The sequence below is a fragment of the Phytohabitans sp. LZ39 genome (genome assembly GCF_059359075.1).
The window spans coordinates 1-190,757 of the sequence record NZ_JCADBM010000021.1 but is presented as its reverse complement, the minus strand read 5'-3'; the positions used below and the strand labels follow the sequence as shown (position 1 = coordinate 190,757).

179 protein-coding genes, 1 tRNA gene and 2 pseudogenes are annotated in these 190,757 nt (G+C 71.0%); 74 read left to right on the top strand and 108 right to left on the bottom strand.

Going from position 1 to position 190,757, the window contains the following annotated elements; translation table 11 throughout:
• The 3 genes and pseudogenes from AC5L36_RS33690 to AC5L36_RS33680 form a co-directional block, all read right to left on the bottom strand.
• Positions 1-381 (bottom strand): annotated as a pseudogene (locus tag AC5L36_RS33690) (hypothetical protein); the annotation flags it as partial.
• A 445-nt stretch (positions 382-826) separates the two neighbouring features.
• Positions 827-1,672 (bottom strand): DNA-3-methyladenine glycosylase family protein, encoded by an 846-nt coding sequence (locus tag AC5L36_RS33685; protein WP_441224682.1) that lies wholly within the window; start codon positions 1,670-1,672, stop codon positions 827-829.
• A 376-nt stretch (positions 1,673-2,048) separates the two neighbouring features.
• Positions 2,049-2,813, bottom strand: coding sequence for a DUF4142 domain-containing protein (locus AC5L36_RS33680; RefSeq protein WP_441224595.1), 765 nt, complete (start codon positions 2,811-2,813; stop codon positions 2,049-2,051).
• Positions 2,814-3,132: 319 nt separating this feature from the next.
• Here AC5L36_RS33680 and AC5L36_RS33675 point away from each other — a divergent pair, with 319 nt between their 5' ends.
• Positions 3,133-4,095 (top strand): ferredoxin, encoded by a 963-nt coding sequence (locus tag AC5L36_RS33675; RefSeq protein WP_441224597.1) that lies wholly within the window; start codon positions 3,133-3,135, stop codon positions 4,093-4,095.
• Positions 4,096-4,180: 85 nt separating this feature from the next.
• On the opposite strand, the gene AC5L36_RS33670 is transcribed toward AC5L36_RS33675, so the two are convergent.
• The 9 genes from AC5L36_RS33670 to AC5L36_RS33630 all read right to left on the bottom strand — a co-directional run bounded on the left by AC5L36_RS33670 (position 4,181) and on the right by AC5L36_RS33630 (position 14,726).
• Complete coding sequence (locus tag AC5L36_RS33670) at positions 4,181-4,747, bottom strand: hypothetical protein (protein WP_494909496.1); 567 nt, start codon at positions 4,745-4,747, stop codon at positions 4,181-4,183.
• Positions 4,748-5,088: 341 nt separating this feature from the next.
• Positions 5,089-5,883, bottom strand: coding sequence for an anti-sigma factor family protein (locus AC5L36_RS33665; protein WP_441224600.1), 795 nt, complete (start codon positions 5,881-5,883; stop codon positions 5,089-5,091).
• On the bottom strand, positions 5,880-6,569 hold the full coding sequence (locus AC5L36_RS33660) for a sigma-70 family RNA polymerase sigma factor (RefSeq protein ID WP_441224602.1): 690 nt from the start codon (positions 6,567-6,569) through the stop codon (positions 5,880-5,882). The genes AC5L36_RS33665 and AC5L36_RS33660 overlap by 4 nt, the downstream gene beginning before the upstream one ends.
• A gap of 95 nt (positions 6,570-6,664) precedes the next feature.
• Positions 6,665-7,519 carry a spermidine synthase gene (locus tag AC5L36_RS33655; RefSeq protein WP_441224604.1) on the bottom strand — a complete coding sequence of 285 codons (855 nt, stop codon included), beginning with the start codon at positions 7,517-7,519 and terminating at the stop codon, positions 6,665-6,667.
• 39 nt (positions 7,520-7,558) lie between these two features.
• Positions 7,559-8,515 (bottom strand): hypothetical protein, encoded by a 957-nt coding sequence (locus AC5L36_RS33650; protein ID WP_441224606.1) that lies wholly within the window; start codon positions 8,513-8,515, stop codon positions 7,559-7,561.
• Complete coding sequence (locus tag AC5L36_RS33645) at positions 8,512-11,001, bottom strand: AAA family ATPase (RefSeq protein ID WP_441224607.1); 2,490 nt, start codon at positions 10,999-11,001, stop codon at positions 8,512-8,514. The genes AC5L36_RS33650 and AC5L36_RS33645 overlap by 4 nt, the downstream gene beginning before the upstream one ends.
• Positions 10,998-12,152 (bottom strand): exonuclease SbcCD subunit D, encoded by a 1,155-nt coding sequence (locus tag AC5L36_RS33640; RefSeq protein ID WP_441224609.1) that lies wholly within the window; start codon positions 12,150-12,152, stop codon positions 10,998-11,000. Before AC5L36_RS33640 ends, AC5L36_RS33645 begins: the two co-directional genes overlap by 4 nt.
• Positions 12,152-13,894 (bottom strand): ATP-binding protein, encoded by a 1,743-nt coding sequence (locus AC5L36_RS33635; RefSeq protein WP_441224610.1) that lies wholly within the window; start codon positions 13,892-13,894, stop codon positions 12,152-12,154. Before AC5L36_RS33635 ends, AC5L36_RS33640 begins: the two co-directional genes overlap by 1 nt.
• Positions 13,895-13,994: 100 nt before the next feature.
• The gene (locus tag AC5L36_RS33630; RefSeq protein ID WP_441224612.1) at positions 13,995-14,726 is read right to left on the bottom strand and encodes a pyrimidine reductase family protein; all 732 of its coding nucleotides are present in this window, start codon (positions 14,724-14,726) and stop codon (positions 13,995-13,997) included.
• A gap of 166 nt (positions 14,727-14,892) precedes the next feature.
• Between AC5L36_RS33630 and AC5L36_RS33625 the strand changes: the two genes are divergently transcribed.
• The 8 genes from AC5L36_RS33625 (at position 14,893) to AC5L36_RS33590 (ending at position 23,478) form a co-directional block, all read left to right on the top strand.
• Positions 14,893-15,438, top strand: coding sequence for a plasmid pRiA4b ORF-3 family protein (locus AC5L36_RS33625; RefSeq protein ID WP_441224613.1), 546 nt, complete (start codon positions 14,893-14,895; stop codon positions 15,436-15,438).
• Between the two features lie 288 nt (positions 15,439-15,726).
• A complete protein-coding gene (locus AC5L36_RS33620; RefSeq protein ID WP_441224615.1) occupies positions 15,727-17,025 on the top strand; it encodes an ABC transporter substrate-binding protein in 1,299 nt (432 codons plus the stop codon).
• A gap of 122 nt (positions 17,026-17,147) precedes the next feature.
• Positions 17,148-18,122 carry a carbohydrate ABC transporter permease gene (locus tag AC5L36_RS33615; RefSeq protein ID WP_441224617.1) on the top strand — a complete coding sequence of 325 codons (975 nt, stop codon included), beginning with the start codon at positions 17,148-17,150 and terminating at the stop codon, positions 18,120-18,122.
• 10 nt (positions 18,123-18,132) lie between these two features.
• Positions 18,133-18,984 carry a carbohydrate ABC transporter permease gene (locus AC5L36_RS33610; RefSeq protein ID WP_441224619.1) on the top strand — a complete coding sequence of 284 codons (852 nt, stop codon included), beginning with the start codon at positions 18,133-18,135 and terminating at the stop codon, positions 18,982-18,984.
• Positions 18,981-20,408 (top strand): GH1 family beta-glucosidase, encoded by a 1,428-nt coding sequence (locus AC5L36_RS33605; RefSeq protein WP_441224620.1) that lies wholly within the window; start codon positions 18,981-18,983, stop codon positions 20,406-20,408. The genes AC5L36_RS33610 and AC5L36_RS33605 overlap by 4 nt, the downstream gene beginning before the upstream one ends.
• 49 nt (positions 20,409-20,457) lie before the next feature.
• Positions 20,458-21,504, top strand: coding sequence for a LacI family DNA-binding transcriptional regulator (locus AC5L36_RS33600; protein ID WP_441224621.1), 1,047 nt, complete (start codon positions 20,458-20,460; stop codon positions 21,502-21,504).
• Between the two features lie 133 nt (positions 21,505-21,637).
• Positions 21,638-22,363, top strand: coding sequence for an ACT domain-containing protein (locus AC5L36_RS33595; RefSeq protein WP_441224623.1), 726 nt, complete (start codon positions 21,638-21,640; stop codon positions 22,361-22,363).
• A gap of 74 nt (positions 22,364-22,437) precedes the next feature.
• A complete protein-coding gene (locus tag AC5L36_RS33590) occupies positions 22,438-23,478 on the top strand; it encodes a GNAT family N-acetyltransferase (RefSeq protein WP_441224625.1) in 1,041 nt (346 codons plus the stop codon).
• Between the two features lie 650 nt (positions 23,479-24,128).
• Here AC5L36_RS33590 and AC5L36_RS33585 read toward each other — a convergent pair.
• Entirely contained in the window at positions 24,129-25,688 is a 1,560-nt protein-coding gene (locus AC5L36_RS33585; RefSeq protein WP_441224626.1) for an aldehyde dehydrogenase family protein, read from the bottom strand.
• A 430-nt stretch (positions 25,689-26,118) separates the two neighbouring features.
• Here AC5L36_RS33585 and AC5L36_RS33580 point away from each other — a divergent pair, with 430 nt between their 5' ends.
• The 5 genes from AC5L36_RS33580 (at position 26,119) to AC5L36_RS33560 (ending at position 32,304) form a co-directional block, all read left to right on the top strand.
• Positions 26,119-28,428: a glycoside hydrolase family 9 protein gene (locus AC5L36_RS33580; RefSeq protein WP_441224684.1), complete on the top strand. Its 2,310-nt coding sequence runs from the start codon at positions 26,119-26,121 to the stop codon at positions 28,426-28,428.
• A gap of 173 nt (positions 28,429-28,601) precedes the next feature.
• The gene (locus AC5L36_RS33575) at positions 28,602-29,828 is read left to right on the top strand and encodes an AAA family ATPase (RefSeq protein ID WP_441224628.1); all 1,227 of its coding nucleotides are present in this window, start codon (positions 28,602-28,604) and stop codon (positions 29,826-29,828) included.
• 44 nt (positions 29,829-29,872) lie between these two features.
• Entirely contained in the window at positions 29,873-30,466 is a 594-nt protein-coding gene (locus AC5L36_RS33570) for an RloB family protein (RefSeq protein WP_441224630.1), read from the top strand.
• 175 nt (positions 30,467-30,641) lie between these two features.
• A complete protein-coding gene (locus AC5L36_RS33565; RefSeq protein ID WP_494909495.1) occupies positions 30,642-31,463 on the top strand; it encodes a helix-turn-helix domain-containing protein in 822 nt (273 codons plus the stop codon).
• 16 nt (positions 31,464-31,479) lie between these two features.
• A complete protein-coding gene (locus AC5L36_RS33560) occupies positions 31,480-32,304 on the top strand; it encodes an SAM-dependent methyltransferase (RefSeq protein ID WP_441224633.1) in 825 nt (274 codons plus the stop codon).
• A gap of 92 nt (positions 32,305-32,396) precedes the next feature.
• Here AC5L36_RS33560 and AC5L36_RS33555 read toward each other — a convergent pair whose 3' ends face one another.
• Complete coding sequence (locus AC5L36_RS33555) at positions 32,397-32,603, bottom strand: DUF397 domain-containing protein (protein ID WP_441224635.1); 207 nt, start codon at positions 32,601-32,603, stop codon at positions 32,397-32,399.
• A 327-nt stretch (positions 32,604-32,930) separates the two neighbouring features.
• Here AC5L36_RS33555 and AC5L36_RS33550 point away from each other — a divergent pair, with 327 nt between their 5' ends.
• Positions 32,931-33,884, top strand: a complete 954-nt coding sequence (locus AC5L36_RS33550; protein ID WP_441224636.1) for a diguanylate cyclase domain-containing protein — start codon at positions 32,931-32,933, stop codon at positions 33,882-33,884.
• Between the two features lie 961 nt (positions 33,885-34,845).
• On the opposite strand, the gene bsaP is transcribed toward AC5L36_RS33550, so the two are convergent.
• Positions 34,846-35,043, bottom strand: coding sequence for a biotin synthase auxiliary protein BsaP (bsaP, locus tag AC5L36_RS33545; RefSeq protein WP_441224637.1), 198 nt, complete (start codon positions 35,041-35,043; stop codon positions 34,846-34,848).
• Positions 35,044-35,054: 11 nt separating this feature from the next.
• The gene (gene bioB, locus AC5L36_RS33540; protein WP_441224638.1) at positions 35,055-36,050 is read right to left on the bottom strand and encodes a biotin synthase BioB; all 996 of its coding nucleotides are present in this window, start codon (positions 36,048-36,050) and stop codon (positions 35,055-35,057) included.
• A 35-nt stretch (positions 36,051-36,085) separates the two neighbouring features.
• Between bioB and AC5L36_RS33535 the strand changes: the two genes are divergently transcribed.
• Positions 36,086-37,222, top strand: a complete 1,137-nt coding sequence (locus AC5L36_RS33535; RefSeq protein ID WP_441224639.1) for an 8-amino-7-oxononanoate synthase — start codon at positions 36,086-36,088, stop codon at positions 37,220-37,222.
• Positions 37,210-37,947 carry a dethiobiotin synthase gene (bioD, locus tag AC5L36_RS33530; RefSeq protein WP_441224641.1) on the top strand — a complete coding sequence of 246 codons (738 nt, stop codon included), beginning with the start codon at positions 37,210-37,212 and terminating at the stop codon, positions 37,945-37,947. The genes AC5L36_RS33535 and bioD overlap by 13 nt, the downstream gene beginning before the upstream one ends.
• Here bioD and AC5L36_RS33525 read toward each other — a convergent pair.
• Genes AC5L36_RS33525 through AC5L36_RS33515 form a run of 3 tightly spaced genes read right to left on the bottom strand, consistent with a single transcriptional unit; the run spans position 37,944 to position 40,364 of the window.
• On the bottom strand, positions 37,944-39,113 hold the full coding sequence (locus AC5L36_RS33525) for a cytochrome P450 (protein WP_441224642.1): 1,170 nt from the start codon (positions 39,111-39,113) through the stop codon (positions 37,944-37,946). The genes bioD and AC5L36_RS33525 overlap by 4 nt on opposite strands.
• A 45-nt stretch (positions 39,114-39,158) precedes the next feature.
• The gene (locus tag AC5L36_RS33520; RefSeq protein WP_441224643.1) at positions 39,159-39,704 is read right to left on the bottom strand and encodes a tetratricopeptide repeat protein; all 546 of its coding nucleotides are present in this window, start codon (positions 39,702-39,704) and stop codon (positions 39,159-39,161) included.
• Between the two features lie 15 nt (positions 39,705-39,719).
• Positions 39,720-40,364, bottom strand: coding sequence for a class I SAM-dependent methyltransferase (locus AC5L36_RS33515; protein ID WP_441224645.1), 645 nt, complete (start codon positions 40,362-40,364; stop codon positions 39,720-39,722).
• Between the two features lie 105 nt (positions 40,365-40,469).
• Here AC5L36_RS33515 and AC5L36_RS33510 point away from each other — a divergent pair, with 105 nt between their 5' ends.
• The gene (locus tag AC5L36_RS33510) at positions 40,470-41,606 is read left to right on the top strand and encodes a Glu/Leu/Phe/Val family dehydrogenase (protein WP_441224646.1); all 1,137 of its coding nucleotides are present in this window, start codon (positions 40,470-40,472) and stop codon (positions 41,604-41,606) included.
• Here AC5L36_RS33510 and AC5L36_RS33505 read toward each other — a convergent pair.
• The 6 genes from AC5L36_RS33505 to AC5L36_RS33480 form a co-directional block, all read right to left on the bottom strand.
• Positions 41,595-42,398, bottom strand: coding sequence for a carbohydrate-binding protein (locus AC5L36_RS33505; RefSeq protein ID WP_441224648.1), 804 nt, complete (start codon positions 42,396-42,398; stop codon positions 41,595-41,597). The two genes, AC5L36_RS33510 and AC5L36_RS33505, sit on opposite strands and share 12 nt — an antisense overlap.
• Before the next feature lie 80 nt (positions 42,399-42,478).
• Positions 42,479-43,915 (bottom strand): rhamnulokinase, encoded by a 1,437-nt coding sequence (locus AC5L36_RS33500; protein ID WP_441224649.1) that lies wholly within the window; start codon positions 43,913-43,915, stop codon positions 42,479-42,481.
• The gene (locus AC5L36_RS33495; RefSeq protein WP_441224650.1) at positions 43,912-45,942 is read right to left on the bottom strand and encodes a bifunctional aldolase/short-chain dehydrogenase; all 2,031 of its coding nucleotides are present in this window, start codon (positions 45,940-45,942) and stop codon (positions 43,912-43,914) included. Before AC5L36_RS33495 ends, AC5L36_RS33500 begins: the two co-directional genes overlap by 4 nt.
• Positions 45,943-45,946: 4 nt before the next feature.
• Positions 45,947-47,107: an L-rhamnose isomerase gene (rhaI, locus tag AC5L36_RS33490; RefSeq protein ID WP_441224651.1), complete on the bottom strand. Its 1,161-nt coding sequence runs from the start codon at positions 47,105-47,107 to the stop codon at positions 45,947-45,949.
• Positions 47,100-47,444 carry an L-rhamnose mutarotase gene (locus tag AC5L36_RS33485; RefSeq protein ID WP_441224653.1) on the bottom strand — a complete coding sequence of 115 codons (345 nt, stop codon included), beginning with the start codon at positions 47,442-47,444 and terminating at the stop codon, positions 47,100-47,102. The genes rhaI and AC5L36_RS33485 overlap by 8 nt, the downstream gene beginning before the upstream one ends.
• Positions 47,445-47,519: 75 nt before the next feature.
• Positions 47,520-48,551 carry a LacI family DNA-binding transcriptional regulator gene (locus AC5L36_RS33480; RefSeq protein WP_441224655.1) on the bottom strand — a complete coding sequence of 344 codons (1,032 nt, stop codon included), beginning with the start codon at positions 48,549-48,551 and terminating at the stop codon, positions 47,520-47,522.
• 80 nt (positions 48,552-48,631) lie between these two features.
• On the opposite strand from AC5L36_RS33480, the gene AC5L36_RS33475 reads away from it, so the two are divergent.
• From AC5L36_RS33475 to AC5L36_RS33465, 3 genes are read left to right on the top strand one after another with little or no spacing between them, the layout of a single operon-like run.
• Positions 48,632-49,423, top strand: coding sequence for a DUF6807 domain-containing protein (locus tag AC5L36_RS33475; RefSeq protein WP_441224657.1), 792 nt, complete (start codon positions 48,632-48,634; stop codon positions 49,421-49,423).
• Positions 49,424-49,480: 57 nt separating this feature from the next.
• Complete coding sequence (locus tag AC5L36_RS33470; protein WP_441224659.1) at positions 49,481-50,872, top strand: class II 3-deoxy-7-phosphoheptulonate synthase; 1,392 nt, start codon at positions 49,481-49,483, stop codon at positions 50,870-50,872.
• Positions 50,865-51,893 carry a threonine aldolase family protein gene (locus AC5L36_RS33465; RefSeq protein ID WP_441224660.1) on the top strand — a complete coding sequence of 343 codons (1,029 nt, stop codon included), beginning with the start codon at positions 50,865-50,867 and terminating at the stop codon, positions 51,891-51,893. The genes AC5L36_RS33470 and AC5L36_RS33465 overlap by 8 nt, the downstream gene beginning before the upstream one ends.
• Before the next feature lie 320 nt (positions 51,894-52,213).
• Here AC5L36_RS33465 and AC5L36_RS33460 read toward each other — a convergent pair whose 3' ends face one another.
• Positions 52,214-52,783 (bottom strand): GNAT family N-acetyltransferase, encoded by a 570-nt coding sequence (locus AC5L36_RS33460; RefSeq protein WP_441224662.1) that lies wholly within the window; start codon positions 52,781-52,783, stop codon positions 52,214-52,216.
• A gap of 51 nt (positions 52,784-52,834) precedes the next feature.
• On the opposite strand from AC5L36_RS33460, the gene AC5L36_RS33455 reads away from it, so the two are divergent.
• Positions 52,835-53,371, top strand: a complete 537-nt coding sequence (locus AC5L36_RS33455) for an SRPBCC family protein (protein WP_441224664.1) — start codon at positions 52,835-52,837, stop codon at positions 53,369-53,371.
• Positions 53,372-53,375: 4 nt separating this feature from the next.
• On the opposite strand, the gene bfr is transcribed toward AC5L36_RS33455, so the two are convergent.
• From bfr to AC5L36_RS33430, 5 genes are read right to left on the bottom strand one after another with little or no spacing between them, the layout of a single operon-like run.
• The gene (gene bfr / locus AC5L36_RS33450; protein ID WP_441224666.1) at positions 53,376-53,858 is read right to left on the bottom strand and encodes a bacterioferritin; all 483 of its coding nucleotides are present in this window, start codon (positions 53,856-53,858) and stop codon (positions 53,376-53,378) included.
• A gap of 54 nt (positions 53,859-53,912) precedes the next feature.
• On the bottom strand, positions 53,913-54,104 hold the full coding sequence (locus AC5L36_RS33445; RefSeq protein ID WP_441224668.1) for a (2Fe-2S)-binding protein: 192 nt from the start codon (positions 54,102-54,104) through the stop codon (positions 53,913-53,915).
• Positions 54,105-54,160: 56 nt separating this feature from the next.
• Positions 54,161-55,093, bottom strand: a complete 933-nt coding sequence (locus AC5L36_RS33440; protein ID WP_441224670.1) for a deoxyribonuclease IV — start codon at positions 55,091-55,093, stop codon at positions 54,161-54,163.
• Positions 55,080-57,038 (bottom strand): Stk1 family PASTA domain-containing Ser/Thr kinase, encoded by a 1,959-nt coding sequence (pknB, locus tag AC5L36_RS33435; protein WP_441224672.1) that lies wholly within the window; start codon positions 57,036-57,038, stop codon positions 55,080-55,082. The genes AC5L36_RS33440 and pknB overlap by 14 nt, the downstream gene beginning before the upstream one ends.
• A gap of 42 nt (positions 57,039-57,080) precedes the next feature.
• Complete coding sequence (locus AC5L36_RS33430) at positions 57,081-57,680, bottom strand: hypothetical protein (protein WP_441224673.1); 600 nt, start codon at positions 57,678-57,680, stop codon at positions 57,081-57,083.
• A 143-nt stretch (positions 57,681-57,823) separates the two neighbouring features.
• On the opposite strand from AC5L36_RS33430, the gene AC5L36_RS33425 reads away from it, so the two are divergent.
• The 4 genes from AC5L36_RS33425 to AC5L36_RS33410 all read left to right on the top strand — a co-directional run bounded on the left by AC5L36_RS33425 (position 57,824) and on the right by AC5L36_RS33410 (position 59,422).
• Positions 57,824-58,180, top strand: coding sequence for an Rv2175c family DNA-binding protein (locus AC5L36_RS33425; RefSeq protein WP_441224675.1), 357 nt, complete (start codon positions 57,824-57,826; stop codon positions 58,178-58,180).
• A 2-nt stretch (positions 58,181-58,182) separates the two neighbouring features.
• Positions 58,183-58,497 carry a lycopene cyclase domain-containing protein gene (locus AC5L36_RS33420; RefSeq protein WP_441224677.1) on the top strand — a complete coding sequence of 105 codons (315 nt, stop codon included), beginning with the start codon at positions 58,183-58,185 and terminating at the stop codon, positions 58,495-58,497.
• Positions 58,494-58,802: a lycopene cyclase domain-containing protein gene (locus tag AC5L36_RS33415; RefSeq protein ID WP_441224678.1), complete on the top strand. Its 309-nt coding sequence runs from the start codon at positions 58,494-58,496 to the stop codon at positions 58,800-58,802. The genes AC5L36_RS33420 and AC5L36_RS33415 overlap by 4 nt, the downstream gene beginning before the upstream one ends.
• A gap of 158 nt (positions 58,803-58,960) precedes the next feature.
• Positions 58,961-59,422: a barstar family protein gene (locus AC5L36_RS33410; protein WP_441224679.1), complete on the top strand. Its 462-nt coding sequence runs from the start codon at positions 58,961-58,963 to the stop codon at positions 59,420-59,422.
• Between the two features lie 11 nt (positions 59,423-59,433).
• Here the strand turns inward: AC5L36_RS33410 and AC5L36_RS33405 are convergent, their stop codons facing one another.
• The gene (locus AC5L36_RS33405) at positions 59,434-60,519 is read right to left on the bottom strand and encodes a polyprenyl synthetase family protein (RefSeq protein WP_441224681.1); all 1,086 of its coding nucleotides are present in this window, start codon (positions 60,517-60,519) and stop codon (positions 59,434-59,436) included.
• 9 nt (positions 60,520-60,528) lie between these two features.
• Positions 60,529-61,998 (bottom strand): NsdA family TPR-like regulatory protein, encoded by a 1,470-nt coding sequence (locus tag AC5L36_RS33400; protein WP_494909494.1) that lies wholly within the window; start codon positions 61,996-61,998, stop codon positions 60,529-60,531.
• Positions 61,999-62,423: 425 nt separating this feature from the next.
• On the opposite strand from AC5L36_RS33400, the gene metF reads away from it, so the two are divergent.
• On the top strand, positions 62,424-63,344 hold the full coding sequence (gene metF / locus AC5L36_RS33395) for a methylenetetrahydrofolate reductase [NAD(P)H] (protein WP_441223939.1): 921 nt from the start codon (positions 62,424-62,426) through the stop codon (positions 63,342-63,344).
• Positions 63,345-63,371: 27 nt separating this feature from the next.
• Entirely contained in the window at positions 63,372-64,040 is a 669-nt protein-coding gene (locus AC5L36_RS33390; RefSeq protein ID WP_441223938.1) for a CDP-alcohol phosphatidyltransferase family protein, read from the top strand.
• Between the two features lie 143 nt (positions 64,041-64,183).
• Here AC5L36_RS33390 and AC5L36_RS33385 read toward each other — a convergent pair whose 3' ends face one another.
• The 7 genes from AC5L36_RS33385 to AC5L36_RS33355 are packed head-to-tail and all read right to left on the bottom strand — an operon-like array spanning position 64,184 to position 70,188.
• On the bottom strand, positions 64,184-65,593 hold the full coding sequence (locus AC5L36_RS33385) for a phytoene desaturase family protein (protein WP_441223937.1): 1,410 nt from the start codon (positions 65,591-65,593) through the stop codon (positions 64,184-64,186).
• Complete coding sequence (locus tag AC5L36_RS33380; RefSeq protein WP_441223936.1) at positions 65,590-66,648, bottom strand: glycosyltransferase family 2 protein; 1,059 nt, start codon at positions 66,646-66,648, stop codon at positions 65,590-65,592. The genes AC5L36_RS33385 and AC5L36_RS33380 overlap by 4 nt, the downstream gene beginning before the upstream one ends.
• Complete coding sequence (locus AC5L36_RS33375) at positions 66,645-67,445, bottom strand: carotenoid biosynthesis protein (protein WP_441223935.1); 801 nt, start codon at positions 67,443-67,445, stop codon at positions 66,645-66,647. Before AC5L36_RS33375 ends, AC5L36_RS33380 begins: the two co-directional genes overlap by 4 nt.
• 4 nt (positions 67,446-67,449) lie before the next feature.
• On the bottom strand, positions 67,450-67,992 hold the full coding sequence (locus AC5L36_RS33370; protein ID WP_441223934.1) for a GNAT family N-acetyltransferase: 543 nt from the start codon (positions 67,990-67,992) through the stop codon (positions 67,450-67,452).
• Positions 67,989-68,693 carry a monooxygenase gene (locus AC5L36_RS33365; RefSeq protein WP_441223933.1) on the bottom strand — a complete coding sequence of 235 codons (705 nt, stop codon included), beginning with the start codon at positions 68,691-68,693 and terminating at the stop codon, positions 67,989-67,991. The genes AC5L36_RS33370 and AC5L36_RS33365 overlap by 4 nt, the downstream gene beginning before the upstream one ends.
• On the bottom strand, positions 68,690-69,199 hold the full coding sequence (locus AC5L36_RS33360; RefSeq protein ID WP_441223932.1) for a YbaK/EbsC family protein: 510 nt from the start codon (positions 69,197-69,199) through the stop codon (positions 68,690-68,692). Before AC5L36_RS33360 ends, AC5L36_RS33365 begins: the two co-directional genes overlap by 4 nt.
• A 17-nt stretch (positions 69,200-69,216) precedes the next feature.
• Positions 69,217-70,188 carry an EamA family transporter gene (locus AC5L36_RS33355; RefSeq protein ID WP_441223931.1) on the bottom strand — a complete coding sequence of 324 codons (972 nt, stop codon included), beginning with the start codon at positions 70,186-70,188 and terminating at the stop codon, positions 69,217-69,219.
• 374 nt (positions 70,189-70,562) lie between these two features.
• Here AC5L36_RS33355 and AC5L36_RS33350 point away from each other — a divergent pair, with 374 nt between their 5' ends.
• The 5 genes from AC5L36_RS33350 to AC5L36_RS33330 all read left to right on the top strand — a co-directional run bounded on the left by AC5L36_RS33350 (position 70,563) and on the right by AC5L36_RS33330 (position 77,533).
• Positions 70,563-71,015, top strand: a complete 453-nt coding sequence (locus AC5L36_RS33350; RefSeq protein WP_441223930.1) for an SAV_6107 family HEPN domain-containing protein — start codon at positions 70,563-70,565, stop codon at positions 71,013-71,015.
• A 45-nt stretch (positions 71,016-71,060) separates the two neighbouring features.
• The gene (gene imuA' / locus AC5L36_RS33345) at positions 71,061-71,810 is read left to right on the top strand and encodes a DnaE2-dependent mutagenesis accessory factor ImuA' (protein ID WP_441223929.1); all 750 of its coding nucleotides are present in this window, start codon (positions 71,061-71,063) and stop codon (positions 71,808-71,810) included.
• Positions 71,811-71,966: 156 nt separating this feature from the next.
• Positions 71,967-73,514: a DNA polymerase Y family protein gene (locus AC5L36_RS33340; protein WP_441223928.1), complete on the top strand. Its 1,548-nt coding sequence runs from the start codon at positions 71,967-71,969 to the stop codon at positions 73,512-73,514.
• Between the two features lie 11 nt (positions 73,515-73,525).
• Positions 73,526-76,855 carry an error-prone DNA polymerase gene (locus AC5L36_RS33335; RefSeq protein WP_441223927.1) on the top strand — a complete coding sequence of 1,110 codons (3,330 nt, stop codon included), beginning with the start codon at positions 73,526-73,528 and terminating at the stop codon, positions 76,853-76,855.
• A 111-nt stretch (positions 76,856-76,966) separates the two neighbouring features.
• On the top strand, positions 76,967-77,533 hold the full coding sequence (locus AC5L36_RS33330; protein ID WP_441223926.1) for a hypothetical protein: 567 nt from the start codon (positions 76,967-76,969) through the stop codon (positions 77,531-77,533).
• Between the two features lie 74 nt (positions 77,534-77,607).
• On the opposite strand, the gene AC5L36_RS33325 is transcribed toward AC5L36_RS33330, so the two are convergent.
• Positions 77,608-79,719, bottom strand: a complete 2,112-nt coding sequence (locus AC5L36_RS33325; protein WP_441223925.1) for an MMPL family transporter — start codon at positions 79,717-79,719, stop codon at positions 77,608-77,610.
• A gap of 142 nt (positions 79,720-79,861) precedes the next feature.
• Positions 79,862-80,284, bottom strand: coding sequence for a hypothetical protein (locus AC5L36_RS33320; RefSeq protein WP_441223924.1), 423 nt, complete (start codon positions 80,282-80,284; stop codon positions 79,862-79,864).
• 41 nt (positions 80,285-80,325) lie between these two features.
• Here AC5L36_RS33320 and AC5L36_RS33315 point away from each other — a divergent pair, with 41 nt between their 5' ends.
• The 5 genes from AC5L36_RS33315 (at position 80,326) to AC5L36_RS33295 (ending at position 85,490) form a co-directional block, all read left to right on the top strand.
• Positions 80,326-81,507, top strand: coding sequence for a hypothetical protein (locus tag AC5L36_RS33315; RefSeq protein ID WP_441223923.1), 1,182 nt, complete (start codon positions 80,326-80,328; stop codon positions 81,505-81,507).
• A gap of 209 nt (positions 81,508-81,716) precedes the next feature.
• Positions 81,717-82,457 carry a methyltransferase domain-containing protein gene (locus tag AC5L36_RS33310; protein ID WP_441223922.1) on the top strand — a complete coding sequence of 247 codons (741 nt, stop codon included), beginning with the start codon at positions 81,717-81,719 and terminating at the stop codon, positions 82,455-82,457.
• Positions 82,454-83,602: an alkaline phosphatase family protein gene (locus AC5L36_RS33305; protein WP_441223921.1), complete on the top strand. Its 1,149-nt coding sequence runs from the start codon at positions 82,454-82,456 to the stop codon at positions 83,600-83,602. Before AC5L36_RS33310 ends, AC5L36_RS33305 begins: the two co-directional genes overlap by 4 nt.
• 9 nt (positions 83,603-83,611) lie before the next feature.
• On the top strand, positions 83,612-84,898 hold the full coding sequence (gene dinB / locus AC5L36_RS33300) for a DNA polymerase IV (protein ID WP_441223920.1): 1,287 nt from the start codon (positions 83,612-83,614) through the stop codon (positions 84,896-84,898).
• 208 nt (positions 84,899-85,106) lie between these two features.
• On the top strand, positions 85,107-85,490 hold the full coding sequence (locus AC5L36_RS33295; protein ID WP_441223919.1) for an SCO2097 family morphological protein: 384 nt from the start codon (positions 85,107-85,109) through the stop codon (positions 85,488-85,490).
• Positions 85,491-86,472: 982 nt separating this feature from the next.
• On the opposite strand, the gene AC5L36_RS33290 is transcribed toward AC5L36_RS33295, so the two are convergent.
• Genes AC5L36_RS33290 through AC5L36_RS33280 form a run of 3 tightly spaced genes read right to left on the bottom strand, consistent with a single transcriptional unit; the run spans position 86,473 to position 91,390 of the window.
• Entirely contained in the window at positions 86,473-88,932 is a 2,460-nt protein-coding gene (locus AC5L36_RS33290; protein ID WP_441223918.1) for a transglutaminase TgpA family protein, read from the bottom strand.
• A 43-nt stretch (positions 88,933-88,975) separates the two neighbouring features.
• On the bottom strand, positions 88,976-90,286 hold the full coding sequence (locus tag AC5L36_RS33285) for a DUF58 domain-containing protein (RefSeq protein WP_441223917.1): 1,311 nt from the start codon (positions 90,284-90,286) through the stop codon (positions 88,976-88,978).
• Between the two features lie 48 nt (positions 90,287-90,334).
• Positions 90,335-91,390 (bottom strand): AAA family ATPase, encoded by a 1,056-nt coding sequence (locus AC5L36_RS33280; RefSeq protein ID WP_441223916.1) that lies wholly within the window; start codon positions 91,388-91,390, stop codon positions 90,335-90,337.
• Between the two features lie 293 nt (positions 91,391-91,683).
• On the opposite strand from AC5L36_RS33280, the gene leuS reads away from it, so the two are divergent.
• Genes leuS through dinB (AC5L36_RS33265) form a run of 3 tightly spaced genes read left to right on the top strand, consistent with a single transcriptional unit; the run spans position 91,684 to position 95,971 of the window.
• Positions 91,684-94,497, top strand: coding sequence for a leucine--tRNA ligase (gene leuS / locus AC5L36_RS33275; protein ID WP_441223915.1), 2,814 nt, complete (start codon positions 91,684-91,686; stop codon positions 94,495-94,497).
• 38 nt (positions 94,498-94,535) lie between these two features.
• Positions 94,536-94,742, top strand: a complete 207-nt coding sequence (locus AC5L36_RS33270) for a heavy-metal-associated domain-containing protein (RefSeq protein WP_441223914.1) — start codon at positions 94,536-94,538, stop codon at positions 94,740-94,742.
• 44 nt (positions 94,743-94,786) lie between these two features.
• Positions 94,787-95,971, top strand: a complete 1,185-nt coding sequence (gene dinB / locus AC5L36_RS33265; protein WP_441223913.1) for a DNA polymerase IV — start codon at positions 94,787-94,789, stop codon at positions 95,969-95,971.
• A gap of 732 nt (positions 95,972-96,703) precedes the next feature.
• On the opposite strand, the gene AC5L36_RS33260 is transcribed toward dinB (AC5L36_RS33265), so the two are convergent.
• Genes AC5L36_RS33260 through AC5L36_RS33245 form a run of 4 tightly spaced genes read right to left on the bottom strand, consistent with a single transcriptional unit; the run spans position 96,704 to position 100,835 of the window.
• Positions 96,704-97,663 (bottom strand): zinc-binding dehydrogenase, encoded by a 960-nt coding sequence (locus tag AC5L36_RS33260; RefSeq protein WP_441223912.1) that lies wholly within the window; start codon positions 97,661-97,663, stop codon positions 96,704-96,706.
• Between the two features lie 34 nt (positions 97,664-97,697).
• Complete coding sequence (locus AC5L36_RS33255; RefSeq protein ID WP_441223911.1) at positions 97,698-98,168, bottom strand: anthrone oxygenase family protein; 471 nt, start codon at positions 98,166-98,168, stop codon at positions 97,698-97,700.
• Positions 98,165-98,953, bottom strand: coding sequence for a methyltransferase domain-containing protein (locus tag AC5L36_RS33250; RefSeq protein WP_441223910.1), 789 nt, complete (start codon positions 98,951-98,953; stop codon positions 98,165-98,167). The genes AC5L36_RS33255 and AC5L36_RS33250 overlap by 4 nt, the downstream gene beginning before the upstream one ends.
• A gap of 46 nt (positions 98,954-98,999) precedes the next feature.
• Positions 99,000-100,835, bottom strand: a complete 1,836-nt coding sequence (locus tag AC5L36_RS33245) for an amino acid adenylation domain-containing protein (protein WP_441223909.1) — start codon at positions 100,833-100,835, stop codon at positions 99,000-99,002.
• Between the two features lie 399 nt (positions 100,836-101,234).
• On the opposite strand from AC5L36_RS33245, the pseudogene AC5L36_RS33240 reads away from it, so the two are divergent.
• From AC5L36_RS33240 to AC5L36_RS33225, 4 genes and pseudogenes are all read left to right on the top strand, one after another.
• Positions 101,235-103,301: pseudogene (locus tag AC5L36_RS33240) on the top strand (glycoside hydrolase family 3 protein); the annotation flags it as partial.
• Positions 103,302-103,520: 219 nt separating this feature from the next.
• Positions 103,521-106,544: an AfsR/SARP family transcriptional regulator gene (locus tag AC5L36_RS33235; protein ID WP_494909493.1), complete on the top strand. Its 3,024-nt coding sequence runs from the start codon at positions 103,521-103,523 to the stop codon at positions 106,542-106,544.
• Between the two features lie 414 nt (positions 106,545-106,958).
• Complete coding sequence (locus AC5L36_RS33230) at positions 106,959-107,081, top strand: hypothetical protein (RefSeq protein WP_441223907.1); 123 nt, start codon at positions 106,959-106,961, stop codon at positions 107,079-107,081.
• A gap of 343 nt (positions 107,082-107,424) precedes the next feature.
• Positions 107,425-110,247: an ATP-binding protein gene (locus AC5L36_RS33225; protein WP_441223906.1), complete on the top strand. Its 2,823-nt coding sequence runs from the start codon at positions 107,425-107,427 to the stop codon at positions 110,245-110,247.
• A 179-nt stretch (positions 110,248-110,426) separates the two neighbouring features.
• Here AC5L36_RS33225 and AC5L36_RS33220 read toward each other — a convergent pair whose 3' ends face one another.
• The 5 genes from AC5L36_RS33220 to AC5L36_RS33200 all read right to left on the bottom strand — a co-directional run bounded on the left by AC5L36_RS33220 (position 110,427) and on the right by AC5L36_RS33200 (position 112,942).
• Complete coding sequence (locus tag AC5L36_RS33220) at positions 110,427-110,639, bottom strand: hypothetical protein (RefSeq protein WP_441223905.1); 213 nt, start codon at positions 110,637-110,639, stop codon at positions 110,427-110,429.
• A gap of 98 nt (positions 110,640-110,737) precedes the next feature.
• Positions 110,738-110,941, bottom strand: a complete 204-nt coding sequence (locus AC5L36_RS33215) for a hypothetical protein (RefSeq protein WP_441223904.1) — start codon at positions 110,939-110,941, stop codon at positions 110,738-110,740.
• Positions 110,941-111,996: a LacI family DNA-binding transcriptional regulator gene (locus tag AC5L36_RS33210; RefSeq protein ID WP_441223903.1), complete on the bottom strand. Its 1,056-nt coding sequence runs from the start codon at positions 111,994-111,996 to the stop codon at positions 110,941-110,943. Before AC5L36_RS33210 ends, AC5L36_RS33215 begins: the two co-directional genes overlap by 1 nt.
• Positions 111,997-112,029: 33 nt before the next feature.
• Positions 112,030-112,665, bottom strand: coding sequence for a hypothetical protein (locus AC5L36_RS33205; RefSeq protein WP_441223902.1), 636 nt, complete (start codon positions 112,663-112,665; stop codon positions 112,030-112,032).
• A gap of 106 nt (positions 112,666-112,771) precedes the next feature.
• Complete coding sequence (locus AC5L36_RS33200) at positions 112,772-112,942, bottom strand: hypothetical protein (RefSeq protein WP_441223901.1); 171 nt, start codon at positions 112,940-112,942, stop codon at positions 112,772-112,774.
• 246 nt (positions 112,943-113,188) lie between these two features.
• Between AC5L36_RS33200 and AC5L36_RS33195 the strand changes: the two genes are divergently transcribed.
• Together AC5L36_RS33195 and AC5L36_RS33190 are read left to right on the top strand one after the other, a co-directional pair.
• The gene (locus AC5L36_RS33195) at positions 113,189-115,465 is read left to right on the top strand and encodes a WD40/YVTN/BNR-like repeat-containing protein (protein WP_441223900.1); all 2,277 of its coding nucleotides are present in this window, start codon (positions 113,189-113,191) and stop codon (positions 115,463-115,465) included.
• A gap of 923 nt (positions 115,466-116,388) precedes the next feature.
• The gene (locus tag AC5L36_RS33190) at positions 116,389-118,689 is read left to right on the top strand and encodes a HelD family protein (protein ID WP_441223899.1); all 2,301 of its coding nucleotides are present in this window, start codon (positions 116,389-116,391) and stop codon (positions 118,687-118,689) included.
• Here the strand turns inward: AC5L36_RS33190 and AC5L36_RS33185 are convergent.
• Positions 118,646-119,605, bottom strand: coding sequence for a nucleoside hydrolase (locus AC5L36_RS33185; RefSeq protein ID WP_441223898.1), 960 nt, complete (start codon positions 119,603-119,605; stop codon positions 118,646-118,648). The two genes, AC5L36_RS33190 and AC5L36_RS33185, sit on opposite strands and share 44 nt — an antisense overlap.
• Positions 119,606-119,624: 19 nt before the next feature.
• Here AC5L36_RS33185 and AC5L36_RS33180 point away from each other — a divergent pair, with 19 nt between their 5' ends.
• From AC5L36_RS33180 to AC5L36_RS33160, 5 genes are all read left to right on the top strand, one after another.
• Positions 119,625-120,740: a geranylgeranyl reductase family protein gene (locus AC5L36_RS33180; RefSeq protein WP_441223897.1), complete on the top strand. Its 1,116-nt coding sequence runs from the start codon at positions 119,625-119,627 to the stop codon at positions 120,738-120,740.
• 357 nt (positions 120,741-121,097) lie between these two features.
• Positions 121,098-122,021, top strand: coding sequence for a MurR/RpiR family transcriptional regulator (locus tag AC5L36_RS33175; RefSeq protein ID WP_441223896.1), 924 nt, complete (start codon positions 121,098-121,100; stop codon positions 122,019-122,021).
• 29 nt (positions 122,022-122,050) lie between these two features.
• On the top strand, positions 122,051-123,355 hold the full coding sequence (locus AC5L36_RS33170; RefSeq protein WP_441223895.1) for an extracellular solute-binding protein: 1,305 nt from the start codon (positions 122,051-122,053) through the stop codon (positions 123,353-123,355).
• A gap of 122 nt (positions 123,356-123,477) precedes the next feature.
• Complete coding sequence (locus AC5L36_RS33165; RefSeq protein ID WP_441223894.1) at positions 123,478-124,458, top strand: carbohydrate ABC transporter permease; 981 nt, start codon at positions 123,478-123,480, stop codon at positions 124,456-124,458.
• Complete coding sequence (locus tag AC5L36_RS33160; protein WP_441223893.1) at positions 124,458-125,300, top strand: carbohydrate ABC transporter permease; 843 nt, start codon at positions 124,458-124,460, stop codon at positions 125,298-125,300. The genes AC5L36_RS33165 and AC5L36_RS33160 overlap by 1 nt, the downstream gene beginning before the upstream one ends.
• 9 nt (positions 125,301-125,309) lie before the next feature.
• Here AC5L36_RS33160 and AC5L36_RS33155 read toward each other — a convergent pair whose 3' ends face one another.
• Complete coding sequence (locus tag AC5L36_RS33155; RefSeq protein ID WP_441223892.1) at positions 125,310-125,771, bottom strand: group II truncated hemoglobin; 462 nt, start codon at positions 125,769-125,771, stop codon at positions 125,310-125,312.
• Between the two features lie 63 nt (positions 125,772-125,834).
• Between AC5L36_RS33155 and AC5L36_RS33150 the strand changes: the two genes are divergently transcribed.
• The 3 genes from AC5L36_RS33150 to AC5L36_RS33140 all read left to right on the top strand — a co-directional run bounded on the left by AC5L36_RS33150 (position 125,835) and on the right by AC5L36_RS33140 (position 129,491).
• The gene (locus tag AC5L36_RS33150) at positions 125,835-126,176 is read left to right on the top strand and encodes a winged helix-turn-helix transcriptional regulator (RefSeq protein ID WP_441223891.1); all 342 of its coding nucleotides are present in this window, start codon (positions 125,835-125,837) and stop codon (positions 126,174-126,176) included.
• A 107-nt stretch (positions 126,177-126,283) separates the two neighbouring features.
• Positions 126,284-126,535 carry a hypothetical protein gene (locus tag AC5L36_RS33145; protein ID WP_441223890.1) on the top strand — a complete coding sequence of 84 codons (252 nt, stop codon included), beginning with the start codon at positions 126,284-126,286 and terminating at the stop codon, positions 126,533-126,535.
• A 217-nt stretch (positions 126,536-126,752) separates the two neighbouring features.
• Positions 126,753-129,491 (top strand): ATP-binding protein, encoded by a 2,739-nt coding sequence (locus AC5L36_RS33140; RefSeq protein WP_494909497.1) that lies wholly within the window; start codon positions 126,753-126,755, stop codon positions 129,489-129,491.
• On the opposite strand, the gene AC5L36_RS33135 is transcribed toward AC5L36_RS33140, so the two are convergent.
• From AC5L36_RS33135 to AC5L36_RS33120, 4 genes are read right to left on the bottom strand one after another with little or no spacing between them, the layout of a single operon-like run.
• Positions 129,488-129,703, bottom strand: a complete 216-nt coding sequence (locus AC5L36_RS33135; protein ID WP_441223888.1) for a hypothetical protein — start codon at positions 129,701-129,703, stop codon at positions 129,488-129,490. The genes AC5L36_RS33140 and AC5L36_RS33135 overlap by 4 nt on opposite strands.
• 56 nt (positions 129,704-129,759) lie before the next feature.
• Complete coding sequence (locus tag AC5L36_RS33130) at positions 129,760-130,695, bottom strand: hydroxymethylglutaryl-CoA lyase (RefSeq protein ID WP_441223887.1); 936 nt, start codon at positions 130,693-130,695, stop codon at positions 129,760-129,762.
• A 10-nt stretch (positions 130,696-130,705) separates the two neighbouring features.
• Entirely contained in the window at positions 130,706-131,473 is a 768-nt protein-coding gene (locus AC5L36_RS33125) for an exodeoxyribonuclease III (RefSeq protein WP_441223886.1), read from the bottom strand.
• 23 nt (positions 131,474-131,496) lie between these two features.
• Complete coding sequence (locus tag AC5L36_RS33120) at positions 131,497-131,904, bottom strand: DUF2000 family protein (protein ID WP_441223885.1); 408 nt, start codon at positions 131,902-131,904, stop codon at positions 131,497-131,499.
• A 66-nt stretch (positions 131,905-131,970) separates the two neighbouring features.
• Here AC5L36_RS33120 and AC5L36_RS33115 point away from each other — a divergent pair, with 66 nt between their 5' ends.
• Both AC5L36_RS33115 and AC5L36_RS33110 read left to right on the top strand, forming a co-directional pair.
• Positions 131,971-132,789, top strand: a complete 819-nt coding sequence (locus AC5L36_RS33115) for an AraC family transcriptional regulator (protein WP_441223884.1) — start codon at positions 131,971-131,973, stop codon at positions 132,787-132,789.
• 77 nt (positions 132,790-132,866) lie between these two features.
• Complete coding sequence (locus AC5L36_RS33110; RefSeq protein ID WP_441223883.1) at positions 132,867-135,053, top strand: alkaline phosphatase family protein; 2,187 nt, start codon at positions 132,867-132,869, stop codon at positions 135,051-135,053.
• On the opposite strand, the gene AC5L36_RS33105 is transcribed toward AC5L36_RS33110, so the two are convergent.
• The 5 genes from AC5L36_RS33105 to srmL form a co-directional block, all read right to left on the bottom strand.
• Positions 135,028-135,627, bottom strand: coding sequence for a DedA family protein (locus tag AC5L36_RS33105; RefSeq protein WP_441223882.1), 600 nt, complete (start codon positions 135,625-135,627; stop codon positions 135,028-135,030). The two genes, AC5L36_RS33110 and AC5L36_RS33105, sit on opposite strands and share 26 nt — an antisense overlap.
• The gene (locus AC5L36_RS33100) at positions 135,624-136,394 is read right to left on the bottom strand and encodes an MBL fold metallo-hydrolase (protein ID WP_441223881.1); all 771 of its coding nucleotides are present in this window, start codon (positions 136,392-136,394) and stop codon (positions 135,624-135,626) included. The genes AC5L36_RS33105 and AC5L36_RS33100 overlap by 4 nt, the downstream gene beginning before the upstream one ends.
• 71 nt (positions 136,395-136,465) lie before the next feature.
• Positions 136,466-136,903, bottom strand: coding sequence for a type II toxin-antitoxin system VapC family toxin (locus AC5L36_RS33095; protein ID WP_441223880.1), 438 nt, complete (start codon positions 136,901-136,903; stop codon positions 136,466-136,468).
• Positions 136,893-137,159 carry a type II toxin-antitoxin system Phd/YefM family antitoxin gene (locus AC5L36_RS33090; protein WP_441223879.1) on the bottom strand — a complete coding sequence of 89 codons (267 nt, stop codon included), beginning with the start codon at positions 137,157-137,159 and terminating at the stop codon, positions 136,893-136,895. The genes AC5L36_RS33095 and AC5L36_RS33090 overlap by 11 nt, the downstream gene beginning before the upstream one ends.
• Before the next feature lie 74 nt (positions 137,160-137,233).
• Positions 137,234-138,298 (bottom strand): PheS-related mystery ligase SrmL, encoded by a 1,065-nt coding sequence (gene srmL, locus AC5L36_RS33085; protein ID WP_441223878.1) that lies wholly within the window; start codon positions 138,296-138,298, stop codon positions 137,234-137,236.
• Between the two features lie 201 nt (positions 138,299-138,499).
• On the opposite strand from srmL, the gene AC5L36_RS33080 reads away from it, so the two are divergent.
• Complete coding sequence (locus AC5L36_RS33080) at positions 138,500-139,351, top strand: nucleoside hydrolase (protein ID WP_441223877.1); 852 nt, start codon at positions 138,500-138,502, stop codon at positions 139,349-139,351.
• 3 nt (positions 139,352-139,354) lie between these two features.
• Here the strand turns inward: AC5L36_RS33080 and AC5L36_RS33075 are convergent, their stop codons facing one another.
• A complete protein-coding gene (locus AC5L36_RS33075) occupies positions 139,355-140,098 on the bottom strand; it encodes a methyltransferase domain-containing protein (RefSeq protein ID WP_441223876.1) in 744 nt (247 codons plus the stop codon).
• The gene (locus AC5L36_RS33070; protein WP_441223875.1) at positions 140,095-141,105 is read right to left on the bottom strand and encodes an ABC transporter substrate-binding protein; all 1,011 of its coding nucleotides are present in this window, start codon (positions 141,103-141,105) and stop codon (positions 140,095-140,097) included. The genes AC5L36_RS33075 and AC5L36_RS33070 overlap by 4 nt, the downstream gene beginning before the upstream one ends.
• Positions 141,106-141,675: 570 nt before the next feature.
• Here AC5L36_RS33070 and AC5L36_RS33065 point away from each other — a divergent pair.
• Both AC5L36_RS33065 and AC5L36_RS33060 read left to right on the top strand, forming a co-directional pair.
• A complete protein-coding gene (locus tag AC5L36_RS33065) occupies positions 141,676-142,548 on the top strand; it encodes a helix-turn-helix domain-containing protein (RefSeq protein WP_441223874.1) in 873 nt (290 codons plus the stop codon).
• Entirely contained in the window at positions 142,545-142,763 is a 219-nt protein-coding gene (locus AC5L36_RS33060; RefSeq protein WP_441223873.1) for a DUF397 domain-containing protein, read from the top strand. Before AC5L36_RS33065 ends, AC5L36_RS33060 begins: the two co-directional genes overlap by 4 nt.
• 68 nt (positions 142,764-142,831) lie before the next feature.
• Here AC5L36_RS33060 and AC5L36_RS33055 read toward each other — a convergent pair whose 3' ends face one another.
• The 4 genes from AC5L36_RS33055 to AC5L36_RS33040 form a co-directional block, all read right to left on the bottom strand.
• Entirely contained in the window at positions 142,832-143,161 is a 330-nt protein-coding gene (locus tag AC5L36_RS33055) for a phospholipase (RefSeq protein WP_441223872.1), read from the bottom strand.
• Positions 143,158-144,522 (bottom strand): DUF4331 domain-containing protein, encoded by a 1,365-nt coding sequence (locus AC5L36_RS33050; protein WP_441223871.1) that lies wholly within the window; start codon positions 144,520-144,522, stop codon positions 143,158-143,160. Before AC5L36_RS33050 ends, AC5L36_RS33055 begins: the two co-directional genes overlap by 4 nt.
• A 40-nt stretch (positions 144,523-144,562) precedes the next feature.
• On the bottom strand, positions 144,563-144,805 hold the full coding sequence (locus AC5L36_RS33045; protein ID WP_441223870.1) for a hypothetical protein: 243 nt from the start codon (positions 144,803-144,805) through the stop codon (positions 144,563-144,565).
• Positions 144,806-144,963: 158 nt separating this feature from the next.
• Entirely contained in the window at positions 144,964-145,947 is a 984-nt protein-coding gene (locus tag AC5L36_RS33040) for a glycoside hydrolase family 5 protein (RefSeq protein WP_441223869.1), read from the bottom strand.
• 336 nt (positions 145,948-146,283) lie between these two features.
• Between AC5L36_RS33040 and AC5L36_RS33035 the strand changes: the two genes are divergently transcribed.
• Together AC5L36_RS33035 and AC5L36_RS33030 are read left to right on the top strand one after the other, a co-directional pair.
• Positions 146,284-146,547 (top strand): hypothetical protein, encoded by a 264-nt coding sequence (locus tag AC5L36_RS33035; RefSeq protein WP_441223868.1) that lies wholly within the window; start codon positions 146,284-146,286, stop codon positions 146,545-146,547.
• A 28-nt stretch (positions 146,548-146,575) separates the two neighbouring features.
• The gene (locus AC5L36_RS33030) at positions 146,576-147,532 is read left to right on the top strand and encodes a TIGR03557 family F420-dependent LLM class oxidoreductase (protein ID WP_441223867.1); all 957 of its coding nucleotides are present in this window, start codon (positions 146,576-146,578) and stop codon (positions 147,530-147,532) included.
• A gap of 36 nt (positions 147,533-147,568) precedes the next feature.
• Here AC5L36_RS33030 and AC5L36_RS33025 read toward each other — a convergent pair whose 3' ends face one another.
• Entirely contained in the window at positions 147,569-147,772 is a 204-nt protein-coding gene (locus AC5L36_RS33025) for a hypothetical protein (protein WP_441223866.1), read from the bottom strand.
• A 163-nt stretch (positions 147,773-147,935) separates the two neighbouring features.
• The gene (locus AC5L36_RS33020) at positions 147,936-148,850 is read right to left on the bottom strand and encodes a diacylglycerol/lipid kinase family protein (RefSeq protein WP_441223865.1); all 915 of its coding nucleotides are present in this window, start codon (positions 148,848-148,850) and stop codon (positions 147,936-147,938) included.
• Between the two features lie 177 nt (positions 148,851-149,027).
• Here AC5L36_RS33020 and AC5L36_RS33015 point away from each other — a divergent pair, with 177 nt between their 5' ends.
• Positions 149,028-150,998, top strand: a complete 1,971-nt coding sequence (locus AC5L36_RS33015) for an endo-1,4-beta-xylanase (protein ID WP_441223864.1) — start codon at positions 149,028-149,030, stop codon at positions 150,996-150,998.
• 49 nt (positions 150,999-151,047) lie between these two features.
• Here the strand turns inward: AC5L36_RS33015 and AC5L36_RS33010 are convergent, their stop codons facing one another.
• Genes AC5L36_RS33010 through AC5L36_RS33000 form a run of 3 tightly spaced genes read right to left on the bottom strand, consistent with a single transcriptional unit; the run spans position 151,048 to position 153,930 of the window.
• Positions 151,048-151,914, bottom strand: a complete 867-nt coding sequence (locus AC5L36_RS33010) for an ABC transporter permease (protein WP_441223863.1) — start codon at positions 151,912-151,914, stop codon at positions 151,048-151,050.
• On the bottom strand, positions 151,901-152,833 hold the full coding sequence (locus AC5L36_RS33005) for an ABC transporter ATP-binding protein (RefSeq protein ID WP_441223862.1): 933 nt from the start codon (positions 152,831-152,833) through the stop codon (positions 151,901-151,903). Before AC5L36_RS33005 ends, AC5L36_RS33010 begins: the two co-directional genes overlap by 14 nt.
• Positions 152,830-153,930, bottom strand: coding sequence for a LolA family protein (locus AC5L36_RS33000; protein ID WP_441223861.1), 1,101 nt, complete (start codon positions 153,928-153,930; stop codon positions 152,830-152,832). The genes AC5L36_RS33005 and AC5L36_RS33000 overlap by 4 nt, the downstream gene beginning before the upstream one ends.
• 97 nt (positions 153,931-154,027) lie before the next feature.
• Here AC5L36_RS33000 and AC5L36_RS32995 point away from each other — a divergent pair, with 97 nt between their 5' ends.
• Both AC5L36_RS32995 and AC5L36_RS32990 read left to right on the top strand, forming a co-directional pair.
• A complete protein-coding gene (locus AC5L36_RS32995; protein ID WP_441223860.1) occupies positions 154,028-154,684 on the top strand; it encodes a response regulator transcription factor in 657 nt (218 codons plus the stop codon).
• Between the two features lie 41 nt (positions 154,685-154,725).
• Positions 154,726-156,042 (top strand): sensor histidine kinase, encoded by a 1,317-nt coding sequence (locus tag AC5L36_RS32990; protein ID WP_441223946.1) that lies wholly within the window; start codon positions 154,726-154,728, stop codon positions 156,040-156,042.
• A 97-nt stretch (positions 156,043-156,139) separates the two neighbouring features.
• Here AC5L36_RS32990 and AC5L36_RS32985 read toward each other — a convergent pair whose 3' ends face one another.
• From AC5L36_RS32985 to AC5L36_RS32975, 3 genes are read right to left on the bottom strand one after another with little or no spacing between them, the layout of a single operon-like run.
• Complete coding sequence (locus tag AC5L36_RS32985) at positions 156,140-157,645, bottom strand: S1 family peptidase (RefSeq protein ID WP_441223859.1); 1,506 nt, start codon at positions 157,643-157,645, stop codon at positions 156,140-156,142.
• Positions 157,645-158,124: a peptidase inhibitor family I36 protein gene (locus tag AC5L36_RS32980; RefSeq protein WP_441223858.1), complete on the bottom strand. Its 480-nt coding sequence runs from the start codon at positions 158,122-158,124 to the stop codon at positions 157,645-157,647. Before AC5L36_RS32980 ends, AC5L36_RS32985 begins: the two co-directional genes overlap by 1 nt.
• Before the next feature lie 24 nt (positions 158,125-158,148).
• Positions 158,149-158,403, bottom strand: coding sequence for a hypothetical protein (locus AC5L36_RS32975; protein ID WP_441223857.1), 255 nt, complete (start codon positions 158,401-158,403; stop codon positions 158,149-158,151).
• A gap of 179 nt (positions 158,404-158,582) precedes the next feature.
• Here AC5L36_RS32975 and AC5L36_RS32970 point away from each other — a divergent pair, with 179 nt between their 5' ends.
• Entirely contained in the window at positions 158,583-159,590 is a 1,008-nt protein-coding gene (locus AC5L36_RS32970; RefSeq protein WP_441223856.1) for an ArsR/SmtB family transcription factor, read from the top strand.
• A 30-nt stretch (positions 159,591-159,620) separates the two neighbouring features.
• Here AC5L36_RS32970 and AC5L36_RS32965 read toward each other — a convergent pair whose 3' ends face one another.
• Together AC5L36_RS32965 and AC5L36_RS32960 are read right to left on the bottom strand one after the other, a co-directional pair.
• On the bottom strand, positions 159,621-161,036 hold the full coding sequence (locus AC5L36_RS32965; protein WP_441223855.1) for a tetratricopeptide repeat protein: 1,416 nt from the start codon (positions 161,034-161,036) through the stop codon (positions 159,621-159,623).
• 28 nt (positions 161,037-161,064) lie between these two features.
• The gene (locus AC5L36_RS32960; RefSeq protein WP_441223854.1) at positions 161,065-161,529 is read right to left on the bottom strand and encodes a MarR family winged helix-turn-helix transcriptional regulator; all 465 of its coding nucleotides are present in this window, start codon (positions 161,527-161,529) and stop codon (positions 161,065-161,067) included.
• A gap of 56 nt (positions 161,530-161,585) precedes the next feature.
• On the opposite strand from AC5L36_RS32960, the gene AC5L36_RS32955 reads away from it, so the two are divergent.
• Together AC5L36_RS32955 and AC5L36_RS32950 are read left to right on the top strand one after the other, a co-directional pair.
• Positions 161,586-162,107 (top strand): VOC family protein, encoded by a 522-nt coding sequence (locus tag AC5L36_RS32955; RefSeq protein ID WP_441223853.1) that lies wholly within the window; start codon positions 161,586-161,588, stop codon positions 162,105-162,107.
• A gap of 9 nt (positions 162,108-162,116) precedes the next feature.
• Complete coding sequence (locus AC5L36_RS32950; RefSeq protein ID WP_441223852.1) at positions 162,117-162,986, top strand: hypothetical protein; 870 nt, start codon at positions 162,117-162,119, stop codon at positions 162,984-162,986.
• Here the strand turns inward: AC5L36_RS32950 and AC5L36_RS32945 are convergent.
• Entirely contained in the window at positions 162,983-163,207 is a 225-nt protein-coding gene (locus AC5L36_RS32945) for a DUF397 domain-containing protein (protein WP_441223851.1), read from the bottom strand. The genes AC5L36_RS32950 and AC5L36_RS32945 overlap by 4 nt on opposite strands.
• A 156-nt stretch (positions 163,208-163,363) precedes the next feature.
• Here AC5L36_RS32945 and AC5L36_RS32940 point away from each other — a divergent pair, with 156 nt between their 5' ends.
• Positions 163,364-164,182 carry a DUF6082 family protein gene (locus AC5L36_RS32940; RefSeq protein ID WP_441223945.1) on the top strand — a complete coding sequence of 273 codons (819 nt, stop codon included), beginning with the start codon at positions 163,364-163,366 and terminating at the stop codon, positions 164,180-164,182.
• Between the two features lie 7 nt (positions 164,183-164,189).
• Here the strand turns inward: AC5L36_RS32940 and AC5L36_RS32935 are convergent, their stop codons facing one another.
• The 4 genes from AC5L36_RS32935 to AC5L36_RS32920 all read right to left on the bottom strand — a co-directional run bounded on the left by AC5L36_RS32935 (position 164,190) and on the right by AC5L36_RS32920 (position 167,717).
• Positions 164,190-164,645, bottom strand: coding sequence for an RrF2 family transcriptional regulator (locus tag AC5L36_RS32935; RefSeq protein ID WP_441223850.1), 456 nt, complete (start codon positions 164,643-164,645; stop codon positions 164,190-164,192).
• A gap of 7 nt (positions 164,646-164,652) precedes the next feature.
• Positions 164,653-165,513 (bottom strand): helix-turn-helix domain-containing protein, encoded by an 861-nt coding sequence (locus AC5L36_RS32930; RefSeq protein WP_441223849.1) that lies wholly within the window; start codon positions 165,511-165,513, stop codon positions 164,653-164,655.
• A gap of 62 nt (positions 165,514-165,575) precedes the next feature.
• Positions 165,576-167,081 carry a S15 peptidase family protein gene (locus AC5L36_RS32925; RefSeq protein WP_441223848.1) on the bottom strand — a complete coding sequence of 502 codons (1,506 nt, stop codon included), beginning with the start codon at positions 167,079-167,081 and terminating at the stop codon, positions 165,576-165,578.
• Between the two features lie 204 nt (positions 167,082-167,285).
• The gene (locus tag AC5L36_RS32920; RefSeq protein ID WP_173054647.1) at positions 167,286-167,717 is read right to left on the bottom strand and encodes an SsgA family sporulation/cell division regulator; all 432 of its coding nucleotides are present in this window, start codon (positions 167,715-167,717) and stop codon (positions 167,286-167,288) included.
• 409 nt (positions 167,718-168,126) lie between these two features.
• Here AC5L36_RS32920 and AC5L36_RS32915 point away from each other — a divergent pair, with 409 nt between their 5' ends.
• Positions 168,127-168,540 (top strand): TIGR02611 family protein, encoded by a 414-nt coding sequence (locus AC5L36_RS32915; RefSeq protein WP_441223944.1) that lies wholly within the window; start codon positions 168,127-168,129, stop codon positions 168,538-168,540.
• Positions 168,541-168,612: 72 nt separating this feature from the next.
• Positions 168,613-168,684: transfer RNA gene (locus tag AC5L36_RS32910), tRNA-Val, on the top strand.
• Between the two features lie 89 nt (positions 168,685-168,773).
• Here AC5L36_RS32910 and AC5L36_RS32905 read toward each other — a convergent pair.
• From AC5L36_RS32905 to AC5L36_RS32830, 16 genes are all read right to left on the bottom strand, one after another.
• Positions 168,774-169,994 carry a site-specific integrase gene (locus AC5L36_RS32905; protein WP_441223847.1) on the bottom strand — a complete coding sequence of 407 codons (1,221 nt, stop codon included), beginning with the start codon at positions 169,992-169,994 and terminating at the stop codon, positions 168,774-168,776.
• Positions 169,994-170,200 (bottom strand): excisionase family DNA-binding protein, encoded by a 207-nt coding sequence (locus tag AC5L36_RS32900; protein ID WP_441223846.1) that lies wholly within the window; start codon positions 170,198-170,200, stop codon positions 169,994-169,996. The genes AC5L36_RS32905 and AC5L36_RS32900 overlap by 1 nt, the downstream gene beginning before the upstream one ends.
• A 29-nt stretch (positions 170,201-170,229) precedes the next feature.
• The gene (locus AC5L36_RS32895; RefSeq protein ID WP_441223845.1) at positions 170,230-172,023 is read right to left on the bottom strand and encodes a replication initiator; all 1,794 of its coding nucleotides are present in this window, start codon (positions 172,021-172,023) and stop codon (positions 170,230-170,232) included.
• A complete protein-coding gene (locus tag AC5L36_RS32890) occupies positions 172,020-172,286 on the bottom strand; it encodes a hypothetical protein (RefSeq protein WP_441223844.1) in 267 nt (88 codons plus the stop codon). Before AC5L36_RS32890 ends, AC5L36_RS32895 begins: the two co-directional genes overlap by 4 nt.
• Entirely contained in the window at positions 172,283-173,383 is a 1,101-nt protein-coding gene (locus AC5L36_RS32885; protein WP_441223843.1) for a DUF5131 family protein, read from the bottom strand. Before AC5L36_RS32885 ends, AC5L36_RS32890 begins: the two co-directional genes overlap by 4 nt.
• Positions 173,383-174,069: an NUDIX domain-containing protein gene (locus tag AC5L36_RS32880; RefSeq protein WP_441223842.1), complete on the bottom strand. Its 687-nt coding sequence runs from the start codon at positions 174,067-174,069 to the stop codon at positions 173,383-173,385. Before AC5L36_RS32880 ends, AC5L36_RS32885 begins: the two co-directional genes overlap by 1 nt.
• A gap of 79 nt (positions 174,070-174,148) precedes the next feature.
• Entirely contained in the window at positions 174,149-174,916 is a 768-nt protein-coding gene (locus AC5L36_RS32875; protein ID WP_441223841.1) for a hypothetical protein, read from the bottom strand.
• Positions 174,897-175,214: a hypothetical protein gene (locus AC5L36_RS32870; RefSeq protein WP_441223840.1), complete on the bottom strand. Its 318-nt coding sequence runs from the start codon at positions 175,212-175,214 to the stop codon at positions 174,897-174,899. The genes AC5L36_RS32875 and AC5L36_RS32870 overlap by 20 nt, the downstream gene beginning before the upstream one ends.
• Positions 175,201-175,434 (bottom strand): hypothetical protein, encoded by a 234-nt coding sequence (locus AC5L36_RS32865; RefSeq protein WP_441223839.1) that lies wholly within the window; start codon positions 175,432-175,434, stop codon positions 175,201-175,203. Before AC5L36_RS32865 ends, AC5L36_RS32870 begins: the two co-directional genes overlap by 14 nt.
• Positions 175,434-175,835 carry an RRQRL motif-containing zinc-binding protein gene (locus AC5L36_RS32860; RefSeq protein WP_441223943.1) on the bottom strand — a complete coding sequence of 134 codons (402 nt, stop codon included), beginning with the start codon at positions 175,833-175,835 and terminating at the stop codon, positions 175,434-175,436. Before AC5L36_RS32860 ends, AC5L36_RS32865 begins: the two co-directional genes overlap by 1 nt.
• Positions 175,836-175,855: 20 nt before the next feature.
• A complete protein-coding gene (locus tag AC5L36_RS32855) occupies positions 175,856-176,080 on the bottom strand; it encodes a hypothetical protein (protein ID WP_441223838.1) in 225 nt (74 codons plus the stop codon).
• A complete protein-coding gene (locus AC5L36_RS32850) occupies positions 176,077-176,379 on the bottom strand; it encodes a hypothetical protein (RefSeq protein WP_441223837.1) in 303 nt (100 codons plus the stop codon). Before AC5L36_RS32850 ends, AC5L36_RS32855 begins: the two co-directional genes overlap by 4 nt.
• The gene (locus tag AC5L36_RS32845) at positions 176,376-176,885 is read right to left on the bottom strand and encodes a DUF6197 family protein (protein WP_441223942.1); all 510 of its coding nucleotides are present in this window, start codon (positions 176,883-176,885) and stop codon (positions 176,376-176,378) included. The genes AC5L36_RS32850 and AC5L36_RS32845 overlap by 4 nt, the downstream gene beginning before the upstream one ends.
• Before the next feature lie 101 nt (positions 176,886-176,986).
• Entirely contained in the window at positions 176,987-177,856 is an 870-nt protein-coding gene (locus AC5L36_RS32840) for an FtsK/SpoIIIE domain-containing protein (protein WP_441223836.1), read from the bottom strand.
• Between the two features lie 113 nt (positions 177,857-177,969).
• Positions 177,970-178,866 (bottom strand): hypothetical protein, encoded by an 897-nt coding sequence (locus tag AC5L36_RS32835; protein ID WP_441223835.1) that lies wholly within the window; start codon positions 178,864-178,866, stop codon positions 177,970-177,972.
• A gap of 295 nt (positions 178,867-179,161) precedes the next feature.
• Positions 179,162-179,479 carry a hypothetical protein gene (locus AC5L36_RS32830; RefSeq protein WP_441223834.1) on the bottom strand — a complete coding sequence of 106 codons (318 nt, stop codon included), beginning with the start codon at positions 179,477-179,479 and terminating at the stop codon, positions 179,162-179,164.
• Positions 179,480-179,774: 295 nt separating this feature from the next.
• On the opposite strand from AC5L36_RS32830, the gene AC5L36_RS32825 reads away from it, so the two are divergent.
• Positions 179,775-180,875, top strand: coding sequence for an NsdA family TPR-like regulatory protein (locus tag AC5L36_RS32825; protein ID WP_441223833.1), 1,101 nt, complete (start codon positions 179,775-179,777; stop codon positions 180,873-180,875).
• 23 nt (positions 180,876-180,898) lie between these two features.
• The gene (locus AC5L36_RS32820; protein ID WP_441223941.1) at positions 180,899-181,612 is read left to right on the top strand and encodes a creatininase family protein; all 714 of its coding nucleotides are present in this window, start codon (positions 180,899-180,901) and stop codon (positions 181,610-181,612) included.
• Between the two features lie 22 nt (positions 181,613-181,634).
• On the opposite strand, the gene AC5L36_RS32815 is transcribed toward AC5L36_RS32820, so the two are convergent.
• The 3 genes from AC5L36_RS32815 to AC5L36_RS32805 all read right to left on the bottom strand — a co-directional run bounded on the left by AC5L36_RS32815 (position 181,635) and on the right by AC5L36_RS32805 (position 186,761).
• Complete coding sequence (locus AC5L36_RS32815) at positions 181,635-182,828, bottom strand: DUF4062 domain-containing protein (protein WP_441223832.1); 1,194 nt, start codon at positions 182,826-182,828, stop codon at positions 181,635-181,637.
• 1,291 nt (positions 182,829-184,119) lie between these two features.
• Positions 184,120-184,890 (bottom strand): hypothetical protein, encoded by a 771-nt coding sequence (locus AC5L36_RS32810; RefSeq protein WP_441223831.1) that lies wholly within the window; start codon positions 184,888-184,890, stop codon positions 184,120-184,122.
• A gap of 770 nt (positions 184,891-185,660) precedes the next feature.
• Positions 185,661-186,761, bottom strand: coding sequence for a recombinase family protein (locus AC5L36_RS32805; RefSeq protein ID WP_441223830.1), 1,101 nt, complete (start codon positions 186,759-186,761; stop codon positions 185,661-185,663).
• A gap of 567 nt (positions 186,762-187,328) precedes the next feature.
• Here AC5L36_RS32805 and AC5L36_RS32800 point away from each other — a divergent pair.
• A complete protein-coding gene (locus AC5L36_RS32800) occupies positions 187,329-187,517 on the top strand; it encodes a hypothetical protein (RefSeq protein WP_441223829.1) in 189 nt (62 codons plus the stop codon).
• 484 nt (positions 187,518-188,001) lie between these two features.
• Here the strand turns inward: AC5L36_RS32800 and AC5L36_RS32795 are convergent, their stop codons facing one another.
• The 3 genes from AC5L36_RS32795 to AC5L36_RS32785 form a co-directional block, all read right to left on the bottom strand.
• Positions 188,002-188,478, bottom strand: coding sequence for a hypothetical protein (locus AC5L36_RS32795; protein WP_441223828.1), 477 nt, complete (start codon positions 188,476-188,478; stop codon positions 188,002-188,004).
• Positions 188,479-188,694: 216 nt separating this feature from the next.
• The gene (locus tag AC5L36_RS32790) at positions 188,695-189,489 is read right to left on the bottom strand and encodes a maleylpyruvate isomerase N-terminal domain-containing protein (protein WP_441223827.1); all 795 of its coding nucleotides are present in this window, start codon (positions 189,487-189,489) and stop codon (positions 188,695-188,697) included.
• A gap of 315 nt (positions 189,490-189,804) precedes the next feature.
• A complete protein-coding gene (locus AC5L36_RS32785) occupies positions 189,805-190,482 on the bottom strand; it encodes a dihydrofolate reductase family protein (RefSeq protein ID WP_441223826.1) in 678 nt (225 codons plus the stop codon).
• Positions 190,483-190,757: the final 275 nt, after the last annotated feature.

Here is a 190,757-nt window from a genome sequence, read left to right as displayed (position 1 = left end):
GTTGCCGTTCTGGAAGCCGTCGTGCAGCTGGAGGTCGTTGCCCTCGGAGCACTCGTCCGGACCGAAGTCCAGCGGCGCCGGGGGAGCGGTGGTGGACGGCGCGCCAGTCGCGGGCTGGTTGGGCTGGCCCGACGAGTTCGGGCTCGCGGGCGGGCTCGCCGGCGTCGTGGTGCACGCCTGGCCGTCACCCCAGTAGTTGCGGACCGTGCGGCCGTTCTGCCGGGTCTCGGTGACGTTCTGCTGGCCGGCCGGCGCGGTGCCGTCCGGAGCGGGGCGACACTGGGTCGCCGGGGGACGCCCGCCTCGGTTGCGCCGTTCGCCCGCGTTGGAGATCTGCGTCACGGTGATGATGCCGCCGAACACCACAAGCGTCGCAAGCACGGCAATGATGCGCTTGTTTCGCCCGCTGGTCGATCTGCGCCGTTGTGCCGACCTGTACATGTGGGGATCCTTCTCCTTCTCCTTGAGGGCGGCGCGGTGGGCAGGCGTCGTCCCGTGAGGGGTTTCCTCTAGCACGTTCGTCCGGTTGCGGGTGCCGAATACACGTCCGAACTTCCATACGCAACGAGTTCGCACCACGTCTATCCGCGTAACTAACCTAAAAGTGGCCGTCGATTAGTGTCAAGCGACGAAGAAGGAATTAAGGTTGCCCGCCATTCCTTAAAGGAGATTTATGGAAGGCGCCTGAACGCGACCGTATCCCCCGTTCGGATGATGTCGGGGGTTCAACGATCTTGAAACCTTTTCGAAGTCGCAGGTCACGGCCATGAGCTGCGGCAAACCCCGCCCGTCGTCAGGTGCTGACGGAGCGTGGTCGGGCGGCTCGTCAAAAACGTGCGAAGGAACGGATCGGCATGCGCGGACCAAATCGCGGCGCCGCAATTCCTGCGCTTTCCAAGAGTACGCACACTCGGCCCCGATGTCCCGTGAACGGCGCGAGTAGATCCAACATTCGGGCGTCGTCCGCCCGCGCTTCTCCGGCCAGCGCCCAGGCCACCATGTTGGGAATGTGGTAATCGCCGACACTAACCGCGTCCGGGTCGCCGTACACCGTGCGGACGACCTCGGCCGCCGTCCACGGGCCGATACCCACGATCGCGGTCATCCGCTTGGTCGCCTCGGCGCTGTCGGCGCACCGCTCCAGCCGGGCGGCCTCGGCGGCGGCCCGGCGCAGCGTGTCGGCGCGCCGCTGCTCGACACCGAACGGGTGGAACACCCAGTACGGCGCGGCGGCGATGGCCTCGGCCTCCGGCGGCAGAAACAGCCGCTCGACCGGACCGGGCGCCGGCTCGCCGAAATGGCGGACCGTCGCCGCGTACGCCCGGTAGGCCTCCTTGCCGGTGACCTTCTGCTCGAGGATCGCCCGCATCAATCGGGGAAAGAGTCGCCCGGTGGCCGGCAGCCGGACGCCGCGGTGGACGCGGGCGAGCTCGGCGACGACCCGGTGGGCGGCCGCGAGCTGGGAGAACCCGGTGAGGTCGTCATGCAGGCCGGCGATCGCGGGCGCCCGGTCGAGCAGCCACTCCGCGCCCGGGCCGTGGCTGGTCGCGACCACACTCTCGCCGTCGCGGTGCAGAGCAAGGGATCCGGGGCCGTCGGGCGTGCGGCTCGCATACCAGAACGCGCCGTCGACGAAGCGGGCGCACGGGTCGTGCCGGCCCATCGCCAGCATCCCCACCGAGCCGGCGAGGTGGTACCCCTCCGGCGGAGTCAAGACCCGATGCACGGTCACACTCTAGGCCCGGGTACACCCGGCCGGTTAGGCTGGCGAAGACGGCGAGCGCCGGGACACGGACGGGGTGTCCCGGCGCTGCCCTTTCCGGCTTCGCTGCGCAGGCCCGGTGGTCGTACCCTGACCACTCCCTTCGCGCTGGGTTTTCCGGGCCCTTCCCTTGGTGGCGCCAGTTTGGGGGAACTGATCGCCTCCGCCCGCTGGCTGGTTGCGCGACCTGCGTGGATGTCGTGGGCTCTCCGACACGACATCCACGGGCCGAGGGCGGGTTGCGCTGCGCTTCCGGAAAGCTTTTCTCTTACTTGCCCCAGGCGGATTACCTGCCTGAGCGGAACAGTCGGAACGTTGTCGCACCACCGGCTACGAGCGCCGCGAGCAGGACCACCCAGATGACCGTCGGCGAGACACCACCGATCTGGGCACGCGCGTCGGCGCCGCTCAGGATGCCGGTGTTGGCGGCCGCCTTGCCGTTCGCCGCCGGCGGGTCGGGCGGCAGGGGCAGCTCCGAGTACTTCACCAGACCGGTGCTCTCCAGCAGGGTCAGGTGGGTGAGCACGAAGCCGTTGGCGTCCGCGGCGAGCTTGCGCACCACGTCGTTACGGGTGCCGGAGCGGACGCCGCCGATGACCGGGAAGATCTTGCCATGCGCGGCACGCAGCCGGTCGACGAAGACCTGGTCGAAGTCGGCGCCGGCTTTCGCTTCCTCCATCTCGGCCAGCCACTTCTGCTGGTCCGCGTTGGGCTCGTCGGGAAGCCGGTAGTTGAGCTTGTTGGCCGCGTCCACCACCAGCTTGTCGAGCTGGGAGTGCTGCTTGGCGATCTCAGCACCCACCTGGCGAACGCGAACCCGGCCACCCTTTTCGGCGGCCATGTTGCCGGCGGGCATCTCCCAGAGACCGGCGAGCCGCACGCCATTCAACAGGTTCTTGTCGGCGGCGGTGAGGGGCGTGTCCGGGGCGGCCTGGGCAGACACCATCGGCAGGGCGAAAGTGCCGAGCGTGCCGATGACCAGGCCGGCGAGGACGGCTGCCGCCCGGCGCGAGCCGCGCGATCCGGGTGCCGCAAGTCGTCCCGAGTACATCGTTCGAACCTCCCACGTAGAAGCTGGGAGAAACGCTATGGCGAACACAAGGAATCGTCAATCTGGGATAGCTGGAAATAGGGATTTCTTACGTGACATTTAAAGCGAACTTATGCCGTCTCCGCTCATCGCGGCGGCATCGTACTTTCGGGTGATGGCGGCGGTTCAATGCGCGGCCCTAAGTAATCAGATGGTGCCAGATCGTGAGCACCTTTTGATATTCACTATGGTCGTACCATACTGGCTGGCTGCACCGGGTGCGAAGCCTTGACGAGGGAGGTTCGCCGACGTGCCGACCGCGGATCAGCAAGTGCATCTCGTGACAGCGGCTGTGGGGTTCACGTCGTACGGGCTGCTGTGGCTCACGGCCGTGTGGGGCATCGTGCTGCGCGGCGGCCGGGCCCGGCGCCCCGCGGTGTACGGCGTGCACATGGTCGCCGGCCTCACCGCGCTCATCCTCGGCGCGGTGCACGGCGCCGCCCAGCTCGCCGCGCCCAGCGGGCCGGTGCGGGTGGTCGACCTGTTCGTGCCGTTCCTCAACCCCGCCGACCGGCTCGGCCTCGGAGCCGGCGTGCTCGGGCTGGAGCTCGCCGTCGCGGCGACCCTCGCGGTGCTGGCGCAGCGGCGGCTCGGCGCGGGCCGGTGGCAGGCGGTGCACACCGTCACCTATGCGGCGTTCACGCTGGTCGTGGCCCACATCCTGATCTCCGGCCCGGACACGGCGACGACGGCGGTGTGGGGCGCGGTGGTCGTGACGTGGCTGTTCACGCTGCTGCTCCGGCTGAGCACGATGCCGATGGTCGCCCGGCTGCGGTTCCGGCGCGGCGACCCGGAGGAGGCCTACCGGCCACCCGTGCGCTCGGAGCGCCGGGGTGGTCCCCGGCCGGCCGGCGGCGGTGGCGCCGGCGCCGCGATAGCCGTGGACGCCGGCCGCTGCGTGCGGTTCGGCTTTTGCGAGCGTGAGGCACCGGACCTGTTCCGGCTCCGCGACGACGGGCGGCTCGCGTTTCGCGCGGCGGTCCCGCCGGGCCAGGTCCAGGTGGCGCTCCGCGCGGCGGAAGCCTGCCCGGCCAGGGCCATCGCGCTCAGCCGCGCCGCGCCCAGCTCCTACGACCGCTGGGGCACCGAGGCGCCGGCCCGGCGTCGCCCGCCGGCCGTCGACGTCGCTTACGAGTCTTCGGTCGAGCTCTCCTACGACGACGACGCTCCCGAGCAGTACGAGCGGGACTACGACGACTACCGGGGTCCCTACGATCGCGGCTACTACGACGACCGGCGCTGATACCCGCAACACCCGCACGAACGCCGGCGGCCGGCCACGCCTCTAGGGCTGTGACCGGCCGCCGGGTTCGTGCGGGTTGGGTACGTCAGTAGCTGTAGCCTCCGGAGTCGCCGCCTTCCTTGTCGTCGGCCGCGTCGTCCGCCGGCGGCTCGGCCGGCTTCGGGGGAACGCTCGGCAGGCAGCTCACGTTGCGCTTGCCGTCGGGCGCGACCACGAACCAGGTGCTGCCGACGCCCTGGCCCTTCCACTGGCCCGGCTTCTTGTCGCCGATGTACCGGTAGAGGGCCCAGCCATCCAGCGTCAGCTGCTTGGTGCCGTCCTCGCGGGTGATCACGCCGACCTTGTCTTCGTCGATGCCGGCGAGCTCGGGCTTGCCGTCCTCGGTGTACACCGGCGGCCAGACCTTCTCGCACTTGTCGCGGCAGTTGCTGGCCGGCGGGTTGGCGGTGTCCTTGTCGAAGCGGTACAGGATCCAGCCATCCTGGTCGACCACCGCCTGACCCATCCGGGGGAGACTCTTCCCGGTGAGCTTCGTGGTGATCGGAACGTCCTTCTTGGGCGCATCGCCCGTGTTTTCCTCGGCGGCCTCTTCGCTGGCGTCGGGCGCGGGCGTGGGAGTCTCGTCCGCCGCCGCAGCCGCTTCGTTGGCCACCGAGACCTGGTCGTCACCCTGGTTGTAACCAGCCGGGGCACAACCTTGCAGGGCGAGTGCGACCCCTGCCAGAGCGCCTGCCAAGAGAGCGGTTCGCTTTCCCGGTATCACTTGCCCTCCCTGTACATGTCCACTTGGGCCTTGTCGCCGGTTAGTACGGAGGGGGACGGCGAAAAGATGAACTATCGACCGTAAACAATTTCACAGGCTGACCTTGAACCAGGGCTGGTCCCCGTGCGTGTGCACGTATGCAAGCGTTGTGTACCCAACAGATCTTTAAGAGAAGTTAAAGGGGGTGCCGCCATTTCGGCGGGCACCCCCTTGCAGTTCTTATCTCTTACTTAAACCGGTACTTCGACGAGTGACTCGACCACGCCGTCCTTGGTAACCTGCTGTACTTGGATGCGGTCGATTTCATTACGCGGAGTGGAGGTGCTGGTTTGCAGGAGTAGCGGCTGAGGCTCCTCCTTGGTGCCGTAGCCAGGCGGCGGCACCGTCCAGGTGTTGAGCACCTCCTTGGAGCCGTCTTCGCGCAGCACCGTCAGCCGGCACTGGCGCGGCCCGGTCAGCTTGGTCAGCTGAAACGAGACCTGGGTGCCGTAGGGCTTGGTCTCCAGCACGAGCGTGGCCTCCACGCCGGTCTGCACATCGGTGCCGGAGAAGCGCTCGCCGTCTTCACCGAGCTCGGGGCCGCCGATGCCGGGACCGCTCGGATTGCCCGAACCAGCCGGCGGCGTGAGCGGCGCGCTGGTGCTGCCCCCCGCGACGACGTCGGACGGGGTGCCACCGTCACCGAAGATGCGACCGCCGGCGACAAGCGAGACGCCGGTGGTGGTCGCCAACACCACGACCGCCGCCGCGGCGGCCAGCAACTGGCGGCTGCGGACCTTGCGGCGGTGCGCGCCGACCTCGACGATCATGCGGTCGAGCAGGCGGCCGTCGGACCGCGACTGCTCCGCGGTGATCAGGCTCTCGCCGTCTACCTCGGACAGTAGGTTGACCACGGGCAGCATGGACTCGAGCTCGCCCGCGCAGGCCCAGCAGCCGGCGAGGTGCTCCTCGAACCGCTCCGACTCCTGCGGGTCGAGCACGCCCAGCGCGTACGCGGCGACATCCCAGTGGGCTGCCCGGCTCATCCGGTCACTCCCCGCTGCTGTAGCGCGCTCCGCAATGCACGGAGCGCATAGTAGACCCGTGACTTGGCCGTCCCCAACGGCAGGCCCAGTGTCTCGGCGGCCTCCGGCACCGTCTTCCCCCGAAAGTACGTCTCCAGGATGATCTCCCGGTGTGGCTGGCTCAGCGTACGCAGTGCATCGGTCACCGTCATCAGCCGGAGGACCCGCTCCGTCTCGTCCGGTTCGGAGAAGTTTTCCAGGTCTCGCCCGTACGTCTCCGGCGGCCGCGCGTTTTCGCTGCGGTGGTCGTCGATCGCGATCCGGCGGGCCACCGTGACCAGCCAGGGCCGCAGCGACGACTGGCCCTGAGCGCCCAGGCGGTGTGCGTTGCGCCAGGCGCGCAGCAGCGTCTCCTGCACGATGTCTTCGGCACGCTGGCGGTCGCCGCCGGTGAGTCGCAGCACGAACATCAGGAGTGGGCCGGCGTGCTCTTCGTACAGCTCCCGAACCAGAGCGTCGTCGTGGTTGGGGGTCGAGGACCCGGCTTGGTGGCGCCCGGGGGCGGGTCGTGGCGTCACGCGCTCATCATGGCGTGCGGCCGACCCCCCGTCGATAGCCTGCCACCGATTCGCTGACCGCTGGGGCGGCACCGCGGCCGCACGGTCTCGCCCGCGGCTGCCGCGCCACTCCGCGGCTACCGCGTACATAGGCTGTCCAGCGGCGTCTGCATCCCGACCTCCATACGTCGCAGGGCCCGAGACCCCCGGACCATGCTGGAGTACGGGTCAGGCGCGCGTTCGGATCAATGTCGCCAAAAACTTGCCGGCGGTGGTGTCGAGGGCCGCGCTGACTCGTCGTCGATGACCTTGGCACCGTGCGTGAAGCGGTCGAGCTCGCCGTCGAACACCACCCGCCCCGGAAACCAGTCGCCGGCCACCCGCCGCGACAGCGCCGGGATCGGCGGCTCGGCGTGCCCCGCGACGACGACGAGGTTGCCGTACCGCCGGCCGCGCAGCACGGTCGAGTCGGCCATCAGGCACGCGTGCGGCAGTGCCGCCCGGACGGTCGCCACCTGGCCTTTCGCGTACGCGAGCGGCGGCCCGTCCGCGACGTTGACGAGGTAGGTGCCCTCGGGCGCGAGCACCCGCGCCACATGCCGGGCGAACTCCACCGACGCCAGGTGGGCGGGCGTGCGCGCCCCGGCGAAGACGTCGCTGACCACAAGGTCGTACGACGCGTCGCGGCTCGACTCCAGCGCGGCGCGCGCGTCGGCCACCCGCACCCGCAGCTGCGGGTCGCGCGGCCAGGGCAGCTCGCGCCGCACGAACTCCACCAGCGCGCCGTCCACCTCCACCACCCGCTGCGCCGACCCCGGGCGGGTGGCGGCCACGTACCGGGGAAGGCTGAGCCCGCCGCCGCCCAGGTGCAGCGCGCGCAGCGGCCGCCTGGGCGGTGCCGCCAGGTCGACCGCGATCGCCATCCGCCGCATGTACTCGAAGTCGAGGTAGGTGGGGTCGTCCAGGTCGACGTACGACTGGGGGGCGCCCTCGAGCACCAGCGTGAACGCGCGGGCCCGATCCGGGTCGGGCACCAGCTCGGCCTGCCCGGAGTCGACGCGCGCGGACACCCGATCCGCCGCCCGCCTACCGCCCGCCATCAGAGCAGTATGCATGGGCCCCGCGGGCCAGATCGCTCGCTAGCTGAGGCGGGCGGTCGCGAGGGTGAGGGCGCGGTGGAGGAGGCGGGCGTCGCCGAGGAGGCCGCGCAGGCGGCGTTCCAGGCCGGCGATCGGGATGAGGTTTTGCGGCGCCCGCGGGTCCTTGTACGACGTCGACGCGAACCGGGGGAGCGTCACCAGCGACAGGTCGGCCAGCTCGATTGCCTGCTCGACGGTCAGGTCGGGTGAGCACTCCACTCGCACGATGCCCGACCAGGGCGCGCCGCTGGAGCCGGGCAGCCGCAGGTACCACGACCAGCAGCCGCCGAACGCCTTGGTGATGTTGAACACCGGCGACCGCTGCCCCGCGCGGAGCGCTGTCACGATCAGGGTGAGCTGCTGCGAGAGGTATTTGCCCTCTTGCTTCTTCACGTAGCCGAGCGTGCGGGGCAGGTCTCGACGCTGCCGCAGCGGCCCGTCCACGACGAGCAGATCACCGTCGGTGCGGGCGACACTGGAGAGCTCCATCTCCAGGGCGGTCAGCGGGGGTTGGATCGCGACCGGCAGCTTGCTCATCTCGCCGGTGCCGCTCACCCGGTGGACCCGGTAGTGGATCTGTCCGGCCACCACGTCGTCGGCCGACGGGCTGGCCGTGAACAGCCCACGCGCCACCCGGGAGCTGGCCAGCTCGGCGGCGCCGCCGCGCAGGTCGCAGCGGACCACCCCGGCGGCGTAGGAAGCCGCCAGGCCCGGGAACGAGCCGCCGTCCTCCTCCTCGGTCCAGAGCCCGGCGTCGATCCGCCGCACGCCGTCGACGAGCAGCACGACCTCCGGGGCGGAAACGCCGTCGGGGGCTTCCAACGGCCGCCAGTCCGCGTCGGCCAACTCGACTCCTGTGTCCACCTGAGCGGTGCTCGGTGTCGCGGGGCCGTCGCCGCCCTCGAAGGAGGCACCGTAGGCGGGATCCCACGAGTCGACGAAGAGACGCGCCCTCACAGGCCGACCCGCTCCACGTGTGCCGTGCGGGCGTCCTTGCGCACCTCGAACCGCACCGGCACCCGCTCGGCCAGCGAAGGCACGTGCGTCACCACGCCGACCATCCGGTCGCCGCGGGCGGCCAGGCCTTCGAGCGTGGCGGCGACGGTGTCGAGCGTGGCGGCGTCGAGCGTGCCGAAGCCTTCGTCGAGCACGATCGACTCCAGGCTCGCCGACGTGGTGGAGAGGCCGGCGAGCTGCTCGGAGAGGGCCAGCGCGAGGGCGAGCGAGGCCTGGAACGTCTCGCCGCCGGACAGCGTGCGCACGCCCCGCCGCAGCCCCGCGTCGTGGTGGTCGACCACGTAGAACTCGCCCTTGTCGTGCACCAGCTCGTACTGCCCGGCGGACAGCTCGCGCAGGATCCGCGAGGCGCCGTCGACGAGGAGGTCGAGCGCCTCCTCCAGCAGCCACCGCTCGAAGTTGTTGGCCCGCAGGTGGCCGGCGAGCGTCTTGGCGACGTTGCCCTCGCGCTCGTGGGTGCCCCGCTGCTCGCGGAGCCGGTCGGCCTGCTCGCGGCGCTCGACGACGCGCTGGTGGGCGGCCTCGGCGCGGGCCACCGCCACGGCCACCGCCCGACTGGCGCCGGCACCGTCGAGCCCGGTCTCCGGGACGGCCAGGTCGGCAGAGGCGAACAGCGCCGCCAGCCGCAGCTGGATCTCGGTGACCGCCGCTCGCGCGGCCTCCAGCCGGGCGACCGCCTCGGTGCGCTGGCCGGCCCGCTCGGACGCCTGCGCCCGCGCCCACCCGGCGAGTGTCGCCCAGGCGGCGACAAGGTCTTCGCGGTCGGCGGCCGGCGGGCTCAGCCGCCCGACCGCGTCGCGCGCCTTGTCGAACCGTCGCCACGCCGCCTTCAGCCGGTCGTCGGCCGAGTCGGCGCCGGCCTGCGCCCGCCGCTGGGCCTCGCGCGCGGCCCGGACGGCGCCGGCGGCGTCGTCGAGCCGGCCTTGCAGCGCCGCGCGCGCCTCCAGCTCGCGGCCGAGCGCGGCCGGGCCGGGGGAGTCGGCGAGCCGCCCGGCGAGCTCGGCCAGGCGGGCGGTGAGCTGGTCGTGCTGCGCCCGAGCCCGCTCCAGCACGCGGTCGAGCTCGCGCAGCGCCTTGTCGCGCTCGGCGACGAGCTTCGTGGCCTGGTCGGCCTCCTTGCGGGCGGCCTTGCCGGCCGCTTCCGCGGCGGCGACGGCCGACTCCGCCACATCGGGCACCGCGGTTACCTCCTGCGCGCACACCGGGCAGGGCTCACCCGCCACAAGGTGTACCCGCAGCGCGGCGGCCCGGTCGGCGGTCTGCGCGTCCTGGTAGGCCTTGCGCGCGTCTTCCAGCCTGCCGGCCGCGAGCGCGGCGTCGGCGTTGGCCTTGTCGAGTGCCTTGGCCGCGGTGGCGTGCTCCTTGTTGGCCGCCTTTACCGCGTCGGCGAGCGACCGCACCTGGCCGGTGAGCTTGTCGTGCTCGGCATGCGCCTCGAGCAGCAGCCGGAGGGCGGCGACGTCGGGCGCGCCGGCGAGCTGCCCGCGCACCTTCTCCTCGCGCTCTTCCGCGACCGCGACGGCGGCGGACGCCTCGGCGGCGGTCGCGCGGGCGGTGGCGACAGCCTCGGCGACCGCGGCGTGGTCGTCCGGCGGGCGGATCGCCGTGAGCGCGTCGATCTCGCCGCCCAGCGCCTTCAACGCGGCCGCGGCCTCCTCCGCACCCCGCTCGGCGTCCCGCAGGGCGGGCACGTCGGCCTCGACCGCCGTAGCCAGCTCGCGCATCGCGGTGACCCGTGCGGCGGCCGCCTCCAGCGACTCGTCGTCGGCGTCGGAGAGGTCGTCGAGCAGTTGGTCGACGGCGGCGAGCTGGGCGTCCGCCTGCATCGCGCGGGCCGACGCCTTCTTCTGGATCGCCTCGTAGACGTGCAGGCCGAGCAGGTTGACCAGGATCTCCTGGCGGGCGGCCGGCTTGGCGTGCAGGAAGTCGGCGAACTGGCCCTGCGGCAGCACCACGCAGCTGGTGAACTGCTCGTACGGCAGGCCGATCGCCTCCAGCACCGCCTCGTCCATCTCGCCCGGCGTGCCGGCCAGCACCTCGCCCAGGTCGTCCGGGGTGAGCCCGGCGTCGAGCTTGGCCGGGTCGAAGCCGCGCGGCATCAGCTGGAGCCCGGCACCGCCGGTGGAGACCCGGCCCTTGCCGTCGCGGCGCACCACGCGGGTCGCGACGTATCGCGCGCCGGCGGACTCGAAGACCAGCCGCACCCGCGCCTCGGTGGCCGAGGGTGCGAGCGCGTTGACGATGCCCCGGCTGCTCGCCCAGCGCGGCACCTGCCCGTACAGGGCGAAGCAGATCGCGTCGAGCACAGTGGACTTGCCGGAGCCGGTAGGCCCGACGAGCGCGAAGAAGTCGGCGTCGGTGAAGTCGACGGTGGTCTCCTCGCGGAACACCGTGAACCCGGCCATGTCCAGCCGCAACGGCCTCATGAGTGCCCCGACACCTCCTCGTACAGCGCGTCGAACAGCTCCTGGACATCCTCGTCGGCGTGGCCGCGGCTCTCCAGGTAGTCGGAGAACAGGTCGCGCGGGGAACGGCCGGCGCGCTGCGCCGCGCGGGCGGAGGCGCCCGTGTCGGGCAGCATCTCGGGATCGATCCGCACCTCGAGCGCCTTGGGCAGGAGCGCCTGCACCTCCTCGCGCAGGCCGGCCCGGGGCGACTCCCGCACGTACACCCGGAGCCAGCCGGGCTGGTCACCGTCCATCATGGACAGCTCGGCGAGCGTGCCGCGGACGGTGCGCAGCGGCACCGCGGCGGTGATCGGCACGTCGCGCACCTTCGCCGTGCTCTCCGCGGTGACCTCGACGACCGCGACCGACGGCGTGTTTTCCCCCTCGCCGAAGTCGATGGCGAGCGGGCTGCCGCAGTAGCGCACCGGGGCCGGACCGGGCACCTGCTGGGCCCGGTGCAGGTGGCCGAGCGCGACGTAGTGCGCGCTGCCCGGGAAGACGGTGGCGGGCACGGCGTATCCCATCACGGAGTGCGCCTCCCGCTCGCCGCCGCCCATCGTGGCGCCCACGACGGTGAGGTGGGCGGTGACGAGGTTGACGGCGCCCGGCCCGAAACCCTTGCACAGCACGCCCAGCAACCGTCCGATGTGGTCGGCGTAGGTCTGGGTGGCCTCGGCGGCGGTCAGCTCGTACATCTCCGCGGCGCGCACGGCGTATCGCTGGGAGAGGAACGGCAGCGCGACGAGCCGCCACCGCTCGCCGCCGGCGGTCTCGCCCTCCAGCACGTGCTCGGCGGCCGACTCGCGCACGGTGCCGCGCAGCTGCACGCCGGCCGCGTCGGCCCACGGGCGGAGCGCGTCGAGCGCGGCGCCGTTGTCGTGGTTACCGCCGATGGCCACCACCTGCGCGCCGGTGCCGCGCAGGGCGGAGAGCGCCCGGGTGACCAGGCGGGTGGCCTCGGGCGTTGGCGCGGCCGTGTCGTACATGTCGCCGGCGACGATCACCAGGTCGGGGCGCTCGGCGCGGGCGACCTCCACCACCTGGGCGAGCACCGCGATGTGCTCCTCGGTGCGCGACTGTCCCTTGAGGACCTTACCGACGTGCCAGTCGGACGTGTGCAGGATCTTCATCAGAACGGGATTTCGTCTTCGGTCCGGCCGCCGACGACGGCGAACGGGTCGGCGGACTGGACGATCGAGCGGAGCGTTGCCGAGGGCGCCTGCCCCGCCTCGGACGGGCGGGTGGCCCAGGCCGGGAAGGGAAACTCGACGCACAGCGGCACCGGGATGTCGGGCTGGCTGACGAACATCGTGCCCGGCTTGGCCAGCAGCACGCGCTGGCGCTGGGCGGGCGGCAGGAAACCGTACTCCGGGCGGGACGCCTCGGCCGGGTCGAGCCGGCCGACCACGCGGATCGCCGAGTTGGTGACGATGCGCCGCTCGACCTCGCTGGCGGTCTGCTGCGCGCCGATCAGAATCACGCCGAGTGAGCGGCCCCGCTCGGCGATGTCGAGCAGCACCTCCTTGATCGGCGACGACCCCTCGCGCGGCGCGTACTTGTTGAGCTCGTCGAGCACCACGAAGAGCAGCGGCTTGGCCGAGCCCGCCTTCTCCTTGCGCTCGAACTCGGTCTTGAGCGTCACGCCGACCACGAACCGCTGCGCGCGGTCGGGCAGGTTGTGCAGGTCGACGACGGTGACCTGGGCGCTCTCGGCCGTGTTGATCGCGTGTGGCCGCCGGGCGGCGAGGTCGCCCCGGATGAGCCGGGCCAGGTCCTTCTTGCTGGCGATCAGCCGCCGGGCGAACGCGTTGACCGTGCCGGTGTTGATCGCGCTGCCGGCCCAGGTGCCGCGCGTCTCCTCGTCGGTGAGCCGGGCGACCACGAAGTCGACGAGGTCGGGGTAGGACCCCAGGCGGGTGCCGTCGATGCTCACCCCGCCGTCGGCCGGCTGTGCGTAGCGGGCCAGGTGGGCGGTGACCGCGTGGACCACCATCGTGTACTGCTGGCGCTCGTCGTCGGCGTCCGCGAACACGTACGGCAGGAGGCGGGCCTCGCAGAACTCGGCGAGCGTCCAGTAGAAGCTGTCGACGCCGGCGAGGCGGCTGCTCACGTCGGGCGTGCCGGAGGAGTCCTTGGCCCTCGGCGGCGCGTACACCCGGACGTCGGGGAACGGCGTGGCGGGCAGGCCGAGCTCCGCGTAGCGCGCGGTGGTGGCGTCGTCGAGCCGGGAGTTGGGGTGGTCGAGGAAGAGTAGATCTTCGCCCTTGACGTTGAAGATCAGCGCCTTCGCGTTGATCGCGTCGCCGCCGAGCACGCCGGAGCGGAACACCGAGTACAGCAAAAAGGTGGCGAAGCTGGTCTTGGTGGCCACGCCGGAGATGCCGGAGATGGAGACGTGCGCGCCGCGGCTGCCGTCGAGGAAGTCGGCGTTGAGAAACGCGGGCAGCCCGTCGCGGCCGGTGCCCATCGGCACCCGCTTTTCCATCCGGTCGAAGTGGAGCGCGGCGGCGCGGAGGTCGCCGGTGGCTCGGCGGACGAGCGCGCCGGGGGACGGCGGCACGTACAGCTCGGGGTCGACCCGGGTGGTGGTGATCTCGGCGGCCTCCTGCACCAGCGCGGGGAGCGTGCCGTCGGCGATGGCGAACACGTCGGAGTCGAACTGGGCGCCCTCGTGCCGCGCCCGCACCTGGGTCACGACGCCCGCGATCGTGACCGGCTCGCGGTCGGGCAGCTCGCGCGTGGTCACCACCACGTCGTCGAGTTGGAGGTAGCTGCCGGGCGCCACGGCCGTCCAGAACTGGAGTGGTGTGGCGTCGGCCGTGCCGAGGACCCGCCCCACCGCCTCACCGGTCTCATCTGCCACGGCACTCATCGTGCACCACCGGACCGACATCACCGCAGACGACTCACCGATATCCACAAGAAGTTGTGGTCATCCACAGTTTCATCCACAAGAACGTGTGCTCGTCCGGTCACTTACGGGCGTATCGCAGGAACAGCGAACCCTCCGACTCCAGCACGTGGCGCAGCGCCATGCCCTTCGGCGGGCTGGCCGGGCCGGCGGTGATGCGGCCCGCGCCCGGTCCGGTGACCAGCGGCGAGACGGTCAGGCACACCTCGTCGACGAGGTCTGCCGCGGCGAGCGAGCCGAAGAGGTGCGGCCCGCCCTCGCAGAGCAGGTGGGTGAGGCCGCGCTCGCGGAGCCGGGCCACCGCCTCCGCGAGGTCGACGGCCTCGTCACCGACGGCCAGCACCTCGGCCACGCCGGAGAGCGCCGCCCGCCGGTCGGCGGGCGCCCGGCCGTGCGTGATCACGATCGGCCGCACCGGTGCGTCGGCGAACGCGGCCTGGCCCGGGTTGAGGTCGAGCGCCGCGGAGACGACCACGAGCGTCGGGTACTCGGCCAGCCCGTGCGCCCGCCGCCAGGCCCGGCGCTCCGCGCTCAGCCGCACCGCCCGGTAGCCCTCGTGGCGGAGTGTGCCGGCGCCGACGAGCAGCCCGTCGCACAGCATGCGGAGCAGGCCGAAGACCCGCTTGTCGGGTGCGCCGGAAAGGCCCTCCGAGAAGCCGTCGAGCTCGACCGCACCGTCCACACTGGTGACGAAGTTGACCCGGAGGACCGGGCCGTCCGCGCGGTAGAGGTCGGTCAGCGCGCCGTCGTCGAGCGCACCACCCGCCTCGAGCCGGGACAGAGACGCGCTCATTCGCCCGCCGGACCAGTGACCGGGGGAGTGGGTGCCGGGGTACGGTGCTGACAGTCGCACCAACTGCCACCCCGGCAGTCGCTGTGTCGCCTCGACCGGCACGCCTGGCAGACCATGTGGAAACCCTACGGCAGCACGTACGTCAGAACGGGGGACAGCGCCAACCATGCCGCGTCAGATCTTCCAGCTGAAGGTGTCGCTGGCGGACGTCGTTCCGCCGGTGTGGCGGCGGGTGCTCGTGCCGGGCGGCTTCACGCTCGACCGGCTGCACCGCGTCGTCCAGCACGCGATGGGTTGGCAAGACTGCCACCTGCACTCGTTCGACATCGAGGGCGTGCAGTACGGCGAGCCCGACCCCGACGGCGAGCTGGCCTTGCGCGACGAGCTCGACGTGCGACTTGACGCAGTTGGCGCGAAGGGCTCCCGGTTCCTGTACACCTACGACTTCGGTGACTGGTGGGAGCACGAGATCACCGTCGAAGACGTGTTCGGCGCCGAGCCCGACGAGCGATACCCGGCGTGCGTCGGCGGCGAGCGGGCCTGCCCGCCGGAAGACGTCGGCGGCGCGTTCGGCTACGCCCGTTTCCTTTCCGCCGTCAGTGATCCCGCCCACCCGGAGCACGAGGCGATGACCGGCTGGATCGGCCGGCCCTTCGATCCCACCGACTTCGCGATGGACCGGGCGACGACGCTGCTCAGGCGGCTGGCGTAGCCGGCTCGCCCGGCTAAACCCCGTTCCGTGCGGCTGGTGCTAATTCGCCCCACTGCGGTCAGTAACGAAATGGGAACGCTCCCACTTGGGTCTTGACACCCTAGAAACGTGCCGGCAATCTCATGGGAGCGCTCCCGGCGGGGTGTGGTGAAAGCCACACACCGGGCACCGTGTGGCGCCAGGCACGCCTTCGACGCGGTCGTGGGCAGCGTTTTTTGTGCGTCCGTCGACGTGGCGTGCACCGGGCACACCCCCACCACACACATCACGACCTGAGAGGGGTCAGGGATGAGCGTTTCGACGCGCCGCCAGCGGTATGCGGCGGTCGCGCTCGCCACGGTCGCGGCTCTTGCCACGACCACGGCGTGCGGAGATGACAATGAGGGCGGCGGCAACAGCGGCGCCAAGCCGGAGAAGCTGGTGGTCGACACCTTCGGCGAGGCTGGATATGAGGACCTGGTAAAGCAGTACGAGCAGCAGACCGGCATCAAGATCGAGCTGCGCAAGGTCGCTCAGCTGAACGAGTTCACGCCGAAGGTCGTGCGCGCACTGGCCACCGGCAAGGGCGCGGCCGACGTGATCATGCTGGAAGAGGGCATCCTCAACCAGTTCAAGCTCAACCCGGCCAACTGGGTCGACCTGGCCCCGCTGGTGGGCGACGTCAGCAAGGACTACCTGTCCTGGAAGTACGAGCTCGGCAAGGCGCCGGACGGCCGCCTCATGGGCCTGCCCACCGACGTCGGCAGCCTCGGCATCTGCTACCGCACCGACCTCTTCAAGGCCGCCGGTCTGCCCACCGACCGTGAGCAGGTCGGTGCGCTGTGGCCGACGTGGGACAAGTTCATCGAGACCGGGAAGACCTACAAGTCGAAGACCGGCAAGGGCTTCGTCGACTCGGCGACGATGGCGGTCAACGCCGTGATGTTCCAGCAGAAGGGCGCTGATCTGTTCTACGACAAGGAGAACAACATCATCGCCGACAAGAGCCCCGCGGTTAAGTCCGCGTGGGACCAGGCGATCGCGCTCGCCGACGCCGGCATCACCGCGAAGATCACGACCTGGGCGCCGGAGTGGAACGCCGGCTTCAAGCAGGGCACCTTCGCCGCCACGGCCTGCCCGTCGTGGATGCTCGGCATCGTCGAGTCCAACTCCGGCCCGGAGAACGCCGGCAAGTGGGACCTCGCCGCGGTGCCCGGTGGCGCCGGTAACTGGGGCGGCTCGTGGCTCGGCGTCCCGACGCAGAGCAAGCACCAGGCGGAGGCCGCGAAGCTGGCGGCGTTCCTGACCAACACGGCCGGCCAGGTCGCCGCGTTCAAGAAGAGCGGCCCCCTGCCGACCAACCTGAAGGCGCTGGAGGACCCGTCCTTCACCTCCTTCACGAACAAGTACTTCAGCGACGCGCCGACCGGCAAGATCTTCGGCGAGAGCGTGAAGGAGATCGTCCCGACCCACCTCGGTCCGAAGCACCAGGCGGTGAAGGAGAACGCGATGGAGCCCGCGCTCCGGGCGTACGAAACGGGTCAGGCCAGCCTGCAAGAGGCATGGGAGCAGTTCACCAAGGACGCCGCGACGCAGGGCGCCTTCTAGCCACTGACTCCAGCTCGTCTCGATAACGGTCTCGGTGGCGTCCGGGGAGCACCCGGGCGCCACCGAACCCCGTGCGCAACCCAACGCCCCACCCGCCGGCCGTATCCGGGAAGGACGCCCCCATGAGCTCGGCCACCTCCGCTCCGCCCCGCCACGGCGCGCCAACCAGCCACGCCCATCCGCCCCGTCGCCGCCGCGCGTACTCCCGGTTTACCCGGCTGGACATGAAGTACTCGCCGTACCTGTACGTGGCGCCGTTCTTCGTGCTCTTCGGCATCTTCGGCCTCTACCCGATGCTGTGGACGCTGTGGATGTCGCTGCACGACTGGGACCTCGTCGGCGCGCACACGTTCATCGGGCTCGACAACTACACCGCCCTGCTGAAGGACGACTACTTCTGGAACGCGGTCCGCAACACGTTCGGCATGTTCATCCTGGCCACCGTGCCGCAGCTGGCGCTCGCGCTCTTCCTGGCCAACCTGCTCAACCGGCCGCTGCTGCGGGCGAAGACGTTCTTCCGGATGGCCATCTTCGTGCCCAACGTCGTCTCGGTCGCGGCCGTGGCGATCGTCTTCGGCATGCTCTTCCAGCGCGACTTCGGCGTCGTCAACTGGTTCCTGGGCCTCTTCGGCGTCGACGCGATCGACTGGCGGCGGGAGTGGTGGACCTCCTGGATCGCCATCTCCACGATGGTCGACTGGCGGTGGACCGGCTACAACACGCTGATCCTGCTCGCCGGCATGCAGGCGATCCCGCGCGACCTCTACGAGGCGGCCGCGATGGACGGTGCCAGCCCGTGGCGCCAGTTCTGGACCGTCACGCTGCCGATGCTCCGGCCGACGTTCGTCTTCGTCGTGATCCTCTCCACCATCGGTGGCCTTCAGCTCTTCGTCGAGCCGCTCATCTTCAACAACGGCAACATCATCGGCGGCACGCAGCGCGAGTTCCAGACCGTCCAGATGTACATGTTCGAGAACAGCATCCAGAACCTCAGCAAGGCCGGGTACGGCGCGGCCGTGGCCTGGGCGCTCTTCCTGATGATCGTGGTCGTATCGATTCTCAACTTCGTGATCACCCGCCGTTCGGTGAAGCAGTGAGGGACACCCGATGAGCAACCTGTCCACCGGGTCGAAGCGGCTCTGGCGCACCAGCCCGCTCACCTACATCGCGCTGATCCTCGCGGTGATCAGCTCGCTCTACCCGCTCTACTACATGTTCGTGATCGCGACCCGCAGCAACGACGCGATCAACGACACCCCGCCGCCGTTCAGCCCGTCCGGCCTCTTCGGCGACAACATCAACCGGGCGCTCGACAACGAGACGGCCAACCTGCTCACCGGCATCGTCAACTCGATCATCGTGTCGAGCGTGGTGACGGTGTCGGTCGTGCTGACCGGTTCCCTGGCCGGCTTCGCCTTCGCCAAGCTCAAGTTCCGCGGCCGCAACGGCCTGATGCTGGCCGTCGTCGCCACGATGATGGTCCCCACCCAGCTCGGCATCATCCCGCTCTGGGGCCTGATGCAGGACATCGGCTGGTACGACTCGCTCTTCGCCGTCACGGTGCCGTTCCTGGCCAGCGCGTTCGGTGTGTTCATGATGCGCCAGTACGCGAGCTCGGCGGTCTCCGACGAGCTGATCGAGGCGGCCCGCATCGACGGCTGCTCCACCTGGCGGATCTACTGGAACGTCGTGCTGCCGGCGCTGCGCCCGGCCGCCGCCGTGCTCGGCCTGCTCACGTTCATGCAGACCTGGAACGAGTTCGTCTGGCCGTTCGCGATCCTGACGCCGGAAAACCCGACGCTCCAGGTGTCGCTCTCCACCCTCTCGTACGCGTACTACACGGACTACTCGATGGTGTTCGCCGCGACCGCGGTCGGCACCGTGCCGCTGATCGTGGTGTTCATCCTGTTCGGCCGCCAGATCATCGGCGGCATCATGGAAGGTGCAGTCAAAGCGTGACAAGCCCCAACGGCCACCGGGTGGCCTTCCCGCCGGACTTCCTCTGGGGCGCGGCCACCGCCGCCTACCAGATCGAGGGAGGCGCCACCGAGGGCGGCCGCAAGCCGTCCATCTGGGACACGTTCAGTCGTACCCCCGGAAAGGTGAAGGGGGGCGACACGGGCGACGTCGCGTGCGACCACTACCACCGCGCGGCCGACGACGTGAAGCTCATGGCCGGCCTCGGGCTCAAGTCGTACCGGTTCTCGCTCGCCTGGCCCCGGATCCAGCCGGACGGGCGCGGACCGGCCAACCAGGAGGGCCTCGACTTCTACCGCCGGCTCGTCGACGACCTGCTCGCCAACGGCATCGAGCCGTGGGTCACGCTCTACCACTGGGATCTGCCGCAGACGCTCGAAGACGCGGGCGGCTGGCCGGCGCGGGACACCGCCGGCCGCTTCGCCGAGTACGCCGAGATCGCCCACCAGGCGCTCGGTGACCGGGTCCGCTACTGGACCACGTTCAACGAGCCGTGGTGCTCGGCGTTCCTCGGATACGGCTCGGGTGTGCACGCCCCGGGCCGCAGCGACGGCGCCGACGCGCTGCGGGCGGCGCACCACCTGATGCTCGGTCACGGGCTCGCGGTCCAGGCGATGCGGGCCGCGCGGCCCGAGCACAGCTTCGGCATCACGCTCAACCTGTACGCGATGTCGGCGCAGACCGACTCGGCCGCCGACGCGGACGCGGTCCGCCGGATCGACGGCCTCGCCAACCGCATCTTCCTCGACCCGGTGCTCCGCGGGCAGTACCCCGCCGACGTGGTCGAGGACGTCAGCACGGTCACCGACTTCGGGCACGTCCGCGACGGCGACCTGGCGATCATCTCCACGCCGCTGTCGGTGCTGGGCGTCAACTACTACAGCCGGTACGTGGTGGCCGCCCCCGACGGGGAGTCGGCCGAGCCGTACTGGCGGGCGCCCTCCAACTGGCCGGGCAGCGAAAACGTGCGCTTCGGCGACCGCGGCCTGCCGGTGACCGACATGGACTGGGAGATCGACGCGCCCGGCCTGGTCGAGGTGCTCGAGCGGGTGCACCGCGAGTACCCCGCGATCCCGATCTACGTCACCGAAAACGGGTCGGCGTTCGTCGACACGGTGGTCGACGGGGAGGTGGACGACCAGGATCGGCTGGCATACTTCGATGCCCACCTGCGTGCCTGTTCCGACGCGATCGAGGCGGGCGTGCCGCTGCGCGGTTACTTCGCGTGGTCGCTAATGGACAACTTCGAATGGGCGTGGGGATATTCGAAGCGCTTCGGCATGATCTATGTCGACTACGACACGCAGGTGCGCATTCCCAAGTCCAGCGCGAAGTGGTACTCCGAGGTGATACGCCGTAATGGTCTGAGCCCCAGCGGCTCGGAAGGGCAGGAACGCGCACAATAGGCTGGTCAGCTAACTGTCAAGGGCCCGCCCGCCGTCCGAGGAGCAGACGATGACAACGCAGCGCACGCGGTCGCTCGGCCGCCCGACCCTGGACGCGGTCGCGGCCCGCGCCGGGGTCGGCCGGGGCACGGTGTCCCGTGTCGTCAACGGCTCTCCGCAGGTAAGCCCGGAGGCGCGGGCGGCGGTGCAGCAGGCGATCGAGGAGCTCGGGTACGTCCCCAACCGGGCGGCGCGGGCCCTCGTCACCCAGCGCACCGACTCGGTCGCCTTGGTGATCTCGGAGTCGGGTGAGCGGCTCTTCGGTGAGCCGTTCTTCGCCGGCATCGTCCGTGGCATTCACGCCGGCCTGCTCGACACACCGATGCAGCTCTGGCTCGCGCTGGCCCAGTCGCCGGCCGAGCGGGAGAAGGTCGAGCACCACCTGACCAACCAGCACGTCGACGGTGTGCTGCTGCTGTCGCTGCACGACGCCGACCCGCTCCCGACGCTGCTCGAGCAGCGCGGGCTGCCGGCGGTGCTGGGCGGCCGGCCGGCGCGCATGCTCCAGCCGGGCGCGCAGGCGGCCAACTTCGTCGACGTCGACAACGCCGGGGGAGCCCGGCAGGCCGTGGAGTTCCTGATCGGCCGGGGGCGACGGCGGGTCGCCACCATCGCCGGCACCCAGGACATGGGCGTGGGCATCACCCGGCTGGCGGGGTACAAGCAGGCGATCCTCGACCACGGCGGCACGGTTACCGAAGACCTCGTCGCGTACGGGGACTTCAGCGAGGCCAGCGGCATGGCGGCCATGCGCCGGCTGCTTGAGGTCTCGCCCGATCTGGACGCGGTGTTCTGCGCCTCCGACCTCATGGCGTGTGGGGCGTTGCGAGCACTGCGCGAGGCTGGCCGGCGGGTGCCTGACGACGTGGCGGTGGTCGGCTTCGAAGACGCGGAGATCGCGCGCCAGGCCGACCCGCCGCTGACCACCGTCTACCAGCCTGTCGAGGAGATGGGCCAGCAGATGGCGCACCTGTTGATGTCGCTGATCCGACGCGACGAGCTCGAAGAGCCGTACGTGCTGCTAAACACCCACATGGTGCAGCGCGCGTCTGCCTGAAGGAGAGCTTCCGCTCAGGTTAACGGACGGTTTTCCCTCCGGAGACATGGCGCAGCAACAGGGACGAAATGGTCATCAGGCACCCTGGAGGGTGCCAGCGCTCGGGCGCTGGCCTGCCGACGGGAGGCTTGCCATGTTGTTGCGGGTTCGGGTGACCCTGCCGGACCGGCCTGGTGCGTTGGGACAGGTGGCGCGGACGCTCGGCGTCGCCGGCGCTGACATCGTGCAGGTCGTGGTCCTGGAGCGGCTGGGCGGTCGGGCCGTCGACGACTTCACCGTCGTGTGGCCGGGCGCCTCCCGGGTCGAGCGGCTGCGGGCCGGTCTCGCCGCCATCCCCGGCGTCCAGGTCGACGGCGTGTGGCGAGCGATCGGCGCGCCGGTCTCCGGCGGCCACGACGCGGAGCTGCTCGCCCAGGTCGCGGCCAACCCGGCCGACGGGCTCGGCACCCTCGTCGACGCGGTCCCCGGTCTGCTCGCCGCCGACTGGGCGGCCGCCGCGGTGGTGCCGGCCGACTGGGCCGCACGCAGCGGGTCCGCGCCGCAGCCGGGCCTGGCCGGGGGCGAGCCCGCGGTGGCGTACTCGAGCTGGCGGGCACCCGCGCCGCTGCTGCTGCCCGAGGTCACCCCGCTGCGCGCGCGGGCGCTGACCGGCGCCGACCAGACGCGCTACGCGGTGGCCCCGTTCGGTCGCGCCGGCCTTGTGCTGATGGTGGCCCGCGGCGACACCGAGGGGCTGCCCGCGGCCGGGTTCCACGTGACCGAGGTCGACCGGGTCGCGCAGCTCGTGCGCGCCGCCGCCGTGATCCTCGGCGACCGCCTGGACCTTGTCACCGCGCCGTCCGCCGTTTCCCGATCATGAATGATCACGGTTGAGTAACGTCAGAGAAACAGCGGCCGTGCAGTCTTGATTCGGGGGACTGAAGGGGGTTCGCGATGGGTCTGTGGCGGCTCCGAGCAACCGTTGACGACCGGCCGGGCTACCTGGCCGTGCTGACCGCCAGCCTGGCGCTCAAGTCGGTCAACATCCTGGCGGTGCAGGTGCACACGACCGAGGCGGGTGCGGTCGACGACTTCCTGGTCGACGCGCCCGACACGCTGACCGAGGAAGACCTGCTCGCCGCAGTGGAGAAGGGCCGCGGCCGGGACGCCTGGGTCACCCGCACCGAGGCCCGCGAGCTGGCCGATTGGCCGACCCGGACGCTGACCCTGGCGAGCCGGCTCGTGCGCGACCCCGACTCGCTCGGCGACGCCCTCTCCGCCCTGCTCGGCGCCGACGCGGTGATCTGGCGCCCGGCTCCCGGGCAGGACCGCTACGGCGCCAACCGCGGCGGCATGCGACTGGTCGACCCGACCGGTGGCACGTACGAGATCAGCCGTCCCGCCCCGACGTTCACCCCGGCCGAGTACGCCCGGGCGCAGGCCCTGGTGGACCTGGCGGCCACCGTCGTACGCCAGGCCGCCGACCAGGTCACGCTGGTCCTGCCCGACGGCGCCGAGATCCGGGTACGCCCGGCGGTGCGCGACGACCTGGCCGCGGTCACGGCCATGCACGACAGGTGCACGCCCTCGACCCGCTACCGCCGCTACCTGACCGGCTCGGCCGTCCCGCCGGCGGCCCGCGTCGAGCGCCTGCTCGACCCCCACCGCGGCGTGACGCTGGTGGCACTCGCCGCCGACGACCGCGTGGTCGCGACGGCGACGCTGGTCGCCGAGGGCGAGATCGGCGAGGTGGGCCTGCTGGTCGAAGACGCCTGGCAGCGCCGCGGCATCGGCACCGCCCTGCTGCGCCGCCTGGTCGCCCACGGCGAGCGCGCGGGGTACGCGGCGCTGGTCGCACACACCCACGCCGACAACAAGCCCATGCTCGCGACCCTCCGTCGCCTGAGCCGCTCCGGCCCTACCCCGGAGCGCGACGACACGCTGCTGACGGTGACGGTGCCGCTGGCCTCCGCCCCGGTGCGGACCTCCGCGTAGACCTGATCGCGCGCCCTCGACGACGGCCCGGCCCCGATGCGGGACCGGGCCGTTCCAATCCAGGCCAGCGGCAGACACCAGGCCCCGAGAGCCCGACTTCAAAGATCTTGAGCTACCGCGATGTCCGATGTGGTCCAGACCGCTGCTCCCGCGGCCTTACCCGTCCGCTGTTGCTTGCGGCCCACCCTCACGTTGGTCGCGGTCATCCCTTTGCTCCGGGCGGATGCGCGGCCCGCAGTGCAGCGGCATTTGTCCACAATGCCTATTGCCGACCAGGGACTTGAAACACGGCTTCGTCGCCCTGAGTAACCGCCGCCGCCGTGCGCCCGGCCCAGATTCGAGATCTTGGAGAGTTAGGGCGCTATTTCAACCCTGACTGTCCTAGATCTCGAAGCTTCTTACCTGAGCCTGCTGACGCTGTGTCACTGACGGTGGCCGGCGAGGCCGGCCCACCTGTGCGGGCAGGAAATCCATGTAGTCCGTGGATCCTTGCCCGGTCCTGTCACCTGTGCGCCTCGCAACAAAGGACCGCGACCAAAGGCGGACGGGTGAGGCCGCGGGAGCAACGGCACGGACCACGACGGACATCGCGGTAGCCCAAATCTTTATCTCGAACGGGGGTCGAGGTCGCCCCCGACCCCGAACGCTCTCTAGGTCGGCGGATAGCTGGTGTGGTCGGGGAAGTTGCCGAAGAGGCGCTCGCCCGGCTCGCCGACCGTGACCGCCTGGACCAGGAGGTCGCCGCCGACGAAGGCGCCCTTCCACGATGCGCCCCGGCCGCCGAAAGGCTCCTCGCGGTCGCCGCGGGAGCGGGGCTTGTTGACGCCCACCTTGAACGCTTGCAGGTCTACCGCCAGCTTGGCGGCCTCTTCCTCGTCGTCGCAGGCGAGGCTGGCGACGAGGGCGCCGTTGGAAGCGTTCATCTGGGCGAGCAGCTCCTCCTCGGTGTCCACGACGACGATGGTGTCGACCGGGCCGAACGGCTCGGCGTGCATCAGCCGCGAGCGGCCCGGTGGGGCGAGCAGGGCAGCCGGCGCCACGTAGGCCGAGGTGTCCTGGCCGGGCAGGAACGTGCCGCGGTCGAGGCGGCCGCGGTAGAGCGGGATCGCGCCGGCGCGTATCGCCTCGTCGACCTTGCGGTGCAGCTCGTCCGCCTTGGCGGCGCTGATCAGCGGGCCGAAGTCGAGGTCGGGGAGGGGGTCACCGGCGGCCGCCACCGCCAGCGGGTGGCCGAAGCGGATCGCGCGTACCACCGGCAGGTAGACGTCGAGGAAGGCGTCGACGAGCTCGCGCTGCACCACGAAGCGCGGGTAGGCCGTGCACCGCTGCTTGCCGTACTCGAAGCCCTTCCTGAGGTGGGCGGCGAGCACGTCCCACTGGGAGAAATGCCAGATGCCCCAGGCGTTGAGGCCCTCCTGCTCGATCATGTGGCGCTTGTCGGTGTCGAGGAGCGCGGCGGCCACCTTGCCGCCGTTGGAGCGGCCGCCCACGAACGCGACCGCGCCGATCTCGGGGGAGCGGACGAGCACCTCGCTCAGCTCCTCGCCGCCGCCGGAGAGCAGGGTCACCGGCAGGCCGGCGCGGTGCATGAGCGCGTGCGCGACGGTGAGGCAGACCGCGCCGCCTTGGGACGGGGTCTTGGCGATGACCGCGTTGCCGGCGAGCAGCTGCACCAGCTCGGCGTGTACGAGCACGCTCATCGGGTAGTTCCAGCTGGCGATGTTGCTGACCGGGCCGGGGAGCGGGTCGCGGCCGGCGACCTGGCGGTCGATCTGCTCGGCGTACCAGCGCACCCCGTCGAGCGCGCGGTCGACGTCGGCGCGGGCCAGCCGCCAGGGTTTGCCGATCTCCCAGACCAGCAGCAGCGCGAGCGTGTCGCGGTGGGCGGTGAGGTCGTCCAGGGCGGCGGTCACCCGTGCCTTTCGCTCGGCCAGTGGCGTCGTGGCCCAGACCCGGTGCGCGGCCGCCGCCGCGGTGACCGCGGTGCGGGCGACCCCGGCGTCCACTCGGGACAGACGGGCGAGCGCGGTGTTGTCGACCGGGGTGCGGACCGTGCCGGGCGTGCCGATCGGTTGCCACCCGCCCCCGGTGAGGTTACGCAGGGTCACGTCGCTGCTGGTGATCGTGCCGTCGAACGCCTCGGGTGTCGCGGCGACCGCGCGGGCGAGTGCGTCCGCCCATGCGGTCCCAGGGGCCACGTGCAGGGCCATGGCTGCCTCCTCGGTCCGGCTTTCCGTTTGCCAGAGGGTGGTCGGCCACAAGGCGCGACGGCAACTGTACGTTCGGCTGCCAATGTGTATTTAGCTGCAATTAGCCGCTTTGCATCGGGTGGCTTCACCGCGCCTGAGCAGGGCCCTTCACAACCGCGAAACAATGTGCGAACATAGGTGGCTATATATGGGAGCGCTCCCATCTCCCAGGAAGAACCCACCCCGTTCGCGGCTCTCCCGAAACGAGGCGAGGGGCGGATGCGCCCACATCCGCCCCTCGATGTCCTCACTACGCGTAGTCGCGCGCGGCTCCACAGCAGACTCCGGTCTTCGCCTCGCGCGGCCGCGAAGTGAGGGCCGGAGCCTGGAAACACGGACAGGAGCGATTCTAGTGTCTGGCAGGTTCATCTGGTATCGCCGTGCGGGCGCCGTGGCATCGGCCATCCTGGTCGCGGTGGCAGCCGCGATCTGGGCGGCGCCACGCTCGGAGGCGGCCGGTGCCTACAACTACGGCGAAGCCCTCCAGAAATCCCTCTTCTTCTACGAGGCCCAGGTCGCCGGCCGCAAGCCGGCGTGGAACCGCGTCTCCTGGCGCGGCGACTCCGCCCTGACCGACGGCTCGGACGTCGGGCTCGACCTCACGGGCGGCTGGTTCGACGCCGGCGACCACGTGAAGTTCGGCTTCCCGATGGCGTTCACCACGACGATGCTCGCCTGGGGCGCGGTGGAGTACCGCGACGCGTACGCCTCGTCGGGCCAGCTCACCCACCTGCTCAACAACCTCCGCGTGCCCAACGACTACTTCATCAAGGCGCACCCCTCGCCCAATGTCCTCTATGGACAGGTGGGCAAGGGCGACGACGACCACAAGTGGTGGGGACCGGCCGAGGTGCTGCCGATGGCCCGCCCGGCATACAAGATCGACGCCAGCTGTGGCGGCGCCGACCTGGCCGGTGAGACGGCGGCCGCGATGGCCGCGTCCTCGATGGTCTTCCGCCCCACGGACGCCGCGTACGCCAACACGCTGCTGACCCACGCGCGGCAGCTCTACACGTTCGCCGAGAACGTGAAGCGGATGTACCACGAGTGCATCACCGACGTCACCAACTTCTACAAGTCCTGGAGCGGGTACGCCGACGAGCTCGTCTGGGGCGCCATCTGGCTCTACCGGGCCACCGGCGACGCCGCCTACCTCGCGAAGGCCGAGGCCGGCTACGACGCGCAGGGCAACGAGAACCAGTCCACCACGAAGATGTACAAGTGGACGATCGCATGGGACAACAAGCAGTTCGGCAACTACGTGCTGCTGGCCAACCTCACCGGCAAGCAGAAGTACGTCGACGACGCCAACCGCTGGCTGGACTACTTCACCGTCGGGGTCAACGGCGAGAAGGTGCGCACCTCGCCCGGCGGCATGGTGGTCGTGGACAGTTGGGGCGCGCTGCGGTACGCGTCCAACACCGCCTTCGCCGCCCTCGTCTACAGCGACAAGACCACCGACGCGACGCGTAAGACGCGCTACCACGACTTCGCGGTCCGGCAGATCGACTACGCGCTCGGCGCCAACCCGCGCAACTCCAGCTACGTCATCGGGTTCGGCGCCAACTCACCGAAGAACCCGCACCACCGCACCGCGCACGGCTCGTGGTGGGACAGCATGACCGTGCCCACCGCCACCCGCCACGTCCTCTACGGCGCGCTGGTCGGCGGCCCGTCCTCGCCCGACGACGCGTACAAGGACGAGCGCAACGACTACGTGATGAACGAGGTGGCCACCGACTACAACGCTGGCTTCACCTCCGCGCTGGTCCGGCTCTACCAGGAGTACGGCGGGACGCCGCTGGCCAACTTCCCGCAGCCGGAGACGCCGGACATCGACCAGTTCACGGTCGAGACCACCGTCATGCAGAACGAGCCGCGGGCCACCGGCCTCAAGGCCATCGTGTACAACAAGTCGGCCTACCCGGCGCGGGCGCTCACCCGCTCGGTGTTCCGCTACTACTTCACCCGCGAGGGCACCGCCGCGCCGATCGTGACGGCGGGCTACACACAGGGCTGCCCGTCGCCTACCACGGCCCGCCAGCACAGCGGCGACATCTGGTACGTCGAGATCGACTGCACCGGGCACACGATCGCGCCCGCGGGGCAGTCGCAGCACCGGATGGAGGTGCAGTTCAAGATCGGGGTGCCCGAGGGCGGCACGTGGAACCCGGCCAACGACCCCTCGTACCAGACGGCCGCCGGCCCCAACAAGGCCGTGCCGCTCTACGAGAACGGCGTGAAGCTCTGGGGCGACCCGCCGGGCAACGTCACGCCCAGCCCGACTCCGTCGCTGTCTCCCTCGGTGTCTCCCTCGGTGTCGCCGTCCGTGTCGCCCTCGGTCTCGCCGACGCCGTCGCCGACGACGCCCGGGCCGACGGGGCCGTGCTCGGTCACGTACAGCACCAACGACTGGTCGACCGGCTTCACCGGCAGCCTGACCATCCGCAACACCGGCACGACCGCGTGGTCCTCGTGGACGGTCGCGTTCACCTTCCCCGGCGGGCAGCGCGTCACCCAGGGCTGGGGTGCGCGCTGGACACAGAGCGGTGCCGCGGTCACCGGCGTCAACGAGGCCTGGAACGGCGCGGTCCCGGCCGGAGGGTCACTGTCGGTCGGCTTCAACGCCTCGCACACCGGCACCAACCCCCGCCCGACCGCCTTCACCGTCAACGGCGCCGCCTGCACCGTGGCGGCGTAGGACTCGCCGCCACGCCCTAGGCGCGGCAGGCTGCGCCGGACCTGCGGTCTCAGGCCACTCTACGTTGATTCTTGACGTAGGGTGGCCTGAGCATGCAGGGTTGGTGCGATGGAAGCGGGCGAGTGATGCTGCTACGGTTCGAGGTTTCCAACCACTTGTCGATCATGCAGCCCGTGGAACTCTCCATGATCGCCGTAGACGGCGACCGGCCGGCGGCCCGATCCTTTCCGCGGCTCAACGAGAAGGTTCTTACGGTTGCCGGCATATATGGCCCGAATGCATCAGGTAAGTCAAACTTGCTCGATGCATTCGCATGGCTGTCCGAAGCCGTGCGCGAATCCCTGCGCTCCTGGGATCGACTCGTGCCGCGGACGCCCTTCAAGTTCGCCGCTGGACCGCAGGTGCCAACGATCTTCGAGGTCGAGATGATGGTACGCGGCGTCCGCTACGAATACCGTATCGAGCTCGATGCGGAGTCCGTGATCTTCGAGGGCCTCTACAGCTACCCAGAGCGGAGACGCCGCTCCTTGTTCGAAAGGGAGGCTCTTGAGGTTGGTTTTCGGCGAGGGCTGGGTAGCCTTTCCGGGACACGCGAATTGTTGACCCCAACAACGCTCGCCCTTTCTGCTGCGATGAGATTCGGCGAGCCAGAAGTGGAAGGCTTCGGACGCCTGCTTGCAGAGGTAGGTGTCTTGGGTGCTCGTCGTAGTTACTCCGGACGAAGGCGATCACCGTTGGCGATGATGTCGTCCACTCAGCGGTTGTTCATCGATGCAACGCATGGTGAGCAGTTGACGCTATTCGGAGAGTCGGATTCTGCGCAGTTCGGGTCCAAGTCTGCGCTGGCCTTGCTGCGACTGGCAGACCTGGGAATCGACGACGTGAAGATCGTCAATGAGTTGGTTGGATCAGGTGGGGAGGTCCGGCCAAGGTTGAGGTTCGTGCATCGGGCGGCTGGTCAAGAACTACTCTTTGATCTCGGCGAGGAATCTGAGGGTACGCGAACCTGGTTCGGTCTGATCGGACCAATGTTGTGGGCTCTTCGTCGCGGGCAGGTGCTCCTCTTTGATGAGATCGACGCTAGCCTCCATCCGAAGCTCTCGGCGCGCCTCCTTGAATTGTTCCAGGATCCTGAAACGAATCCACGTGGCGCGCAGTTGATCTTTACGACGCACGATACCAGCCTCCTCAACCATTTGAACCGAGACGAGGTCTGGCTCACGGAGAAGGGTGTCGACGGGGCCACCTCCCTCACGGCGCTCGCCGAGTATGGAGGCGACAAGGTCCGCCGTTCCTTGAATCTCGAAAAGGCGTATCTACAGGGACGGTTCGGTGCGGTGCCGGATTTCGACCAGCGTCTGTTGCAGTCGGTGCTCGGGTTGGCAGCGGGTGAAGAATGAGCCCGCGGAGTCGGCGGACTGGTGGTCGTTCGCTCAGGCGTAGGGTGGCCGTTCGAGGGCCACGCAAGACCGTTTTAGTCTTCTGCGAGGGGCGGCGCAGCGAGCCGGAGTACCTGGAGGCGTTGAAACGCGAGCCTGAGGTCAGGGACATCGCGGCCGTTGACCTGAGGATCGAGCGCAGCACCTCCGGGTCCGTGCCGTTGGCGCTGGTGCGTATGGCCGTCGATGCTCGCGAACGAGCGGACCGCGAAGAGGGCGAGATCGACGAGATCTGGTGTGTGTTCGATGTGGAGTGGCCGGACAACCATCCGAACCTCAGCGAGGCGGTCGCTCTCGCTGACAGGTATGGCATTCGCGTGGCCATCTCCAACCCGTGCTTCGAGCTTTGGCTCATCCTGCACTTCCGAGACTGTCGCAGTTGGCTTGACAACGACGCGGCTCGGCGGCTGCGCCGTGCCTGCGATGGGCAGGTGGACAAGGGTGTCGACGGGCGGGGTTACATGGCGGGCCGGCGCCTGGCGGCGGAGCGGGCGGTCGCGCTGGATCAGATGCATGGCCGCAACGGCACAGCGTTCCCACACGACAATCCGTCGTCGGGGATGCATCGTCTCCTGACGGCGGTGTCCGTGCCTTCGTAGTAGGCAGGACCTTGCGTGCGAATTCCTCCCCACCGGGGGAAGATCACGATTCGTCAGACCTGTGTCGAGCGGCGAATTTGATTCACGACGCCGGGTCGCCTGTTGACAACTCGGCGTTGCAGGTACGGTATTCGGCGTCATCGTCCACACGGGGTTGGCGGGGCGGAGGTGGGGAGTGCCGGTCACAGGCCAACGCGTCGTGCGACGGACGTTGGGGCGGCGGTTGACGCGATTACGGACCGCGTCCGGGATGAGCCGGCGGGAGGTGGCGGAGGCGCGGCTCGGCATTTCGGAGCCGACACTGCACCGCATCGAGACGGGCAAAGTGCCCGTCACGGCGGCCAACGTGCGCGCGCTCTGCTGGCTCTACGGCGCGGATCAGAGCATCACCGACGCGCTCGCCGAGCTCGCGCTCGGCACGTCCCAGCAGGAGTGGTGGGATGCCAGCCCGGTGATTCCGGAGTGGTTCAAGCTCTACGTGGGTCTCGAGGCGTCGGCGTCCCGCATGTTCGGGTACGACGGCGAGGTCATCCCCGGCGAGCTGCAAACCCCGGAGTACGCGCGGGCCGTCTTCGGCGCCGAGCAGCCGGCCGATTCGGAGGCTGCCGAGCGCCACATCAAGCTGCGCATGCAGCGGCAGAAGGCGCTGTTCGCCCGCAACCCGCCGCTGCGGCTGGTGACCGTGCTGGGCGAGGGCGCGGTGAGCCGGCCGGTCGGTGGCGAGCAGGTGCTCAAGGCGCAGGTCGAGCACCTTCGCCGGCTGTCCCAAGAGGACTCGGTCGACATCCGGGTGCTGCCCTTCTCGGTCGGCGCGCACGCCGCGATGGCCGGCGCCTTCCGCATCCTGGAGTTCGACGACCCGGACGACCCCGACGTGGTCTACCTGGAGTCGCACGTCGGCGCGCTCTACCTCGAGGAGCAGGGCGAGGTCGACGAATATCGCCGGATTTTCGACCTCATCAGCAAGGATTCCGTACCAGTGGGGGAGTACCGGTGACGACCTGGGGAAGGGCGTGACGAGGGTGGGCAACGGCGCACAGGGCGCACATCAGAAGCCGGCCACGGCGGCTCGGATGTACGACTACTACCTGGGCGGGATCCACAACTTCCCGGCCGACCAGGAGGCGGCCAAGGCGGTGATCGAGCGGGCGCCACTGATCCGGGCCAGCGTCCGGGCCAACAGGGCGTTCCTCGGCCGCGCCGTGCGCTACCTGACCTCGATCGGCGTCCGCCAGTTCCTCGACATCGGCTCCGGCATCCCCACCGAGGGCAACGTCCACGAGATCGCCCAGGCCGCGATCCCGGACGCCCGAGTGGTCTATGTGGACATCGACCCGGAGGCGGTGTCGGAGAGCCTGGAGCTGCTGGATGGCAATAGGTTCGCCACGGCCATCCGGGCCAACGCGCGTGAGCCGCAGGCCATCCTCGACCACCCGCAGGTGCGTAAGCTGCTCGACTTCGACGAGCCGATCGCGGTGCTGCTGGTCGCCGTCCTGCACTTCGTCGAAGACACCGACGAGGCGCGTCAGATCGTGGCGACCTTCCGTGACGCGCTCGCGCCGGGCAGCTACCTGGTGCTCGCCCACTCGACGGTCGACGAGCAGGTCTTCGACCCGGAGCTGCTGAAGCGGACGCTCGATGTCTACCGGCGGCAGACCGTGACGCCGCTGACGGTCCGGACGCGGAGCGAGGTCCTCGGGCTCTTCGACGGGTTCGACCTCGTCGAGCCGGGGCTTGTCTGGCAGACCCAGTGGCGGCCGGATCCGGGCGAGGTCGACGAGTTCAAGGAAAACCCGAAGGACTCGGGGCTGTACGGCGGCGTCGGGCGCCTCGCCTGAGTCCACCGTCCACATAGCATGATCGCCGGCCCCGCGGGGCCGGCGATCTTTTTCTTTGGGTCCGCTGCGGTCAGTCGGCGCTCCGCCGCGGGTCAGTCGGTCAGGAGCTGGTCGAACTCGCCGCGCTTGGCGCCGAACAGGAACGAGTCCCACTCCTCCGTGGTGAACACCACGGTGCCCGCGTCACGTGCCTTGCTGTTGCGGACCTGGATGAGGCCGTCGTGGCGACGGGCCTCGACACAGCTGCCGCCGTTGCCGGTCGACCTGCTGGACATGATCCAGCCGGTTTCGCTACTCATCAGTACTCCCTCGCGCTGGAGTGCTTGCTGTGGGTAACCGGCGTGACCCCCGGGCCGGTGGCCGGTGTGCCACCCGATGCCCGTGTGACAGGCAGAACCGTCGTTTCGCACGCACGGATCATTCTTTCACCACGAAAGTGGCACGCACCTAGAGTAGCCGAAACTCGTTCCGATGCACGATGTCGTCGTGACAGTTATCCAGGTGAAATCTTGCACGTGCGTCGGCTAACTGTCATGATTCGTTTGTGGCGCGGGGCGACCCGTCGTCGCCATACGTTGACTCGACGGCTAGCAACTGGCCCGCCGCAGTCTTTGAGAGGATGGCCGATGCGGATCCTCGATCCCGCCGCCGCCGGCACGGGCGGTGCGCCGCCGGGTGGCGGCCAGCAGCGGACCGAGGCCGACGCAGCCCGACTCCAGGCCCGCATCGACCAGCTCGAAGCACACGTCCAGCGGCTGGAGCAGGAGCGGGTGACGCTCCGCTGGATGGCCGGTCACGACGCGCTGACCGGGCTCGCCAACCGCCGCCTGTTCCACGCGCTCGCCCCGACGCTGCTGCGCGCCGACGGGCGCTCGTCGGCCGTCCTGATCCTCGACCTCAACGGCTTCAAGCCCATCAACGACACCTACGGCCACGACGCCGGCGACGAGGTCCTCTGCGTGATCGCCCGGCGCATGGGCGCGTGCCTCGGCGACCACCTGGTGGCCCGCTTCGGCGGCGACGAGTTCGCCGCGCTGCCGAGCGCGCCCCGCCCGGACGCTCCGGAGGCGTGGTGGCACGAGATCGCCGCCTCGCTCAGCGCGGCGATCGCGCCCCCGATGGACATCGCCGGCCGCACGCTGACGGTGACTGCCTCGATCGGCGTCGTCCCGGCCGGCCACCCGGCCGATCTCCCAGACCTGCTGCGCCGCGCCGACCAGGCGATGTTCCGGGCCAAGCGGCACGCGCGCACCACGGGCAAGGCCGGCATCACCTGGGTCGTGGCCACCGAGGGCGGCGGCCGCGCGGTGACGTACGAGCCCGCCGCCACCACCGCCGCCCCGATGGGCCTGACCGCTTCGGCACCCGCCGTGCCGTACCGAGCGGGCGACCCGGTGTGGGTACACCGCGACGGCATGCGTCGCGCGGGCGTGGTCGAGGGCGCGTCCGAGTGGGCCGCCCTGGTCCGCTACCGGTGCTCCGACGGCGCCGGCACCATGGTCGACACGATGCCCGCGGACTGCCTCGCGATCCGTGCGGAAGCGGATCCACACCTGGATCCCGCGCCGTCCGAGACGTGATCAAATCTCCCTCGGCGTCGATCGTTCCGACGACCGGGGACACAGTTTGATCAAACGGTCGGGTGTTCTGACGGGGGCCGTCACTACCGCCCGGGGCGCGGTAGTGACGGCAGACCAACTCAAAGACGCGAGCCGGGCGTCGGTGCTGTGCCTCAAAGCTTGAGTTGCCCGGGTCCGTGTCAGTTGCGGACCGCCGCTCCCGCCGGAGAACGCGCGGGTCGGCGGCGAGCTGGCGCTCGCCGAGATCCCCGACCCGCGCTGCAAGGTCCGCGGTGCAAGCCCCCGGCAAGACCATGATCGGCAGCCGGCCCGGTTTGAGACCGCGTGCGGCACAATGCCTTCCGGTGTCTCCCCAGCTCAGAAGCGCCGCGCCGAGGCCGCCAGGTTCGCAGGAAACGCCTTTGACTAGGCAAGATGCAAGATCTACTTGCTCGACATCCCTCTACTACCGCGACTCCATCGTGGTCCGGACCGCCGCTGGGCCGCGGTCGCCGCTGTCCACAATGTCTGGTCTCGGATCGGCGATCTCGCAACAACAGGTGGCTTCGTCGCCGCGAGTAACCGCCGTGACGGTGTGAGCGGCACAAGATTCGAGATCTTGGAGAGTTAGGGCGTCATATCAACCCTAACCGTCCTAGATCTCAAAGCCCCCATCCCGGGTCGGTGACGCCATGTAACCGATAGCCCGATGGCCGGAGCGGATCCCTGCCCGCCGTGGCCCCGCTGCGGCCGGCCCCGCCTCTTGCCGCAGCCAGCGGGCGTAGCCCGGCTCCCACCGCAACCACCCACCAAGAACGGTGAACAAGCCGGGGACGGCCCGGCCGGAGCCCGAGGCGATGGGTTTGTTCGGCGGAGCTGGCAGCGGAGGTCGGGGGTCTCGGCGAGCCCTGGCGAGCCGCCGACCGGAGCGGTCTCCGGCGGGAGCGGCGGTCCGCAGCTGACGCGGACCCGGGTATATATATCAGTCTCCCGAACGGACCGTGCCGTGCTCGACGCAGGTCGCCGACCAGCCCGCCGGCAGCACCTGCACCTTCATGCGGCGGCGGCAGGCCGAGCAGTAGCGGGGCGGCTCCAGGCGCCGGGCGGCGGCGCAGGCGGCGTGGTCGCCCTCGGCCGCCCGCTCACCGCACCTGTCGCACCACGCCGCCGCCGTCGTCATCGCCGCTCCGCTCACAGCGTCGCCGAGAGGGCCTTGACCGGCATCTTCAGGTCGTCGAGCAGCGCCAGGTCGGCGCTGGCCGGGCGGCCGAGCGTGGTCAGGTAGTTGCCGACGATCACCGCGTTGATGCCGCCCAGCAAGCCGTCGCGCGTGCCGAGGTCGCCGAGCGTGATCTCGCGGCCACCCGCGTACCGCAAAATCGTGCGCGGCATGGCGAGCCGGAACGCGGCGATCGCCCGCAGCGCGTCCTTGCCCTCCACCACCGGGCGGTCGCCGAGTGGCGTGCCCGGGCGGGGGTTGAGGAAGTTGAGCGGCACCTCGTGCGGGTCGAGCTCGGCCAGCTGCGCCGCGAACTCCGCCCGCTGCTCCACCGTCTCGCCGAGCCCCAGGATGCCGCCGCAGCACACCTCCATGCCCGAGTCGCGGACCATGCGGAGGGTGTCCCAGCGCTCCTCCCACGAGTGGGTGGTTACCACGTTCGCGAAGTACGAGCGGGAGGTCTCCAGGTTGTGGTTGTAGCGGTGCACGCCCATCTCGACCAGCTCGTCGACCTGCGCCTGGGTGAGCATGCCCAGCGACGCGGCGACCTGGATGTCCACCTCGGCGCGGATGGCGGCGACGCCCTCGCGCATCTGCTTCATGAGCCGCTCGTCCGGCCCGCGGACGGCGGCCACGATGCAGAACTCGGTCGCGCCCGTCGCCGCGGTCTGCTTGGCCGCCTCCACCAGCGAGGGGATGTCGAGCCACACCGAGCGGACCGGCGAGGTGAAGAGGCCGGACTGGGAGCAGAAGTGGCAGTCTTCGGGACAGCCGCCGGTCTTCAGCGAGACGATGCCCTCGACCTCCACCTCCGGCCCGCACCACCGCATGCGCACGTCGTGGGCGATCTGTAGCGCGTCCGGCACGTGCTCGTCGGGCAGCCGCAAAACGGCCGACACGCCGGCCTCGTCGAGGCCGACGCCGCGTTCGAGCACCTGGGTACGGGCGAGGTCGAGGATCTCTGGCATGGTCGTACCTTACAAGGGGGATGTCGAGGTGAATCGTGAGTGAGTGGCTAGAGCGACTCGAGCGCAAGGCCGGGCTGCGCGCCAAGGCGGGGCTCGCCCGGGAGCTGCGACACCGGGCTCCGGGCGACGGCGTGGTCGATCTCGCCGGCAACGACTACCTCGGGCTCGCCACCCACCCGGACGTGATCGCGGCGGCGCGGGCGGCGCTCGACGCGTACGGGCTGGGCGCCACCGGCTCCCGCCTCGTCCGCGGCTCGACCGGCGCTCATCGCGACCTCGAGGATCGCCTCGCCGGGTGGCTGGGCGCCGAGGCCGCGCTCGTGTACTCCTCCGGCTACCTGGCCAACCTCGGCGCGGTGCGGGCGCTGACCCGGCCGCGTACGCTCCTCGTCTCCGACGCGCACAACCACGCCTCGCTGATCGACGGGTGCCGCATCTCCGGCGCGGAGGTGGTCGTCACCCCGCACGCGGACGTGGCGGCGGTCGACGCGGCCCTGGCCGCCGCGCCCGGGCGGCCGGCGGTAGTGGTGACCGAGTCGATCTTCTCGGTCGACGGCGACCTCGCCCCCCTCGCCGACCTGCACGCGGTGGCCCGCCGCCACGGCGCGCTGCTGCTGGTCGACGACGCGCACGCGCTCGGCGTGATCGGCCCGTCCGGCGCGGGCGGCGTCGCGGCCGCCGGCCTTGCCGGCGAGCCCGACGTGGTGGTCACCGCCACGCTCTCCAAGTCGCTCGGCGCCGCCGGCGGCATCATCGCCGGCCCGGCGCCGCTGACGCGGCACCTGGTGGACACCGGGCGCACCTTCATCTTCGACACCGCGCCACCGCCGGCCGTCGCCGCCGGCGCGCTCGCCGCACTGGAGGTGGCCCGCGCCTCCGACGGCCGCCGCGCGGAGCTCACCGACCGTGCCGCCACACTTGTACACCGCCTACGTGCCGCCGGCCTCGACGTCACCGAGCCGGCCGGGGCGGTGGTGTCGGTGACCGCACCCGGCCCGGAGACCGCGGTGGCGTGGGCCGCAGACTGCCGCGACCGCGGTGTGGCCGTAGGCTGCTTCCGTCCACCTTCCACTCCGGACAGTCGGGCCCGGCTGCGGTTGACGGTCAACGTCGGCGTGCCGCGGGCCGACTTCGACCGGGCCCTCGACGTGATCGTGGAGTGCGCACCGTGACGGACGAATGGCGCGGTCCGGTCGTGGTGACCGGGACCGATACGGATGTCGGCAAGACCGTCGTCACCGCTGCGGTCACGGCGGCCGCGCAGGCCGCCGGGCTGCGGGTCGCGGTGGTCAAGCCGGGCCAGACGGGCACCTCCACGGGTGCACCCTCCGATGTAGACGTGGTCAACCGGCTGGCGAGCCCGGCGACCGCCCGCACGCTCGCGTCGTACCCGGACCCGCTGGCCCCGCTCGCCGCCGCGCGGGTGGCGGAGCTGCCCCCGCTGGAGCTGTACTCGGTGGTCGACGACGTCCGCGCCGAGGTCGAAAAGCACGACCTGGTGCTGGTCGAGGGCGCCGGCGGGCTGCTGGTGCCGATGGGCCTGCGCCCGTCCGGCGAGCCGTGGACCGTCGCCGACCTGGCGGTCTCGCTCGACGCGCGGGCCGTGGTGGTCAACCGCGCCGGCCTCGGCACGCTCAACCACACCGCACTCACGCTGGAGGCGCTCGACCGCCGCGGCGTCTCGGCCGGCGTGGTGCTCGGTGCGTGGCCCGCCGAGCCGGAGCTCGTGCACTGGGAAAACCTCGCCGAGCTGCTCCCCAACCTGGTCGGTGCCCTACCGGACGGCGCCGGCGGCCTCGATCCGGGCGTCTTCCAGCGCAGCGCGCCGGGCTGGCTGACCCCACTCCTGTACGGCGTCCTGGACGACTGGCGGGTGTGGGCGGAGGACGCCTCCTAGCGGCGTCGGATCACGAAGGCGTCCGGCATCCGGAAGGAAAGGTTGTCGGGGCACCACGGGGGTCTCACCACGTCGGCCTTGTGGAGTAGCGCGGCGGTCTCGGCCACCACGACGGACGCCTCCATGCGGGTGAGCTGGGCGCCGACGCAGCGGTGGGCGCCCGCGCCGAAGGCAAGATGCCGCCGCGATCCCCGCTGACCCGGACGGAAGTCGTCCGGATTGGGGACGACCGCCCCGTCTCGTCCGGCGCGCGCGAGCCACAGCACCACGCTCGTGCCGCGGGCCAGCGGCGTGCCGCCAAGGACCGTGTCGCGGGAGGCCACCCGCCGCCACGTGACGATCGGCGGCACCAGGCGCAGGCCCTCTTCGACCACGTCGTCCACCGAGACGCTGCCGGCCCGCAGCCCGTCGAGCACCGCCGGCTCGCCGGCCAGCCGGTGCAGCAGCAGGGTGAGAAACTGCGAGGTCGTCTCCTGCCCCGCGACCAGCAGGAAGAAGAGCGCGCCAACCACGACGTCGAGGCTGTCGGTGTGCGCCCGCAGGTCGGCCGCCAGCCCCGGCCCCTCCTTGGCGAACTCGCGCAGCACCGCGTGAAACCGCCCCACGATCTCGGCCAGGGCGAGCTGGCGGTCGAGCGCCACCGGTGCCCAGAAGAGCTCCAACGCCGCCCGGGTGAACTCCTTGACCACCGCCGCCTCGGCGTCGGGCAGCGCGACGAGGCGGGCGAGCACCAGCAGGGGCAGGTCGGCGGCGAGGTCCGCGTACAGGTCGACGGGCAGCCCGGCGTCGAGATCGGCCGCCAGCCGCGTGACCCGCCCCCGCACGACGCCGGTCAGCCAGGCCCGCTGCTCCTCCACCCGCTTCGGATGCAGCGCGTCGGCGACGATCGCCCGGATCGCGGGGTGGCTCGGGTGCCCGTTGTTGGCCAGGGTCGGCGGCAGCCGGAACCGGTGGTGGGTGAGTATCCGCAGCGCCGTGACGGGGATCGGGGTCATCGCGTCGAGCGCGTTGTCGGGGCGGAACGTCTCCTGGTCGGCGAGCACCTCCCGGACGAGGGCGTGGCGCGTCACGACGAGGTGCTCGACCCCGACGTGGTCCGCGACGGTCGCGACGTCGGGAAACTCCCGCGCCCCCACCTCCCAGGTCCGGAACAGCACGCCGGCCACGCTACCCGGCCGACCTCGAGCGACGCCCGAGCGTGTGTGCTCCGCCTATGTCTCGGCGGGTTCGATGTCGCTGTCGATGCGGCTGCCCTCCTGGGCGGCGATGCGGTACGCCTCGGTGATCTCGTTCGCCGCGAAGCACGCGTTGGCCAGGTTCATCTGGCAGATCAGCGTGTACGGGTGGTCGGCGCCCAGGGCGTGGACGAACCGCGCCGCCGTGTCCTCGATCAGCTTCCGCGCGACCGCGCTGTCGCCAACGCGCATTCGGAAGATCGCAAGGTCGTTGGCCGCGGCCAGGGTGAACGGGTGGTCGGCGCCGCGGACCTCGCGATAGCGGGCCAGCACGTCCTCGGCGAGCTGGCAGGCCTCGTCGTGGTCGCCTCGGGCGGAGCGGCGGCGAGCGTGAGCGGATGGTCGGTGGGGAGGGCCTCGCGGGCCACGGCCAGAGTCTTGGCCAGCCGCTCCTGAGACCGTTCCAAATCGCCGACGTCCCGCAGGTCGCGGCCCGTACCGAATCCCGACTCCCAGGGTCAGGGCCTGCGCCGAGCCGGTGACCCTTTCGCGTCGCAGCAGGGTTTCCTCGTCGAGGTCCATCGCTTCACGCTCAGCCTATTTGGCAAGGATCTCCCAGACCGTGGTGTGCTTGATCGCGGCGTCCTCCAGCGTCGCTACCACCGGGACCTCGTAGGAGGCCAGCTTTCGTAGCCCGGCTGGAGGTAGGTATGCACGTCCGGGGTCGCCGACCAGCACCGCCGTGCCGGCCCGCACCGCGCGTTGGAAGTACGCCATCATCCGGGTCGCCATCTCGCGGCTGTAGAAGACGTCCCCGGCCAGGATCACCTCGGCGTCGGGTCGTTCGTCGAGGACGTCGCGCTCGACGGCGGTCACCGTGACCGTGTTGGCGGAGGCGTTCGCGGCTACGGCGGCCGTCGAGAGCGGGTCGATGTCCACCGCCGTCACCGAGGCGGCGCCGGCCTTCGCCGCGGCGATCGCGACAAGGCCGGAGCCGGCCGCCAGGTCCAGCACCCGCCGGGCGGTGACCAGCGACGGGTTGTCCAGGACGTAGCGGGCCAGGGCCTGGCCGCCCGCCCAGGCGAAACCCCAGAACGGCGGGGGTTGCTGGCCGGACGAGGAGGTCTCGGTCCGCTCCCACAGGGCGATGGCCTCCTCCGCCTGGTGGAGGAGGATTTCGGGCACCAGCGGGACCGGGGAGAGGCGGGTGTGCGCCTGGACGAAGCCGAGGGAGTCGGTCACCCGTCGAATCCTAATATTGACCGTTTTGCTGACCGGTGTCCGACTCCATCCATCGATGAATATGAGCATGATGGCTGAGTGGCGAGTCAGGATAGCTTTCTGGAAGTGACGTGGACCGACGAGGTCACCGGCAAACACGGCTACCTCGTCATCGACCGGCTGGTGCGCGGTGCGGCCAGCGGGGGCCTGCGGATGCGCGAGGGGTGCACGCTCGACGAGGTGCGCGATCTCGCCCGCGGGATGACCCTCAAAGAGGCTGTCGTCTACTCCCCGGACGACGCCTACGTTCCATTCGGCGGGGGGAAGGGCGGCATCGACTGCGCACCCCACGACCCGGGTGCGCGCGGTGTCATGGCGCGGTACGTGGCCGCGATGAAGCCGCTGCTCCAGTCGTACTGGTCGGCGGGCGAGGACCTCGGCGTGCGGCAGGACGTGCTGGAGGAGGTGGCCCTCGAGGCGGGGCTGCGCTCGACCATCGACGCGGCGTTGCGGCTGGTACCGGACCCGGCGGAGGCGCTCGACCGGGTGCGGGCCGGCTTCGCGGTCGACGTGGACGGTGTGAGCCTGGCCGACCAGGTCGGGGGCTACGGCGTCGCGGAGGTGACGCTCGCCGCGGCGGCGCGACTCGGGATCGAGGAAAGAGCGAGGGCGGTGGTACAGGGCTTCGGCTCGATGGGTGGGGCCACGGCCCGCTACCTGGCCCGGGCCGGCGTTCCCGTCGTGGGCATCTGCGACGCGCTCGGGGTCGTGTGGCATCCGGACGGCCTCGACGTGGAGGCGCTGCTGCGCACCCGCGACCGCTACGGGCGCGTGGACCGGCGCGTGCTGCGACCCGGCGACCGCGAGCTGCCCCGGGAGGAGTGGCTGGCGGTCGAGGCGGAGATCCTGGTGCCGGCGGCGCTCTCGTACGTGCTCACCGAGGCCAACGTCGGCGCGGTCAACGCGCGGCTGGTGGTGGAGGCGGCGAACGTGCCGACCACGGCCGGTGGCGAGGCGGCGCTCACCGCCCGGGGCGTACCGGTGATCCCGGATTTCGTCGCCAACCTGGCGACGAACGCCTGGTGGTGGTGGACGCTGTTCGGCGACATCGCGCCGACGGCGGAGGCCTCGTTCGCGAAGATCTCGACCACGCTGCGCGGGCTGCTCAACGAGATGCTCGACCGCGCTGCCCGCGCCGGCGGCTCCCCCCGGGCCGCCGCGCTGGCGATGGCGAACGAGCGAGCGGCCGAGCTACCGCGCTAACCCGCCCGTGACGAGGCGGTCGAAGTCCGGCGCCCAGGACCATCGGTTGCCGAACTGGATCTCGTTCGGACCCGCGCGCAGGGTGAGTGTGATCGTGGTCGAACCCACCGTGTCCCAGCCGCCCGTGGGCGGGAAGTCGACCACGGTGGCGAAGGCGCCGTTCACCTCGACGGCGGCGGCCCGGCGCTCCCGGCTGACGTAGTAGATCGTCACCCGGTGCGGCCCGGCCGCCACCGTCGTCACGCCGGTGAACGTGAGCGTGTTGTCGCGGCCTTCGCCGACCCAGCCCACCACGCTGCCGCCGGACGCGCCGTCCAGTTCGCGTGGCGCGGCGCGGCCACCCAGGCGGTTGCCCCGCGCCTCCGCCTCGTACGAGGTCGGCGTGGCCGGCGTCGGCGGCGGGCTGGGCGAGGTCGTGCCCCGGGGCGGGGCGGCTTCCTCCTCGGCGGGTGGGGGAGCAGGGGGTGGTGCCACCGGCGCTTCCGGCGTGGACGGCGACGGCGCCGGCGACTCGGAGACGGCCGAGACGTCGGGCGGCCACTGGAGGGGCGGTGCCTGGCCGCGCGGCGAAGAGGGACCGTCGGATGTGCCGAACAGCGCGATCGGGATGCTCGCCAGCGCCGCGGCGGCCAGCACCAGCAGCGGCCACAGCCACCGCCGAGCCAGGCCCGGTCTGTGCGTGGTCACATCCGGGGAAACGTGCGCCATCGCCGGGATCACCGCGGGCAGCTGCTGGGTCGGGGCGTCGAGGGTGCGGAACTCCGCCGTCTCCTCGCTGCCCGCTTCGGACACCGCCGCCCCCTCTGTCCATTATGGAATGATCGAGGGCGCCCGGCGCCGCCGGAGTGAGGGTACGCGAACTGTCTGGCGACTCAGGAGGAGGGGTGCACCCGTGCCTCGGCCGCCCGCCACGCCGCCTCCGCACCCGGTGTGGGCTGGTAGGACCGCAGCTCCTGGGTGCGCCGCAGCAGGGCACGCAGGTCGTCCAGACCGCCTTCTACGACACCGAGTGCGCGCGCCTGCACCAGCGCGTTACCGAGCGCGGTCGCCTCGACCGGGCCGGCGACCACGGGCAGCCCGCAGGCGTCGGCGGTGAGCTGGCAGAGCAACTCGTTTCGCGCGCCGCCGCCCACGATGTGCACCGCGTCGACGTCGCGGCCGGAGAGCGCGCACGCCTCCCGCACGGCACGGCGGTGGGCGAGCGCCAGACTGTCCACAATGCACCGTGTGAACGCGGCGGGCGACGAGGGTACCGGCTGCCCGCTGGCCTGGCACGCGGCGGCGATGCGGGCCGGCATGTCGCCCGGCGGCAGGAAGACGGGGTCGTCGACGTCGACGAGCGTGCCGAGCGCGGGCTCCCGGGCGGCGGCCGCCAGGAGGTCGGCCACCTCCGCCGCCCCCCACGCGCGCATCGACTCCTGGAGCACCCACAGCCCCATCACGTTGCGCAGGTAGCGGACCGTGCCGTCGACGCCGGCCTCGTTGGTGAAGTTGGCCGCGCGGCTCGCCTCGCTGAGCACCGGCTCAGGCAGCTCGACGCCGACCAGCGACCAGGTGCCGCAGGAGATGTAGGCGAACCGCTCACCCTCGGCCGGCACCGCGACCACCGCGGAGGCCGTGTCGTGCGAGCCGACGGCGGTCACGGGCAGGTCCATCTCCCGGACCACGCCGGCGGGATCGCCCGGCCGTCTCAGCTCGCCGAAGAGCCGCGCCGGCAGGCCCGCGCGGGCGATCAGATCCGACGACCATTCCCGGGTACGCACATCGAGCAGCTGGGTCGTGGAGGCGTTCGTGACCTCGGTGCCGGCGACGCCGGTGAGCCAGTAGGAGAGGAGGTCCGGCATGAGCAGCATCCGCTCGGCGGCCGCCAGCCCGGCGGTGTCCGCGGCGGCCGAGAGCTGGAAGAGGGTGTTGAAGGGCAGCAGCTGGAGGCCGGTCGTGCCGTACAGCCACTCGGCGCCGAGCTTGGCGACGACCGTGTCCATCACGCCGTCGGTGCGCGCGTCGCGGTAGTGCACCGGGTTGCCGAGCAGCGCGCCGTCGCGGTCGAGCAGGCCGTAGTCGACCGCCCACGAGTCGATGCCGACGCTCGCCAGGTCGGGGTGCCGGGCCGCGGCCATGCGCAGCCCGGTGAGCACCTCCGTGTACAGGCGCAGCGCGTCCCAGTGCAGCGTGTCGAGCAGCCGCACGGGGCCGTTGTCGAAGCGGTGCGCCTCGGCCAGCGCCAACCTGTCGGCCGCGACCGAGGCGACCATCACCCGGCCGCTGGCCGCGCCGAGGTCGACGGCCGCGACGGTCGCCGTGTTCATCGCAGGAACGCGGCCGCGACGCCGGCGTCGACCGGCACGTGCAGGCCGGTGGTGTGGGTCAGGTCGCCGGCCGTGAGCGCGAAGACCGCGTTGGCCACGTGCTCGGGCAGGACCTCCCGCTTGAGGAGTGTGCGCTGGGCGTAGAAAGCGCCGAGCTCCTCCTCCGGGATGCCGTAGGTGGCCGCCCGCTGGGCGCCCCACCCGCTCGCGAAGATGCCGGAGCCGCGGACGACGCCGTCGGGGTTGACGCCGTTGACCCGGATGCCGTGCGCGCCGAGCTCGGCGGCGAGCAGGCGTACCTGATGGGCCTGGTCTGCTTTGGCGGCGCCGTAGGCGACGTTGTTGGGGCCGGCGAAGACGCTGTTCTTGCTGGAGATGTAGACGATGTCGCCGCCCATGCCCTGGTCGACGAGCGCCCGCGCGGCCTCCCGCGAGACGAGGAACGACCCGCGCGCCATCACGCCGTGCTGGATGTCCCAGTCGGCGTCGGTGGTCTCCAGCAGCGACTTGGAGATGGAGAGGCCGGCGTTGTTGACCACCAGGTCGAGCCCGCCGAACGCGAGCAACGCCTGCCGGATCGCCTCCTGTACCGCGGCGGTGTCGGTGACGTCGACGGTCACGGGCACGGCGGCGTCGGTACCACCGATCTCGGCGGCGACGGTGGCCGCGCCCTCCGCGTTGCGGTCCGCGACGACCACGCAGGCGCCCTCGGCGGCGAGCCGGAGCGCGATCGCCCGGCCGATGCCCGAGCCGCCGCCGGTCACCAGCGCGATCCTCGTGGCGAGCGGCTTGGGCTTGGGCATGCGCTGGAGCTTGGCCTCTTCGAGGGCCCAGTACTCGATGCGGAACTTCTCCGCCTCGCTGATCGGCTGGTACGTGGAGATGGCCTCGGCGCCGCGCATCACGTTGATCGCGTTGAGGTAGAACTCGCCGGCGACGCGGGCGGTCTGCTTGTTGGCGCCGTACGAGAACATGCCGACGCCGGGGACCAGCACGATCGCCGGGTCGGCGCCGCGCATCGGCGGGCTGTCGGGCGCGGCGTGCTGCGCGTAGTAGGCGGCGTACTCGGCGCGGTACTGCGCGTGCAGCTGCTTGAGCCGGGTCGTCACCTCGTCGAGGGGCGCGGTCGGCGGCAGGTCGAGCACGAGCGGGCGCACCTTGGTACGCAGGAAGTGGTCCGGGCACGAGGTGCCGAGCGCGGCGAGGCGCTGGTGCTCGGCGCGGGCCAGGAAGTCGAGCACCTGGTCGGTGTCGGTGTAGTGGCCGACCTGCCGCCGGTCGGTGCTGGCCAGGCCGCGGACGATCGGGGCGAGCGCGGCGGCGCGGGCGTGCCGCTCGGCTTCGGGCAGCGCGGTGTACCCGTCGACGATCGGACCGAACGGCTCGGGGCGGCCGCGCTCGTCGACGAAGGCCTGCGCGGTGCGGATGATCTCCAGCGAGTTGGCCTCGCACTCCTCGCTGGTGGCACCCCACGCGGTGATGCCGTGGCCGCCGAGGATCACGCCGATCGCGCGGGCGTTGGCCTGCTTGACGGCGGCGATGTCGAGGCCGAGCTGGAAGCCGGGCCGCCGCCAGGGCAGCCACACCACCCGGTCACCGAAGCACTCCTTGGTCAGCGCCTCGCCGTCGGCCGCGGTCGCGAACGCGATGCCGGCGTCCGGGTGCAGGTGGTCGACGTGCGCGGCCTCCACCAGACCGTGCATCGCGGTGTCGATCGAGGGCGCGGCGCCACCCCGCCCGTGCAGGCAGTAGTCGAACGCGGCCACCATCTCGTCTTCGCGTTCGACGCCGGGGTAGACGTCGACGAGCGCGCGCAGCCGGTCGAGCCGCAGCACCGCCAGGCCGGCCGGTGTCAGCGTGCCGAGGTCGCCGCCGGAGCCCTTGACCCACACCAGGTCGACCGGCTGGCCGGTGACCGGGTCGGTGTCGGTGCCCTTGGCGGAGGTGTTGCCGCCGGCGTAGTTGGTGTTGCGCCGGTCGGCGCCGAGCCGGTTGGATCGGGCGATCAGGTCGTCAACCGTGGACACGAGTTCAGGCTCCCCATCCGGCTTGCTGGCCGCCGACCCGTTCGGCGACGATCTTGTCTGCGTAACCCGACCCCTTGTAGGCGGCGATCGGGTCGGCCTCCAGACCCATCTCCTGCCGGACCTCGGCCAGCAGGGGGCGCACGTCGGTGTTGTAGGCGTCCATGAAGACCGCGTTCGCGCCGAGCACGTCACCGCTGTTTTGGGCGGCGGCGAGGGCGTCGTGGTCGACCAGCAGGGCTTTGGCCGTGGCTTCCTGGACGTTCATGACCGAGCGGATTTGCGCCGGGATCTTGGGCTCGATGTTGTGGCACTGGTCGAGCATGAACGCGATCCCCGCCTCCGGCTTGAGCGCGTCCGCCAGGACGATCTCGTGCATGATCCGGAACAGCTGGAACGGGTCCGCCGACCCCACCATCAGGTCGTCGTCGGCGTAGAAGCGCGAGTTGAAGTCGAAGGCGCCGAGCTTTGCCTCGCGGAGCAGGAACGCGACGATGAACTCGATGTTGGTGCCCGGGGCGTGGTGGCCGGTGTCGATCACCACCTCCGCCTTCGGGCCCAGCCGTAGGCAGTGGGCGTAGGCGGTGCCCCAGTCCGGGACGTCGGTGGTGTAGAAGGCGGGTTCGAACAGCTTGTACTCCAGCAGCAGCCGCTGGTCGTCGCCCAACGCGTCGTAGGTCTCCTGGAGCGCCTCGGCCAAGCGGTCCTGGCGGGCGCGGATGCTGTCCTGGCCGGGGTAGTTGGTGCCGTCGGAAAACCACAGCTTCACGTCCCGCACACCGATCTGGGCGGCGATGTCCACACACTCCAGCAGGTGGTCGGTGGCCTTGCGCCGGATCGCCGGGTCGGGGTTGGTCACCGAGCCGAGCATGTAGTCGTTGTCCTGGAACACGTTCGCGTTGATCGTGCCCAGCCCGACACCATGCTCCTTGGCGAACGCGGCCAGGTGGGTGTAGTCGTCGACCTTGTCCCACGGGATGTGCAACGCCACGGTGGGCGCGACACCGGTGTACCGGTGCACCTGGGCCGCGTCCTCGATCTTCTCGTACGGCGTGCGCGGCACACCCTGCTGCGCGAACACCTTGAACCGTGTGCCCGAGTTGCCGAACGCCCACGACGGCAACTCGATCCGCTGGGCTCGGAGCGCCGCGCGTACCGCTTCAGTCATCGAGGGCCTCCAGCTGGGTTTCTAGGTTGAAGATCTCGGGGAGCACCGTGAAGCCCTCGTCCGGCCGGCGGCCCCCGAGGTCTTCGAAGAACGGCGCCATCTCGGCCTGCCAGCGCGCGTTGACGTCGGTGCGCTCCATCGCGGCGAGCGAGGCCGCGAGGTCGTCGGTGCGGAAGTGGCCGACGAGCAGGCCGTCGTCGTGCAGGAAGAGCGAGTAGTCGTGCCAGCCGGCGTCGCGGAGGGCACGGAGCATGTCGGGCCACACGGCGGCGTGGCGCTCCCGGTACTCGGCAAGCCGGTCCGGCTTGACCCGAAGGATGAAGCAGACACGTCGCACTCGGCTAGCTCCCAGGCGCTGAATGAACCGTTTCAAGTGGTTGTCCACAAACATACGAGCGCCGTCGCGCGCATGTCAAGGACGGATGAACTGGCTGGACTCCCGCACAACGAGCTCGGGCTCGAAGACGACCTGTTGGTGCTGGTGGGTTTCGGGCTGGTTGGCCTCGTCGAGCAGGAGTCCGGCGGCGGTCTGTCCGAGGCGTTGGCGTGGTTGGCGGACGGAGGAGAGGGGCACGGCCGCGGCGGCGGCGAACTCGATGTCGTCGTAGCCGACCAGGGCGATGTCGTCGGGCACCCGCACCTGCTGGCGGGTCAGGCCCTGGAGCACGCCGAGGGCGAGCAGGTCGTTGGCGCAGAAGACGGCGGTGGCCCGGGAGTTTTTCGGCTGGCCGAGGATGCGGGCCGCGGCGTCGCGTCCGGCGACAACGGTGAGGGCGGGTGTGTCGTACCGGCGCAGGTGCTCGTCTTCGCTCAACCCCGCGTCCTCGAGCGCTTGGAGCGCCCCGTCGTAGCGGTCGCGGACCTGCTCCAGGCGGTGCGGTCCGCCGACGAAGGCGATCCGCCGGTGGCCGCTCTCCACCAGGTGTCGCATCGCCAGCTCGCCACCGAGCCGGTCGTCGACGGAGACCGAGCAGAGGTCGGCCTGCGGTGACCGCCGGTCGAGCAGGACCACGAGCACGCCGCGGTCGCGGAGGCGGTGGAGGCGTTGGCTGGCGTCGTCGATGGGGGTGATGAGGACGCCTTGGACGCGTTGTTCTTCGAGGAGGTCGAGGTAGGCGTTTTCTTTGGTGAGGTCGCCGTCGCTGTTGCAGAAGATGACGGCCATGCCGGCGGCGCCGGTGGTGTCTTCGACGCCTTTGGCGACGTCGGTGAAGAAGGGGTTGGCGACGTCGAGGACGACCAGGCCGAGGGTGCGGCCGCGGCCGCGGCGCAGTTGGCGGGCGGCGTCGTTGGGCACGAAGCCCAGCTCGGTGATCGCGGCCAGCACGCGCGAACGCGTCGTGGGCGCGACGATGTCCGGCCGGTTGAGGACGTTGGAGACAGTGCCAACGGAGACTCCAGCGTGGTTGGCCACGTCGCGGATGCTCACCGCTGGTCCCGCCACCCGTGGCTCCCGTCTGCCGTCCCGCTTTTCCACACCGTAGTGTGCCATGAGTATAGGCAAGCGCTTTCCGAGAGGACGACATGGTGGAGTTGCAGGTAGCCGGACGGCCGGTCGCGGACTACGTCGTGGCGCCCGAGGTCGACCCAGAGCACGGTCCCCGGCCGTACCTGCACCCGGTGCGCACGCTGGGCGGCGTGACCGTGACCGACGTGCTCCCCGAGGACCACCGCTGGCACCTGGGCGTGAGCGTCGCCATGCAGGACGTCGACGGCACCAACCTGTGGGGCGGCCGCACGTATGTCCGGGGCACCGGCTACACCTGGCTCGACGACCACGGCCGCATCGCGCACGACGAGTGGCTGGATCAGTCGGACGAGCGGCTGGCCGCGCGGCTGCGGTGGCTGGACCGCGCCGGGGAGACCCTGCTCGTCGAAGAACGGGTCGTCACCGCCTCGCCCGCCCCGCTGGGCTGGACCCTCGACTTCGCCTTCACGCTCGCCGCCCCGCCCGGCGCGGCGGTGACACTGGGCAGCCCGGCGACCAACGGCCGCCCCGGCGGCGCCGGCTACGGCGGCTTCTTCTGGCGCCTGGCGCCGGGCGTGCCGGAAGTCTTCACGTCCACTGTGGATGGCGAGGAGAAGTGCAACGGCAGCGCCGATCCGTGGCTGGCCGTACGGGGCGCCGGCTACACGCTCGTCTTCACCGGGATCGAGGGCGACGACCGCTGGTTCGTGCGGGCGGCCGACTATCCGGGCGTGTGCGCGGCTCTGGCCTGGGAGCGCCCGCTGACCATACCGGCCGGCGGCACGCTCAGCCGGCGGTACAGCGTGCTCGTGGCGGACGGCGCCCTGGAGCGTGAAACCATTCAATGACGGGCGACGGACGGGTTGGGTGCCGGCCCGGCGGAAGGGCGCCGTAGGCTCTCATGCATGCGCCAGGAGTGGCACCAGGTTCGTAATCCCGGGCTCGAGATCGGACGCCCGACCGACGACTCTCCCGAGGTCAGGGCGTTGGGCCTTGACCGCTGGAGGACCCTGCCGAGGGCACAGACGCCGCCGTGGCCGGACGTAGCCGTGGTCGACGAGGTGTGCGCCGTGCTCGACAACGTGCCGCCCATCGTCGCGCCATACGAGGTCGACCAGCTGCGCGATCGGCTCGCGCTCGTGGCGGCGGGCGAGGCGTTTCTGCTTCAGGGCGGCGACTGTGCCGAGACGTTCGCCGACAACACCGACAGCCACCTCTCCGCCAACGCGCGCACGCTGCTCCAGATGGCGGTCGTACTCACATACGGGGCGTCGCTCCCCGTGGTGAAGGTGGCCCGGGTCGCCGGCCAGTACACCAAGCCGCGATCGGCGCTGACCGACGCACTGGGCCTGCCGGCCTACCGGGGCGACCTGATCAACTCGCTGGACGCCACGCCCGAGGCGCGGGTGGCCGATCCGCAGCGGATGATCCGGGCGTACGCCAACTCGGCCGCCGCGATGAACATGCTCCGCGCCTACCTCGGCGGCGGGCTCGCCGACCTGCACGCCGTCCACGACTGGAACAAAGGCTTCGTGCGCGACTCGCCCGCCGGCGAGCGCTACGAGGCGATCGCGCGGGAGATCGACCGGGCCCTCGCGTTCATCCAGGCGTGCGGCATGACCGACGACGACGCGCTGCGCACCGTCACGCTCTACTGCTCGCACGAGGCGCTGGCGCTGGAGTACGACCGGGCGCTCACCCGGGTCGCCGGCGGCCGGGCGTACGGGCTGTCCGGCCATTTCCTGTGGGTGGGCGAGCGCACGCGGCAGATCGACGGCGCGCACATCGACTTCGTGTCGCGCCTGGCCAACCCGATCGGCGTCAAGCTCGGCCCGACCACCACGCCGGAGCAGGCGATCGAGCTGTGCGAAAAGCTCAACCCGGACAACGTGCCGGGCCGCCTCACGCTCGTCTCCCGGATGGGCAACCACAAGGTGCGCGACGCCCTCCCGCCGATCGTGGAGAAGGTCACCGCGAGCGGCGCCAAGGTGGTCTGGCAGTGCGACCCGATGCACGGCAACACGATCGAGTCGTCCAACGGATACAAGACCCGCCACTTCGACCGGATCGTCGACGAGGTGCTGGGCTACTTCGAAGTGCACCGCAACCTCAACACCCACCCGGGCGGCCTGCACATCGAGCTGACCGGCGAAGACGTCACCGAGTGCCTCGGCGGCGCGCAGGCGATCGAAGACGTGCACCTGCCCGACCGGTACGAGACGGCCTGCGACCCCCGCCTCAACACCCAGCAGTCGCTGGAGCTGGCCTTCCTCGTGGCGGAGATGCTTCGTGGCTGAGACCGTCGACCTGCGCTCGGACACCGTCACCAAGCCCACCCCCGGCATGTGGCGGGCGATCGGCGAGGCCGACCTGGGCGACGACGTCTACGGCGAAGACCCGACGGTCAACGCGCTGGAGGCCGAGGTCGCCGCGCTCTTCGGCCACGAGGCGGCGCTCTTCACGCCGACCGGCTCGATGGCCAACCAGATCGCGCTCCAGCTCGTCACCCCGCGCGCCAGCGAGCTGCTGTGCGACGCCGATGCCCACGTGGTGACGTACGAGGTGGGCGCCGCCGCCGCGCTCGGCGGCATCTCCACCCGCACCTGGCCGGCGGCGGGCGGCGCCCTCGACCCGGACGTGGTCGCCGCGATGATCCGCACCCGCGCGCCCTACGTGGTCGCCACCGAGGCGATCGCCGTCGAGCAGACCCACAACCGCGCCGGCGGCGAGGTCATCCCGCTGGCCACGCTCGAGCGCCTCCGCCAGGTCGCCGACCAGGCCGCGGTGGCGCTGCACTGCGACGGCGCCCGCATCTGGAACGCCCACGTCGCCGAGGGAGTGCCGCTCGCCACCTACGGCCGGCTCTTCGACACGCTCTCGGTCTGCCTCTCCAAAGGCCTCGGCGCACCGGTGGGCTCGCTGGTGGTCGGCGGCGCCGAGCGGATCGCCGAAGGCCGGCTGATCCGCAAGCGCCTGGGCGGCGGCATGCGCCAGGCGGGCGTGCTGGCCGCGGCCGGCCGCTACGCCCTCGCCAACCACATCGAGCGCCTCGCCGACGACCACGCGCGGGCGGCGCGGCTCGCGGACGCGCTGGCACCGTTCGGCGTGGTGAGCGGCACCGTCCGCACCAACATCGTCGTCCTCGACCTCAGCGCCGCCGCCCTCGACGCCCCCGCCCTCGCCGCCGCGGCCCGCGCCGACGGCGTGCTTGTCAGCGTGCTGGGGGCCCGCCTGGTGCGTCTGGTCACCCACCTCGACATCGACGACGCCGGCACCGACCGGGCCATCGAGACACTGACCCGCATCCTCAAGGCCTAGCGCTGGCGGGTCCGGCGTGGTCGTAGCGCCTTACAGAGGCATATTTGCCCCCGTCCGTGTCAGCTGCGGACCGTATGCTCCCGCGGGCACCGTTCCGGTCGGCGGCTCGCCAAGGCTCGCCGAAACCCCCGACCTCCACTGCCAGGTCCGCGGGCCAAGCCCTCCGCCGCCTTCGCGAGCACAGATGTGACGCAACAAAAGCCCTCGGTGATCTCTCGCGTCCTGTTGGTCGGAGTGTTTGTGGGTAGCCGTGACCAACAGCGGACGGGTGAGGCCGCGGGAGCGACGGTCTGGACCACGGCGGACGTCGCGGTAGCTCGCTAAAGGGTCCGGCGCATCACGACCCGGCGGCCGGTCGCGGGGCGGCGGCGGATGTCGAAGCCGGCCTTGGTGAAGAGCGCGACCGTGCCGGTGTAGAGCTCGGCCGGCGGGGGCGTGCGGCCGCTGCTGGTGTCGACCGGGTAGCCCTCAAGTGCCGCCGCGCCCGCGGCTCGGGCGTGCGCCACGGCCGCGTCGAGCATGGCCGCCGACACGCCGCCGCCGCGGCTGTCGCGGCGGGTGAAGAAGCACGGCACCGACCACACGCCGGCCTCCGCCGGCTCCTCGGGCTTGAGCGCGGGGGAGCGCAGGATCCGGGTGTACACGGTGCGGGGCGCGACCGTGCACCAGCCGACCGGCTGCCCTGCGGAGTATCCGAGCAGGCCGACCGCCTCGCCACCGTCCACAAGCGACTGGAGGGCGGCGCGGTTGCCGGCGTTGCCGTTGCGGCTGAACTCGCTGCCCGGCACCCGAAACCACATGCACCAGCAGCCCGAGTAGGCCCCGCTCGGCCCGAAGAGCTCGACCAGGTCATCCCACCGGTCGGCGGCGGCCGGGTGTACCTCGATCACGGCCGCCAGCTTACCTTGACAGCTATATGCCTCGCGAGGAATATAGGGCTTATGGAGAGATCCGACTACAAGCCCGGAGCCTTGGCCGATGTCGCCGCCGAGCGAGGTAAGGGTGACGAGTGGACGCTGGTGTTCATCCGCGACTTCCGCCACCCCCGGGAGAAGGTGTGGGGTGCGCTTGTCGAGCCGGGGCAGCTGCGCGAGTGGGCGCCGTTCGTGCCGGACCGCGACCTCGGCGGGGTGGGGCCGGCGGCGTTCACGATGCTCGGTGGCGAAGGGGAGCCCGAGACCACGCCCGGTGAGGTGCTGGAGGCCTTGCCGCCGGCGTTGCTGGTCTACGACTGGGGCGGCGACCTGATGCGCTGGGAGCTGGAGCCGACCGGGGAGGGGACCCGGCTGACACTGCGGCACACGGTGCGCGACCGCACCTGGGTGCCGATGGTCGCGGCTGGCTGGCACATCTGCCTCGACGTGGCCGACCTGCTGCTCGACGGCCGGCCGATCGGGCCCATCGTGGCCGACGAGGCGAAGGACTTCGGGTGGGAGGAGCTGCGCGACGGCTACGCCGAGCGGCTCGACCTGAGCTGAGCCGCTACGACGGGTCGGGGTGCTCGGTCACGTTTTGCAGGTAGAGCGCCTCGCCCAGCTTTTCGATGAGGCCGAGCTGGGTCTCCAGGTAGTCGACGTGGTGCTCCTCGTCTTCGAGGATGTCCTCGAAGATCTTGGCCGAGGTCACGTCGCCGATCGAGCGCATGTACTCGATGCCGCGGCGCAGCCGGTCGACCGCCTCCACCTCGATCTTCATGTCGCACTCGAACTGCTCCTTGACCGTCTCGCCGATCCGGAGCGCGAAGAGTTTCTGGTAGTTGGGCAGGCCCTCGAGGAAGAGGATGCGATCGGTCAGCACCTCGGCGTGGCGCATCTCGTCGATCGACTCGTGCTTCGTGTGCTTGGCGAGCTTGGTGTAGCCCCAGTTTTCCTGCATCTTGGCGTGCAGGAAGTACTGGTTGATCGCGGTCAGCTCCGCGGTCAACTGTTCGTTGAGAAACTCGATGACGCGAGCGTCGCCTTGCATGCCGAAGACCCCCACAGGTGAACGTGTGGGGGTGAGCCTACGCCCTATCGCAGGTCAGGCAGCCAGTGGCAGCAGCGTGTCGGCGGAGTTCTCCTCGTCGATCAAGTCACAGATGCGGTCCAGGCAGGTGCCACAGCCGGTGCCGGCGCCGCACGCGTCGCCCACGGACTCCTCGGAGCGCGCCCCCAGCCGGATGGCGGTGCGGACCTCGCCCTCGCGGACACGGGCGCAGATGCAGACGTACATAGACAGCCCTTACTGTGGTTAGCCTGGCCTCAGTAAGGGTGCCCTAAAGTGCCAGGTCACGCAAGGGCGCGGAGACTCTTTAGGTGCGCAATGTCCGAGGCATGGCCCACAAATCCCTCGGTGGGTGTTTCCACCACCACGGGTACGCCGGCGGTCGCCGGGTGGCGCATCAACTCGCCGAAGGCGGCCTCGCCGATCATGCCCTTGCCGATCGTCTCGTGCCGATCGCGGGTGGAGCCGCACGGGTCGCGGGAGTCGTTGGCGTGTACGAGCCACAGCCGATCGGGGCCCGCCGCCGCGACGAGCGCGTCGAGAGTCGCGGCCATGCCGCCCGGCGTGCCAAGGTCGTGGCCGGCCGCCCAGGCGTGGCAGGTGTCGAAGCAGACGCCCAGCCAGGGGTGGCGGTCGACCGCGTCGAGGTACGGCCCCAGGTGCTCCATCTTCGAGGCCAGCGAGCGGCCGCCACCAGCGGTCGGCTCGACGAGCAGCTTGGGCTCACCGGTCGCCGCGGCCCGGTCGAGCAGGGGGAGCAGCGCCTCGCCCATCTGCTTCAGCGCCACGCTCGCGTGGCCCTCGTCGACCGCGCTGCCGGCATGGAAGACCACCCCGGCGGCGCCGATCGCCGCGCCCCGGGCCAGCGCGTGGGCGAGGGTCTCCGCCGACCGCTCGACCGTGGCGGCCGTCGGCGAGCCGAGGTTGACCAGCAGGGAGGCGTGGATGTACGCGGCCAGCCCGCGCTCGGCGCACCCGGCCTGAAACGCCTCGTCCTGCGCCGGGTCGCCGGGCGGCAGCGCCCAGCCCCGGGAGTTGGAGACGTAGACCTGGGCGACCTCGGACCCGGCGCCGTCGACGTAGGGCAAGGCGGCCTTGGCCAGCCCGCCCGCCGTGGGGGTGTGGGAGCCGACGGGCCGCGGTTTTGCCGGCTCGCCGGCCCGCGCCGCGGGCCGTCTCCTCGGCCGGGTGCGGGCGGCGGGCTTAGAAGCACCCAATGACGACCTCGCTGCCGGGCGCGACCTGGGTGTTTTCCGTCGGGTTCTGGATGCGGACGACACCGTTGGGGTTGAAGTCGATCCGCACCCGCAGGCCCTGGCCCTCCAGCACCTGCTTGCCCTGCTGGCAGGGCAGGTCGATGACCCGCGAGACGGTGACCAGCGGCGGGCCCTTGCTGACCTCGAGCTTGATCTCCGCGCCCTGCTCGACGCCCGAGCCGCTGGTCGGGGTCTGCGCGATCACCTCGTCCTTGGCCCTGTTGTCGTCCTTGTACTGCTCGACGACCACCAGGCCGAGCGCTTGCAGCTGCGCGCGGGCGTCGTTGATGTTCTTGCCGACGACCTCGGGCACGGTGATCGGCGCGCGGCCCTTGCTGACCGTCACGGTCACCGTCGTGCCGGGCTTGACCTGGGTGCCGGCCTCCGGGTTGACGGCCAGGACGACGCCCTTGGGGAGCTTGTCGTCGAACTTGGCCGGGCCCTCCTTGAGCACCAGCTTGGCGCCCTCGATGTCGGCCTTGGCCTGGGCGAGGTCCTTGCCTACCACGTCGGGGACGTCGTAGCGCTCCGGGCCGAGCGAGAGGGTGAGCGTGAGCGTGCCGCCCTTGACGATCCGCGACGTCGACGGCGGATCCTGCGCGAGCACGACGTCTTTGGCGACCTGTTCGTCGTATCGACCGTCGGCGTACTGGATCTCGAAGCCACCGCTCGCGGCCCGTGCTTCCGCCTCGGCCTTGCTCATGCTGACCAGCTGCGGGGCGACCGTGTAGCGGCCGAAGCCGGCCCACCAGATGCCGATCACCGCGAGCAGCAGCAGGACCGCGGCGGCGGCCACGACCGCCAGGCGGGCGCGCGGGTCGCCGAGCAGCCGCAGGCGGATGCTGCCCAGCCGCTCGCCGATGCCCTCCGGGGGCGGCGGTGCGGCGCGGCGGCCGCGGCGCGTCGGCTGCGGCTTCTGCTCCGGCAGCCGGGCCCACGAGGGCCGGTCGACCGGTGAGATCGGAGCGACGATCTGGGTGGGCTGGGCCACCTGCCGCAGCACGGCGGTGCTCGCGTTGGCCGAGTTTCCCAGGTCGTCGCGGACCTGCTGCACCTCGGCGAGCAGCGCGCCGGCGTCGGTCGGCCGGGCGCCCGGGTCGCGCCGGGTGGCGCGGGCGACGAGGTCGTCGAGCGCCTCGGGCAGGTTGTGCACGATCGAGGAGGGCGGCGGCACGTCGCGGTCGACGTGCTGCCAAGCGACCTCGACCGGCTTGTCGCCGTCGTACGGCACGCGGCCGGTGAGCATCTCGAAGAGCACGATGCCCGCCGAGTACACGTCGGTGCGCGCGTCGGCGTGACCGTTGGTGACGAGCTCGGGCGCCACGTATGCCACCGTGGCCATCAGCTGGCCGCCGGCCTCGTCCTCGGCGCTGGCCTCGACCGCGCGGGCGAGACCGAAGTCGGCGACCTTGACCACGCTGTCGACGAGGTTTCCCGAACCGCCGCTCGGCGCCTCGGCCACCAGCACGTTTTCCGGCTTGACGTCGCGGTGGACGAGCCCGGCCCGGTGGGCGGCCGCGATCGCCGAGAGCATCTGCTCCAGGATCGCCAGCGCCTCGCCTGGGTTGAGCCGGCCGCGCTCGGCCAGCACGTCGCGGAGGGTGCGCCCGCGCACGTACTCCATCACGAGGTAGGGCAGGCCGCCGTGGGTGCCCTGGTCGTAGACGGCCACCACGTTGGGGTGGGTGAGCAGCGCGATCGTCTTGGCCTCGTCGGTGAACCGCTCGACGAAGCGCGCCTCGCGGACCTGGGCCGGGTTGATTATCTTGAGGGCGACCGTGCGCTCGAGCCGCTCGTCGACACCCATGTAGACGGTCGCCATGCCGCCACGGGCGACCCGACCGCGGATGCGGTAGCGCCCGTCGACCAGCGTGCCCAGCAAAGTGTCGGCGACCTGTATCTCCATCGGCAGGCAGTCTATGTCTTCCTCAGGCCCGGTGGCAGGAGCCTATCCACCTGCGGGCGGCGGGTCACTCGGTCCGGGTGTGGGGTCGGGCGATGCGGAGCCCGTCGGGGCCGGTGGAGTGCTGCTCACCGGCGGGTCCGGCGTCTCCGCCACGGGCGGTGGCGAGGTGGGCGTCGGCACCGGCGGGGTCACGCAGGCGCAGGTCGGCCGGGGCGCTCCCGGCCGCGCCGGCGCCTTGCCGAGCACCGCCCGCCCGCTCGGCGACGGCGCGGCCCCGCCCGCCGGCGGCGGCCCGGTCCGGCCGGGCGTCGCGCTCGGTACGGGCGCCACGCCCCGCACGGTCGGCGTCGGCGACGGGGCACCGGCCACCGCGGGCAGCTGCTTCGGCGGCGCCGTCTCCTCACTGGCCAGCGCGCTGAGGCCGTTGATCACCGCGAAGTAGGTGCCGGTGGCGCCGACCAGCGAGAGCGCCCCGAACGTCGTCGCGGCGAGCACCAGCCGCCGGCGCGGCCGGTGCACCGGCTCGTACTCCGGGTAGATCAGGTCGGTCGGTGCGTCGTCGACCGGCGGCACGGGCCGCCGGGTCAGGTCGTACCGGAGCGAGCGCCAGGCGCCCGACACCTCACGGCCAACGTTCCTCACGACAAGGTCCTTCCGGCGGCCGGCCAGGGGTCACCGCCGCCCGAAACGGGCGCGTCCGCCGGTCAAGCCGCCGGAACGCGCGGGGTACGGGGGAAAGTCAGGGGTGCTGGTGTGCTTCGGGTACGGCGTGGCAGGGTGAGCGGGTGACCGATTCCGCACCGGCATCCGGTGGACCCGCTGCCTGGCTGACCCTGCCGGAGGTCGCCGAGCGCCTCGAGCTGCCGGTCAACAAGGTCAACCAGATGGTCCGCGACCACGCGTTGCTCGCCGTGCGGCGAGACGGCGCGCTGAGGGTGCCCGCTGAGCTCGTGGTAAACCGCACCGTGCTCAAGCACCTCCCCGGCGTCCTTACGCTGCTGCACGACGCTGGGTACAACGACGAAGAGGCCCTGCGGTGGCTCTACGAGCCCGACGACACCCTTCCGGGTATGCCCGCGGACGCGCTCAGCACCGGCCGCGCCACCGAGGTCAAGCGGCGGGCGCAGGCGCTGGGCTTCTGACCGTGCGGCACCTCACCTATCTGGCCGTGCTCGCCGGCTGCCTCGCGGGGGCGCTCTGGCTCGAGCCGGCGCTGCGGGTGGGCGTGCTGCGGCAGTGGCGGCGCCTCCTGCTCACGCTGGCGCCGGTCGTGGCCGTCTTCGTGGTCTGGGATCTGCTGGCCATCGCCGCCGGTCACTGGAGCTTCGACCCGGCGCAGACCACGGGTGTCGTGTTTCCCGGCGGGCTGCCCCTCGACGAGCTGCTCTTCTTCGTGGTGGTGCCCGTTTGCGCGGTCCTCGGCTTCGAGGCGGTCCGAAAAGTCCTGGGCGACCGGTGACCTACACGGCGGCGGCGCTGCTGGGCGTGGCCGGTGCGGTGCTGGTCGACATCTTCGTGCTGCGCACCTGGCTGCTGCGGCGGCGGGTCTTCTGGGCGACGTACCCGATCATCGTGTTATTCCAGCTGATCTCCAACGGGATCCTGACCGGGCGGGGGATCGTCCGGTACGACCCCGACGCCATCCTCGGGCTCCGCCTGGTCTACGCGCCGGTGGAGGACCTGCTCTTCGGCTTCGCGCTGGTGCTGCTCACGCTCTCGACCTGGACCTGGTGGGGGCGCCGTGACCGGAGCGTGCCCGGATAAGGCCTTCCTCCCTCTGTGACCTGCCCGAACGGGCAATCGGCGGGGTTGATTCGACGAGGCTCGGCGGGGACACTTCGCCAACAGGCGCGCGCGCCGAGGGACGTGGGGGCCCAAGATGCGGCGTGGCGCGGGGGAGAAGGCTCAGGAGGGGGAGCCGGGTGACGACGGCGCGGCTCGCCGCGGTCCTGGAGGGTACGCGCCCGCCGGGGATCTACCGCTGGCTGTCCCGGGCGCACCCGAGCGCCGTGCGCCGCGAGCTCGCTGCCGTCGGCTGGGCCACACACCCGCTGGACGGCCGGGGCGTCACGGGCCGGCTGGACCTCCTGGACCGCTGCGCGGCCGAGCTGGCCTTTCCCGCGTGGTTCGGCCGCAGCTGGGACGCCTTCTACGACTGCCTCGGCGACCTGTCCTGGCTCGCGGGGCAGGGGCACGTGCTGCTCTGGGAGCAGTACGGCGTGCTCGCCCGCACCGATGCCAAGGCCTGGGGCCAGGCGTACCAGGTGCTCGGCGAAGCCACCGCCGCCCGCCGCGAGTCCGGCCTGCCCCCGCTCTACGTGCTGCTCCGCGGGCCGGGCCCGGCCGAAACACCGGACGGCAGGGGGCTGATCCCCACCCTGTAGCCGCGCGGCGATCACTCGTTGCGTGCGGTGGCGGCGGCGGCCAGGTCCCTCAGCACATCGCGGGCTTCGGCGGTGACGTCGGCGGCGGCGAGCGCGTCGAGGGCGACCGTGGTCAGCTCGGCGATGCGGGCCTCGGTGCGGTCGAGCGCCCCGGTCGCCGTGATCACGTCGCGCAGCGCGGCCACGCCGGCCGGGTCGAGGGCCGGGTCGCCGAGTCGGGTGTCCAGCAACGCCCGGTCGGCGGCGCCGCCCGCCTCGAAGGCCGCCGCCACCAGGTAGGTGCGCTTGCCCTCGCGCAGGTCGTCGCCGGCCGGCTTGCCCGTCTGCGCCGGGTCGCCGAAGACGCCGAGCACGTCGTCGCGGAGCTGGAACGCCTCGCCGAGGGGCAGCCCGTACGCCGACAGGCCGGCCAGCACCGCCGGGGGCGCGTCGGCCAGCGTGGCGCCGAGCAGCAGCGGCCGCTCCACCGTGTACTTGGCGGCCTTGTAACGGGCGACCTTGCCGGCCAGCTCGACCGACGTGTGTGCGGTGGCCTGGGCGAACACGTCGAGGTACTGCCCGACGGTGACCTCGGTGCGCATCTCGTCGAAGACCGGGCGGGCCCGGGCGAGTGTCTCCGGCGGCAGCCCGCCGGCGTGCAGCAGCTCGTCGGACCAGACCAGGCAGAGGTCGCCGAGCAGGATCGCGGCCGAGTCGCCGAACGCGTCCGGATCGCCCCGCCACCCCTCCGCGCGGTGTCGCGCCGCGAACCGGCGATGCACCGCCGGCTCGCCTCGCCGGGTGTCGGAGCGATCCATGAGGTCGTCGTGGATCAGCGCGCTGGCCTGCACGAACTCCAGCGCCGCCACGGTGGCGACGACCCGGTCGGAGTCGGCGCCGCCGGCCGCGCGGTAGCCCCAATAGGCGAACGCGGGCCGCAGCCGCTTGCCGCCGCCGAGCACAAAATCCTCGATCGCGTCGGCGATCGGCAGCACCGCCTCGTCGACGGTCGCGAGCCAGTCACGCCGCCGGGCAAGGAACTCGGCGAGCGCCTTGTCGACACGGGTGCGCAGGTCGGCGCGGTCGACGGGCGACGATGAGGGGTCGTCTGCGGCCACATCACGACGCTAGTCGCTCCTGATCTCCACCGCCTTCGGGGGCCCTGTCCGTGCAACTTCGGGCAGATAGGCACGGCACGCCGTGGCCAGCTCGGCGAACCGCCGCGCCTCGGGCACGTCGCGGTGCGCGGCCAGCCGCGGGCGCACACCGGCGACATCGGCGGCCGCCCGCGCGGACCCGGAGCGGACCGCGTCGAGCAGGGCGTCGACGGCGACCTGACCGGCCCGCTCCACCTCGCCGAGGTCGAGGCAGACCCGGGCCAGCCAGGCGCCGTAGAGGGCGGCGGTGCGTGGCTGCCCGGCGCGGCCCACGGCGGCGGTGAGCAGCGGCTCGGCGCGCAGCGGGCGGCCCAGCGCGGCGAGGCAGCGCCCGGCCATCGCGGACAGCTCGCCCGTGTCCAGCCAGTAGAGCCAGGGCGGATCCTGTGCCGGGTCACGCCCGGCGGCGGCCGTGACGGCCCGGCCGAGCGCGGCGTGTGCGGCCCGCCGCTCGCCGCAGAGCGCCGCCGCGAACGCCACCCGGTGCAGCAGCAGCGCGCGCAGCCCGGCCGAGGCCGAGCGGCCGGCGCCGGCCAGCCCGGTGCGGGCCAGCAGCAGTGCCCCGCGCGGGTCGCCGTGGCCGGCGAGCAGGTGACTCGCCGAGCCGAGCACGTGCGCGGCGAGCGGACGGTCGCCGGCGCCGGCGGCCGCGGCGAGGGCGGTGTGGTAGGCGGCGAGCGCGCCGGCCGGGTCACCCGCGTCGGCGGCCAGCCAGCCGGTGAGCTGGGCGGCCTCGGCCACCAGCCCGAGCAGCCGCCGGCTCGCCGGCGCTGACTCCGGCCGGCCGAATGTCGCGCCGAGCTCGTGGCCGGCGGGCCCGGCCAGGTCGGCGCCGCCGACGAGATCGTCTTGCCGGCGCAGGAGGGCGACGGTGGCGGCCACCGTGTCGGGGTCGGCCCCGCCGCCGCGCCGCCCGGCGCCGCCCGCCCGGCCGCCGCCGCCCCCGCCCGCGGCGGCCGGGTCGCCCGCCAGCCAGGCGGCGAGCGTGTCGAGGTGGGACAGCGCCGGCCCGGCCCGGCCGCGCGCCGCCTCCGCCGGCCCGGCGCCGCCCGCGGCCCGGCCCGGCGGCGGGGAGACGCGCGCGGCCGCGCGGGCGTCGGGCCCGGCGGCCGTGACATGGCCGAGCGAGCCGGTCGGGTCGGCCAGCCAGGCGTGCGCCAGCCGCAGCAGGTCGGCCTGCCCCTCGACCGGCGCCGGCCCGGGCGCGGCCCGGCGGGCGGGCCCCCGGCGGGCGGCCGCGGCGGCGACCGCCAGCTCCGGCCCCGGCACGTCGAGCACGATGGCGAGCCAGCCCAGCCAGAAGTCGCCGGGAACCCGCTCGCCGCGCTCCCAGCGGCTGACCTCGTGCCGGCTCACGGTGTGCAGGCCGGCGGCCGTGGACAGCTGCTCGGCCACGCGCAGCTGCGACCAGCCGTGCGCCTGCCGGAGCGCGGCCAACATGGCGCCCAGTGGGACGGGCGCGGTGGACGGTGACGGCGTGCCGCCCGGATCTTGGGCGGTGCATGCCTCAGACACGGCGAACTGAGCCCCCTCGAGTGTCACGACCTCCTGACGTGCGTGCCGACCCCTCGGTCGCCCGGCAGCGCCCGACCCCCGGGCGCCGCCGGACGCCCCCGTAACCCCCGCGCGGGCGCCCACCCGGCCGATAACCCCCGCGCGGGGCCGGGAGCGGGCATCCGTGCCGGGTAACTCTCTACCGCGTGGGTACGACGTTTTCCGGCGCGGAAGATCCGTACCGCGGTGGCCACGAACGTTGGCCGGCTTGGCCGGACCGGGTGAGCACTGGGCCGAAGGCCGCGGTACGCGGGCCGCCACGCTCTGAGACGACTCGACTGCGGCTCGAGCGCAACCGATACAGTCACTGAGTGGCACTAGGTCTCCCCTCCGTCCTCCCCGGTGGCTCCCAGCCGTCGATCGGTGACCTGATCGCCGGCCCGGCGCCGACGTTCTCGTTCGAGTTCTTCCCGCCCAAGACGGCCGAGGGGCAGCCGCTGCTCTGGCAGGCCATCCGCGAGCTGGAGCCCTTGCGGCCGTCGTTCGTCTCGATCACCTACGGGGCGGGCGGCACCACGCGTGACACCACCGTCGCCGTGACCGAGCGGGTCGCCACCGAGACCACGCTCCTGCCGATGGCCCACCTCACCGCGGTCAACCATTCGGTCGCCGAGCTCCGCCACGTGATCGGCCGGCTGGCCGGCGTCGGCGTGCGCAATGTGCTGGCGGTGCGCGGCGACCCGCCGGGCGACCCGATGGGCGAGTGGGTGCGCCACCCCGAGGGCGTGCTGTACGCGGCGGACCTGGTCCGGCTGCTCAAGGAGTCCGGCGACTTCTGCGTGGGCGTGGCCGCTTTCCCCTACAAGCACCCCCGGTCGCCCGACATCGCCAGCGACACCGACCGCTTCATCGAAAAGTGCCGGGCCGGCGCCGACTTCGCGATCACCCAGATGTTCTTCGACGCCGACGACTACCTGCGCCTGCGCGACCGGGTGGCCGCCGCCGGCTGCGACACCCCGATCGTGCCCGGTGTCATGCCGGTGGTCCGGATGGCCACGATCGAGCGGTCCGAGCAGCTCTCCGGCGCGCCCTTCCCGCCCGCGCTGCTGGAGCGCTTCGAGCGGGTCTCCGGCGACGCCGACGCGGTGCGCCGGCTCGGCATCGAGCAGTGCAGCGAGATGTGCGCGCGGCTCCTCGACGAGGGCGTGCCGGGCATCCACTTCATCACCCTCAACCGTTCGACGGCGACCCGTGAGGTGTGGCAGAACCTTCCGGCCGGCGCCCGCGTCTGATCGACCCGCCGGGCGGTTGATCCCAAGGTGGGCAAGGGCCGGCTGAGCTGGGACGAGTACGCGGTCGGGTGGGCCCGGCTACACGGCGGGTTCGATCCGCGCAAGGCCGGGCCGCTGGTGCGCGGCTGGCTCCGCGTGTCGTACGTGATCGGCTCGGGGCTCGCCCGCGTCGGCATCGCGCCGGCCGCGGTCACGTTCGGCGGGCTGGTGCTCTGCGTCTCCGTGCCGCTGCTCGCCGACCGCCCCGCCCTCGCCGCCGTGTTCGTACTGCTCGCCGCGATGGCCGACAGCGTCGACGGCGCCACGGCGGTGGTCTCCGGCCGCGCCACCCGGCTGGGCTACCTGTACGACTCGGTCGCCGACCGGCTCGGCGAGGCCGCCTGGCTCGTCGCCTTCTGGCTGGTGGGAGCGCCGGGCACGCTGGTGGTGGCGGCCGGCGGGCTGTCCTGGCTGCACGAGTACATCCGCGCCCGGGTCACCGCCGCCGGCATGCGCGACATCGGTGTGGTGACCGTGGGCGAACGGCCCACGCGGGTGTCGGTGGCGTTCGTCGGCCTGCTGCTGGCCGGCGCGGTCGAGCTCGTGCAGACTGACCTGCCGGCCGGCACGATCACGGTCGTGACGGCGGTCTGGGTGCTGCTGGCCCTGGTGGGCATCCTCCAGCTGCTCGCCGCCTTCCACCGCGCGCTTCGCTGAGGCCGCGCGCCGCCTGCCGCGCCCGCCGCGCTTCGCTGAGGCCGCGCCGCCCGCCGCGCCCGGCGCCACGCTTTCGCCGAGGCCGCGCGTCGCGCGTCGCGCGTCGCGCGGAACCTCAGCGCGCCGCACCCCGCGCCGGAAGGTCAGTGCGCCGGGCCGATCTCGGATGCCACGATGTCGGCGCTCAGCGCCACCATCGGGAGGCCGCCGCCGGGGTGGACCGAGCCGCCCACCAGGAACAGCCCCTCGACCGGGCCGCGGTTGGCCGGGCGGCGCAGCGAGCCCGCGGTGCCGTAGATCGAGTCGCCGGGCGGCAGTACCTCGCGAAACACAAGCCGGTCGCGGACCGCGACGCCGCGGGCTTCGAGCACGTCGAGGACGCGGTCGGCGTACGCCTCCGCGAGGCCGGGGCGGCGCCAGTCGACCGCGTCCGCGGCCGTGCCCTGGCGGGCGGCGTTGACCAGCACGAACCAGGCCTCGTGCCCGGCCGGCCGGACGAGCGGGTCGTCCGCCACCGTCACGTACACGGTCGGGCCGGGTGCCGGCCGGGCCCGCACACCCCGCCCCGGATCGCCGAAGACCGCGTCGAACTCGGCGTCGTAGTCGTCCGGGAAGTACACGTTGTGGTGCGCGAGACCGGACTCGCCGCGTACCCCCAGGAGCAGCACGAAACCGGAGAGGCTGCGGTCGGCCAGCCGGGCCAGCCGGCGCGGCGCGGGCAGCAGGTCGCGGTAGACGTCGCGAGCGTCCACATCGGTCACCACCACGTCGGCGGGGAGGCGCTCACCGTCGGCGCGTACCCCGTGCACCCGCCCGCCCGCCGCGTCGATGGCGGTGACCGCGGTGCCGCAGCGGACGACCACGCCCAGGTCCAGGCAGCGGGACAGCAGCGCGTCGGCGAGCGTCGCGAGTCCGCCGGGCAGGTACCAGCCGCCGAAGGCCAGCTCCGCGTACGCCGCCGCGAGCAGCGCCGCGGGCGCCCGGCGCGGGTCGGCGCCGGCGTAGGTCGCGTACCGGTCGACGAACATCCGCAGCCGCGGGTCGCGCACCCCCAGCCCGCGCAGCGTCTGCCCGGGGCGGATCGCCCACAGGTCGGACAGTCGCCACAGCTGCCGGGCCGGCGACAGCGAGGTGCGGAGCACGTGCCGCCACGAGGTGTCCCAGATCCGCCCGGCCCGCCGCCACAGCCCCGCCCACTCGGCGGCCGCGGCCGGGCCGAGCGCCGCGCCCACGCGGGCCGCGAAGGCGTCCGGGTCGCGGCACGAGTCGAGCACCGTGCCGTCCGGGAAGCGGTGCCGCACGATCGGGTCGAGCGGCACCGGCTCGACGAGGTCGCGTCCCGTGCCCGCGACACGACGAGAAGGGTCGAACACCTCCGGCAGCGTCAGCAGGCTCGGTCCGGTGTCGAAGACGAAGCCGTCCCGCGCGTACCGGGCCAGCTTGCCGCCCACCGCCTCGCCGCGCTCCAGCACCGTCACCCGGTGCCCGGCGGCGGCCAGGCGGACGGCCACGGACAGCCCGCCAACGCCCGCGCCCACCACGACCACGTTCACGGCACCCTCCTCCCGCGCCAGACCAGCCGGCCCCGCCGCCGCTCGCGGTGCGACCGCACCACCAGCCAAGCGAACACCACGATCGAAACCGGGTGGGCCAGCGCGTCGGGCCAGGCCCGACCCCCGGTCGCCCGCGCCGCCACCACCCTTCCCAGGACACCCATCAGGTACGCGCACAGAGCACCCGCCGGCGCAATAGTGACCAGGATCGGCGGAAGTGCGTACAAAGCGAGCAGGAGCAGCACGACCGGCCAGGCGACGCCCGCCCAGAGCGACTTGGCGTAGCCGTCCGCCAGCTCTCGCCAGCTCGTGTACATGCGGCAGGTGGCCAGCGCGGACCCGTCGGCGAGCGCGATCCGTCCGCCGGCCCGCTTGACCGCGCGGGCCAGCGTCACGTCCTCCAGCACCTTGTCACGCACGGCCGCGTGGCCGCCCGCCCGGTCGTACCCGGCCCGGTCGACCACCAGGAACTGCCCGCCCGCCGCCGCGAGGGAGGGGCGTGGCGAACGCTCCATCGCGCGCAGCGGCAGGAACGTCAGCCACGACCACTGGAGCAGCGGCTGCACGAGCCGCTCGCCCACCGTCCGCGCCACGATCCTCGGGTACGGCGAGAGCAGGTCCACACCGGCCGCCCGCAGCTCGCCGACCGCGGCGGCCACGGCGTGCGGGGCGAGCACCACGTCGGCGTCCACGAAGACAAGGGCGGTGGCGTGCGGCGCGAGGGCGGCGAGTTGATGGCAGGCGTGCGGCTTGCCGAGCCAGCCGGGCGGCGGAGGAGCGCCCTGCTCGACGCGGAGGCCGTGCGCGCGGACCAGGTCGGCGGTGCCGTCCGTGGAGCCGTCGTCGAGCACGACCACCTCCAGCCGCGGCACGCCCCGCTGGGCCTTCAGCGCGCGCAGGCACGGCTCGACCCGGTCGGCCTCGTCGCGCAGCGGCAGCAGCACGGCCACCCGCTCGTCCACTGTGGAGGCACCGGTCGGCCGGCGGAGCAGCCGCGCGTTGATCACGGTGTGCGCGGTGAGCGCGGCGACGACCGCCACGAGCAGCCAGGTCACGGTGACTCGTCGGTGCCGCTGGGAGCCGCGTGCGGACCCGGATGCCGGTCCGGGTCTTCCTCGCGCAGCGACCAGGCCAGCGGGGCGGCGAGCAGCCCCATGCCCAGCGCGCCCCACAGCGCCGAGCCCGAGCCGGGCAGGTCGAGGAAGACCGCGTGCGCCACGACGCTGCCGGCGTACGTCCACAGGTACAGCGCGTACATCGGCGCGTCCTCGGTGCTGGCCTCCCGCGCGCTCGTGCGGACGAGGACGGTCATCACCAGCGCCACGCCGAGCCAGCCCAGGTAGTTGCCGAGCGGTATGCCGGGTACGCCGGGCAGGGCGGGGCGGGGGTCGGCCCAGGTCCAGTACCCCTCGGCGACCATCTGCGGGTCGAGGAAGAGGTCCCAGGCGGCGAGCCCGACCGCGGCGAGCGCCACGCGGCCCGCCCGCGAACGGGTGACCCGGACCGCCGCCAGCCAGGCCGGCCAAGCCATCCAGGTCCAGGCCAGCGGCACGACAAGGGACACGCCGGCCAGCCGCGGGCCGAGGTCGGCGGAGTAGGCGTACTCGCCGAACGGGAAGCCGGTCGCCACGCCGAGCGCCTCGACCGCGAAGCCGCCGCCGGTGGTCACCAGCACGAGCCAGACGGCCACCCGTGGGCCGCGGGTGAGCAGCGCGTGGCTCACCGACGTGGCGTACCCCAGAAGGACGGTGGCCACGGTGACCGCCGCGCGGGCGCCGCCGCCGGTGAGCGGATAGCTGATCTGGACGAGGACGAGCCCGCCCAGCAGGGCCCAGGGCAGGCTGCGTCTCACGCGGTCAGGTGGGGAGGGGGAGCTGCCGCCCCAACACCGCGAAGGCCCGCTCGTCGCCGGGAAAGCGGAAGTCACGCAGCACGTCGACGAACTCGAAGCGCCGGTAGAGCCGCCAGGCCCGGGAGTCCCACTCGTCGGCCTCGGGAGTGGAGAGCAGGGTGGTGGCGCCGCCGGCCATGCGCAGCAGCGCGCGCAGCTGGCGGGCGCCGACGCCGTGCCCCTGCGCGGGTGGGCGGACGTGCAGCTCGACCACCTCGAAGCAGTCGGTGAGCCAGGTCTTGCGGGCCTCTTCGGACAGTGCGCCGCGCACCTGGTCGTGCCACCACTGGCCGGCGGCGGACGTGTACCCGTATCCGAAGCCGACCAGGTGGCCGTCGCGGGTGAGCGTCGCGACCGCACGGAACCCGGGCCGCCGCGCGTGGGTGGCGATGTAGCCGCGCCGCGCCTCCAGCAGCTCGGCCCGGTAGCCCATCGCCTCGCCGTACACCGCGACGACGTCGTCCAGCCGCCTGGTGAGGTCGTCCGGCATCCACGGCACCAACCTCATGCGCGCCCGCGCTCCCCTCCGTCATTCCAGCCAACGACCTTACGGTCGCCCATGACCCCCAGTACGGCGAACCGGGCGAACAGGTCCTCCGCGTACCACCCTTCGGTCGGTGTTCGGAGGATCGCCGCCCGGTGCTCCGGGTGACGGTACGCGAACTCGGTGAGGTCTGCGGTGTTCCGCCACACGCTTACCGTGCCCTGCCAGCCGATCGGTGCCTCGCCGATGCCGAAGCGGGCGAGCTGCCCCGGCGCGGTGGCCGCGGCGGCGGCGACCGGCGGGACGGCGCGCCAGAACGTCACCGCCCGGCGCGGGCGGAGCCGTGCCCGGGTGAGCGCGAGCACGGGCCCCTCTGTCTGGCCGCGCGGCTCGCCGAAAGGCGTTGTGCCGGACCACTTTCCGCGGCTGGTGAGCGGGCTGAGGTCGATCCGGAGGCGGCCCTCGGCGATGCGTTCCCAGGCACGTGCCACGGGTGTGCCGTCGAAGCCCTCCGCCGCGGCCGCGTCGTCCCAGACCACCAGTGCGGCGTACCGGGTCGGGTCGGCGTCCGTCAGGCCGAAGCCGTCGCCGGTGCCGAGCAGCTTGGCGAAGCGGACGCCGGACGTGGCGCGCAGCCGCCGCCGGTCGAGCGCCATCCGGACGAAGGCGCGCGGCACCGCGCGGCGGGGGACCCGCCACACGTGGAGCGTCACGAACGGCGTCACGCGACCTCTGCCGGGCTCCCCGCGGTGATCCGGACCAGCTCGGCGTAGGTGGTGGGGAAGACCGCCTGCGGTACGCCACCGGCGGCCCAGATCTCGCCGTACTGCTCCAGGGCGGTGTCAACGAGCGTGCGGAGCGGCTTGGGGTGGCCGAGCGGGGCGACCCCGCCGATGACCTGGCCGGTGTGCGTGCGGACGAAGTCGGGGTCGGCCCGCTTGAGCTTGCCGACACCGAGGTCGGCGGCGACCTTGGCGGTGTCCACCCGGTGCGCGCCCGAGGTCAGCACCAGCAGCGGCTCGCCCTCCGCGTCGAAGATCAGCGAGTTGGCGATCTGGCCTACCTCGATGCCGAGGGCGGCGGCGGCCGCCGCCGCGGTGTGCACGGCCTCGGGCAGCAGCCGGACCTCGCTGGGCCGGCCGGAGCCGTCGCGGGCGTCGGCGCCGCGCAGCGCGTCTCGTACCGCCTGGACGTTAGGGTGTATAGCCTGCACATTCGGGTGTGTGGACATGCCGACCATCTTGCTGCTCACCCGGCCGGGACGGCCACGACTTTCTCCTCCTCGGCCGCGGCCGGTGCGGGCGGCGGTGACGCCACCCGGGCGCTCTCGGCCAGCGCCACGCCGGCCAGTACCAGCGCGCCGCCGGCGAGCTGCGCCGTGTTGAGCGCCTCGCTGCCGCCGAGCGTGATCCACGCCACGGCCGAGGCGATCACCGGCTCGATCATGCCGACGATGCCGACGCTCGTCGCCGGCAGATGCCGCAGGGCGCCGGCCAGCAGCAGGTACGGCGCGATCGAGCCGAGCACCACCACGTACCCGAGGAGCAGTGTGATCGGGACCCCGCCGGAGGTGGACTCGGCCAGCGGCGCCCAGCCACCGTTTGCCGGCGCCACGGCCTGCGTGAGCAGGCCGGCCACGGCGGCGGCACCGAACGCCCAGGTGGTGAGCGAGAGCGTGTCGCGGCGGGCGACGCCCTGCGCGCCGAGCAGGTAGTAGAGCGCGAGCAGCACCGCCGCGGCGAGGCCGGCGAGCACGCCCAGCCCGTCGAGGCTCAGCTCGCCCCACACCTCGGCCACGCAGGCGAGGCCGACAAGGCTGAGCGCGAGGCCGCCCCACAGCCGCGGCCGCACCGGCTGGCGCTGGCCGAAGCGCACCCAGAGCGCCACGAAGAGCGGCGCCGTGTACTCGAACAGCAGCCCGATGCCCACCGGCAAGCGGGAGATCGCCACGAAGTAGAGCATCGGGACGAGGAAGAAGCCGGCCAGCCCGTAGCCGAGCAGGAGCGGCAGGTCGCGGCGGGTGACCGCCAGGCGGCGGCCGCGGCCCAGCAGCAACGTGATCGCCAGCAGGCCCGTGAAGGCGCCGGCGGCCCGGAGGAAGGCGAGCTGGTGCGGCTCGATGCCGGCGCGCAGCACCAGCTTGGACACGGTGCCGTTGACCGCGAACAGCGTGCCGGAGGCGACCACCATGGCCACTCCCAGCGCGGGCTTCCTCGTCACGCAGGTGAGGCTACCGGCCGGCTGTCAGGAGTGGAACCGCATTGTGGTCGTTACCTCTCGGAACCCCGGCGGCACGCCCACCGGACGTTGCGTTTTTGTCGTACGCGAGGTGTACTGTCTTGGTAGTTCGAACGACTGTTCGAACGACTTGGGTGGAGCGGTTCGCGACGCGCCACCCAGGAGCGGTTCGCGGAGACCGCGTGCGGGTCCTGGACATTCGCGGGTCCGGGCCCTCAGGCAGGACCGTTGCTCGCCACCCCCGACCCCCGGGCGGCGGGCAACGGCCTCGCCGGCCGAGCCGGCCGGGTGTGAGGAGGGGAAGCGTTCACGCCCGGCTGGCGCCGACGACAGGACATTGCCGAGGAGAGAGTCCCATGCCGACCAGTACCGCTCAGGCACCCACCGTGCCCGCCGGCGTGCTGCCGCACCGCACTCCCGCCGAGCTGCTCGTCCTCGCCCGGCGCGGGCTGGAGGAAGCGGCACAGACCCGTCCCGACGGCCTGCGGTACGCCGCGGCCCACCTGTCCGCGCTGCGCGCCGCCGCGGCCATGCTCGCCGCCCGCGCGCAGCCCGCACCCACCCGGCGCAACAGGGTCACCAGCGTCTGGACCTTGCTGCTGATGGTGGCGCCCGAGCTGCGCGAGTGGGCCACCTACTTCGCCGCCGGGGCGAGCAAGCGCGCCGCGGCACAGGCCGGCATCCCGCGCGTGGTCACCACCCGCGAGGCCGATGACCTGCTGCGCGCCGCCGAGCAGTTCGTGGCGGTGGTCGAGGTCGCGCTAGGCCTGGCCCACCAGCCCGCTCTCGACGGGCTGGCCGCCGCCTGATCCACCGTTCGTCTTCGTAAGCACACCAGGAAAGCGAGACAGGCCATGGCGGGCCAGGCGACTCTCCGGTCCGCTACCGTCGCCGGGCTGGTCCGACCGGCCAGCGACCCGGATGTCACGGGGCGGCACCGCGTGCTGCCCGTGGCCTCCCCGCTGGGCGTGCTCCTGCCCGGCGGCGGCCTGCGCCGCGGCACCACCGTCGCGGCCGGCGGCCTGCCGGATGGCGGGCTGCCCGCCGGCGGCGCGCCCGGTGGCAGCTCCGCCCTGGTCCTCGCGCTGATCGCCGAGGCGTCCCGGACCGGCTCGTGGTGCGCGATGGTCGGCATCCCCACCTTCGGCGCGGTCGCCGCCGCCGACGCCGGCATCGCCCTCGACCGCCTGGCTCTGGTGCCCAACCCCGGCCCCGAGTGGGCCGCCGTGGTCGCCGCCCTGATCGACGGCATCGACGTGGTGGTCATCGCCGTCCCCGGCACCGTGCCCGCCTCCATCGCCAGCCGCCTGGCCGCCCGCGCGCGGCAGCGGGGGAGCGTGCTGGTGCCGTACGGCCGGTGGGACGGCGCCGACGTGACGCTCCAGGTGACCCGCAGCGACTGGGAAGGCCTGACCCCCGGCCGCGGCCGCCTCCGCCAGCGCCGCGTGACGATCGTCGCCCGCGGCCGAGGCGCGGCCGCCCGCCCCAAGGAGATCACCGTCTGGATGCCCGGCGCCGACGGCCAGCCGGTGGTCGCCGTCGTGGACGTCGAGCCAGCCACCCGCTCCACCGGCCGCCGCGCCACACTCACCCTGATCCGCTGACCCCAGTCGGGGTCGTGGCCGAGGGTCGCTGTCGGCTTCGTGGCATCTCGAGCCGTGGGAGCAAGTGGTGGTGCGGTATGGGCGGGAGTGGCCAATGCGCTGGTCGGGGCGATGTTGATCATAGTGCGGGTTCGAACATGTGTTCTATGATCAAGCGTGCGCACGTTGCTGGTCTGGTGTCCCGACTGGCCGGTGATCGCCCTGGAGCTGGTCGAGGGCATCCCGGCGACCGGGCCCGTCGCCGTGGTGCGGGCCAACCGCGTGATCGCCTGCTCCGAGGCGGCTCGGGCGGAGAGGGTCAAGCGTGGGCTGCGTAAGCGGGAGGCGCAGAGCCGTTGCCCGCGGCTGACCGTGGTGGAGCACGACCCGGATCGGGACGCGCGGGCGTTCGAGCCGGTGGTGGCGGCGGTCGAGGAGCTGGTGGTCGGGGTCGAGGCGATCCGCCCGGGGTCCTGCGCGCTGGCCGCCAAGGGGCCGGTGCGCTACTTCGGCGGTGAGGAGCGTACGGCCGAGGCGATCGTCGAGCGGATCGCCGAGGTGTGCGGCGTGGAGAGCCAGGTGGGGATCGCGGACGGGGTGTTCGCGGCCGGGCTGGCGGCGCGTACCGGGCGGATCGTGCCGCCGGGCGAGACTCGGGAGTTTCTGGCCGGGCTGCCCGTCGAGGCGCTCGACCGTCCACAGTTGACGGACCTGCTGCGGCGGCTCGGCGTGCGTACCCTCGGGGAGTTCGCGGCCCTGCCCGCCGCTGACGTGCTGTCCCGGTTCGGGTTCGACGCGGCGCTGGCGCACCGGCTGGCGGCGGGGCGCGACCACCGGCCGCTCGCGGTCCGCCGCGTGCCGCCCGACCTCGACGTCACCGAGACGTACGACGAGCCGCTCGACCGGGTGGACGTGGCGGCGTTCGCGGCGCGGTCGCTGGCCGAGCGGCTGCACGAAAAGCTCGCCGCCCACGGCCTGGCCTGCACCCGGGTGGCGATCGAGGCGGTGACCGCGGACGGGCAGGAGCTGCACCGGGTCTGGCGGCACGACGGGCTGCTCACCGCCGTGGCCATCGCCGACCGGGTGCGGTGGCAGCTCGACGGGTGGATCTCCGGGCGCCGTGAGCGGCCGGTGTCCGGGATCGTGCGCCTGCGGCTGATACCCGAGGGGGTGTTGAGCCATGTCGGGCTCCAGCCGGGCCTGTGGGGCGAGACCGGCGAGGAGCGTGAGCGGGCGCACCGGGCGCTGCACCGGGTGCAGGGCATCCTCGGGCCGGAGGCGGTGCTCACGGCGGTGCTTGGTGGCGGGCGTTCGCCGGACGACCAGGCGCGGATGGTCCCGTGGGGCGACGAGCGGATCCCGACCCGATCCGGCCAGCCGCCCTGGCCCGGCCGGATCCCGGCCCCCGCGCCCGCGCAGGTGCTGGCGGCGCCGGCCCGGGTGATGGTGTACGACGCGGCCGGTGTGCCGGTCGAGGTGAGCGGCCGGCTGGAGGTCAGCGCGCCGCCGGCCCGCGTCGTGATCAGCGCGACAGGGCGCGAGCGGCGGCGGGAGCGGTCGGTCGAGGTGATCGGCTGGATCGGGCCGTGGCCGGCGGACGAGCGCTGGTGGGCGGCGGAGGAGTCGCGGCGGCGGGCCCGCTTCCAGGTCGCTCTCCCCGGCGGCTGGGGCCTGCTGCTCTCCCTGGCTGGCGGCATCTGGTCGGTAGAGGCGATATATGACTGAGGTGGGCATCCATGGGGTGGCATAACCCGCAGCGGAGCTGGGCGGAGATGGAGCGGGTGCTCTCCGGCCGGCACGTGGTGGACCCGCTGGCCGTGGACGCCGACGGCGGCGACTCGCCGGCGTGGAGCCGTAAGCGACCGCCGTACGAGGGGCCCGCGCTCATCCGCACCGAAGGTCCCGTCCCGTACGCGGAGCTGCACTGCCACACCAACTTCAGCTTTCTCGACGGGGCGAGCCACCCCGAGGAGCTGGCCCGGGAGGCGGCCCGGCTCGGGTTGACCGCGCTCGCGGTAACCGACCACGACGGCTTCTACGGCGTGGTGCGCTTCGCCGAGGCGGCCCGCGCCCACCAGCTGCCCACGATCTTCGGCGCGGAGCTTTCGCTCGGCCTGCCCGGCCCGCAAAACGGCGAGCCCGACCCGGTCGGCCGGCACCTGCTGGTGCTGGCGCGCGGCCCCGAGGGGTACGCCCAGATCGCCCGCACCGTCAGCAAGGCGCAGCTGGCGGGCAAGGAGAAGGGCCGGCCGGTTTACCCGCCGATCGACGAGCTGGGAAAAGACCTGAAGGACGTCGTCGTGCTGACCGGGTGCCGCAAGGGCACCGTACCGGCGGCACTGCGGATCGGCGGGATGGCCGCGGCGGCCGCGGAGCTGGACCGGCTCGTGGCCGCGTTCGACACCGAGCGCGTGCTGGTGGAGCTGACCGACCACGGTGACCCGGCCGACGGTGACCGCAACGACGCGCTCGCCGAGCTGGCCGCCGTCGCGGGACTGTCCACTGTGGCCACCAACAACGTGCACTACGCCACCCCCAAGCGGCGGCGGCTGGCCACCGCCCTTGCCGCGGTGCGCGCCCGGCGCAGCCTCGACGAGATCGACGGCTGGCTGCCCGCCGCGGCGACCGCGCACCTACGCGGCGGCGAGGAGATGGCGGCCCGGTTCGCGGCGTATCCGGGTGCGGTGGCCCGGGCCGCAGAGCTGGGCCGCGAGCTCGCTTTCGACCTCAAGCTGGTCGCACCCCACCTGCCGGACTGGAACGTGCCGCCCGGCTACACCGAGATGAGCTGGCTGCGCGAGCTGACGATGCGGGGCGCGCTGGAGCGGTACGGGCCGCGGGAGGCGGCTCCCAAGGAGTACGCCCAGCTGGACCGCGAGCTGAAGATGATCGACGAGCTGGGCTTCCCCGGTTACTTCCTGATAGTTCACGACATAGTGAACTTCTGTCATCGAAAGCGGATCTTCTGCCAGGGGCGGGGCTCGGCGGCCAACTCGGCGGTCTGCTACGCGCTCCGCATCACCAACGTCGACGCGGTGCAGCACGGGCTACTCTTCGAGCGCTTCCTCGCCCCCGAGCGAGACGGCCCGCCCGACATCGACGTGGACATCGAGTCCGACCGGCGGGAGGAGGTCATCCAGTACGTCTACCGGAAGTACGACCGGGAGCACACCGCCCAGGTCGCCAACGTGATCTCGTACCGGCCGCGGTCGGCGGTGCGTGACATCGCCAAGGCGTTCGGCTTCTCACCCGGGCAGCAGGACGCGTGGAGCAAGCAGATCGACCGGTGGGGGAGCATCGCGGCGGTCGACGTCGACGACATCCCGAAGCACGTCATCGACTTCGCCAACGAGCTACAGACGTTTCCGCGGCACCTGGGTATCCACTCCGGCGGCATGGTGATCTGCGACCGGCCGGTGGTGGACGTGTGCCCGGTCGAGTGGGCGCGGATGGAAAACCGCACGGTCCTGCAATGGGACAAGGACGACTGCGCGATCGCCGGCCTGGTCAAGTTCGACCTGCTGGGGCTCGGGATGCTCTCCGCGCTGCGCTACGCGTGCGACATGATCGGCCGGGAAATCGACCTGAGCGACATGACACTCGACGACCCGGAAATCTACGCCATGCTGTGCCGGGCCGACTCGGTCGGCGTCTTCCAGGTCGAGTCCCGCGCGCAGATGGCCACCCTGCCGCGGCTGGAGCCACGCGAGTTCTACGACCTCGTCGTGGAGGTGGCGCTCATCCGGCCCGGCCCGATCCAGGGCGGCTCGGTGCATCCGTACATCCGGCGCAAGAAGAAGCTCGAACCCCCCGACCCACCGCATCCCGCGATGAAGAACGCGCTCGCCAAGACGCTGGGCGTGCCGCTCTTCCAGGAGCAGCTCATGCAGCTCGCCATCGACGTGGCCGGCTTCGACGGCGCCGAGGCCGACAAGCTGCGCCGCGCGATGGGCTCGAAGCGCTCGGACGAACGGATGGCCGAGCTCAAGGACCGGCTCTACGCCGGCATGGCCGAGCGCGGCATCACCGGCGAGATCGCCGACGACGTGTACCTCAAGCTCTCCTCGTTCGCCAGCTTCGGCTTCCCGGAGAGCCACGCGATCAGCTTCGCCTACCTCGTGTACGCCAGCTCGTGGCTCAAGCGCTACCACCCCGGACCGTTCCTCGCCGCCTTGCTCAACGCCCAGCCGATGGGCTTCTACTCGCCGCAGACTCTGGTCGACGACGCGCGGCGGCACGGCGTCGAGGTGCGGCGGCCGGACATCAACCTCAGCGGCGCCAAGGCAAAGCTGGAGTACACATCGGACACCCGGTGGGGGAGCGAGAAGGGTGAGCCGCCGCACCAGTGGGGGATGGGCGGCCCGGCCGTCCGATTAGGACTGTCCTATGTGCGCACGATCGGCGACGACCTGGCCGGGCGGATCGAGGAGGAGCGGGAGGGCGCCGGCCCGTACCGCGACATGGCCGACCTGGCCCGCCGGGTGGGCCTGACCGCCGCGCACATGGAGGCGCTGGCCACCGCGGACGCGTTCGCCGGCTTCGGACTCTCCCGCCGCGAGGCGCTGTGGGCCGCCGGCGCCGCCGCCCAGGAGCGGCCCGACCGCCTCCCGGGTACCGGCAGCAGCCCCAACCCGCCGCCCACGCTGCCCGGCATGGACGCGGTCGACCGCCTCGTCGCCGACGTGTGGGCCACCGGGCTGTCGCCGGAGAGCCACCCGGCCCGCTTCATCCGGCCCCAGCTGGAGGAGGCCGGCGCGGTGCCGATCGCGCGGCTGGGCCTGATCGACGGCGGCACCCGGGTACGCGTCGGCGGCCTCGTCACCCACCGCCAGCGGCCGGCGACCGCGGGCGGGATCACGTTCATGAACCTCGAGGACGAGACCGGCATGCTCAACGTGACCTGCTCGCCGGGGCTGTGGCAGCGCTACCGGAAGGTGGCCCGCACGAGCGCCGCGCTGATCGTGCGAGGGCGGCTGGAAAAGCACGACGGGGTGATCAATTTGACCGCCGACCGCCTCGATCCGATCACGCCGCCGGTAAGTCCGGCCTCGCGCGATTTCCGGTGATTGCCGGCGACGCTATCCCGACAGTGGTAACCGCGCCGCTACTCCGCTGTGTCAATCTGTCGCCGGGCCTGTGGCGAGGCGGATAAGAGATCACAGAAATCCGGGTAGTCAATGCGCAGCAGGACCATCTTCCTCGTCGGCGGAAAGTACATCTTCTGGGTGTTTTTTCTTGTCGCCTATCTGGCAGTCTTCGTCGCCGGTTACGCACACGAGACGTTCGGCGTGGGCTCCGCGGACGCCGAGTTCGTCCGCGCACAGTGCGAGGCCACCCGCACCTGCGGGGACAACCACGACGCGTTCGAGCTCGCCCAGATGACGTTGATGCGGGTGATGGCCGGCGAGATATGGGTGACCGGCATCATATTGCTGGCACTCGAAACGACATTTCTCGTGATCGCCACACGGCGCCGCGTATCGGCGCGCACCGCCATCCGGTGGTGGAAGGTGCAACTCGTGGTCGTCGTGGCGTCGCTCGCCATTTACCTCGCACTGCTCCTGATCGGCGCCCGAGGCCTGCGACGCATTCCGGAAAACGCGCGACTCCTGCCGTTCGCGGACACGTTCTCCGCACCGTTCGCCGACCAGGCGATGATCTCCTACATCGTGGTATTCGTGGTGGTCAGCGCGATCGCACTCGTGCACAACCGCGCGATGGCCGGCCTGCTCCCCTCCACCTAGCTTTTGGTTGCGGGTTGGCCTCCTTCCGGTCCGCCGAGGAAGCGGGCGGACCGGAAGCGTCGTGGTCGCCGCGGCTAGCGCACCGCCTGCGCCGGCTCGGGTGCCGCCGCCGTGGGCTGCTCGTCAGGCACCTTCGCCAGCTTGCTGGGGTGCCACATGTGGCGACCGATGTCGAGGTTGAGGGCGGTGACCAGCACCGCCCGCACGACGATCGTGTCGAGCAGGACGCCGAACGCCACCGCGAAGCCGATCTCCGCGAACGCGGTCAGCGGCAGCGTGGCCAGCACCGCGAACGTGCCGGCGAGCACCACGCCCGCCGACGTGATCACGCCGCCGGTCGCGGCCAGGCCGACGAGGGCCGCCCGCTTGGTGCCGTGGCGTGCGGCCTCCTCGCGTACCCGGGTCATCAGGAAGATGTTGTAGTCGATGCCGAGCGCGACGAGGAACACGAAGACGAACAGCGGCAGCGAGCTGTCGGCACCGCCGAAGCCGAAGATATGCCGGAAGACCAGCGCGCTCACGCCCAGCGCCGCGGCGAAGGAGAGCACGACGGTCGCCACCAGCACCAGCGGCGCGACGATCGCCCGCAGCAGCACGCCGAGGATCAGCAGCACGACGAGCAGCACGATCGGGATGATCAGGTTGCGGTCGTGGCGGGCCGCTCGCTGGAGGTCCAGGTTGATCGCCGTCTGGCCACCGACCTGGGCGTCCGCCCCGGGCACCGCGTGCACGCGGTCGCGGGCACTGTCGATCGTGTCGTACGCCGCGTCGCTGTCCGGCGGCGCGGTGAGCGTGCCCTCCATGTACGCCACGCCGTTGCTGACCCTCGGCTCGGTGACCGACGAGGGCTCGATGCCGGGCGTGCCGGCGAACGCGGTGCGCACGTCGGCGGCCTGGCCGGCGTTGCTGACCACGGCGACCGGAGTGCCGACACCGGCCGCGAAGTGCCGGGCGAGCACCTCCTCGCCCACAATCGAGTCCGGGTTGCCGCGGAACGACTCCTTGTTGGTCAGACCGGTGGCGTCGAGCTGCACGATGCCGATGGCCAGGAGCGCGAGCACCACGCTGGTGGTGATCCAGGTGGTGCGGGGGCGGCGGGCGATGCGGCCACCGACCTTGGCCCAGAGGCCGGTCGTGGTGGGCTCGGCGGTGCCCTCCTTCGGGCGCACCGGCCAGAAGATCCACCGGCCCACGGTCACCAGCATCGCCGGGAGCAGCGTCAACATGACCGCGAGGCCGACCACGATGCCGATCGCGGCGACCGGGCCGAGGCCGCGGGTGGAGTTGGTCTCGGCGAAGAGCAGGCAGATCATGCCGACCGCCACGGTGGCCGCGCTCGCGATGATCGCCGGGCCGGCGCGGTGCAGGGCGACCGCCATCGCCTCGTGCCGGTCGTGATGGCGGCGCAGCTCTTCCCTATATCGGGCGACGAGCAGCAGCGCGTAGTCGGTGCCGGCGCCGAACACGAGTACCGTCAAGATGCCCGAACTCTGCGCGTTGACGGTGAGGTCGGCGTGCTTGGCCAGCAGGTAGATCACGGCCTGCGCGCAGGTCAGCGCGACACCGGCCGAGATGACCGGGAGCAGCCAGAGCACCGGGCTGCGGTAGGTGAACAGCAGGATCACCACGACCACGCCGATCGTGGCGAACAGCAGTGTGCTGTCGATCCCCTCGAACGCGGCGGCGGAGTCGGCGGCGCTGCCGGCGGGCCCGGTGATGTGCACGCTGAGCCCGTTGGCGCCGGCCTCCCCGGTCGCCAGCATCGAGTCGACGATGTCGCCGGCGCGATCCCAGCCCTCGGGGCCGAGGTTGAGCGGCACGTAGATCTGGGCCGCCTGCCCGTCGGTGGAGAACGCCGGACCCTGCACCTGGCCGTCGAGGTCGCCGAGCTGCCCGAACTTCTGCACGTCGGCGGCCACCTTCGCCTTGTCGGCGTCGGTCAGCCCGGACGGGCGCTCGTAGACGACGACGGCCGGGAGCGCGTCGGGCGAGGAGAAGGCGGTCTGCTTGTCGAGCACCTGCGTCGACTCGGCGCTGCCCGGCAGCCACGACTTGGCCTCGTTGTCCTCGACGCTGGTGAGCTTGCCCGCCAGCGGAGCGGCGATCGCGACCACGATCAGCCAGAACACGATGATCAGGTACTTTGTCCGGCGACCGGTGAGCAGCCCAGCCACGTTTCTGGTCATGAATCCCCCCGTGGACACACGAATACGATTCGGCTACATGTTGCGCTGATATGTGCCGGCCGCACATCGTCGGTACGCACCGGCTTGCCGGCCTGATACCCCTAGGGGACGCCGGACGCACCTGTCCGGTTTTACCAACGCCCTAAATCTTGTTCAGCACCCGTTCGAGGAGCGTGGCGAGGGAAATCGACTCGCCGTCCCGCCCGCCGCGGCCCACCACGAGCGGCGGGTCGTCCGCCCGCAGGGTGACGCCGGTAAACCGGGCCCGCAGGCTCGCCGGCACCGCGAGCAGGTAGAAGGCGCCGTCTTCACCGACGGCCATCGATCGGTCGGCTTTCAGATACCAGCCCCGCAGACCCGTCCGGTAGCGCCCGCGGCCCGTGTACGAGCGCGCCACCAGCGGCTCCGTCGGCAGGGCTCGCTCCCGGGCCTGACGGACGAAGTCGGCCACCAGCGCGCGTGCCTGTGAGTTCTCTACCGCTTTGCGGCGTTCTTGAGCTTCGGCGTGTACGGTGACCGCGTGGCGCCGACGCCTGTGCCACTCTGCCTCGTCGTCGGTGCGCATGGCCCGACCCTACGTCCCCCCGTTAGGAAGGGAGCAGCACCGTGCGAGAGGGACGCTGCCACGGCGGCCCACTGGACGGTCAGGTGCGGATCAGTCGCTATCCGAGCGGGTTCCTTCTGGGTGACAAGCCCACCGGGCGGGCGTGGTTCTACGACTGGCGCGACGACGCCTTCTACGTCCGCGACCCGGAGCCCCTGCCGCTCACCGACGACCTGATGGTGAGCATCGCCGAGGGCGAGGAGTACGACGTGCTCGCTCTGCCCGAGACGGTCGAGGGCGCGGAGTCCCCGCCCGATGTGGACGATGAAGGCGTCGAGACCCTGGCCAGCAATCCGAACCCGACCCGCATCTCGACCGCCATCTGGCGACTGTGGAGCGACTTCGACCGCTTCGAGGCGAGCGCGCTGCTCGGCGGCGTCTACGCCGCCAAGCCCGGCTACCACAACTACCGCGGCGCGCTGCCGTCGTCCGACTACTCGGTCCGCGACGTCGTAGCCGACCGCCGCGGCTCCGGCATCAAGGCGTCGGCGATCGACCTGAGCCTGTCCGACGCGGCGATGCGCAAGTACACGGCGCGGCTGGACGCCGCCGCCCGGTCCCGCGACCCGCGGCTGTACAGCCCGCGCGGCCCGGTGCTGCGGGAGTTCATCGGCACGAAGGACAACCGCACGGTCTACTGCTACGTGCTGGTCGGCGGCCGGCCACTCGGCGTGGGCGCCGACGCGGGGCCCGACCCGGGTCGCGATACCACCCACCTGTGGCACATCCACCTGTCGATCATCAGGCAGTTCTGTGAAGACTGGTCCGCACTCGACGGTGTCCTGTCCGTGCTGCGTGGGGAGTCCCTCGCGGCCTGGCAGGGCAGATCGGAGTACAACGAGATGACCCCCCAGCAGGCACAGCAGCTTCGCGACGCGCATTACACCACCTCGGTCGCGATCCCCAACCCGACGGGTGAGGGGCGTGTGCCGCTCCACGTGTGGGCCGGCTGGATGACCGGCGCGGTCAAGGCGCTCGCATCCGCGGTCGGCAATGTCGACGAGGCCACCAAGGCGCAGCTCCAGCAGGATCTGACCAGCCTTCAGGCCGGGATCGACGCGGTGCCAGAGGAGGTCGTGCAGGCGTTCGGGCCGGCCGACGAGCCCGAAGACATCGCGCTGCGCCTGCGCGCGATGCTCGGCGACAAGGCCACCGCGGTCGGCCAGATCCTCGCCCGCGGCTGACCGGCACCCGCGACGCCGCCGGCGGCGGAGGACCGACGGCGCCAGACCCGCTTCTCGACACCGAGCGCCTGCCCGCGCTCCGTCGTGCGGCCGTTTCACCGTGCCGTAAAACTTCGCGCCGCGGTTACAGTGGACAGCCTGGTGGCGGAGGCCGTGGGGCTCCGCCACCTGTGATGCGGTGCGCCGAGACCCTGGCATAGGCTGCGGCAGTGGAGCTAACTCGCGCACAGCGCAGCGGGCCGCGCACCGCAGTCGTCTGGGCCGCCCTGCGTCGCGAGATCGAGCGCCAGGGTGGCCGCCCGCTCACCGTGCTCGACGTCGGCGGCGGCACCGGTGGCTTCGCCGTCCCCCTCGCCGAAGACGGCCACCGCGTGACGGTGGTCGACGCCAGCCCCGACGCGCTCGCCGCGCTGACCCGGCGGGCCGCGGAAGCCGGGGTCGCCGACCGGGTGCGCGCCGTGCAGGGCGACGGTGACGCGCTCGCCGGCCTCGTCGAGCCGGGCGCCGCCGACCTGGTGCTGTGCCACGCCGTGCTCGAGGTCGTCGACGACCCGGCCGGTGTGGTGGGCGCGGTGACCGCGGCGCTGCGGCCGGGCGGGGCGGCCAGCGTGCTCGTGGCCGGCAGGGCCGCCGCCGTGCTCAGCCGCGCGGTCAACGGCCACCTCGCCGACGCGGCCGCGCTCCTCGCCGACCCGCACGGTCGCACCGGGCCCAAGGACACGTTGCGGCGGCGCTACGACGCGGAGACCGCCGCCGCGCTGCTGCGCGCCGCCGGCCTCGAGGTCGCCGAGATCCATGGGGTACGGGTACTCGCCGACCTGCTGCCGGCGGCCGTCGCCGACGGCGACCCGCAGGCGGTGGTCGACCTGGAGATGGCGGCGGCCGCCCACCCGCCCTACCGGGACATCGCCGCCCAGCTGCACCTCTTCGCCCGCCGCCCGTCGTCATGAGCGGTGCGCTCGACGTGGTGCGGCCGGCCTACGGGCGGGCCAGCCTGGCTGAGCTGCTGCCCAGCGTGCTCGCCGTGCTCGGTGTCCCGGAGGCGCCCGATCCGCTCGGCCTCACCGCCCGGCTCGACGGCGTGCGGCGGATCGCGGTGCTCGTGGTGGACGGGCTCGGCTCGTACCAGATCCCGCTGGCGACCCCCCACGCGCCGACGCTGGCCGACGTGGCGCGCGCCGCCACGAGCCTGACCTCTGTCTTCCCGTCCACGACGCCGGCGGGTCTCGCGTCGATCGGCACGGGAGCCGTGCCCGGCGCCCATGGTCTGCTGGCCTTCACGGTCAACGTCCCGGGCACCGACCGCGTGCTCAACCACACCCAGTGGTGGGACGACCCGGACCCGGTGGCCTGGCAGCCGGTGCCGAGCCGGCTGGCGGTGGCGCGGGCGGCCGGCGTGGCGGTGAGCATGGTGAGCCGCCCCGAGTACGCCGGCAGCGGCCTCACCGTGGCGGCCTGGCGCGGGGCCGACTATCGCGCGGCGCCCGACGTCGAGGCGCTGGTCACCGGCATGCTCGACGGGCTCGCGGCCGACGGGCGGGCGCTGGTGGTGGGCTACCACCCGTCGGTCGACACGTCCGGACACCGCTTCGGCCTCGACTCGCCGGAGTGGCGGGCGGCGGTTTCCGAGCTCGACGTCCTGCTCGCGCGCCTGGTCGAGGGCCTGCCCGCCGACGCGGCGCTGCTCGTCACGGCCGACCACGGGCAGCTCGACGTGCCCGACGAGGGGCGGTACGACCTCGACGCCGACCCTCGCCTCGGCACCGGCCTCCGCCTGGTCGCCGGCGAGCCGCGGGTGCGCTACCTCCACACGCTCCCCGGCGCCCGCGACGACGTGGTGGCCGCGTGGCGCGAGGTGCTCGGCGAGGACGCCTGGGTGGCGCCGCGCGAGGAGGTGGTCGAGGCCGGTTGGTTCGGGCCGGTGCCCGCGGCCCACCTCGACCGCATCGGTGACGTGGTGGTGGTCAGCCACGGCCTCACCGCGGTGCTCGCCACCGCCCGCGAGCCGGAGACGGTGGCCAAGCTGGTCGCCTACCACGGCTCGTACACGGCGGCGGAGATGATGGTGCCGCTGATTGTCGTACGGGGCGTCTAGCCTGCGGACATGGGTCGTAGCCAGGCGATACCGCGCGGGCAGTCGCGCTTCGGGCCGGAGGGCGACGACAGCGGCAGCCACATCCTCCACGTCGACATGGACGCGTTCTACGCGTCGGTCGAGGTGCACCGCGACCCCTCGCTGAAGGGCCGGCCCGTCGTGGTCGGCGGGGTCGGCCCGCGTGGCGTAGTCAGCTCGGCCAGCTACGAGGCCCGGGAGTTCGGGGTGCGCAGCGCGATGCCCACCGCCCGCGCGCGGGCCCTGTGCCCCCGTGCGGTGTTCATCCCGCCCGACTTCACCGCCTACACGGCCGCCTCGCGCGCGGTGATGGGCATCTTCCGCGACGTCACGCCGCTGGTCGAGCCGCTGTCGCTCGACGAGGCGTTCCTCGACGTGGGCGGCGCGCGGCGGCTGCTCGGCCCGCCCGCCGGCATCGCCCGTCTGATCCGCTCGCGGGTGCGCGGCGAGCTGGGGCTGACCTGCTCGGTCGGGGTGGCGCCGACCAAGTTCGTGGCCAAGCTCGGCTCGACCCGGGCCAAGCCCGACGGGCTCATCGTGGTCCCCGTCGACCAGGTGCTGGAGTTTCTCCACCCGCTGCCGGTGGCCGCGCTGTGGGGCGTGGGCGAGCGGGCCGCCGAGACGCTGGCCCGCCTCGGCCTGCGCACGGTCGGCGACGTGGCCCAGGCGCCGGTCGGCATGCTGCGCGGCGCGCTCGGCGAGGCGGCCTCGGCCCACCTGCACGAGCTGTCGTGGGGGCGCGACCCGCGCCACGTGACGCCGGAGCAGGTGGACAAGTCGATCGGCGCGGAGGTGACGTTCGACACAGACGTGGCCGACCCAGCGGTGATCCGCCGCGCGCTGCTCTCCCTCTCCGAAAAGACCGGCGCCCGGCTGCGCCGTTCCGGCCAGGTGGGTCGCACGGTCTCCATCAAGGTGCGGCTGGCCGACTTCCGCACCCTCAGCCGTTCCCGCACGCTGCCCGGCCCGACCGACGTGGCGCGCGAGGTGTTCGACATCGCGTGGGCACTGTGGGAGGGGCTGTGGTCCGCCGGCGGCGACCGGCGGCCGGCTCGCGGCGCCACCGGTGGCCAGCCCAGCCCGGGTGCACCGATCCGCTTGGTCGGGGTGCGGGTCGAGGGCCTGACCCAGGCCGGCGCCACCCCGCGGCAGCCCACACTGGGCGAGCCCGAGCACGGCTGGCGCGAGGCCGAGGCGGCGGCCGACGCGGCGGCGGCAAAGTTCGGCCGAGCGGTGATCCGCCCGGCAAGCCTGCTCCGCAAGGCCGGCGAAGACTGAAGCGGGCGGATGTGTCCGCTTTCTGGCACGCTTCCGAAGTGCTTTCTGAGGCGCGGTGACCTGCGACGGACCGAAAATCACTCAGGCCGTGGGTCGTCCCGCTTTCCGAGCCGCGAACCCCCTCGTAGACTGGCGGGTAAGCAGTCGGTTTGGCTGCCACGGTCTGTCGGTCCGCCCGGGCCGGCCTACGTGACCGGGGAGGAGTGCCGTGCCGCTCTCTGAGCATGAGCAGCGGCTGTTCGAGCAGATCGAGCAGTCGCTGGCCGAGGACCCGAAGTTCGCCTCGGCCGTGCGCGCCAGTGACCCGCGCTTCCATGCGCGTCGTCGTCTGCTGCTCGCTGTCGGCGTTATCGCGGTCGGTCTCGCGTTGGTTGTCTACGGCACGGTTACAGAGCTGACCCTGCTCGGCGTAGCGGGGTTCGTGGTCATGCTCAGCGCCGCGGCGTTCGCGATGCGTTCGCACCGCAAGGGACAGTCACCCGACCTGCGCGTCGTGGGAGGCACCACCTCCCGCCGCACCCGCGGCCGCCGGATGTCCTTCATCGACCGACTCGAGGAGAGGTGGCGTCAGCGGCCAGAAGGCCACCGCTGACCCGACCCCCCTCGGCGGTCCGCCGCTGGATGCTGCCCCGCGCAGCCGATCTACACCATCACCCCGCCACGCCTCCGGGCTGGCGGGGCGCCATTTTGTCCGGCGGGGTTGCCCTATGGGCCCGGCGGCGGCGGTCGTCCGCCAAGACAGGTTTCCCGGGTCCGCGTCAGTCGCGGACCGCCGCTCCCGCCGGAGACCGCGCAGGTCGGCGGCTCGCAGAGCGAGCCGAGATCCCCGACCTCCGCTGCCCGGTCCGCGCGGCAAGCCCCTGCTGGGAGACCCGCATCGACCAGCGCGACCCCGCGTTACAAGCTCGGGTGAGGGCTTCGAGATCAGTGCGGTGACCACAAACCTTCACCCGGGCCGGCGAAGCCGGCCAACGTTGGTGGCCCCGCACTGGAGACCCTTCTGAGTCAGGGTCACCGCCTCCGCATCCGGGGTGTCGCCGTCGCGAGTAACGCGACCACCGCGGGAACGGCGCCTGGTCACTGCGGTCTCGGAAGCTCGATTTCCGTCGCGGTCCTCGCCGCCGCTCCCGCGGCCTCCCCGTCCGCCGCTGGTCACGCCCGCCCCGGGACGTGCCGCGCACGGGTCGTTTGTCCACAATGCCCATTGCCGAGGCGACGGGCACCAGACCGGCCAGACGCGCTGTCACCACGAGTAACCGCCGCGACGGCGTGAACAGGTTCCGATGCCAGATCTTGGAGAGTTAGGGCGCCATATCAACCCTAAGTCTCCTAGATCTGAAAGCCCGGCCCCGACGCTGGTAACGCTGCGTCAGAATGTCGCGGGGTAGGGGCCTGTGGTCGTCCGCGAACGGGCCCGGGGGCTTGTCCCGCGGACCCGGCAGCGGACGGCCGGGGATTTCGGCTCGCCCGCGAGCCGCCGGCCGGGAGCGGTGCCCGCGGGAGCATACGGTCTGCCGCTGACACGGACGTGGGAAAACTTCTGTCTCGGAAGTGACCGGCGAGTAGCGGCGCGCTCAGCGTGACGGGCGGCTCAGGAGGCGGCGGGGGCTCCAGCGCATCAGGCCGTCGCGCATGCGGCCGGACGTCAGCACCGTGCGGATCGAGCTCTCCACGATCGCCTGCCGCCACCGCAGCAGTACCGACGGCGGCAGCAGCCGCGCGGCCAGGCGGGTGCGGCGGTTGGCGCGGCCGGCCAGGGCCTTGCGCACCGCGCGCAGGCCGTCGCCGAGCCGGCCGGGCTGGAGCGGGTCGCGGGCGTAGCGGGCGCGTTCCTCGGCCCGGCCGAGTACCCGCGCGGCCTCGGCGGACGGGCCGTCGACAAGGCCCTCCCGGACCAGGCGGTCGGCGGTCGAGCGCGGCGTCTCGGTCTGGTCGATCGGGACGCGGTAGTCGATCATCGTGTCGAGCAGCTCGGCCCAGGCGGCGTGCGCGTCTTCGCGGGCGCGGCCGGCCGCCGCCACGTCGGTGACCACGATGCGGAGGCCGTCGCCGCCGTCCGCGCCGGCCGTGGCCACCGCCGGGGAGCCGCTGCCACCGGCGGCCTGCCGCTGGCGGCGGAGCAGCCCGCGCCGCACGGCCGGTACGGACAGCAGGGCAAGCAGCAGGATCACCGTGCTGATCGTGAACCACGGCCACCGGGGCGCGGTCGGCGTGGTCTCGCCCGGACCGGCGCCGAGGTCGGCTTCGTCGTTGCCGTCGTCGACCGGGCCGGCGGTGCCTCCGCTGGCCTCCGGCACCGCGCCGCCGGTGACCGGGGCGCTCGGCGTGGCCTCCTCGGTGGCGTCGACGTCCGGGGCGTAGTCGGTGCGGATCGAGCCGGCCACGGCCGCCGCGGGGGTGGCGTCGAAGGGCACCCAGCCGTACCCCGGGCCGAAGTACACCTCGGTCCACGCGTGGAGGTTCTTGTTCGTCAGCGTGAACGAGTTGCCGTCGCGCTTGTTGTTGCCGCTGCTGAAGCCGAACGCCACCCGCGCCGGGATGCCGGCCGCCCGCACCATCCAGGCCATCGCCGCCGCGTACTGCTGGCAGAAGCCCTGCTTGTTGGTGAGGAAGTCGACTATCGCGGTGCCGCCGGTGCCGCTCTGGGTCTGGAGGCTGTACGAGAAGCCGTTCGCCTCCGAGAAGAAGTCGTAGATCGCCCGCACCTTCTCGTACGGGGAGGTCTTGCCCTTGACCAGCTCGTCGACCCGCTCCTGTACGGCCTTGTTGTCCGGCATGAGCGTGAACTGCTTGACCAGCGGGTCGGCCTCCGGCAGCGTGCTCGCCTGCCGCAGCGCGGCCGCACTGAACGACGCGCGGATGTACTCCAGTTCGAACTTCTGCTTTCGGGCCGAGGACCCGTTCGAGTAAACGACCTGCTGGTTGGCGTCGTAAGACCAGCGGCCCTTGAGGTCGTCGATGGCCACCGGCGTGGCGTAGATGGGCAGCAGGCCCATGTCGAACTCCTGCGTGACCTCGACGGTGGCGCGGTACCTGTCGGTGCGCACGCCCGCGCCCGGGTTCTGGGGAGCCGGCAACCCCTTGTCGAGGGCGGTGTTGGAGATGCGCCGGCCGTTGCGGAAGCCCTGCTCGTTGAGCTCGTCGGCGACGCCGAACCGGATGTACTGCGGCGTGGGGTCGTTGGTCGTCACCTTGACCATCTCGCGGTCCTTGCCCTGCTGGAGCTCGCCGCTCAGGTTGGCGAAGAGGTCGACGCGCCCGCCGTTGCCCCGACCGTTGCCGCCCGGGCCGGAGCCGCCCGCGCCGAAGTTGGCCAGCAGGCCGGTGGTCATGCCGGGCACGGCGAGGGGCAGCAGCACGGCGAGGGCGACGCCCACGACGGCGAGCCGGCGCCCGGCGGCGGCCAGCGGTGAGGGCTCCCAGACGTCGACGTCGCGGCCGTCGCCGGTGAAGCGGCGGCCGAAGCGCCGCACCCGGTCGACGTTGTCGGCGACCAGCAGCCACAGGAAGCCGACCGCGCCGATGACGAACGGCAGCGGGTGGACGCTGTCGGTGTACACGGCCACCGGTACCGAGTAGATCGCCAGCATCGGCAGGCCGGCCAGCGCGGGCCGGCGCATGCCGACGGTGAGCAGGTCGACGAGGATGGCCACCGAGCCGATCCCGAGCACGGTGAGGAACTGAAGGCCGACCCGGTCGGGCACGGGCACGCCGTACGAGCGCATGTCGTCGACGGCGAAGTTCGTCAACTGTCCGAAGTGGGCGAACGTGCCGGGCGTGGGGATGATCGCCAGCAGCTCCTCGCCGCTGGAGAACATCAGCGTCAGCACCATGGTCAGCGTGACCATCATGCCCAGCAGCTGGGCCCACACCGGCGCGCGCAGCGAGCGGGCAAGCGTGGCCGCGCCGGCGACGAGTGCCACCGCCACCGCGCTCTGGATCAGCCAGGTCCACCGCTCGAAGATCGTCGACAGTGGAGCCGCCGCGAGCAGTGTCGCCGCCGCGGCGACGAAACCCAGGTGCCGATCTCGCACAGCTACCCAACCCTCCCGGGCACGAAGGCCCGATATCGCCTAGCTACCTAGCCCTGCCCGAGCCGAAGCCGGTGCCTACCGTCTCGGCCATCGCCGCTCGCCACGCGAAGCCCTGCGAACCCCGCGCGGCCTGCGGCCAGAGCGCGGGCAGCTTCGCGCCGTGGGACACGCCCACAACCCGCCAGCCGCTGCGCATCAGGCTCAACGCCGCCGCGCCGTGCGCCCGGCCCGCCTCGGCCCGGCTCTCCGGCGGGAGGTTGAGCCACGTCGACGAGTCGATCAGGAATCCGACGCAGGTCGCGTTGTTGCTCCGCAGGCCGGACAGCAGCTCGGCCTCGGCGGTGGTCAGCGTGCCGAGCAGCGCGATCACCAGGCCGCCGTCGTTGCGCCTGCGCACCGCCTCGACGAGCTGGGCCACATCGCCGCGCTTGTCCAGCCGCACGTCGGCCAGGTGGTCGAGCAGGAGGCCCTCGCCGCCCTCGGCCGCCTCGGTGTCGATGCCGGTGTCGCTGACCAGCCGCAGCTTGTATCCGGCCTGGCGCAGGTGCACCGCGACGCTGGCCGCCGCCGAGACCGCCCACTCGAAGCTGGCCGTCGGGCCCTCGCCGCGGTGGGCGTACTGCCGGGTGTCGAGCACGACCGTGGCCCGGCTCTCCCACGGCTGCTCCTCGCGCCGCACCATCAGCTCGCCGGTGCGCGCGGTCGACTTCCAGTGCACGCGCCGCAGGTCGTCGCCGCGCCGGTACTCCCGGGTCGCCGCGTCGTCCTCGCCGTGCACGGCCACCGAGCGGGCCCGGCTGTCGCCCGCGCCCGCGTACTCGCCGGCGAGGCGGACGGTGGGCAGCGGGTGTACCTGGGGGATAACGGTGAGGCGGTCGACGCTCGGGAACGAGCGGGTCAGCTCGCACAGCCCGAACGGGTCGGTCAGGCGCACCACCAGGGGGCCGACCTCGTACTTGCCGCGCACGTCGGCCCGCACCGTGTACGCCACGGAGCTGGCCTGGCGGGCGCCGAGCCGTTCGAGGACGACCCGCGGGCGGCTGCCCAGCGCGTACGGCAGCCGGTCTTCCAGCAGCAGGGTGCCGGTGGGCAGCCGGGACATGTTTTGCAGGCGCAGCACCACGCGGGCGCTGGCACCGACCGGCGCGCGGTGCGGCTCGAGCGAGCGGCTGCACGCGAGCCGGTAGCGGCTGCGCCCCACGTATGCGGCGGCCAGCAGCGGCAGGATCGCGAGCAGGATCGCCACCCGCAGCAGGTCCTTTTCGCCGAGGATGACCGCGGACACGGCGGCGGCCGCGGCCGCGGCCAGGAACGACCGGCCACGCGTCGTCAGCCCGCGCAGCGCCTCACGCACGGGAGCCGCCTCCGCGGAACCGCCGCCCGGCGAAGCCGAACCGAGCCATCAGCCCCTCCGCGGGTCGTACTGGGCGCGCCCGTCGCCGGTGGCCCCCGGCCGCGTGTCGTACGGCGACCGCTGCCGCTCGTGAGGGAGCGGGAGCCGGTGCACGATGTCCGCGATGATCGCGTCGGTGGTGCGCCGGGCCAGCTGGGCGTCCGCGGTGGGGATGATGCGGTGCGCCATCACCGGCACGGCGAGCGTCTGGAGGTCGTCCGGCAGCACGTAGTCGCGCCCTTCGAGCGCGGCGACCGCGCGGGCGGTGCGCAGCAGCTGGAGGGTCGACCGGGGAGACGCGCCGAGCCGGAGGTCGGGCGCCTCACGGGTGGCGGTGACCAGGTTGACCGCGTACTGCTTGACCGCGTCGGCGACATGTACCTCGCGCACCGTCGCGATCAGGCGACGGACGGTGGCCGCGTCCGAGACCGGCTTGAGCGCCACGATCGGGTCGCGGGTGCCGTGCACGTCGAGCATCGCGAGCTCGGCGCCCGGGTCCGGGTAGCCCATCGCGATCCGGGCGGTGAACCGGTCGCGCTGCGCCTCCGGGAGGGGGTAGGTGCCCTCCATCTCGATCGGGTTTTGCGTCGCGATCACCATGAACGGCGTCTGAAGCTCGTAGGTGGTGCCGTCGACGGTGACCTGCCGCTCCTCCATGCTCTCCAGGAGGGCGGACTGCGTCTTCGGCGAGGCCCTGTTGATCTCGTCGCCGACCACGAGGTTGGCGAACACGGCGCCCGGCTTGAACTCGAAGTCGTGGGTTTCCTGGTTGTAGACGCTCACGCCGGTCACGTCGCTGGGCAGCAGGTCGGGGGTGAACTGGATCCGCCGCACCGAGCAGTCGATGGACCGGGCGAGGGCCTTGGCGAGTTTCGTCTTACCTACACCAGGGACATCCTCGATCAGGAGGTGACCCTCGGCCAGCAGGACGGCCAGCGCGAGCCGCACCGTGGCGGTCTTGCCCTCGATGACCTGCTCGATATTGGCCACGATGGCGTCGCTGGCCGCGCGGAACTCCGCGCCGGACAGAGGGCTGCCAACCTGGTCCCAGGATGGTTGTGTCACGGGCCTCCTCCTCGTTTACCACGGCTTCCCTGTATAGATACGCAAGGGTGGCCGGATGGTTCGCGGGAGTGCAGGCCGGGATGTGACGGACCACCCGCATGTGCACAGGCTAGCCCCGTCGGTGAAATTCGCCGAGTCGGTCATGACCGCCGCGTAGTACACTGCCGTCATGGCCAGGGCCTTCCTGCTCCTTACGTAGCCGCGCCATCGACGCCCCCGTCGACAGCGCGGCAGCCCCTCCTGCGTGAGGGGCTTTTTCATGCCCACACGAGAATGGCCCTGGAGGTAGAAAAATGAGCGAAGAGGTCGCGGACATTCCGCCCTTCCGATACACCGCCGCGCTGGCAGGCGAGATCGAGGTCCGCTGGCAGGACTTCTGGGCGGCGCACGGCACCTTCGACGCGCCCAACCCGACCGGCGACCTGGCCGACCCCGGCCACCCCCGGGCCGGCGCTCCCAAGCTGCACGTGCAGGACATGTTCCCCTATCCGTCCGGCGCCGGCCTGCACGTCGGCCACCCGCTGGGCTACATCGGCACCGACTCCTACACGCGGTACAAGCGGATGGCCGGCTACAACGTGCTGCACCCGATGGGTTTCGACGCGTTCGGCCTGCCCGCCGAGCAGTACGCGGTGCAGACCGGCACCCACCCGCGGATCACCACCGAGGCCAACGTCGAGCGCTACCGCGCGCAGCTGCGCCGGCTGGGGCTGGGCTACGACAGCCGGCGGTGGGTGGCGACGACCGACACCGAGTACTACCGGTGGACCCAGTGGATCTTCCTGCAAATCTTCAACTCCTGGTACGACACCGCGCAGCGAAAGGCGCGCCCGATCGCCGAGCTGGTCGCCGCGTTCGAGGCCGGCGAGCGGGCCACCCCGGACGGCCGGCCGTGGAGCGAGCTGTCGCCGGTCGAGCGGCGCCGCGTGGTAGACGACCACCGCCTGGCGTATGTCTCGGAGGCGCCGGTCAACTGGTGTCCCGGCCTGGGCACGGTGCTGGCCAACGAGGAGGTCACGCCAGACGGGCGCAGCGAGCGCGGCAACTACCCGGTTTTCCAGCGCAGCCTGAAGCAGTGGATGATGCGGATCACCGCGTACGGTGATCGCCTGGTCGACGACCTGGACACACTGGACTGGCCGGAGCCGGTCAAGCTGATGCAGCGCAACTGGATCGGCCGTTCGACGGGCGCGCACATCGAGTTCCCCACCTCCTCGGCGCCCATCCGGGTCTTCACGACGCGTCCGGACACCGTGTTCGGCGCGACCTATATGGTGCTGGCCCCCGAGCACGAGCTGGTCGACCAGCTGGTGCCCGGCGAGTGGCCCGCCGGCACGCGGGAGGCATGGACCGGCGGGCACGCGACGCCGGCCGAGGCCGTGGCGGCCTACCGGGCCTCCATCGCGGGGGAGACCGAAGCGGAGCGCACCGCGGAGAGCCGCAAGAAGACAGGTGTCTTCATCGGGGCGTACGCGACAAACCCGGTCAACGAGGAGCCCATCCCGGTCTTCATCGCCGACTACGTGCTGGCCGGCTACGGCACCGGCGCCATCATGGCGGTGCCCGGGCAGGACGAGCGCGACTGGGAGTTCGCCGAGGTCTTCGAGCTGCCGATCATCCGCACGGTGCGGCCGCCGGCCGACTTCGAGGGCAAGGCGTACACCGGGGAAGGCCCGGCGATCAACAGTGCCTTCCTGGACGGGCTGGGCATCGCGGACGCCAAGGCCCGCATCATCGAGTGGCTGGAGACGCACGAGGTCGGTTCCGGCGCGGTGACCTACCGGCTGCGCGACTGGCTGTTCAGCCGCCAGCGTTACTGGGGCGAGCCGTTCCCGATCGTGTACGACGAGACCGGCCTGCCCATCGCCCTGCCCGACGAGATGCTGCCGGTCGAGCTGCCCGAGGTGGACAACTTCTCGCCGCGCACCTTCGACCCGGACGACGCCGCCTCCAACCCCGAGACCCCGCTGTCCCGGGCCAAGGAGTGGGTCGAGGTCGAGCTGGACCTGGGCGACGGCCCGCGCCGCTACACGCGCGAGACCAACACGATGCCGCAGTGGGCCGGCTCCTGCTGGTACGAGCTGCGCTACCTGGACCCGCGCAACGACAAGGCGCTGGTCGACCCGGAGATCGAGCGGTACTGGCTGGGCCCGCAGTTCCCCGGCGACTGCGGCGGCGTCGACCTGTACATCGGCGGGATGGAGCACGCGGTGCTGCACCTGCTGTACGCCCGCTTCTGGCACAAGGTGCTGTTCGACCTGGGCCACATCTCGTCGTTCGAGCCGTTCCGGCGGCTGTTCAACCAGGGCTACATCCAGGCGTACGCGTACCGCGACGCGCGCGGTGTCGTGGTGCCGGCCGAGGAGGTCGAGGAGCGCGACGGCAAGTACTTCTACGAGGGCGTAGAGGTCGTCCGCGAGTACGGCAAGATGGGCAAGTCGCTGAAGAACGTGGTGACTCCGGACGAGATGTGCGAGGCGTACGGAGCCGACACGTTCCGGGTGTACGAGATGGCGATGGGCCCGCTGGACGTGTCCCGGCCGTGGGAGACCCGGGCGGTGATCGGCTCGCAGCGCTTCCTGCAACGCGTGTGGCGGCTGGTGGTCGACGAGGAGACCGGCGCGACGCGGGTGGTCGACGAGCCGGCCACTCCGGAGACCCGCAGGGTGCTGCACAAGGTGATCGACGGCGTGCGCGGCGACATGGACGACCTGCGCTTCAACACCGCGATCGCCAAGCTGATCGAGCTGACCAACGCGGTCACGCCGCTGCCGTCGGCGCCCCGCGAGGTGGTCGAGCCGCTGGTGCTGATGCTGTCGCCGTTCGCCCCGCACATCGCCGAAGAGCTGTGGCAGAAGCTGGGCCACTCGGGCTCGCTGGCGTACGTAGACTTCCCGGTCGCCGACCCGGCGCTGCTGGTGGCCGAGTCGGTCACGTACCCGGTGCAGGTCAACGGCAAGGTCCGCGGCCGGGTCGAGGTGGCCGCGACCGCGGAGGAGGCGTCGGTACGCGAGGCGGCACTGGCCGCGGTCGGCGACCACCTGGCGGGGCGCGACCCGCGGAAGGTGATCGTCGTGCCGGGCCGGATGGTGAGTATCGTCGTCTAGCTTGATACCCCCTGGGGGTAAGGGGTATGGTCTTGGGCATGGAGACCAAGACCTACTCCGTCAGCGGAATGACCTGTGCCCACTGCGTCAGCTCGGTAAGCAGCGAGGTCGGCCAGATCCCCGGCGTCACCGCCGTGTCGGTCGACCTCGCCGGCGGCGCGGTGACCGTGACCAGCGAGCGGTCGCTCGACGAGGACGCGGTGCGCGCCGCCGTCGACGAGGCGGGCTACGAGCTGGTCAGCTGACACGCGGGTTCCTCTTCTCGTACATATGTGCGAACATAACCCGCGTGGGTGCCAGCATCCTGCACGCCGACCTCGACGCCTTCTACGCGTCCGTCGAGCAGCGGGACGATCCGCGCCTTCGCGGCCGCCCGGTGCTCGTGGGCGGCGGCGTGGTGCTGGCTTGCAGCTACGAGGCGAAGGCCCGCGGTGTGCGCACGGCCATGGGTGGCCAGCAGGCCCGCCGGCTGTGCCCGGACGCCATCGTGGTCCAGCCCCGGATGGCCGCCTACAGCGCGGCGAGCAAGGCCGTCTTCCGGATCTTCCGTGACACGACCCCACTCGTCGAGGGCATCTCCATCGACGAGGCGTTCCTCGACGTGGGCGGCCTCCGCAAGATTTCGGGCACACCCACCGACATCGCCGTCCGGCTCCGGGCCGAGGTGCGCCGCCAGGTCGGCCTGCCGATCACCGTGGGCGTGGCGAAGACCAAGTTTCTGGCCAAGGTGGCCAGTGGTGTGGGTAAGCCCGACGGCCTCAAGGTCGTGCCGATCGGCGGCGAGCTCGCCTTCCTCCACCCGCTGCCGGTCGAGCGCCTGTGGGGCGTCGGCCCGGTGACCGCCGGCAAGCTGCGCGAGCGCGGCCTGCGTACGGTCGGCGCGGTCGCCAGGATCGGCGAGGCCGCCCTCGTCTCGATGCTCGGCGTCGCGGCCGGCCGCCACCTGCACGCCCTCGCGCACAACCACGACCCCCGCACCATCCAGACCGGCCGGCGCAGGGGGTCGATCGGCGCCCAACGCGCGCTGGGCCGCCGGCCACGCACACCGCGCGACCTCGACGCGGTGCTGTGCGGCCTGGTCGACCGGGTCTCCCGGCGGATGCGCGCCGCCGACCGCGTGGGCCGCACGGTGATGCTGCGGCTCCGCTTCGACGACTTCTCCCGCGCCGCCCGCTCACACACCCTCCCGCGCGCGACGTCCAACACCCGCACGATCCTCGAAGCCCTGCGCGGCCTGCTCGCCGCCGCCATGCCGATGATCGACGAACGCGGCGTGACCCTGGTCGGCGTCGCGGTGGGCAACCTCGACGACGGCAAGGCCGTCCAGCTGATGCTCCCCTTCGAGCGAGACAGCGGCGTCGAGCTGGATGGCGCCCTCGACGCGGTGCGCGACAGGTTCGGCTCGTCGGCGGTCACCCGCGCGGTGCTGCTCGGCCGCGACCCCGGCCTCGCGATGCCCATGCTCCCCGACTAGAGCCTTTTCGGAGTCGCGGTGGCCGGGCGCTAAGTTCCTTTTAGGACAAAGATTTGAGCTACCGCGATGTCCGTCGTGGTCCAGACCGCTGCTCCCGCGGCCTCACCCGTCCGCCGCTGGTCGTGCTCACCCCGTCGGGCCGCCGCGACGGTCGCTGTTTGTCCACAATGTCTGCTCCCGGATCGGCGCTCTGGGAAAGCGACAGGGGTGACGGCTGGGGATTTCGGCTCGCCCCGCGAGCCGCCGGCCGGGAGCGGTGCCCGCGGGAGCATACGGTCTCCAGCTGACGCGGACGGGGGAAATCTGCCGGAGCGCCGCCACGCGCGTAACCCCAACTCCGAAAGCTCTCTAGAACCTCCGGCTTCGGATTTTGCCCGGGTCCGCGTCAGCGGCGGGCCGTATGCTCCTGCGGGGACCGCGGCGGTCGGCGGCTCGCAGCGCTCGCCGAAACCCCCGACCCCCGCTGCCAGGTCCGCGCCCCCAGCCCCACCCTGGCCCCAAAAGGGCAGCCCTCTTGTGCGTGAATTCCCAGCAGGGGTCCCGTATACCCGCCCAGACAGTGACAGGGCTGCCGTCTTGAGGGCAGGGGGCGGCGGGGTGAGTGGGACCAGCGGCGGATGGGTGAGGCCGCGGGAGCAACGGCTTGGACCACGACGGGCGTCGCGGTAGCTCAAATCTCCGTTGGAATCGAGGTTTTGCGGCCGCGGTGCCCCCCACGACTCCGCAAGGTCCTTAGAGGAGGGTGACTTCCAGGAGGGTTTTGCCGACCGTGGCGCGGGATTCGATCGCGGCGTGGGCTTCTGACGCGCGGTCCAAGGGAAAGCGCTGCCCGATCAGCGGGCGCAGGCGGCCGGCGGCGGCCTCCGCGAGCGCACTCTCCACATAGGAGCGCAGCTCGGCCGGGGTCGGGGTCGGGCGGATCAGGGTGACGCCGCGCGCGGCCGCGTCCTCGGGCGGGATCGCGGCCCATTCGCCGCTGGCCAGGCCGTAGCTCAGCATGCGGCCACCCGGCACCAGCCGCTCGAACGCCGCTCTCGCGACCGCACCGCCCACGCCGTCGAGCACCACGTCGAGCGGGCCGGCGCGGTCGGCCCAGTCCGGTTGGCGATAGTCCACAGTGGTGTCCGCGCCGAGCTTGCGGGCCACGGCCAGTTTGTGTTCGCCGCCCGCCGCGGCGACGACGACGGCGCCGGCCGTCTTCGCCAGCTGGATCGCCAGGCTGCCCACGCCGCCCGCGGCGGCCTCGACGAGCACGCGCTCGCCGGGTTTCGGGGCGGCGGCACCGATGAGCATCGTGGCGGTGCGGCCGTCGGCGAGGAGTGCGACCGCCTCGTCGAGCGGCAGCTCCGGTGGCACCTCGAACGGGGCCGCCGCGTCGACCACCACGCGGGAGGCGTACCCACCCGTGCCGTTGAGGCTCGTGACCACCCGGCGACCCACCAGGCCCGACAGGTCGGCGCCGGTGCCGGGGCCGACCGCCGCGATCACGCCGCCGACGCCGTTGCCGGGGATGAGCGGGGGACGGGCCTTTATCGGGCCGGCGCCGGTGGCGCGGAACTGGGTCTCGACGAACGTGATGTTCGCGTACGCCACGTCGATCAGCACCTGCCCGGCGCCGGGCACCGGGTCGGGGGCGTCGCCCGCCACCAGCACCGAAGGGTCACCAAAACCTGTCAGCCACACCGCTCGCATGCCGGCAAGTCTGCAACCTCGAGTGGGCCTGAGGTCAAGACTTGACCAGTGCGCCGATCAGGCTGCCGAACGCGCCGGTCACGAGCAGCGTGCGCACCACGTTCCAGCGCACCCACGTGGCCTCGAAGCGTTCGCGGGCGGCGGCCAGGTCGTCGGTGTCCAGGTTGACCGCCACCAGCTCGTTGTTGAGCGGCACGTTGACGGTGAACGTGACGGCGAGCTGGGCCACGTACAGCACGAGCGCCGCGACGATCCACGCCAGCGCCGCGCGGTGCGAGCCGCCCAGGTGCAGGAGCGCGGCAGCGGCCGTGAAGACGAGCGCGCCGCCGAAGGCGATCGCGAACCAGCCGTTGAGGATCGCCTTGTTGATGCCGCTCATCGCCTCGACGAAGGTGCGGTCGCCGACCTGCGCGAGGCCCGGCATCACCGACATCGAGAACGCGAAGAACAGGCCTGCCGCGAGGCCGGTGGTCAGGAGGCTGAGGACGAGCGAGACGGTTCTCATGTCGAGTTACCCCAAGCGCCGATGAAATGGGCCGACGTCACCGTCGCCCCGGTGGATACGACTTCCGCACGCAGCCGGGCCGCGAGAGTTTCGACGGCGACCTCGCCGGGTGCCGCCACGCCGGTGCGTTCCATGTCGCCGAGCAGGTCGCGGGTGGTAGCGACGAGCTCCGCGTAGACGAGCGAGTCCGGCCCGCCCTCGACCCGCGCGCCGAGGATCGCCCGTGGGTGCGCGAGCCCGGCGTCGCCGAGCGTGCGGCGCAGCCGCAGCCCGGCCCGCGGGTCGGCGCCGGTGCGGCGCAGGGTCTCGCGGATCCGGTCGAGCGTCAGCTCCACGAGCGGGCATTGCGGGTGGGCGCCGGCGCCGGTCCAGTCGGGCTCGTGGAAGGCCATCAGCCCGCCCGGCGCGAGCAGCCCGCGCAGGTGGCGCAGCACGGCCTCCGGATCCGCCAGGTGCATGAGGAACTGGCGGCCGACCACCGCGTCGATCGGCACGTCCAGGTCGAGGCCGGCGGCGTCGGCGGCCAGGAAGCGCACGTTGTCGAGCGACGCACGCTGCCGCGCGCGGGCGATCGCCGCCGGGTCGCGGTCGACGCCGATCACCGTGCCGTCCGGGCCGACGAGCCGCGCCGCGACGAACGCGACGTCGCCGCTGCCGCACCCCACGTCGAGCACCCGCATGCCGGGCTGGAGCCCGGCGAGACCCAGCACCTGCTCGGTCAGATCGCCCACGAAGCGACCCCGGCTCAACAGCCGGTCCAGCTCCATTTCCGGGTACGAGCGCATGTCCCGCAAGGTAGGAGCGTGAACTGCTCGGTTACCAGGCCGAAAACTACTCGATCCCGGAAATCTCCCGCCGCCACAGCCACTCGGCGATCCGCTCGATGCCGCTGGTCAGGTGTGCCCGGTAGGTGCTGAACGGCAGCTCGAGCCGCGCGGCGGCGAGCTCCTGCGTGGCCGCCGGTTCGAGGTAGGTGCGGTGTACCGCGCGGAAGAGCTTCTCGTCCCTGGGGTTGGCACGGAGCGCGTCGGCCGCGTCCCGTAGCACCGCGCGGAGACCGCCGGACGCCTCGACGGCCACGCGCGACCGGCTCAGCGGGTTGGCGGCCAGCGCGTCGTCGCGCGTGTAGTCGCGCAGAGCCCGCCGCACCGCCGTGCGGAACTCCGGCTGCGACAGCACGACCAGCGCCGGAGTGTCCGCGGTGGACGCCGCGGGCGCCCCGTCGCCGAGCTCCCGGCCGGCCATCAGCTCGTACCAGGTCAGGAGCGGCTCGGCCCGCCAGTCGTGCGTGTACACGCCATAGCGCCGGCCACCAACGGTGAACGCCGCCTCGGGCTGGGCGCGCAGGTTCATGTGCGTGAGGAGGTCGTCGTACGCCTCCGGGTCGGCCACCGCGACGAAGCTCCACGCCAGCCGGGTCCGGGTGAGCCAGTGGCGGCAGCAGCCGGTCGCGAAGAGGTTGGTGGCCGACGAGACGTCCTGGTAGGTGTCCCGCCCGAGGAAGTAGCGGTGGTAGATCATCTCCTCGCCGGCGCGGGTCGGACCGTAGCGGCGGGCCACCTCGACGGCCGCCCGCGTCGCCGGATCGGCCGCGATGTCGGCCTCGCCGGCCTCGTGCAGGTCGAGCGTCGCGTCGAACCCGAACAGCACGCCGTCCGCGTCGTGGTACGCGGAGAAGGCGGCCGGCTGGCGCTCGTACCAGTGTGTGGCGATGCGTGCGGAGTCCGCGCCCTCGTGCCGCTCGACCATCGCGCGGATCGGGCCCCAGTCGCGGGCGGTGAGCGGCCCGGCGGTGGCCTGCCCCAGCGTCTCCCAGCGGTAGTGCGCCCCGAGCACCGGGCTGGTCCGGTGCAGGTAGAGCACGTCGTAGAAGGCCTCGCGCTGCGCCGCGCCCTGGGTGCGCCGCGCGCGGTCGATGAGCGCCTCGCGGCTGGCGCGGTGCAGCCGGCGGTATCCGTCGGGGTTGCGCCAGCGCAGGTCCGCGTCGAGCACCTCGCGGGCGAGGTCGTGCGGGTACAGGCCGTGCCGCCCGCGCTCGACGAAGGGCAGCCCGCGTAGCCAGTCGAAGAGCTGGGGCACGTCGTCGCCGCCGAGCGTGTCCGCCAGCAGCTCCTCGGTCGTCACGCGCAGGTGGGCGGCGGTCTCCAGCGCGGCCCGGTGGCGCGGGCCGGGCACCTGGTCGACGAAGCGGGACAGCAGCGCGCGGACCAGGTCGGGCTCCTGCTCGGGCCGGAGCGGGAGGTTCGCGCCGGCCACCAGCGCCAGCGCGAACGGGTGCCCGTGGGTGAACGCGACCGCGGCCTCCTGCCGGTCGTCCGGCACGCCGCGCGCCGCGAGGAACTCCCGGCTCTCCGCGGGCGCCAGGTTGCGCAACGGCACGACCGCCAGCAGCGACCGCCAGCCCGGGTCGGTCAGCCAGCTCGGGCCGGGCGGGTTGCGGCCGGCGATCACGACGAGCGTGTCCGCGGGCAGGGACGGCAGGTAGGTCTCGCGCAGCCACTCGTCGACCGGCTCCAGCAGCTCGTAGGTGTCGAGGAGTAGGACCAGGCCGGGGACGGGCTCGCCGACCGCGCCGGAAATGCCGTGCGACACCGCGCGAATCGCCCGGCCGTCCACGCGGGCGACCGGACGGCCGGCCTCAGTCGCCAGTTCGGCAAAGACGCTCAACAATGCGGTCTTTCCCACACCACCGGGGCCGTGTACGAAGATGACGGCTTGACTGGAGAGCGCTTTCCGAAAGAGATGCAACTCTGCGGCCCGCCCTACGAAGCGATCTCGCCGGGCCTGTTTGAGCCGGTCAGCGAGCGTTCTCCCGGCTGCGGGTGCCGGCTCCATCGCGGCCGCCTTTCTTCCGATCGTGACGAACTTTCGACACTTGTTTAGAAACTTTTATTCGGACCCGGCATTGACGTAGCCAAATCGGCGCCACGAGGATCGCCGTAGCGGCACATCGGACAGCCCGGGCCACCGGGGCTGCCGGGCACCGGGCAGTGCCGCGGGGGAGACGATATGCGAACACGTTCATGGGCGCGCGTGCTGGGAGTGGTGACGCTCGCCGCGGCACTGCTGCCGGTGCAGCCCGCCACCGCCCAGGGCCGGCCCACCGACCCGCTGTACCTCGACGCTCGGCAGCCGGTCGAGCGGCGCGTCACCGACCTGCTCGGCCGGATGACGCTCGAGGAGAAGATCGGCCAGATGACCCAGGCGGAGCGGGCGGCGGTCGCCGACGACCCGTCCCTGGTCGCCGAGTGGCGGCTCGGCTCGGTGCTCTCCGGCGGCGGTTCGGTGCCGACGCCGAACACGCCCGAGGCATGGGTCCAGATGGTCAACCAGTTTCAGGAGCAGGCGCTCAGCACCCGCCTCGGCATCCCGATGATCTACGGGATCGACGCGGTGCACGGACACGGCAACGTGTACGGGGCCACCGTGTTCCCGCACAACATCGGCCTCGGCGCCACCCGCAACCCCGAGCTGCTGGAGAAGATCGGCAAGGCCACCGCCGACGAGGTGCTGGCCACCGGCATCCCGTGGAACTTCGCGCCGTGCATCTGCGTGTCACGGGACGAGCGGTGGGGCCGGGCGTACGAGAGCTTCGGCGAGGACCCGGCGCTGGTCGCCTCGCTGGAGACCGTTATCGACGGGCTTCAGAGTCGCGGCGTGCTCGCCACCGTCAAGCACTACGCCGGCGACGGTGACACCCGCTACGACCAGGCCATCGCGGACGCCAACGAGGGCAAGCCCTGGTGGGAGCAGAAGTACCCGATCGACCAGGGTGTGACCGTCACCAGCCGCGGCCACTTCAACCGGGTGGACCTCGCGCCGTACGTGGTCGCGCTCGGCAAGCACGACGTGGCAAGCGTCATGCCCTCCTTCTCCAGCGTCGACTGGACCGAGGACGGCGTCGGCAACCCGACGAAGATGCACGCCCACCGCGACCTCATCACCGGCACGCTCAAGGGCCGGCTCGGGTTCGAGGGCTTCGTCATCTCCGACTGGGAAGGCATCCACCAGATCACCGACCCGGCCGACCCGGCGAACGGCGGGCTCACCGCGTACAAGGTGCGGCTCGGCGTCAACTCCGGCATCGACATGTTCATGGAACCCAACACCGCCAAGCAGTTCGAAGACCTGCTGCTGGCCGAGGTCGCCTCCGGCGGTGTGAAGAAGTCGCGGATCGACGATGCCGTACGTCGCATCCTGCGGGTCAAGTTCCAGCTCGGGCTCTTCGAGCACCCGTACGCGTCCGGCGACAACGCCGGCGCCGTCGGGAGCGCCAAGCACCGCGCGATCGCCCGGCAGGCCGTAGCCGAGTCGCAGGTGCTGCTCAAGAACACCGACGGGGTGCTGCCGCTCAGCAAGAACGCCAAGGTGTACGTCGCCGGCCGCAACGCCGACGACATCGGCAACCAGGCCGGCGGCTGGACCATCAGCTGGCAAGGCAACAGCGGCGACAACATCCCGGGCACCACGATCCTCGAAGGCATCCGCGAGGTGGCGCCCCGGGCCACGGTCACGTTCAGCGCGGACGCGTCGGCCCCCACGGCCGGCTCGGACGTGGGCGTCGTGGTCGTGGGCGAGACCCCGTACGCCGAGGGCTACGGCGACGTCGGCGGCCCCGAGTGCGGCTTCTGCACCGTGCCGCAGCAGGAGGAGAAGTCGCTCAGCCTCCAGCCCGGCGACCAGGCCGTGGTCGACAAGGTCTGCTCGGCGATCGCGAAGTGCGTGGTGCTTGTGGTCTCCGGCCGCCCGCAGGTGCTCACCGGCCAGCTCGACACGATCGACGCGCTCGTCGCGTCGTGGCTGCCGGGCAGCGAGGGCGCCGGCGTCGCGGACGTGCTCTTCGGCCGGCGCCCGTTCACCGGTCGCCTGTCGATGACCTGGCCGGCCACCGAGGCCCAGGTGCCGATCAACGTCGGCGACGCCGACTACCGGCCGCTCTACCCGTACGGCTGGGGCCTGCGCACCGACAAGCCCCGGTCCACGCTGGACAAGGCCCGGGACGCCGCCCAGAAGGCGGTGCTCGCGGGGCGGGCACGGTCCGACTGGGCGAGGCTCATCGCCGACGCGGACCACGCGCTGGCGAGCGGTGACGCGGGCCGGGCCTACTGGCTGCTGCGCCGCGTACCCCGCTGACCCGCACCTGACAACGATCAGGGCGCCCCGCTCGGGGCGCCCTGATCCTGTCTGCCCGCACGGGGTTCCCGCATCCCCCAGCTCTGCGCTCGCACGCCTGCCTCACCGCCGGGTCGCACTCCCCCGAGGTACGTAACCGGGGTGGGCAGGGGCACGCGCGCGGGAACCCCGTGGGCGCTTTCTAGCCTGGCAGGGGCCGTGATACAAACGCACATACACGTGGCACACACAGCTCACACACAGTTCGCGGTGCTTGGACCGGTCACCGTGGTGATCCATGGGCGCCGCCACCGGATACCCCGCGCACAGACCCGCGGACTCCTCGCACTCATGCTGCTCAACCTCGGCCGGCGGATCTCCCGCGAGGGCGTGATCGAGGCGATGTGGGGCGGCGCCGCGCCCTCCACGGCCCGTTCCCAGGTGCACAACGCGGTCACCGTCATCCGCGGCCACCTCGCCGACCTCGGCGCGCCCGAACTGCTCGACAGCGGCCCGTCCGGATACGAGCTGCTCGTCGAGCCGGAGCAGGTCGACGCGGCCCGGTTCGACGACGGCGTGCGGCTGGCCCGCGACGCGGCCGCGCGGGGCAACCAGAAGGAGGCGGTGCGCCTGCTGCGCGGCGCGCTCGGGCTGTGGACCGGCGAGCCGCTCGCGGACGCGACCGGCGCGTTCGTCGACGCGTCCCGGGCCCGGCTCGTCGAGCGCCGGCTGACGGCGGTCGAAGACCTCGCCGACCTGGAGCTGGAGCTGGGGCGCGCGGAGATGGTCGCCGACGAGATCGCGCCGCTGGTCGACGCCCACCCGATGCGGGAGCGGCTGCGGGTGCGGCAGATGACCGCGCTGTACCGCACCGGGCGGCAGGTCGAGGCGCTTCAGAGCTACCGGGTGTACCGCAACCTGCTGGCCGAGTACGAGGGTCTCGACCCGGGCCGGGAGATCGCCGAGCTGGAGCGGATGATCCTGCGCGCCGATCCGGTGCCGGCCGCCGCGCCCTCCGCCGTGGAGCCGGCGCCGGAGCCGGCACCGGCCGCGCCGGCGCTGCTGCCGCCCGACATCCCGGACTTCACCGGCCGGGAGGGTCCGGTGGGGGAGCTGCGCCACCTGCTGACGGACGGGCGCCCGTCCAGCGCGCTCGCCGTCGCCGGCGTCGCGGGCATGGGCGGCGTCGGCAAGACCACCCTCGCGGTACACGTGGCGCACCTCGCCGCGCCCGCGTACCCGGACGGGCAGCTCTACGCCAACCTGCGCGGCACCGAGGCGGTCGCCCTCGACCCGGGCGACGTCCTGGCCCGCTTCCTGCGCGCGCTCGGCGTCGACGCGCGGGCGATCCCCAACGACCCGGTCGAGCGCGGCGAGATGTTTCGCACCCGCCTGGCCGGCCGCCGGGTGCTCGTAGTGCTCGACAACGCCGCCTCGGAGGAGCAGGTGCGGCCGCTGCTGCCCGGCGCGGCCAGCTGCGCGGTGCTGGTCACCAGCCGGGCCCGGCTGACCGGGGTCGAAGGCGCCCGCTGGATCGATTTAGACGTCTTCGCGCGTACGGAGGCCGTGCGGCTGCTCGGTCGGGTCGCGGGCGACGAGCGGGTCGCCGCCGAGCCCGACGAGGCGGCCGACATCGTGCGGCTCTGCGGCGGCCTCCCGCTGGCGGTACGGGTGGCCGGCGCCCGGCTCACCGCCCGGCCCACCTGGCGGCTGGGGCACCTGTCCCGCATGCTCCGCGACGAGCGGCGGCGCCTCGACCGGCTCGCCACCGGCGACCTGGAGGTGCGCGCCTCGCTGGCGCTCAGCTACGAGGGGTTGAAGGGAGAGGCGAAGCGCCTCTTCCGCCGGCTCGGCCGCTTCGACACACCCGACTTCCCGGCCTGGCTGGCCGGCGCGGTGCTGGAGGAGTCGGCCGACGCGGCCGGGCTCCTGGAGTCTCTCGTGGACGCCCAGCTGATCGGGGTGTCCAGCGTGGACGCCGCCGGCGAGATCCGCTACCGCTTCCACGACCTGGTCCGCCTGTACGCCCGCGAGTGCGCCGACGTCGAAGACCCACCGGGCGACCGGCTCGAAGTGCTCGGCGCCGGCTTCGGCGGCTGGCTGGCGATCGCCGAGCGGATGGCCGCGCGGGTACCCGGCCCCTGCTACGCGGCGATCAGCGGCACGGCGCCCCGCCCGGCGGTCGAGTTTCCGCCGGACGACGTCGAGCCGCTCGACTGGTTCGACGCCGAGCGTTCGGCGCTGCTCTCGGTGGTGCGGCAGGCGTGCGCGCTCGACCTCGACGAGCTCGCCTTCGACCTGGCCGGCTGCCTGGAGAAGTACTTCGACATCCGGGGCATGTACGGCGACTGGAACGCAACCAACAGCCTGGTGCTGGCCGCGTGCCGGCGCTCCGGCAACCTGCTCGGCGAGGCGGTCATGCTGCGCGGCCTCATCGACGTCGTGACCTGGAACAGCACGCCCGAGCAGGGCGACGCGACGAGCCGTTTCCACGCGGACGCGTTCCGGCTGCTGGAGATGTTCACGGAGTTGGGGGAGCGGCGCGGCATGTCGGACGCGGCGGTGATGTGCTCGTGGGCGCTCACCGCGCGCGGCGCGCAGGCCGACGCGCTGGCCTACGGCGAGCGGGCGCTGGCGCTGGCCGAGGAGACCGACCACCTCGGCGGCCAGGCCCGGGCGCACGTCGCGCTCGCCGTGGCCCTGGCCGAGAGCCGCGACGTGGTCCGCGCGATCGGCCACCTCGACGCCGCGCTGGCCGCCGCGCGGGCGCTGGGCAACCCGCGGTACGAGACGGCGGTGCTCCAGTTTCTCGGCATCGCGTACCGGGAGGCCGGCGAGCTGGAGACAAGCTCCCGGATGTTCGACGAGTCGCTGGCCATCTCCCGCCGCTACCGGGACGTCTACACCGAGGTGCTGACGATGGTGGCGCTGTCCCGGCTGTACCTGCGCCAGGGCGACCCGCGGGCCCGGGAGGCGGCGGAGTCGTCGCTGGCCCTCGGCCGCGAGTTCAACATGAGCCACCACGTGGCCGACGCGCTGGGCGCGCTGGGCGAGATCGAGCTGGCCGCGGGGCGGCCGGAGCAGGCGGTGTCCTACCTGGAGCAGTCGGTGGCGATCTGGCGCACCCGCGGCTGGCTGTCGTTTCTCGCCGCCGCGCTGCACACGCTGGGCCAGGCGTACGAGGCCAGCGGCGACGAGCCGGCGGCGGCCCGGGTGCGCGGCGAGGCCCAGGAGATTCTCGCGACGCTCGGCTCCGGCTCCTGATCTCACTGGGTACCCGTCCCACAAGTCGGTACGCCCCTCGCCAAGCGTGGCAGCGAGGGGCGTACCAAGTTCGTGGCTAGGATCTTGTCCAACCGGGAGGCCAATCCCGCCGATGTTGATCGTGGAGAGTGAATCTCCGTTGGACGTCGATCCTGGTGATGGTGGTTGTCGTAGAGGGCCGCGCGTGAACCTCTTGTGACACCACGCGTTGGGGTCGGGGGGTCTGGTGCAATGTCGCCGATGCAGATGCTAGGTGCAACTTGCAGATTCGTGGCCGTAAACCCTTCCCATCGGGTGTGGAACCCGGCATCATTACTACTCGTTGAGGTACTTACTCGATGCCGATCTCTCAGGGGAGGGGTTGCAGACCGCGACGGTGATGGCTCTTTAGCTCACGGGTAGTACTTAGCTGCCATGGCGACCGTGGCACCGGCTGCCGAGGCTGCTACCAGCACGCTAAACGCCATCACCGATGCGGTGATGACTGTGCGCCTGATTCTTTTCATGGGTGAACACGCTCCTGCCAAGCGTTTGTGAACACTGCCAACGATTACAGCCACGTAATCGTTGTAGGGTTCATCGCCTCCAATTACACCCGGCCAGGTAATAGGTACTTAGGGTCAGGTGGCTTGGCAAACAGAAGGTTAACAACAGTGAAACGCGCGCCCAACGCAGGGCAGCGCTTTACTGTCGATAATTCATGCCTGTCTTCGGCAAGACCCGAAAGTCGTTAACGGCACGTATGCAAGGTCCGAAGCCCGGGCTTCACCGTAGGTGAGCGTTGCAATAGCTGCAAGTTGCAAATGAGGTGGACCGATTGGCGCGGGTATACATCACGTGAACGACATGTTCGTGGCGGCGGACGAAGGGTGAGTTTCACATGATCGAGACGCGTTATGCACCGTCGCTGATCGGGCGACAGCGCCATCTCGATCGCACCCGTGAGTGGATCGCCACTCTCGCCACCGGTCGTGGTCGCGCCGCTTTGGTCGAAGGCGAGCCGGGAATCGGCAAATCGTCTCTCATGCGGGCCGCGGCCGACGACGCCAAGACGGCCGGCTGCCAGGTCTTCTGGGCCGCCTGCGACGAGCTCAGCCAGGCCTTCCCCCTCCTGCCCCTCGTGGACGCCCTCGGATCCGCCTCGCTCGACCGCGGTCCCGCCAAGATTGCCGAGCTGCTGCGCACCGAGTCCTCCCCGGGCAACAGCGTCGATCAGGTCGCCGCCGCGACCGAGCGCCTGCTTAGCCTCGTCGACGAGCTGTGCGCCGACTCCCCGGTCCTGCTCGTGGTCGACGACATGCAGTGGGCCGACCCCGCGACCGTGCAGACCCTGGGCCGCTTGGTCCGCACCGTGCACCAGCTGCCGCTGCTCGTGGCCGGCGTGATGCGGCCGGTGCCGTTCCGCGAAGACCTCAAGGCGCTGAGCCGGTCCATCAAGCCGGCCGACCGCCTGCGCCTGCACAGCCTCTCCGACGCCGAGGTCGCCCGGCTCGTGGAAAAGGCGGCCGGCGGCCGCCCCGGTCCGCGCCTGCTCCAGCTCGCGGCGGGCGCGGCGGGGAACCCGCTCTACGTCACGGAGCTCGTCGACGCGCTGGCCCGCGGCGGTGCGCTGACCCTCGGCGACGGCCTTGTCGAGGCGACCGGCACCCGCACGCCTGGCTCGCTGGCGGCCGCTATCGCGGACCGGGTCGAGTTCCTCTCCGCGCCCGGCCGTGGCCTACTCCGCGCCGCGGCCCTGCTGGGCGTCGACTTCTCCGTCTCCGAGCTCGCCATGGTCTCCGGCCAGAGCGTGGGCGAGCTGATGCCGGTCCTAGACGAGGCGATCCTCGCCGGCGTGCTCCGGGAAAACGACTTCGCGCTGGCCTTCCGCCACCCGCTGATCCGTGCCGCCCTCTACGAGGAGATGCCCGCCGCCGTCCGCGCCGCCTGGCACCGCGACGCCGCCCGCGCGCTCGCCCGGGGCGGCGCACCCGCCGAGCGGGTCGCCCGGCAGCTGCTGCCCGCGTTCCAGGGCGACGGCTCGGCAGGTGTCGCCGACGAGTGGATGGTGCAGTGGTTGGTCGACACCGGCCAGCGCCTCGTGGCCCGCGCGCCGGGCGCCGCCATCCCGCTGCTGCGGCGGGCGGTGGCCGCCATCCCCGCCGGCGTCGCGCCGCACGACCTGCTGGCCTGCCGTTTGGCCGACGCGCTCTACAAGTCGGGTGACTCGGCCGGCGCAGCCGAGGTGGCTACCGGCGCCCTGGAGTACGTCACGCGCCCCGACCACACCGTCGACCTGCACTGGACTCTGACCCAGTGCCGCGCGGTGGAGGGGCGCACCGAAGAGGCGCTTGTCGCGCTGGAGCGAGCGCTGGAGGCGCCCCTCGCTGGCACCCGACACCGGCTCGAGGTGCTCAAGGCGCGGACGCTCTGCATGCTCGGCCGGGTCGACACGGCAGGCCAGGTGGCGGATGCCGCACTGCGTGGGGCCACAGAGGCGGGTGACCGCTGGGCCATCGGCTGGGCGCTGGGCACGATGATCGTGGTGCACGGCATGCGCGGCGAGCCGGCGCAGGCCCTGCCGCTGTTTGAGCGGGCCCTCGCTGTGGCCGAGACCGAGCCGGGCCTCACCGACCTGCGGCTCAGCCTCCAGCTCAACCAGGCCGCTGCCCTGGCCAACGTCAACCGGTACGACGCCGCCATTCCTGCCGCGATGCAGGCCCGGCAGATGGCCGACGAGGTCGGCAACCTGGTTCGGCTGGGCCAGGCCCAGAGTCTGCTCGGCGAGCTGCTCTTCGAGACCGGCCGGTGGGATGACGCCCTCGCCGAGGTAGACGTCCTATCCAAGGTGTCCAAGGCCCCGTCCGTCGAGTGTCTTGAGCTGGGCATCGCCGCCAAGATCCGACTGCACCGGGCCGACCCCGCGGCCGCTCGCCACCTCGCCGAGGCCGAGCAGCACGCGGCCCGACTGGGCGGCTGGGTGATCTGCGCGTTGGCGCTGGCCAGGAGTCTTGAGCGGGAGCAGTCCGGCTCGGTGAAGGAAGCGCTCGCCGTGCTCATGGACGGGCCGCTCGATACCGAGGAGATCGAAGAGTCGGCGGGCCTCCTCGCCGAGGCGACGCGCCTGGCGATCGAGATCGGCGACAAGCGCACCGCGCGCATGCTGGTCGAGCGCGCCGAGTCCATGGCGGGGGCCTCCGACGTGCCACACCAGCTGGCCGTGGCGCCGCACTGCCGGGGCCTGCTCGACCGCGACCCCGACCTCCTGCTCGCCGCCGCCGAGCACTACGCCGCCGCCAGCCGCCCGCTGCCACGGGCGCAGGCCCTCGAGGCGGCCGGTGCGGCTCTTGCCGAGCGGGGCGACCTGGGCGGCGCGCGCACCCACTTCACCAGCGCGTACGCGATCTACACCGAGCTGGGCGCCGAGTGGGATCTGGCCCGCACGCAGGCTAAGTTCCGGGCGTACGGGATCCGTCGCGGCCCGCACGCGCGGCACCGCCGGGCGGACACCGGGTGGGACAGCCTCACCCCGACCGAGATGAAGGTCGCCGGGCTGGTGGCCGAGGGTCTGTCCAACCCGCAGATCGCGGCGCAGCTCTTCCTGAGCCGGCGCACCGTGCAGACGCACGTTTCGCACATCCTGGCCAAGCTCCAGCTCCACTCGCGCACCGAAATAGCGCGGGAGGCGAGCCTTCGTGGCGCCAGTCTCGAGCCGGTATCTTGACGGCTGCTGCTCACGCTCCGTGACGACGACATCTGAATGGCAACCGTCTTAACGAGCGTTTTGCGCGATCCTGCGGGTTAACGGCGCGGAAACACACTGCGCTTCGCAAGTGCTCCGAGCAATTTGCATGAATTGCGATACGGCATTCCCGCGTCGCATTCGCGCGGGGAAAGCCGGGATCAGCTCGCGTCGCGCTGCCGGGGGACGCGGGCTCGCGGCACCTCGAGCAGCTCGTCGATGTTGAAAGGTCCGCCCATCGTCAGGCGGTGTTGCTGCATGTGCGCCCGAAGCCCGGCCTCCCAGGTGGCCTGCTCGATCTCCGGCGGCGCCACCCAGCGGTGCGAGTTGTCGCTGTAGTGGAGATCCTCGTCGCCACGGTGCATCACGCTCACTGACCAAGCCTGGTCGCATCGTGGGCCCAAGAAATCCGCCACCTCAACGACATCGGAAGGCGATGACGCGGGGGTGGCGGATATCAAGTATGCGCAGGTCAGACGGTGGGTACGCACGTGTTTACCGGGCGTGGCTCGACCCGGTCGGCGAGCCGGCGGAGCGTCGCGGCGGCCCGCAGGCGCATCGACTCTCCTCGCTGTCGCGGCGGCCGCTCGGGCGCCGTGCGGGCGTGCGGGCGGGCGGACAGCACGTGGTGTTTGGTGGCCTTGTCCGCCAGGATCATCGCGGTCGGGTCGAACATCAGATGCTCCCTGTGTACGCGGGGCCGGTGGAGGCCCGGACGATGAGTTCGGTCGGCAGGACGACGCGCCGCCGCGCGGGGTCGTCCGGCGGGTCGAGCAGCAGCCGCCCGGCGATGCGGCCCCGCTCATGGGCCGGCTGCCGGACGGTGGTCATGTGCGCCTGCGCCGCGTCGGGGATGTCGTCGAACCCGATCACCGAGACGTCGCGGCCGGGCCGCAGGTCGCGCGCGGCGAGCGCGTCCAGGACACCGAGGGCGAGCAGGTCGGTCGTGGCGACCACCGCGGTCGGGCGGGGCGAGCGGTCCAGCGCGTGCGCCGCGGCGGCCGCGCCGTGCTCCCGGCTGTTGCCGGCGGCGCTGATCGTGATCACGTCGGACCAGGGCAGCCCCGCGTCGGCGAACGCGTCCCGGTAGCCGGTCAGGCGCTCGCGGCTGACATACGACCCCAGCTCCTCGACCGACGGCACGGTGACCTCGCCGGTGCGGCGGTCGGGGGAGATGTAGTCGGCGACGATCGCCACCCGGCGGTGGCCCAGGCGCATGAGGTGCTCGCCGGCGGCGCGGGTCGAGGCGACCTCGTCGATGCCGACGAAGAGCGAGCCGAAGCGGTCGGAGTTGACCACCGGGAGGCCGCGGGCCCAGGCCGCCTCCATCGCCTGGTACCACCCCGGGACGCAGTAGACGACGAAGCCGTCGACCGCCGCGTTGCGCACCGCCTCGAGTGCGCCCTGGTCGTCGTCGCGGAGCGGCACGAGCAGCAGCCCGGTGCGGTTGTCTTCGGCCACCTCGGCCAGGCCGCGCAGGAACTGCACCGCATAGGGATCTGTGAACGCGATCGACAGCGCGGTCGTGAACAGCACGCCGATCGCGCCGGCCCGGCCGCTGCGCAAGGAGCGGGCGGTGGGGTTGGGACCCGAGTAGCCCAGGTCGCGGGCCGCCTCGAAGATCTTTTCGCGCAGCTCGGGTGAGAGCTGGTCGGGCCGGCTGTACGCGTTGGAAACCGTGCTGCGGGAGACGCCGACCCGGTCGGCGACGGTCTGCAACGTGGGTTTCATGGCCGGCGGCCCTTCTGTATCGATCCAGACGTTCTAAATCGATACAGTACTCCTCACCGAAGAAACCGCAACCCCTGTGTCGAGCCACACCGCGCTCCGCGTCGACGGGTGCTGCGGCAGGCGGTTGGTCAGCGCGACGAGGATGAGGGCGACCACCCCGACGGCGATCCGGCGCCGCCGGCGGCGCGCGTCGCACGCATGCCACCAGGCCACCGCCGCCTCGGCCAGCGGTCCGGCCTGCGGCCGCTGGGTGGGGTCGAGGTGCGGCGCGAGCTTGAGCGCGATGCTCGTCGCGACCTGGTGTTGCGGAGGCGGCGGGGGTGGCGGATCGACCGAGCCGGTCGACCAGACCTGCACCTCGACCGGCCACGCCTCCTCGAGCGACTCCAGCGGCAGCAGGTCAGGCGCGCGCCAGCTGTCGGCCCGCCGGGTGAAGGCGCGCCGCAGGTACACGTCGACGGCGTCCGCCTGGCGCAGCCTCCGCTGTAGCCGCAGCCAGCGCCACCGGACCGCGACGTCGGTGAGCACGTCGGGGTACAGGTAGTCGGCGTCCTGCTCCGTACCGACGACCCGGGCGGCGTCCCGCCGGAGGTCGTCGAGGTGGTCCTCGACGAACTCGATGTACTCCGGCGGTGGCTCCCACGAGATGCGCGGCAACAGACGGGGCATCGTGGCCTCCCTTGGCCCGTCGCCTTATCGTCCCGCCTCCCGCCGGGGAAGCCAAGCACGTCCCGCCTCGCGCCGGCGAAGCCAAGCTCTGGATCGGTCGAGGACCTCAGGTGAAGGACGGCTCCGCCGGCATCGACATCGGCTCGCCCGTGTTCGGGTCGTAGCAGAGGTAGCGGCCGTTCGCGTGGATCCAGCCCCAGATGTCGTCGAGCGCGAGTGGCAGCCCGCAGTGCGCGCAGGTGGACTCCGCCGGTGTGGCGGACGCCGGCGGAGTCACTGAGGGTGTCCCGTCCGTCACTGCATTCCCCTCCAAGTCACAGCCTCTGAGCTGGGCATCCGTCCATCTTGCGGCATCGCGGCAACAGGTGCATCCGCAGCACGCCCCCCATGTGATCAATGATTCGACCCGGCTGGCAAGTTCCGTACCTCCGCGGGGTCACCCGTCCGGCGCCGTATGGCTGAAGAGTTGGTTTGACGTCCCAACTATTGACGGCTGTTCCATCGAGGCTGTCGAATCTGGCGCATGACTGGTGCGCACCTGACCCGCCGGAGCCTGCTCGCCGCGGGCGCCGCCGGCATCGCGGCTCAGACCCTTCCCGCCGACCCGGCCAGCGCCGGCGGCTCCCACTACACCTGGCGCAACGTGGAGATCGTCGGCGGCGGCTTCGTCCCCGGCATCGTCTTCAGCCAGAGCGAGCCCGGCCTCGCCTACGCCCGCACCGACATCGGCGGTGCCTACCGCTGGGACCGCCGCCGCGAGCGGTGGATCCCGCTGCTCGACTGGGTGGGCTGGGACCAGTGGGGCTGGACCGGGGTGGTGAGCCTCGCCACCGACGCGGTCGACCCCGACCGGCTGTACCTGGCCGTCGGCACGTACACGAACGACTGGGACCCCAACAACGGCGCGATCCTGCGCTCCCGCGACCGCGGCGCGACGTGGAAGGCGAGCCCGCTGCCGTTCAAGCTCGGCGGCAACATGCCCGGCCGCGGCATGGGCGAGCGGCTCGCCGTCGACCCGCACCGCAACAGCGTGCTGTACCTGGGCGTGCGCGGCGGCCACGGGCTGTGGCGGAGCACTGACTTCGGCGCGACGTGGGCGCGGGTGGAGTCGTTTCCCAACCCCGGCGATTACGCCGACAACCCGGCCGACGCGAGCGGCTACTCCAGCGACAACCAGGGCGTGCTGTGGGTGGTCTTCGACCCGCGCACGGGCGGGCGGCGGCGCCCCACCCGCACTATCTACGCGGGCGTGGCCGACAAGGAGAACATCCTGTACCGCTCCACCGACGCGGGCGCGACGTGGGAGCGGGTGCCGGGCCAGCCGACCGGGTACATCCCGCACAAGGGCGTGCTCGACCACGCCAGCGGATACCTGTACCTCGCGACGAGCGACACCGCCGGCCCGTACGACGGCGGCAAGGGCGACGTGTGGCGGCTGGACACGGCGACCGGCGAGTGGGTCCGGATAAGCCCGGTGCCGTCTACGGACGCCACGTTCGGCTACAGCGGCCTCACCGTCGACCGCGGGCGCCCCGGCACGCTCATGGTGGCGACGCAGATCTCCTGGTGGCCGGACGTGGTCTTCTTCCGCAGCACCGACTTCGGCGCCACCTGGACCCGCGCGTGGGACCACGTCGGCTGGCCGGACCGGACCAACCGGTACGACATCGACATCTCCGACGCGCCCTGGCTGACCTGGAACGCCTCGCCCGCGCTCCCCGAGCAGGCGCCGAAGCTGGGCTGGATGACCGAGTCGGTGGAGATCGACCCGTTCGACTCCGACCACCTGCTCTACGGCACCGGCGCCACCATCTACGGCACCCGCAACCTCACCGACTGGGACACCGGCGGCACCGTGCACATCTCGGTGCGGGCCCGCGGGCTGGAAGAGACCGCCGTCCTCGACCTGATCAGCCCGCCCACCGGCGCGCACCTGCTGTCGGCGGTCGGCGACGTGGGTGGCTTCGTGCACCACGACTTCGCCAACCCGGGCCTGATGTACGCCAACCCCACGCTCGGCAGCACCACGAGCCTCGACTTTGCCGAGCTCGCGCCGGCCGTGGTCGTGCGGGCCGGCAACGGCAACGCCCCGCGCTTCGGCCGCTCGACCGACGGCGGCGAGACCTGGACCGCGGCCGCCACCGAACCGACCGGCGTGACCGGCGGCGGCACGGTCGCGGTGAGCGCCGACGGCGGCCGCGCGGTGTGGGCCCCGGCCGGCGGCACGGTCAGCTGGACCGCGGACGGCGGCGCGACGTGGACGCCTTCGGCCGGCGTCCCCTCCGGCGCGACCGTCGAGTCGGACCGGGTCGACCCGGCCCGCTTCTACGCGTACGCGGCCGGCACCTTCTACTCCAGTGTGGACGGTGGCGCGACCTTCGCCGCCACGGCGGCGACCGGCCTGCCGGCCGAGGGCAACGTGCGCTTCAAGGCCCGCCCCGGCGCGGCCCGCGACATCTGGCTGGCCGGCGGCAACACCACCGGTGGCGTCTACGGCCTGTGGCACTCCACCGACGGCGGCGACTCGTTCACCCGCGTGTCCAAGGTGGACGAGGCCGACGCGGTGGGCTTCGGCAAGGCGAAGTCGAGGGGCGGCTACCCAGCGGTCTTCATCACCGCCAAAGTGCGCGGCGTCCGCGGCATCTTCCGCTCGGACGACGCCGGCCGCCACTGGACCCGCGTCAACGACGACCGCCACCAGTACGCCTGGACCGGCGCCGCCATCACCGGCGACCCACGCGTCTTCGGCCGCGTCTACCTGGCCACCAACGGCCGAGGCATCATCTACGGCCAGCCGTGAGCCGTCGTCGCTCCGCAAAAACCTAAAGGGATTTGAGCTACCGCGATGTTCGTCGTGGTCCCGGCCGTTGCTCCCGCGGCCTCGCCCGTTCGCTGCTGGTCGCGGTTACCGCGGCCTCCGGCGGGAGCGCTCCGGACCATGAGGATGGGGGTGCCATCCCGACACCCGTCGACCCGCAAGACGCAAGCAGGTCAAAGCCCGGGGGCGACGGCGTCGGGTGCTGGTTGTGGCGGCCGTCCGGGGTGGGTGCCCCGGGCCGTCGCGCCGCCAGGCGCCCAGCGTTTGTCCACATTGTCTGCTGCCGGGTTGTCGGGTGGGATGATCGTCAGGGTTTGTTTGCTCTGAGTCACCGTCGCAGGGGGGCGGGCGGCCCGAATTCCAGATCTTGGAGAGTTTGGGCGCCATATCAACCCCGAGTCTGCTAGATCTCGATGCCGCCCCCTCCTCGCGGGTGACACTGTGTTACCGACACGCGGGGCGGCGGGCGGATCCCTTGCCGGGCGGTGCGCGGGCTGGGATTGGGTGCGGCGGGCTGGGCCTACGTCGGATCGTCCCGCCCAAGCGTGGGAATCGGGGTTGAGCTTGAGTGGCGTTGGGGTCGGATCGGTGGTCCTGCGGCGTTACCCATCCGCCCTTGGTAGGGGCGTCGCCTCGCGACGCCCGGGGGCTTGCGCCGCGGACATGGCAGCGGAGGCCGGGGATTTCGGCTCGCTCCGCGAGCCGCCGGCCTCCGCGCTCTCCGGCGGGAGCGACGGTCCGCAGGTGACGCGGCCCGGGTAGGCGGCTTTGTCTTGGGCGAGAATAGGGGCGCCGATCCGCGAGCCAGATGGCCACTGGTGCGCTATCTTAGTCGGCTGAGCACCAAAAAAGGGCAGCGCAAGCTGCCCTCCACGTCGGCAAGTATAGAACACCAGGGAGCCGCTTTGTCAAGCAACTCCGCGGAGATTTCCCACGAGCAGGGATACGTCTCGGCTCTCTATCGACGGCTGGACGAGATGCGCGAGCAGTCGGCGCGCCGCCTCGCGACGTTGCTGCGCCAGACCGGCGGCACGCCGCAGGCGAAGACCGAGCGGGACAGCGGCGTCGCCCTGTACACGGATCAGGTGGCGCAGTACGGCGCGGTGGAGGCCGGGCTCTGCTTCGGCCGCCTCGACTTCGAAGACGAGCGGGCCGTGCCGCGGTACGTCGGGCGCATCGGGATCTTCGACGAGGCGCACGACCACGGTGCGCTCCTGGTCGACTGGCGGGCGCCGGCGGCGCGGCCGTTCTACCTGGCCACCGCGGCCTCGCCGGACGGCGTGCGGCGGCGCCGCCACATCCGCACCCGCCGGCGCACCGTGGTGGGGCTCGACGACGAGGTGCTCGACCTGGAGGCGGCGCGCGAGTCCGTCCACGAAGGACTGACCGGCGAGGCGGCGCTGCTCTCCGCGCTGTCCGCGAGCCGCACGGGCCGGATGCGCGACATCGTCGAGACCATCCAGGCGGAGCAGGACCGGATCATCCGGGCGCCGCTCGACGGCGTGCTCGTGGTGCAGGGCGGGCCGGGCACCGGCAAGACGGCGGTTGCGCTGCACCGGGCGGCGTACCTGCTCTACACCCACCGCCGCGAGCTCTCCACCCGCGCGGTGCTGATCGTGGGGCCCAACAAGACCTTCCTGCGGTACATCGGCCAGGTGCTCCCGTCGCTCGCCGAGACCGGCGTGCTGCTCGGCACGCTGGGCGACCTGTTCCCGGGCGTGGTCGCGCGGCGGTCCGAGCCGGACGAGGTGGCCGAGATCAAGGGGCGGCCGGTGATGGCCGACGTGCTGGCCGCGGCGGTGCGTGACCGGCAGCGGTTGCCCGACGAGCCGCTGCCGATCACGCTCGAGACGGCGGCGCAGGGTGAGACCCTGTTCCTCCAGCCGGCGACGGTGCGCGCGGCGCGGGAGCGGGCGCGGCGCTCGGAAAAGCCGCACAACCTGGCCCGGCAGGTCTTCGAGACGGAGATCGTGCACGCGCTCGCGGCCCAGCTCGCCGAGAAGATCGGCTTCGACCCGTACGCGCACGACCCGCTCGGCGAGGGCGACGCGCCCGGCGAAGAGATCATTTTCGACGAGGCCGACCTCGCCGAGATCCGGCGCGAGCTGCGCAAGGAGCCGGAGGTGCTGGGCACGCTCGACTGGCTGTGGCCGATCCTGACACCCCAGCAGCTGGTGGCCGGCCTCTTCGCGTCCGACAAGCGCCTCGCGGTCGCTATCGAACACCTGGGTGAGGACGCGGCGAGGCTGCGACGGGATCCGCGCGGCGGGTTCACGCCGGCTGACGTGCCCCTCCTGGACGAGGCCGCCGAGCTGCTCGGCGAAGACGAGGCGAGCAAGGCGGCGCTGGCCGAGCGGCTGCGGCTGGCCCGCATCGCGTACGCCGAGGGAGCCCTGGAGATCGCCCGCGGCTCCGTGTCGATCGACGCGGAAGACGAGGTGGAAAACGAGATCCTCTCGGCCACCGACATCATCGGCGCGAGCGAGCTGGCCGAGCGGCACGAAGACGGCGAACGGCTGACCGCGGCGCAGCGGGCGGCGGTCGACCGCACCTGGGCGTTCGGGCACGTGATCGTCGACGAGGCGCAAGAGCTGTCGCCGATGGCGTGGCGGCTGCTGATGCGGCGCTGCCCGAGCCGCTCGATGACCGTGGTCGGCGACGTGGCGCAGACCGGTGACCTGTCCGGCACCTCCTCGTGGGACGGGATCTTCGCGCCGTACGTGGCGGACCGCTGGCGGCTCGCCGAGCTCAAGGTCAACTACCGGACGCCCGCAGAGATCATGGCGGTGGCGGCCGAGGTGCTGGCCCGCATCGACCCGGCCCTGGAGCCCCCCCGCTCGGTGCGGCAGACCGGCGTCGAGCCGTGGTCCCGCCCGCTCGAGCCGGCCCAGCTGCCCAAGGTCGTGCTCGACGAGGCCGTCGAGGTGGGCGACGGCCGGCTCGGCGTGATCGTGCCGGCCGGCCGCCTGGCGGAGCTGGGCCCGCCGATCGCGGAGGCGGTGCCCGAGGTGGTGCTCGGCGCCGAGCCCGACCTGGAAAAGCGGGTCGCCGTGCTCACCGTGCGGCAGGCCAAGGGCCTGGAGTTCGACGCCGTGGTCGTGGTCGACCCGGACGCGATCGTCGCCGAGTCCCCGCGCGGTCAAAACGACCTCTACGTGGCTCTCACGAGGGCGACCCAGCGGCTCGGGATCCTGACAGCGAGCTGACCGCGCCGACCACCAGGTCCCAGAACCGGTCGACGTCCAGGTGCAGTGCCACCTGGGCGTTGTCCGGTTCACCGGTCTTGTGGTGTAGGTCGACCACCGTGGCGCCGCGGGTGTGCGCGCCGGTCAGCTCGACCGCGACCGGCGCCGCCACGCACGCCACCAGCGACGGGTCGATCACCCGCGCCACCGCGATCGGGTCGTGCAGCGGCGGGTCGGGCAGCCCGAACACCCGCTCGTACGCGGAGCCGAAGAACGTCATCAGCGCCACGCAGGCCTCGGCCAGCGGCGTGCCCAGCGCCCGGAAGCGGGCCACCACCTCGGGCGTCACCAGCGCCTGGTGGGTCACGTTGAGCCCGATCATGGTGACCGGCAGGCCGGAGCGGAACACGAGGTCGGCCGCCTCCGGGTCGACCGCGATGTTGAACTCGCCGTACGGGGTCATGTTGCCCCGCCCGGTCGAGCCGCCCATCAGCACGATCTCGCGGATCTTGGGAGCCACCTCAGGGTGATCGCGGAGCAGGGTGGCGACGTTGGTGAGCGGGCCGGTGGGCACGAGCGTGACCGGCTCGGGGTGGTCGAGCAGCAGCCGCCGCGTCAGCTCCACGGCGTGTTCGCCGGCCAGCGGCACGGTCGGCTCGCCGAACGCGGGCCCGTCCAGCCCGCTCACCCCGTGGATGTCGTCGGCGATCCGCAGCTCGTCCACGAGCGGGCGGTCGCACCCGGCCGCCACGGGTACCCCGGAGACGCCGGCGATCGTGCATACGCGGCGCGCGTTCAGCGTGGCCTTGTCCAGGGTCGTGTTGCCGGCGACCGTGGTGATCGCCAGCAGGTCGAGGTGAGGGTCGGCGGCGGCGAGCATGATAGCCAGCGCGTCGTCGTGCCCAGGATCGCAGTCGAGGATCATCGGGATAGCCACGGTGGCTATTCTGCGCCGAGTGGAGATGTGGGACGTCGCGGTCGTCGGTGGAGGGCCGGCCGGCCTGTCCGCCGCGTATGCCGCTGCGCGGGCCGGGGCGCGCACCGTCGTGCTGGAGAAGGCAACCCACCCGCGGTACAAGACGTGCGGCGGCGGCCTGATCGGCACCTCGCTCGCCGCGGTGCGCGAGCGGATCGACGTGCCGGCCGACGACAGCGTCCACCGGGCCACGTTCACGCTCGACGGGCGCCGCGAGGTGCACCGGGCGGGCGCGGCACCGTTTCTGGCCATGGTGCGCCGCGAGGCGTTCGACCACGCGCTGCGCAAGGCCGCGGCCGACGCGGGGGCCGAGGTCCGCGAGCGGGTCACGGTCCGCGGCCTCGACGACACCGGCGGCCACGTGGTGGTCCGGCCATCCTCTGGTACACCCATCGCCGCGCGTGCCGTGATCGGCGCCGACGGGTCGTCGGGCGTCACGGCCCGCCACGTGGGCGTCGCCTACGCGCAGGTGGATCTCGGCCTGGAGGTCGAACTGCCGATCCCGCCGCCCCTGCGCGAGCGGTGGCGGGGCCGGGTGCTCATCGACTGGGGCCCGATCCCCGGCTCGTACGCGTGGGTATTCCCCAAGGGTGACCGCCTCACCGTTGGTGTGATCGCCGAACGCGGTCAGGGTGGGGCCACCAAGGCATACCTGCGGCGCTTCGTGGAGCGGCTAGGCCTGGCCGGCATCGAGCCGGTGCACGACTCCGGCCACCTCACCCGCTGCCGGACCGAGGACTCGCCGCTGCGCCGGGGCCGGGTGCTCGTGGCCGGCGACGCGGGCGGCCTGCTGGAGCCGTGGACCCGCGAGGGCATCAGCTTCGCACTGCGTTCCGGCGCGTACGCGGGGGAGGCCGCCGCGGCCGGCGATCCGAGCCGCTACGAGTCCACAGTGGAGGCCGAGCTGGGCCCGGAGATGCGGGCCGGCCGGCGGTTGCTGGCCGCCTACACCCGCCGGCCGGGCGCGTTCCACGCGCTGCTGGCGACGCCGGTGGGCTGGCGGCTGTTCGCGAGGTTCTGCCGGGGCGAGCCGGTGTTCGTGGACGCGGTCGCCCGCCGCCCGGTCCGTGGCGCGCTCTCGATGTTGGCCCGCTGACCCGCCGGCACCGGCGGCGCTCACCGGGCTCATCGTGGACCGGCCCGGGCGGTGTGCCGTGGTCGTTCGTGTTCGGCCGGGGGCGGCGGTCGGCGTCGCCGCGCTCGTGGCGGCGCGCCCGGGTCTTCCTGCGCCGCGCCCGAGCGCGTGCCCGGCGGCGGCCGCCGGATCGACCGCTCGCGCCGGCGCGCTCGTGAGCCGCGGGTAGGCGTCATTTGCCCGAGGCTGTGGCAATTTTGTCCCCCTGTTCGCGCGTAACGGTTTGAAAACCCTGCGGAGGCTCTTGCGCTTTGACCCGCGCTTCAGTAAGAAATATTACCACTAACAGTTAACTTTCTTTTCTGAAGGGCTGGCCTGATGGTCGAGCGCGAGGTGGACGGGCACGCGCCGACGGCGGTGGTCGACGCATCGGTGATACCCACCGTGCGGGCGAAGCTGCCGGAGTTCACCGGAGCGCTCCAGCGGGTGGCCGAGCTCGTGCTCGCCGATCCGGCGAGCGCGGCGCGGTCCACGATCGTCGAGCTGGCCGAGCGGAGCGGCACCTCGCCCGCGACCGTCACCCGGTTCTGCCGGGCGCTCGGCTTCGAGGGGTACGCCGACCTGCGGCTGGGCATCGCCGCCGAGACCGGCCGGGCACGTGCCGCCGGCTGGAGCGTCGACATCGGTCGCGAGATCGGGCCCGGCGACCCGTTGGGGAAGGTGCTCGAACAGGTCATGGCGGCCGACACGCGCGCCATGCACGACACGGCGGCGCTGCTCGACCTGTCCGAAGTGGAGCGTGCCGCGCAGGCCATCGCCGGCGCGACGCGGGTCAGCATCTTCGGCGCCAGCGGCAGCGCGCTCGTCGGTGAGGAGATGCAGTTCAGCCTCCACCGGATAGGTGTGGCGGCGTGGGCGTGGACCGACGTCCACAACGGACTGGCCAGCGCGGCGCTCTCCCGGCCGGGCGACGTGGCGCTGGGGATCTCCCACAGTGGACAGACCCGGGAAACCATCGAGATGCTCGCCGAGGCCGGCGGCCACGGCGCCACCACCATCGCGCTCACCAGCTTTCCCCGCTCGGCCCTCGCCGAGCTGGCCGACGTCGTGCTCCTGACCGCCACGCAGGCGACGACGTTTCGGCCCGACGCGCTCTCCGCCCGCCACCCGCAGCTCGTCGTGCTCGACCTGCTCTACGTGGCGGTCGCGCAGCGCACCCATCAACGTTCCCACGCGGCCTTCCAGCGCACCGCCCAGGCCGTGGGGCCCCACAAGGCCGCCAAAACCGGCGGCCTGGACTGAACCAACTCATCACCCACATTGGAGGATCCGTGAGACACAGGATCGCTATCGCCGCGGCACTCGCCGCGACGCTGCTGGGCGCGGCCGCGTGCGGCGGCTCCGACGACAGCGGGGCCAACGACACCTCGGCGCAGGCCCTGGACGGCAAGGGCAAGACCATCAAGGTGTGGCTCATGGTGGACGCGCAGTCCAGCTGGAAGGAGGTCGTGGAGGACGCGAACGCCCGGTTCACCGCCGCGACCGGCGCCAACGTGACCGTCGAGTACCAGCAGTGGGCCAACCACCTCACCAAGCTGGACGCAACCCTCGCCGGCAACGACGTACCCGACGTGGTCGAGCTCGGCAACACCGAGATGCCCAAGTACGTCTTCAGCGGGGCCTTCGCCGCCATCGACAAGACGCGCTTCGAAAACTCGGCCAACTGGCTCCAGGGTCTCTCCGGCCCGTGCGAGCTGGATGGCAAGACGTACTGCGTGCCGTACTACGCCGGTGCCCGGGTGCTCATCTACCGCACCGACCTCTTCGACGCCGCCGGCATCAAGCCGCCGACCAGCTACGCCGAGCTGACCGCCGCCGCCGACGCGCTGAAGGCCAAGAACGGCAGCAACAAGAAGTTCGCCACCTTCTACATGCCTGGCGCGTACTGGTACGCCGCGATGTCCTGGGTGTACGCCGAAGGTGGGCAGATCGCCAAGAAGGACGGCGACAAGTGGAACGGCACGCTCTCCGACCCGCAGGCGCAGGCCGGCCTCCAGAAGTGGGCCGACCTGGTGAAGAACTACTCGGGCGGCGACGTGACGAAGGACGAGAACGACCAGGCCGCGATCTTCTCGCAGGGCGAGTCGGCGATGTTCTACGGCAACGGCTGGGAGGTCGGCGCCGCGCAGGAGCAGCGCAAGGACCCGAACGACCCGAACTCCGCGCTGGTCGCCACCAAGGTGAAGGGCAAGGTCGCCGCGGCGCCGATGCCGGGCATCCCGTCCTTCCTCGGCGGCTCCGACATCGGCGTCACCGCCAAGAGCCAGAACCAGGCGCTCGCCGCTGAGTGGATCAAGTACTTCACCGACACCAAGGCGCAGGAGGCGCTGCTGGCCAAGGCGGTGCTGCCGAACGCGACCAACCTGCTCGACAAGGCCGCCACCGTGAAGGGCAACGAGGCGACCGCGCTGGCCGCGAAGAGCAGCTGGTTCGTGCCGATGGCCGAGAAGTGGGCGGACGTCGAGAAGGCGGCCGTACTCCAGCAGATGCTGCGCGACATCGTCACCGGCAAGAAGTCGGTGGCCGACGCGACCACGTGGGCCGACGGCGAGATCGAGAAGACGCTCAACGGCTGACCCGGTGCCGCGCCGCCCGCTCCGGCGGGCGGCGCGGCCTCCCTGCAAGGCCGCATCCGCCGCCGCGGTGGTCGCCGACGACGGTGGCGCGGATGTGGCCCGGTAGCTCAGAAAGGAGAGCGATGCACGCCGTCGACAGCCCGGCGACCGCGCCACCTGTGCCGGCGCCCACCGCGCCGTCCACACCCGACCGACGCCGGGCACGCCGTCGGCGGCGTCCCCAGTGGACACCCCTCTTCCTCGCCCTGCCCACGCTGGTCGTCCTGGCCGGGCTGCTGGCGTACCCGATGGGTCGCATGCTCGTGCTGTCCTTTCAGGACATGACGCTGCGGCACCTCTTCTCCGGTACCACCCCGCCGTGGGTCGGCTTCGACAACTACACGCAGATCCTCACCGACGGCGTCTTCTGGAGCGTCGTCCTCCGTACCGCCATCTTCACGGTGGTCTCGGTGGCCGTCTCGGTCGTGCTCGGGCTGGCGGTCGCACTGCTGATGCAGCGGGTCAGCAACGGCATACGGATCGCCATGGTGATCGTCATGATGTTCGTCTGGGCCATCCCGCAGCTGGTATCCGCGCAGATCTTCAAGTGGATGGTCGACGCCGACTTCGGCGTGCTCAACTACATGATCGACCAGATACCGGGCGTCGACTTCGCCAACCACAGCTGGTTCGCCGACCCGAAACAGGGCTGGATCGTCATCACGACCCTTGTCGTCTGGGCCGGCATCCCGTTTCTCGCGATCACCCTCCACGCCGGGCTCACCCAGGTGCCGCAGGACATGCGCGAGGCGGCGCTGGTCGACGGTGCGACCTCGTGGCAGACGCTGCGCACCATCATCCTGCCCATCCTGCGGCCGCTGCTGGTCATCGTCACCACGCTCTCGGTGATCTGGAACTTCGGCCTCTTCACCCAGGTCTGGGCGTTGCGCGACGCCAAGCCCGAGCAGGAGTACCAGACCCTCGCCACGTACGCGTTCACGCAGGCGTTCGGGCGCAACGAGTACAGCCTCGGCTCCGCCATCTCGGTCATCACCGTGCTGCTGATGCTGGGCGTGATGGCGTTCTACGTACGGCAGATGTTCCAGATCGGAGACGTCGACTGATGTCCACTCCACGCTCCCAGCGCACCCGCGCCGGCACGGTGGCGGCGAACACCGTCGGCGTGCTCTTCATCGTCGTGATGGCGTTTCCCGTCTACTGGGTGCTGAACACCGCGTTCAAGCCGGCGTCCGAGGTGCTCTCGTTCACGCCCTCCTTCCTCCCGCAACACCCCACATTGGACAACTTCAAGTCGGCCATCAAGGCGCCGTTCTTCCTGGTCGACCTCCGCAACGGCCTCATCATCACGTCCACGGCGGTAGTCGGCGCGATCGTGGTCGGCTTTCTCGCGGCGCTGGCGATCGCCCGGTTCCGCTTCTACGGCCGGCGGGCGCTCATCATGGTGATCCTCGGCGTGCAGCTCGTGCCGTTTCTCTCGCTGCTGATCCCGCTCTACCTGATGCTCAACCGGGCCAACCTCACCAACAGCCTGATCGGCGTCACCGTGACCTACCTGGTGCTGATCCTGCCGTACACGGTGTGGATGCTGCGCGGCTTCATCGCCGCGGTGCCGCGCGAGCTCGACGAGGCCGCGCTCGTCGACGGGTGCAGCCGGTGGCAGACCTTCTACCGCATCATCCTGCCGCTGACCGGGCCCGGCCTGGTGGCGACGTCGATCTACGGGTTCATCCAGGCGTGGAACGAGTTCATCATCATCAACACGCTCAACAACCCGGAGACGCAGAACCTGATGGCCTGGCTACTCCAGAACCAGACCCAGCGCGGCACCGCCTGGGGCCCGCTCATGGCGGGCGCCCTCATCACGTCGCTGCCGGTCGTCGTGTTCTTCCTGCTGGTCCAGCGCAACATCACCGTCGGCCTCACCGCCGGTGCGGTCAAAGGCTGAGAAGGACCGCTATCCCCGGTACGGGGGAGCGACGCCCCAGCCCCACTTCGGCACCGGGGCCCGCTGGGGCGGACGGGCGCCCGGCTGGCTGTTCTGCACCGCCAGCCGGGTGCCCCACTCGACGTAGCCCGCGAACGCCGCCCGGAACTCCGGGTCGTCCGGCAGCCCCACCTCGTCGGCCGCGTCCATCAGCAGGCTGACCCAGCGCCGCCGCTGCGGCTCGGTGATCGCCTTGCCGAGGTGCTGGCTCAGCATGTGCGGGTAGCCACCCCGCTCGGCCGTGTACGCGGCCGGCCCGCCGAACACCTCACCGAGCCAGAGCGCCACGTAGCGCGGGTGATCCTTGTCCATGTGGGCGAAGAGCGGCCGGAGCAGGTCGTCTTCGACGACGCGCCGGTAGAACGCCTCGGTGAGCCGCGTCAGCGCCTCGGTGCCGCCGGCCCATTCGTACAGTGTCGGTGTTTCCCCCATGGGTACACCCCAACACGCCCCGCTACGGTGATCAAGTACGCACCATCCGGTAAGGAGGCCGCGATGGCCACCAGATACCACTGCCCGGTCGAACTGACCATGGACGTGGTCGGCGGCAAGTGGCGCCCCGTCATCCTGGCCCACCTGAAGGAGGGCGTCCACCGCTACGGCGAGCTACGCCGCCGGATGCCCGACGTGAGCGAGAAGATGCTGGTGCAACGCCTGCGCGAGCTGGAGGCAGACGGCCTGGTGAGCCGCCACGAGCGCGAGTCGAGCCCGCCCTGGGTCGAGTACCGCCTGACTGACGAGGGCCACAGCCTGGCCCCGGTGCTCCAGGCCATGTACGACTGGGGCGCCGAGCGCGCCAAGCGCACCGGCTCGAGAATTGTCGATCCGCCGGCCTGACCGTTCGGACTGTCAGCCTTTGTAAGGGCTTGTTGTGTAGACGACGCGCCGTGTCCGGAACGGGTAATCCTGAAGCGTCACCGATCGCAAGCCCTCAGGAGAACTCGTTGACGGTTGTCACCTTGATCGTTATGTCGCTCGCATTGATTTGCGCGATCTTTGTCGCCGCCCTGGCTGCGACATATGTGTGGTCCTCGAACGCCGACCGTCGTAACCGCTCGCTCCGGATGGTGTTGCTGCTGCTCGGGGAGATGTCGATCCGAGCGCTGCCTACCCGGCGGGGATCCGGTCGCTACGGACAGTGTTGTTGTGGTGCTGAGTCCGTCACCTGGGAGGTGGATCATCAAACGGACGAGTGAATCATTCAAGAATGGCACGGTAAGGCTGTTTCAAGATCTCTTTTTCGTGGCTAGCGTATTGCCGCAGTCGCGTTCTTGCGACGCCACGGACCCCGATGATTTGGATCAACTTGTGTCGCAGTCTCTTCCGCTTGACAGCGGGGAGCCAGTCTTATCTTTGGTAAGCGCGATCCGCCAGTTGCACCGCCGGGCGGGAGAGCCGAGCTCGCGCGACGTGATGCGCCGGATCGGTCGTGGCGTGCTCAGCCACACGACGATCAATGCGGTGCTCCGCAGCCAACGTGTGCCCCGATGGGAACCGTTGCAGCATGTCGTGGCGGCACTGGATGGCGACGTCGAGCGTTTCCGCTCTTTGTGGATTAAGGCTCGAGACGCCGAAGAGCAGACGCCCACCGCATGCGACCGGCCAGTTGCTGCCACGGCCCCCCTCGTGGGCAGGGTGCCGGAGACCGACCTGCTGCGTGGTCGGATAGTCGAGGTCGCCGGAGGACGCGGCGGGGCGATGCTGATCGAAGGCGATCCGGGCATCGGCAAGTCGTTCCTCATGCGAGCCATGTCGACGTACGCCGAGACGCTCGGGTGCCGCACCCTCTGGGCGTCGTGCGACGAGCTGAGCCAGGCTTTTCCATTGCTGCCTCTCCTCGACACCGTCGACGGGTCGGTGCCGGTCGAGGAACGTATCAGCCCGCCGGCCGCGACCGTCTTCCAGTCCGACCCCGCACCGGCGGACCGGATGGACCTCGTGGCGGCCGCGACGGAGCGCATGTTGGCCATCATCGACGAGTTGTGCGCCTCGACACCGGTGACTCTGGTGGTCGACGATGTCCAATGGGCGGACGCCACGACGATGGTCGCGTTGCGGCGGCTTGTGCGCATGGCGCGACGCCTGCCTCTCCTGCTGGTCATGGCCGCACGCCGGATTCCACGCCGGCGCGACCTCGGTATCCTGCGCAACGCGCTGCCGCCCTCCGGCCGAATCAGGCTGGATGGCCTGTCAGATCCTGAGGTGGTGGAGTTTGTCGCCGGGACGGCCGGTCTTCGTCCCGGCCCTCGCCTGACCACGCTGGCTCGGACCGCCGCCGGAAACCCGCTGTACCTCACCGAGCTGATGGCCGCGCTCGCCCGCGGCGACGCGTTGAGCACAGTGGACGGGTACATGGAGGTCACGGGGGATTGGGCGCCACGCTCCCTGGCGGCCGCGATCGCCGATAGGCTGGAGTTCCTGTCCAAGCCAGCACGGGAGGTCTTGCGTACCACCGCGTTGCTGGGGGCCGAGTTCTCCGTGACCGACCTGATGACGGTGCTCGGTCGGGGCATCAACCAGTTGCTACCGATGCTCGATGAGGCCATCGACGCAGGTGTGTTGCGGGAAGACGGTCCGCACCTGGCGTTCCGGCACCCCCTTCTCCGCACGGCGCTGTACGAGGAGACGCCACATGCGGTGCGGGCGGCTTGGCACGGTGACGCCGCGAAGGCGTTGGCAGGCGCCGGCGCCCCGCCCGAGCGGGTGGCACGACAGTTGCTTCCCGCGGGCGAGTCCGACGCCGCGGACCACTGGACCGCGGAATGGCTGGCTGGGTCGGCGCACGAGCTGATCGGGCGCGCCCCGCACGCGGCGATCCCGCTGCTGCGCCGGGCGGTCGCCCGGGGGCCAAGTGGCAGGCCGCACCACGACCTACTGTGTTGCCGTCTCGCCGACGCGCTCCGGCGGACCGGTGACATGGCGGGTGCCGCGCGGGTGGCTCGCGAAGCCGCAGCGCGAACGGCGGATCCGGATCTCCTCGTTGATCTATTGTGGACATTCGCCGAGACGCAGGTGGTCGCTGGGCACCCGGAGGCGGCGTTCGTGGCGCTCGATCGGGCGCTCGCCGGATCGGCTGTCGAGGTGCGGCACCGTGCTCAGCTGATGGTCATCGCTGCCCGCATACGGAGTGGGATTGGCCAGGTGGAGATTGCTGGGGAGCTGGCGGGCAAGGCGCTGGACGCCGCCACGGCCGCAGAGGATCTCCCGACGACAGCCCGTGCACTGAGCGCCTTGGCGGCCATCTGCGGAATGCGAGGAGACGAGGCAGAGTCGCTGCGCCTGTGCGAGCGCGCGCTGGCAATCGCGGAGGGCGACGCCACACTCGCGGACTTGCGGCTGACACTCCAGACCAACAAGGCGGCCGCGCTCTGCAACATGGACCAGTGGTCTGAAGCGCTCGACGTTGCAGAGCGGGTTCGTGAGTCGGCAGACCTCACAAGCAACGTCCTGCGGCTGGGGTACGCCAGGTGCCTTCTTGTCGAGATCCTGTTCAACATCGGTAGGTGGGATGACGCTCTGGTAGAGGCGGATCTGGTTCTCGACAGTCAGCCGGACGTGGAAAGCGAGGCGATGGTCCTAGGCCTGGTGGCGATGATCCGTGCCCACCGTGACAGCGATTTCGACGGTCGCGACCTGCCCGACCACGACTGGCGCCCCTACGGCGGCCGGGTGGTGGTGCACGTTCTCCTCGCAAGGGGCTTGGCGCACGAGCGGGCGGGCCAGCCGGCAGAGGCGCTGCGGCTCCTGACGCAGGGCCTCGCCGAGTCGGAGGAGGCGACCGTGGTGGCGGACCTGCTCGTTGATGTCGCTCGCCTGGCGGTGACTCTGGATGACCAAGCGGCGATCCGGACCATGCACCATCATGTCGAGAACCTCGCGCGCAGATCCGCCGGATTGGCGTTCCACACGCTCGCGCCGCACTCCATCGGTCTTGCCGCGCGCGATCCGGTACAGCTGAGCGCGGCCGCGCGGCGGTACGCGGCGGCTGGACGGCCCCTACCGCAGGCGCAAGCGCTCGAGGCCGCGGCAACCGCGCTCGCCGACGGGGGAGACGTTGCCGGCGCCCGCGCCCACCTCGACGAGGCGCGCGAAATATACGCGGCTCTCGGGGCGGAGTGGGATCTTGCCCGCACCGCCGCGCTGCTCCGCTAATACGTGTCGAGGACGATGACCGGGTTGGCGAGGAGCATCGGGTCGAAGGAGCGGAAAGCGTAGGTGTCGAGGACGATGACCGGGTGGGCGAGGAGCATCGGGTCGATGGCGACTGCCTGGAGCATCAGCACCTGGAGCGCGGTGGCCACCAGCAGGGCGGCGCCGGCGGCCAGCGCCAGTGAAAACGCGAGCGACGTGCGTACATAGGACATACGCAGGGTTGTACCCGCGACCGCGGCGCGCCGGAAGAGTAATGCGTGAATGCGTATCAGGCGACGTCCGCGGCTAGCGCACGGACCACCGCGGAAGGGCTCTGGCGGCCCAGGCGCTGGGCCATCCACAGGCTCGTGCGGACCAGCGCGGGCAGGTCGACGCCCGTCTCGATGCCCAGGCCGTGCAGCTGCCAGACGAGGTCTTCGGTCGCGAGGTTGCCGGTGGCGCTCTTGGCGTAGGGGCAGCCGCCCAGGCCGCCGGCCGAGGAGTCCACTGTGGTCACACCGGCTTGTAGAGCGGCCAGCGTGTTGGCGAGTGCCTGTCCGTACGTGTCGTGGAAGTGCACGGCCAGCCGGTCCGGCCCGACGCCGGCGTCGGCCAGGGCGCGGATCAGCGCGCTCACGTGGCCAGGGGTGCCGACGCCGATCGTGTCGCCCAGCGAGAGCTGGTCGCAGCCGAGGCCAACGAGGCGGCGGGCGACCGAGACGACCTGGGCGATCGGGACCTCGCCCTCCCACGGGTCGCCGAAGCACATCGACAGGTAGCCGCGCACGCGCAGGCCCTCCGTGTGGGCGCGCCGCACGACCGGCTCGAACATGGCGAGCGACTCGTCGACGGTGCGGTTGAGGTTGCGCTTGGCGAACGTCTCGGTGGCGCTGCCGAAGATGGCGACCTCGCGCACGCCGAGCGCCAGCGCGCGGTCGAGGCCACGCTCGTTGGGGACGAGCACCGGGTAGCGCACACCGGGGGCGGGCGCCAGGCGGGTGAGCAGCTCCTCGGCGTCGGCGAGCTGCGGCACCCACCGCGGGTGGACGAAGCTCGTCGCCTCGATCACGCCGAGTCCGGTGGCGGCGAGCCGGTCGAGGAACTCGAGCTTGACGTCGACCGGGACGATCGTCGACTCGTTCTGGAGGCCGTCGCGCGGGCCGACCTCCCAGATGGTCACGGACATCGGCAGCCCCGGCATGGGCACCCGCTGCGGGCTCAGCATGTCTGCAAACCTATGCCAACTCGACGACCACCGGCGCGTGATCCGACGGCGCTTTGCCCTTGCGCGCTTCGCGGTCGATGTACGCCGACTCGACGGTCACGCCGGCGCTCGCGTACACGAGGTCGATCCGCATGCCCATGTTCTGGTGGAACATGCCGGCCCGGTAGTCCCAGTAGGTGAAGGGGTGCGGGCCCTTCATCGGCGTCGGCACCACGTCGGTGAAGCCGGCGGCCAGGATCCGCGCGAGCGCGTCCCGCTCCGGTGCGGTGACGTGGGTCGAGCCGACGAACGCCTTCGGGTCCCACACGTCCGCGTCGGTGGGCGCCACGTTGAAGTCGCCGGCCACGACCACGGGCCGGCCGGTGGCGAGGTCGGCCGCGAGCGCGTCGCGGAGGGCGGCGAGCCAGCCCAGCTTGTACTGGTAGTGCGGCGAGTCGGGCTCGCGGCCGTTCGGCACGTACACCGACCAGACGCGCAGCCCGCCGCAGGTGGCCGAGATGGCCCGCGCCTCGGGGTCGGGGAAGCCGGGCTCGGAGTCGAAGCCGCGCACGACGTCTTCGATGCCGACCTTGGACAGGATCGCCACGCCGTTCCACTGGCCGCTGCCGTGGGTGGCGACCTCGTAGCCGGCCTCCTTGAGCTCGGCGGTGGGGATGGCCGCGTCCGCGAGCTTGGTCTCCTGGAGCAGCAGCACGTCGGGCTGCTTGTCGGCCAGCCACGGGAGGACCCGGGGCAGGCGCATCTTCAGCGAGTTGACGTTCCACGTGGCGAGACGCATCCACCGAGCCTAAGCGCCCCCGGTCACGGGTGCAGCGACAGTCCCTTCAACACCTTGTCCACCGCGTTCCGCGGGCCGTGCACCGACAGGCCCACCAGCCGCAGCTTCTCCGCCGGCACCGCGCGCACCGCGGCCCGGTTGTCCTCGTCGTTGCCGGTCGTGAAGAGCTCCTCGGTGTAGACGCCGACCGCCAGACCCCGCTCGACCGCCTTGGCCCGTGCCTCGGTGAGCGCGTCGAGGTCGGCCGCGTACACGAGCACCGGCTGCCCGAACATCGGCAGGTAGGAGGTGCCGGAGGCGTCCTCGTACGGCTCGCCGACCGAGGACGGGAAGGCGCCGGCCACGCCCGAGGCGAGGAAGGCGGTCACGTTCAGCCGCTGCCAGGCGGCCAGGTCGTCGCGGACGACGATAGCGATCTTGGTAGTGGCCATGCCGCCATGATCACCCCGGCGGTCCGCGGCGGTCTTGGACGCTCGTGCGCGGGGGATACTTGGCGGGTGGGGGACTGGGCGCGATACTGGCGGGCCGCCGACCGGCCGCTGGAGGCGATGCACGCCCACTTCGAGCAGCACGTCTACCACCGGCACAGCCACGACACCTACTCCTTCGGCGTGACCGAGACCGGAGCGCAGTCCTTCACCTGCCGGGGCGCCGCGCACACCTCCAGCGCCGGCATGGTGATGGCGTTCAACCCCGACGAGCCGCATGACGGTCACGCCGCCGACGCGCTCGGGTTCACGTACCGGATGGTCCACATCGGCCCCGCCCTGGTGGGTGACGTGCTCGCGGACCGTGCCGAGCGCGAGGTCGGGCTGCCCTTGTTCGCCGAGCCGGTGGTGGCCGACGCGACGCTGGCCGGTGCGGTGGCCGGCCTCCACGCGGCGCTGGTCGGGCCGGCGACCGCGCTGGCCCGCGACGAGCGCCTGGCCGCCGCGGTAGCGGCGATCACCCGCCACGCCCGGACCGCGCCGGCACGCCGCCTCACCGGCGCCGCCGGCATCGCGCGGCGGGTCCGCGACCGGCTTGACGAGGAGTACACCGAGGACCTGACCGCCGCCGATCTCGCGGCCGCCGCCGGCACCAGCCGGTTCGCGGTCTACCGCGCGTTTCGCGACGTCTACGGGCTGTCGCCGAGCGACTACCAGCGCCAGGCGCGGCTGCGGCAGGCCCGCCGGCTCATCGGCGCCGGCTGCGGGATCGCGGAGGCGGCCGCCGCGGCCGGGTTCGCCGACCAAAGTCATCTCAACAGGTGGTTCACGCGCTGCTACGGGGTAACACCGGGCGCGTACCGCGACGCCACCCACCCAGCAAACTAGGACAAAGTGATACGACGGCAGCAAGACAGGCAGGGTATACCTCAACCGGGCGTGACGGTCTGTGCCATCGTTTGCTGGTGGCCACTGTGAACCCGGAGCGCGACGCGGTCGTGACCCGCCCCGGGCGGGCCAGGGTGGGCCTGCGCGCGCTGCGCGGCTGGCGGCCCACCATCCGCCGGGTACGCAGCATCCTGCGCAACGCGGTGACCTCGTTCATCGTGCTCGCCGGCACGTTCTGGCTGCTGCCCGGCGTGACCGCGAGCAACCTCGTCGCGCTGCTCGGCCTCGTGGTGGTGGTCGCCGCCGTCGGCGCGCTGCTGCGGCCGCTCCTGCTCGCGCTCGCCACCGTGCTCGGCGGCTTCGGCGCGCTGGTGCTGGGCGCGATGGTGCAGGCCATCGTGCTGTACGTGGCGCTGTGGTTCGCGCCCGACACCCACGTCGCCAACCTCCCGGTGGTCTTCGGCGCGTCGTGGGTCGCGGTCGCGCTGTCGGCACTCGTCAACTGGTTCGCCGACGCGGGCACCGACGACACGTTCGTGAGCGAGACCGTGCGCCTGATGGCCCGGGTGCGCCGCCTCGAAGAGAAGGTCAAGCAAGGCACCGGCGCCGTGGCCTGCCCGGACGGCCTGCTGGTGATCCAGCTCGACGGCGTGCCCGCGCCGCTGCTGCGGTGGGCCGTGCGCGCCGGCAACCTGCCCAACGTCGGCCGCTGGCTGGGCACCCGCAGCCATCGCCTGGCCACCTGGCACACCGGCATGCCGGCCACCACGCCCGCCGCCCAGGCGGGCATCCTTTACGGCGACGTCCGCCGGGTGCCGGCTTTCCGGTGGTACGAGAAGGACAGCCGCCGCCTCGTCGTCACCAGCCGTCCCCGCGACGCGGCCGAGGTCGAGCGGCGGCTGGCCGGCGACCAGGGCCTGCTCCGCGACGGCGGGGTGAGCATCAGCAACGTGTTCTCCGGCGACGCCGCCACCTGCCTGCTCACGGTCAGCCACGCCGCGCTGCCCGGGCGCAACGCGCGGGGGTACGCCTCGTTCATGACCAGCCCGTACGGCTTCACCCGCGCGGTCGTGCTCGGCATCGGCGAGCTGATCCGCGAGCTGCACCAGGCGCGGGTGCAACGCCGCCGCGACGTACGCCCGCGGGTCAGCCGCGGTGGCGCGTTCCTCGCGCTGCGCCCGGCCACCACGCTGCTGCGCGACCTCAACGTCACGCTGATCGCCGAGCAGATGGCCCGCGGCGCGCCGGTGATCTTCTGCGACTTCGTCGACTACGACGAGGTGGCCCACCACGCCGGCCCGGCCCGCCCGGAGGCGCTCGACGTGCTGGAGTCGCTCGACCTGGTGCTGGGCATGCTGGAGCGGCTCTCCCGCGAGGCGGCCCGGCGATACCACCTGGTCGTCCTCTCCGACCACGGGCAGAGCCAGGGTGCCACGTTCCGCCAGCGGTTCGACGAGTCGCTGGAAGAGGTGGTGGCGCGGCTGGCGCGGGGTGGCACCAACGGCCACCGGCCGGGCGCCGCCACCCGCACCGTCGAGGAGTGGGGCCGGGTAAACGCACTGCTGACCGAGGCGGTCAGCCGCCAGGGGCCGACCGCCGCCGCGACCCGGAAAGCGATCCGCAAGCACACCCACGACGGCGAGGTCACGCTCGGCCCGGCCGACGAAGAGGCGAAGGCGATCGCCGAACGCGACCCGGAGACCGTGGTCATCGCCTCCGGCAACCTCGGCATGGTCTACCTCACCCGCCACCCGGAAAAGCTCACCCGCGACAAGATCGAGGCCGAGCACCCGGAGCTGGTCGCCGGGCTCGTCGCCCACCCCGGCGTCGGCATCGTGGTGGTCGACGAGGCCGAGCACGGACCGGTGGCACACGGCAAGCGCGGATGGCACCGCCTGCGCGACGGGCACGTCGAGGGCGAAGACCCGCTGGTGCAGTACGGCCCGCGCGCCCGCGAAGACCTCCTCCGCCACCAGCAAATGGACCACGTCGGCGACCTGGTGCTGGTCAGCGTCGTCGAGCCGGGCATCGAGGAGGTCGCCGCGTTCGAGGAGCTCGTGGGCAGCCACGGCGGGCTGGGCGGCTGGCAGACCGAGGCGTTTCTGGTCTACCCGTCGGGGTGGACGCTGGAGACCGATCCCGTGGTCGGGCCGGACGGGGTGTACCGCACGCTGCTGAGCTGGCTCGACAAGCTGGGGCTGCGCCTCGACGCGCCGGATCTCCGGGAGGCCGAGCCGGTCAGGCTTCCGTCTGCCGGGGCCTGACCTCGCGGGCTTCGGCCGCCGCCTCCCGCCGCCGGCTGATGATCGAGGCGGTCTGTGAGATCAGCAGCACCAGCAGCACCGCGGCCACCACGCTCTGCCAGGGTTCCGGGAAGATCGCGTACCCGAAGATGCCGATCCCCGCGTACACGGTCGACCAGAGCAGGCAGGCCGGCAGGTTGGTGACCGCGAACCGCCGCCAGTCCAGGCCCATCAGCGCCGCCGCCAGCAGCACCGGCACCCGCCCGCCGGGCAGCAGGCGGGAGACGAGCAGCACGGAGATCTGCCGTTCCTGGAGCTTTTTGCTCATCCGCTCCAGGCGCTCCTTGTCGCGCAGCCAGTGCAGGCGCCGGGCCAGCTGCTCGCCGCCCCACCGGCAGATCGCGTACATCGCGAGGTCGCCGATGTACGCGCCGCCGGCCCCGGCCACGATCACGAGCAGCACGTACAGCGGGTTCTGGTGCGCCGCGTAGGCCGCCGCGCCGCTCACCGCGGCTCCGGTCGGCACGATCGGCACCACCGCGCCGAAGGTCACCACCACGATGAGCGAAACCAGCGTGCTGAGGAGCGCACTCACGGGATCACCGTCATGGAGTCGCCCGGGGAAAGGACGGTCACGCGGGTGCCCGGCGCGACGGTCTCGGTGATCCGCGCGAAGTCCGGCCCCGGGTTGTGAAACCGGTCCGGCCGCACCCGCGCCATCCCCACCGGCCAGAACGTGCCGAAGTGCACGGGCACCGCCTCCCGCGGCGCCGCCCGCCGCATCGCCTCGGCCGCCGTGTAGGCGTCCAGGTGCCCGCGCCCCAGCGTCGGCCCCCAGCCGCCCACCGGCACCAGCGCCAGGTCGAGCGGGCCGAGGTCGGCCATCCCGTCGAAAAGCCCGGTGTCGCCGGCGAACCAGGTGTTGGCCGCGCCGTGCACCGTGTAGCCGAGGGCCGCCGCCCGGTGCCGTGACCACGGACCGCGAGCGCCGTCGTGGGCGGCGGGGACAGCCTTGATCCGCACCCCGCCGACCGCCACGTCGTCGCCGACGGCCAGCTCCGCGCACCGCCGATGGAACGCCGGCCCGAGCCGCTGCCGCACGAACGCGCCCGCACCGGCCGGCACGACGAGCGTCGCCTCCGGCCCGAGCCGCCGCAGCGACGCCACGTCGAGGTGGTCGGCGTGCAGGTGAGACACGAGCACCGCGTCGGGCGGCCCGGCCAGCCGTGGCGCGACACCGCGCATCCGCTTCAGGTGCGCGATCCGGTCACCGAGGACGGGGTCGGTCACGATGCGCACGCCGGAGTCTTCGACCCAGACGGTGCTGTGCCCCCACCAGGTGACCTGGACCTTGTACGTCACGCCGCTACGGTACGGGACCGCCCGGCGCCCACCCACTCAACCGTCGAGCCGCGAGAACGTCGCTCGGCAGGTCAAGGACGAGGCTCGGTCGGAGCGGGGCGCTGTACCGGGATGATCTCAGCGAGCCTGTCCAAGCCCGCGAAGTCGTCGGGATTGGTGGTGTAGATCGGCAGGCCGTTGACGATCCCGATCGAGGCGATCATCAGATCGGCGAGCCGCCTGCGCGGCTTGCGGCCGGCAGCGAGCACCGCGGCGGTAACTCGCCCAAACGCCCGCGCCGCGTCCGCGTCGAACGGTAGTGGATCGAATGTGGCCTCCACGTGCTGGAGGATGCTGATCCGGCGTGCGCGCTCCACCGGGTCGTCAGCATGGTGCGGGCCGGCGGACAGCTCGGCAAGCGTGACCGCGCTTATGACCAGCTCCTCCGGCAGATCGGCGGCGTCGAGGCGGGAGAGATGGATGACGATGTTGGTGTCGATCAGTCCTCGACTCGACGGCTCACCACTCACGGCTGTCCAGGTCGTCGTCGACGCCAGCGTCGAGGTCGGCGCGGAACCGATCGGCGTCGATCCTGGGAGCCGTGGCGAACGCGGCTATGACCTCCTCCCGCGGCACGAAGGTGCGGCGGCGCAGCGGGATCAGACGCGCGATCGGCGTGCCGTTGCGGGTGATCGTGAACGACTCACCGCGCTCGACGCTTCGCATGATCTCGCCTGACTCGTTGCGCAGCTCGCGCTGGGTGATTTCGCGGGCGTGCTCGGCCATGTAGCCCATTCTAAGTCTGATGTGCTACTTGGTGCTACGCCGCCAACCGTGAAGCTGCCTGGGACCGCCGTCGGTCAGGTCGCCCACTCGTGCACCTCGCCTTCGTGGAGGCCGGCGTAGACGCGGTCGCGTAGGGCGTTGGCCTCGGTCGAGGTGAGCGTGCGGGTGAGGTCGCGCAGGACCACGCGGAGCAGCACGTTCTTCTGGCCCGGCCGCAGGCCCATCCGCGTGCGCGCGGACTCGGGCAGGTCCGCGTAGCCGGTCTCGGAGCGCACCGAGACCTCCTCGACCGCGGCGGCGTCCGGGCCGAGCAGGTCGCGTACGCGGTCGCCGAGCAGTTCGGCGTCGAGGTCGTCCGCCACCGCGAGGGAGAGATCGCGGTGCGCGGCCGGCATGGCCGAGACCGGGCGGTACGGCGAGAGATCGCGCATCTGCGCCGCCACCCGCGGGTCGGTCGAGCGCAGCAGCCGGATGTCGTCGACGCCCTTCGCGAGCATCACGAGCCGGTCCAGGCCGAGCCCCATCGCGAGGCCGCTCGGGCCGCCGGTGACCTCCGGGTGGGCGAGCCCGCACTCACCGACCTCCACGTCGCCGACGTATATCTCGCGGCCGGCGAGCGTGTACGGGTGGGTGTTCGGCACGGTGTGCCACGGACGGTCGGGCAGCACGGCCGTGACGACCAGGCCGATCATGTGCACGAGGTCGGCCTCGGTTAGTGGGGGACCGGACCGGCGGATCCGCCACAGGTCGAGCTGGTGTGGCTCACCGACGTGGTGGCGGTCGATCACGTCCCGCCGGTAGCAGACGCCGGGCACGCTGAGCAGCACGTCCGGCAAGCCGTTGGCGTCCAGGAGCGCGGGGATCCGGGCGGTGGTGTGCGAGCGGAGCATGCGGCCGCCGTCCAGGTAGCGGCTGTAGCGGCGGTCGCGGGTGACCGCTTCGGGCGAGTACCGCAGCCGGTCGTAGTTGTCGGTCACGGACACGATCCGCGGGCCGGGGTCGCGGCGCACCGGGATCGCCCAGGCACGGGCCAGCGCGTACTCGATGGCGGATACGACGTGCTGCATCGCGTGTTCGCCGGCTTCGGGGTCGGTGAGGTCGCGCAGGTCGAGGGCAGCGCGGAGTTCTTCGGGCGTCATGGCGGATCCTCGAAAGAGAGACGGGTCGAAAATGGCGAGAGCCCCCCGGCGTGGCCAGGGGGCTCGTCTCGCGCCGTCTCCGTCAGCGCAGCCGCGGTCGCCCACCGGTCACCCGGGGGCGGAGAAATCGCGTCGCGGCGTACGTCACCCGTCGAGTGTGCCGTGTGGGCGCATCGCCCGGCAAGCGGGTTGAATGTCGGCGTGCCGGAAAAAATCCTGCTGGATACCGACATCGGTTCGGACATCGACGACGCGGTCTGCCTCGCGTACCTGCTGGCCCAGCCGCGCTGCGAGCTGCTCGGCGTCACCACGGTCACCGGCGAGGCCACCAAGCGCGCGATGCTCGCCTCGGCGCTCTGCCGGGTGGCGGGAGTGGACGTGCCGATCCGGCCGGGCGAGGAGGCCACGCTCGCCGGCGCCCCGTCGCCGCAGGCGCTCGCCCACCAGGCCGACCGGGTGGCCGGCTGGCCGCACGAGAGCGAGTTTCCGCGGGGGGAGGCGGTCGACTTCCTGGCCGCGACGATCCGCGCCCATCCGGGCGAGGTGACGCTGCTGACGATCGGCCCGCTCACCAACGCCGCCCTGCTCTTCGACCGCCACTCCGACACCGCCGGGCTGCTGAAGGCGCTCGTGCTGATGGGCGGTCGCTACACCACCGACGGCAAGCCCGAGTGGAACGTCCGATGCGACCCCGAGGCGGCCGCCCGGGTGTTCGCCGCGCCGGTGCCCCGCGTCCGCGCGGTCGGGCTCGACGTGACCCGCCAGGTCTACCTGGAGGCCGATGCCTTCAGCGCCCGCTGCACGGTCCCGCTGCTGCGCCCGGTGCGCGACTTCGCCGCGGTGTGGTTCGCCGAGCGCGACGGCATCTACTTCCACGACCCGCTCGCCGCGGTCACGGTCTTCGACGACGAGGTATGCGAGTTCACCCGCGGCGAGGTGACCGTCGACGGGAGTGGCGCCACCGCGTGGCGTCCGCGCGCGGACGGGCCGCACGAGGTCGCGACGGCGGTGGCGCCGGACCGCTTCTTCACCGACTACTTCGGAGTGTTCTGACCGCTACCAGGGCGGGGCCGGGCCGGAGGTCGAGTAGAGCGGGTGGCCGCGGAGCACGAGGCCGGAGCCGGGATCGGTGACGAGCTGGCGCACGCGGTCGAGCTCGGCCGGGGTCAGGCCGGCCGTCAGGAGCCGTCGCTGGTGGCGGACGAGGTCCACGGCCATCAGCAGGGCACCCGGATCACCGGCCGACCAGACCGGCACGTGGATCTGGGTGTCCACTGTGGTCAGACCGGCGGCGCGGGCCGCGGAGTGCGCGCGGATGGCCCAGGTCGGGTCGACGCCGAGCCCGGGCAGGATCTCCTCGCTCAGCAGGCGTTGACAGCGCTCGACGAGGCCGGCGTCGCGCGGGCTCGGTGCCGCGAGCACCGCGTTGTCGGGCCACAGGTGCCAGTCTTCGACGACGAGGGTGCCGCCCGGTCCCAGCGCGGCCGCCAGGCGCCGCAGCAGCCCTTCCGGGTGGGGTACGCGCATGAGCAACAGCCGGGCCCGGATCAGCCCGTACCGGCCGGGTGCCAGGACGGCCGGCGGGAGCGGGTCGCCCACCGCCGTCACCACCTCACCCGCCGCGCCGACCCGGTCGCGCAACCACACGGGAACGGCGCTGCCGCCCGGCCCGAGGTCGAGGCAGCGCGTGCCGGTCAGGTGTGGCAGCGCCGCGAGCCGCGCGATGCTGAACGTGTCGAGGGCGGCGGCGAGGTACACCTCCCGGCGCACCTCCAGGTCCGCCACGCTGACTGTCCTCATCGGATCTGCTGGGTGACGAAGTCGAACGCGACGACGTCCGCCGTCGGCAGCTCGCCGGCGATGATGCCGGTGCCGCGCAGGATGGCGACGGCGCGGGCGACGCGGGCGCCCTCGAAGACACCGGCCGTACCGTTGGCGCGCACGTAGGGCTCCATCAGCTCCACCTCTGCCGCCGCGGTGGCGGGGTCGGCCGTCGGCACGTACTTGCGGAGGATCTGGCCGCTTTCCTCCGGGTGGCCGATGGCGTACACGAGGCCCTCCAGGAGCGCGCCGGCGAAGCGCCGCACCAGATCCGGATCCTCCCGGATAACTTTGGTGGAGGCGAGGAGCGCGTTGCCGTACAGGTCGGTGAGCACGTCCGAGTACGGCAGCACGACCGCCGGGCGGCCGCCCGCCGCCTTTTCCACCGCCGGCCGCGCGACCACGAACTGGCCGACGCCGTCGACCTTTCCGGTGGCGAGCAGTTTCGGCATCTGTGCCGCCTCGGCGCCGATCCATCTCACCGTGCTCGCGTCCAGGCCGGCGAGCTTTGCGTACGCGGGAAAGAGCAGCCACGGCGCGCCGCCCCGCACGCCGCCGATCGTCCGGCCGGACAGGTCGCGCGGCGTCTTGACGCCGGTGGCGGCGAGCAGCGTGACGGAGTTGAGCGTGCGCTGCTGGATGACCGCGACGGCACGGACGTCGGCGCGGTACTTGCCGTTGCCGAGCACGATCATCACGGCGGAGAGGTCGTTGGCGGAGAACTGGGCCCGTCCCGATGCGAGCAGCCCGAGGTTTTCCGTCGTGCCGGCCCCGGGCCGGATCTCCACGTCGATGCCGGCCTCGGCGAAGAAGCCTTTCTCCTTCGCCACCCACGCGTACGACTCGCGGCCGAACGCGCCGACCGCGGTCAGGTAGGTCACCCTGTCCGCCTCCGCGGCTCTCGGCTCGCCGCCGCCGCTGTCGCAGGCACCCGCCGCCAGTACGACCGCGATCGCGGCGGCGGATGCGCGCTTGACGAGGTTCACGTTTCCTCCGGGATGGGAAGGGCGGGCGTGCCCGCGCATGTGGCGCGTCTGCGGGAGGCACACGGGCACGCCCGCCGGCCTCACCCGACGGCGCGGAATCGGTGTCGGCACGCCGTCGGGGAGTCTTTAATGGGGAAAGGGGCCGGGGTGCGCCTCGCACACGCACCCCGCGACCGCGATCAAGGAATGCATCCCGGCCGTCGTTTGCAAGATTTCACAGGGCCTTTCCGCCGAGCCTTTTCCTGGTCATGCTCGGAGCCCGGTCATGTTGCCGCGCTCGTTGGGAGGGACGCTGCCAAAGGCGAATTGTTGGAACAAGGACTGCGACGGGGAAAGGCGATGGCGCCCAAGCGGGTGGGTGGCCAAGACCAAGCAGTTTGCCCAAACGGCCGCGTGTCGCGGACATTGGTAAATGGCAAAACAACAGTTTCCATGCCACCCCTGGCATCTGCTGACCACGTCGTGGTAAAACTCTGTCCGGATCCGGGCGGGCTCGCACTCCGTCCGCATCGGTTATTTCACAAGCCTTTCCGCTACCCGGCCACCAGCAGGTCCATTTGAGAGGGTGGAATGCCAACCAAACGAGAGCAGTTCGTGCAGACCATTCGCGCGCAGTGGCTCGGCCAGCGGATGCGCGAGCTACGCGAAGAGCGGGGCCTGACACTCAAGTACATCGCGGCGTATCTCGGGGTGGAGTTCTCCACGCTCGCGCGCTACGAGCGGGCCGAGTGGCCCTTCCGGCGCGACCACGTGATCTCGCTGCTCGACGTCTACGGCGTCTACGACGAGCGCGAGCGCGCCCAGCTCGTGCAGCTGGCCCAGGACGCCTGGCGGGTCAACCGCTGGGATGACGACTTCGAGGGGACCGTCTACGACCAGACCTTCGTCGACTATCCGTGGCTGGAGTCGCGGTCCGAGGAGATCTGCACCTATTCCACGATGGTGTTTCCCGGGTTGGTGCAGACGCGTGACTACGCCGAGGCGGTGATCCGGTACACCGAGGGCGCGCAATCCAACCAGCAAAAGATCGACCGCTGGGTGCGGCTGCGGATGGAGCGGCAGCTCATCCTCGACGAAAAGCCGCCGAAGCGGTTGGCCGCCCTCGTAGAGGAGTCGGTGCTGCACCGACCGGTCGGTGGCCGTTTGGTCCTCCGCGCCCAATTGGAGCACCTCGCCCGCGTGGTGGAGCGTCCCCACGTGGAGGTGCGGGTGATCCCCACCCGGATGGGGTTGCACGGCGGGCTCGATGGCAGCTTCACGCTTTTCAAGATGCAGCGGCCATACCCCGAGGTGGCCTATGTGGAGCAGCTCGGCGGGCGACTTTTCATGGAGGCCTCCCGCGCCCACCGCTACTCCAAGGCGTACGATGCTTTGCGGGAGGTCGCACTCAGCGCTGCTGAGTCGATGGCGCTCATCGCAACACTCGCAGAGGAGTTGTCATGAGCGAGTCACTGCCGGGCGTCGCCTGGCACGTCAGCACAAGGAGCGACAGCCTCGGAGGCAACTGCGTCGAGGCCGGTCCGCTTGCCGACGGCAGCGGTCGTGTCGCGGTGCGGCACAGCAAGTCACCCGACGGCGCCACGATCGTCTACACCCGCGGAGAGTGGGAGGCGTTCGTCGGCGGCGTGAAGGACGGCGAGTTCGACTTCACCGCCTGACGGTCCCGCACTGATAGGGGGCAGGCGTGCCTGCCCCCTATCAGGGTCCACCCTGGACAGTCGACGACTTACGGCAGCTGCCACCATTCGATTTCGGTGACCGTGGCGCCCGCCACCACCACCGTGCCCGCCATCTCGGTCGGCGAGCGCCAGATGACGTAGGCGCCGGCCGGCAGTGCGGGAAACACCGCGGTGTAGCGGACACCGCTCGCGACGTGGCGCGCCCGCACGGCCACGTGCGTGCGCACCGACGGATCCTGGTCCTTCGGGCTGATCTCGATCTCACGACCGTGCCACTCGGGCCCGGTCACGATGACGAGCGCACCGGTGTTGCCGCCGATGTCGAGCACGACACTGCCCACACCGGACGGTCCAAGCATGTGGTGGTGGGTACTCATGACGGGTTGTTGAAGCCGTCGTAGGGGATGCCGAGGTAGGGGAAGCGGGCCAGGAACGGCGACGTGACGTCGGCCGCGCTCAGCCCCTGCTCCAGGATCGCCACGGCGTCGTCGGGCTTGAACTTCTTGTCCACCAACGCGAACGTCGCGCCGGCCACCGCGCGCAGCGCGATCGAGACCACGTCGTCCTTCACCCGCCGCCCGTTCGGAAAGCCGGCCAGGTCGCCGCCGAGCACACCGAGCGGGTTCTCCTTCTTGCTCGGCTTGATGTGCGTGTTGAGCCGCAGCATGTCGGCCTGGATCTCGCCGGTGCTGTTGGTGAAGCCGTCGATCAGCCCCTCGGGGATGCCGGTGAGCAGCACCGCCACGAGGTCCGCGCGCGGCGTCTTCTTCTTGTTGAGCGCGGCGAGGTTGTCGAAGACCCCCGGATACAGCACGGGTAGGAGCTGGGCGAGCTCGGGCTGCTCCACGAACTGGACGAAGTTCTTGTCCTCGGTGGGCGGCAGGCTGTTCCACAGGTCCTTCTTGGCCATCGGCACGATGACCTCGTTGAAGAGCGGGTTGCCGAGCCGGGACACCTGCACGTTCGGCCCCACGTACACGTCGTCGCTGTTGTGCCCGTGCAGCACCCGTACCTGCCGGCGGCTGGCACTGGTCCACACCCCGATGACCGGGCTCGACTTGCCGCGCAGGTCCTTGATGGGCACCTGGAGCGCGATGCTGTGCACGTTGACCCGGTCGGTGGCGTTGACCGCGTCGCCCGCCTTCTGGAAAGCCTTCTGGCCGAGCAGGTGCAGGTTTTGGAACGGCCGCAGGGTGCCCAGGTCGAAGATCGAGCCGAGGTCGACGAAGAAGCCCTCCGCACGCTGCCCCGCGAACACCTTCTCGCCGGTCTTCAGCTTGAACGTCGCGTCCGCCGCCAGCCCTTTGTAGTCCGGAATGGACAGTGGGCCGACGTTCGCGGGCGGGCAGGGCACGTTGCGGGCCAGCACTCGCGCGTTGCCATGACCGTCCACTTTGGTGATGCTGTAGAACTGCCGCCGGTTCCAGTTTTCACTGTCCAGCGACTCGATCGGGCCGGTGTTGTAGAGGAAGGTGTTCTCGTTGGTCACCTTCGTCTCGAAGCGGAACTGGTACGTCACGTCCGCGTGGCCGTCGCCGTTGTTGTCGACGTGGATCTCGTACAGCACGTCGTCGCCGAACTCGAAGAAGTTGGGGCCCGACGCCGGCGTTTGCAGCGGCACGTAGTTCGCGATCAGCGTGACCGTGTCCGGGCGATCCGGGCTGACGAACGCGTACAGGTCGGTGCTGTCGGCCACCGGATCCTTGGAGATCTCCGGGGCCTCACGATGAGAAGACATGCGGGAACCACCTCACAAGGCAGGGAAAAGAGAGAAGCGCTTACTTGCGGCGTGCGGCCTTGGCCATGCGTGATGCCAGATCGCGGTCTGTCACCTCGATGCGCCGCTCTCCGGCGAATACGTCAAGGCGTCCCGCTCTCAGGTCTTTGACCTGCACCACGATGGTCTCGCCGGGTGCCGCTCCGGCCTCCTCGAACGCCTCGCTGAGGCTGGCCACACTGACGACGGCGCCGCCGACTCCGACGGTGGCCGCGCCAAGCAGCACATTCCGCCGGCTCAGCATCGGCGCTCCTTTTGCCCGGTGGGCGTTTCTCACGGTCGTCCTTTCGACAGCACAACGAACAGAGAACTTCCGCCGGACGCCCGCCCTGCCGGCAACGGTGGATACGGATGCTGGCTGGGAAGAGTTCAAACGCTGAGGCCGATGGCTGGCCCGCGAGCTCACGCCCTATGTGCTTGAAGGAGTTCGAGCAGGCGGACGTCGACCATCCAGCCGTCGCGGGCCTCGAAGCGGCCACCCGGGCGGTGATGGCCGACCACGCCGAACGCGCCGGCGAACTCCCACAGCGCGTAGCCCCACCGCTGCTCCGCGAAAACGCCGAGCACGTCGGTGAACCACCGCAGCGCCACGTCGTCGGGCGTGTACTCGTAGCAGCCGAACTCGCCAATGTGGACGGGTGTGCCGGCGGCGGCCACCTCGCGCCACGGCTTGTAGAACTCGCGCAGCGCGGCGGCGTCCCACCACCGGCCCTCGTAGTCGCCAGGGTAGGCCGGCTCGGGCAGGTGCGCGTGCCCCGGCCACCAGCTCGCCCGGTAGTGGGTGACCGACATCGGCTGGTACCCGCGTCCACTGTGGAGGACGCCGAGGTCGGTGAGCTCCGGCATTGCCAGGTTGCCGCCGTCCAGACCGTCGATCACGATCGGGCGGTCGGAGTCGACGGCGCGGATCTCGGCGACCGTGCGGCGGATGACCGCCTCGTGCGCGGCCCGGGTGAAGCCGCGCAGGCCGAGCGCGGGCGGCTCGTTGACGAGGTCGAAGGAGAGCGCCGAGCCGGGCACGCCCCGGTAGCGGGTGGCGAAGCCGCGCCACAGCGCCGCGAACGCGTCCTGCGCGGGCCGGTCGGCCCAGAGGTTGTGCGGCTCGCTCTCCCAGCCCGTGATGATGTATCCGGGGGCCCGGTGCAGGCTGAGCGACAGGTGCAGGCCGCGGGCCCGGCAGGCGTCGAGGATCCGGTCGACGCGGGCCAGCGCGTGCTCGGCCGCGGGCGGGTAGCCCGGCGGGGCGGTGAAGAAGCGGTAGTCGCACGGCAGCCGGACGAAGTTGAAGCCCCAGCCGGCGATCGTGTCGAGCACGCGCGGGTCGGGCTCGGTCGCGCCGGCCGGCCGCATGAAGAGCCACTGGAGATTGAACCCATAGTGCGTCACGGACTGCCCCCAACTAAGCCGTCTGACGGTTCGCTCGCGAGCTCGCTCACTCAACCGGTTAAGTAACCCGAATGCTACGCCCGGGAGACCGTCGGTCGTGAGAAAGGCGACGACCGCCGACGCGACGGTGCTGCGACGGCGGCCGGAAGATTCGTAGATGGGAGCGCTCCGGCAAGAATAGAACTAAATCACTGCCCTTGGGAAGCCATCCCGCCATCCGACACGAAGCGGATTCGCCGAATCCGATAATCCGGATTTTCCGGGAAGGTGGCGCTACCTTCGTGTTTCCGGCCAACGGAGGCCGGGCATGCACGGCATACGGGAGGGGGCAACACCATGGGCACCAGGCTGATCTTGCGGCTGGCGGTACTGGCCATCGCCGTCCTCGCGATCGTCGGTCCGCCGGCGGCCGCCACCGCGGCCGTACCGGGCACGGCGGCGCCCGCCTCGGGCGGACACGGCGACATGCTCTTCATCGCCGGCGCCGGCATCGTCATGCTGCTGGCGGTCGGCGCGCTCGCCGCCGCGCAGAGCCGCGGGCGGGACGCCGCGGCGGGTCCGGAGAGAAGACCGGATCCGGTCGACGACCCCTGGGTGTAGCACCCATAGCGGTGGGTAAGCCACCGACATGGTTGCCGTTGGCTACACCCTGATGTGCGAGCAGACCGGTCCGAAGGAGCTCGTCGACTACGCGCAGCGCGCGGAGGGGGCGGGGTTCGACTTCGAGGTCATCTCCGACCACTACTACCCGTGGCTCGACAGTCAGGGCCACTCGCCGTACGCGTGGTCGGTGCTGGGCGCGGTCGCGCACACCACCTCGCGGGTCGACCTGATGTCGTTCGTGACGTGCCCGATCCGGCGGTACCACCCGGCCGTGGTCGCGCAGAAGGCGGCCACGGTCGGGCTGATGTCGGACGGGCGGTTCACGCTCGGAGTCGGCGCCGGGGAAAACCTCAACGAGCACGTGGTCGGCGCCTGGCCGCACGTGCAGCAGCGGCACGACATGTTCGAGGAGGCGCTGCAAGTCATCCGGTCGCTGCTCGACGGCGAGACGGTCACGTACTCGGGGGAGTACTACGACGTGCCGGAGGCGTACCTGTGGGATCGGCCGGACGGCGGCGTCCCGCTGGCGGTCGCGGCCTCCGGCCCGTCCTCGACCGCGCTCGCCGGCGAGTACGCGGACGGCCTGATCGCCGTCGAGCCGGACGCCCACGTGATCGAGCTCTTCGACGAGGCGGGCGGCGAGGGCAAGCCGCGCTTCGGGCAGGTGGCCGTCTGCTGGGGGCCGGACGAGTCGGAGTGCCGCAAGCGCGTCGTCGACCAGTGGCGCTGGTCGCCACTCGGCTGGAAGGTCAACGCGGAGCTGCCCGGGCCGGACTCGTTCGCGGCGGCGACCCAGTTCGTCCGCGAGGAGGACCTGGTGCGGACCGTGCCCTGCGGGCCGGACGTGGACAAGCATGTCGAGGCGTTCAACCGGTACGTCGACGCGGGGTTCACCCACGTGGCGCTGGTGCAGGTGGGCGGCGAGAGCCAGCCCGAGTTTCTCGACTGGGCCGAGCGCGAGCTGATCCCGCGCCTGCGGTAGCGGGGGCCGGGCGCCCGACCCCCGTACCGGGGAAGCTCAGCTGCGGCGGAACGCGTACCGCTTGGGCTGTGCGGCGCCCTGGCCGCCACGGCTCGCCTTGCCGCGCGACGCCGCGGCCGCCGGCTTGCCGGACCGGTCGACCTTGCGGTCGCCTTTGCCGTCGCTGTGCTGGAACGCCGCCGCGACGCTCTGCGCGGCCAACTCGTCGGGGTCGACGTGTACGGAGAATTCGCCAGGCATAAGGGGTGTCTCCTTCCGTAAGCGGAGTCCCGGGCGCACGCACGCGAGGCGCGAGGCACAGGGGGACGACGCCCGAGACAGAGGCTGATGTACGCGGGTCTCAGAAGGACGTCAGGAGATCATGCGGCCACGGTAACCCGGCCGGCCGCGGCCCGCCACCGATTTAGGCGCCCTCGGCCAGGTCTTCCGAACCGGCCGGCCGTGGGACGCAGAGCCACAGCGCTTCGGGCCGCATCTCGGCGCGGAGCGTGCGTCCCGGCTCGATCAGGTCGCCGTCGAGCTCGCGGGGCTGCGCGCGGTTGCTGGTCACCTGCACGCTCCGCCCGCGAAACACCTCCATCCGCGGCACCCGTCGCTGCCGCGTCGCCACCGCCCAGGCCAGCGACGCCCAGTGGCCGAGAGTGCGCGGGGTGAGCACCGCCACGTCGAACGCGCCGTCGTCCGGCTCGGCGTCGAGCAGCAGCCGCAGGCCGCCCTTGAGGCGGCCCACGTTCGCGATCAGGACCGTGCGCGCGCGGCGGCGGATGGGCGGCTTGTCATCGATCCGGATGGTGACCCGCATCGGGCGGTCGCGGAGGTGGCGGACGGCGCCGAACACGTACGCCGGCCAGCCGATCCGCGCCTTCGTCGTCTCCGAGGTGGCGGCGAGCATCTGCGCGTCGAAGCCCATGCCGGCCATCACCGCGAAGCACTCGCCGTCGACCGCGCCCACGTCGATCCGGCGCATCCCGCCGGCCAGCGCGACCTCGATGCCGCCGATCAGGTCGTGGGTGAGGCCGAGGTTGGCGGCGAGCAGGTTGCCGGTGCCGCTCGGCAGCACGGCGAGCGCGACCTCGGTGCCGGCGAGCTCGCTGACGCAGGAGCGCACGGTGCCGTCGCCGCCGCACGCGAAGACCACCCGCGCGCCGCCCTCGACCGCCTTGCGCGCCTGGCCCCGGCCGGGGTCCTCGCGGGTCGTCTCGTACCAGGCCGGCTCCGGCCAGCCGGCCTCGGTGAGCAGAGCGGTGACGGTCTGGCGCAGCTCGTCGAGGTCGACGACCTTCGTGGGGTTGACGACCACGGCCGAGGCGACTGTCACGGGGTCGAGTGTGCATGATCCGCGTTGACGCGCGTATCCCACCGCCCTAACATCGACGATCATCTAGGCCAAGCGCGTCCCGGGAGCCGGCGCGCGTCGTGGGCCGTTCTTCGTGCCGCCTCCCACGTACTGGGCAGACGTGGTTGGCGGCGCGCGCATCCCACGAGAGGAATCACCATGCGCGCAAATACGCGCCGCCGGCTCCCCTTCGCCCTCGCCGGGCTCGCGGTGTCCGTCGCGGTCGCGGTGCCGCTGGCCACCGCGCCGTCCGCGAGCGCCGCGGAGCCGGTCACCGTCGCCAACCACACCTTCGAAAACAACGACACCCATGGTTGGGCGCCGCGCGCCGACGAGACCGTCGCGGTGAGCACGGCCGTGGCACATTCTGGTACCGGCAGCCTGCTGGTCAGTGGACGGACCCGCACCTGGGAAGGGCCGACCCTCAGCGTGCTGGACACAATGGACAAAGGGGTCCGCTACACGCTGTCGGTGTGGGTCCGCGTCGCCGCCGGCGGCGGGTCCACCCAGGCCCGGCTGAGCGTCGAGCGGCGTACGGCCGGCACGCCCAGCTACGACCAGGTGGTCGGCAACACCAACGTCTCCGACGGCGCCTGGGTCAACCTCCAGGGCCAGTACACGCTCGCCCACGACGTCGAGTTCCTGTCGGTGTACGTGGAGACGGCCAGCGGGACGGCGTCGCTGCACATCGACGACTTCGTGCTGTCGTACGTGCCGGCGACACCGATCCAGACCGACATCCCGTCGGTCAAGGACGTGCTCGCGAGCCACTTCCCGATCGGCGCGGCGATCAGCGTGCCGCAGACGCTCGGCGAGCACGCCCGGCTGCTGAGCAAGCACTTCAACTCGGTCACGCCCGGCAACGCGCTCAAGTGGGACGCCACCGAGCCGACCGAGGGCACGTTCCGCTTCGCCGACGCCGACGCGATGGTCGACTTCGCGCGGGCGAACGGCATGGAGGTGCGCGGGCACACGCTGGTGTGGCACAACCAGACGCCGGCGTGGGTGTTCAACGACGCGAGCGGCGCCCCGATGACCCCCACCGCGGCGAACAAGGCGCTCCTGCTCTCCCGGCTCGACGCGCACATCCGCGGCGTGGTCGGGCACCACGGCGCCGACATCGCGACCTGGGACGTGGTCAACGAGGTCATCGACGAGAACCAGGCGGACGGGCTGCGCCGCAGCAAGTGGTACGAGATCGCCGGGCTGGACTACATCCGCACGGCGTTCCGGGTCACCCGCGAGGTGGCGCCGGGCGCGAAGCTCTACATCAACGACTACAACACCAACGTGCCGGCCAAGCGCGACAAGCTCTACAACCTGGTGAGCCAGCTCAAGGCCGAGGGCGTGCCGATCGACGGCGTCGGGCACCAGATGCACGTCAACGTGGACTGGCCGTCGGTCAGCGAGTCGGAGGCGATGATCCAGAAGTTCGTCCCGCTCGACGTGGACCAGCAGGTCACCGAGATGGACGTGAGCATCTACACCAACTCCGGCGAGTCCTTCCCGACCCCGCCGCGTGACCGGCTCATCCGGCAGGCGTACAAGTACCGCGACCTCTTCGACCTGTACAAGCGGTACTCGTCGGAGCTGACCTCGGTGACCGTGTGGGGCCTGGCGGACGACGACACGTGGCTCGACACCTTCCCGGTCGTGCGCAACGACGCGCCGCTGCTCTTCGACGAGCAGCTCCAAGCCAAGCCGGCCTACTGGGGCATCGTCGATCCCACCAGGATCGAAGCCACGCCGACGGCCACGGTGCCGACCTCGCCCTCGGTAGTGCCGACGACGAGCGCGCCGCCCACGACCACCCCTCCGCCGGCCGGTTCCTGCCAGGTCACCTACCGGGTCGTGGGGCAGTGGCCGGGCGGTTTCCAGGGTGAGGTGCGGGTCGCGCCGGGCCAGGCGCTGACCAGCTGGACGGTCGGCTGGTCGTTCGCGAACGGTCAGCGGATCAGCCAGCTCTGGTCCGGCGGCTACACCCAGAGCGGCGCCACCGTCACGGTGACAAACGCGTCCTGGAACGGCAGCGTGCCCGCGAACGGCTCGGTCACGTTCGGCTTCGTCGCCAGCTGGACCGGCACGAACGCGGCACCGGCGTCGTTCACCGTGAACGGGGCGGCCTGCTAGATGTGCGGGGCCCTCAGGTCGCGGCAACGACCTGAGAGCCCCAGCGGCGTCAGGAGGTTACGTCGCGGCTGCCGAAGCGCGCCCAGGCCGCGCTCAGGAAGATGGCGGCGTACGCGGCGGCGGAGAGCAGTCCGCTGCGCAGCGGATCCCACGCCACGGGGTCGCGGAGCAGGTCGCCGAAGCTGTCCCACCAGTGCGTGATCAGGTAGGGGTGGAGCCAGTCGACCTGCGGGATCACGCCGAGGATCCAGCTGGTCATGCTGAACATGACGATCGCGATCGTCGCCCCCATCGGCTGCTCGGTCAGCGTCGAGACGAAGAGCCCGACGGCGCCGAGCGCGGCGAGGCAGGCCGTCAGGTAGAGGCAGATCGCCAGCAGTCGCAGCAGGCCCTCGCCGAGCCCGATGGTCGTGCCGGAGAGCAGTGTGACCTCGCCGCCGCCGAAGAGCAGCAGCCCGGCCACCACGCCGGTGCCGGCGACCGTCACGACCGCCACGAACGTGCCGGCCACGATGCCCGCGAACTTTACCGCGAGCAGCCGGGTGCGGTGCACCGGCACGGTCAGCAGGTAGCGGAGCGTGCCCACGTTGGCCTCACCCGCGACCGAGTCGCCGGCGATGGCCGCCACCGCGATCGGCAGGAAGAGCTGGATCTCGAGGGCGAGCGCCGCGAGCGCCACGAAAATGCCGTTGCCGGTGATGGACGACAGGAACTCCGGCCCGCCCTCGCCGCCGCCGGAGGAGGTCGGGTTGGCCACCTTCACCGCGATCGCGACGATGACCGGGACGGCGGCCAGCACGGCGAGCCCGGCCTGGTTGCGCCGGCGCCGCGCGACCAGCCCCAGCTCCGAGCGGAGGAACCGGAACGGCGCCGCCACCCTGGTGGTCGGGACCGCCGTCACGTCAACCGCTGACATCGAAGCCCTCCCCGGTCAACGCCACGAACTGCTCCTCCAGGTCGGCCGCGACGACGGCGAAGCCGCGCACGGGTATGCCGTCGTGCACCAGCGTGGCCACCACCTTCTCGGGAGCGACCGGACCCAGCAGGCCGGTCGCGCTCGCGGCGTCGTGCGCCACCTCGGTGAGGCCGAGCTCCCGCAGCACGCGGGCGGCGTCGGCCGGCCGGTCGGTCTCCACCCGCGCGCGGGGCACCGCCTCCGCCCGCAGATCCTCCAGTGTGGACTGTGCCACCAGGCGCCCCAGATGCATGACGCCGACGTGGCTGCAAACCTGCTCCACTTCGGACAGTAGGTGGGTGGAGAGCAGCACGGTGGCGCCCTCCGCGGCGAGCGCCGTGATCAGCGAACGCACCTCGCGGGTGCCCTGCGGGTCGAGCCCGTTGGTCGGCTCGTCCAGGATCAGCAGGTCGCGCGGGGCGAGCATGGCCGCGGCCAGCGCCAGCCGCTGCCGCATGCCCAGCGAGTACACCCGGAAGCGCTTGCCCGCCGCCGCGCCGAGCCCGACCCGGTCGAGCGCGGCTCGGATGCGGGTGTCCGCGGTGGCCGGGCGGGCGGTGCGGTCGGCCGCGTCGAGCCGCCGCAGGTTGTCCATCCCGGACAGGTACGGGTGGAAGCCCGGCCCTTCGACGAGCGCGCCCACCCGGGGGAGCACCGTCGCGGCACCGCCCGGCATGCGCTCACCGAGCAGGGCGTGACCTCCGGAGGTGGGCCGGATCAGGCCGAGGAGCATGCGTATCGTGGTGGTCTTGCCCGAGCCGTTGGGGCCCAGGAACCCGTAGACCGCCCCGCGGGGGACCGCCAGGTCGACGGCGTTGACCGCGACCTGGCGTCCGAACCGCTTTGTCAATCCGCAACTCTCGACCGCGAACGCGGTCATTTGTTCTCCAGGGCTACCTCGTACAACCTTTCCGGGGCCACCAGGCCGGCGTAGATGTCGCCCTTGTCGGTGAGCAGGACGCTGAAGAGCCGGCCGCTGAGCAGGTGTCCGCTGCCCCAGTCGCCGCTGACCGGGGTCAGCATGCTGAGCACCTGGGCCGCCTCGGCCTCGTCGGACGGCTTGCCGCTCCCGTCGCCCTTGGCCACCACGACCGTCGTCCATCCGGTGCCCTCGGTGGTGACGCCGACGTCCTCGGGCGACTTCGGCGCCTTCTGCGCCTTTTCCCGCGTGCCCGGCGCGGGGCTCGTGTCTTCCTCGATCTTCGCGCCCGGCGGCGGGTTGAACCGGAACTGCGCGTCGTCCGGCCGGGCGAAGTCGATCTGCGTGAAGGCGATCTGGAACGCCGTCTCGTCGCTGCCCTTCGGGTAGACCTCCAGCCGCAGCGGCAGGTGCTCGGTGGCGTCGATCGCGATCCGCACCTGGCCTACCAGCGAGGCCTTGTCGCGCGGGGCGAGCACCAGCTCGTACGCGTCGCGCCCGGCGATCGTGGCGGACCGGCCGACCGTGACCTCGGTGGTGGGGTCGACCGCGGCGAGCGCCCGGTCGGCCGCCTCCTGCGGCGTCAGCGGCAGGCTGCTGAGGTCGTGCGACCGGGTGTCCGCGTCACTGATCTTGCGGTGGGTGGCGGTGTTGGTCTTGCTCGACCACAGCCACGCGTCCGTGCCGTTGCGGATGAGATCGGTCTCGCCGAGCGTGCCCATCAGCGCGACCCGGGCCTTGTCCGGCCCCGAGTACCAGACGCGCAGCGTGTTGGTGTCGGTGAGCAGCGACGCGATGTCGGCCGAGCCGCTGCCGCCGCCGCTGAGGTTGGGCAGGTTGGGCAGGCCGAGGTCGGCCGACTGCACCACCGTGCCGGACACCCCGTCGAGCCGTGCCGTCTGTAGGTCGACCAGCAGCTGCTGGGCCGTGCGCGGGGGAAGGCTCGGCTCCGCGGTCGCGGCGAGCGTGCCGACGGCGGCCCCTCCGCCGACCACCACCGCCACCGCCGCCGCGGGCACCAGCCACCGGAGCGCGGGTCGGGAACTCATTACTGACATGTTTCGCACCTCCTGGCACCCATCGTGCGTAACCGGCCCTGTGAGCGTGCTGAGAGTGCCTGTGGCCTCACTCAGCCAGGATGGCACGCTAGGTGGCGTGCGGTTGCTGGTGGTGGAGGACGAGGCTCGGCTGGCGACGGCCTTGCAGCGCGGGCTTCAGGGCGAGGGCTTCGCGGTCGACGTGGCGGGAGACGGCCCGACCGGGCTGGAGATGGCCCGTCACGGCGGATACGACGCGATGATCCTCGATGTGATGCTGCCCGGCTTGTCTGGCTACCGGGTGGTCCGCCAGCTGCGGGCCGAGGAGCACTGGCTGCCGGTGCTGATGCTCTCCGCCAAAGACGGCGAGTACGACCAGGCCGACGGCCTCGACTGCGGCGCCGACGACTACCTGACCAAGCCCTTCTCGTACGTGGTGCTGCTGGCCCGCCTCCGCGCGCTGCTGCGCCGGGGCGCGCCGCAGCGGCCGGCGGTGCTGACCGTCGGCGCCCTCCGTCTCGACCCGGCCGAGCGGCGGGTCACGCTCGACGGCGCCGAGATCGCGCTCACCGTCCGGGAGTACACGCTGCTGGAGTACCTCATGCGCCGGGCCGGCGAGGTGGTCTCCAAGACCGAGCTGCTCGACCACGTGTGGGACGCCAGCATCGAGACAGCCCCCAACGCCGTCGAGGTGTACGTCGGCTACCTGCGCCGCAAGCTGGGCCGCGACATCCTGGAGACGGTGCGCGGGGCGGGATACCGTCTGAGCTCGTGAGACCCAGGTGGTGGCGCCGCATCAGCCTGCGCGCCCGGCTGATGTTCATCGGCGTCGCCGGGCTCGCTCTGGGCCTCACGGTGGGCGGCGTGATGATGGTCTTCGCGCTCGGCCTCGGCCTCCAGGCGACGGCGGAGGGCGAAGCGCGGCAGAACGCCGAGGGCGTGGCGGCACTGGTCGAGGCGGACACGGTGCCCGTCCCGCTGCCGGTCGCCGGCGACGTATGGGTGCAGGTGGTCGACGACCACCATCGGGTGATCTACGCCTCGATCGACGCCGACCGCATGACGCCGGTGCTCGGGGAAGACAAGATGGCGCGCGCGCGGGCGGGGGACAGCTTCGACATCGAGGGCGACCGGCCGGGCCTCCGCGGGCCGGCGACGGTGGTGGCGGCGCAGGCGGGCCCCGACACGGTGCTCGTCGCCAAGTCGCTGGCCGACCTCTCGCAGAGCGTGCGGCTGTTGCGCACCATCCTGCTGATCGCGTTCCCGCTGCTTCTCATCGCGCTCGCGGCGGTGGCCTGGCGGGTGATCGGGCTGACGCTGCGCCCGGTGGAGGCGCTGCGCAGCGGTGCCGAGGAGATCACCGGCGGCGCGCGCCCCGGCCAGCTGCCCCTGCCCGACTCGCACGACGAGATCCACCGGCTGGCCGTCACGCTCAACGGCATGCTCGACCGGCTGGAGGCCGCCCGGGCCCGGCAGCGGGCGTTCGTGTCGGACGCGGCCCACGAGCTGCGCAGCCCGCTGACCAACATGCGTACCCAGATCGAGGTGGCCCAGCGGCTGGGGGAGCGCACCGACTGGCCGGCCGTCGCCGACGACCTGCTGCTCGACACGCAGCGGCTCAGCCGGCTCGTCGACGACCTGCTGCTGCTCGCCCGCGCCGACGAGGCCGGCACGCGCACGCTCCGCGCGGTGCCGGTGGAGCTGGGCGAGCTGGTCACCTCGCTGGCCGAGCGATACCCGTCGCCCCCGGTCACCGCCGCCGTCCCGGACGATCCACTGTGGATCAGCGGGGAGCCGGAGGCGCTCGCCCGGGCGGTCGCCAACCTCGTCGACAACGCCGTGCGCCACACCCGGACCACCGTCCGGGTGGAGGTCCGAGCCGACGGCCCGTACCACCTGGTGACCGTGGCCGACGACGGACCCGGCATCCCGGTAGCGGACCGCGCGCGGGTGTTCGACCGCTTCACCCGCCTGGACGACGCGCGGGCCCGCGACGCCGGCGGCGCCGGCCTGGGATTGGCGATCGTGCGCGAGCTGGTCCGCCGCCACGGCGGCACCGTCCGCCTGGCCGACGCCACCTCCGGCACCGGCCTCCACGCCGAGATCCGCCTCCCCGCGGCGCCCGCCCCCTAGCTGCCGCACATCGACTGGAAGGGCGTTGAGAGCCGGTCGACTGATAAACGGAGAGACGGAGGCCTCGCCCGCCGTGGGCAAGGCCTCCGCGGGCGAGTTACCCGGCCGCGCTGGTAATCAGGCTCATCTGTATGCCCGTCTGGCTCTGCGCCTTAGGGAGGATTTCCGACAGCGGGGAGTAGACGCTGTACTCCTGGTCGCTGCTGTGGTCACAGGCGCCGCTACGGGTCGGTCCGCCGGACAGGATCCCGTATGCCTTGCCGCTCTGCTGCCCGAACAGCGGGCCGCCGCTGTCGCCATGGCGGCCGCAGATGTCGACCTTGATGGCTCGGCCCCAAGGAAGATCGGTGTTGTAGTCGGTCATGGTCTTGCTGAGGATCCGGCCGCAGCGGGTGCCGGCCGAACGGCCGGCGGCTTCGCTGTAGACGCCCGCTGTGCCGGTGCCGGTCGCGCAGACGACCCAGCCGACCTGCATCTCGTCGCGCGTGTACATGCCGATGATGCTGTACTCGGTCGAACCGCCGTAGCAGGTGCTCAGGCTCGGCGCGACGCAGTAGGACTTCACGCGATTGTGGTTCGGCCGGCCGTCGATCCAGTAGCCACTCCAGCTGTGACCGCCGACGTGCTGGTAGGGGAGAATCGCGAAATCGTGCTGGATCGACGTGTTGTAGAACCGCGTGTCCGCCGGCGCGTTTGGGTCGGCGAAGTTTCCGGTCGTCATCTCCACGACGGCGGGCAGGCCGTTGTGGTACATGTACTGCCGTTTCGGTCCGGGGCTTACCACACAGTGGCCCGCGGTGAGCACATATGCCCATCCGTTGTTGCCGCGCAGGTTGAATCCGGTGGTGCAGGATCCCCACGAGCCGTTGTCACGCCGTACGTGCAACCGCACGCCACCGCGCATCGGTGTGTCGCATGCGAGGAGCTCGCATGCTTTGGGTTCGCCGCCGATCTCGTCGGGGGAAGTGTCGAGGAAGATGGGCACCTGGACGGCCTTTCGGGAGGCTGCCCGCTTGTCCACCAGAGCGCGAAGCTGGGCGGCGCGGACGGCATCCGCCGGAAGGTAGACGGTGATCCTTTCCCGCTCCTTGTCGATCCCGATCATTGCCTTGGGATCGGCGGCGAAGAGGGTCCGTGCCTCTTTCTCGGCCGTGACGAGCTGCGCGTACGTGAACTTGCTCCGCACGATCCGGATCTCGCCTGGATCGGCGACCGCGCCGGCGACCGACTTCGCGACTTCCGGCCTGCTGGTGAGGAAGGTGAGCTTTCCGCCGCCGACCTGATCCAGGCTGACGTCGAGCAGTTCGTTCCCGAGCGTCGCTCTTACCGTGGCGGCGATCTCGGCGGCCCGGTCCTGTAGGTCGAGCCGGCGCTTCGCCTCCGCCTTGCTCACGCCGTACTCCGTCATGAGGTATTCCAGCGACTCGCGGATCGCCGCGTCAGCCGGTGGTGGCGGCGCCGACGTCTCCGGCGGCAACACGGGCTCCGCGTGTGCGGGAGCCATGCCGCCGCTGGCTAGGACGCTCACCACGGCGAGCACACCGACGATCCTGACCAGTCGACCGGACGACCTGCGGCTGGGGCGCTCAATCTTCGGGTTCATCAGCAGAACGCTCCAAACTTGTGGCTCGAGATCGTGTCACGCCAGCCCCGACCCGGCTCGTACGCCGCCGGTGGGGTGACCTCCGCGTTGGAGGGCAGTTCCGCGATCCAGGTGCCTTTGCAGAGGATGAACGAGTCGCCCGATTGGGTGTCCCGGAAGAAGCGAATGTCGTGGGTGTTTCCGTGGCTGTAGAACGACCACGAGAAGTTTTCGATCCCGTTGAAAGGCGCGGGCAGGCTGTAGTAGTCGTACTCGCTGTTGAAGAAGGCGTACCCGGTGCCGGTGAAGTTGGAAAATGTCCACAGGCACACGTAGCCGGCGGGGCAGCTGGCCAAGCCGGGGCCGATAATCATGCGGGTGGCGAGGGCCGTTGCGGGTCTCAGCCCGGATACCGCCGTCACGGCGACAAGTACGATCGCCAGCAGCACGCCCAACGCGCGATGTGCGGTGCGGCGCGGTGTTCCCGATCCAGTTCTCATCCGGTCCTCTCCTCCGTAATCCGGTCAGTAGGAAGTCGTGCCGCCTCGATAGACGGCGCCGTTGCTCAATGCGCAATGGCTCCATGCGTACGACGACACGCCGGCGTCGGCGCCGGCATAGAGAATCTCGTCGTCGGAGTTGCGGTGGATCTTTGCGTAGCAGTTCTCCGTGGACAGGTCACCGATCGTGGCGCGAACACCCGCCGCGACAGTTCGGCAGCTGGCGTTGTAGTCATCATGTAATTCCCCCGGTTTCCGGCGCTCTCTGGTGGCAATCACCGCGCCCAGATTGGATTGTCGAGTTCGGATAGTCGGCGGGACAGAACATTCGGCTGCCGCCGAATGTTGCCCGACAAAGATCCACACCGCCGCCGTACGTCCTGTCCAGTTCCCGACGAGACAGGGACGTGTACCAGGGCGTCCAATAGACGAGGCACACGCAAGACGGGGGAACGGCTGTGCTCAAGATCTACTTCACCAGCGACGATGTCGCCCGGACCCGCATCGCCGACGGTCCGGACCCGCTCTGGGAGCTCGTCCTCGCGCTCCAGATGCTGATGCCGCAGCGCGGTGACCTACTCTTCGCGGGCTGGCGCAGCGAGGCCGCCGGCCTGCTCCGGCGCGCCAACCTCGGCCCGCGGTTACGGTTGCTGCTCGCGCTTACCCCGAACGTCGGCTACTTTCCGGACTTCCTCAACCCGATCGACGCGATGCGCGGGCTGGAGTACGGCCTTGAAGCGATCCGCCGCACGGGCAGGGAGACCCTCCGCCGAGATGTGGGCCGGCTGGCGAGCACGCATCGGCTGCCGGCCGAGACCCGCGACATCGCCGAGGGAGATCCGGAGGTGATGGCCGAGCTGACCGACAGCATGCGCAGCTGCTACGAGATCCTTGTGGCGCCGTACCGGCGCAGCATCGAGTCGGCCATCGAGCGAGACCGGGCCGCCAAGACAGCCGCACTGGCCGCCAGCGGCGTGGAAGGCATGCTAAGCCGCCTCCGCCCGATGGTGGCCTGGTCCTTGGGCGAGCTGCGGGTGCCGTCGCACCGAGACCAGGAGTTACACCTGGACGGCCGAGGGCTGCTGTTGATCCCGTCGTACTTCTGCGTCAGCGGGCCGCTGACGCTGCTCGACCCGATGCTTCCACCGGTGCTCGTCTACCCGGTGGAACGCCAACCGGACGCTCTTCCGATCAGGAGCCGGTCGAACCCCGCGGCGCTGAGCGCGCTGATCGGCACCACCCGGGCAGCGGTCCTGTACGTCATCAGCACCAACCCCCGGACCACCGACGAACTCGCTCGCCGGGTCGGCATCTCGCCCGCCACCGCCAGCGAGCACGCCAGCGTCCTGCGCCGAGCCGGGCTGATCACCAGCTATCGCGACGGCCACCGCATGCGACATCACCCCACCCAGCTGGGACTCGCACTCCTGAACCAAACCGGTGACCAATCCACGAAGGAGGATTGAGCTACCGCGGACAGCATCCGGTCACGGGCGTCAGCCCGAGCGGGTGGTGCAGACGGGCTTGGCGCGGCCGAGCGTGTTGCTGGTGTAGACGACCGCGATCTCGAAGCAGAAGTCGCTCTCCTGGTCGAGGCCGTGCACGACGTAGCTGGTGGTGCCCGCGGGCAGATCCTGGCCGAACGGGCGCTGTGGCTGGCCCTTCGGCGCGCCGGACACCCGCACCTTGCCCTTCGCCCCGACCGGGTAGGCCCAGCGCAGGGTGATGCTCTCCCGGTCGTCCTTGATCGTCACGCGGCTGGGCGGGGTGCCGACGCGGGGCTGGGCCGGCGCCGTGGGGCTGGCTGGTGGCTTGGTCGTCGGCGGTGCGCTGGTCTGCGGCGCGCTGGTGGCCGGGGGAGGCGGCCAGCTCGCGGCCGGCGGGGCGGTCTCGTCCGGGTCGTTGCCCTGGTCGATCGCGGCGAGCCCGACCACGACCGCGACCGCGCCGATCACGGCGGCGACCAGCGCGCCGGTGACCAGCGGCGCTGGCCCTCTGCGGCTGCGGCGGCCGCGCTGGCGGGGCACGTGCACAGGCAGGTTGCCGGCGGTCTCGTCGGGGGGCCAGGCGGCGGCGACGTCGGGTGGCACGGAGGGCTGCGGCCGCTCGCGCGGCGGCTCGCCGGGTGCGGGCGGCAGGTCGAGCGGCGAGCCGTCGACGGCCTGTAGGCCCGGGTAGGCGTCGTCGTCGGCCGGCGCGGTCGGCAGTGCGGGGCCGCCGCAGTTGTGGTGTGGGTTGGCCGGCGCGCGGGAGAGCGCGGCGATCTGGGCGACCAGCGGATGGTCGGGCTCGAGGTAGACGCGGGTCAGCTCGCGGGCGTGGGCGAGGTGCTGGTGCGCCTCGGTGAAGCGCCCGCAGTCGCGCTCCATCGCGCCCAGCCGCGCGAGCATGCGGATGCCGGCGGGATGAGCGTCGCCGTACGCCTCGCGGGTCATGTCCCACGCCTCGGCCAGGCGGGCGCGGGCGATGTCGCACTCGCCCCGCGCGTACTCCACTGTGGCCAGATCGGCGTGCGCGGCCAGCACCTGGGGCGCCTCCGGACCCTCCAGCGCGGTGAGACCCTCGATCACCGCGCCGTAGAGGGCGGCCGAGTCGGCGTGGTTGCCGGTGCGGTGCAGCACCGAGGCGAGCACCGCGGCGGCCCGGATCGTGCGCTCGTGGGACGGGCCGTAGAGCCGGCTCTCCGCCTCGTACGCGAACGTCGCCCAGGCCCGCGCCGAGTGCGGCTCGCCCAGCCCGATCAGCACCCGGGAGTGGAGGCTGGCGGCCTCGGCGAGCGCGGAGGAGGCGTTGGCCGGATCGGTGTCCGCGGCGGCGAGCGCGTCACCCAGCAGCAACTGCGCCGCGGAGAGGTCACCCGCCTCGAAGAGGTCGTACGCCCGCGCGGTCACTTCGGCCAGCCCTGTAGACATCTGCCTCATCGTGCTGGACCGGCGACGATCAGTACAAGTGCCTGCCTGAATCGAGATGGTCCAACATGGCCTCGCTGATCTCCCGCAGCTGGGCCACCTGCTCCGGTGTCAGCTGGTCGAACAGGTGCGTGCGCACCCCCTCGACGTGCCCGTGCGCGGCCGCTTCCAGCACCCGGAAGCCGGCATCGGTCAGCACCGCGAGCTGACCCCGGCGGTCGGTGGGGCAGTCTTCGCGGCGCACCCAGCCGTACTCCTCCAGCCGCGCCACCGCGTGCGAAAGTCGGCTACGCGACGATGACGTGGCTTCGGCCAGGTCGCTCATCCGCAGCCTGCGGTCGGACGCCTCGGAGAGGCGGACCAGGATCTCGTAGTACGCGTGCGGCATCCCGGCGTCGCGCTGGAGCTCGCGGTCGAGCGTGTCCCAGAGCGCCCGGGAGGCGTGCAGGAACGCGCGCCAGGTGCGCTGCTCCTCCTCGTTCAGCCACCGGGTCATGTGAGAAAGCCTAACAATACTGTTGAACGCTCAACTATCGGGGTACCGTGGTGGCCATGGGTGTTCATCGGCTCAACCATGCCGTCCTCTTCGTCCGCGACGTCAACCGTAGCGTCGCCTTCTACCGTGACGTCCTCGGTTTTCGCCCGATCGCGATGACCCCGGACGGCTTCAAGGGCGCCGCCTTCCTTCAGGCACCCGACTCCACCAACGACCACGACCTCGGCCTCTTCGAGATCGGCGACGGCGCCGGGCCCTCGCCCGCCGGCCGCGGCACGGTCGGCCTCTACCATCTCGCCTGGGAGGTCGACACGCTCGACGAGCTCGAGCGCGTCGCCGGCAAGCTGGCCGAGGCCGGCGCGCTGGTCGGCAGCTCCGACCACGGCACCACGAAGAGCCTCTATGGCAAAGATCCAGACGGCCTGGAGTTCGAGGTCGTCTGGCTGATCCCGGCCGACCGGCTCGACTCGGCGGCCATCGAGGCGCGCAAGAGCATCCGCCCGCTCGACATCGCGCGCGAGAAGGAGCGGTACGGTGCCACCACCCGAGGCGGCGTGGGGATCTCGGTTTCCGCGTAACTTAACCCTATGAGCGCGATCGCCGGGGCCCTCCGCGAGCTGTTGGTGCGCTACCTCGACGCCTGGACCCCGGGCGCGGTGCACGGCGCGCGGGGCGCCACGTTCGCGTACGGCTGGGCCGACGCCCCCGACGCGGCGACCGCCGAGGCCGCGTTGCGCGTGTTCGCCGAGTTCGCCGACCGCCTGCGCGGCCGGCGGCTCGCGATGTTGCTGGTCGGGCCGCCTTCCGACGGGCTCACCGCCCGCCTCGACGCGGTGCAGGCCGAGCTTGGCACACCCCCCGAGCTCGGCGTCCACACCGTCGAGGGCCCGCTCGACGAGCGCCTGCCCGCCGCGCTCAAGGCCGCGGGCGCGGCCGGCGCCCCGCTCCTGGCCTTCCTGGATGGCGCCGGGCCCGCGTCACTCGCCGCCGCCGGCACCGGCAAGCCCGCGGAGGTCCTTCTCGTCTCTGGAACAGGTGAACTGCCGACCCCACCGATGCCGCTGACCGCCCACGTGGAGTTGGTGAACACCTCCGGCGCCCGGCTCGTCACCTTCGCCACGACGGCGGGCAAAGGGCTGGAGGCGTTCAAAAACGCGCTCTGGGCCGTCGACGAGTACGCCGGCGTCCGCTACCGCGACCCGCGCGACCCGGAGGGTCACCTGCTGGACATCTCGCTCAGCCCGCACCCCGGCCCGCTCCGCCGCGAGCTGCTGGCCCATCTGGGCTCGGCCGGCGCGCGCACGGTGACGGAGCTGCGGCAGTTCACGCTGACCCAGACGGTGTACCGCGCCTCGGACACGGTGCGCGTGCTCAACGCACTGCTGACGGCCGGCACGGTGAAGCGAACCCCAGAACGCGGCCGCCTCGGCGGCGACGTGGTGATCGCCCTCCCTTAGATCAAGCCCTGCTGCCGGTCGAACTCACCGAGCCGGACTCCATGGAGGAAGTCGTCCCACGAAGAAGGGGCGAAGGCCAGGGGCCCTCGCTGGCGGTCTTTCGAATCCCTCATCAGGACGGCTGCCCGCGCGAAGATGCAGATCTCGACGCACTGGTCAGTGAGGTCACTGCGCGAGCTCTTACGCCAGCGCAAACGAGGTCGATTAGCCACTGTGGTCATCGCTTGCCTCCTTGAGCGGGGACCTGAGTGTCTAGGTGAATAGTAATAGCGACACTGCGTGCAAATTTCACGCGAAATTGCGATTGGTATTTTCGGATGTGTCTGATCTTTGGTTGAGGAAGCTTCCCGAAGTGATCCACATTGACCTGGGTTGTCATGATTGGGGTTCGCCGACGGCAGCTTCCAGTGTCTCGGTGTTTGTGGGGAGGCGCTACGGTGCGTCGCGGATCTGGCCGGGACCTCGTGCCGCTGGGTGCGGTCGTCGGGCTCGTCGCTGGTGCCGTCCTGGTCGTGTTCGCGTCGCCGGCCCTGCTCACGTGGTTGAGCGAGCGGCCGTACGAATGGGAGCGCCTGTCCGCAGTTGGGGAGGCGTACGGTGGCGTGGCGCCGGTTTTCTCCAGCGTCGCACTGGTTGCGGTGGCGGTCTCGTTGCTTCTGCAATGGCGACAGAGCCGAGTGGCTTTGCTTTATTCCAACAGAATGCAGCAGCTGGAATTGGCGAAGTTGTCCCTAGACAATACGGAGTTTCTCTACGTCGAGGGCGCCGACGTGATGAACGACCCGGACGTAAAGTACAAGGTTTATGCTAATCTAATGGTGGCTTTCTGGGCCACGGCATGGGACCTCCGGAGGGTCGACTCTGTCAACCTGCGCCGGGGTGCTGCGCGCCTTTTCGAGAGCGAAGTCGCACGCGAGTGGTGGCCTGGCTCGAGATTATCGTATGCCAGGACACGGCGCGGGAAGAAGTTTGTCGATCTCTTGGATGAAGAGTACGCGAGTGCTGTGTCTGCTGGTCCAGGGTTCCGATTCGACCCACCTGTGCCCACTGACGAGCCCGCGGTTGATCAACCAAGGTCGTATATGCGGTCGGGCGACAGACCTGGCCGTGTTGTTTTCACCGCGGTAGGGATGGTCCTCGGGGCCGCCGCCGTAGCGGGTGGGCTCGTCGCTCGTCAGTATCTAGCGCGCCGTTGACTCGCGGCTAGCGGGGCTCCCAGGCGTCGGGGCGGGTGGTGAGCTTGCGGACGTGTGCCGGCATCTTGCCGGTGACCATCTCGGCGAGGCTGACCTCGTCGACCACCTCGCGCACGGCCGCCCGCACGGCGACCCAGAGGCGGGGGAGGTTTTCCGCCGCTCCCTCGTACTTTGTCTCCTCCGGCCGCAGGCCGCGCACGCCGGCGAGGGGCCCGTCGACCGCCCGCAGGATCGAGCCGATCGTGATCTCCCGCGGCGTCTGTGCCAGCGTGTATCCGCCCTCGGCACCCCGCTGGGCGCGGACGATGCCGGCGCGGCGGAGGTCGGCCAGGACCGCCTCCAGAAACTTGCGCGGCATGTCCTGCTCGTGCGCTATCGCTTGCGCGGACATGAGTGACGGGTAGGCGGCGGCGAGACTGAGCGCGGCTCGCACCGCGTAGTCACCGCGGGCGGAGATTTGCACGCCTACATCATGCCTGCACGAACCCCGGGACGGGGTCGAGGGGTGGTCGTGGCGCGGGCACGTGGGCCTGCGCGTGATCGTCGCCGGTCTCCGCGGGGTCCTCCGCGGACGTGGCGGCCCGGAACGCCCCAGGGCTCTGGCCCACCTCGCGCTGGAAGAAGCGGCCGAAGTTCGTCGGCTCCGGGAAGCCGAGCCGCCGCCCCACCTCGGCGACCGGCAGGTCGGTGCCGGCCAGTAGCCGCTTGGCCTGGAGGGCCACCCGGTCGTCGATGACCTGCTTGGCGCTGCGCCCGGTGGCGGCGAGGCTGGCCCGGGTGAGCGTACGCACGCAGTAGCCAAGCCGGTCGGCATAGTCCTCGACGCGGCGGGTGTCCGCGTAGCTGTCCTCCAGGTCTTGGCGGAAGCGGGCGTAGGTCTCGTCCTCCGCTTGCCGCGGGCCGAGCAGGCGGATGCGGAGCAGCAACGTGGCGAGCTGCTGCCGCAGCAGCTCGGGCGACAGCTCCCGCTCGCGGTCGACGACGAGCTGGCTGACCTCGTTGATGACGGCGTCCTCGTCTTCGCCGGCGAGCTGGCGGTAGGTCGGGCCGCCGTCCGGCAGGTCGGGGCCGGGTGTCCAGCACACCAGCGTGGCGTCGAGCCCCGGCTGGCCGCCGGGGCGGACCAGCTGGCCGGGCCGGGTCCACACGAGCGAGCCCGGCCGGCACTGGAACACCTCGAAGTCGACCTCGTGGCTGCCGTGCCCTTTGGTCACCAGCACGAGGCAGTGGTGGTCCAAGATGGACGCACGGTGTGGTGTGAGGTCACGCAGCGTGCCGGTGGATATCCAGGTGCCGCCCGCTCCACCGGCGGCCTGACCGAAACCGAACATCCCACCGACCGTAGCCGCAGCGGCGTGACCTCGCACGTCGTGGCGGCAAAGCTGCCGGTTGCTCAGCGCAACGGCACGTCCACCCAGCTCGGCCCGGTGACCGCGATCGCCGCCCCGGCCGGGTTGGCGTCGAGGTACAACGGGTCCTCGGTGTCGAGGACGAGCGCGAGCCGGTGGCCGGCCGGCACGTTCCACGCGGTGGCCGGCAGCGCCAGGTCGATCTCCTGCCGCCCGCCCGAGAGCCACGTGTACGGCGCGTGCGTCACCAGCCGTCCGGTGCCCACCAGGTCCACGTCGTACAGGTAGGCGACGACCGTGCCGGTGCTCGCTCCCGGGGTGACGGTGAGGTGGACGCGGGGGATGCCGCGCACCGCGGCGCCGCCGGACAGCAGCCCGGTCTGCCACACCGCCGCCCGCGAGCGGTCGACGGCCGGCAGCCAGGCCAGCGGGGGTATCCCGGTGAGCGCCTCCAGCCCGTTCGTGAGGAGCACGACGCCGGCGTTGGCGACGGTGTCGCCGTTCGCCCGGAAGGAGGCCGCGGAGAGGGGGTAGCGGGTGGTCGAGCCGGTCACGTCCGCCCAGTCCGCGTACGGCTCCACGCCGCCGTTGCGCACCCGCAGCACGACCGGCGCGCCGCCCGCCGGCCCGCCGCGCAGGTGCTGGTCGAACCACTGCCGCGCGCTGGCCCACACCTCGTTGGGCAGGCCGGCGAGCCCGGTCAGCTCGGGGATGGCGTGGTCGCCGGGGGAGAACTCCAGCCGCTTCGGGCCGGTCAGGTCGCCGAAGAAGTCGACAAGTTGGTTGGGACCGAAGATGGAGTCTCCGTAGGCGTTGGCGAGCAGGACGGCGGGCCGGTTGGCACGCAGACCGTCCAGATAGGTCTCCGCCGAACGGATCCGTCCCCAGGCGGTGATGCCGTCGACGTTCCGGTTGGCGAAGTAGTCGGAAACGATCTGTTCGAACTCGGCGCTCGGCCGCCCGAGCAACCGGGCGGTCGCCTGGAGCAGCCACACGGCCTGCGGGTGGCGGGTCTGGCCGGCGTACAGCGACTCGACCAGGTCGCTCCACCCGGACAGGGCGGCCACCGCGCGTACCCGGGGATCATGGCCGGCGGCGATCAGACCGATGCCCGCGCCGTACGAGACGCCGCCGAGCCCCATCCGGGCCGGGTCGGCCGTCGTGTTGGCGTCCAACCAGTCGATCGCGGCGGACACGTCGGCCACGTCCTTCGGCCCGGCCGTGTCGATCTGCCCGCCGGAGCCCCAGAAGCCGCGGGCCGTGTACGAGAGCACCACGTACCCGGCCGTGGCGAGCGATCGCGCCTGGGCGAGGTACTCCGCGTCGTTCAGGCCCCAGCTGGAGATGAAGACGATCGCGGGGTGCGGGCCGGGGGTGGTGGGGGAGATGAGGTTGGCCTTGAGGACCGCGCCGTCGCGGGCGGGCAGGTCGACCAGGCGAAACGCGGTGGTCGCCGCCGCGTGCGCCGGTGCCGGCGCCGCAGTGAGCAGGGTGAGGATTCCGAGTACGGCGGCCGTCGCTCTGACGGTGTGGCGGGGGAAGAGCGGCATGGTGACCTCGCGGGGGACTGGCCGGACCCGGAGGACGGCCGGGTCCGGCGAGCGAGCCGCGGTGGCGCCACCACGAAGATGTTACTGAACGGTAGCTGAGGTATTAACCAGGTCACAAGAGGGGAACGTCGATGTCTGTTCACCGGAAAAGTAGAGACGCCGCGCGGAGACGGCAGCTCCGCGCGGCGCTCGGGTGTGTCCGGGTCAGCGGCCCGCCAGCAGGCGGTTGACCGCCGCGTCGACGTCGAGGTGATCGGTCTCGCGACCCCGCGGCACCACGACGTACGTCCGCCGCAGGAACCGCACCAGCACGCTGCGCGGCACCTCGAAGAGCGCGTTGCCGTCGGGCGACGACAGTGCCAGCGCGACGAAGTCTCCGCGCGGCGTGGCCCAGGGCCACACCCGCACGTCGCCGATCCCGGCCGGCTCGTCCAGTCCCGTGACGAGCAGCTCGCGGGCGAACGACCAACTGACCGCCTCGCCCCCCGCCGACTCGGCGTGGAACAGCACGTGGACCGCGTACGGATCGGCCGGGTCGTAGCGCAGGCTGGCCCGTACCGGCAGCGCCGTCGCATCCGGTGCGACGAGCCGCAATGACGTCTCGACCTCTACGGTCGTCGGTCGGATGACACTCATGGACGTTCTCCCCCCGGCACCGCTGCGGGACGCACGTGACCCGCGTCTCCCATACTCAGTGGATACTCCTGATTACGCTCCGCCATACGCTGATCTCACCCAGTAGTGGGAAGACGGCCCCGATTTGCCACGAGATTGAACTGATTTCATATAGGATGTCCGGTTCTTTTTCCGTGGTGGTTGCCGCCCGGCGTCGGGTGTGGCTCAGACGTCGACTCACTCCGGTAACGTCCAGTGGTCCAGATGAGTGACGGGCGGGACGAGACTGCGGAGGCGAAATGGCCCCAAAAGAGGCCATACTGGGTGTCGATACGGGCGCCCGGCCGTGGTTCCGGGGGGTTGAACGGCGATGACGGGGACGGACGTGGTGGACGCCACAGAAGATCGTGGACAGGAAACTCCAGGCGCCATGGACGAGGGCGCCCTCCTTCAGAAGCCACGCTGGCGCGACCGCATGAGCACCACGCTCGAGGTCGTCCGCGCCAACCCCACCGGCCGCGTGGCACTGAAGATCGCGGTAGGCCTGGCGGGCCTCCTGGTGGTGGCGGTCGGCGCACTGCTGATCCCGCTGCCCGGCCCAGGCTGGCTCATCGTCCTGGGTGGACTGGGCATCTGGGCGATCGAGTTCTCCTGGGCCCGGCGCCTGCTCACCTTCACCCGCCGCTACCTGCGCCTGTGGACCAGATGGGTGACCCGCCAGTCCTGGGCCGTCCGCATCGCCATAGGCCTGGTCGGGATGATCTTCGTCAGCGCGGTGGTGTGGGCCTCGGTCCTGCTGAGCTTCGACGTCAACCTGGTGACCGAGATCCTCGACCGCCTGTGACCCATCCCCGCGACGCGCGGGGGTACTGAGATGCGCGGCGGGGAGCGGATCGGGTACAGTCGTGCGCGCTGAGGGCGATTAGCTCAGCGGGAGAGCGCTTCGTTCACACCGAAGAGGTCACTGGTTCGATCCCAGTATCGCCCACCGAGGTCAGGGGCCAGAATCCATCGATGATTCGGCCCCTTCTTCATGCCGTACAGCAGCGAAGTACAGCAGTGTGAGTCGGCCATGAGTCAGCCGTCCAAGCTTTCGCCGAGCCGCTTGAGCGCGTCACGGGTGGCCTTGCTGGAGACCTGCGTGTAGATCTCCATCGTGATCGAGAACTGAGCATGTCTCAGGATCGCCATCGCGACACGGGGATGCACGTCGAGGTCGGCGAGCAGGGTGCCACAGGTGCGCCGGGCGTCGTGCACGGTGATCCGTCGCACGCTGGCCTTGTCGATGCGGTTGTCATAGGACCGGCTGAAGTTACGCGGCTCGATCGGTGTGCCGTAGCGGGTGGTGAAGACCAGCCCGGAGGACTGCCAGACGTTGCCGGCCGCCGAGCGTGCCTCCTGTTGCTGCCGCTGGCGCAGCTGGAGCGCCGCCACGCAGATGGGCGGCAAAGGCAGGGTGACGTCTGAACCCTCGGTCTTGGTTTCGCGGTGCAGCAGCTGCCCGCCAACGCGCTGGAGCTGCCATGCGATGGTGACCTCAGCCTGGTCTAGGTCCACGTCATCCCAGGTGAGTCCGAGTGCCTCGCCCTTACGTAGGCCCTGCACGAGGACCAGGACGTAGGCGGCGTAGAACGGGTCGTCATCGGCCCGGGCGGACTCCAGGAAGCGCCGTGCCTCGTCGCTGGACCACGCCTTGCGCTTGTGGGAGCGAGCCGCGGGCAGTTTGACGTCCGCAGCCGGATTCTTCCCGATGAGTTCTTCGGTTATGGCGCGGCTGAGCGCTGACCGAAGGGCGCCGCGAATATCGCTGATCGTTCGTCCGGAGACGAAGTCGTTGCAGCATTGCCCGACCGCACAACAGCGGCGCTTTGCGGGTCGACGGCCAGCGTCCTTGCCTTGCGCGCAGCATTGGCAGGTGTCGCGAATGTTGTTCAACCACACCTGCACGTCGCGCAGCTGGAGCCGGTCCAGCCGCTTGGCACCCAGGCCCGGGATGATGTAGAGCCTGCTGAACGTCTCATACGTCGAGTAAGTGAGCGGAGCCAGGTTCGGCTTCACGACCTCGACAAGCCAGCGTGTCACGAACTGGCCCAGTGTCGGGACGGTGGTCGCCACCGGTCCGGCCTTAGCCTGTTGGTGAAGTTTGATCCACTTGTCGTGGACGATCTCGCGGGTCTTGCCGTAGACGTACTTGCGGGTGCGCTTGCCGTCTGGCTTGATGACCCAGACGTAGGCGGCAAAGCCGTTGCGGTAGGGGAAGATCGAGCCTTCCCCGTTGGAGCGTTTGCGGCTAGGCATCAGGCGGCCTCCTGTTGGTCGACGAGGTTGCGGATGTACTCGTCGACCCACTCAGGGAGGATGCGCCGATACTTACCGTCCTTAATGGACCGCAGTTCACCGGTTGCGATCTTCATCTTCACCTTCGACAGGCCGTACCCGAGAAGCACGGCGACCTCGGCCGGCGAGTACCACTTCGGGATGAGCGGCCCGAGCTGGCTGCCCATTTGGTTGTCCTCCTTCAGATCTGAGGGGTTCAGGTGGCGGCCGGCGTGGTGCCGGCGATGGTGGAGCCGATTTCGTGGGCGAGTTCTTCGCGGCCGGCTTGGTGTCGTGCGCGGGCGAGTGCGGCGGAGGTGTTGGCCAGGAGTGCGTCTCCGGTGGTGTGCCAGCCGCTTCCGGCGTAGGTGAGGCTGCCGACGACGAGCGTCGTTTCCTCGTCGAGGTGGTCGGCGAGTTTGATGACGCCGTGGTCCTGGTCGTCGCGCTCGTGGTTGCGGCGGAAGGTGATCCGGTCTTCGCGGAGGAGGCGGAAGGTGACGGTGTGGCGTCGGGTTTTGGTGAGGAAGTGGCCGCCGAAGCCGAGCATGTGCGCCCATCGGCGTAGGCCTATCCAGATGGTACGGCCTGCGTTGTTCGGCGTTTCGGTGTCAAGGGCGTCTTGACGTTCGGCGACGCAGACGGGGCAGGCGGCGTATCGGGTGTGGGTGCCGCAGTCCGGGCACGTCCAGCGCGGTTTGAACCCGGGTGTGGGCCGTTCGGGTCGAGGCCTGTTGGCGAGGGGTTCGGGCGTGTGTTGTGGTCGGCCTAGTCGCCAGCAGGCGTCGATGAGGCGGGCGGTGTGGTCGCCGTCGGGGTCGGCGTGTTGGTCGATGGTGTCGGCGTGTAGGCGGGTGGAGGTGTGGCCGGTGGCCTCAGTGGATTTGGTGGCGTATTTGGCGAGGTAGCCGGCGACCATGCTGTCGGTGACCTCGCCGGATCCGGTGAGGGTGATGTGCCGTACCTCGAGGCCCCTGTCGGGGTCGCCCCACGCGATCGGCCACCCTTCGGGCATGTCCGGGTGGTCGGGGGTGTGGAAGGCCTCGTGGGTGGCGGCGTACCGGATGGCGTCTTCGAGGTCGACGGTGCTGAACCCGGGCGGTGGCGGCACGACGGCGGCCGGGTCGAGTCCGTCGATGCCGTCCAGGCGCAGCAGGGCGTGGAAGTGGACCGCTCCCCGGGCTTGGAACTCCGCGGCTTTGCCGTGCGCGAGCCGGACCGGTGGGACGCGGCGGACCTTGCCGGACTCGGTGACCACCTCGACGGGTGGGATGCCACGTTGCCGGGCCAGGCGGGCGAGGTAGCGTTCCGCGGCTTGCTTGGTGCGCCGCCACAGCTCTCCGGAGAACAGGTTCCACACAACTTGGTGGTCGTGGTCGTAGCAGTCCAGACACAGCGGCTGACCCAGGATGGCGTCGCCGAGCTCGTGGCGGGCCCAGCAGACCGCCGGCCGGCCGTGGGCGCAGAGGCCGTGGTCGCGGCGGGCGTGGCAGGGTTCGGGTCGGCAGTCGCAGCGTTTGCGGTTGGCGCAGGAGTGCCGTTTGACCTTCCGGCTGTGCACGACGCCGAACGACGGCGCGGTGAGGGTGGGAAACACGGCCGGGTGTCGGGAGACGGTCTGCGGGACGCCCCTGCCGCCGATGAGGAAGGTGCGCACGATCTGGTAGGCGTCGCCTTGGTAGATGCCGGCGCAGGCCGGGCAGACGCTGCCACGCCGGTTCCCGCAGGCTTTGTAGATCGCGGCGTCGGGCATCTGGCTGGTGTGGCGTCGGGACAGCCGCTGGCCGGTGGCCGGGTCGACGGTGTCGATGGTGCCGACCAGCCGGATGGGGCGGGTGCAGCCGGCGGCGGCTTTGACGTGGTGGAGCCAGGCGGGGTAGTCGTCGCGGCCGGCCCGTTGGAGGGCGGAGCCGGTGGCGGTGTAGGTGTGGATGGGTGCCGGTTCGGCGTAGGCCGCCACACCCGGAGCCGCGTGGGTTCCGGGTGTAGGGGTCAGCGTCGAAGCGGTCACGCAGCTACCCCGGTGGGGTGGGTGCTGGTGACGGTGTGTTCGGTGACGATGATCCGGCAGGCGCCGCATTGCCGCTGTCGCGGTTCGTGACGTCCACAAGGGATCTCGGTAACGGTGTCACCGCAGCGGATGGTGACCGGTGCCCGGCAAGGCCCGCCGTCGATGACGGCCAGCACGGTCCGGTGGGTGTCGACGACGTGCGGCTCGGGGTCGGCCGGGCAGGTGTGGAGGGTGTGGTGGACGGCGGTGACGTGGATGGTCATGGCAGGTCACCGTCGCAGCCGGTTGGGTACTGGTCCCAGGTGCGGCTGTCGAGCAGGCGGCCAGCGCGGGTTTTGCCGTAGCGGGCCAGGTAGGCGACGGTGGGCGGCTCAAGCTGACCGTTGGCCCTCAGGTAGCGGGTGCCGTCCGGCAGGAGCAAGATAAGCGTGGCGCCGGGGTTACCGCGGCTGGGTGCGAGTGGTGCCCAGGTGCCCCATTGCTTGAAGAAGAACGGCACGCTGACGCTTTCGCATTGATCGCGCAGGGACCACGCCCAGAAGGGATGCATCGGTCGGGCGGCCGGGCCGGATTCACCGCCGACGACGACCCAGTTGATGCCCCGGTAGGTGTCTGGGTTTGGTGGGCAGTCGCTGTGCCGGTGGCATTCCGGTGTGGCCGCTTGCGGGTGGGCGCAGAGGCCGTCGTCGGGGTTGGCGAAGGCGCAGCCGGGTATCGGCCGCAGCCAGTCCGTGCGAAGTTCGATCGGGCCGAGGAGTGGTTCGCAGGACAGCCAGCGGATCGCGGCCGGGGTGTCGAGTAGTGCGGGCACGCGGATGTCGGCCCAGTGCTGGTTTTCGACGGAGACGCCGACCCAGACGTTGGGTAGCGGCCATGGGGGCGTCCAGATGTGGCCGTGCGGGCCGGGTGTGGCGGTCCAGCCGGTACCCATGCCTTTGGTGCGGACACCGGAGCCGATCAGTTCGGAGGCGGCCTCCGCGACCTGGCGCAGGAAGTCGGGCCGGGACAGTAGAGACCGGATGCGGGCGTGCCGTTTGGTCAACAGTTGGTAGGTGTGCTGCCGGGTAAGTGCCATGACGGCGAACACGTCGGCGATGTGACGGTCTGGCACGTTGTCGTGGAACAGGTCCGACATGGAGTTGACGAACACCCGTCGAGGTGTGCGCCACCGCAGCGGGTCGGTCAGCCGTTCCGGGCGCAGGGTGAGCGTGAAGCCGTTGGGGAAAGCGGGAGTGCCGGCGAACCGGGTCGCGATGGCGTCGGCGTAGCAGTGGTCACAACCGGACGAGACACGGGTGCAGCCGGTGACCGGGTTCCAACTGGTCTGGGTCCACTCGATACGCGTGCTGGTGTTGGTCATCACTGTCCCCCTTGGACAAACGTGATGTCGTCAAGCGCGGTGGCCAACATGCGCTGGTGGGCGGCGAAGACGCGCCCCTGGTAGGTGGTGTGGATGTAGTCCGTCAGGGTTCGGTAGGTGTCGGCGCGGACCCAGGCAGCTCGGGCGGCGTCGTCGGCGCCGATGACCGCGGGAAAGCCGTCGCGGGGCGCATTGCCGAGGTGGGTGCGGGATAGGACGGTGACCATCCAGGATTCGTCGCTGGCGCGGGGGTCGGGCACATACCGCGGTGGGGTGGTGTGCCAGGTGGCGTCGGGGATGCTGAGGCCGGCTTCTTCGGCCAGTTCGCGGATGGCGGCGGTGGTGGGGTTTTCGCCGGGGTCGACTTTGCCGCCGGGTAGGGCCCAGCCGTTGCCGTCGGCGCGTTCGACCATGACGATCCAGCGGTGGCCGTCGGTGTCGTTGGCGAAGACGAGGGCGTCGGCGGCGAGGTGTTCGCCCCAGTGGCCGAGCCGGTTGCGGCCGTAGCGGACAGCGGTCTTCTCGCAGGGGTTGACCGGGCGGCCGTCGACGACGTGGAAGGGGATGGCGGCGGTGGCTTGGCGGGTTGGCCAGTCGATCCGGGTGGGGTCGGTTTCGGGGTCGGCCCAGCCGTCCCGCACGCCGATGGTCAGCACGTCGGGGTGGGTGTAGGTGATGTCAGCCATGGGGTGTTGCTCCTTCTTGGAGTGAGACAGGGCGGTTGCCCGGGGGGTGGGAAACCTGAGCGGCTTCCCACCCGCGCGGTCAGTGGTTGACAGGTAGGTGGGTGCCGTTGACCCGGGCCGGTAGTGCCGGCGTGTGCGGGTTGGCGGGTTCGCCCAGTTCGGCCAGGAGCTGCCCGGCGATGTCCGGGCTGATGGACAGCCGGCCGGCGAGCTGGGCGGCGGTGATGGGCTGGCCGGTGGTCTGCCGGTGGTTGACCACCGCGTAGCGGGCGGTCGGCAGCAGATGCACCGGAACGTCCGGCACAAAGGTTGGCGGCGCGGTAGCCGCCGGTACCGTCACCATTTCCGGTTCAGTGGCCGATGTGGCGTCAGGCCGACTGTCCTGGTTGGACTCGGCAGGCACATCGACGGTCTTGTCCTGTGTGGAGGTTTTGACCGGGGCCAGGACGAGTTTGACTAGGGCCATGAATGCCAGTGCTGGCACGGCCGACAGCAGCCAGCCGGACAGGCCGGGTTTGGCGACCGCGAGCTGTGCGGCCAGTGATAGGCAGGCGGCGGCGATGAGCAGCGCCATCGGGTAGCCGATCGGGCCGCCGTGTCGTTTGCGGCGGCGGATGGTTAGCAGGCTGGCGATCGGGACGAGTTCGGAGATGACGGCGTTGGCCCAGCCGAACCAGGTGCCGGTGCCAGGTGGGGAGTTGTCGAGGGTCCAGTCCTTGACGTGGGTGAACGAGGCCGCGCCGGCAAAGACGCCGACGACCAGGACGATGAGGACCAGGACGCCACCCTCAAGCCGGACCCCCCGAGCCGGGCGGGTCGGAGTGGGTTTAGTGGTGGTGGAGGACATGGAATGTCGCCTCCTGTGGGGTGTGCATCTTGATGAGGTCGACCACGCCGGTGCAGGTGGGGCAGAAGACCGGGGCCAGGCCCTGTCCGATGAGGTCTTCGACCAGGCAGCCCAAACACTGAAAGTCGGCCGAGAACAGGCCATAGCCACGGCAGCCGTCGCAGCGGGCGAAGCAGTACGGGCAGGGAATGAACACCGGCCCCAACATCGGGTGGATGCCGTTGGGGGTGTTGCCCTCAAAGCACCAGTGGCAGCCGGGAACGTCCGGGGTGACATCGATGGGGTCAGGCGTGGTCATCAGGGACCTCCCATCCGGGGTCGGTGTGGTAGATGGCGTCGGTGGGAGGCTCGTAGAAGCCGCCCTCGTTGTAGGACAGGTCGCGGTGGCCACAGCCGGAGCAGGTGACGGCATGGACGGTGATGCCGGGTTGGTCGAGGTCAGGCCACTCGACATAGACGTCAGCGCTGCACATGCAGAACTCGTCCGTTGTGGACGGAGGGTCCGGGATGGTGGTCATTAGTTGACCTCCGGGTTGCAGTCGAGGCATTCGCCGGTACGGCGGGGGATGTAGTAGTCCTTGACCTGCTCGCAGGTCGGACAGGTCCGCCGGGCCAGCAGCGCCTTGGACACCGCGATGAGCTGTGCGTCAGTCGGCTCGCGCTTGGGCTTGGCCAGGTCGCGGCGGTAGAGGTAGGCGATCCGGCGGTGTTTGCGGTGCCGCCACAGAATTTGCGCGACGACGGGTTGACCGGCCGGGCGTAGGCCAGCTGCGCGGAGTTGGCGACGGGTTACCAGGCCGTCGGGGGCGCAGTGGTAGGGGAAGGTGGGGAACCCGAACCGTTTGCCGTCCGGGTCGTAGAACTCCAGGAAGAAGCCGCGATGGTCGACCAGGAAATCCAGGTCCCGGTTTCGCAGCATCATGTCGGCCGTAGCGGTGGTCATCGGCGATCACCGCCGGGTGTGGCCTGTTCGGCGTCGTACTTGTCGAACAGACGCCGGATTTCGGTCATTGCCTCTTCGGCGGTGAGGGGTACGAAGTCGGGGAAGTTGGGATCGGGCATGGTGGCGTCAACCCAGCCCCGGATCCTGCCGACGAGGTCGGCGTAGCGACACGCTTGCTCGAACACCGCGTCGTACACGGCGGCGTGACCGGTACGGGTCATGACTCGTCACCGCCCCACCGCTGTTGCGCGGCCTGGCGGCTGATACCGAGTCGGGTGCCGATCTCGGCCCAGGAGTAGCCGTGCCGGCGTAGGCCGTTCACGGCCTCAGCGATGACGATGTCGAGCACAGTGGACAGGGCCACCAGGTCGATGAGTGCCTCGACATCGCCGGTAGCGACCCGCTTGCCGTGGGCGCGAAGGATCCGGCGGGCGAACGCGGCGAACTCGTCGTTCTCCACGACCATCCGGCGACGCGGCCGGGAGGCCTTAGCTGTCAATACCGGCTTGACGGTGTTCATGCGTTATCACCGCCCGGCAGATTCAGCACCGGCAGCGGCGCGTGCGTGCGTTCCCATTCGTCTGCGGCGGCCAACAGCGCCGCGTGAACCTGGGTAAAGGTGCGGTCGGGGTCGTCGTTCCAGTCGCCGACCGAGGGGCCTTCCCATTCCTCTTGGTCCTCGGTGGGTGCCGGCTTGGCGCCGACCAGGTTGAGGTAGTCGTTGAAGAAGGCGCTCGCGCGGCGGAAGTCGCGCATCTCGACGTTGTGGCCGGTGTCCGGGATGCGCTTGCCGAAAGCGGCCATGCCCATGCCGCCCTGAGCGCAGGCGGCCGGGGTCAAATTGGTGGGGTTTTCGTCGGCGTAGAGGGAGCCCTGGTGCCAGCCGTGCAGCTGGAGGTAGCAGGCGGCGCCGCGCAGGATTTCGGCCGGCGTCACCTCGCCGAGGTCGGTGATGCCGAGCAGACCGGCCAGACGAGGCGGTCGAGGTCCGTTGACGTTGGTGGACGGTTTTTGCGTAGGCTTCATGGCAGCCACGTCCTTTCGGAAGGTGGTCAGGAGGTCGACAGCGCCGGCTTGCTTGCGAGGCGTGTTCCGGTGCTGTCGGCCGAGAACGTTGGGGGCGCCAGTTAGGCGGCCATTTCCCACTCGCGGCGGTGGCCGTTGAGGCCGGCCGGATTGGTGGGGCGGCGGATCCATTCGGCGTAGTCGACGATGTTGTAAATCTGCTCGTCGGTCAGGTAGGCCGTCTTGACCAGGCGAGGAACGCCTCGCTCGGCCAGCAGCAGGACGGCGCCGGGATTGGTGGGTGGGATGTCGACGGCGTTATAGCCGCGGTCGGCCCAGTCCTGCCCGAGCACGATGTCGGAGGAGTTGCGGCTAGTGCAGCGGAACGCGGCGCGGTAGCCGAACTGGTCCCGCAGGCTGGCCGGGATCATGTCCCAGGACGGGCGTTGGGTGGCGGCCACGACGGGCATGCCGCAGGCACGGCCGAGGAAGACCAGACCCCGGATCAGGGTGGCGAACTCCTCTTGCTGGGCCTTGGTGCCCAGTAGCGTCACATAGACGGCGAGTTCGTCGATGATGGTGACGATGACGGACAGGTCATCGGTGGGTAGCACCTTGCGGCGCCGCTGGGCCAGCAGCCAGTAGTAGCGGTTGATGGCGACCTTCAGCAGTCGCCGTAGGACTGACAGCGCTTGGTCGATGTCGTAGCCGACGAACGCGTCGGCGAGGTTGCGGTAGGCGCCGAGCTCGACGAGCTTGCCGTCGAACAGCACCAGCCGGGTGTTAGCGGCCAGGGTGGCGTGGCAGGCCACGTTGTTGAGCAGGCCGGACTTGCCGCCGCCGGATTCTCCGCCGGCGAGCAGGTTGTGGTAGACGATGTCGAGGTAGACCGGTTCGCCGAATTCGTCGATGCCCGCGAACATGGGGTCGAACATGGACAGCGACGGCCCGACCGGTACCCGGTCCCTACCAAGGGGATCGGTGATGGTCATGATGTGTGGTTGCTCCCTCGGTTGAGGCGAGCCGGGGGTGCGAGAAACCCCAACCCGTGTCAGGGTTTCCCGCGCCCGGTCGAGTGTGGACAGATGAGGTAGACGGACCTGTCTCAGATCCAGTCGGAGACGTCCTCACCGTCGGCGCCGTTGGCTGTCGAGGCGGCCGGAGCCGGTTGGGGTTGCGGCCTAGGTGACGGCCGGGACGGCGAAGCGGTGTCGGGTTCGTCGGCTGGCACGTCGGGCAGGTCCAGACCGCCGAGGTTGGCGGTAGCCGCGGGCGTGCGGGTCTTCGGGATGCCGAGGTCGTCCATGTCCGGGACCTCGTCGACCAGTCCAGAGCGGACCGTGCCGGTCAGCACCTCGCGGCGTTTGATGTCAACCCGCAGGTAGGCGGCGTTGCGGTTGGATGCGCGCTCGACCGTGATCGAGGCCGCCCAGCAGGCGACGGCGATCTTGTCGAGCCGGGTCTCCAGGTCCCGAAGGGACAGCCCGGGGCGTAGGTAGATCCAGACGCGTTCCCCGACCGGGGTGGGACGTGCCCACAGGATCAGCGGGAGGGAGCCGGATCGGTTGGCGATGATGAACTGGTTGAAGCACACCCGCAGCCGGTGCCGGACGATGACGCACCAGGCGAACGCCTTCAGTCGGCGTCGGACCGGTCCGACGCACGCCGGCACACCGGCCAGGACGGTGACCACGATCAGGTGCACGACCAGGTTGGTGTGCGTGGCCAGAGCGGTCCAGCCGTAGACCAGCACGGTCGCGGCGATGATTTCGGTGGCCCACCACCACAGCACCCGCAGCACCGGCCAGATCAGCACGAACGCACCCACCAGCACGGCGACGGTGGCGCCGATGACCGTGCCCAGCAGGATGCCGAGGATCGGGTGCAGGTACGACGAGGCGACCGTCGCGGCGAGAATGCCGACAACGACGGCGGTGACGATGAACGCCAGCTTGGCTTTGCGGATCGAGGAACGGTGCACCCGGTCTTCGATAACCGTCACCGTTGAGCCTCTGCCGCCGAACAGGCGACCAGGGTTAGACTTGGACACGAGTTGTCCTCCCTCTACGCGGGATGGATGGGCGGGGGTCGGCAGGTTGCGAGCCAGTGCCGGCCCCTCGCCACGTCTGACGGATTACTTCGCGATCACCACTGGTGTGATCGGCGGACCGGAAACGTCGGAAGAAGTCCGTTCCCGGGCCTGTCTGGGTTTGATGGGTTAGCGGACCGTCAGGCCGCTAAACGGTGCGGTGCAGCCACGGACACCGATGGCGAACACAGCACGACGTACAAAGGATCTACTTCGCCGAAGCGCCAGCCGCCGGCTTCAGCTCCGTCGCGCGGTACGCGATGCCCGAACGCCCGTTGGTCGCCCACGGAATCGCCTCCCACTGGATCGGGTGAACAAGCTGCCCAACCGTCACGCCCGGCTTCTCACCAGCCGTCGTAACGGTGAGCACCTCGCCACCGGTCTCGTCCAGCACGAAGACCTGAGTCGACCACATGAGCCGGCCCGTACCCTTCTCCGACCGCTGATTGCCGTTCTGGTCGTTCTTCGGCTCGGGGTCCTTCGACACCGTCACCTGCTTGCCCTTGGCGTCCACGTACAACTTCACGATGTACCTCCCAGATCTTGAGCGCGTCCCCTCTGGACGACTGCTCGGGGTCGAGCTACGTCGCTCGTGAATCCAATGACAGCGCCTGACGGCAGGGTGCAGCCAGATCAGACGGTTAACAGGAACCGAGAGTTACCTGTTAACAGGCCTCGATTTGTCGGCCGTATCAGCCATACTGCTTGGAGCGAGCCTGTTACCCGATTCGAGCGAGGAGAGCATGCCGCCCAAGACTGTTACGGACGCCGCGACGCCGCTCCAGCGAGCACGCTTGGAGCTGGGGTGGAAACAGTCACGCGTGATCGCCGAACTGCTGGCACATGCACGCCGGCATCAGATGACCATCGCTACGCCCGCCAGCCTGAAGACGATGGTGTCACGATGGGAGAATCACGGCGGGCAAGTGGACGCCGTCTACCGTCGCCTCTTCTGCACCATCTACGGACGCGACGAAGAAGAGCTGGGTTTTGCCGACGAGCACCGCGGCGGGTCTCCGCAAGTGGCGCCCACATTGGACGGTGAAACCGTTGACTACTTCCGGAGCGTCTTCGACCAGCATGTTCGCGCTGACAACCTAATGGGCCCGCATCATTTAGTCGACGTTGTTCGCGCACAAGCGACGCTGCTTGATGACGTCCTGCCAAGAGCGAAGAACGAGGTTCGCGCCGATCTGCTTCTGCTCGCCTGTCGGTACAACGAATTGACAGGCTGGCTCTACCAGGATGCCGGCGATGCCGCGAATGCGATGCTGTACTCGGATCGCGCGATGGATTACGTCATGGCCATCAACGATCCAACTGAAACGGCTTACCTGTTGATGCGAAAATCGAACATCGCATGCGACCTTGGCAGTCCGGACAGAGCACTTGGCTTGGCCTCCGCCGGTCTTCGCGAGGCCGGACGTATCGCGCCGCGTATCCGGGCCGCGATCCTCGGACAGCAGGCACGCGCGTTCGCTCTTCGTGGCGAGGCTGACGCGTGTGCGCGATCCCTGGACGCTGCGATGCGGGAGGTAACTCGCCCAGACGCTGAGGCAGACAGCGTCGCGAAGTACTGCACACCGGAGTACATGCAGATGCAGTCGGCGACCTGCTGGGCAGCGTTGAACGTGCCCGACCGAGCGATTCCCGTCTTCGAGCAGGCACTGACGACGTGGCCGACCTTCCAGCGACGCGATCAGGGCATCTGCTTGACACGGCTGGCATCAGCTCACGCTGCACGGGGAGACAAGGAGAGCGCGTGCAGGATCGGTGCCCATGCAGTCAGGACCGTCCGCACCGCTACCTCAGCTCGTGCGCTGCGAGACCTGCGGGAGCTCCGGGAACGACTGGTGCCATGGCGTCGGGATGAGGAAGTATCGAGCCTGAGCCACGAGATCAAGAAGCTCGCGCAAGGGTAGCTGAAGGAAGTGCATGACCGTTGATCAACCTCATCACGACCGCAACGGCCGAAGATGAGCGTCGGCGCGACGCGGCCGTAGCCGTCCTGCCAGTAGGTAGCTTCGAGCAGCACGGCGCCTTCCTACCGCTGGTGACCGACACCGTGGTCGCCTGTGCGATCGCTCGTCAGCTCGCCGAGGCCTATCCCCTGTTGTTGCTACCTCCTCTCACCGTTTCGTGCTCTCAAGAACACGCCTCTTGGCCCGGCACGGTCAGCATCAGCGCCCGCACCTTGCACCTGATGATTGAAGACATCGCAGGATCACTGCGGCGTTCAGGCGTTGAACGCGTGGTCCTCGTCAACGGCCATGGCGGCAACTACGTCTTATCCAACGTCGTGCAGGAATACACGGCCACGCACGGCCCTACGATGACGTTGTTCCCGATGGGTCGGGACTGGGACCGAGCGCGGGCTGAATCGGAGATGGTGACCGACAGCCACGAAGACATGCACGCTGGTGAGCTAGAGACTTCGCTCCTGCTACACGTAGCTCCTGAGCTAATTCGCCCTGGCAACGAAGCTGCCGACTGGATTGCCAACGACAGGCCGCACCTGCTGACGCTTGGGATGGGCGCGTACACCACGAGCGGTGTCATCGGCAGGCCGTCACTCGGAACAGCCGAGAAGGGTAAGGCAGCGCTCCATAGCTTGACCACATCCTTCGCTGCACACCTTGAGTTGATCAGTCCGCAGTAGTTCGACATCCACCCGTGACGCTTCAACGCTGAGGGTCGTCGGTAGCCTCGGTTTCAACAAGAGTCGGCCTTCGGATCGCGCGCAGCCGCAGCAGTTGATTGTTCCCTCGTTCGGTCAAGCGCCAGTAGGTGTGCGTGTCACTGGGGGGTCGACGCTTGGTCCCTCCGACGATTAACCCGAGTGCCGTAAGCTGCACCTTCACATCGTTGAAACTCTCTATGGTCACCTCGGCCTCATAGACCTGGCCGACCTCGCCGTCATCGTTCGTGCCCGAGTCTTCGCCTTCTTGGTCGGTCTTCTTGTCACCCCCATTGTCGGAGTCATCGGCCTCGCTATCGCTCGACTTCTGCGTCAGCAGTTCATCGCGTGACATTTCGAGACACAGTGCGGACAAGCGTTCCATTAAGTGTTCCTCGGAGGCCTCGTCCATCAGTTCGGGACCGAGATGCCTGAAAACCCGGTTCCACGTTGGGGTAACGGTCCATCGACCCTGGGCACGGCTACTCCGATAGGCCTTGCCTGCGTCGATCACGCGCTGCCAATGAAACTCCAGGATGCACTCAATGTGAGCGGTCTCCTCGCCTTGCACCAAATCCGACGTGTTTATCGCTGACGCATGCTGGCGCTGCTCGTCCTTCAGGTCCGCCGACAGTTCTCTGACTTTGGCCCGCAGCTCGGCAAGCTCAGCCTTCACCTCGGGTGTCATGGCTTCGCTCGCCCTGATCCATCCTTCGGCGGGGTGCGACTTGCGGATCTGAATCATCGCCAACGCAACCTGTCCCTTCAGGTCGCCCAACTCGTTCCAGAACTTCACCATCCGCCGCTCGGTCTTCTGGCGGAAGGCGTCCAGTTTATTGCGCAGGTCGCTCTCAAGGTCCAGCTTCTCGCCGATCAGCTTGCCGGGATCACCGTGTAGGAACGCCATGACCGGCTTCCCGGCCTCCACGGCGTAGTCGTACTCCATCTCGGTGTACGACAGGTTTGCTTCGGCGTCAACGCTGCCGTACCGGCCACCAATGATCACCACGTAATAGTCGCAGAGGTCGATGACCCGCTTTATGAGGTCAAACTTGTCGCTGTCGGAAGCCGGGAACATCTCCATGCCTGCCGGGATGCAGTCAGCTTCGAGAAGGGTCTGAATCACCGCCGCACGCTCCTCAACCAGGTCCTTGAACGTGCTGCTGACGAACACCTGCTCGCGCCTCTCCACGGTCATGCCGGGAAGGGTAGGCGTCCAACGGTCGGAATGTCATGCCGGCGATGCGAGTGTCAACCATCAGCCATGACCCCGACGGGGCTGCCTGTCCGGCCGCGGACTGCCAGCATGTCCAGCCAGCTGCCGGTCGCCAGCGATGCCGGGCGATGCCGGGCAGGCGATGCCGGGCACGACTGCCGGCTGTGCCCTGTGAGAACTTTCTGTACGTCTTCAAGGCGGCCCGAAACGGGCCGCCCGCGCCGCCGACTGGGCGCGTGCCCGCGGCTCCCTCGGCCGGTCGCCACGGTCACGCCTAACGCCCGTCGGCTGGCGCGAGGAGAACGCCCCTCGGGACAGCCGAAGATCGACAGACTGAGCCGAGGGTTCGTGATGTTGCTGGGCCGGCAGCCGGCCGGCGAGCTGGCGCGCGGCGTGGTCGCCGCGCGGGCGTCGTCGGCGAGGTTACGCGCCGTGGGGTGGTTGGGCTTACTGCGCCTCCGGCGGGGGCGCTCCGGCTCCGGGATGCCGGAGGACCGCGGGCGGGTCGCGGTCCGTGGGTGGGCGCTCGGCCGTCCCGTCTGCCATCGACCCGGGCAAGCCGAGCAGACCGCCGCCCGGGGCGCCAGCCGCCGTCCGACTGTCAAGGTCCGCTTGACGTGGCGCCCCGGGCGGCGGCCCGCTCCCCTCTTCGGGCGGGTCGACGGCAGACGGGATGTCTGGATCGGTTTTTGTGCGAGACCAGAGGCTCGGGGTGCGCCAATTGATCGTGTACATATATACGATTAACGTAACAATAGGTATGAAGGCGAGAAGCCCGAATGAAAGTCCTACAACGAGAGTTACGAACTTCACACCAAACAAGGGATCGTTATTATGTGTCAGTACATCCAGGCATGCGAGTTCCGCCCACACGGCAAGGCCCATTACAATGAAGTAGACAAAGCCCATCACAAACTCCAAGAAGAGCCTGCGTGGAAGTCGCTTTCGTTCCCGTTCATGTAGCCTATTGTTTGCCAATTGAGTGCGAATCCGGCCAATAACCCGCGTGTGAGTATTGAGTTCAACGGCTGCGGCGAACGCTAGTACAGGAAGAATCTGTGCCGCAGTAGCAGCGAAGGTCTCCGTGAATTCCACTCTGGCATTATGGCAAGGTTCCGCCAATACGCGTCGGTCGATCGAGTCGTCTTGAGTGACTAACTGGGTGACAACGGGAGAGCGCATGACCGGACGCCCGTGGACGTCGATGGACTCATCGGCCCAGGTCAGGCTACGGCCGGTGCAGGTCTCGCGATCCATGATCGTTGCCTGGGGGTCAAGGAACCATCCGTGAGATCTCAAGCTCTCGGGTACAGATCACCATCTGTCCGGGAGGCAACGGGCGAACCGCAAGATCAGCGCTAAACCTCGTCCCGTCGCTCTGGTTGCCGTGGATGGTAATGCGCGGCATTGACGCGGAATACAATGTCGGCCCTACCTTCGCCCATGCGTCCTGAAGTGCTTGCTCTCGCGCAGCGGCCAGCCTGCCCGCTTCTTCCCAGGAAGGTCGCACGCGCCGAGCGATGATCTTTACTTCTCCACCGTCGACCAGCCGCATGTTCCCCAAGGCATACATCTCGTCGAGCACCAGCCGGGTTTGGGTGCCGGCGGCCACGAACACGATCTCCACGTACACCCAGTAGCCATCGCCTGGATGTGGCGCAAAGACAACGTCGCCTCGCTCGACCTCCGGCCATCTACGCAAGTCAGTCCAGGGCACTATGATCGAATAGCCCCGGCGCCATCCCGCATCGAACGGTGGTGCTTGCTCCCAAAGGTCGATATGACGGCTAGCTCCCTCGGGAACGAAGGGCGCGGCCTTCGTGTCAGAGACGAAGGAGTAGGACCAGTTCCCGCTGGCGTGGAGGCTGATCTTCTGAACCCCCGCGATGCCTCGAGGCGCGAGATACACGTCAGTCGTGTGCTTCGGCGTCCAGATGCGCCAGGTGCTGGATCTCAGGCCCGTCAGCGTGCCGATGGCGAAACGAATCGTTCCGCCGGGTCCCACGTCCCTGGCGGCGCTGACTGTCGGTATCTCGCTGCTCATGGCCTCGCATACGGTACGGAGGCTTCGCGGCCGGAGTCCATCCACTTTGCGCTGCCCACGGTCGGCCTTGTTGGGCCGTCGTGGGGCCGTATGGGCCGTTGCCGGGCCGGCAGACGCCGACCAACGTTGACCAGCAACGACCATCGATGCCAAGAGAAGCAGCAGGTCAACGGCCTGCCGTCGAACGCGACCAGGGACACGACGGACGAGTCGGCCTGTACGCCGGATACTGCCTTGGCTACGCCGATCGCGCTCGACGATCCCGCCTCGCTGGCGCACTGAGATCCGGCACGGTGCCCTTCCGCTTGTCGGCAAGGTAGGCGCTTTCATGAGTCCCACCGACCATGCCCAACATGATGAGGTAGTACCGGTCGAGCTCGTCGGCGCAGACCTTGCACACCCAGCCGTATGGATACTTCTCAGACCTACAGCCAGCTCCACATCGTTCGCACGGTTCCTGCTTGCGCTTGGGTGTTGCGGCGGTCTCGGACACCGGGATGACCCCCGCGGCTGGGAGGGCCGGTTGTGACACGGCGGCAGGACGGCCCAGCGCTCGCCGCTCCCGGCGCCGTTGACGTCGTTCAGATGCCATGGACTCCTCCCCATCGAGAAGTGTGCGCCACTTGGGCAGGGCGCAGCCATCGAGATTCGTCGAGACGGCCAGTACAGCAGCGAAGTACAGCAACGCCAGCAACCGAACGAGGCTGGACGAGATCCGTGCAGACGGTCTGATCTCGTGAGCAACCTCAGGCGACCATGCCGCCAGCAGTTCACACCGAAGAGGTCACTGGTTCGATCCCAGTATCGCCCACCATAGTTGTAAGTGCGCGAACCACCTGGTTTCCGTCGAGGGCTGGCCCGTCGAGGGTCGGCCTTTCGTCGTTCCGGCGAGGGGGACTCGGAAGACTGGTCTGACCGCGTCGTCGCCGATGACGGTGATCTCGTGGACGAGGGACTCGAAGAGGGCTTTGCGGGTTCGGGGGTTCCTGGCTTGTGAGGATTTCTCGGATTGCGTTGCTGATCGCGGCTAGATCGGCTGGGCTGAGTGCCTGTGGTGGTTGGTCGAGTTGGAGTTGGAGTTCGGCCTTGCGGCCGCGTAGCTGCCGGGCCTGGTCCTCGAGTCGGGCGAGCCGGTGACGGATCTGAGTGTCGTCATCGTCGAGTGCGCCGCGTTCGAACGCGATCAGGTAACGGTCGGTGGCTGCGGCTGCCTCGTGTAGTTCGCGCTCGACGCTGGCGAGCTGGGCGCGTAGGTCGCCGGTCGCGGCGGTGTGGCGCTCCTGGAAGGTGGTGAGGGCTTGGCTGATGAGGTCGTCGCGAGTGGTGTAGAAGTCGAGCAGTGCCGTGGTGATGGCTTCTTCGATCTCGTCGGCGTTGAAGCGGTGGACGTCGCAGCCGGCCTTGGTGCCGTAGCGGGCGCGGCTCCAGCAGGTGTAGTAGCGGTAGGTCTTGTACCGGCCTTTGGCGGCGGTGCCGATGTAGCCGCGTCCGCATTGCGGGCAGCGGATCTTGCCGGTCAGGGCGTAGTCGGAAGGGTTGGCGGCGCGGCTGCCGACTTCGGTCGACCGTTTGCCGAGGATGCGCTGGGCGAGGTCGAACTGCTTCTCGGTGATGATGGCCTCGTGGGCGTCGGCGACGACGATGTCACGGAAGCTCTTCTCGCCCAGGTAGGTGCGGTTGGTGACGATCAGTTCGACGGTGTGGGCGGACCACGCCTTGATACGTCCAGCGGCAACGACGTAAAACAACCACATCGGATCGATCAGCGGCGGATCCGGTATCGAGACCGCAACACGCAGGCATGTGACTGTCGACCACGATCCGGCGGCTGCGCGAACTCGTGGCCCATGCTGCGGCCACAGCTCGGCCAAGTTCGGCGACACCGAGCCGGGAAGCCTGAGCGGCGCTCGGCGAGATTGCCGAGGAAGCGAATCATCGGGCACCCGCACCAGAGCCGGGTCATCAAGGCGCTCACGAACGTCGCCGGGATGGCCATGCCCGTCGGCGCGCGTATGGCCGTCGAGTTCTGAGTACCGGCTGCAGGGTTGGGCGTTGCCCTCGCCCGGATCGCTTTCCCCGGCTTCGTGACCCGTTACGGCCGGGTGTCCGGTCGGCGGAGGCGGTGACTACGCCAACGCCGCCCACGTCCTCGCGGGACTGCCTGCCGGCAGCGAGGTCGGCGGCACAGGTGCGGATGGCGCGAGCTGGCACGTACGCACCCTGGACCCGGTGGGGCAGGGGTGGGTCCGATGCCCGCTGACCGATCCGGCGTCCGCCGTCACGTCCACAGCGAAATGGGCCGGCCGCCGCCGCTGCGGACGTATTCGTGGTCGCCCGCACCGATCGGCTGCGGGCGTACGCCGCCGGGAAGCTGATGTATTACCGAGTGCCGTCCGGCCGGCTCGAGACCGACGACGTGGTGCAGCACACCCGCCGAGATGCTCGACCGGTGGGCCGAGATTCGGGAGCTGCAAGATGCATGTTTCACCGTCGCCCGCCGCAACACCTTCCGCGCCGCGAAGGACCGCAGCCGGTTCGCCGGTGTGCCATGCGGCGACGAGCCGTATCGGCAATACGACCTGGACCCGCCTCCCGCTAACTGGATGCCGGTCGACGGCTCAGGGTAGGGCAATTGGCTTTGTTCGTGAGTTCCGGCACCAGGTGTCGCTGAGTTTCGGCACCAGCGAGATCTCACCGAGCTCGATGTTCGCTAGTTTGGGCACCACCCGTCGCTGGGCACGGGGTGCACCGTCGTAGGCTAGCGCACCGGTAACGCACGGTGACGCGCCTGAAGGTGGGACGCGCCTTGTCTGCACAGAAGAGCACACGTGATCAAGGCTCACGTATCGTTCAAGAATCAGCTGGCCCACCACGGATCTACGATGCGGGTCTGTGGGGACGATGCCGGCTGTCTCGAGGCGTTGCTCCAACCGGTTGTAGCGGACTGCGTTGTCGACCAGGTTGTCGAGCATCCGTTCCAGCAGGACGGGTTCGCCGCTGACCGGCGCCGGTCGCAGATCCGTTGACCGGCAAATTCGGTGGTGGTCGGGATGCACCAGCAAGGTCAAGATCAGCGGCGGTTCAGATCACGCTAGCTACAGAGCGAGCCTTCTACCCGACGAGCGTCCAACGTGACCTCAAGCTCCGGCCCCAGCGGACCGTGGTGAGACGAAATCCAAGCATCGGCAACTCGCTCACCGAATAGCTTGCAGTATCGCACGGAGCAAAGGAGGCCGGGTCGTCGCCGTCGTCCTTTTCCCCGTTGGTCAGCCAACCGGCGGCCGTGGCAGGTGGAGTGAACCGCTCCCGTAGCTGCGCCAAGTTGTACACAGTGGGCACCGTGTACAACCGAGTCACCTGGGCGAACTGCGGGTTCGTCGGAGAGCCGCCGTGCCCGTTGTCACAGTCATAGGTTGTTGCCTTCGCCTCGCTGAGGTGGCCGCCCTCGGGCGTCGCTGAATAGAGCGGATCATCCTCAAACATCTCGATCATCGCCCCCTGATCGCCGGTGGTGAAACACACCAGAGGCGCCAGCACGTTGTTTCGCACAACGACGAACCATCCACAGACGCTGACCGCGGCGATCACCGCGACACTGATTACGATCGACGTCCACCGCGGCCTCGCCATGCCACCCCTCCAAAGATCACCACCAATCGAGGCACGACAGCATCCTAACCACGCCGCATACCACCCACGGCACGGTGAGTATCACGCCCGCACCGCGCACTGCTTTGCTGGCGACGTCAGATATTCCAACCGTCCGAATGCCTTCTCGTCTCGGGTAGTGCGGGTCAGCCGTTGTTACACGGACGGGTCCCAGGCGATGAGCTGGTCGAAGATGCGACGGTCGCCGTCCAGCTCCAGCTTCAGCGAATCCGGCGGTATGCGGCCGTAAAAGAACAGGACCAGGTCACTGGCCATGCCCCGGGCGGAGGCGTCGGCCGTGTCCGGGTCCTCGCTGGCAGCCGGCGCGCCGAGGCGGGCGGCCCATGCGCCGTCGCGGGACAGCCGAAGGCGCCAAGAGCGGCCCTCGGTGGCGTAGTAATCCACGACGGCGGGTTCATGCGGCCAGGCGACATCCGTCGAGCAGAGGGTGAACTGGCAGTCGTCGAAACCGTCGAGGGCGACCTCCTCCGGCAGCGGCTGCGGGGCACCCACGGTGAGCTGGACATCGTAGGTGTGCACCGCGATCTCAGGAACCTGGCGCCGTGCCCATGCACCGGAGGTTTGCGGTGACTGCGAGTCACCCCACCACGTCCAACAACCGCGGTCCGGGCCGGCCTCACGCAGCGCGCTCGTCAGTCGCTCCACGGACTCGGTCCACCAGGCCAACAGAGCCTCGCGTTCCCGAAGCGCACCCGTGCCGTCCTCCCAAGCAAACTTCTCCGGGGGAGCGTCTGCAGGCCCTGCGGCCACGATGGCAGCTGCTTTGCGGCGGGCCATGCCCACGTGTTGCACGAGATCGAACAGCGTCCACTCGGGATGGGTCGGAACCTGCATGTCGAGGCTGGGCGCCGCAGCGACCGCGGCGCGGAAGGCGGTCGACCCTTCGTCAATCAGCCGCAGATGATCAGAGAACGTGAGAAATCTGTGCACCCGGCTTTCTATCACTGTGCTCCGACAACCGGACAGCGATTTTCACAGCCGACGCGGCGGGCGCCGCGGCGCTGGCGCGCCAGGGTTCCACCTGCCGTGACCTGCACCGTCACGATGAAAAAGGCTGCGTGTTGGCTGATCAGTTCACGAAATTCGGCGAGGTGGGTGTCGAGGTTTGCTGTGCGCCGGTTCGCCTCGGGAGCCCAGGAGCTTCCAGATTCCCAGCAGAGGCAGAACTAGCGGGGATGCCCAAGCTGCACGATGACCCTGCGCCCCGCTAGGCTGCCTGACCGCGCGCAGGAGCCGGCGGCTGAGTCAGCGGAGGATGCGGTAGCGGATGTGGGTGGCCTCCGGGGTGTCGATCACCCGGATGATTTCCAGCTCGACGCGCGACGGCAGCACCTCGAACAGACGCCGGCCGCCGCCGAGTAGCACCGGGATCTGGTGGATCAGCACTTCGTCCAGCACGCCGGCCTCGATCGCGCGCTGCGCGGTGTACGCGCCGATCACGTGCACGTTGCGGTCGCCGGCGGCCGCCTTGGCTTGGGCCATCGCGCTTTCGATGCCGTCGGTGACGTACTTCACCAGCGGGTAGTTCGCGACCGACGGGTCCGGTGGGCGGTGGCTGAGCACGAAGGCGGGGGTCTTCCCGTCGCCGTGGTGGTCGCCGCCCCAATGGTCGGCTTGCTCGGCGGTACGCCGTCCGGACACGACCGCGCCAGTGGCGAGAATCTCGGCCATCACCGCCCCGCCCGGTCCGGACGTCCGGAAGGTCTGCCTGTCTGGGTCGAAGCCCCACTCGTGCAGGCGGCTGAAACCGTCGCCGCCCGGGTTGCTCGGGTTGTCGTTGGGGGCGGCGATGTATCCGTCGACCGACATTGACATGGCAAGCACTGATGACGACAACTCGTCCTCCTCCTCGGGCGATGTGGTCTTGCCCGTCCTAACAGGGTCAAGCTTGTTGGCGGTGGCTTTGTTCGTGAGTTCCGGCACCAGGTGTCGCTGAGTTTCGGCACCAGCGAGATCTCACCGAGCTCGATGTTCGCTAGTTTGGGCACCACCCGTCGCTGGGCCCGGGGTGCACCGTCGTAGGCTAGCGCACCGGTAACGCACGGTGACGCGCCTGAAGGTGGGACGCGCCTTGTCTGCGGCAGTTGAGTAAGCGCCCAGCCCGGCGGACCTCATCCGTAATGAACCGCCCCGGGTTCTGTGGAGACTTCAGTGGTTGACTCCAGCCACCGCGCGAGGCTGGTGTTGAGCGTAGTAGG

Bases quoted from the DNA above. Each gene is read 5' to 3' on its own strand.
- AC5L36_RS33685 (WP_441224682.1), bottom strand. From the start codon at position 1,672: ATGCTGGCGATGGGCCGGCACGACCCGTGCGCCCGCTTCGTCGACGGC.
- AC5L36_RS33680 (WP_441224595.1), bottom strand. From the start codon at position 2,813: ATGTACTCGGGACGACTTGCGGCACCCGGATCGCGCGGCTCGCGCCGG.
- AC5L36_RS33665 (WP_441224600.1), bottom strand. From the start codon at position 5,883: ATGAGCCGGGCAGCCCACTGGGATGTCGCCGCGTACGCGCTGGGCGTG.
- AC5L36_RS33660 (WP_441224602.1), bottom strand. From the start codon at position 6,569: ATGTACGCGGTAGCCGCGGAGTGGCGCGGCAGCCGCGGGCGAGACCGT.
- AC5L36_RS33655 (WP_441224604.1), bottom strand. From the start codon at position 7,519: ATGGCGGGCGGTAGGCGGGCGGCGGATCGGGTGTCCGCGCGCGTCGAC.
- AC5L36_RS33645 (WP_441224607.1), bottom strand. From the start codon at position 11,001: ATGAGGCCGTTGCGGCTGGACATGGCCGGGTTCACGGTGTTCCGCGAG.
- AC5L36_RS33640 (WP_441224609.1), bottom strand. From the start codon at position 12,152: ATGAAGATCCTGCACACGTCCGACTGGCACGTCGGTAAGGTCCTCAAG.
- AC5L36_RS33635 (WP_441224610.1), bottom strand. From the start codon at position 13,894: ATGAGTGCCGTGGCAGATGAGACCGGTGAGGCGGTGGGGCGGGTCCTC.
- AC5L36_RS33630 (WP_441224612.1), bottom strand. From the start codon at position 14,726: ATGAGCGCGTCTCTGTCCCGGCTCGAGGCGGGTGGTGCGCTCGACGAC.
- AC5L36_RS33625 (WP_441224613.1), top strand. From the start codon at position 14,893: ATGCCGCGTCAGATCTTCCAGCTGAAGGTGTCGCTGGCGGACGTCGTT.
- AC5L36_RS33620 (WP_441224615.1), top strand. From the start codon at position 15,727: ATGAGCGTTTCGACGCGCCGCCAGCGGTATGCGGCGGTCGCGCTCGCC.
- AC5L36_RS33615 (WP_441224617.1), top strand. From the start codon at position 17,148: ATGAGCTCGGCCACCTCCGCTCCGCCCCGCCACGGCGCGCCAACCAGC.
- AC5L36_RS33610 (WP_441224619.1), top strand. From the start codon at position 18,133: ATGAGCAACCTGTCCACCGGGTCGAAGCGGCTCTGGCGCACCAGCCCG.
- AC5L36_RS33600 (WP_441224621.1), top strand. From the start codon at position 20,458: ATGACAACGCAGCGCACGCGGTCGCTCGGCCGCCCGACCCTGGACGCG.
- AC5L36_RS33595 (WP_441224623.1), top strand. From the start codon at position 21,638: ATGTTGTTGCGGGTTCGGGTGACCCTGCCGGACCGGCCTGGTGCGTTG.
- AC5L36_RS33590 (WP_441224625.1), top strand. From the start codon at position 22,438: ATGGGTCTGTGGCGGCTCCGAGCAACCGTTGACGACCGGCCGGGCTAC.
- AC5L36_RS33585 (WP_441224626.1), bottom strand. From the start codon at position 25,688: ATGGCCCTGCACGTGGCCCCTGGGACCGCATGGGCGGACGCACTCGCC.
- AC5L36_RS33555 (WP_441224635.1), bottom strand. From the start codon at position 32,603: ATGAGTAGCGAAACCGGCTGGATCATGTCCAGCAGGTCGACCGGCAAC.
- AC5L36_RS33550 (WP_441224636.1), top strand. From the start codon at position 32,931: ATGCGGATCCTCGATCCCGCCGCCGCCGGCACGGGCGGTGCGCCGCCG.
- bsaP (WP_441224637.1), bottom strand. From the start codon at position 35,043: ATGACGACGGCGGCGGCGTGGTGCGACAGGTGCGGTGAGCGGGCGGCC.
- bioB (WP_441224638.1), bottom strand. From the start codon at position 36,050: ATGCCAGAGATCCTCGACCTCGCCCGTACCCAGGTGCTCGAACGCGGC.
- AC5L36_RS33520 (WP_441224643.1), bottom strand. From the start codon at position 39,704: ATGGACCTCGACGAGGAAACCCTGCTGCGACGCGAAAGGGTCACCGGC.
- AC5L36_RS33500 (WP_441224649.1), bottom strand. From the start codon at position 43,915: ATGAACACGGCGACCGTCGCGGCCGTCGACCTCGGCGCGGCCAGCGGC.
- rhaI (WP_441224651.1), bottom strand. From the start codon at position 47,107: ATGACTGAAGCGGTACGCGCGGCGCTCCGAGCCCAGCGGATCGAGTTG.
- AC5L36_RS33475 (WP_441224657.1), top strand. From the start codon at position 48,632: ATGGTGGAGTTGCAGGTAGCCGGACGGCCGGTCGCGGACTACGTCGTG.
- AC5L36_RS33470 (WP_441224659.1), top strand. From the start codon at position 49,481: ATGCGCCAGGAGTGGCACCAGGTTCGTAATCCCGGGCTCGAGATCGGA.
- AC5L36_RS33455 (WP_441224664.1), top strand. From the start codon at position 52,835: ATGGAGAGATCCGACTACAAGCCCGGAGCCTTGGCCGATGTCGCCGCC.
- bfr (WP_441224666.1), bottom strand. From the start codon at position 53,858: ATGCAAGGCGACGCTCGCGTCATCGAGTTTCTCAACGAACAGTTGACC.
- AC5L36_RS33445 (WP_441224668.1), bottom strand. From the start codon at position 54,104: ATGTACGTCTGCATCTGCGCCCGTGTCCGCGAGGGCGAGGTCCGCACC.
- pknB (WP_441224672.1), bottom strand. From the start codon at position 57,038: ATGGAGATACAGGTCGCCGACACTTTGCTGGGCACGCTGGTCGACGGG.
- AC5L36_RS33400 (WP_494909494.1), bottom strand. From the start codon at position 61,998: ATGTTGGCCGCGCTCCGGCAGGCGCACGGCTGGTCGCAGCTGCGCGTG.
- AC5L36_RS33370 (WP_441223934.1), bottom strand. From the start codon at position 67,992: ATGAGGTTGGTGCCGTGGATGCCGGACGACCTCACCAGGCGGCTGGAC.
- AC5L36_RS33360 (WP_441223932.1), bottom strand. From the start codon at position 69,199: ATGTCCACACACCCGAATGTGCAGGCTATACACCCTAACGTCCAGGCG.
- AC5L36_RS33350 (WP_441223930.1), top strand. From the start codon at position 70,563: ATGCCGACCAGTACCGCTCAGGCACCCACCGTGCCCGCCGGCGTGCTG.
- imuA' (WP_441223929.1), top strand. From the start codon at position 71,061: ATGGCGGGCCAGGCGACTCTCCGGTCCGCTACCGTCGCCGGGCTGGTC.
- AC5L36_RS33335 (WP_441223927.1), top strand. From the start codon at position 73,526: ATGGGGTGGCATAACCCGCAGCGGAGCTGGGCGGAGATGGAGCGGGTG.
- AC5L36_RS33330 (WP_441223926.1), top strand. From the start codon at position 76,967: ATGCGCAGCAGGACCATCTTCCTCGTCGGCGGAAAGTACATCTTCTGG.
- AC5L36_RS33325 (WP_441223925.1), bottom strand. From the start codon at position 79,719: ATGACCAGAAACGTGGCTGGGCTGCTCACCGGTCGCCGGACAAAGTAC.
- AC5L36_RS33320 (WP_441223924.1), bottom strand. From the start codon at position 80,284: ATGCGCACCGACGACGAGGCAGAGTGGCACAGGCGTCGGCGCCACGCG.
- AC5L36_RS33305 (WP_441223921.1), top strand. From the start codon at position 82,454: ATGAGCGGTGCGCTCGACGTGGTGCGGCCGGCCTACGGGCGGGCCAGC.
- dinB (WP_441223920.1), top strand. From the start codon at position 83,612: ATGGGTCGTAGCCAGGCGATACCGCGCGGGCAGTCGCGCTTCGGGCCG.
- leuS (WP_441223915.1), top strand. From the start codon at position 91,684: ATGAGCGAAGAGGTCGCGGACATTCCGCCCTTCCGATACACCGCCGCG.
- AC5L36_RS33270 (WP_441223914.1), top strand. From the start codon at position 94,536: ATGGAGACCAAGACCTACTCCGTCAGCGGAATGACCTGTGCCCACTGC.
- AC5L36_RS33260 (WP_441223912.1), bottom strand. From the start codon at position 97,663: ATGCGAGCGGTGTGGCTGACAGGTTTTGGTGACCCTTCGGTGCTGGTG.
- AC5L36_RS33255 (WP_441223911.1), bottom strand. From the start codon at position 98,168: ATGAGAACCGTCTCGCTCGTCCTCAGCCTCCTGACCACCGGCCTCGCG.
- AC5L36_RS33250 (WP_441223910.1), bottom strand. From the start codon at position 98,953: ATGCGCTCGTACCCGGAAATGGAGCTGGACCGGCTGTTGAGCCGGGGT.
- AC5L36_RS33230 (WP_441223907.1), top strand. From the start codon at position 106,959: ATGGCGACCGTGGCACCGGCTGCCGAGGCTGCTACCAGCACGCTAAAC.
- AC5L36_RS33225 (WP_441223906.1), top strand. From the start codon at position 107,425: ATGATCGAGACGCGTTATGCACCGTCGCTGATCGGGCGACAGCGCCAT.
- AC5L36_RS33215 (WP_441223904.1), bottom strand. From the start codon at position 110,941: ATGTTCGACCCGACCGCGATGATCCTGGCGGACAAGGCCACCAAACAC.
- AC5L36_RS33210 (WP_441223903.1), bottom strand. From the start codon at position 111,996: ATGAAACCCACGTTGCAGACCGTCGCCGACCGGGTCGGCGTCTCCCGC.
- AC5L36_RS33205 (WP_441223902.1), bottom strand. From the start codon at position 112,665: ATGCCCCGTCTGTTGCCGCGCATCTCGTGGGAGCCACCGCCGGAGTAC.
- AC5L36_RS33195 (WP_441223900.1), top strand. From the start codon at position 113,189: ATGACTGGTGCGCACCTGACCCGCCGGAGCCTGCTCGCCGCGGGCGCC.
- AC5L36_RS33175 (WP_441223896.1), top strand. From the start codon at position 121,098: ATGGTCGAGCGCGAGGTGGACGGGCACGCGCCGACGGCGGTGGTCGAC.
- AC5L36_RS33165 (WP_441223894.1), top strand. From the start codon at position 123,478: ATGCACGCCGTCGACAGCCCGGCGACCGCGCCACCTGTGCCGGCGCCC.
- AC5L36_RS33160 (WP_441223893.1), top strand. From the start codon at position 124,458: ATGTCCACTCCACGCTCCCAGCGCACCCGCGCCGGCACGGTGGCGGCG.
- AC5L36_RS33155 (WP_441223892.1), bottom strand. From the start codon at position 125,771: ATGGGGGAAACACCGACACTGTACGAATGGGCCGGCGGCACCGAGGCG.
- AC5L36_RS33150 (WP_441223891.1), top strand. From the start codon at position 125,835: ATGGCCACCAGATACCACTGCCCGGTCGAACTGACCATGGACGTGGTC.
- AC5L36_RS33140 (WP_494909497.1), top strand. From the start codon at position 126,753: ATGCGCCGGATCGGTCGTGGCGTGCTCAGCCACACGACGATCAATGCG.
- AC5L36_RS33135 (WP_441223888.1), bottom strand. From the start codon at position 129,703: ATGTCCTATGTACGCACGTCGCTCGCGTTTTCACTGGCGCTGGCCGCC.
- AC5L36_RS33130 (WP_441223887.1), bottom strand. From the start codon at position 130,695: ATGCTGAGCCCGCAGCGGGTGCCCATGCCGGGGCTGCCGATGTCCGTG.
- AC5L36_RS33125 (WP_441223886.1), bottom strand. From the start codon at position 131,473: ATGCGTCTCGCCACGTGGAACGTCAACTCGCTGAAGATGCGCCTGCCC.
- AC5L36_RS33120 (WP_441223885.1), bottom strand. From the start codon at position 131,904: ATGGCCACTACCAAGATCGCTATCGTCGTCCGCGACGACCTGGCCGCC.
- AC5L36_RS33090 (WP_441223879.1), bottom strand. From the start codon at position 137,159: ATGGCCGAGCACGCCCGCGAAATCACCCAGCGCGAGCTGCGCAACGAG.
- srmL (WP_441223878.1), bottom strand. From the start codon at position 138,298: ATGACGCCCGAAGAACTCCGCGCTGCCCTCGACCTGCGCGACCTCACC.
- AC5L36_RS33075 (WP_441223876.1), bottom strand. From the start codon at position 140,098: ATGAGGACAGTCAGCGTGGCGGACCTGGAGGTGCGCCGGGAGGTGTAC.
- AC5L36_RS33065 (WP_441223874.1), top strand. From the start codon at position 141,676: ATGCCAACCAAACGAGAGCAGTTCGTGCAGACCATTCGCGCGCAGTGG.
- AC5L36_RS33060 (WP_441223873.1), top strand. From the start codon at position 142,545: ATGAGCGAGTCACTGCCGGGCGTCGCCTGGCACGTCAGCACAAGGAGC.
- AC5L36_RS33055 (WP_441223872.1), bottom strand. From the start codon at position 143,161: ATGAGTACCCACCACCACATGCTTGGACCGTCCGGTGTGGGCAGTGTC.
- AC5L36_RS33050 (WP_441223871.1), bottom strand. From the start codon at position 144,522: ATGTCTTCTCATCGTGAGGCCCCGGAGATCTCCAAGGATCCGGTGGCC.
- AC5L36_RS33045 (WP_441223870.1), bottom strand. From the start codon at position 144,805: ATGCTGAGCCGGCGGAATGTGCTGCTTGGCGCGGCCACCGTCGGAGTC.
- AC5L36_RS33035 (WP_441223868.1), top strand. From the start codon at position 146,284: ATGGGCACCAGGCTGATCTTGCGGCTGGCGGTACTGGCCATCGCCGTC.
- AC5L36_RS33030 (WP_441223867.1), top strand. From the start codon at position 146,576: ATGGTTGCCGTTGGCTACACCCTGATGTGCGAGCAGACCGGTCCGAAG.
- AC5L36_RS33025 (WP_441223866.1), bottom strand. From the start codon at position 147,772: ATGCCTGGCGAATTCTCCGTACACGTCGACCCCGACGAGTTGGCCGCG.
- AC5L36_RS33015 (WP_441223864.1), top strand. From the start codon at position 149,028: ATGCGCGCAAATACGCGCCGCCGGCTCCCCTTCGCCCTCGCCGGGCTC.
- AC5L36_RS33010 (WP_441223863.1), bottom strand. From the start codon at position 151,914: ATGTCAGCGGTTGACGTGACGGCGGTCCCGACCACCAGGGTGGCGGCG.
- AC5L36_RS33005 (WP_441223862.1), bottom strand. From the start codon at position 152,833: ATGACCGCGTTCGCGGTCGAGAGTTGCGGATTGACAAAGCGGTTCGGA.
- AC5L36_RS33000 (WP_441223861.1), bottom strand. From the start codon at position 153,930: ATGTCAGTAATGAGTTCCCGACCCGCGCTCCGGTGGCTGGTGCCCGCG.
- AC5L36_RS32990 (WP_441223946.1), top strand. From the start codon at position 154,726: ATGTTCATCGGCGTCGCCGGGCTCGCTCTGGGCCTCACGGTGGGCGGC.
- AC5L36_RS32985 (WP_441223859.1), bottom strand. From the start codon at position 157,645: ATGAACCCGAAGATTGAGCGCCCCAGCCGCAGGTCGTCCGGTCGACTG.
- AC5L36_RS32980 (WP_441223858.1), bottom strand. From the start codon at position 158,124: ATGAGAACTGGATCGGGAACACCGCGCCGCACCGCACATCGCGCGTTG.
- AC5L36_RS32965 (WP_441223855.1), bottom strand. From the start codon at position 161,036: ATGTCTACAGGGCTGGCCGAAGTGACCGCGCGGGCGTACGACCTCTTC.
- AC5L36_RS32960 (WP_441223854.1), bottom strand. From the start codon at position 161,529: ATGACCCGGTGGCTGAACGAGGAGGAGCAGCGCACCTGGCGCGCGTTC.
- AC5L36_RS32955 (WP_441223853.1), top strand. From the start codon at position 161,586: ATGGGTGTTCATCGGCTCAACCATGCCGTCCTCTTCGTCCGCGACGTC.
- AC5L36_RS32950 (WP_441223852.1), top strand. From the start codon at position 162,117: ATGAGCGCGATCGCCGGGGCCCTCCGCGAGCTGTTGGTGCGCTACCTC.
- AC5L36_RS32945 (WP_441223851.1), bottom strand. From the start codon at position 163,207: ATGACCACAGTGGCTAATCGACCTCGTTTGCGCTGGCGTAAGAGCTCG.
- AC5L36_RS32940 (WP_441223945.1), top strand. From the start codon at position 163,364: ATGATTGGGGTTCGCCGACGGCAGCTTCCAGTGTCTCGGTGTTTGTGG.
- AC5L36_RS32930 (WP_441223849.1), bottom strand. From the start codon at position 165,513: ATGTTCGGTTTCGGTCAGGCCGCCGGTGGAGCGGGCGGCACCTGGATA.
- AC5L36_RS32925 (WP_441223848.1), bottom strand. From the start codon at position 167,081: ATGCCGCTCTTCCCCCGCCACACCGTCAGAGCGACGGCCGCCGTACTC.
- AC5L36_RS32920 (WP_173054647.1), bottom strand. From the start codon at position 167,717: ATGAGTGTCATCCGACCGACGACCGTAGAGGTCGAGACGTCATTGCGG.
- AC5L36_RS32915 (WP_441223944.1), top strand. From the start codon at position 168,127: ATGGACGAGGGCGCCCTCCTTCAGAAGCCACGCTGGCGCGACCGCATG.
- AC5L36_RS32905 (WP_441223847.1), bottom strand. From the start codon at position 169,994: ATGCCTAGCCGCAAACGCTCCAACGGGGAAGGCTCGATCTTCCCCTAC.
- AC5L36_RS32900 (WP_441223846.1), bottom strand. From the start codon at position 170,200: ATGGGCAGCCAGCTCGGGCCGCTCATCCCGAAGTGGTACTCGCCGGCC.
- AC5L36_RS32890 (WP_441223844.1), bottom strand. From the start codon at position 172,286: ATGACCATCCACGTCACCGCCGTCCACCACACCCTCCACACCTGCCCG.
- AC5L36_RS32885 (WP_441223843.1), bottom strand. From the start codon at position 173,383: ATGACCAACACCAGCACGCGTATCGAGTGGACCCAGACCAGTTGGAAC.
- AC5L36_RS32880 (WP_441223842.1), bottom strand. From the start codon at position 174,069: ATGGCTGACATCACCTACACCCACCCCGACGTGCTGACCATCGGCGTG.
- AC5L36_RS32875 (WP_441223841.1), bottom strand. From the start codon at position 174,916: ATGTCCTCCACCACCACTAAACCCACTCCGACCCGCCCGGCTCGGGGG.
- AC5L36_RS32870 (WP_441223840.1), bottom strand. From the start codon at position 175,214: ATGACCACGCCTGACCCCATCGATGTCACCCCGGACGTTCCCGGCTGC.
- AC5L36_RS32865 (WP_441223839.1), bottom strand. From the start codon at position 175,434: ATGACCACCATCCCGGACCCTCCGTCCACAACGGACGAGTTCTGCATG.
- AC5L36_RS32860 (WP_441223943.1), bottom strand. From the start codon at position 175,835: ATGCTGCGAAACCGGGACCTGGATTTCCTGGTCGACCATCGCGGCTTC.
- AC5L36_RS32855 (WP_441223838.1), bottom strand. From the start codon at position 176,080: ATGACCCGTACCGGTCACGCCGCCGTGTACGACGCGGTGTTCGAGCAA.
- AC5L36_RS32850 (WP_441223837.1), bottom strand. From the start codon at position 176,379: ATGAACACCGTCAAGCCGGTATTGACAGCTAAGGCCTCCCGGCCGCGT.
- AC5L36_RS32845 (WP_441223942.1), bottom strand. From the start codon at position 176,885: ATGAAGCCTACGCAAAAACCGTCCACCAACGTCAACGGACCTCGACCG.
- AC5L36_RS32840 (WP_441223836.1), bottom strand. From the start codon at position 177,856: ATGACCATCACCGATCCCCTTGGTAGGGACCGGGTACCGGTCGGGCCG.
- AC5L36_RS32815 (WP_441223832.1), bottom strand. From the start codon at position 182,828: ATGACCGTGGAGAGGCGCGAGCAGGTGTTCGTCAGCAGCACGTTCAAG.
- AC5L36_RS32810 (WP_441223831.1), bottom strand. From the start codon at position 184,890: ATGAGCAGCGAGATACCGACAGTCAGCGCCGCCAGGGACGTGGGACCC.
- AC5L36_RS32800 (WP_441223829.1), top strand. From the start codon at position 187,329: ATGCTCGACCGGTGGGCCGAGATTCGGGAGCTGCAAGATGCATGTTTC.